186 protein-coding genes and 3 pseudogenes (2 of these 189 cut by a window edge) are annotated in these 230,686 nt (G+C 52.4%); 68 read left to right on the top strand and 121 right to left on the bottom strand.

Going from position 1 to position 230,686, the window contains the following annotated elements; genetic code table 11:
• Nucleotides 1–89 carry the 5' end (the start) of a hypothetical protein gene (locus KTH_RS32705; RefSeq protein ID WP_497623144.1) on the bottom strand. Its footprint begins 181 nt before the window's first position, so only the first 89 of its 270 coding nucleotides appear in the window; its start codon is at nt 87–89; its stop codon lies off the left edge, out of view.
• A 138-nt stretch (nt 90–227) separates the two neighbouring features.
• Between KTH_RS32705 and KTH_RS32700 the strand changes: the two genes are divergently transcribed.
• Nucleotides 228–2,249 (top strand): AfsR/SARP family transcriptional regulator, encoded by a 2,022-nt coding sequence (locus KTH_RS32700; protein WP_497623142.1) that lies wholly within the window; start codon nt 228–230, stop codon nt 2,247–2,249.
• Between the two features lie 22 nt (nt 2,250–2,271).
• Nucleotides 2,272–2,811, top strand: a complete 540-nt coding sequence (locus KTH_RS32695) for a flavoprotein (protein WP_497623140.1) — start codon at nt 2,272–2,274, stop codon at nt 2,809–2,811.
• Between the two features lie 346 nt (nt 2,812–3,157).
• Here KTH_RS32695 and KTH_RS32690 read toward each other — a convergent pair whose 3' ends face one another.
• Nucleotides 3,158–3,646 (bottom strand): alpha/beta hydrolase family protein, encoded by a 489-nt coding sequence (locus KTH_RS32690; RefSeq protein WP_497623139.1) that lies wholly within the window; start codon nt 3,644–3,646, stop codon nt 3,158–3,160.
• Between KTH_RS32690 and KTH_RS32685 the strand changes: the two genes are divergently transcribed.
• Nucleotides 3,584–4,132: a lasso peptide biosynthesis B2 protein gene (locus tag KTH_RS32685; protein WP_497623313.1), complete on the top strand. Its 549-nt coding sequence runs from the start codon at nt 3,584–3,586 to the stop codon at nt 4,130–4,132. The two genes, KTH_RS32690 and KTH_RS32685, sit on opposite strands and share 63 nt — an antisense overlap.
• Nucleotides 4,133–4,198: 66 nt before the next feature.
• On the opposite strand, the gene KTH_RS32680 is transcribed toward KTH_RS32685, so the two are convergent.
• From KTH_RS32680 to KTH_RS32670, 3 genes are read right to left on the bottom strand one after another with little or no spacing between them, the layout of a single operon-like run.
• Nucleotides 4,199–4,507 (bottom strand): Dabb family protein, encoded by a 309-nt coding sequence (locus KTH_RS32680; RefSeq protein ID WP_170142967.1) that lies wholly within the window; start codon nt 4,505–4,507, stop codon nt 4,199–4,201.
• Between the two features lie 30 nt (nt 4,508–4,537).
• Nucleotides 4,538–4,792, bottom strand: a complete 255-nt coding sequence (locus KTH_RS32675) for a hypothetical protein (protein ID WP_497623136.1) — start codon at nt 4,790–4,792, stop codon at nt 4,538–4,540.
• Nucleotides 4,789–6,006, bottom strand: a complete 1,218-nt coding sequence (locus KTH_RS32670) for a helix-turn-helix domain-containing protein (RefSeq protein WP_497623134.1) — start codon at nt 6,004–6,006, stop codon at nt 4,789–4,791. The genes KTH_RS32675 and KTH_RS32670 overlap by 4 nt, the downstream gene beginning before the upstream one ends.
• A 312-nt stretch (nt 6,007–6,318) precedes the next feature.
• On the opposite strand from KTH_RS32670, the gene KTH_RS32665 reads away from it, so the two are divergent.
• The 6 genes and pseudogenes from KTH_RS32665 to KTH_RS32640 all read left to right on the top strand — a co-directional run bounded on the left by KTH_RS32665 (nt 6,319) and on the right by KTH_RS32640 (nt 9,499).
• Nucleotides 6,319–6,807: a hypothetical protein gene (locus tag KTH_RS32665; protein WP_497623133.1), complete on the top strand. Its 489-nt coding sequence runs from the start codon at nt 6,319–6,321 to the stop codon at nt 6,805–6,807.
• Nucleotides 6,725–7,147 carry a helix-turn-helix transcriptional regulator gene (locus tag KTH_RS32660; RefSeq protein WP_497623131.1) on the top strand — a complete coding sequence of 141 codons (423 nt, stop codon included), beginning with the start codon at nt 6,725–6,727 and terminating at the stop codon, nt 7,145–7,147. The genes KTH_RS32665 and KTH_RS32660 overlap by 83 nt, the downstream gene beginning before the upstream one ends.
• 116 nt (nt 7,148–7,263) lie before the next feature.
• Nucleotides 7,264–7,953: a hypothetical protein gene (locus KTH_RS32655; protein ID WP_497623129.1), complete on the top strand. Its 690-nt coding sequence runs from the start codon at nt 7,264–7,266 to the stop codon at nt 7,951–7,953.
• Nucleotides 7,934–8,131 (top strand): helix-turn-helix domain-containing protein, encoded by a 198-nt coding sequence (locus KTH_RS32650; protein WP_497623127.1) that lies wholly within the window; start codon nt 7,934–7,936, stop codon nt 8,129–8,131. The genes KTH_RS32655 and KTH_RS32650 overlap by 20 nt, the downstream gene beginning before the upstream one ends.
• 488 nt (nt 8,132–8,619) lie before the next feature.
• Nucleotides 8,620–9,234: pseudogene (locus tag KTH_RS32645) on the top strand (sigma-70 family RNA polymerase sigma factor); the annotation flags it as partial.
• Nucleotides 9,194–9,499 carry a helix-turn-helix domain-containing protein gene (locus KTH_RS32640; RefSeq protein WP_497623125.1) on the top strand — a complete coding sequence of 102 codons (306 nt, stop codon included), beginning with the start codon at nt 9,194–9,196 and terminating at the stop codon, nt 9,497–9,499. The pseudogene KTH_RS32645 and the gene KTH_RS32640, both read left to right, overlap by 41 nt.
• Before the next feature lie 23 nt (nt 9,500–9,522).
• Here the strand turns inward: KTH_RS32640 and KTH_RS32635 are convergent, their stop codons facing one another.
• Complete coding sequence (locus tag KTH_RS32635) at nt 9,523–9,711, bottom strand: hypothetical protein (protein WP_497623123.1); 189 nt, start codon at nt 9,709–9,711, stop codon at nt 9,523–9,525.
• Between the two features lie 381 nt (nt 9,712–10,092).
• Here KTH_RS32635 and KTH_RS32630 point away from each other — a divergent pair, with 381 nt between their 5' ends.
• On the top strand, nt 10,093–10,515 hold the full coding sequence (locus KTH_RS32630; RefSeq protein WP_497623121.1) for a hypothetical protein: 423 nt from the start codon (nt 10,093–10,095) through the stop codon (nt 10,513–10,515).
• Between the two features lie 369 nt (nt 10,516–10,884).
• Here the strand turns inward: KTH_RS32630 and KTH_RS32625 are convergent, their stop codons facing one another.
• The 3 genes from KTH_RS32625 to KTH_RS32615 all read right to left on the bottom strand — a co-directional run bounded on the left by KTH_RS32625 (nt 10,885) and on the right by KTH_RS32615 (nt 12,205).
• The gene (locus KTH_RS32625) at nt 10,885–11,046 is read right to left on the bottom strand and encodes a hypothetical protein (protein WP_170143019.1); all 162 of its coding nucleotides are present in this window, start codon (nt 11,044–11,046) and stop codon (nt 10,885–10,887) included.
• A 112-nt stretch (nt 11,047–11,158) separates the two neighbouring features.
• Nucleotides 11,159–11,368, bottom strand: coding sequence for a hypothetical protein (locus KTH_RS32620; protein WP_497623119.1), 210 nt, complete (start codon nt 11,366–11,368; stop codon nt 11,159–11,161).
• 567 nt (nt 11,369–11,935) lie between these two features.
• The gene (locus tag KTH_RS32615; RefSeq protein WP_497623117.1) at nt 11,936–12,205 is read right to left on the bottom strand and encodes a hypothetical protein; all 270 of its coding nucleotides are present in this window, start codon (nt 12,203–12,205) and stop codon (nt 11,936–11,938) included.
• Between the two features lie 532 nt (nt 12,206–12,737).
• On the opposite strand from KTH_RS32615, the gene KTH_RS32610 reads away from it, so the two are divergent.
• Nucleotides 12,738–13,367, top strand: coding sequence for a hypothetical protein (locus KTH_RS32610; protein ID WP_497623115.1), 630 nt, complete (start codon nt 12,738–12,740; stop codon nt 13,365–13,367).
• A 374-nt stretch (nt 13,368–13,741) separates the two neighbouring features.
• On the top strand, nt 13,742–14,653 hold the full coding sequence (locus KTH_RS32605) for a bifunctional DNA primase/polymerase (RefSeq protein ID WP_497623113.1): 912 nt from the start codon (nt 13,742–13,744) through the stop codon (nt 14,651–14,653).
• Between the two features lie 114 nt (nt 14,654–14,767).
• Here KTH_RS32605 and KTH_RS32600 read toward each other — a convergent pair whose 3' ends face one another.
• Nucleotides 14,768–15,667 (bottom strand): hypothetical protein, encoded by a 900-nt coding sequence (locus KTH_RS32600; RefSeq protein WP_497623325.1) that lies wholly within the window; start codon nt 15,665–15,667, stop codon nt 14,768–14,770.
• A gap of 279 nt (nt 15,668–15,946) precedes the next feature.
• Here KTH_RS32600 and KTH_RS32595 point away from each other — a divergent pair.
• Nucleotides 15,947–16,945: pseudogene (locus KTH_RS32595) on the top strand (DUF8437 domain-containing protein); the annotation flags it as partial.
• Between the two features lie 15 nt (nt 16,946–16,960).
• Entirely contained in the window at nt 16,961–20,899 is a 3,939-nt protein-coding gene (locus KTH_RS32590) for a helicase-like domain-containing protein (protein WP_497623311.1), read from the top strand.
• A gap of 398 nt (nt 20,900–21,297) precedes the next feature.
• Here KTH_RS32590 and KTH_RS32585 read toward each other — a convergent pair whose 3' ends face one another.
• From KTH_RS32585 to KTH_RS32535, 11 genes are all read right to left on the bottom strand, one after another.
• Nucleotides 21,298–22,140 carry an ATP-binding protein gene (locus KTH_RS32585; RefSeq protein ID WP_497623111.1) on the bottom strand — a complete coding sequence of 281 codons (843 nt, stop codon included), beginning with the start codon at nt 22,138–22,140 and terminating at the stop codon, nt 21,298–21,300.
• Between the two features lie 2 nt (nt 22,141–22,142).
• On the bottom strand, nt 22,143–24,041 hold the full coding sequence (locus tag KTH_RS32580; RefSeq protein WP_497623109.1) for a MarR family transcriptional regulator: 1,899 nt from the start codon (nt 24,039–24,041) through the stop codon (nt 22,143–22,145).
• Nucleotides 24,042–24,129: 88 nt separating this feature from the next.
• The gene (locus KTH_RS32575) at nt 24,130–24,870 is read right to left on the bottom strand and encodes a hypothetical protein (RefSeq protein ID WP_497623107.1); all 741 of its coding nucleotides are present in this window, start codon (nt 24,868–24,870) and stop codon (nt 24,130–24,132) included.
• A 29-nt stretch (nt 24,871–24,899) separates the two neighbouring features.
• Entirely contained in the window at nt 24,900–25,124 is a 225-nt protein-coding gene (locus KTH_RS32570) for a hypothetical protein (protein WP_497623105.1), read from the bottom strand.
• A 10-nt stretch (nt 25,125–25,134) separates the two neighbouring features.
• Complete coding sequence (locus KTH_RS32565) at nt 25,135–25,485, bottom strand: hypothetical protein (RefSeq protein WP_497623103.1); 351 nt, start codon at nt 25,483–25,485, stop codon at nt 25,135–25,137.
• 10 nt (nt 25,486–25,495) lie between these two features.
• Nucleotides 25,496–26,602 carry a ParM/StbA family protein gene (locus tag KTH_RS32560; RefSeq protein ID WP_111326119.1) on the bottom strand — a complete coding sequence of 369 codons (1,107 nt, stop codon included), beginning with the start codon at nt 26,600–26,602 and terminating at the stop codon, nt 25,496–25,498.
• A 97-nt stretch (nt 26,603–26,699) separates the two neighbouring features.
• Nucleotides 26,700–28,358, bottom strand: a complete 1,659-nt coding sequence (locus tag KTH_RS32555; RefSeq protein WP_497623101.1) for a hypothetical protein — start codon at nt 28,356–28,358, stop codon at nt 26,700–26,702.
• A 74-nt stretch (nt 28,359–28,432) separates the two neighbouring features.
• A complete protein-coding gene (locus KTH_RS32550) occupies nt 28,433–28,708 on the bottom strand; it encodes a hypothetical protein (protein WP_111326117.1) in 276 nt (91 codons plus the stop codon).
• Nucleotides 28,709–28,808: 100 nt separating this feature from the next.
• A complete protein-coding gene (locus tag KTH_RS32545) occupies nt 28,809–29,054 on the bottom strand; it encodes a helix-turn-helix domain-containing protein (RefSeq protein WP_111326116.1) in 246 nt (81 codons plus the stop codon).
• Nucleotides 29,055–30,005: 951 nt separating this feature from the next.
• Complete coding sequence (locus KTH_RS32540) at nt 30,006–30,767, bottom strand: protein-L-isoaspartate O-methyltransferase family protein (RefSeq protein WP_497623099.1); 762 nt, start codon at nt 30,765–30,767, stop codon at nt 30,006–30,008.
• Nucleotides 30,768–30,832: 65 nt separating this feature from the next.
• Nucleotides 30,833–31,009 carry a hypothetical protein gene (locus KTH_RS32535; protein ID WP_497623098.1) on the bottom strand — a complete coding sequence of 59 codons (177 nt, stop codon included), beginning with the start codon at nt 31,007–31,009 and terminating at the stop codon, nt 30,833–30,835.
• 157 nt (nt 31,010–31,166) lie between these two features.
• Between KTH_RS32535 and KTH_RS32530 the strand changes: the two genes are divergently transcribed.
• From KTH_RS32530 to KTH_RS32520, 3 genes are all read left to right on the top strand, one after another.
• Nucleotides 31,167–31,667 carry a helix-turn-helix domain-containing protein gene (locus tag KTH_RS32530; RefSeq protein ID WP_497623096.1) on the top strand — a complete coding sequence of 167 codons (501 nt, stop codon included), beginning with the start codon at nt 31,167–31,169 and terminating at the stop codon, nt 31,665–31,667.
• Between the two features lie 74 nt (nt 31,668–31,741).
• The gene (locus KTH_RS32525; protein WP_497623094.1) at nt 31,742–32,035 is read left to right on the top strand and encodes an integrase core domain-containing protein; all 294 of its coding nucleotides are present in this window, start codon (nt 31,742–31,744) and stop codon (nt 32,033–32,035) included.
• Entirely contained in the window at nt 31,987–32,472 is a 486-nt protein-coding gene (locus KTH_RS32520) for an integrase core domain-containing protein (RefSeq protein ID WP_497623092.1), read from the top strand. The genes KTH_RS32525 and KTH_RS32520 overlap by 49 nt, the downstream gene beginning before the upstream one ends.
• 298 nt (nt 32,473–32,770) lie before the next feature.
• On the opposite strand, the gene KTH_RS32515 is transcribed toward KTH_RS32520, so the two are convergent.
• From KTH_RS32515 to KTH_RS32495, 5 genes are all read right to left on the bottom strand, one after another.
• The gene (locus KTH_RS32515) at nt 32,771–34,150 is read right to left on the bottom strand and encodes an FAD-dependent oxidoreductase (protein ID WP_497623090.1); all 1,380 of its coding nucleotides are present in this window, start codon (nt 34,148–34,150) and stop codon (nt 32,771–32,773) included.
• Nucleotides 34,108–36,834 (bottom strand): NACHT domain-containing protein, encoded by a 2,727-nt coding sequence (locus KTH_RS32510; protein WP_497623088.1) that lies wholly within the window; start codon nt 36,832–36,834, stop codon nt 34,108–34,110. Before KTH_RS32510 ends, KTH_RS32515 begins: the two co-directional genes overlap by 43 nt.
• A gap of 476 nt (nt 36,835–37,310) precedes the next feature.
• Nucleotides 37,311–37,517 carry a hypothetical protein gene (locus KTH_RS32505; protein WP_497623086.1) on the bottom strand — a complete coding sequence of 69 codons (207 nt, stop codon included), beginning with the start codon at nt 37,515–37,517 and terminating at the stop codon, nt 37,311–37,313.
• Nucleotides 37,518–37,671: 154 nt separating this feature from the next.
• On the bottom strand, nt 37,672–37,878 hold the full coding sequence (locus tag KTH_RS32500) for a hypothetical protein (RefSeq protein WP_497623084.1): 207 nt from the start codon (nt 37,876–37,878) through the stop codon (nt 37,672–37,674).
• Nucleotides 37,879–38,019: 141 nt separating this feature from the next.
• Complete coding sequence (locus tag KTH_RS32495) at nt 38,020–40,929, bottom strand: helix-turn-helix domain-containing protein (RefSeq protein ID WP_497623082.1); 2,910 nt, start codon at nt 40,927–40,929, stop codon at nt 38,020–38,022.
• Between the two features lie 406 nt (nt 40,930–41,335).
• On the opposite strand from KTH_RS32495, the gene KTH_RS32490 reads away from it, so the two are divergent.
• From KTH_RS32490 to KTH_RS32445, 10 genes are read left to right on the top strand one after another with little or no spacing between them, the layout of a single operon-like run.
• The gene (locus tag KTH_RS32490; RefSeq protein WP_497623080.1) at nt 41,336–41,845 is read left to right on the top strand and encodes an LOG family protein; all 510 of its coding nucleotides are present in this window, start codon (nt 41,336–41,338) and stop codon (nt 41,843–41,845) included.
• Nucleotides 41,842–42,774: a hypothetical protein gene (locus KTH_RS32485; RefSeq protein ID WP_497623078.1), complete on the top strand. Its 933-nt coding sequence runs from the start codon at nt 41,842–41,844 to the stop codon at nt 42,772–42,774. The genes KTH_RS32490 and KTH_RS32485 overlap by 4 nt, the downstream gene beginning before the upstream one ends.
• A complete protein-coding gene (locus KTH_RS32480; RefSeq protein ID WP_497623076.1) occupies nt 42,771–43,889 on the top strand; it encodes a hypothetical protein in 1,119 nt (372 codons plus the stop codon). The genes KTH_RS32485 and KTH_RS32480 overlap by 4 nt, the downstream gene beginning before the upstream one ends.
• A 10-nt stretch (nt 43,890–43,899) precedes the next feature.
• Nucleotides 43,900–44,730: a CHAP domain-containing protein gene (locus KTH_RS32475; RefSeq protein WP_497623074.1), complete on the top strand. Its 831-nt coding sequence runs from the start codon at nt 43,900–43,902 to the stop codon at nt 44,728–44,730.
• Nucleotides 44,688–44,984, top strand: coding sequence for a lytic transglycosylase domain-containing protein (locus KTH_RS32470; protein WP_111326102.1), 297 nt, complete (start codon nt 44,688–44,690; stop codon nt 44,982–44,984). The genes KTH_RS32475 and KTH_RS32470 overlap by 43 nt, the downstream gene beginning before the upstream one ends.
• A gap of 15 nt (nt 44,985–44,999) precedes the next feature.
• A complete protein-coding gene (locus KTH_RS32465; protein WP_111326101.1) occupies nt 45,000–45,275 on the top strand; it encodes a pilin in 276 nt (91 codons plus the stop codon).
• Between the two features lie 14 nt (nt 45,276–45,289).
• Nucleotides 45,290–45,646, top strand: a complete 357-nt coding sequence (locus KTH_RS32460; protein WP_111326100.1) for a hypothetical protein — start codon at nt 45,290–45,292, stop codon at nt 45,644–45,646.
• 1 nt (nt 45,647) lies between these two features.
• Nucleotides 45,648–48,272, top strand: a complete 2,625-nt coding sequence (locus KTH_RS32455; protein WP_111326099.1) for a VirB4 family type IV secretion system protein — start codon at nt 45,648–45,650, stop codon at nt 48,270–48,272.
• Between the two features lie 16 nt (nt 48,273–48,288).
• Entirely contained in the window at nt 48,289–51,129 is a 2,841-nt protein-coding gene (locus tag KTH_RS32450; protein WP_111326098.1) for a helicase HerA domain-containing protein, read from the top strand.
• Nucleotides 51,126–53,009, top strand: a complete 1,884-nt coding sequence (locus tag KTH_RS32445) for a hypothetical protein (RefSeq protein WP_497623071.1) — start codon at nt 51,126–51,128, stop codon at nt 53,007–53,009. Before KTH_RS32450 ends, KTH_RS32445 begins: the two co-directional genes overlap by 4 nt.
• 298 nt (nt 53,010–53,307) lie before the next feature.
• Here the strand turns inward: KTH_RS32445 and KTH_RS32440 are convergent, their stop codons facing one another.
• From KTH_RS32440 to KTH_RS32430, 3 genes are all read right to left on the bottom strand, one after another.
• Nucleotides 53,308–53,529, bottom strand: a complete 222-nt coding sequence (locus tag KTH_RS32440; RefSeq protein ID WP_111326096.1) for a helix-turn-helix transcriptional regulator — start codon at nt 53,527–53,529, stop codon at nt 53,308–53,310.
• Between the two features lie 128 nt (nt 53,530–53,657).
• Nucleotides 53,658–53,903, bottom strand: coding sequence for a hypothetical protein (locus tag KTH_RS32435; RefSeq protein WP_497623069.1), 246 nt, complete (start codon nt 53,901–53,903; stop codon nt 53,658–53,660).
• 24 nt (nt 53,904–53,927) lie between these two features.
• Nucleotides 53,928–54,056, bottom strand: coding sequence for a hypothetical protein (locus KTH_RS32430; protein ID WP_497623067.1), 129 nt, complete (start codon nt 54,054–54,056; stop codon nt 53,928–53,930).
• Between the two features lie 316 nt (nt 54,057–54,372).
• Here KTH_RS32430 and KTH_RS32425 point away from each other — a divergent pair, with 316 nt between their 5' ends.
• Nucleotides 54,373–55,653, top strand: coding sequence for a helix-turn-helix domain-containing protein (locus tag KTH_RS32425; protein WP_497623065.1), 1,281 nt, complete (start codon nt 54,373–54,375; stop codon nt 55,651–55,653).
• A gap of 17 nt (nt 55,654–55,670) precedes the next feature.
• A complete protein-coding gene (locus KTH_RS32420) occupies nt 55,671–56,033 on the top strand; it encodes a hypothetical protein (protein ID WP_497623064.1) in 363 nt (120 codons plus the stop codon).
• 336 nt (nt 56,034–56,369) lie between these two features.
• Here the strand turns inward: KTH_RS32420 and KTH_RS32415 are convergent.
• Nucleotides 56,370–56,558 (bottom strand): annotated as a pseudogene (locus tag KTH_RS32415) (laccase domain-containing protein); the annotation flags it as partial.
• Between the two features lie 931 nt (nt 56,559–57,489).
• Here KTH_RS32415 and KTH_RS32410 point away from each other — a divergent pair.
• The 7 genes from KTH_RS32410 (at nt 57,490) to KTH_RS32380 (ending at nt 65,764) form a co-directional block, all read left to right on the top strand.
• The gene (locus tag KTH_RS32410) at nt 57,490–57,726 is read left to right on the top strand and encodes a hypothetical protein (protein WP_497623062.1); all 237 of its coding nucleotides are present in this window, start codon (nt 57,490–57,492) and stop codon (nt 57,724–57,726) included.
• A gap of 165 nt (nt 57,727–57,891) precedes the next feature.
• Nucleotides 57,892–58,020, top strand: coding sequence for a hypothetical protein (locus tag KTH_RS32405; RefSeq protein WP_497623060.1), 129 nt, complete (start codon nt 57,892–57,894; stop codon nt 58,018–58,020).
• Nucleotides 58,021–58,187: 167 nt separating this feature from the next.
• Complete coding sequence (locus KTH_RS32400) at nt 58,188–58,457, top strand: hypothetical protein (protein ID WP_497623058.1); 270 nt, start codon at nt 58,188–58,190, stop codon at nt 58,455–58,457.
• A gap of 7 nt (nt 58,458–58,464) precedes the next feature.
• Nucleotides 58,465–58,602 carry a hypothetical protein gene (locus KTH_RS32395; protein ID WP_497623056.1) on the top strand — a complete coding sequence of 46 codons (138 nt, stop codon included), beginning with the start codon at nt 58,465–58,467 and terminating at the stop codon, nt 58,600–58,602.
• Nucleotides 58,603–58,953: 351 nt separating this feature from the next.
• Nucleotides 58,954–59,163: a hypothetical protein gene (locus KTH_RS32390; protein WP_497623054.1), complete on the top strand. Its 210-nt coding sequence runs from the start codon at nt 58,954–58,956 to the stop codon at nt 59,161–59,163.
• Between the two features lie 786 nt (nt 59,164–59,949).
• On the top strand, nt 59,950–63,381 hold the full coding sequence (locus tag KTH_RS32385; protein ID WP_497623053.1) for a hypothetical protein: 3,432 nt from the start codon (nt 59,950–59,952) through the stop codon (nt 63,379–63,381).
• 19 nt (nt 63,382–63,400) lie between these two features.
• Entirely contained in the window at nt 63,401–65,764 is a 2,364-nt protein-coding gene (locus KTH_RS32380; protein WP_497623051.1) for a hypothetical protein, read from the top strand.
• 19 nt (nt 65,765–65,783) lie between these two features.
• On the opposite strand, the gene KTH_RS32375 is transcribed toward KTH_RS32380, so the two are convergent.
• Complete coding sequence (locus KTH_RS32375) at nt 65,784–66,056, bottom strand: hypothetical protein (protein WP_497623049.1); 273 nt, start codon at nt 66,054–66,056, stop codon at nt 65,784–65,786.
• Between the two features lie 127 nt (nt 66,057–66,183).
• Between KTH_RS32375 and KTH_RS32370 the strand changes: the two genes are divergently transcribed.
• Entirely contained in the window at nt 66,184–66,381 is a 198-nt protein-coding gene (locus KTH_RS32370; protein ID WP_497623047.1) for a hypothetical protein, read from the top strand.
• A gap of 60 nt (nt 66,382–66,441) precedes the next feature.
• Here the strand turns inward: KTH_RS32370 and KTH_RS32365 are convergent, their stop codons facing one another.
• On the bottom strand, nt 66,442–67,644 hold the full coding sequence (locus KTH_RS32365; RefSeq protein ID WP_497623046.1) for a helix-turn-helix domain-containing protein: 1,203 nt from the start codon (nt 67,642–67,644) through the stop codon (nt 66,442–66,444).
• A gap of 208 nt (nt 67,645–67,852) precedes the next feature.
• Here KTH_RS32365 and KTH_RS32360 point away from each other — a divergent pair, with 208 nt between their 5' ends.
• A complete protein-coding gene (locus KTH_RS32360) occupies nt 67,853–68,095 on the top strand; it encodes a helix-turn-helix domain-containing protein (RefSeq protein WP_497623044.1) in 243 nt (80 codons plus the stop codon).
• On the opposite strand, the gene KTH_RS32355 is transcribed toward KTH_RS32360, so the two are convergent.
• Nucleotides 68,052–68,252 carry a helix-turn-helix domain-containing protein gene (locus tag KTH_RS32355; RefSeq protein ID WP_497623042.1) on the bottom strand — a complete coding sequence of 67 codons (201 nt, stop codon included), beginning with the start codon at nt 68,250–68,252 and terminating at the stop codon, nt 68,052–68,054. The two genes, KTH_RS32360 and KTH_RS32355, sit on opposite strands and share 44 nt — an antisense overlap.
• Nucleotides 68,253–68,663: 411 nt before the next feature.
• On the opposite strand from KTH_RS32355, the gene KTH_RS32350 reads away from it, so the two are divergent.
• The 5 genes from KTH_RS32350 (at nt 68,664) to KTH_RS32330 (ending at nt 72,537) form a co-directional block, all read left to right on the top strand.
• Complete coding sequence (locus KTH_RS32350; RefSeq protein ID WP_497623040.1) at nt 68,664–69,170, top strand: hypothetical protein; 507 nt, start codon at nt 68,664–68,666, stop codon at nt 69,168–69,170.
• Between the two features lie 370 nt (nt 69,171–69,540).
• Nucleotides 69,541–69,777 (top strand): hypothetical protein, encoded by a 237-nt coding sequence (locus KTH_RS32345; RefSeq protein ID WP_497623038.1) that lies wholly within the window; start codon nt 69,541–69,543, stop codon nt 69,775–69,777.
• Nucleotides 69,771–70,748, top strand: a complete 978-nt coding sequence (locus tag KTH_RS32340; RefSeq protein WP_497623036.1) for an MvdC/MvdD family ATP grasp protein — start codon at nt 69,771–69,773, stop codon at nt 70,746–70,748. The genes KTH_RS32345 and KTH_RS32340 overlap by 7 nt, the downstream gene beginning before the upstream one ends.
• Nucleotides 70,745–71,905 (top strand): methyltransferase domain-containing protein, encoded by a 1,161-nt coding sequence (locus tag KTH_RS32335; protein WP_497623034.1) that lies wholly within the window; start codon nt 70,745–70,747, stop codon nt 71,903–71,905. The genes KTH_RS32340 and KTH_RS32335 overlap by 4 nt, the downstream gene beginning before the upstream one ends.
• A gap of 62 nt (nt 71,906–71,967) precedes the next feature.
• Nucleotides 71,968–72,537: a TGS domain-containing protein gene (locus KTH_RS32330; RefSeq protein ID WP_497623032.1), complete on the top strand. Its 570-nt coding sequence runs from the start codon at nt 71,968–71,970 to the stop codon at nt 72,535–72,537.
• A 247-nt stretch (nt 72,538–72,784) separates the two neighbouring features.
• On the opposite strand, the gene KTH_RS32325 is transcribed toward KTH_RS32330, so the two are convergent.
• The 7 genes from KTH_RS32325 to KTH_RS32295 all read right to left on the bottom strand — a co-directional run bounded on the left by KTH_RS32325 (nt 72,785) and on the right by KTH_RS32295 (nt 78,476).
• On the bottom strand, nt 72,785–73,792 hold the full coding sequence (locus tag KTH_RS32325; RefSeq protein ID WP_497623030.1) for a hypothetical protein: 1,008 nt from the start codon (nt 73,790–73,792) through the stop codon (nt 72,785–72,787).
• Between the two features lie 283 nt (nt 73,793–74,075).
• A complete protein-coding gene (locus tag KTH_RS32320) occupies nt 74,076–74,714 on the bottom strand; it encodes a hypothetical protein (protein ID WP_497623028.1) in 639 nt (212 codons plus the stop codon).
• Nucleotides 74,715–74,930: 216 nt separating this feature from the next.
• Complete coding sequence (locus tag KTH_RS32315; RefSeq protein ID WP_497623026.1) at nt 74,931–75,290, bottom strand: ester cyclase; 360 nt, start codon at nt 75,288–75,290, stop codon at nt 74,931–74,933.
• A gap of 61 nt (nt 75,291–75,351) precedes the next feature.
• Complete coding sequence (locus tag KTH_RS32310; protein WP_497623024.1) at nt 75,352–75,795, bottom strand: MarR family winged helix-turn-helix transcriptional regulator; 444 nt, start codon at nt 75,793–75,795, stop codon at nt 75,352–75,354.
• Between the two features lie 293 nt (nt 75,796–76,088).
• Nucleotides 76,089–76,226 (bottom strand): hypothetical protein, encoded by a 138-nt coding sequence (locus KTH_RS32305; RefSeq protein ID WP_497623022.1) that lies wholly within the window; start codon nt 76,224–76,226, stop codon nt 76,089–76,091.
• Between the two features lie 132 nt (nt 76,227–76,358).
• Complete coding sequence (locus KTH_RS32300; protein WP_497623020.1) at nt 76,359–76,529, bottom strand: hypothetical protein; 171 nt, start codon at nt 76,527–76,529, stop codon at nt 76,359–76,361.
• Nucleotides 76,530–78,212: 1,683 nt separating this feature from the next.
• The gene (locus tag KTH_RS32295; RefSeq protein ID WP_497623309.1) at nt 78,213–78,476 is read right to left on the bottom strand and encodes a laccase domain-containing protein; all 264 of its coding nucleotides are present in this window, start codon (nt 78,474–78,476) and stop codon (nt 78,213–78,215) included.
• A gap of 283 nt (nt 78,477–78,759) precedes the next feature.
• Here KTH_RS32295 and KTH_RS32290 point away from each other — a divergent pair, with 283 nt between their 5' ends.
• Nucleotides 78,760–79,698 (top strand): PD-(D/E)XK motif protein, encoded by a 939-nt coding sequence (locus KTH_RS32290; protein ID WP_497623018.1) that lies wholly within the window; start codon nt 78,760–78,762, stop codon nt 79,696–79,698.
• 554 nt (nt 79,699–80,252) lie between these two features.
• Here the strand turns inward: KTH_RS32290 and KTH_RS32285 are convergent.
• The 9 genes from KTH_RS32285 to KTH_RS32245 all read right to left on the bottom strand — a co-directional run bounded on the left by KTH_RS32285 (nt 80,253) and on the right by KTH_RS32245 (nt 103,231).
• Nucleotides 80,253–80,384: a hypothetical protein gene (locus KTH_RS32285; protein ID WP_497623016.1), complete on the bottom strand. Its 132-nt coding sequence runs from the start codon at nt 80,382–80,384 to the stop codon at nt 80,253–80,255.
• Between the two features lie 535 nt (nt 80,385–80,919).
• Nucleotides 80,920–84,375: a helicase-related protein gene (locus KTH_RS32280; protein ID WP_497623014.1), complete on the bottom strand. Its 3,456-nt coding sequence runs from the start codon at nt 84,373–84,375 to the stop codon at nt 80,920–80,922.
• 12 nt (nt 84,376–84,387) lie between these two features.
• A complete protein-coding gene (locus KTH_RS32275; RefSeq protein ID WP_497623012.1) occupies nt 84,388–89,082 on the bottom strand; it encodes an Eco57I restriction-modification methylase domain-containing protein in 4,695 nt (1,564 codons plus the stop codon).
• Between the two features lie 472 nt (nt 89,083–89,554).
• Nucleotides 89,555–92,743: an NACHT domain-containing protein gene (locus KTH_RS32270; RefSeq protein ID WP_497623010.1), complete on the bottom strand. Its 3,189-nt coding sequence runs from the start codon at nt 92,741–92,743 to the stop codon at nt 89,555–89,557.
• A gap of 518 nt (nt 92,744–93,261) precedes the next feature.
• Entirely contained in the window at nt 93,262–94,713 is a 1,452-nt protein-coding gene (locus KTH_RS32265; protein WP_497623009.1) for a hypothetical protein, read from the bottom strand.
• A 91-nt stretch (nt 94,714–94,804) separates the two neighbouring features.
• A complete protein-coding gene (locus tag KTH_RS32260) occupies nt 94,805–95,359 on the bottom strand; it encodes a hypothetical protein (protein WP_497623007.1) in 555 nt (184 codons plus the stop codon).
• Nucleotides 95,360–95,661: 302 nt separating this feature from the next.
• On the bottom strand, nt 95,662–98,511 hold the full coding sequence (locus KTH_RS32255) for an RNaseH domain-containing protein (RefSeq protein ID WP_497623005.1): 2,850 nt from the start codon (nt 98,509–98,511) through the stop codon (nt 95,662–95,664).
• Between the two features lie 28 nt (nt 98,512–98,539).
• A complete protein-coding gene (locus tag KTH_RS32250) occupies nt 98,540–102,061 on the bottom strand; it encodes a pPIWI_RE_Z domain-containing protein (protein WP_497623003.1) in 3,522 nt (1,173 codons plus the stop codon).
• Between the two features lie 12 nt (nt 102,062–102,073).
• Nucleotides 102,074–103,231, bottom strand: coding sequence for a restriction endonuclease-related protein (locus KTH_RS32245; RefSeq protein WP_111325579.1), 1,158 nt, complete (start codon nt 103,229–103,231; stop codon nt 102,074–102,076).
• A 188-nt stretch (nt 103,232–103,419) separates the two neighbouring features.
• Between KTH_RS32245 and KTH_RS32240 the strand changes: the two genes are divergently transcribed.
• From KTH_RS32240 to KTH_RS32230, 3 genes are read left to right on the top strand one after another with little or no spacing between them, the layout of a single operon-like run.
• The gene (locus tag KTH_RS32240; protein WP_497623000.1) at nt 103,420–103,782 is read left to right on the top strand and encodes a helix-turn-helix domain-containing protein; all 363 of its coding nucleotides are present in this window, start codon (nt 103,420–103,422) and stop codon (nt 103,780–103,782) included.
• 3 nt (nt 103,783–103,785) lie between these two features.
• Complete coding sequence (locus tag KTH_RS32235; protein ID WP_497622999.1) at nt 103,786–104,340, top strand: ImmA/IrrE family metallo-endopeptidase; 555 nt, start codon at nt 103,786–103,788, stop codon at nt 104,338–104,340.
• A complete protein-coding gene (locus KTH_RS32230; protein WP_170142919.1) occupies nt 104,324–104,464 on the top strand; it encodes a hypothetical protein in 141 nt (46 codons plus the stop codon). The genes KTH_RS32235 and KTH_RS32230 overlap by 17 nt, the downstream gene beginning before the upstream one ends.
• Nucleotides 104,465–104,695: 231 nt before the next feature.
• Here KTH_RS32230 and KTH_RS32225 read toward each other — a convergent pair whose 3' ends face one another.
• The 5 genes from KTH_RS32225 to KTH_RS32205 form a co-directional block, all read right to left on the bottom strand.
• Nucleotides 104,696–108,457, bottom strand: coding sequence for a helicase-related protein (locus KTH_RS32225; RefSeq protein ID WP_497622997.1), 3,762 nt, complete (start codon nt 108,455–108,457; stop codon nt 104,696–104,698).
• Complete coding sequence (locus tag KTH_RS32220) at nt 108,454–111,726, bottom strand: hypothetical protein (protein ID WP_497622995.1); 3,273 nt, start codon at nt 111,724–111,726, stop codon at nt 108,454–108,456. Before KTH_RS32220 ends, KTH_RS32225 begins: the two co-directional genes overlap by 4 nt.
• A gap of 985 nt (nt 111,727–112,711) precedes the next feature.
• Complete coding sequence (locus KTH_RS32215; protein ID WP_497622993.1) at nt 112,712–113,605, bottom strand: serine hydrolase domain-containing protein; 894 nt, start codon at nt 113,603–113,605, stop codon at nt 112,712–112,714.
• Nucleotides 113,589–114,587: an aldo/keto reductase gene (locus tag KTH_RS32210; protein ID WP_497622991.1), complete on the bottom strand. Its 999-nt coding sequence runs from the start codon at nt 114,585–114,587 to the stop codon at nt 113,589–113,591. The genes KTH_RS32215 and KTH_RS32210 overlap by 17 nt, the downstream gene beginning before the upstream one ends.
• Before the next feature lie 59 nt (nt 114,588–114,646).
• Complete coding sequence (locus tag KTH_RS32205; protein ID WP_497622989.1) at nt 114,647–115,120, bottom strand: hypothetical protein; 474 nt, start codon at nt 115,118–115,120, stop codon at nt 114,647–114,649.
• Between the two features lie 8 nt (nt 115,121–115,128).
• Between KTH_RS32205 and KTH_RS32200 the strand changes: the two genes are divergently transcribed.
• Together KTH_RS32200 and KTH_RS32195 are read left to right on the top strand one after the other, a co-directional pair.
• On the top strand, nt 115,129–115,287 hold the full coding sequence (locus tag KTH_RS32200; protein WP_497622987.1) for a hypothetical protein: 159 nt from the start codon (nt 115,129–115,131) through the stop codon (nt 115,285–115,287).
• A gap of 201 nt (nt 115,288–115,488) precedes the next feature.
• A complete protein-coding gene (locus KTH_RS32195) occupies nt 115,489–115,755 on the top strand; it encodes a hypothetical protein (protein ID WP_497622985.1) in 267 nt (88 codons plus the stop codon).
• A 159-nt stretch (nt 115,756–115,914) separates the two neighbouring features.
• Here KTH_RS32195 and KTH_RS32190 read toward each other — a convergent pair whose 3' ends face one another.
• The gene (locus KTH_RS32190; protein WP_497622983.1) at nt 115,915–116,196 is read right to left on the bottom strand and encodes a hypothetical protein; all 282 of its coding nucleotides are present in this window, start codon (nt 116,194–116,196) and stop codon (nt 115,915–115,917) included.
• A gap of 123 nt (nt 116,197–116,319) precedes the next feature.
• Nucleotides 116,320–116,886 (bottom strand): hypothetical protein, encoded by a 567-nt coding sequence (locus KTH_RS32185; RefSeq protein ID WP_497622981.1) that lies wholly within the window; start codon nt 116,884–116,886, stop codon nt 116,320–116,322.
• Between the two features lie 1,016 nt (nt 116,887–117,902).
• On the opposite strand from KTH_RS32185, the gene KTH_RS32180 reads away from it, so the two are divergent.
• Nucleotides 117,903–118,802, top strand: a complete 900-nt coding sequence (locus KTH_RS32180) for an alpha/beta fold hydrolase (RefSeq protein ID WP_497622979.1) — start codon at nt 117,903–117,905, stop codon at nt 118,800–118,802.
• 966 nt (nt 118,803–119,768) lie between these two features.
• Entirely contained in the window at nt 119,769–120,923 is a 1,155-nt protein-coding gene (locus tag KTH_RS32175) for an RNA-guided endonuclease InsQ/TnpB family protein (protein WP_497622977.1), read from the top strand.
• A 326-nt stretch (nt 120,924–121,249) separates the two neighbouring features.
• Here the strand turns inward: KTH_RS32175 and KTH_RS32170 are convergent, their stop codons facing one another.
• From KTH_RS32170 to KTH_RS32080, 19 genes are all read right to left on the bottom strand, one after another.
• Entirely contained in the window at nt 121,250–122,293 is a 1,044-nt protein-coding gene (locus tag KTH_RS32170) for an ornithine cyclodeaminase family protein (RefSeq protein ID WP_497622976.1), read from the bottom strand.
• Nucleotides 122,262–123,326 carry a 2,3-diaminopropionate biosynthesis protein SbnA gene (sbnA, locus tag KTH_RS32165; protein WP_111325573.1) on the bottom strand — a complete coding sequence of 355 codons (1,065 nt, stop codon included), beginning with the start codon at nt 123,324–123,326 and terminating at the stop codon, nt 122,262–122,264. The genes KTH_RS32170 and sbnA overlap by 32 nt, the downstream gene beginning before the upstream one ends.
• 12 nt (nt 123,327–123,338) lie before the next feature.
• Complete coding sequence (locus KTH_RS32160; protein ID WP_497622974.1) at nt 123,339–123,506, bottom strand: hypothetical protein; 168 nt, start codon at nt 123,504–123,506, stop codon at nt 123,339–123,341.
• An 18-nt stretch (nt 123,507–123,524) separates the two neighbouring features.
• Nucleotides 123,525–124,448, bottom strand: a complete 924-nt coding sequence (gene rfbD, locus KTH_RS32155; protein ID WP_497622972.1) for a dTDP-4-dehydrorhamnose reductase — start codon at nt 124,446–124,448, stop codon at nt 123,525–123,527.
• Complete coding sequence (gene rfbB, locus KTH_RS32150; protein WP_497622970.1) at nt 124,445–125,479, bottom strand: dTDP-glucose 4,6-dehydratase; 1,035 nt, start codon at nt 125,477–125,479, stop codon at nt 124,445–124,447. Before rfbB ends, rfbD begins: the two co-directional genes overlap by 4 nt.
• 25 nt (nt 125,480–125,504) lie before the next feature.
• Nucleotides 125,505–126,599, bottom strand: a complete 1,095-nt coding sequence (locus tag KTH_RS32145) for a glucose-1-phosphate thymidylyltransferase (protein ID WP_497622968.1) — start codon at nt 126,597–126,599, stop codon at nt 125,505–125,507.
• Nucleotides 126,596–127,084 carry a dTDP-4-dehydrorhamnose 3,5-epimerase family protein gene (locus KTH_RS32140; protein WP_111325569.1) on the bottom strand — a complete coding sequence of 163 codons (489 nt, stop codon included), beginning with the start codon at nt 127,082–127,084 and terminating at the stop codon, nt 126,596–126,598. The genes KTH_RS32145 and KTH_RS32140 overlap by 4 nt, the downstream gene beginning before the upstream one ends.
• Nucleotides 127,085–127,153: 69 nt before the next feature.
• Complete coding sequence (locus KTH_RS32135; protein ID WP_170142917.1) at nt 127,154–128,251, bottom strand: aminomethyl transferase family protein; 1,098 nt, start codon at nt 128,249–128,251, stop codon at nt 127,154–127,156.
• The gene (locus KTH_RS32130) at nt 128,248–129,576 is read right to left on the bottom strand and encodes a DUF6365 family protein (protein ID WP_497622965.1); all 1,329 of its coding nucleotides are present in this window, start codon (nt 129,574–129,576) and stop codon (nt 128,248–128,250) included. The genes KTH_RS32135 and KTH_RS32130 overlap by 4 nt, the downstream gene beginning before the upstream one ends.
• 5 nt (nt 129,577–129,581) lie before the next feature.
• On the bottom strand, nt 129,582–132,479 hold the full coding sequence (locus KTH_RS32125) for a GNAT family N-acetyltransferase (RefSeq protein ID WP_497622963.1): 2,898 nt from the start codon (nt 132,477–132,479) through the stop codon (nt 129,582–129,584).
• A gap of 10 nt (nt 132,480–132,489) precedes the next feature.
• Nucleotides 132,490–132,978, bottom strand: coding sequence for a 3-hydroxyacyl-ACP dehydratase FabZ (gene fabZ, locus KTH_RS32120; RefSeq protein WP_111325565.1), 489 nt, complete (start codon nt 132,976–132,978; stop codon nt 132,490–132,492).
• Nucleotides 132,979–132,995: 17 nt separating this feature from the next.
• Nucleotides 132,996–133,316 carry an acyl carrier protein gene (locus KTH_RS32115; RefSeq protein ID WP_111325564.1) on the bottom strand — a complete coding sequence of 107 codons (321 nt, stop codon included), beginning with the start codon at nt 133,314–133,316 and terminating at the stop codon, nt 132,996–132,998.
• Between the two features lie 28 nt (nt 133,317–133,344).
• Nucleotides 133,345–134,091 carry a 3-oxoacyl-[acyl-carrier-protein] reductase gene (fabG, locus tag KTH_RS32110; RefSeq protein ID WP_111325563.1) on the bottom strand — a complete coding sequence of 249 codons (747 nt, stop codon included), beginning with the start codon at nt 134,089–134,091 and terminating at the stop codon, nt 133,345–133,347.
• Between the two features lie 13 nt (nt 134,092–134,104).
• A complete protein-coding gene (locus KTH_RS32105) occupies nt 134,105–135,058 on the bottom strand; it encodes an ACP S-malonyltransferase (RefSeq protein ID WP_497622960.1) in 954 nt (317 codons plus the stop codon).
• 9 nt (nt 135,059–135,067) lie between these two features.
• Complete coding sequence (locus KTH_RS32100; protein ID WP_111325561.1) at nt 135,068–136,018, bottom strand: ACP S-malonyltransferase; 951 nt, start codon at nt 136,016–136,018, stop codon at nt 135,068–135,070.
• Between the two features lie 33 nt (nt 136,019–136,051).
• On the bottom strand, nt 136,052–137,170 hold the full coding sequence (locus tag KTH_RS32095; RefSeq protein ID WP_111325560.1) for an ABC transporter permease: 1,119 nt from the start codon (nt 137,168–137,170) through the stop codon (nt 136,052–136,054).
• Nucleotides 137,171–137,204: 34 nt separating this feature from the next.
• Nucleotides 137,205–138,194 (bottom strand): ABC transporter ATP-binding protein, encoded by a 990-nt coding sequence (locus tag KTH_RS32090; RefSeq protein ID WP_111325559.1) that lies wholly within the window; start codon nt 138,192–138,194, stop codon nt 137,205–137,207.
• 301 nt (nt 138,195–138,495) lie between these two features.
• Nucleotides 138,496–139,089 carry a DUF3159 domain-containing protein gene (locus KTH_RS32085; RefSeq protein WP_111325558.1) on the bottom strand — a complete coding sequence of 198 codons (594 nt, stop codon included), beginning with the start codon at nt 139,087–139,089 and terminating at the stop codon, nt 138,496–138,498.
• A 14-nt stretch (nt 139,090–139,103) separates the two neighbouring features.
• On the bottom strand, nt 139,104–139,313 hold the full coding sequence (locus tag KTH_RS32080) for a hypothetical protein (RefSeq protein ID WP_111325557.1): 210 nt from the start codon (nt 139,311–139,313) through the stop codon (nt 139,104–139,106).
• 261 nt (nt 139,314–139,574) lie between these two features.
• Here KTH_RS32080 and KTH_RS32075 point away from each other — a divergent pair, with 261 nt between their 5' ends.
• From KTH_RS32075 to KTH_RS32065, 3 genes are read left to right on the top strand one after another with little or no spacing between them, the layout of a single operon-like run.
• Complete coding sequence (locus KTH_RS32075) at nt 139,575–140,024, top strand: acyl-CoA thioesterase (protein WP_111325556.1); 450 nt, start codon at nt 139,575–139,577, stop codon at nt 140,022–140,024.
• Nucleotides 140,025–140,058: 34 nt separating this feature from the next.
• Entirely contained in the window at nt 140,059–140,385 is a 327-nt protein-coding gene (locus KTH_RS32070) for an acyl carrier protein (RefSeq protein WP_111325555.1), read from the top strand.
• Between the two features lie 21 nt (nt 140,386–140,406).
• Nucleotides 140,407–142,866: a beta-ketoacyl-[acyl-carrier-protein] synthase family protein gene (locus tag KTH_RS32065; protein ID WP_111325554.1), complete on the top strand. Its 2,460-nt coding sequence runs from the start codon at nt 140,407–140,409 to the stop codon at nt 142,864–142,866.
• Between the two features lie 646 nt (nt 142,867–143,512).
• On the opposite strand, the gene KTH_RS32060 is transcribed toward KTH_RS32065, so the two are convergent.
• Together KTH_RS32060 and KTH_RS32055 are read right to left on the bottom strand one after the other, a co-directional pair.
• Nucleotides 143,513–146,824, bottom strand: coding sequence for an AfsR/SARP family transcriptional regulator (locus tag KTH_RS32060; RefSeq protein WP_497622956.1), 3,312 nt, complete (start codon nt 146,822–146,824; stop codon nt 143,513–143,515).
• Nucleotides 146,825–147,730: 906 nt separating this feature from the next.
• Nucleotides 147,731–148,678: a DUF5655 domain-containing protein gene (locus KTH_RS32055; RefSeq protein ID WP_211326348.1), complete on the bottom strand. Its 948-nt coding sequence runs from the start codon at nt 148,676–148,678 to the stop codon at nt 147,731–147,733.
• Nucleotides 148,679–148,791: 113 nt separating this feature from the next.
• Here KTH_RS32055 and KTH_RS32050 point away from each other — a divergent pair, with 113 nt between their 5' ends.
• On the top strand, nt 148,792–149,988 hold the full coding sequence (locus tag KTH_RS32050; protein ID WP_137686246.1) for an RNA-guided endonuclease InsQ/TnpB family protein: 1,197 nt from the start codon (nt 148,792–148,794) through the stop codon (nt 149,986–149,988).
• On the opposite strand, the gene KTH_RS32045 is transcribed toward KTH_RS32050, so the two are convergent.
• The 4 genes from KTH_RS32045 to KTH_RS32030 all read right to left on the bottom strand — a co-directional run bounded on the left by KTH_RS32045 (nt 149,875) and on the right by KTH_RS32030 (nt 163,840).
• On the bottom strand, nt 149,875–151,506 hold the full coding sequence (locus tag KTH_RS32045; protein WP_111326946.1) for a DUF262 domain-containing protein: 1,632 nt from the start codon (nt 151,504–151,506) through the stop codon (nt 149,875–149,877). The genes KTH_RS32050 and KTH_RS32045 overlap by 114 nt on opposite strands.
• A 259-nt stretch (nt 151,507–151,765) precedes the next feature.
• On the bottom strand, nt 151,766–155,746 hold the full coding sequence (locus KTH_RS32040) for an Eco57I restriction-modification methylase domain-containing protein (protein ID WP_497622954.1): 3,981 nt from the start codon (nt 155,744–155,746) through the stop codon (nt 151,766–151,768).
• Between the two features lie 31 nt (nt 155,747–155,777).
• Nucleotides 155,778–158,645 (bottom strand): DUF8741 domain-containing protein, encoded by a 2,868-nt coding sequence (locus tag KTH_RS32035; protein WP_497622952.1) that lies wholly within the window; start codon nt 158,643–158,645, stop codon nt 155,778–155,780.
• A complete protein-coding gene (locus tag KTH_RS32030) occupies nt 158,642–163,840 on the bottom strand; it encodes a DEAD/DEAH box helicase (protein WP_111326700.1) in 5,199 nt (1,732 codons plus the stop codon). Before KTH_RS32030 ends, KTH_RS32035 begins: the two co-directional genes overlap by 4 nt.
• Before the next feature lie 180 nt (nt 163,841–164,020).
• On the opposite strand from KTH_RS32030, the gene KTH_RS32025 reads away from it, so the two are divergent.
• On the top strand, nt 164,021–165,394 hold the full coding sequence (locus KTH_RS32025; RefSeq protein WP_111326698.1) for an McrB family protein: 1,374 nt from the start codon (nt 164,021–164,023) through the stop codon (nt 165,392–165,394).
• A complete protein-coding gene (locus KTH_RS32020; protein ID WP_497622949.1) occupies nt 165,366–167,075 on the top strand; it encodes a DUF2357 domain-containing protein in 1,710 nt (569 codons plus the stop codon). Before KTH_RS32025 ends, KTH_RS32020 begins: the two co-directional genes overlap by 29 nt.
• A gap of 153 nt (nt 167,076–167,228) precedes the next feature.
• Here the strand turns inward: KTH_RS32020 and KTH_RS32015 are convergent, their stop codons facing one another.
• From KTH_RS32015 to KTH_RS31925, 19 genes are all read right to left on the bottom strand, one after another.
• Nucleotides 167,229–171,230: an Eco57I restriction-modification methylase domain-containing protein gene (locus tag KTH_RS32015; protein ID WP_218029612.1), complete on the bottom strand. Its 4,002-nt coding sequence runs from the start codon at nt 171,228–171,230 to the stop codon at nt 167,229–167,231.
• Nucleotides 171,231–171,813: 583 nt separating this feature from the next.
• Complete coding sequence (locus KTH_RS32010) at nt 171,814–172,893, bottom strand: hypothetical protein (protein ID WP_497622947.1); 1,080 nt, start codon at nt 172,891–172,893, stop codon at nt 171,814–171,816.
• 206 nt (nt 172,894–173,099) lie between these two features.
• Nucleotides 173,100–173,642: a hypothetical protein gene (locus KTH_RS32005; RefSeq protein WP_111321214.1), complete on the bottom strand. Its 543-nt coding sequence runs from the start codon at nt 173,640–173,642 to the stop codon at nt 173,100–173,102.
• A 4-nt stretch (nt 173,643–173,646) separates the two neighbouring features.
• On the bottom strand, nt 173,647–175,590 hold the full coding sequence (locus KTH_RS32000) for a nuclease-related domain-containing DEAD/DEAH box helicase (protein WP_170142499.1): 1,944 nt from the start codon (nt 175,588–175,590) through the stop codon (nt 173,647–173,649).
• 2 nt (nt 175,591–175,592) lie between these two features.
• Complete coding sequence (locus KTH_RS31995) at nt 175,593–179,936, bottom strand: DEAD/DEAH box helicase (protein ID WP_497622945.1); 4,344 nt, start codon at nt 179,934–179,936, stop codon at nt 175,593–175,595.
• Nucleotides 179,937–180,731: 795 nt separating this feature from the next.
• Nucleotides 180,732–182,006, bottom strand: coding sequence for a cation:proton antiporter domain-containing protein (locus tag KTH_RS31990; RefSeq protein ID WP_497622943.1), 1,275 nt, complete (start codon nt 182,004–182,006; stop codon nt 180,732–180,734).
• A gap of 86 nt (nt 182,007–182,092) precedes the next feature.
• Nucleotides 182,093–182,440, bottom strand: coding sequence for an antibiotic biosynthesis monooxygenase family protein (locus tag KTH_RS31985; protein ID WP_497622941.1), 348 nt, complete (start codon nt 182,438–182,440; stop codon nt 182,093–182,095).
• Between the two features lie 8 nt (nt 182,441–182,448).
• Complete coding sequence (locus tag KTH_RS31980; RefSeq protein WP_497622939.1) at nt 182,449–183,255, bottom strand: holo-ACP synthase; 807 nt, start codon at nt 183,253–183,255, stop codon at nt 182,449–182,451.
• 3 nt (nt 183,256–183,258) lie between these two features.
• Nucleotides 183,259–184,011 (bottom strand): cyclase family protein, encoded by a 753-nt coding sequence (locus KTH_RS31975; protein WP_497622938.1) that lies wholly within the window; start codon nt 184,009–184,011, stop codon nt 183,259–183,261.
• A gap of 2 nt (nt 184,012–184,013) precedes the next feature.
• Nucleotides 184,014–184,514 (bottom strand): aromatase/cyclase, encoded by a 501-nt coding sequence (locus KTH_RS31970; protein WP_111321230.1) that lies wholly within the window; start codon nt 184,512–184,514, stop codon nt 184,014–184,016.
• Between the two features lie 20 nt (nt 184,515–184,534).
• On the bottom strand, nt 184,535–184,771 hold the full coding sequence (locus KTH_RS31965; protein WP_111321232.1) for a phosphopantetheine-binding protein: 237 nt from the start codon (nt 184,769–184,771) through the stop codon (nt 184,535–184,537).
• A gap of 31 nt (nt 184,772–184,802) precedes the next feature.
• Nucleotides 184,803–186,008 carry a beta-ketoacyl-[acyl-carrier-protein] synthase family protein gene (locus KTH_RS31960; protein ID WP_111321234.1) on the bottom strand — a complete coding sequence of 402 codons (1,206 nt, stop codon included), beginning with the start codon at nt 186,006–186,008 and terminating at the stop codon, nt 184,803–184,805.
• On the bottom strand, nt 186,005–187,273 hold the full coding sequence (locus KTH_RS31955) for a beta-ketoacyl-[acyl-carrier-protein] synthase family protein (RefSeq protein WP_111321236.1): 1,269 nt from the start codon (nt 187,271–187,273) through the stop codon (nt 186,005–186,007). The genes KTH_RS31960 and KTH_RS31955 overlap by 4 nt, the downstream gene beginning before the upstream one ends.
• A gap of 42 nt (nt 187,274–187,315) precedes the next feature.
• Entirely contained in the window at nt 187,316–188,050 is a 735-nt protein-coding gene (locus KTH_RS31950) for an SDR family NAD(P)-dependent oxidoreductase (protein ID WP_170142501.1), read from the bottom strand.
• The gene (locus KTH_RS31945; RefSeq protein ID WP_497622935.1) at nt 188,023–188,394 is read right to left on the bottom strand and encodes a Dabb family protein; all 372 of its coding nucleotides are present in this window, start codon (nt 188,392–188,394) and stop codon (nt 188,023–188,025) included. The genes KTH_RS31950 and KTH_RS31945 overlap by 28 nt, the downstream gene beginning before the upstream one ends.
• Nucleotides 188,391–189,488 carry an amidohydrolase family protein gene (locus KTH_RS31940; RefSeq protein WP_497622933.1) on the bottom strand — a complete coding sequence of 366 codons (1,098 nt, stop codon included), beginning with the start codon at nt 189,486–189,488 and terminating at the stop codon, nt 188,391–188,393. Before KTH_RS31940 ends, KTH_RS31945 begins: the two co-directional genes overlap by 4 nt.
• A complete protein-coding gene (locus tag KTH_RS31935) occupies nt 189,485–190,720 on the bottom strand; it encodes an NAD(P)/FAD-dependent oxidoreductase (RefSeq protein ID WP_170142502.1) in 1,236 nt (411 codons plus the stop codon). The genes KTH_RS31940 and KTH_RS31935 overlap by 4 nt, the downstream gene beginning before the upstream one ends.
• Nucleotides 190,721–190,999: 279 nt before the next feature.
• Nucleotides 191,000–191,317 carry a helix-turn-helix transcriptional regulator gene (locus KTH_RS31930; RefSeq protein ID WP_371860006.1) on the bottom strand — a complete coding sequence of 106 codons (318 nt, stop codon included), beginning with the start codon at nt 191,315–191,317 and terminating at the stop codon, nt 191,000–191,002.
• A 401-nt stretch (nt 191,318–191,718) separates the two neighbouring features.
• The gene (locus KTH_RS31925; RefSeq protein WP_497622930.1) at nt 191,719–191,928 is read right to left on the bottom strand and encodes a hypothetical protein; all 210 of its coding nucleotides are present in this window, start codon (nt 191,926–191,928) and stop codon (nt 191,719–191,721) included.
• Between the two features lie 982 nt (nt 191,929–192,910).
• Here KTH_RS31925 and KTH_RS31920 point away from each other — a divergent pair.
• Complete coding sequence (locus KTH_RS31920) at nt 192,911–193,333, top strand: MarR family winged helix-turn-helix transcriptional regulator (protein WP_170142503.1); 423 nt, start codon at nt 192,911–192,913, stop codon at nt 193,331–193,333.
• 158 nt (nt 193,334–193,491) lie between these two features.
• On the opposite strand, the gene KTH_RS31915 is transcribed toward KTH_RS31920, so the two are convergent.
• The 13 genes from KTH_RS31915 to KTH_RS31855 all read right to left on the bottom strand — a co-directional run bounded on the left by KTH_RS31915 (nt 193,492) and on the right by KTH_RS31855 (nt 209,012).
• Nucleotides 193,492–195,348: an ABC transporter ATP-binding protein gene (locus KTH_RS31915; RefSeq protein ID WP_246046378.1), complete on the bottom strand. Its 1,857-nt coding sequence runs from the start codon at nt 195,346–195,348 to the stop codon at nt 193,492–193,494.
• Nucleotides 195,345–197,072, bottom strand: coding sequence for an ABC transporter ATP-binding protein (locus KTH_RS31910; protein WP_497622928.1), 1,728 nt, complete (start codon nt 197,070–197,072; stop codon nt 195,345–195,347). The genes KTH_RS31915 and KTH_RS31910 overlap by 4 nt, the downstream gene beginning before the upstream one ends.
• A gap of 327 nt (nt 197,073–197,399) precedes the next feature.
• On the bottom strand, nt 197,400–198,185 hold the full coding sequence (locus KTH_RS31905) for a class I SAM-dependent methyltransferase (protein WP_497622926.1): 786 nt from the start codon (nt 198,183–198,185) through the stop codon (nt 197,400–197,402).
• Between the two features lie 27 nt (nt 198,186–198,212).
• Nucleotides 198,213–199,028, bottom strand: coding sequence for a class I SAM-dependent methyltransferase (locus KTH_RS31900; RefSeq protein WP_497622925.1), 816 nt, complete (start codon nt 199,026–199,028; stop codon nt 198,213–198,215).
• Between the two features lie 16 nt (nt 199,029–199,044).
• Nucleotides 199,045–199,872 (bottom strand): SDR family NAD(P)-dependent oxidoreductase, encoded by an 828-nt coding sequence (locus KTH_RS31895; protein ID WP_497622923.1) that lies wholly within the window; start codon nt 199,870–199,872, stop codon nt 199,045–199,047.
• Nucleotides 199,869–201,233: a cytochrome P450 gene (locus tag KTH_RS31890; RefSeq protein WP_497622921.1), complete on the bottom strand. Its 1,365-nt coding sequence runs from the start codon at nt 201,231–201,233 to the stop codon at nt 199,869–199,871. The genes KTH_RS31895 and KTH_RS31890 overlap by 4 nt, the downstream gene beginning before the upstream one ends.
• A 23-nt stretch (nt 201,234–201,256) precedes the next feature.
• On the bottom strand, nt 201,257–202,090 hold the full coding sequence (locus KTH_RS31885; RefSeq protein ID WP_497622919.1) for an SDR family NAD(P)-dependent oxidoreductase: 834 nt from the start codon (nt 202,088–202,090) through the stop codon (nt 201,257–201,259).
• Nucleotides 202,087–203,466 (bottom strand): cytochrome P450, encoded by a 1,380-nt coding sequence (locus KTH_RS31880; protein ID WP_497622917.1) that lies wholly within the window; start codon nt 203,464–203,466, stop codon nt 202,087–202,089. The genes KTH_RS31885 and KTH_RS31880 overlap by 4 nt, the downstream gene beginning before the upstream one ends.
• A gap of 98 nt (nt 203,467–203,564) precedes the next feature.
• Nucleotides 203,565–204,344: a nucleotidyltransferase family protein gene (locus KTH_RS31875; RefSeq protein ID WP_497622915.1), complete on the bottom strand. Its 780-nt coding sequence runs from the start codon at nt 204,342–204,344 to the stop codon at nt 203,565–203,567.
• Nucleotides 204,345–204,354: 10 nt separating this feature from the next.
• Nucleotides 204,355–205,623: an adenosylhomocysteinase gene (locus KTH_RS31870; protein WP_497622913.1), complete on the bottom strand. Its 1,269-nt coding sequence runs from the start codon at nt 205,621–205,623 to the stop codon at nt 204,355–204,357.
• A 31-nt stretch (nt 205,624–205,654) separates the two neighbouring features.
• Nucleotides 205,655–206,809, bottom strand: coding sequence for an NAD-dependent epimerase/dehydratase family protein (locus tag KTH_RS31865; protein WP_497622912.1), 1,155 nt, complete (start codon nt 206,807–206,809; stop codon nt 205,655–205,657).
• A gap of 166 nt (nt 206,810–206,975) precedes the next feature.
• Nucleotides 206,976–208,175 (bottom strand): macrolide family glycosyltransferase, encoded by a 1,200-nt coding sequence (locus tag KTH_RS31860; protein WP_497622910.1) that lies wholly within the window; start codon nt 208,173–208,175, stop codon nt 206,976–206,978.
• 33 nt (nt 208,176–208,208) lie between these two features.
• On the bottom strand, nt 208,209–209,012 hold the full coding sequence (locus KTH_RS31855; protein WP_497622908.1) for an FkbM family methyltransferase: 804 nt from the start codon (nt 209,010–209,012) through the stop codon (nt 208,209–208,211).
• Between the two features lie 242 nt (nt 209,013–209,254).
• Between KTH_RS31855 and KTH_RS31850 the strand changes: the two genes are divergently transcribed.
• The 3 genes from KTH_RS31850 to KTH_RS31840 all read left to right on the top strand — a co-directional run bounded on the left by KTH_RS31850 (nt 209,255) and on the right by KTH_RS31840 (nt 212,710).
• On the top strand, nt 209,255–210,253 hold the full coding sequence (locus KTH_RS31850) for an MDR/zinc-dependent alcohol dehydrogenase-like family protein (protein WP_497622906.1): 999 nt from the start codon (nt 209,255–209,257) through the stop codon (nt 210,251–210,253).
• Nucleotides 210,254–210,407: 154 nt separating this feature from the next.
• The gene (locus KTH_RS31845) at nt 210,408–211,490 is read left to right on the top strand and encodes an NAD-dependent epimerase/dehydratase family protein (RefSeq protein WP_111321276.1); all 1,083 of its coding nucleotides are present in this window, start codon (nt 210,408–210,410) and stop codon (nt 211,488–211,490) included.
• Nucleotides 211,487–212,710 carry a macrolide family glycosyltransferase gene (locus tag KTH_RS31840; RefSeq protein ID WP_497622904.1) on the top strand — a complete coding sequence of 408 codons (1,224 nt, stop codon included), beginning with the start codon at nt 211,487–211,489 and terminating at the stop codon, nt 212,708–212,710. The genes KTH_RS31845 and KTH_RS31840 overlap by 4 nt, the downstream gene beginning before the upstream one ends.
• 271 nt (nt 212,711–212,981) lie before the next feature.
• On the opposite strand, the gene KTH_RS31835 is transcribed toward KTH_RS31840, so the two are convergent.
• The 5 genes from KTH_RS31835 to KTH_RS31815 form a co-directional block, all read right to left on the bottom strand.
• Nucleotides 212,982–214,187, bottom strand: coding sequence for an MFS transporter (locus KTH_RS31835; RefSeq protein ID WP_497622901.1), 1,206 nt, complete (start codon nt 214,185–214,187; stop codon nt 212,982–212,984).
• Nucleotides 214,188–214,855: 668 nt separating this feature from the next.
• Complete coding sequence (locus KTH_RS31830; RefSeq protein WP_497622900.1) at nt 214,856–216,277, bottom strand: S41 family peptidase; 1,422 nt, start codon at nt 216,275–216,277, stop codon at nt 214,856–214,858.
• A 90-nt stretch (nt 216,278–216,367) separates the two neighbouring features.
• Nucleotides 216,368–216,925: a hypothetical protein gene (locus KTH_RS31825; RefSeq protein ID WP_497622898.1), complete on the bottom strand. Its 558-nt coding sequence runs from the start codon at nt 216,923–216,925 to the stop codon at nt 216,368–216,370.
• A 399-nt stretch (nt 216,926–217,324) separates the two neighbouring features.
• The gene (gene lysS, locus KTH_RS31820; protein WP_497622896.1) at nt 217,325–218,983 is read right to left on the bottom strand and encodes a lysine--tRNA ligase; all 1,659 of its coding nucleotides are present in this window, start codon (nt 218,981–218,983) and stop codon (nt 217,325–217,327) included.
• A 121-nt stretch (nt 218,984–219,104) separates the two neighbouring features.
• A complete protein-coding gene (locus tag KTH_RS31815; RefSeq protein ID WP_497622894.1) occupies nt 219,105–219,815 on the bottom strand; it encodes an MgtC/SapB family protein in 711 nt (236 codons plus the stop codon).
• Between the two features lie 384 nt (nt 219,816–220,199).
• Here KTH_RS31815 and KTH_RS31810 point away from each other — a divergent pair, with 384 nt between their 5' ends.
• Genes KTH_RS31810 through KTH_RS31795 form a run of 4 tightly spaced genes read left to right on the top strand, consistent with a single transcriptional unit; the run spans nt 220,200 to nt 224,405 of the window.
• Complete coding sequence (locus tag KTH_RS31810) at nt 220,200–221,990, top strand: hypothetical protein (RefSeq protein ID WP_497622892.1); 1,791 nt, start codon at nt 220,200–220,202, stop codon at nt 221,988–221,990.
• A 30-nt stretch (nt 221,991–222,020) separates the two neighbouring features.
• Complete coding sequence (locus KTH_RS31805) at nt 222,021–223,067, top strand: Gfo/Idh/MocA family protein (RefSeq protein WP_111321293.1); 1,047 nt, start codon at nt 222,021–222,023, stop codon at nt 223,065–223,067.
• Complete coding sequence (locus KTH_RS31800; protein ID WP_111321295.1) at nt 223,064–223,885, top strand: sugar phosphate isomerase/epimerase family protein; 822 nt, start codon at nt 223,064–223,066, stop codon at nt 223,883–223,885. Before KTH_RS31805 ends, KTH_RS31800 begins: the two co-directional genes overlap by 4 nt.
• A 28-nt stretch (nt 223,886–223,913) precedes the next feature.
• Nucleotides 223,914–224,405, top strand: a complete 492-nt coding sequence (locus tag KTH_RS31795; RefSeq protein WP_111321297.1) for a DinB family protein — start codon at nt 223,914–223,916, stop codon at nt 224,403–224,405.
• 35 nt (nt 224,406–224,440) lie between these two features.
• On the opposite strand, the gene KTH_RS31790 is transcribed toward KTH_RS31795, so the two are convergent.
• Together KTH_RS31790 and KTH_RS31785 are read right to left on the bottom strand one after the other, a co-directional pair.
• A complete protein-coding gene (locus KTH_RS31790) occupies nt 224,441–226,042 on the bottom strand; it encodes a sensor histidine kinase (RefSeq protein WP_111321299.1) in 1,602 nt (533 codons plus the stop codon).
• On the bottom strand, nt 226,026–226,700 hold the full coding sequence (locus KTH_RS31785; RefSeq protein ID WP_111321680.1) for a response regulator transcription factor: 675 nt from the start codon (nt 226,698–226,700) through the stop codon (nt 226,026–226,028). The genes KTH_RS31790 and KTH_RS31785 overlap by 17 nt, the downstream gene beginning before the upstream one ends.
• Nucleotides 226,701–226,936: 236 nt before the next feature.
• Here KTH_RS31785 and KTH_RS31780 point away from each other — a divergent pair, with 236 nt between their 5' ends.
• From KTH_RS31780 to KTH_RS31770, 3 genes are all read left to right on the top strand, one after another.
• Nucleotides 226,937–228,061, top strand: a complete 1,125-nt coding sequence (locus KTH_RS31780) for a Gfo/Idh/MocA family protein (protein ID WP_371860005.1) — start codon at nt 226,937–226,939, stop codon at nt 228,059–228,061.
• Between the two features lie 54 nt (nt 228,062–228,115).
• Nucleotides 228,116–229,165, top strand: coding sequence for a sugar phosphate isomerase/epimerase family protein (locus tag KTH_RS31775; RefSeq protein WP_111321303.1), 1,050 nt, complete (start codon nt 228,116–228,118; stop codon nt 229,163–229,165).
• A 72-nt stretch (nt 229,166–229,237) separates the two neighbouring features.
• Nucleotides 229,238–230,386, top strand: coding sequence for a Gfo/Idh/MocA family protein (locus KTH_RS31770; protein ID WP_111321305.1), 1,149 nt, complete (start codon nt 229,238–229,240; stop codon nt 230,384–230,386).
• 44 nt (nt 230,387–230,430) lie between these two features.
• On the opposite strand, the gene KTH_RS31765 is transcribed toward KTH_RS31770, so the two are convergent.
• On the bottom strand, nt 230,431–230,686 hold the final stretch of the coding sequence (locus KTH_RS31765; RefSeq protein WP_111321307.1) for a Glu/Leu/Phe/Val family dehydrogenase. 839 nt of this gene lie beyond the right edge of the window; the window shows 256 of its 1,095 coding nt (coding positions 840–1,095); its start codon lies off the right edge, out of view; its stop codon occupies nt 230,431–230,433.

The following is a 230,686-nucleotide window of genomic DNA, read 5'->3' as shown; positions in this document are numbered from 1 at the left end:
GCATGTGCCATCTGGTTTTGAAGGTCACGAAGCGAGACACACGTCAGGGAGACGTGTTCCATCAAGAAGTCACATTCTGTTTTCTGCATACGCTCGCCTCCATGCCTGCCTCTGTCTCCTCAAAGCGAATCCAGTGACGCCAGCAAAGCATGCAGGCAAAAGAACATCGTTCGCTTGTAGTACCATCAGAATACGTTCTTCACGAGAACCACCTTTTATGGTAATATATGGAAGTGTCAAACAAGATGCACCGTTTTGTGCTATGTTCACTGCCATATGCTTTTCAGAGAGCAAACGATCACATCTCCTCTCTGATAGAAGATGTTGTAGAGCAGGGTGAAGAGGTGGTTATGAGAGACTTGAACGATCACGACTCCGTCTTGTTCCGGGTCTGGATCCTGGGCCCGTTTTGTGTTGAAAGACGGCTCTCTACTGATGTCTGGGAACCTGTCGACGAGAAAGAATGGGGTAGTATCCAGACCTACGCAGGTTACACTAAAAGCCTCCTGGGGTTCTTGCTCACGTACCACAAACGAATAGCGACACGCGCAACGCTGTTGCAGCGGCTTTGGTCTCATATGGCTTCCGAAACCCCTTTGTACCGAGCAACAGCGAGGCTTCGTGCTCTTCTCTCGACACCGGACAAGCAAAGCCTGCTGACAACTGGCGAGCGCTTCACAGTTGCGGATCAGGCATCTATCTGGGTCGATGCCGACCACGCCGAAGCGCTTGTCAAGGAAGCGGAAACCATCGGCCCGACGCAACCAGCAGCGATCCCGCTGCTCGAAGAAGCGTCTGACTTGTTCCAACGGGGGAGGTTTTTAGAGCAGGAGGACGGAACATGGTGCCTGGGAAGGCGCGGGGAAATAGAGCGACTTGCCTGCCGGTGCCACCACTGGTTAGCAGACGCGTACCTGGCAGCAAAGGACGACAAAGCAGCAGAAGCCATCGCAAACCTTCTGTTGCGAGATGATCCGCTCGATGAAACCGGAAGAAGGATCCTGCTGCTCTCCCTGCATCGGCAAGGGCTCCGGCGGGAAGCGGTGCGGGCTTATCAGGAAGCAAAGAACCTCTATCAGCAACAAGGCCTTCCCATCCCTGAAGAGATTGAAGCTCTCTCTCAATCGATACAAGGAACTGGCAAACACCCTCACAGAGAAGATATAATAAAGGAAAGTCAAGCCCTCTTCAAAATGACGAGTGATATGGATAGATTGAGAAGAAGTATCATTGGAACAACTTTCAAGGCTTCGAGTCTTTCCTGGTTCGTATCCTATGAATTTCAAACCGAAATAATAGAACGTTTAGCCCATGCTTTAGCTCACCCGTTCACCATTGATGAAACAACCATAGAATACTTCAGCAAACGTGTTGAACACTATTGGAAAGAGCATAATACGGTGGCTGTGAAAGCGGCTTCAATGCTGCCATTCGTGTTAGATGATGTACAGAAACTTCTTCCTCTTTTAGAAAGTCCTCTTCTCCCCAGTATACGCACACAACTTGTGCATATCGTCGCACAAGCCACACTTCTTGCAGGAATTCTCCACTTCGACATCAGCGCTTTTGACCGCTCAAGAGAGTATTGTGACCTTGCCTGTCAGGCCGCACTTGAAATCAATGAGAGCAAAATGGGGGCTCTCGCACTGGCGCGCAAGAGCTTTGCTTGGTCATATGACAATGACCAATATGACAAGGCGTTCCAGTGCATCGAGGCCGCCAAGCAGCTTGTCGAAAAGGAGCCAAAACAAGAAATTGCTCCGATGTGGATTGCTGCTATAGAAGCCGAAATCCATGCAAAGAGAGGGGACTATCATACCTGTTTGCGTACGCTCCCTGTTTCTCAAGATGTCAATTCTCGCTCCGCTGAATATTCCACATGGGCTCATTTTGACAGTTTTGCCTTAATGAGTTATCAAGGCGCTTGTTTCGTTCAACTAGCGTCGTTGTCAGATGTCCCTGAACATATCATCACAGACGCACAACGTGCACTTTCCCAAGCCATCAGTCACATGCCAACAAGACACTTACGCTTTCCCACCCTTGCCTTCGATTTAGCTTTGACGAGTTGCTATAGAAGGGATATAGAACAAGCACGACAGTATATCAATACGGCCTATGAGGCAATACAGGATAGGCAATCCGCTGTCTATGTGAAGAGGTTTGATACTCTTAAGCAAATACTCAAAAGGAGTAGAGAGAAAAAGATGCAAGAGTTGAGCGAATATGTCCATAGCTTGCAGCTCTAAAACGGAGAAAGGAACAAGCCAGATGCACAATGCACTGCATGACCACAGGAAAGTATTGTATGTCGTGACCTGTGGAAGCTCGTCGGCACCTCAGGTCTACGATTTTATTTCAACTGCCCAACAGGCCGGATGGGATGTCTGTAGTATCCTGACCCCAAGTGCGAGAAAATTCGTGGATATGTCACGGCTTGCCCAAATGACGAAACGCCCGGTTCGCTCTGAATATAAGCGGCCAGAGGAACCCGACCTCTTTCCCCGTGCAGATGCCCTCGTTGTCCTTCCTGTCACCTTCAACACACTCAACAAATGGGCTTTGGGGATCAGCGATACGCTTGCAGTTGGAATCCTCTGTGAATATACAGGGCTACACGCTCCGATCGTCGCCATTGCAGGGGTAACGGAAAACTCCGGGTTAGACACTTACCCCCCTTTTCACAAGAGCATCGAAACGTTGCGCTCTTATGGTGTCCACATCATCCATGAACCGCAGAGATGGGGACCTCAGAACCGTGTTCCTGCTGATGTGATACTGACGACATTGGAACACCTTGTCTTCCAGTGAATGGAGGGAAGTGATCGTCTGAAAGCATGATCGGCAAGGTCTTCACCGATAACACAGTTTTTTTGTATTCATCCGTCTCTCCTCCAGATACCTGATTGACCAGCCCCTGAACACGGCAGAAGGACAGAGCTCCACACTCCTGGAGAGAGACGAGGCACAGCCGGTCGGGCTGTGCCTCTTTTTTCTTTCTGTGCTCATGAAGGCGTTTTTTCCTCAGACGAGCAAACATCGTCCCTCCCCGCTGATATTTCGCCTGTGCCTTTGCCTCCCACGCCGCTTCACACACCCACAAGCGCTCCAGCCAACACAGCTCACCACGCGCCGCCAGGCAGAGCCACGACTCGCTTCAGCAAGATTGCCTCAGAAAACACAGCAATCGTTCGCAGCAGGCTTGCGTCTCCTGAGGCAATCCATGTCCCGCATCCGCAAAGACATGCACGTCACAGACTCTTCCCAGCCCTGTCAGCTGCTCCTTGACGGACTGCACTTCTTGCACCGTTGAGGTGCTCTCATGCGCTCCATGCAAAATCAGAACAGGGGCCTGAAGCTGCTTGATCTGAGCAAGGGGAGAACGTGCATCAAGCCAGGCTTCACTGAAACGAGACACGGCTTTCATTGGAGCTGCCATCCGCTGAATCTCCCTCGCGTCCCAGATCCCCCAGAGTGAGGCTCCGGCAGCCCACAGAGACGGGTACTGGGTCAGGGCGAAGAAAAAGCGCCCTCCCAGTGGAGTGAGCAGGGAGGGGCGGGCTGGAGTCGAGTCCATCAGTATCTGGCCTCGCTGTGGCCTGGAGCGGTCGCGTTCGCCACGTCTTCGCATCCTGAGATCATCCATCTAGCGCGGCGGGAACTGCTTTTCTGTCTCTGTCTGGTCCGACTCATCGCTCCCCCGGCCCTCTGTGTGACGCGCTCAGTCGCTTTCTGCGCTTACTTGTGCCGCGCAGGAATCCCCGCTCACGTGACGATCGGGAGAGATCGCTTTGCCAAAAATGAGCGCTTTGAATTCCACGCCTGGGTCGAAGTGGATGGCGTAGTCGTGAATGCTCTTCCAGAAGTGGCAACAGGTTACTCGCCGCTCGTGCGGCCCCCCATCGTGCACCCTCCCTCACCCGGCCGCTTCCCGCCCGCTTCAAGCGGGGAAACACACGGCATGACCCACTCAAATCAGCTCAACGACCAGGTCAGCGCTATGAGGCCAAGCGAGAACGTCTGCAACACGTTCATCGCCAAAGACGATGAACTGAAGCAGAAAAAGCGTGTGGCTCCTCTGAAGTCTGTCGATGTTGCGGGGACGACAGCAGAATTGTATTCGCTGCCTTGACCCGCCACTTTTTTATGGTCAGGGGTATGGGGAGGTACATTCCCCCTTTCATACCCTTTCCCTTTTTTAGCAGCAGCCTGCTGTACTTGTAAGATCGAAGTCAAGAATGTTTGTGCAAAGGCGGCGCAATTCGACGCTCACTGGTTTGTGCTCGGGATGCGGGGCATACGCCTTCAAGTGTTCGACATCGGCAAACTCCATCACAAAACCATAGGTAAAGCCATGATTGTTTGAGGTATTCAGGTTCTTCCCCGTTCGGATGGAAAGGATACCAGGGATCTTTTCTTGCAGGGTTTTTACGTGCTCAAGCGCCGCTTGGATCTCTTCCTCAGTAGCCTCTTCCTTCGGCTGAAGCAGGACAATGTGTTGAATCATGTCACACCTCCTCATTCTGTTTCATTCGCTTCAGAGCAGATTGCGCAGCGTCTTCAATGACCTTTGCGCATTCAAGGGAATCTGTGGAATAAAAACAAGATATTGATCCTGTTCTCTCTTCTCCTGCTGTTCAAAGACCTCTATAAGAACCAACACGTCGCCTTCGATGATCGGCAGGCTCTCTTTTAAGCGATACTGGTTTTGTTCTGTCCACAGCGTCCAGTTCCGTTGGATTTCTTCTGCTCGGGGATCAGGGCGACCATCTTCATAACTCTCAATCATCATGTATTCATACTATCCTTGCATCTATTTTCTTCTTCTATTTCACTCCAAAATCCTCTTACCTCAGGAACATTGCCATATCGCTTTTTTAATAAAGCTGCAAACGAGAGTGCTCGATTGAACGCATGCTGTGACTGCATTGCCTGAGAGCGACGATAAAACGCACGTGCTTCTTCTACTGCCTGTTCCACATTACCGAGTAGAAGATTAGCTTTTGCCCAGTCATATGGAATCCAGGCATGTAAACGCCTATTTTGTTCCTTCTCTATCTGTTGCTCTATTATGTCTCTGAGATCCAATACTGCTCGAGGATTCTTGAGTTGAAGATATCCATAGCTCTTCTCTGCTAAAATCCCACTGAGAGGATGATACACAAAATCTGTCCCGTCTCCATAGTTCACGGAACGCGCTAACTGTTCTGCCGTCTCGATTGCCTTTTCAAAGTGATAGAGGTCTTTTGCGCCTGCATATGCACGGGCCAGATAACTATGAACATAAGCTGCAACATTTTTGCTGGTAGAGAAAGTCACGTCTCTTGCCTCTTCCAGATACGAGACCGCATCATGCTTTTTATTTGCCCGCTCATATTCAGTGCCAACTGTGAGTAAAGCATGAGCCCTCATTGTCGGGTCACCAAGCTCATGAAGTTGCTCTGCTATTTCTAACATTGCTTCAAATGTTCTCTTTGCTGCTTCATATTCTCCATTACCCAACAGGATCACCCCCTCTAGATTTTTTACCTGAGCAAAAAGCCGCAAAAAGAGTTTTTGTTGCCCGAGAGTTGGGGGGTATTCGCGCACGAAGTGGTCGAAGAGCTTCTGCAAATAATAGACATCCCTTGCCGCTTCTGGTAATGGCGAGGTTCTATAAAGAAACTCCGTTCGTTCAATCCAATGTTCCACAACTTCCAGGGTCTCCGTATAGAGCCTCACCCCTTTGCCCGGGAGTGACTCAGGATCAAAAGGATCATATTCAGACAAGCCAAACCTCCAGTGGGGGATATCGAGGAGCTTACACAATGCCCGCAGCGTTCCCATGTCTTCTACTCTTTTCTTCCCATACTCGACTGCTTGCACATATTGTAAGCTTACACCATAACTACCATCTTGTCGAGGCCAAAGCGCAGCAAGCTTACTCTGTGACATATTCCGCTTTTCTCGAAATTCCTTGATTGTTAATCCATGATGATACGTTTTCCGCTCTTCCATATGCCGCATACCAAACCTCCTTTTACCAACCTATAGATTGGTAGTTAGGCGAACAATCAGAGACAAAACACCATCTTCTCAGTTGGTTCAAAAACGAAGAAAAGCGAGTATGCTTTCTATAGAGAAGATTATAGCATATTTTATTCATAATTGAATAGCTTACTTCTAAATAGATTTCTTCAAGCAGACAAGCAATTAACGAATGCAGATACGTGAGAAAAAGTATGTGTCATACTGAATATCTCACGTTTGTACAAATCAGCTAAAGGTTCTAGTACGTTGCGCACTACATCCGGGCAAGATACGAGAGGGGTGAGTGATATGAACAGTGAAGTTGCTCGATTACGGGAGCAGATCAAGCGGGAATGCGAGGCCATGAAGCAAGGGGTCAGCGGGCTGGCAATGGTGGCCCGGCATGATGTCATTCAACAGAAATACCTGCGTCTCGAACAACCCTGGAAGCAACTTGAACGCCTGGTCGGCGCAGAAGCGGCCACGAAAATCGTGTGTCGGACCTATTTCGAGGTGGTAGGAGAAGCAGAAGACAGCGAGGAGGGTCGTATGTGCAGAAAAGCAAACAAGATCGGGCCCATTTCTGAAAAACAGTATGTCGTGGTGCTCTCGTCAACGGAACTGGCGACCGCGCTACTGGTCGCTCAGCAGCGCATGGCAGAGCTCTCTGCAAAACATCCGGAACAGCTTTCGTCAAACGAGCAGATGCTGCTCTATGGCTTACACTGTTTTAACACCAAGGTCGAACAGATCGTCGAGCAAGAGAGGAGAAACAAGCATGAGCCAGAAACAAGATGAGCTCTTGACCGTTGGTGAGGTCGCGAACATCTTGAGGGTGGACAACACCACAGTCTGCCGATGGATCAGAAGCGGTGCGCTGGAGGCTGTCATTTTGCCTCATCCGCATAAACGGTGCGTTTACCGCATCAGACAATCCGTTGTTCAATCCATCTTAGACGGAGCAGCTCCGTCAGGGAAAACGCGGTCTGAGATGATTGAAAAGAACAAATGCATTTCCGGCCGGGAGAGGGACATTCCCGTTGACTCTTGCAGGGCTTCTCATCCCAAAGAAAAAGGGATCGAGTCGTTGCACAGAAAGTCGGACGTCAGGGAGTACTCTCATACGTCCTTTTTCTGAACTGGAGGAAAAGTAGGACAAGTCAACACGATGAGTCGGGGCCTGGACTTCTATCATGAAATCGAGCAATCAGCCCAAAGCGCTCAGAAAAGTGAAAAATGACAGGAGGATGCAAAATGAAACACAAGCAGAAACCAGTCAGGGTTCGGACGAATCTCCCCGAAGAGGTCTTTGCTCTCCTGGGCCATCACGGATGCGAGATCCGGTATAGAGATGCAGAGTTTGCTGAAATCCAGTATCCAGACCATGCTCTCAAGTTCCACAAAGAGTATCGGCCTCATCAAGAGCATGTCTCCCGGGTAGAGATAGCGAAAATTGAATTTGAAGAGATCTATGAGCCAGCAACAGAACTGACGCGAATAGTGGTAGACCCATATTATGTCAATCGCTTCGCCGCCGCGCACAATGACAAAGTGCGAAAAGCGCGAGGATTGTTGGAAGCTAAAAGACAGCAGACAGGAGAGATACAACTCCCTCAGTCACTACTCCCAGAAATACGGGCCTTTTTGAAACATCATGGCTGTCAGCTCTCTCGCCATGAAACGGGGGGCTTCTCCCTCCGATATCCAGAACACACTGAGGTGGAGTATCAGGGAACGAAGGGGCAAAAACATATACTGTTCGAGGTGATCTTCCCTGATGGAGAAAAAATACAGACCGTTTTGAATCGCAACAACAGAGAAATTTCACCTCTGATTCAAAGTGATGTGCTTCGAGCATTTTGTCACGCCCATTGGGAGATGGTCGCTCAGGAAAAAGAAAGAGCTCAAGGAGGAGAAGAGACACATGAAGCAAACGAAAAGTAAGCTATTGACCGTTGGTGAGGTCGCGAACATCTTGAGGGTAGATCCCTCAACGGTCAGGCGCTGGATCAAACAGGGGAGCTTGGAAGCGGTGCCTCTCCCAACACAGGGGAGAGGGCAAAGGCTGACGCATAGAGTAGAAAGATCTACCATTGAGAGAGATTTTCACCTCTCGCTCTAGGCTTGTTCTCTTCGTCACATCGTCAAATCGGGGAGTTCTGTAACAGAGCTCCCTGCGTAGAAAGGGGAAACTGGTATGGGTAAGACATTGAAGGTGACGAAAAAATTAAAAACGGTGTAGAACGAAAAGAGATTCACTAAGAGATCATATATGAGAGAGGATGAAAATCGATCGAAAGAACTCTATCTTTCAATACCGAATATTCCGGCAAATTATCGGAAAAGAATCCGCTTGTATGTCGATGGAAAAATGAGTGCAGCATTTCGAGAAAGGTTGGGATTGCAATGACGGACCTGGAAATTATGAGCGTATACAAACAAGACATACAAAGGTATCCATTGCTTCGTCCAGATGAGGAGGCAACATTCATTACGAGATATCGGAATGGGGATAGAGAAGCAGGAGAATATCTCATATTATGTAACCAGAGAATCATCATACAAATAGCTTCACGCTATAGCAGCATTTTTCAATGAGATAGAGAGGACCTTATTCAAGAAGGGAATATTGGTCTCATTGATGGCATTCATCGCTTTGATCCTTCAAAAGGGACGCGTCTCCTCACCTATGTCGTCGACTGGGTTACACAACGCATCACGCGGGCGGCGCGAACAGCAAAATACACAGCCCGCTTGCCTGAAGGGCTGCACGAAAAACTGCTCCGTGCCGAGAAAGTCAAACAAAAACTCAGAGAGAAGCGAGGAAGAGAGCCAAGCCTGAAAGAGATTGCAGGCGAACTCAAGATCAGTGAGGGGCTTTTACGGATGGGGTTGGCAAGGATCCAGCATCCAGACGTGCCTCTTGAGAGGCTGTACACGGTTCAAGATGAGGTATCGACTCGTGACGAAGAAGCCGTCCTGGATGCGGAGCAAGAAAAGCAATTGAGAGCGGTCATCAGGAAGTATCTCCCAGATGAGCGAGATTATCGAATAGTGTGTATGCGCATTTTCGATCAAAGAACGTTTGAGGATAGAGGCTTTGATTTCGGGCTGACAAGAGAACGAGTTCGACAAATCTGCGAAATGGCATACAAAAAACTCCGAAGGTATATCCGCAGAAAGAGTGACGGAAGTCTCAGACTTCCAGGTGAAAAGGATCTATAAGGAGGCTTCTCTGTTCACTGGCAAGCAGGTGAGGAGCTACCGCCGCTCACGCGGATTGACCCAAGAGCAGCTTGCAAGCGTGCTCGGCATAAGCAGGGCAGCAATTGCCAAGATGGAACAGGAAAACCGGGTCATCAGAGATATTGGCATGCTTAAGGCGCTTCAGAACGTGCTCGGCATCCCTTACAACAGTATCGGGTTCATTCCCATTGAAGTATTTCACGACCTGGAACAACACGCGAAGCAAAAGGCTGCGCCCTCATGAGGGCGCAGCCTCGCTTCTTTGATTCACTCCCCCAATCCAGCAGCTCCATTTGAAAATGCGCCACAAGTTCGTTTCGCGCCCGCATACGCTATTCCTTGATCTGAAATAGAAAATGCCATTTTTACTATTTTACCAGATAACGTTAAGAAAATAGAAAAATCAGTGAAATGTGAAATATTGTCACAAAAAATAGGATATTTAGGTCTTATCATTTTTATTGAGCAATAGATATACTTTCTCTAGTGCGCACGAGAGAAGAGAGGCCTCCAATAGTACGCGTCGTAATCTCTCACACAAGCAAGAAAGGACTACATTCATGGGTAAAAAGGTTTGCATTTTCTGCAAAGGAGCGGGATCGGTCACATGTCCAACTTGTAGAGGAACGGGATGGGTTGGTGATGACGAGTGCCCAACCTGTGATGGGAAGCAAGACATAGAGTGTGCCACTTGTGATGGTACTGGACTGGTTGATGATGACTGATCGTCTCTAGATCCTCTTTATACAGACGGTGGTGGGGGATAGGCCGAAAAGCCTATCCCTCCCTCTTTTTCTTGACTACCCTCCTTACACTGAAAAGAAAGGAGGGTTTTCTATGGCGACGTGGGAAGAGATGGCTTCTACGTTTTCGCGTGTAACAGATACGTTGGGCACGAAGATTGACACAGGAATTTTTGACACGGTTGTCGCCCTCAACATGCTCGGCATCCCAACAAAGCAATCGTGTGAAGGACATCTGGATTGGGGGGTCCCTTACCCCTGGGTTGCTCTCCAGGGCGAAAAGGAACACTGTTTGCGACTCTATCGGTATCTTTCAGCTTTCTACGCGCAACACCCTCTCTCCCTGGATACCGTGCTCATCCTTCACGGGATTCGGCTGTGCAGCAATGGAGCCCGGTTTCACGAGCACTTTTCGGGGAAGGAGCGTGAGCAGAAGCTTCGCCAGTATCAGGATGAAATGCAGGCTTTCACCCAATTTCTGAAAACCCTGTGTTCGGCGCCAGATCGCTCAATATGAGAATGAAGAGAAGGATCCACCTCGTGGGGAAGATTTCCCTGCGGGGCTTTTTCTTTGGCTGCCGACTGGAAAGCACCATCTGTCCACCGTGTCCGTACCTCGTGCAACGCTTTCCTTCTCAACACCTCCGATGAGCCGTTGCCACCTGATACGTTCCCCATCTCGCTGGTTTCACGCCGCACCCACCCACGACACAGAAGGCTGTCACCTCCTCTCTCCTCGAAGCACGGACCGCAGGGCCAGGCGTGATGCAAGCAAACAGCAGGCACTCGTTCAAGCAATCCTCCACGGGCACGGAAAAGGAAAGATTACTACTGCAATGCTTGGAATGAATGACGAAGGACGTGAAAAGCAGGCATCCATCGTCGATCACGTGTTCTGAAACATACCATGAACCGAACGGAACGCATGATGTTCGACATGGACACTTTCCTGACCATTCGGTCTGTCATGAGCGATGGTTGTTGTCACATCTTGGTGCCAGCAGTACCAGTGAGGCCCGATCACAAACCGAGTCTCTTGCGTTCCCACGTGCGCCCATTGGCCCTTGTGAACCAGTGGATCGCTTCCAATCTGAGCGGAATTATTTCCGCTTCACCGGACAGTCTCTACCCGCTGCCACACCTCAGCCAGTTCAACTGTCTCATGCGTAACCTGCCCCGAGCGGCTGCGCCTGATACAGGTACAGACTGAGCGTCTGCAAGAAACTCCCACCAGCTCTGGGGGGAATTTCGACGGCGGTCCCCACTCGATGCAGCCGGCGAGGGAGAGCGGGCGAGCAGGCAGGATACCGTGCCCATTGGCGAGCCGCCTTCGTCTGGGCTGGGAGGAAGGTATGTACCCATCCCGCCACATAGGGCCATCACCAGTAACGAGATTGCCTCGGCTCACTGCACCGATCTCATGCTGCCTGACTTTTCTTGTCTGCTCGCCATACACCGCCTGCGGGGCTACCCGAGGTGGGAACAGCGCCCAGCCAGTCTCCCTGGCCAATCGCAGCTTCGCAGGAGGACGCAAGCAGCATCTGTTGCAAACACTGGAAGCGCCGGTCGTGCCCCCTCCCAAGCTCGCTATTGGCTTGATCGCCCAAGGAGTGCGGCGAAGCGGCAGGCGTCTGTCAACCGATGGCAGCAGGTGGAGACCGTGGTTACAAAACTGCTCAGTTTTTCCGACTCCAAACAGGAGCGATCACATCTCCTTGCAAGTCTGTATGCCTGGCTGGCCTTACATAATGTCTTCCTCTGGCAAAGGCCACCAAGGGACGACCACGTTGGCCTTTGCCAGGTTCGTTGTCTGAGGTTTCCAATGTGTTTCACACACCAAGCCGTTGAACAGAGCGAAAGAGACATTCGTTCTCAGCCATATGGTGATCAGCACACGTTTCATTGAAGACGCTCCCCCCTTACGCCTGACCTCGCCCTCAAACGTTCGACGACAAGAGCATTTCTTTTTCTCGTGTTTTTGGTCTCTTTTTGGGGGAGAAGCCAGACGAATTTGCCCTCTTCCCGCCGCCTGAGAAGCCATCTTCTCGTTTTTGGTCCGGATGAGCGCCGCGCATCCGTTTTCCTTTGTTCACTCTCCCGTTTTCCTTCTTCCATCTCTTCTCGCACCCGTTTCTCTTCCCCATATCAAAAACTCTTACTTTCCTCTCTCCCCTCTCTTCCAGCAGCTCACCCAGTTTCCAGGACAACGCCGCTCATTCCCCCCTCCCCTTCATGGTCTCGCCGATCCGTTTGTCACTCCCGGTATACTGTCTGTAGAGACATAAGTCCTTGCCGCCGGGACGGTTTGGCGGTCGGTCCTCGCTGTGGGGACGCACACACAGCAACTCCCTGTCGCCGGGAGGATGAGGCGACTGTCTCTTCGCTTTCGGGACACATCACAGCGGTCCCCCTCGGTCAGGACGCCTGCCGTCTCGCTCGCTCCTAGTGGCGCGCGACACCGCATAAAGCTGCCTCACCGATCGGACACGCGAAAGCGATCCCTGCTACCGGGATCATGTGGTAGCCCCGCCTGGACACACATACCGTCTCCAGGCACCCTGCTGGCTGGGGAGACACCAGCAGCTTCTTTGTGCAGTCTCCCAACAAGATGGTCGTTTGAAGCAAGAAGGAAAGGAGGACACAGGATGTAAAACCCTGAGATCGCAGGTTGGTGCGTTCCGCTCCAGCCAGGGGACATGCTGTCCTCCTTTCCCTCTGTTCGAAATGGAGAGGAGTCCTATGGCTCGTCAGCATCCTCGGTTCGCACCTCGTCGTCGTCGTCACCAGCACGTGACACCCGCCTCTCAGGGAGCATCATCGCCCCTGCGGCTGCTCGAAGCAGAACTCCACCGGCTCACTCAGCGGACGCGGGAACTGAAGGCTGCTTTGCAGCAAGCTCATCACCGCATCCAGCACGCCGAACAGGAGGCCCAGGCTCAACGCGACGCACAGCTTCTCGCGCTTCGTGAGACCGTGCACACGCTCTATGAGCGCCTGCACACGCAGATCCAGCAGGAGCACGCCTTCTGGCAATCCCGCCTGCGCCGGCCACTGGCCAGCACATGGCTCGCCTTCTTCTTCGGGAGCATCATCGGGGATCATCGGACTGAAACGGTGATCCATGCCTATCGCGAGCGGTGTCTGCGTCAACAGAACACGCCCTCCGCGGCGGTTCGGGAGCTGACCCGCAAGCTGCATCAGACAGAACGCCTGCTGCACCGCATCCAGCAGCAACCGCTTCAGGAGAGCAAGCAGTTGCGGCAGGCTCGGTCCGAGGCCTTCGAGCTCACACGGCACCTTAATGCCGTTGAGCGACAGATGCAGACCATCCGTCTCAAACTGGTGGAGCTGCGCATCCGCCAGTCCTGACAGCATGCTGCACGACCTCGAAAGAGATCGTGCTCTTTATGCTGCCCGCATACCCACCGCGCGCCCCCCTTCCTCGGCGCGGTGCAGCCTGTTCCCACCATCTCTCTCACACCCTGCTTCACCCCAGATCTCCCAACCATCCACCCGCATGTACAGGACATCCCTCCCTCTGCCAGCCTGGCACGAGGTTTCTCAGCATGTCCTGCATCCAAACACCCGCAAACGCTGTTCCCTTGCCCCCTGCTTCGCGGAGCAGGGGCTTCCCGAGAAAGAAAGGAGTTGTTTGCTCACATGTCCCAGAGAACACGATCTCCTCGCGAGATCACCCCTGCCCTGCGGAGACGGTCTCACAACGGACCGTGGGAGGTGCAGCCATGCTGAACGCGCCTCCTTTGCCCCGGGCGTCCTTTCTGAAGGCGGCTTTCCCGCACACCTGTCGGGAGGCCGCCTTCTTCTATGCTCGCCACGGTCTGCCTGTGTTCCCTGTCAACGGCAAAGTGCCCTACCCGCGGACCCGCGGCTTCCATGAAGCCACCACTGACGCGGAACAGATCTCCTGGTGGTGGCGGCGCTGGCCTGAGGCCAATGTTGCCATCCCGACCGGCTCTCCCTCGGGTTGGACGGTGCTTGACATCGATGGGCGCCATGATGGCTTTGCTTCCCTGCGGCACCTGCAAGCCATGCTCCAGCATCGCTTGCTTGACCTGCACCAGGCGCCGTATGCCGTGCTTGCCACACGCATTGCCCATACCGGCTCCGGACGGCATCTTGTCTTCCGCTCCCCGGATCCACATCTACGCTGCACCGTCCAGTTTGCGGGCCTGCCCGGCATTGATCTGCGGGGTGAGGGCGGATACATTGTTGTCCCGCCCTCGCTGCATCCCAATGGGCGGCACTATCGCTGGCACTCGTTTGCTCCTATCGCCCCCTTTCCCTCGCTGCTGCTTGATCTCGTGCGCCAGCGCGAACGGTTCCGGCGCCTCGCACTGGCACGCTCCCACCCTGCCCTCTCCGCTCCATCGCAGCAGCCAGCGAGCACGCGAGGCGCTCAGAGCATCACCCCAGACGACTGGCTTGCGCGAGCGCTGCAACGGGCCCGCGTCGGCACCCGTCACACCTGCGCGCTCTGGCTGGCCTGTCGGCTGATTCAACAGGCCCGGCTCACGCCCGCGCAAGCGGAGCCCTACCTGCGCGCATACGCTGCGCGTGTTCCAGGCGCCGGGCACGACTACCCGGTCTCCGATGCCCTCCGTTGCTTGAGCTGGGCCCATGCCCAGCTCTCCTAAGCGTTCCGATCCCTCCTGAAGCCCTGCCCCCGCCGGGGTGGGGCCGTTTCTTTTGTTCATCTTTTCCACATGAAAGGAACACCGATCATGAAACATATCACACCCGATTCCGTCTCACGACAGACCCTTCCCGCATCCGTTGCTCAGACCCTTGCCTGTATTGAGCTTGTCCAGCAGCTCCGCGAGACCCAACGCCCACCCACCCCCGAGGAACAAGCCCTGCTCTCCCAGTTTATGGGCTGGGGCGCGCTTGCTCCCGCCTTTGAACCCACGCCTCGCGAGCACTGGCAGGAGATCGCAGCCCGTCTGCGCTTGGTGCTCGGTCCCGAGGACTTCACGGCTGCCAGCGCCGCAACCCCCACCTCCTACTTCACCGATGCCCCGCTCATTCGCGCCCTCTGGCACCTGGCTGAGGGACTCGGCTTCACCGGGGGCCGCGTCCTCGAACCCGGCTGTGGCAGTGGCGCCGTCCTTGCCGCAGCTCCGCCTCAGCTCTCCCTTTCTACCACCGGCATTGAGCGCGACCCCTTCTCGGCTGCCCTGGCTCAACTCCGCTGCCCGCAGGCACGGATCCTCTGCACACGCCTGGAACAGGTGATCATCCCCGCTCACAGCTACGACCTGGTGATCGGCAACGTCCCCTTTGGCAAAATCCCCATCTCCGATCGAGAGACTGGAGGCCATCGCTTCCCTCTGCACACCTACTTCCTCTGGAGGGCCTTGCAGGCCCTGCGTCCGGGCGGTCTTGCCCTGCTCATCACCTCCCGCTATACCCTTGATGCCAGCAGCCCCGCACACCGTGCCGCGTTGGCCGAACAGGGCTGTCTCCTCGGCGCGCTCCGCCTCCCTGCCGGGGCCCATCGTGCCGCCGCCACCGAGGTCGTCTCGGACTTGCTCATCCTGCAAAAGCGCGCCGCGGCCTGCTCCTGGCAGGGCTCCCCCTGGCTCCAGACGACGGAGGCACTGCTGCCGGGTCTCGCCCTCAACGAGTACTTTGCCCACCATCCTCAGCATCTGGTGGGCACTCCCTCCCTCACGCGCAACCAGTTCGGGGATCCCACCTTCACCTTACGCGCCCCGCAGCCCTTCGAGGCTGCATTGGAACAGGCCGTGTGCGCCCTGATCGAGGAGATCACCGCGCAGGGGGGCGGCTCTCTGCCGCCACACGATTACACCCGGTTGGACCCCGACCTCCTGCTACAGCGAGCCGACGGGCGCCAGGAGCGCTCCTACCATCTGCTGGACGGTCGTCTCGTTCAGGTGCTTCACGGGGAACTGGTCCCCGTCACGCGGATGAGCGCTGAGCTCACCGCTCTGGTGCAGTTGCGCGAGGCCACGCGAGCGCTCCTGGAGGCCGAGCGCGACCTTGACCGGCCCGATGAGACCTTGCTGCCCCTGCGGCAGCAGCTCAACACGCTCTATGATGCCTATGTGGCCAGCTATGGCCCACTCCATCGCGCCACCCTGATCCAGGGCACCCCCGACCCCGAGACCGGGGAACCACGCCTCTCCCGTCGGCGCCCGGCTGCTCTGGCCGCCTTTGCGCAGGATCCTGATGCTCCGCTGGTGCTGGGGTTGGAGCGCTATGATGCTGCCACCCAGCACGCCGAGAAAGCCCCGCTCTTCTTTGAGCGGGTGCATGCGCGTCCGCAGCGCAAAACGACCGCCGACACCCCGGCAGAAGCGCTGGCCCTCTGCCTGGACGAGTGTGGAAAGCTTGACCTGGCGGTGATCGCCCGCCTGCTCTCGCTCCCGGTGGAGCAGGTGCCGGCCGCTCTGGACGACCTCATCTATGAGGATCCCGTGCGCGGCGGCTGGCTTCCCGCCTCCGAGTACCTTTCCGGCCAGGTTGCCATCACCCTCGAGCAGGCCCGCGCCGCCGCCAAGCGCGAGCCTGCCCGTTTCCAGCGGAATGTGACCGCCCTGGAAGCGATCCAGCCCGAGCCCTTGCTGCCCGAGGAGATCACGGTGCGGCTGGGTGCCCCCTGGATTCCGCCTCGGGTCATTGCCCAGTTTTGCCGCGCCACCTTTGGCGCGTTCCCCCAGGTGAGTCATGTCCCTGTGACGGGCACCTGGCATGTCTGGGTCGAGAAAAGCGCCACCACGACCCCGGCAGCGACCAGCGCGTGGGGCACCGCCCGCCTGCATGCCTATGCCCTCCTGGAAGCCGGCCTCAACAAGAAAGCCCCGGTGGTCTACGACCTCACTCCGGATGGCACCTCGGTGAAAAACAGCGAGGAGACCCTGGCGGCCCAGGAGAAGCTGCGGGCGATCGAGGCCCGCTTTGCCGAATGGATCTGGGACGATGTGGAGCGAGCCCGGGAGCTGGCGGCCATCTATCATCGCACCTATACCGCCTGGGTACCGCGCCACGACGATGGCGCTCATCTCAGCTTTCCGGGGATGAGCGCCCGGTGGCAGACACAGCTCTACCCCTGGCAGCGCGACTTTGTCTGGCGCATGGTGACCTCTCCGGCCGCGCTGTGCGCCCATCCGGTCGGAGCGGGCAAAACCACCACCGAGATCGCCGGGGCCATGACCCTGCGCCGGCTGGGGTTGGTGCGCAAGCCCGCCATCCTTGTGCCCAACCATCTGCTGGAGCAGATCACGGCAGAGGCCCAGCAGCTCTATCCCGGCGCGCAGATCCTGATGGTCTCCCGCGAGGAGCTGAGCCGGGAGAAACGCCCCCTCTTCGCCGCTCGTCTTGCCACGGGCACCTGGGATCTGGTGGTGCTGACCCATTCGGGCTTTGCGGCTCTGGGCGTGCATCCCGACACCGAGGCTCGCTTCCTCGAAGCCCGCGTGACCGCCTACCGCGAAGCACTGCTCTCCCTGGAACGCGAGCCCCACGAGCAGGAGGATCGCGCCGCCCGTCGCAGCATCAAGCAGCTCGAAACCCAGATCGAGCGCATGCGTCAGCGGCAGCAAGCGCTCCAGGAGCGGCCCCACGATGGCGGGGTCACCTTTGAGCAGCTCGGCATTGACTACCTGATCGTCGACGAAGCTCACCTCTACAAAAACCTGGGGCTGCCCTCCAACCTGCCAGCGTTGCAGGTGCGCCCCTCCACACGCGCCTGCGATCTGGAAATGAAGCTGCGCTGGCTTCAAGAGCACAACGAGGGCCGCCCTTTCGCCGCCTTCTTTACCGCAACCCCGCTCTCCAACTCCATGGTGGAGGCCTTTGTCTGGGGCTGGTATCTGCGTCCGGAGCTGCTGCGCGCCTGGGGCCTGGAAACCGTCGATGCGTTTGCTTCCTGCTTCATCGACTTCGAGACCCGCGTCGAGGTCTCTCCCAACGGGGCCTCGTTCCGCCTCTTCCGCCGGCCCGCCCGCTTCCTCAACCTGCCCGAATTTCTGGCCCTCTTCTCCCAGTTTGCAGATCTGCGCAGTCCCGAACTGCTGCATGGCCTGCGCCCGAGCAGGATTGAGCGCACCATCGTCGTCGAGCCAGATGCGGATACGCAGGCCTTTGTCGATACCCTTGTCGAGCGCTGCGAGGCGATTCAACGGGGCTCTCCTCAGTGGATCGCCGGGCGGCTGGATAACATGCTCTGGGTCACGACGCATGGTCGGATGGCGGCCCTGGATCTCTCTCTCGTCGGCGAGCGAGCTGCCCGTTCCCCCAAGCTCGAAGCGGTGGCCGCCCAGATGCTCGCCGTGTACGAGCGCTGGCAACGGGAGGCCGCCTTCCTGCCCGGCGCCTTCAAATCCCTGCAAATCGGCTTCTGTGACCTGGGCACCCCGGATGCACAGGATGACAAGCTCTATGGAACGCTGCGGCGCTTGCTGATCGCCGGTGGCATCCCGGCCCACGGCATCCGTTTCATCCATGAGGCCACCACCGATCAGCAGAAAGCCCACCTCTTCGAGCAGTGTCGCAACGGGCAGGTCGCCATCCTGCTTGGTTCTACTGCGAAATTGGGCACCGGCACCAATATTCAGACCCGCGCCGCCGCCCTGCATCATCTCGACGCCCCCTGGCGGCCTGATGAGGTAGAACAGCGCGAGGGCCGCGTCTGCCGACCCGGCAACCTCTATCCCCAGGTCGAGCTCTTCCGCTACGTGCAGGAGCGTACCTTCGATGCCTATAGCTGGCAGGTGCTTACCACCAAAGCGGTCTTCTTTGATCAGGTGCGCGTCGGGCGTCTCAGCGAGCGCACCACCGAAGAGCTGGGAGCCCATGCCCTCTCCTATGGCCAGGTCAAGGCGGCCGCCACCGGGGATCCGCTGGTGCTTGAGCAGGCTGAGAGCGCGGAAGTGCTGGCGCAATTGCGCCGCTTGCAGCAGGCCCATCGCCGCGCGCGGGCGCGTGACGCACACGAGGCAGAACAGGCCCGCGCCGCCGCCCGGCGGACCCGCATCGAGGCCCATCAGCTCGCGGCGATCGCCCGGCAGGCCGAGCAGGCCCCGGCCGGGTTGCGTCTGCCCTCGGGACAGCTGCTGACCGCCCGGGAGGAGATCGCCGAGTTCATCGCGCTGCGGGTGCTTCACCAGCTCACACAGAACAAGGGCTGGGAGAACCTGGGCCACTGGCAGGACTGCGAGTGCGCGGTGCGCCTCCGACAGCAGGAGCGCCGCTACACCATAGACCTGCTCTTTGGCAGCAGCGATTCCGCTCCTTGCGTCTCGCTGGCCTCGACCTGGCTGGCCCAGGGGCAACGCTGGCGCATCGTGGAGGCCCTCACCCGGTTTACCGCGACCGCAGCTGCCCAGGCCGAGCGCCTCCGAGAGACGGCTGAGCGTCTTGAGGCGCGGGCGGCCCGCTTTGCCGCGCAGGCCGCCGAGCCCTTTGCGCGCCAGGAAGAGCTGCACCGGGTCCGTGCTCGCCAGCAGGCCCTCGACCGCTATACCCACCTGGTGGCCGAGGCCAAAGAGCAGCCCGAGAAAGCGGCAGAAGCGGCGCGGCTGCGTACCTCCTTGCTCGCAGAGAGCACCAGCCACACCGCCGCGGTCACGGCAAGCCCAATCCCGACGGAGACGCCTGCGGCCTTGCTCCCGCCACGGGTCCCCGCGACGCTACCAGCATCGGAAGTCCAGACTGCCAGCACCAGTGCTTCACAGCGCGAGGTGAGAACGCTTCCCTCTCCCGCGTCTGTGGTTCCAGCTGAAGCGCATCCCAGGTCACCGCAGCCGGCCGTCAGACCAAACGCATCGCATCCACCGAAGCAGCGCACCAGAGCCAGGTCAAGCACGCCCGTCGAGCAATACCCTCCGGCACAGGTCTTAACGGCTGAGGCCGCGGTTCCCAGTGAGGTCCTGGCAGAGAGGACAGCGCATCCCAGGTCACCGCAGACGACAACCAGACAGGCAGGGTCACAGCGACCCGGACAGAAGGCAAGCCGAGCGACGACGCCTGCATCAGCAGGACCACGCCCCCGACGGCGGGCAACTCAGGGTGCGGCTTCCGGTCCTGCTGGCGAGACAACGCCTGCTCCAACGACCACATCAGCACAAACAGAACAGCGCCCTCCTGTCATCCCTGGATCACGCGCTACCCTGGTCTTTGGCAACCCGGAGCACATCCAGCAAGTGCGTGCCGCCTCTCAGCGGAAACCGCGCTCATCTAGGCGGCAGACCGAGCAAGCGCCCACATCTGCCGGGGCAGGGCACCGAGCGCAAAGCACTCCGGTCCCGCAGCAGGCTCAGCGCTCCGTGGCGCGGATACGCACGCCATCATCGCAGGCAACGGAACATGCTGCCGCAGCCCAGCAGCAGCACCTGTCCCACCGTCGCTGCACGGACACGGTTTCCACACCACGGGTATCACTCCGCTTTGGTCATCCAGAGCATGTCCAACGGCTACGGAAACCATCTCCCAGGCGCTCACGGCGCACCTCGACGACTCCTGCCGAGGAACCCCCCGGCCTCTTCACGCTCCTGCTCACGACAGCCGAGGACGCAATGAGCAACTCGCAGCAGATGCTCGTGCCATCCTCTGCACCTGTCGACCAGCAGGGGCGCGCTCTCAGGCGCTCGGGGCACGCGAGCACTGGTCCCCTGGCAGAAACCACGCTCCCTGCTCCCTCCCAGACGAGCGATCTCCCTTCGGCCTCCGACCGCTCACATCAGCGGTCACATCCGTCGGTTTGTCCGGGAGCGCTCGTCTTTGGGAAGCCTGAACGCCCTCTGAGAACCCGCAGGCGGGCACGCAGCACCCAGGAAGTGAGCGGGACCATCTCTCAATGTCCGTTCTGGACCGAGACGGACACGGAAGAGCATCCCACGTCTCTTCCTCCCAGACGCTAGTGAAAGCAGGCGTGCTCACGCTCCGGCGTGAGTCCCGCCTGCCTGCATCTGCACGAACCATCGGAGGTCCACACGTCTCGCACACAGCGTCACGACCATCCCGTCTGGACGTCCATGCACCTTTTCTCCTGATCAGCCAGTCAAGCCACTGCTTCCAGTCTCCAGATACAAGCAGCACTGGCAGCTGCACGCTGATCTCCTGCGTCCATCCCTCTCCAGAACCAGGCAGTATCCCTGTCCGGCTCTGGAGAGCCTTCCCTCCCTCAACAGCTTCTCCGCATCCGGGCTCATCTCTCCTCGCACCAACCATGCCTTTCCCGCTTTTTTGCGTTTTGGCCCTTTCCACTCAGAAGACTTCTGTCCACACGCCTCCACGCGCAGCAAGCCCGCAGTCATCCTCAAGAGTGCTCACGCTCACCCAACGCCTGTCTTCCACTCAGACACACGCGATAATCCTGCGCCTCATCCATGAGGATCTGTCTCACCAGCTCCCGATCATGCAAACGCGAGACAATCCGATGGTCTATCCCCTCCAGCGCCATCCGGTTCGAGGTGATCACCGTTGGCAGCATCGCGTTGTAGCGATGATTGAGCAGCTGAAAGAGCTTCTCATTGGCCCAGGGCGTCCGATGCTCCGCCCCCAGATCATCGAGCACCAGCAGCTCCACCTCCCGGACGCGCGCAAACAGCTCATCATAGGTCGCCGGCGCATTGGGCGCAAATGCCGAGCGCAAATGATCCAGCAGATCCGGCACCGTCAGAAACACCACTCGCTCCCCGGCTGCCAGCCGCTCATGTGCAATCGCCACTGCCAGATGCGTCTTGCCACAGCCATAGGATCCCAGCAACACCAACCACCCTGCTGGCTGTTCGGCATAGGCGAGCGCCGCTGTATAGGCCTCTGCCACTCCCGGCAGACTCGCCTCAAAATGCTCAAAGGTCGCTTGCCTGTACCTGGGCAACGTATCCAGCCGCGAGAGCTCTCGCAACAGGGCCGCCTCTCGCGCGTGTTGTGCTTTGCGCGTGCACACACAGGGGAGAGCCTTGCCAAACTGCGGATGGCCAAACGGAACCTCCCGCCGCACAAATCCCGTCCCCCGGCACTGCGCACAGCGCTCCTCTGAAGCCTGCTGCGGCCCCTGCCCAGGCGAGAGCATCGTCACCTGCGGCGGCCGGGTCCGCCATGTCGAGCGCGCCACCAGCGCTCCCAGCGATTCCAATCCGTGATCTCGTCGTTCCATCCTCATGCACTCCTTCTCTGCTGTGTTTCACGTTCACGCACGCTCATCCCTTTGATGAATCGCAGCCCCTCCACGGCCTTGCTCACCAGCACCTGCCCCGCTTCGCCGGCAGGCGTCTTCCAGCGCAAGCACACCTGCCACCCGCTCTCGGTTGGCTGTGCCGCACTCTCCAGATGCAGCCCCAGGGAAGCCGCCTGTTGCGCCAGGATCGTGGCAAGCTGCTGAGCTTGTCGCTGCGTCAGTCCGCTCGAGTGCGGTGGTTCCTCTCCTCGCATCTCACCACGCCTCGAAAGTTGCTCACCCGGCTGCGAGACACAAGGGGGCTGTTCCTGCCCTTTCGCCACGGCTGCCGTCCGCTGCCTCTGTCCAGCGGAGTGCAATGGTTCCGTCTGAGCACGAACAGGGGCCATCAGGGGGTGTTCAACGGATGGGATGCGAGAAGCAGGCTGTTCCTGCCCTTTCGCCACGGCTGCTGCCCGCTGCCTCGCCATCACCGCGTAGGGGATCTGCTCCTGCACCTGCGACGGGCAAGAGCGCTCCATAGGCACCCGGAGCCGCAGCTTCTGCTGCTTGAGATGCTCCAGAAAGGCATGAACTCGATAGCGTCCATGCGAATCCCGATGCACCAGATCATGCACATGCACCTGCTCCCCTTGATGCGTGCGCCGCCAGTATGCGTCCGAGCCATGCGCCCAGGCGGCCTCGATCTCCTGCAAACTGACCTTCGGTTCCAGCGTGAGCAGGCGCGCCGCCGCCCGCAGTTCATGCCCACGTTGCTCCCGCGAATACTCCTTTCCCCGTAGCCGCTCTACCAGCGCCACGACGGCCTCGGCTTCAAGCACCTGCACGTCGCGAGCACCGTGGGACCGCCAGCTCCCCTCTCTCGCTTCGGCTTCAGCGGGCTGTACGGTCGACGCCGACAGCGCTGGCACCGCTTCCCCGGCCATACCAGGAACCTGGATAGTTTCTTGCTGAACTTCAGCAGCAGCAACGACAGATGACGTGACACGGGGAGAGAGCGGGGGTTGCTTTCCCTGGTCCCCCTCGACACCTGGAGCGGCAGAGAGCGGAGTGCGCTCCACCCATGTGCTCGTTTTGCCACTTCGTCCTTGAACACCAAGCGCCTCATCCAGGGGAGAAACAGCAGCAGCCCCCTCCCTCTCTGCCAGCACATTGCTCTGCATGATGACAGAGGAAGCTGCTTCTTTTGGCTCTTGCTTTTCTCTTTCTTCTTCTCTTTTCTCTTTCTTATATGGGCGCCAATGTGGAAGGGGGGTGCCGCCATTTTGGAAAGAGGTCTCGCCATTTTGGAAGGGGGTGCCGCCATTTTGGAAAGAGGTCTCGCCATTTTGGCAGGGGGTCTCGCTCTCTTGGACAGAGGTGCCTCCATCATGGACAGAGAAGCCATCAGCACTCTCGCTCATCCCCTCCTGCCAGAAGAACCGATGCGGGTCCGCCACATGCGGCAAGGCATCCAGCGCCTGCTGAATCGCCTCCACCTGGAGCTGATAGCACGCCCGGCCCAATGGATCCCCTGGCTCCTGACGCACCTGCACATACCCTCGCCCCGTGAGCCGCTTGAGCGCCCGCCGCAGCGTCGTCTTACTCATCGAGAGCGGCTGTCTCGCTCCTCCCACTTTCGCCGTATCAAACTTGTAGAGGCGTGAGAGCAGCTGGGCCTGCGAGAGCCGTACCCATCCCGACGGCTCCGCCGGCACCACACGTCCCATCTGCCGGGCGGCAGCAGCCTCTTGCAGCCAGCGCTGCCGCTGCATCTCAAGCTCACCTTCCAACACCCGCAAAATCTGGGCCTCCAACTCATCCCGGGTCAGCAGCACATATTCCAACCGCACCATCAAAAACATCCCATAGGGAAACCGAAACAGACGCTCCCGCTGCATATACCGCTTCTCCTCTCTGTCAACTCCGTTCACAACACTCGCGCTCGAAGGCCTGCATGTCCAGGCCCTCGAGCATTATCAGACCCGCTTAGCGCGGCTCGTCCGGCTCACGCTCCTGCTCACGCGCCGCCTCATACTGCTCCAGCTTTTTGGCATACCACAGGCTCTCACAGCCCATGCAGCGCCCTTGTAGCAGGTAGAGACGCGGCCGGCTCAGGGAGGCCGTGATCACCGCTCGGTGCGTCAGCGGCACCACAAAGGGATGCTTCCCCCCACAGAAGATCGGCGCCATCAACTGCACTTCTGTCTCTCCTCGCTCCAACTCCGCGACTTCTTCCGCCTGCTCGATCAGGAGCTGATCCAATGAGGCACAGATCCTTCCCAGCGCGTCCCGAGAGAGCGGTCCTACCAGCTGCGCATACTGCTCAAACGTCATGCGCACCAGGACGCCCCCGGCACTCATCAGCTCCAGCTGGGGTGGCGGAGCATCCAGAGGCGCAATCTGAAGCATGCGGGCCGAGACCCCATCCACAAAGAGCCGGCCGTCGCGGCGGACTATCGGCACCTGATTGCCTGCCTCATCTTGAAGCACCAGCACCCGTTCTTCTGCTCGCTGTTCATCCTGATGCCCTGGCATCGGTTCTTCCTCCTCTGTCGTGTGTTGCTCTGACGGTTGCTCCTCGGTCTGGGCCTGTTCCTCCACCACGCTCGATCGCAGCGTGTCCTGCGTCATCTCCTGCTTCTCGGGGCGCGATGCGCGCTCCTTCCGTTGCCGCCTTCGCAGGCACGTCCAGCGTGGCACCCAGCACTTGCGTTTCTTCTGCATCATTCTTCCTCGCTTTCTCTTTCTCCAACTTCCTACCACCCGATCATTTTGGCCCACCAGGAGCGCGCGGCCTCCGCCTGCTCTCGATGCCGTCGGATCACCTCAATCCCTTCACGCAGACGCCGCTCTTTCTCCTGCATCACCTCCGGTGGATCTTCCAGCGTGAACTGGATCTCCCCCAGCAAGGCACGCACCGCTGCTTCTGCCTCCCGTTGCGCCTGTGACGGCTTCCCAAACCATTGCCGTATTCCCATCATCTCACTCCTTTCATGCTTCGTCATCATCGCCAAACTGCATCCGCACCATCGCTCGCGCTTGTGCTTGCACCACCTCAGCCTCACTCATCTTCACAGGAGCTTCCACATCCTGAAGCGGTGGCTCCTCTGCCACTGGGGGCAGCCGGGCCAGATACGCCGGGGGAAACCAGATGCCTCGTCCTTGCCCTTCTGCACTCCCATAGAGATGCGCATCGCGATCGATCAGCAAGAGCGCGATATGCGGTCCCACAAACGCTCGTCCGCTATAGCGCCGGGCCTCTTCTCGGAGGTGCTGCACCACCGCGCTTCCTTTGGGAAAAGGCACCTGCACATACTCAAACTCCTCTGTATTGCGTGGCATCGACCACCCCTCACGAGCACAAGGCCTGCGCGATCCGCATGCTCCCTCGCGCATTCACCAGTTCCGCTTGTTCCACCGCTCGCAGGTGGGGCATCTTGCTGCGTAACACATCGTGGTAGAACCAGACCGAGCCCCCCACATGGTAGTGATACGGAATATGCCCGGCTACCACCTCGTTCGTGATCCCCCACAGCGACGCCGCCTCTTTTAAGGTCAGCTCTCCCACCTTGAGACAGCCTTCTCGCACGATACTCGCCAGTTCCGCTGCTGCAATGCTCGTGCGACCACAGGCAATCGTCGGATACGCCTCCGGGTGCCCACTCCGCTGAGAGCCATAGGCCCGCAAAATGTCACTGCGTTCACGCACGCTCAGCTTGCGCTGATAGCGCTCCTGGACCTGCTCCGCCAGGTACTCACCAATCTGTTCCACCCCCAACTCAACCCCTCGGCACAGTTCGGGCAGCGGCTCAAAGCCATCCAGCACCACAAACTCTGTGGTATAGCCTCCACCATCAATAAGCAGCCGTTGCTGCCTGGCGGAGTCAGCTCCATAGAGCACCAAGGCGGGCGGTCCTTCCACCAGAATCTTGCGGACCCGAATCGTGGCCCGCCGCTGCTGCCCATTAAGTTGAAAGACATGCTCGCCCTCCAAGCACGCACGCACCTGCCGCCGTAACTGCCTAGTGTAGTAGCCTACCGGCAGCGTCGTCACCAGCTCAAGCGTGTATGCTGTGGTGGGAATCGTCAAGCCCGAGGCGGCCAGCAGCCGAAGAAGCTGATCTCGTGAGGCATAGCGGGTCTCATCCCCTCGCTGCGTCGTGGCCAGTTTCTGGTGCCGCATCGCCATATATCCGACAAAGTAGTCTACCCCTTGATACGAAACCAACACATCCTGGTGATAGCGCTCATGAGCCGTTGGGACGCCATGCACCCCACTGCGTAACAAATCCAGTCTGGCCACGGAACCCAGGGCAATCGCACTGGGTAGCACCGTGATGTGTTCCTGACCCTCGATGAAGGTTGCAAAACAGGTATCGGTGTTGCCTCCATCAAAACCTGCCGGATAGCAAGGGGAGGTTCCCAATCCGCGTGCTTCATATGCAATCGTCATTGTCATCACAACGTCTCCTTTCACTGTCGTGATCTGTTCCCGGAACAGACCATATCGTCATTTCTGCTTCCCGGTCTGTTCCCGGAACAGACCAACACATGATTTACCATCGGTGTGGTGGCATCCTTTTTCGGTACTCCTGGGGCTTGATCCCCAGCTCCCGACACACCTGCTGATAGAGCCCATACTTGCGCCCGGCCAGCCCCACCGCCGCTGCGATCTCTCGATGCGAGAGCTTGCCTTGCAGACAGAGCCGCCGAATCGTTTCCCGCACCTCCGCGGAAACAGCTCCCTGCCTCTCTTTTTGGGCAGGTACCGCGGATGACGGCGGAAACACTCCCTCGATCACCCTGCCACGAGGCCCTCGCCCCGCTTGTGGCGCTGTTTCCTCCCCTGTTTCCGCCTCCGTTTCCGCCCCTGTTTCCACCCGTTTCCCGTTTCCCGGCACGGAAACAGCAGGAGATGACGCCCAGGGTTCTAGACTCACATCCTCCCCCGGTCTGCGGGCTCCCAGCGGTCCAGCTTCCACGGCATAGCGGGGCTGCTGCAAGATCATCTCCTCAATCTCATAGCCATAGACGAGCGTGCGTCCCACCCGAAAGCGGGTCACCTGCTCAGCCACCTGCCGCTTGTGATTGGCCGCCAGCAGCGCCTCACTGTGCATCAACAGCGCATGCACAAACACCGTCATCATCGCATTGCGCAACCAGGCCAGCCCCGCCACCTTCTGCGAGATGAAAAAGCCATACATCGCAAATCCCCGCGTCTCATAGCCGCACGTTTCCGCCAGGCACTTGATGAAGACCTGCAATTTCACCTGCTCCTCACTCAGCTTGAGCCCAAAGGCGGCATACAGGTCGGCCCGCTCCGCTTCAGAGACGCGCACCACTTGCTGACAGGTCGCGTTGACCTCATCAAAGACAATGAGCCACCGCTGTGTGCAGGGCCGGCGCCCCGCTCGTCTGGCGCGAAACTCCGTCAGAAAGAGCAGGATCGCCTGCTTGATCTCCTCTGCCGTTGTCGCCACCGGACGCAACAAGGCCTGCCGGAACGGGGCCAGTTTGCGGGCCAGACTATCGGGCTTATGCGCATGCAGGTCACAGAGCAACAGCTTCGCGCCCCAGGAGACCACATCCTGCACCTTGCCATAGACCGTATTGCTCTTGCCCGAATTGGAGCCGCCCACAAACCAGGCCGTTTTGAGCTGCTCCGGGGAGGCCAGTTCCAACTGCCCCGTCTCCGGATGGATCCCCAGCAGCGTCTGGCCGGCAGGCACCTGGTCCCGAATCGCCGGGTACTCAATCACCGCCGGAATCGCCTCCACCGCAGCAGGCAACGGGGGTGCAGACATACCCGCTGGCTCCTGAGCAATGCTGCCCTCAGAGGCTGGTCGCAACCGCGCCGGAAGTGCATCCACCTTCATCTGATCTCCCGTCTGCGTATTGCGGTATTCCAGTCTGCGCCCCTGGCGCACCGCCTCTGTCGACGCCTCTAGCAACGCGCGATAGGCTGCCCGATCTTTGCGGCTCTGTGAAAAGTCATCAAGAGCCCGAAGGCCACGAAAGAGCAGCGGCAGCACCCATGGCGCGCTCAGCGCACTCAGCACCAGCGCACTCAGCCCCACCAGACAACCTGCATGCTGCGTCACCGCCACACTCACCCGCTCCCAGAGCCATTGCAGCGCCAGCCACAGCAGGGACGCCGTCACCCAGAGCGCCAGCGCCACCGGCAGCGCCACATTGAGCAGAAAAGAGGGGCTCATGCGACCTCTCTGCATCTCTCGTTCCGCCATTCGTCTGCCTCTTTCATCGTTCTCACAGCGCCTCATCAGCGCTCTTATGCCCGCGCGACGGCTCGCACCTGTAGCTCCAGCAGCAGCCCCCCACAGAGCACCCGCACCACCATCTCTGGCCGCAGTACCACCGGACAGACCGACTCCTGCCCGAACCGGACGCTTGACAGCAGCGTCGTCTGCTGCCACTCCGCATCAGAGACCTCGAGCGTAAAGGGGGCCTCCGCCCACACCGGACAAAACAGCCGCGCAGGCGTCTCCAGCGGTTCACAGTGAATCCGCAGCCTCATCGCCCGCCGGGGCAAGCATACCTCGTCCATACCCTTCCTCCTTTCACACGTTCATCCTGTCATACGCTCATCCTACAAGCAGGGCTTCCAGCAGGGTCGCTCCTGCGTCCCCCCGCAGGGGCTCCGCTGCTCACTCCTCCAGGAGCACCAGATGCAACGCCTCCAACGTCAATGGCGGCTGCTGGCGCATGCGCAGCACCTCATTAATCGCCGTGAGAATCTGCACGGCCGAGCGCTGCCGCACCGTCCGCCCCAACTCCGCATTGCGAATCGTCGACGCCGAGATTCGCGCCCGTCGCACGATATCCTCGCGGGTCAGGTCCAACTCCTTGCGTACTTGTCGCAGCACCGACGGCTTTCTTCTCTCTTGTCGCATATCTCCCTCCTCCTATCTCTCTTTCTTCATCTCCATGATCAAAAAACACCTCCAGCTTCTCTCTTCGTGCGTACCGGCATGACCACATGCACACAGCACGCCGACACCACACCCAGAGGAAAATCACTGACAGGCAGCGTCCTCATCCCTCACCACAAAGGACCTGAGGATTGCGCATCATACAAGCGCTCCATGAGCGCTCTGCTCTCGCGAGCAGCAAGGAAGCAGGCATCCGTTCTGAAGCATCCTGGCTGAAAAAGGGCAGAACAGACGACTACATGTCACTGCCCACTGGCCTCTCGACGAACGGAAAAAGCGGGGAACACACACCACCAGCCGCGCACTCAGGCAAGATTGAAGACAATCTCTTTGCAACACGATCTAGCCAGAGCACAGAGAGTATGGTATAGTATCGGTGCGGTCTTGACCGCTTTGTTGGGACCTTGCCAGTGTCTGCGACCAAACGTTCACTGGCAAGGTTGCCTTTCTTCACACCACAACGCCCACACGCTGCCCTCACAGCAGCATCTTCACCTCATGGGTGCTGCTTTTTCACGCCCAAACACGTGGTAGCAACCACTAGTACACTCCCTCCTTTCATTCATCCGGTTGAAGTGTTGTATCTTCAACCGCTCCCCTTCAGTATACCTGACCCTCACGAGAATCTCAAGCGATCTCCTTCAATATAGGCCTCGCTCCCGAAAGCCACACCGACACCCTTCACGCTCTCTGGAGAGCACCCCCCTGCCTGCATTGCCTTTCTGCCCCGCCTCTTCCCTCACATCCCTCATCGCCTTTGGTCTTTCGCTCTCAGCCATCCCCTGGGCGCGTGGCTTCCGCCTGGGATTCGCTAGATGCAGCGACAGCCTGGGAGATGTACGACAAAAAAAGCATCTTCTAGCAGCCAAAAAAGCCGGGAGAGCAAAGAGGCTACCGGCTTTTTTTGTTGCTCTACGACACGCGCCAGAACTGCCACCATTTACGCTGGCTCGCCTGGCTGGAGGGCACATAGCGGTCTTTCTGCCAGGTCCAACCGACCGGGCGCGGTGAAACCAGCGGCACGAAGTAGAGCGTATGGGCAAACGTGTCGAGGACTTTCTGCGCGACCCGCCCTTGCTTTTTGTCTACTCGGAGCAGGTCGCCATAGACCCGCCCATCATCATAGACACCAGTTGGCGCAAGCAAGCGTGACTTCTCTGCTATTTGATTGAGGAGGTCTTGCTCAATATGATCCTGGGAAAAGGCACAACCGAAGATCATCCGATCAAAGGGCGCATATTGAGGCAGGCCTTCAGCGGCATCGCCTTCAAGGATGGTGACGTTCTCTATCCCGAGTTTTTCCAACCTATCCTTCGCAAATGTGACCCGTTTGGGGTCGCGCTCTACCGAGTAGACGTGTTTACACATCCTTGCAAGGATGGCTGTCTGATAGCCGGTGCCAGTTCCACCCTCAAAAACAATTTCATTGCCCTTGAGATAGAGAAATGCTACCATCTTGAAAATTACCAATGGCTGACTGAGTAGACCAGCGCACCCTTTATTGGTGTGGACATCGGGCAGAAAGTCGCGTAGCTCTTCCGGTACAAAGTGTGCTCGATCAATCGACTCAAACAGCGTTACAAGTTTCTCTGGGTATGGGTGGATGCGCTGTGCTCGCTCTCGAATGATATCCATAAAAGGACGGGTATGGTCAATAGGAACAAAATCTGCCATGCTTGCTACCTCCTTATCATAGAGCAAGAGAGAGGAGAATACTGTACTCCTCTCTCAAGTATAGCTTAATAGGGGTGCTCATTGGGATTGAGATCCTCTGTATACTCATTGTCTGGATCACCACGCAGCCCATCTTCTCCATCCCGTTGCTTATAGGGGTGATAATCTACGTCACCCCAACTCACACCACCTCCGCCACCACCAGAGATCTCCTCGCCATTCTGCGCCACCAACAAGCCCATGTACGATTTACCGCCTTTGACACGGCGCGGTTTCCTGTGCCGCGTGCAAAACCGAGCCTCCAAGCAGGAGGGATCGAGATGGGAGTTTGCGGCCAGCCTCTCCAGGCGGTACACTGAAGCAGGGTTGTTTCGTGCCTGAACCTGGATGGAGGTGTACATGGAAGCCTTGTGGCTCCAGCAGCGTGCCATGATCCGGCATCTGCTGCGCCAGCATCCCGACTGGACGCTTCAACAGATTGCCGACGCGGTGGGCTGCTCGACCAGCATGGTCAAAAAGTGGCGTGACCACTTTGCGCACGCCGCCTCAAATGATCTCTCGGTGCTCTTCTCTCGTCCCCGCTTGCCCCGCCAGCCCCGTCGCTCACGCTTCTCCCAGCGGGTGAGAAGCCGGCTCCTGGAGCTACGCGAACAGCCACCGGATGGCTTGCAACGGGTGCCTGGCCCTCGCACCTTGCTCTTCTTCCTGCACCGTGATCCCGAGCTGACCGACGAGCCGCTCCCTCGTTCCAGCCGCACGGTCTGGCGCATCTTGCGCGAAGAAGGCGTGCTCGTGGCGGCAGAGCCGCCTCAGCAGCAGCCCTGGCCGCCGCGTGAGCCACTGGAGGGAGTGCAGATCGATGCGCAAGGATGCGGGTCTTTCGCCAACGGAAGCCGATGAAAAGCGGGCGCATGTGGTCGAAGTGCTCAACTTTGTCGATGTGGGTACCTCCCTGCTGCTGGAAGCGGTCGTGCGTGACGACTTTCATGCGGCATTCGGCCTTTGAGGCGGTGGTGGCCTTCTTGCAGCGGTACGGTTTGCCTCGCATGCTCACCTTTGATCGTGATCCCAGATGGGTTGGCTCGGCTTCGGGGCGGGATTTCCCCTCCGTCTTGTCCCGCTTTCTGCTCTGCGTGGGCGTGCAGCCCAACGTCTGCCCGCCACAGCATCCTGAACGCAACGGGTATGTGGAGCGGTACCACCGCTCGTTCAAGGAGGAATGCTTGCAGGTGCAGCGCCTCAGACGCTCTCGGAGGTGCGTGAGGTGACGGCAGCGTATCTGCGCCATTACAACGAGCAGCGGCCCCATCAGGGACGCGCCTGTGGCAATCGCCCTCCCCGCGAGGTCTTCCCGAGCCTGCCCCAGCAGCCCAGGCTGCCAGAGCAGGTTGATCCTGATGCCTGGCTGCATGCGATGAATGGGCGAGCCTTTGTGCGACGGGTCAAGGTGGATGGCCGCATGATCGTAGAACATCAGCCCTACTACGTGAAACAAGCGTTGGCGGGGCAGACGGTCGCGCTGGTGGTTGAGGCCCACACCCGCCAGTTTGCCATCATGCAGGGCAGCACGCTGCTGAAGCGGGTTCCCATCAAAGGGCTGATCGGCACACCCCTGCCGCTAGCGCAGTTTCTTGAGCATATGGGCGAGTTGGCACGCTCGCAAGACCGCCTGCGCCGGCTCCAGCAGCGGGCAGCACGCGCCTAGCCCAAGCACCTGCGGGGGCGAGCAGGGGCATCATGCGCGCTGGAACGTCTGGACGCTTGCTCTGTGCTGCCTTCTTGCTTGCTTCTGCCTTCCCTCTCTTCCCTCTTCTGGTGTTCCTGCCTTCTTGCTCCTCCTTCTGCTTGCTTGCTGTGCACGCGGCACAGGAAACCGCCTGGTGTCGAAGGCGGTAAACTATACACCCTTGCAAGAGCATCGCATGATCTTGCTTGCCGTGTGCTGGTTCGCCCAAGCGACCTCGCCCCCTCCTCATTGCAGTCCATCCTCACCCGCCTTGCTTTCATTCCTGAGCCAAGGCACGCTGTTCCCTTCCATGCCGCCACTTCTTGACCCAGAGACGGAGTACCTGCTTCACCAGGTAGGGATGCAAAAAGCTCCTGGATGAGCGCAACATGTGCAGATATTCCTGAAAAATGAGCGAGGCACGCGGATCTATGGTTACCAGATGCATCAAGGTCTCGATATACTGTCGAACGATCCTACTTCCCCAATTCGTTTCTGTGTTGTTCCCGGCAAGGAGACGTTCAGCTCTTTCCGCATATTGCCAGGGCCGTCGTAACAAATGAGCTTGCTGTCGCTGAAAAACACGAGCCAGGGCACCATGATCCTGCTGACGCAGACAACGATCAAGCAAGACCGCTTCCAGGATCGCTATCGTCATTCCTTGTCCATAAACAGGATTCAAAACACAGGCGGCATCTCCCAGCACGAGGAAGTTTTGGGGGCCACTGCTCAACCGCTCAAAATGCCGCCACTGTATATGAGTTCTGCAATAGCTATCCATCGGCGAGCATGGTTGTCCTGCCTGTATTGCCCGGGCAATCGTCGGATCGGAAAGACTCTGTGCAAAGGCGAGAAAGGCAGCCTCATCCGTTGGAGGGGCATCCTCTCCTCTCCCGGAGAGGATTACCATCCACCGTCCGCCTTCAACCTCCATCAAGACCCCGTCTCGCCGCAGTGGCGGGGAAGCCCGAACAATGACCCCGTTCCAGGGGATCGCGTCCGGGACAGGAGACGCATACCAGCGTGTCGCATACCATTGATGGATAGCAACGACTGTTTCTTGGGGCGCTTGATATCCCAGCTGCTCTAACCAGATTGGAGCTTGCGATAGGGCCCCACTGGCGTCAATGATGAGATCAGCATGCACTTCCTGAGGAGCCGCCTGACCCCGTTTCAGGTAGCGTACTCCATCTATCTGCCCCTGCTGCTTCTCACCCAGCAACCCTACAACCTCCGCTCCCTCCACCACAGTGATGCGATCCGAGTGGCGAACCTCTTGCAAGAGATGCCATTCCAGAAAGAGGCGAGAACAATTCCACCCATGCAGACGAGGGGGGATCTGACACAAAGGCCCATAAGGAGACACATAGAGGCTCCCGCTCCCATACTCTCGGCCAATCGCTCCCGCCGCAAGCAATTTTTGGGTCAGCCCCGGAAACAGCTCCTCAAGGACATGCTGACCGCGCAAAAGAAGCGTATGTACTTGCTGCCCCTGAGGAACCCCTGAGCGAAACACAGGTTCAGCGGGATAGATATCCCGCTCCACCAGGGTAACCCGTTTACAATGCCGAAGCAACACGTGGCTTGTCACTAATCCAGCAATGCCCCCACCAATCACAAGGGCATGAGATCTGGATGGACTGGGCGATCTGCGCATAGATTTTCTTCTTCTCCTTCATTTTTCCTGTATGTGGCGAAATACTCCTGAAGCATGCGGTGCGCAAAGCGATACTCACTCCCCATCCGATACAACAGCATGCGCTCAACGGCAAAATCCAGAAACTGAGGATAGTTCCAGGGGATCACTCCTCGTCGCCAGAGCCAAAAACGCAGCAGCATATGTTCGATCCATGCGAGTCCCCCATGAAAGAAGAAGAACTGAAAAGCAAAGCGGCTCCCGCAAATCATCGCGAAGCGAAAACCAAGCAGCGGCCATCCAGGCACTCCAGTCAGAGCAAACGCCAAAGCACTGATGCCACCCCCTCCACATCCTCCAAGAGCCGCGAAAATGAGTGATGCCTTCACCGCATGACGAAGCGAGCGGGAAAGGCCTTCGTGTGGCCGCTGCAAAGCACGCTCCTCTGCATCTGACATCCGTGTCACCCAGGCCTCTGCGAAAAGCCCTGCAAACAGGGCCGTCAGGGCTCCGATACCGCCCGCTAGAACGCCAAAAAGAAGGCCATAACGCAGGCCATACACAAAGCCCTGGGAAAGACCTGCAACGCAGAGAAAGGTAATGCTCACTGCCAGAAACACCCAGCTCCCGAGCAAGAAACCATTCCGCACTTGCTCAAGCACCTGACGCCAGCTGACCCATTGCCAGGATGCCACTTCAGCAGGCTGGATCTGTTCTCCCATCCCCTCTACTAACCGGGTACCATTGGCCAGACCAAAAATGATCCCGGAGGGACTGCCAACAATGAGCGCATAGATCAGAATCAGCAGATGGGATTCATGAGAAAGCACGTCATACACCAGTCCATACCCGCACGTGCTACACAGCGTATAGAGCACACAATCCGTCAGCCGCTCTCTCACGCCACGCTTGCTGGCATTTTGCGGCTCTGGAGCAGGGAAAAGCGCAAGACATCCGCTTGCAAAACTCATACATAATCCACTCAGACAAGCAATCCCAAACCCGCGATAGAGACCATATGGAATCCCTCCCCACAGACTCAAGAAGAAACAAGCCAGCAGCCCACTCACCAGACCAAAGCAGAACCCCCGTCGACATCCTTCCCAGGCCCTTTTCAGGAGCAAGGACCAGGAGAGACGCAGGGGATGGGCTCTGCTCACGCGTCCAGCGAGGACAAAAATGAGGAGGAAGATCACGGTCAGCAAGACAGCGAAACTGGTGACATTTTGAAATCCCCCTCCCAGGCCAAGCGCCATCCATCCCAGTACCTCATTGCTTGGCTTCCCTGCAACCCAGGCCAGCGGTCCCGAGGAAAACGAAACCGGATCCCCATAAAAGCTGGCAAAGAAAATACTCAAGGAGAGCGTTTCCAGGCAATAGAACAGACGCACAATCCAACGACGATATTGGTGCTGTTGTCGTTGGGGGAGCCAATTTGGCTGCATGCGTTCTAACGAGAACTCAACCTGTCCGTGTCGCTCAAGTTGAGAGGCGAGCACTGCAAGATAGTGAAGGGTTTGTTCACGAGTATAGATGCTCCGTTGACCCCGCCGTTTCAGTACATGCTCAACATAACAGGCAAGCACCGCCTGCCGTTGTTGCAGAAGAACTGCTGCGTCCTGCTCATACGTAGCAGCCTGTCTTTCCATCCCTTCAGTGTAAACCAGACACAAAATTCCCAGTATGAATGGCGTTTGGGCCAACTGTCTGAGTCCCGGGTCACGCTGCAACGCCTGTTGAAGTTCCTTCCCTTGAGCACCTTTTTGCGCAAGCACCTGCTCAATCTGCTCCTGGCGGAGTGGCTGAATCTGAAGAGCATGACTGAAACAGAGTTGTCCCTTGAAAGCCTCATACTCCTTCGTGCGACAACACATGACCATCGGGACCAGCCCATGCGCCTGCCGATACCGATTTATCGCCTCGACACAACTTGCTCGCGCTTCAGAGTTGACCTCATCGAGTCCGTCAAGGAGCAAGATTACCTGTTCCGTCTCGATCCACTGACGAGCCAGCGGCTGAGGAGCGTAATATTTTTGCTGTAATTCTTGAAGAATCCACTCATCCAGCGAAAACCGTTTCTGCGTCCACTCTGCAAGATGCAGAACAACGGGAAGCAGTGGCATCGCCTGGTGTGCTTCCCGTTCCAGCAAGGCTTGCGCAAGTGTGAGCAGGAGTGTGGTTTTTCCCGCTCCTGGCTCACCGAGAATCAGGAGTGTACCATCCGCCGCATCATAAAGGTCCAGTAAGGAGGTTCCCGTTGGAATGAGCCGCGGTTTTTGATCCCACTCTGCAACCGCCAACCAGGGATTATGAACAGCTTCAGGGAGTTCCACCAGATCGGGGACAAGCAGGGTCATGTGCAAAGAACGCTCCAGCCCATCCGTGATCCAGCGTTTCCATATCCGCCGCAGCATGCGATGTCGGTGCTCATCACGATTTGATAACTCGTTGCGCGGAAATGCTCTGGGAAATTCGTCGCTGCCATGAGGTTGTATCTCTAGACCCAGCTCAACCAGCGCCTTTTTAAACAGTTTGCAAAGCTTATGTCGGTAGTGTGGGGACGGCGTGCGCAATCCACGCTCCCAGGAGCTTACCGTTCGCACATCCACCCCAAGTCGCTCGGCCAGGGCTTCCTGGGTCAAGCCATGCTCGTACCGGGCTTGCACTAACAGCTCATTCCGTTGGGGCGCTTGTTTTAAAGACATGCATCACCTCCCCAGAGACCACAACCACATTGCTTTTTCTCTATCATAGCCAAACCAAATTCATACGTTCAATACAACTCTTTTTTTAAGTAAGAACATTTTCTTTATATTTTAAACATAAAATGAATCGTATACCATCTATATCCCTACAATCAGATACATAGCTCTTCTTCTCTTTCTCGACAAAATCAGAAATAAAAGCAAAACAGCTATTTCTGAGCATACACAACAACGAGACGCACCTTTGGGTACTGTGTGAGTGATGTGTGGGTGCTGTACCTTCTCACCTCGGGCATGAAAAGGCACAATGCCACCAGACGGTTTTCATTCTTCGTTTTTGAACGCTCTCCCCTGATGATGGTGGAGTGAGGAAGGGAAGATGTTATGTATCGCATTTGTCTGTTTGCCGGTTCCAGTCCTGGCCCTGACTGCTCGCAGCACGCAGCCTTGACACTCAGGATATCGAGAAATTGGCTTCACCCCGCGTCATAAATGCTGAGAGAAAGATGATGATTCTTGATCATATTAGAGACGATCAGATCTTCTACCACAATATAGTGATACCAATCGACAAAAGCGTTCCGCCACCAGCTCGAACCGCCTGTTCGCAACAGCACAGGCCCCTCAGATGACCTGAACAGGAGTGCTGCCAGGCCCTGAGGCAGATAACGTCTTCTCGACAAAGTAAGTGGTTTCTGTCGAAATATTCATGTTCTCTCCGTTTTCTTCTGCTACACTAGAAATGAACAGTTTCACCATCTACAAAGAAGAAGAGGTGCTTTTTCTATGAAAAGTCAATCCAGGCTCATCGAACAGGGAGAACTGTGGCAAGGACGCTCAGGAGGGTACAGGCTCGCCCGTCTCCTCTCCGAGATCGCTCACCCGCTGCTCGTCACCCTTCCCACCTTCCTTCCGCTTGCCTTTCTCACGGCCCCAACGCTGCTGCAAGGACTGGTCTGGGGAGCAGTGACCACATGCGGTTTCAGCCTGCTCCCAGGGTTGCTTATTCTCAGCGGCGTGAAACGCGGTACGTATACAGACCATCTCCTGAGCGTTCGTTCACAACGGCTTCGCCCCTTATTCTTTTCCATTCTCTGTATGGCTACTGCCTGGGGAATCCTCCTCCTGCTTCAGGCATCGCGTCCCCTGCTCGCCACAGTCACCGCTGTGCTGATTGTTGTTGCCTCAGGAACAGCCATCACCTGCATCTGGAAAATTAGCTTTCATCTGATCGCTCTTACTGGCTGCCTCACGACCTATACGCTTCTCTTCGGCCCTATCATGCTTCTCCTTGCTCCCTGCTTGCTGCTGGTCGGTTGGGCTCGCTGGTATGTACGAGCCCATACGCTCGCGCAAGCTTGTGCCGGGATGTTGCTTGCTCTGGTCGGGACCGTGCTTGTCTTCTGGGGGTTTGGCTTCCCGCTGCTGCCCTGACGCAAAATACTCCAGCAAGAGGCGGTGAAGAAACAAATAGCCACCGCCTCGTTTACACAGCACAATTCGCTCAGCCGCTTCATCCAGGAACCGCGTATACCTCCATGGCATCGCTCCTTCCCACCACAACTGTAGCCGCAGCAGATAGTGTTCAATACACGCGTTCCCCCCACGCACCATCCCGAAGATCAGAGCAAAGACAACCGTAAAAATGATCCCGAAACCAACGCCCAGCACAGGCCAACGCGATACCTGTCCCAGGAGCCCAAAAGCGAGCGCACAGACACTCCCACTTGCCAGCCCGCCAAGCGGTCCAAAAACGCAGGCGGCAAAGCACGCATGTGAGGCAGAGCGCCGGATCCCTTCATTTGGCCTGCTCAGATAGCGCTCATCAAGTACATCGCTGGACCACCCACTATTCAAGATCCCGGTGAGCAGACACGCTATACCCGCAATCATGCCGACAATGGGTCCAAATACCGCCCCGTACGCCAGACCATAGAACCCATCATGGGGATGGAAAAGCGTGCTTGCAGCTCCCAGCACAAGACTCACAGGAAGCATGACAGACAGACAAACAATACCGGCGCGACGCCCATCGGTGAGCCAATGCTGCCTGACAGCTTTCCAGGACCATGCCACTTGCTCCGCCGGATAGATTCGGGTACCCAACTCACGAATCACTTCGCCACCTCTCCCAATCCCAAAGAAGGCCCCAAAACTGATCCCAACAATGGTGCCATACGCAAGTGCTTCTCCCCAGCCAAGCAGCACGAGTTCGACAAGAGTGAAGCTGCCTCCGGTGGCAACCCCCATACTCAGCCCAAGCCATGCATGGTCAAGCCAGCATGCAAGCCTCTCCTTTCCCTTCGCTTTTTGCTTCTCGCTACCATATCGTCCCGCAATCCACGCATTGTAGATACCAATGAGCAAGCCGTCAAAAAGGCCAAAACCGAGCCCATAGGAGAGACCAAGCGAAATCCCTCCAAAGGCGCTGAAAATGATCATGCCTCCAATGCCAACCACAATGCTCGCTTTGACTCCAATGCATACACCTTCTTTCAGTGCAGTCCATACCGGCGAGAGATCACGCTTTCGCTGATGACGCGCGCTCGACGCTGGGTCAACCAGCAGCAAGATCAGTAAAGAAACAATTGCAAAAAGAAAACCTACGGTTCCTCCACCCGTGAGCCCATTACCCAGACCCGGAGCCATCCACTCTAATACCTGGTTTCCCGGCCCTCCTCCAAGCCAACCAAGCAGTCCCGCCCCAACACCACTCTTTCCGTTGCCACTTCCCCCACGCAATAACGCCAACAAAGCGCCAAGCACGATCCCGATGCAACTGTAGACAACGCATACCGTGAGCCGATAATGGAGACGCCGGGCTCGTTCCGTCTCCAGAAAATCAGGCTGGAGCCGCTCAAGGTAGAATGCTGTTTGCTGATGAGCAAGCAATTGTCGCGCGAGCCAGTGAAGCCATTGGATCGTTTTCTGAGGAGAAAAGTGCCGTACAGGCCCCCGCCGCTGAAGGACACAGGTGACATATGCCTGAAAGAGATGCTCTCTCTGAAGCGCCCCTCTATCGCACGACGCTGCATTGGATTGTCCTTCGTATATTTGACAGAGCAAGGTGAAGAAGAGGGGAGTTGCCGCCATTTGTCGTAAGGACGGATTTTGATGCAGTTCTTCTCGTAATACCGAAAATATCTCTCCCGCCTGTTCAAGATACTGATCGATGTGTTGCTGCGTCAGCGGTTGCAGCACGACCGCCTTCCTCAGGTGAAGCAGGCATGCTTCCGCATAATACTCGTCAGTCCGGCAACAGACCACAAGTGGTACCAGTCCATGCGCATCTCGATACCGATTCAGCATCTCGATACAGGCACCACGATGAGCCAGAGCCACTTCATCAAGCCCATCCAGCAAGAATATAAGCTGCTCCGTTTCAACCCACTCCCGCACAATATTACATGGAATACGATATTTCTCATGTAATTCCTCGCAGACCCACGCCTCAAAGGAAAGACGTTTACGGCTCCACTCCGCCAGATGCAACACCACAGGAAGCGGCAACGATGCATCCTGACCGGCTCGCTCCAGAAGCGTCCGTGCCAGGGTTAACAGAAGTGTCGTTTTTCCCGCCCCCGGCTCGCCCAGGATCAGCAACGCCTCGTCCGCCATCTCATACGCCTCCAGAATGGTTGTTCCCGAAGGAAGCACTTGCGGAGCTCGTTGTAACTCCTGGGCGACATGACACCAGGGATTGTGGAGAACATGCGAGCGCTCCTCTAGATCCAGCAGGATAAGCTCTCGATGTAACCGGCACTCTAATCCGTCCGCGATCCACCACCTCCAGACCCGCTGGAGCAGCTTCGCACGATTCTTCTCTCCCTGCTTGCTCCAGAGACATGCTGCTGCTTGCTGCTCCGTCTCAGGAGGAGGCATCAGGGAAAAACCTAACTCAACCGAGGTCTTTTCCAGCAGTTTGCAAAGCTTATGTCGGTAGTGTGGGGACGGCGTGCGCAATCCACGCTCCCAGGAGCTTACCGTTCGCACATCCACCCCAAGTCGCTCGGCCAGGGCTTCCTGGGTCAAGCCATGCTCGTACCGGGCTTGCACTAACAGCTCATTCCGTTGGGGCGCTTGTTTTAAAGACATGCATCACCTCCCCAGAGACCACAACCACATTGCTTTTTCTCTATCATAGCCCAACCAAATTCATACGTTCAATACAACTCTTTTTTTAAGTAAGAACATTTTCTTTATATTTTAAACATAAAATGAATCGTATACCATCTATATCCCTACAATCAGATACATAGCTCTTCTTCTCTTTTTCGACAAAATCAGAAATAAAAGCAAAACAGCCATTTCTGAGCATACACAACAACGAGACGCACCCTTGGGGTCTGTAGGGGGACTGTGTGGGTACTGTGTGAGTGATGTGTGGGTGCTGTACCTTCTCACCTCGGGCATGAAAAGGCACAATGCCACCAGACGGTTTTCATTCTTCGTTTTTGAACGCTCTCCCCTGATGATGGTGGAGTGAGGAAGGAAAGGTGTTATGTATCGCATTTGTCTGTTTGCCGGTTCCAGTCCTGGCCCTGACTGCTCGCAGCACGCAGCCTTGCAATTGGGTCAAGCGATCGCCCATCGGCGGTGGAGTTTGATCTATACAACAACCCCCGGGGGGCTCGCTGAACTTGCAGCTTCGGCTGCACAAGCCGCTGGTGGCGAGACCATTCATCTCAAGGCCACCGAAAGGGATCTCCAAAGCGAGCTGTTCACAGTTCAGTTCTTGCTTCAACTCGCCGACGCCATCATTGTCCTGCCCGGTGGACTGGAGACCTTCACATCGCTTTTTGAACTCCTACGCTGGAAACAGCGAGGGTGGTTGGCCCACAAGCCACTCGGCCTCCTCAATACGCACGGCTACTTCAAGGGCATCTTGTATCAGCTTCAGCGAGCACACCTGTTCGGCTTTGAGGAAGCGCATCCCTTGCTCTATCTTTCCTCTGATCCAGCGCTCTTGCTCGATATGTGCAGCCAGAAAACGGCAGGGAGGGGCGCATGAAGAAGGCCACTCATATTGTGCTGTTTTGTTGCCTGCTGGCGTCCTGCCTCTCAGGCATAACCGCCTGTGGCACCCCTTCACAGCCCTCCTATCTCGCTTCTGATACAGAAGAGCTACTCTTGCTCAAGTGGATGCCAACAGAACAAAGTCCATTCCTGGGGCAATTTACCAAAACCAGTACTGACGAGCCTTCAGAAGCTTCGGCAAGCGTGACTCCTCGCGAAACTACCTATTCGATCCAGGTTGTCGTTCAGCAGGATCAGGTCAACATTCATCTTGGTCATCTGTTTTCCTGGTCGGGGACACTTCATGACGAGCGGCTCGACGTTGCAATGCTTACAAATTCATCGACCACGTCCTTTTATCCGGTCACCCAGGAAGCTTATCAGCAGATTCGTACTGGCTTTCTGGCCCATATGACCGTTCGCTCGTACCTGCAACAATTGCAGCGTCATGACCAAGCCTGGACGGATGCCGTCGCGGCGCCCTTTGCCACTAACCTGAAAGGAGCCACAGAAGATATTTCTCTGCTCAAAGAGAACCTGAAGAGAGCTCGTACCTCGGAAGATCTTTGTCCCTTCTTTGCAATCTGGGTTCTCCCCATCTATCCCTTTCCCGAAGAGGTCTTTCACCTCGATGAGAAACCGTTGCAAGAGATGCACAGCTTACAGCAACGCATTGAAGATGCATGGAAAACCGCCAATGCCAGTCCGCTCCCTGCCTTTGCCGGTCCGCTCCCCTGGAAAATCTCACAGAACGAAGTGACACAAGCACTCGCCTCACTGAAACACAAGATAGAGGCGCTGACCACCGCCAAAATCCAGGCACAGACCCAGATGCAGCAATCACAGCAACAATATCGTGTCCTCGCAACTGAAATCGAGGCGCTCAAAAAACAGTGTCATCTGGAAGGAGATCACCACTTATGAAATGTTGGTTCGGGCGAATAGGTTCTGTCCTCTGGCTTGGTATCTTCCTCCTGGTCGGTCTTGAGATCAGCGGGCTCACAACACGAGCCACTTCAGCCCTCTCGCTTTCCTCCACCGCTCCTGGCTACGGTTACGGTCTGGGACCCTCCTCCCGGCCCAGGATGCTCTCTGAGGAACATCATACTCGGATCTGCCAGGAGACGGCACCCCCAAGCCCACTGGAACAAAAGCCATCAGTCTGGAATGTCTTGTCTTCTGACACCTCGGATGTTCTCAGGGTAGCCGTCCTCAAACCCATTTGGAAGGGACTTTGTTCCCTCTATGAGGGAGCTGTGGCGGAGGGGAAAAACTTTCTCTTCACAACAGGCTCTAATCTCACCTATGAACAACCTGCCGTCAAACAACTGCATGACAAGATGATGCTGGCAGCCTCCGCACTGCTGTCAGTCTGTTTTCTCGTTGCAGGCTATCATGTGCTCTGTGGAGCCAGCTCCCTTCAGGTCCTTCCGCGACTCCTGCTGGCCTTTGTCTGCTTGCTCTCCTCGCCGCTCCTCTTTCAGCATGTCCTCTCGATCCAGAATCTGCTTTCACAACTCTGTTTAGGAACCGCACAGATCGAGATCGATGTTGCCTCACATCTCACAAACGGGCATAGTCTTTTTGACGCGAAAGATTCAAGCTGGATCACCACCGCTCTGATTTTCTGCCTGGCACTCTTGCTGTTCTTTCAAGCGCTCGTTCGTCTGGCGTTGCTCGATGTCTTATGGGTCATCTCTCCTATCGCGCTGCTCTGCTACGCTTTTCCTGCCTGGCAACGATGGGCCAATCTCTGGATGAGTGCCTTTATCGCCACCATTTTTGTACAGTTCGTTCAGGTGGTTGTCATCGTGCTTGGTGTCGGCCTGGTCTCGACCTTTGGAGGTGAAAGCGGGATCCTGGGCTTCCTGGTCGGGAGCGCGATCCTTTGTCTGGTCATGAAAATCCCCGGGTGGTTTGCCAGCGCGGTGTGCACGACTCTGGCTGGAACACCCTCAACAACCGCAGTGCTTGGACAGGCCATTCGCCAGACGGCTCAGGTGGGTGGGGCGATCGCGCGTGCCATGCTGACAGCATGAGGGAGGATCCATGAAACTGTTTTCTCCTGGCTCGGGCTGCGCTCTTCTGGTCCTGCTCCTGTCAGTGCTCTCCTGTTGTAGCCTGATGCAAGCTCTCCTTCCGCAGGTGCGAGAGCAAGGCCCGCCAACCACGCTAAACGGGAGCGAGCTCGCAGCACGCGTCGTACGGGCCGCCACCGAGATGGGCAAACACCTCTCGGGCAATCCAGATACCCAGTATCACCCGGAGCGGTTCCCGCAAAACGTGCTGACCTATTGGAACCAGGTCTGCCCAGTGAGCTCGGATTGTTACTCCCTCTGGCAGCCCGGACGACTCCAGTGTGTCTTTCTCGTCACCGGGGCCTATGCTGCTGCTGGCGCACCCTTACCTGCCGCCCCCAACGCGAGTGACTTCTGGGAAGTCTATGCTCATTTTCCGGGATGGCAACGCATTCCGGTAGGGAAGGGACTCCCTGCTCCCGGGGATATCCTGGTCTGGAGAGGCGGCACCTATGGCCATGTGGCGATTGTTCGTGAGATCACTCGTCCCACCGCTTCTCATCCCGGAAAACTCACCTTCATTCAAGCCAACGGGCCGCGGGCCTTTGACGAGCATTCCTTGCTCCCCAGCCTGCATCCGGTAACCTGGCCAGGCTTTGAGGTGCTGGGCTATCTACGCCCTATTGCCCAACTAGGCAGGATCTGCCCGACTCCCCCTATGTGGAGTTGGCCCGGCAGGCCGCGCACCAGGCAGGCCTGCGAGGGCAACAGATTTCCTGGTTTCTGCGCCAAATCAACCAGGAAAGCGGCTACAATCCGATGGCGCTTTCTCCGGCAGGAGCAGCAGGTATCGCCCAACTGATGCCAGAGACCGCCACCCGGTTGCATGTCGATCCCTGGGATCCTGAAGAAGCCCTCTCAGGTGCAGCTCGGCTCATGAAGAAGTATGTGGACACCTACCACGGAGACTTTGCCAAAGCACTCGCGGCCTATAATGCGGGCCCAGGCGCCACTGAGCATGCGATTGCTACCTTTGGGGCAGACTGGCTCGCCCACCTCCCTACAGAAACCCAACACTATTTGCAGCGCATTCTGCGCAACGAGTACGAAGCGTAAAAGGAGGTCCTTTCGATGTTCTTTGCTCTCACTGATATGACCACCCTGGTGCTTGCTGATGTGAACTTCAACCAGACCATTCTGAACCTGGTCAAAGTCTTTGCTGGCTTTGTGGGCGGCTTCGCAGCCCTTTCGTTCCTCTATGCGGGCTATCTGTGGATGACGGCCGGCGATAACGTGCATCAGGAGACCGCTGCTAAGAAAGCACTGGCCTCAGCCATTATCGGCACCATTATCGTCCTGGGTGCCATCACCCTATCAAACCTGGTCACCTCAGCTCTGGCCCAGTAGGAAAGGAGGTATTGATGAAACGCTGCACCGTTCCACGCTTACAGACTCAGGACATCGTCTTTTCCATTCAGGCCATTGATATCTCGTTACGGCAGTTCCTTTGCCTCTTAACGGGTGTCTTCCTCTCGGCAAATTGCTGGCTCAGTTGTGCAAGCTGGCGGAACGGAGGTCTGCTCGAACTCTGTTTCTGGGGACTCTTCCTGGCCCCCCTGCTGCTGGCCCTGCTCTTCGGGTGGGGCTCCTGGCAGGGGCAGCCCCTTGAAGTCTGGGGTCTGCTCGTGCTGCGCTTCTGGTTGCGCCCACGCCATAGTGTCTGGCGTCCGCTTACTGTCAGCTCACTCTCACCCCACCACGACAAGGAGGAACAATAAGATGCCGTTTCCCTGGTTTCCTTCGCGCCCCGCTCGTCTGGGCAGCACACACACCTTCGTACCCTTGCGTGCCCTCTCTGAGGGTATCGCCTGTTTCTGGAATCCCAACGGAGAGCGACGCTATTGTGCACTGCTGGAAATTACCGGCAAGAACTTTGCCCTGCTCTCGGAGACCGAACAAGAAGCTATTTTTCAGCTCTATCAGCGCTTTTACAGCACACTCCCGTTTCCTACACAGCTTCTCGTCCGCGTCACCCGGCTCGATCTCTCGGCCTATACCCGTTTCCTGGCTCCTCTCAGTGAGGAGCCAGAGAGTCTGGCCGCCTCTCATACAGCCTTCCTGCACCAGCATACGACTAACACCATGCTTTTAGAGCGACGCTTCTACCTCGTTGTGTCGGCCGATCCCTTTGCCGTCGAAACCGCTCCCTGGCGACGCAACGCGCGCCGCAAAGCCGTTGCACTCTCTCATGAACAGGCCTGGCAGCAGGTCCAGCTCCGAGTAGAGCAAATCACTACCGGTCTCCAGCAACTCGACCTGCATGTACATCGGCTGGAGAATCCCGAGATCGTCCGCCTCTTCGACGCCTATTATGGCGCCCAACGAGCGACCCAGCAGCCACTCACGGAAGAAGCACTGCAAACCGCCTTGAGCACCCAGATGCGCCTTGACGATGTGCTTGCCCCCTCGTCCATCCGCATCGAGAAGGATGCGCTCTGTCTCGATGAGCGCGAATGGCTCTGTGTACTGGCCTTGCGGGGCCTCCCCCGCCTGGTTGCCCCTGGCTTTTTGCAGCAGTTGATCATGCTTGATGAGGAAATGGATCTCGTCTTTCATCAATTCCCGCTCAAGCAAGAAGAGGCTCTGCGCCTGCTGCGACGGAAGCAGACGCACTATCAGAGCAGCTTGCAGAGCCAGCACCTGCAAGGACGTACTGCCAACCCGCATCTGCATGTTGCGGCCCAGGACATCGAGCCCCTTATTGAGCGCATCGCCGGAGGCGAGGAGCAACTGCATGAGCATGCGATCCATTTACTCGTTCGTGCCCCCTCGCGCGAGGAACTGAATCGACGAGTTCAGCGCCTGCTCGATACCGCCTATACTGTCAGTTCCCATCGGCCTCATGTGCTCCATTTTGAGCAAGAGCGCGGCTTTCGCACCTGTATCCCGGGCTCCTTTCACCCCGGCTCACGCCTCCCCCTTCCAAGTAGCGCGGTAGCCGCCTGCTTTCCCTTTTTTAGTAATCTGGTGTACCGCCCCACGCCAACCGCCCTGCTGGAAGGAATCACCATGCAGCAAGAACCGGTCGTCGTTGACTGGTGGGACGAGCTGGCCAACGCCAATCGCTTTCTGCTGGCGCCCTCCGGTTCCGGGAAAAGCTACAAGTGCAAGCTCGATATCATGCGCCTCTTGATGATGGATCAGGCCAGAGCCAGACGGGGCGAGACGAACGGGGAGCAGCTCCAGATTATTGTGATCGATCCCGAGCGGGAATATCAGCGCCTTTGTACTGAGTTGGGAGGACAATGGATCCGCTTCTCGCCGGGCTCCGCCCACCATCTCAATCCTTTTGATTTGCCCCGCCGGCGGCACCAGCGAGCAGAGGCCGCCGCCCTCACCAAAGAAAATATCCTTGCCAATCAGATCCAGCGGCTGCATCTCTTGCTCGATATGATGCTGGCCCATCGCTCTCCGGAAAACCCGGATGCCACCTTGAGCGTCGAGGAAAAAGCGCTCCTCGATATTGCTTTATACGAGTGTTACCGCAAGGTCGGCATCTCCTCCGATCCGGAGACGCATCAGCGACCGGCCCCGCTGCTGCGGGATCTCTCCTCGACGCTGGAAAGCGGCGATTGTGGAGAGGACACCACAGGCCTGGCACGCCGTTTGAAGCGCTATGTGAAGGGGAGCCTCTCGGGGCTGTTCACGGATCAGACCAATGTGAGCCTTGAGAATCCTTTCGTCGTCTTTGATGTGCGCGATCTTGATGATGAACTGCGCCCGATTGCTCTGCTCATGATCGCCCATGCCGTCTGGAATCTCTCCTTCGCTTCCACCATGCCCCGGCTGCTCATTATTGATGAGCTAGCGACGCTCTATCGCTATCGGGCAGGGGCCCGTTTTGCCGAGGAGATGTTTCAGCGGGCCCGCAAGCAGTATCTTGCGATTACCGGGATCACCCAACATCCCCGCCTCTTCCAGGAGAGCGCCATTCTCGCCAACTGCGCCACCCACATCCTCTTTCGGCAGGATCACACGACCGCTGAAGAGGTGGGGCAGCTCTTCAAACTCTCGTCGCGAGAGATCCAACTGGTACGCTCATTCCGCCGGGGAGAAGCACTCATGCTCATGGATGGCAAACGCATGCCAGTCCGTTTTCTTGCCAGCGAGCAGGAGCATCGCCTTGCCACCACCAATCCTCGCGAGCTGGCCGAGCAATGGACGAATGCACAGCACTCCTCGACTCCCGCTCCCCCGCAAGGTCCGGAGCACAACGGTGTGAAGCCGCAGCGCAGCACAGCGACCACTTCAAACTCTGAGGAGCAAGTCAGTGGACTCAAGCCCTTTCCGCTGACGGCCGTGGAACCAACCAACGGCACCTCGCGCACACAGAAATTGCACTAAGCAAAGGGAGATCCAGATGCTAAGACGACCACCGTGCACTGTTCACCTCGTTCCGGGCCGGATGGCCCCCGAACGAACCCAGGAACGCTACGAAGCCTGGGAAACCATGCTGCAAGGCATGGTCTTCGATGCGACTACGCCTCTGGCCTTTGAAATCACAGGCGAAGGCCAGACCAAAACCAAACGCTTTCTGCTACGGGCTTCCTCGCCACAAACACTTGATCACGCGCTCTCTCAGCTTCAGGTGCGGGTCCCCCAGGTCCAGGCGCGTCCCCTGCTACCGCAGGAGGATCCGCTGACCCTTGAGAGAGGGGAGCGCAGTTCGGTCTGTGAGCTACGGGCAGGAGCAGACGCCTATCTCCCGTTACGAACGATGAAAGAAGCAGACCCCTTACGCGGAGTGCTTGCAGCGGTCAGCACCCTGCCGCCAGACCTCCGAGCAGTAGCCCAAATCGCCTTGATCCCTCTGCCTGCCTCCTGGTCACAAGGCTATCTGCGAAAGGCATTGGAGCACCCGCTTGAACAGGAACGGCAGGCCCGGCGCGAAGCCCTCCTCACGTCGCGTGCCCCCAGTGGCAATACGCTGCTGCTGCTCTGCCTGCTCCTGGTGGGACTTGTGCTCTGGACAGTCTTTGGCGATCCGGCAGCACTCACCACCTGGGTGCGGGCGCTTCACGCGGGGCAGATGCCCCGCCTGCACACGCTGGCACAGGAGCAGCTCCCTCTCTGGGGTGGTGCTGGTGGACTCGTTGTCCTGGTCCTGCTTCTGCTCCTGCAACTGCTGCGACGCAAACACCTCTATCTTGCGTCCAGGCAGGTCGAACAGCGACTCCTCCAATGTGCCTATCGTGGCAGAATCTATCTCTATGTCATTGGTCCCGGGACGCGCATGGCGCTCTTGCCTCGTTGGTGGGCGCTCACACGACGGCTCTGGCAGGGGCTGCGTCAGCAGCGTTCCTGGCCAACCTCTGCCCAGCACATCACGCACCTCTGGCGGCTCACCTGGCTCGAATGGCAGTGGCGTGCCCGCCAGCAGCAGCGCCGCCACGATGCCCTCACGCATCTGGCCGCAACCTATCGCCAATTCGATTCCTCTGCTGGACACTTTGTCCCCAGGACGCTTCCAGAGCGACGCGCTCAGGCGCTTGCACAGGGACGGTGGGAACAGAGCGTGCCCCGCTCGCGACACTATCTCACCGGTGATTTCGTCGCACGAGCCTGGAATCTGGCGCAGGCCGCGCAGTTCACCGATGTTCCAGGTTTAGAACAGAAACGCTCGCGAAGCCTGCTGGTCCCACAAGCCCTGGTAGCACCGCTCGGGGCACCCATCGTCGGCGTTTCCGAGCATGCTGGCCAATCCCTGCCGTTCGCCTTTCCCCCGGATTTCTTCCGCTCTCATGTGCTTATTGCGGGCAAGTCGGGGGAGGGCAAGTCAACCTTGATGCTCCACCTGGCCCGCGCAGCCGCCCAACACGACCAGGCGCTCTTTGTCCTGGATCCGCACGGCGATCTCGCCCTTGATCTACTGCGCTTTCTACCTGCTTCACGCAGCGCGGATGTGGTCTTGCTGGATCTGGGAGATCCAGACGTCTGCGTCGGGATCAATCCCCTTGATGCCTCCGCCGGGCAAGAGCGGGAAGTGATCATTTCCACACTGATCACCACCTTTGCTCGCATCTGGGAAAACGGCTGGGGACCACGCATGGAGGCCTCCTTTCGCATGGCGCTCGCCACCCTCTATGAAGCCAATCTGTCCCTGCTGGAGCAGGACCGCGCTCGCGAGCAGTATACCTTGCTCGATGTCTTTGCCGTCTTGATGGATGAGCGTTTCTGCCATGCCGTCTTGGCCCTGGTTCGCGATCCGTTTGTGCATCGCTTCTGGTATCAGTACTTCGATCCTCTCGATGGGCGCCAACAGCGCGAGCGGATTGACCCGGTCCTCACCAAAATGGTGCCCTTTGAAGCCCGGGCCGCGCGGGCCATCGTTGGGCAGAGCTGTTCCACCGTGTCGTTCAAGACACTCTTACGCGAACGCCGGATCGTGATCATCCGTCTTGCCGCAGGAGAAATCGGCAGCGCGACCGCCTCCCTCCTCGGCGCAACCCTGCTTGGCCTCATGCTCTCAGCGCATCAACAACAAAGTGTCCTGCCAGAAGCGGAGCGGGTGCGCTCGACCTTGATTATTGATGAGTTCCAGAGTATGGCCGGCGCTGATTATGCCCTCCTTTTAGCCGAACTGCGCAAATATGGGGCAGCGGCGGTGCTGGCCACCCAGTCGTGTGAGTATCTGACCACAGTATCCCCGACCCTCTTGCCCACCGCGCTCGCCAATTGTCAGCATCTGGTCACCTTTCGGCTCAGTGCAGCCGATGCCTGGACACTCCACCGCGAAATGCAGGTCGAACAAGAGGATCTGGTCCTGCTCAACAGATATACCTGTTACCTGCGCCTGACTCATCAGTCCCTGGTATACCCCACCTTCTCGTTGCGGCTCCACCAACCAGCGCTCGACCCGGAGGGCTGCATTGGCTGGTTCCGAGCCCGGAGCGCGGCCTTTACTCGCCCGCGGACCGAGCTGGAACAGGAGCTCCAGCACCACCTTGCGGCGACCCTGCGGGCGCAGCCTCCCCAACAGGAGGCCTTAGCGCAGCCTGCCGCAACAGGGGAGCCCGCCGCAACACCATCGGCCCCACCCGTCCCGGAGCCACCCCCAAAGAAGCAAGGCCGTTCAAGAAGCACCCGGTTTGCCAAAAAGCGGGAGCGGTCGGTGCAGCGGCAGCTGAGCACCTTCGATGAACAGGACAACGAGGAGATAGAGTCTGCGGAGGACGCGGAGACAACAGGAGCGGAGCGATGACCAGACCCGCTGCTTCCCTCTCGCTGGCGCAGCGCTGTCTGCGCTGGCTGCTGCATTATCCACTCCAGCGCGTGCCTGATCTCGCCCTCGGGCTCGGTGAGGCGGATACAACCGTCCGTCGAGCCCTCAGTACCTTACAGGGGCAAGGCACCATTGAGGCCTGTACCCTGGCAGGAGAGGCCCATACCTGGTACGTGTTAACCCAGGCCGGACTGGAGATAGCCGCGAGCCTTGAAGGGATGACGCCTGCTGCCGCAGCCGCTCTCTGGGAGACCGATGAACGGGGCATCCTGCGTCTGCTGACTCGTTTCTCTCACCTCCGTACCCTGCAACCACGCATCAACGCCACGGTTGCCGAGGCTCCTCGAGCTCTGGCGCAGCAGGGGACGCCCGCACAGGTACGCTGGTGCTGGCGACGGCCTTCTGTCTTGCCCGTGTCCTCAGGGAGCAAGGGGTGTGAAGCGGATGCAGCACTGCTGCTGCGTCGAACCGCTCCCGGCACCCTCGAGATAGCCTCGACACCGCCTGCCTGGTATCTGCTGCTTTGCTTCTGTGATCTGGCGCAGCACAGTCACTGGACGCCCGCCAGAATCGTGCAGCGTTTGCGTCCCTGGGCCCGCTTACTCGATACACAGGAACGTCTCCCCTTCCGAGAGCAAACCCCGCTCTTGCTGGTCCTCGTGCGCTCCGCCTTGCAGCAAGAGCGCTGGCATCTGGCACTGCACATCATGCGACACGACCAGAGGCAGCGAGGCACATTGCCTCTGCTCATCACAAACCTGACCACCGAGCCGGAAGAAGCCTCCTTCTGGCGGATGAACTGGCGAGATGGGGCAACTCTGCGCCCCTGCCAGATGCGCGAGCACCTCGTCCCCCTCTCACGCGAGGCCATCCCGCCTGGACTCCTGCCCGGGTCACGGCTCCTCCCGTCGAGCGCCCTCCCTGCCAGCTCGGTCCACCCTTTGCGGCGGGGACCGCTACAGCCTCGCGCAGAGCGACAAGTGACCCCCCGGGTTCCATCTGTTTGGCGTGAGCATCTTGCCCTCTGGAGCCTTGTCTTCCCGCCGCGCCTGGTTCCCCTGCTCGAACTCCTCTGTGCGCATCCGCTGCTGACCGCTCCAGAAGCTGCCGCCCTTCTGGACACCCCCTCGGCAGCTTCCTGTGAGCGCTATCTGCGCCTTCTGCACTCCTGGCATTGTGTGACGGCGCAGAAGCAAGCAGGAGAAACGCGCTGGCAACTCGCGGAACGGGGCCTGCGACTTGTGGCAGTCTGGCAGCAGCTCCCCCTTTCTGCCCTGGCAACAGACACCGACGGGCAACTGCGTCAAACCGGGGTGGCCCGCCTCGAAGCCCAATGGAGCCATACCGCTGGCGTCCTACGCTTTCTGGCGGCCTGTGCGCAGGCGCGACAACAGGCACCAATGCGGCTGATATGGGCCACCACCCACCTCCAAGACCCGCTTCCGCAAACCGGACGCGGGAACCGCTCTGTTGTCTATCCCGATGCCACCGTGCTGATGCAAGCAACCGGTGCTGACAGACTTCCTCGGCGCTCCCGACTCTGGCTTGAATGGGATGAAGGCTCCATGGGCAGCAGCCAGCTTCAGGCCAAACTCACTGCCTATGCTCGCATCCTGCCTGGCTGGCGCCCCCTGTTCCCCGGAGAAACAGGCACCGTGCTTATGGTTGTCCCCGATCTCGCTCAATACCGGCGTGTCCAGGACGTGGCGCTTGCGGTGACTCGCACCACTGGCATCGTGCTGCCACTGGCGCTTACACAACACGCATCCATCCAAACAAGAGGCGTCCTGGGTCCTGTCTGGTCCCATCTCACAGCAACCGGCTTCACCATGCCACGCTCGCTTTGCACCTCCACATAAATTCCCGTCGGGCTGGCGAGCACATGTGCTCGCCCCTCCGTTCCTCTCTGCCGCAGACAACAACGCTTCTGCGGCTTTACACCGTTCAAGCCAGCTCGCTCTAGACATGAATGAAGGGAGCATAGAGAAGAAAGAAGAGCTTCGGGCACCTGGACAGGAAACCAGAAAAAAAGAAAAGAAGGGCCAGATGGATGGCCCTTCCAGGTTCCACGGTTCCCGGCGCTTGACGCTCGCTCGGCTCACCGGATGTGAGGAAAAAGGAAAGAAGCAATCTCCTCAGAGAGACTACCAACACCGATCAATGCGACTGCTTCTTTTCCACAGGCATAAACCCGATCTCCTCGTAGGGAATATGCAGAGCCTTTTGCAACGCCATCAACTGCTCAATATTGCGAATCACCCGGTTCTGCGTTTCAATGGTCATAATCGTGTTGCGCCCCATCCCAACCCGCTCCGCCAATTGCTTCTGGGTCAAACCATGTACCACTCGATAAAACCGAAGGTGTTTCCCGGTCAACATATGATGCTCCTTTCACAATACAGCAAGACTCTCTGAGCCAGGCTCCAAAAAACGACACCCATCAACGGTGGTGACACGAGCCCCTTTCCCCACCAGGAGAACGTTTACGCCTCTCTCTTCTCCATACTTCATGAGGTGGAAACGTCTCTCGTGCCGCGCATCCGTTCTTGCTCGATCAGTCGTTCTCTCTTCTCCGTGAACTGAGCAAGTCCATAGAGCTGAAGTCGTTCTGGTTCCGAAAGCGTCTCCAGGTGACGCGCTGCCAGTTCTGCCATCTGGCGCTGCACCGCTACCAGCGCCGTCGCCAGTTCTGTGGACGAGAGCATCACCACATACTGTTTCTCAACAATCCTCGGTTGCTGTTTCCGCTTCATATACCTTCTCTCCTCTTCCGATCATCATCTGACCAGACACCTGGCACACCCGCTCGCCCACCCGGCCCCTCCCAACACTTCCAGCCGCCGGAACGTATGGCATGAGATCGCCGCCACAACTGAGATACTACGGCGCATCGCCTCATTGCTCATGCAATGCGCGCGTGCAGCCACACCACCTCGCTGCTGGTGACCTCGCTCATCTCCTCCCCGCTCTCATCTCTCCGTCTTCCGTCCCTACCACTCTGCAAAAAGAGTTCCTCAACACATCGAACACGTGTTACCATCATTCCCATCCTCTCCAGCAAGTGTGAAAAGCACATATGCTCATCTTCTCTAAAGGACAAAAGTATGTCAGAACTCCATGCAAAGGATGATAAAATATGTTACAGTTCATAGTATGCACTTTCTCTGATACAATTGCAGTAAAAAATCGGCAGCTTTTCGGCAGCTTTTTCAGGAGAGAGCAATGGACGATGGAAGTGGAAAGTCATATGCGGTACAATGGAGTACAAATCTCAAGCAGGTCATCAAGGCACACGGATATACCCTTCAGGAAGTTGCACATGCGGTTTCTATCGGGTACCGTACTTTGACAGAGTATTGCGCCGGTCGCAGTCGACCATCGGTGAACTGCGTTCACCACATCGCCGCTTTCCTCGGCTGCTCACCATCTGATCTTGTTTTTGTTCCCCTTGATAGCCTGAGAGAAAGCGATAGGAGTGAGATGGATCAAACACGTCGGGACATGCTACGACTTCTGGGTATGGCAAGCAGTGCCCTGGTTTTTCCTGATCATATCGACATTGAGCGGGTGCAGTCCTTTTTTGCCCGGTCGACCCATCTCGATGAGACAACGTACCAGGAACTTGCCACAATCAATCGAGGGTTCTGGACAGCCTATCAAGAAACACCGCAGAAACTCCTCATTTTAAAAGACATTCAAACCCACCTCTCTCATCTTACCCGATTGTTGCACACCGCTTCATCCGTTGGCGAACGAAACCATCTCAGTCTCCTTTCAAGCGAACTCGCACAATTGACCGGTGAAATTTTCTTTGACAGCAACCTGTACACCGATGCGGCTCACTGTTATACCTTTGCTGCTCAGGCAGCAAAAGCAGCGCAAGCATGGGATATATGGGCCTGTGCACTCGCAAGACATGCCTTTCTGCCCCTGTTTGAACAGGAATATGAGCAGGCACGTATCATTCTGCAAGGGGCCTCTGTTCTCGCTTCCAGGGGAACCGCCCCGGCTGCACGTCAATGGGTGGCAGCCCTCATGGCACAAGCGTACGCAGGCCTTGGGGCTCTTGATCCTTGCTTGCAGGCATTTGAGAGAGCAGAAGAAGGACAGCATCTTCAAGGGGCCTCCAACGGAACCTGGCTTCGTTTTCAGGGGGACCGTGTACCAGAAGAAAAGGGAGCCTGTTTTGTGCTGCTCAAACAGCCTGCGCGGGCTCTGCCTTTGCTTGAACAAGCCCTGACACAAACAACCTCAACAGTGCGACGTCGGGGACTTGTCCTCAGGGATCTCGCACTCGCCTCTCTTCAACAGCAACACGTCGAACACGCCTGCTTGTATGCAGAGCAGCTTCTGGGGCTTGTCCAGGAGGGACACTCTGGCCTCCTCCTGAAGGCACTTCACATCATTCGAGCAGCCCTCAAGCCCTATCAGCAGCAGGCCAGCGTGAAACGCTTCGAGAGGCATTTTCGAGAACAACAACACGCAAATATATTCACGAAATAAAAAAGGAGAAAAACAATATGGATCGTGAAAATGGTGGCCGTCTCTTTCGACACGCGTGGATCGCAGGCGTGAAACGGTACTATCCTGGGACGCCAAAACCCGGCTATATCGCTCCCTGGGAAGAGACGCCGGCATGGGAGCAAGAAGCCTGTAAAAGTGTTTTCGAACTGGTGGTAGGCGATCTTCACCTCCACGGGATTCGCTCTCCTGAAGAGGGAGGCCAGCGTGTGCATACATTCTGGCTTGACCAAATCAAGCGCTTGATCGAGCAGCCGAAACCCTCCTATCTGGCGCCCTGGGAGGCTCTTCCCCGCTGGCAACAACACACTGATATGGATATCTACCAGCAGATCGTGCATGAAGCACAGCAGCACGGATAAGGCGCTCTGCTCACCACAAACAGAGAAGCGCGGGATGTCACGGCGTTTCTCTGTCTCTTCTCGGAGAAGCGTGGTGGTCATGACCCATCAAGCAAGCAGATATCGTTCTTCTCTCATCATACTTCTCAACAGCCCGGCTTGTCTTGGCCAGAATCAGAGACGCTGTCACCAAATGACCTACCTGACGGCTCTTCTGAAGCTATTCCCTGTGTTGCCTGAAGGAACTGCGGGTCATCCTGTACATCCTGCATTTCTGGCAGATCCTGAAATTTTCTCCATACCTTGCCTCCTGTTACGATAGCGACCCCTATGCAAGCCAGGAGAGGCACTTCAGCGTCACATCAAAACGCAGGCAAAACGACCTGTTTTTCCCTGCTCCTTCCGATAGGAATAAAATGCATCAACGTGACATGCTGTACACAGCTCCGGTCCTCTAATGTGCTCCGGGCGTACACCATGTGCTTCTAACTGCCACCGAAGAGCAGACCACATATCAAAATGTATGCTCCCCGTTGGCTGTAGCCCTTTCTCGGTGAAGAGTGATCGATCATCTGAATCCGATTGCCGTGGACAAGCTGCGCTTGAACGACAGAAGCAGGATTAACATCCAAAACCTGGCAGAGCCTCTGCCGATTTCTGATGACATGTCATCCTCGTCTCCAACGCGTGAAGAGAGATTGAGCGAGGAGAGCGGGCCACAACTTACTCCCCCAAGCCGAGTCGTCGTGATGCAGACAAGAGATGAGAAAGAATCAAAGAGCGTGTAGGTGTAATAGACGAGAGGTTCTCGTATCTGTCATTTCATCCTCACCACTTTCTTTTTCGGTAATCTGTGATACTATCCTTTTTGTAGTGTACGGTATTGAGAGAAGGAAAAACAACAATAGATATTACAGGGACACAGGTTTGTAGCACACCAAAATTGGAGATAAGAGCAGCACCCTTATTTTTCTGCCATCATCCTATTGAACCAAGAAGATATGAATAAAATGGGAGACAAAGCGGAAATGAAGGAAGGAATAGAAAAAGAGATACAATGCTTCGGTGAGCAGATAACACGCGTTGCATCTGCTCGATCACATACTATACATCGAATCGGTCTCAATCAAATGCCATTTCTTCCAGAGCATTTCCATGTTCGAGACTCCTTCCGTTATGTTAGAACATATCAACGCAACCCACAGCTTTTGTATGATTCACCGACTCTATGAGCGCAAAGAATCGAGCAGATTTGAAGCAAACAGGTGGTGTTTGAGACCCACTTCCCCGAGTGCCTGGTTTCCAGGGACACTTCACTCCAGCAAACAGGTGAAAGGTGAGAAGGGCATGGAAGAGATGCGGTTCGAAAAACGTGCCACTCTTCGGGGGCTTTTGCGCGAGCATCCCGACTGGTCGCTGCGTGCGTGCCCACACCTTGCGCATGTCAGTAGGCTGGGTCTGTAAGTAGCAACAACGCTTGCTCGCCATCCCCTCCAATAATCTCTCGGTCTTGCATGCCTGCTCACGCGCCAGACGCACGCCGTTTCCTGACGTGTATCCGTACATTGTGGCTCGCATCGTACAGATCCGAGAGCATCCGCCCGAGCAGGTGCAGCGCGTGCCGGGAGCTCGCACCATTCGCGCCTTCCTGCTGCGCGATCAGGAACAAGCCCAGTTAGGCGTCTGGATTCCCTGTTCGGTCGCCACTCTCTGAAAGATCCTGCGGCCGCAGAGTCTCCTTCTCGATCCTCCCCAGCGGCAACACAAGCGGCTTTCCACAACGCGAGCCGCTTGAGGAGATTCATATGGACAGGCAAGGATGCCAGTATGCCTTCTACCGATGCCGATGAGAAGCGGATGCACGTGGTGGAGGTGCTCAATGCGGGTCGATGCAGGCACCTCCATTTTGGTGGAGGCGGTGGTGCGCGATGAGTTCCGAGCGGAAACGTCCTGTGATGCCGTGGTGCCCTTCTTGCGGCGCGATGGCAGCCCACATGCTGACTTGTGATTGCTATCCCTGATGGAGGGGTAGTGCCCCAGCACGGGACGTTCCCTCCTCCTTGAGGCGCTTTTTGCAGTGTGTAGGCACCATCCCAATATGATCCCGCCCAGCGGCCTAATCAGCAAGGCTTTGTCGAGCGATATCATTGCCTCTCCAAATAGGAATGCCTCCTGGTGCATCGGCCTGACACGCTCATGTCGGTGCGTGAGGTCACTGCTGCCTACCAACACCACTCCAACGGGCAGAGACCTCATCAAGGCCGTGCCTGTCGGGATCCGCTCCCCGGGTGGCTCATCCACAGTTGCCCCTTCTGCCTGCGCTCCACGAGCAGGTATATCCCGATGCCTGGCTACGAGCCATTGATGACCGCCTCTACTCGGTGGGCGTGGCCTATGCAGGTAGTTCGTCACGGTACTGCTGCGAGCGGCCAGCCGGAGCTTTGAAATCTAGTTGGATGGCCGGCTGCTCAAAACGGTGCCGATCAAGGGATTGGTGGGCCAACTGATGGCGTTGGAGGCTTTTGTGGCCCTGATGCGTACCCAGACGGTGGCCCAAGAGCGCAAAGCCAAGCAGCACGCCCTCACATGACGCTTGCTTTCCTCGTAGCCGCCCCCTGTTGGAAAGCCATCATGCCAAGCGTACAAGAGAGAGAGGGCTTTTTTTGTCTTTGTCCAGGGGCTTCCTGATCTTTCGTGCCTCCTCCTTACTCCTGCTCGCGCTGAAGTGTGTGACGCTTTGTGTCCCTGTACGCTCTCTTGCTTTCCGTTCTTCTCGGAGCGTGGCCATTCACGATCTGCTCGATCTTTCCCACTCACTATGGTGATGAAGCATACAACCGTTTGCGGAAACTGCTCATCATTTCGGACAAACCGCCGAAAGCGCTTCACGGGGCATTCCATGGCCACCATCGCGGCAACAGGCTAAGCGCGGCTTTGTCCTGTGGAAGTTTTACGACAACCAGCTCCATACCTGCCTGTGCCGCCGCTTCTCGTGGCGCTTCACGGGTATAGCCCTAATCCCACAAACGCCATACGCACGCTTTCGCCAATCAAGTGCAGAACCAAGTTGTATCAGAGCGGCCATCTGCTCACGATCCTGAGCATTGGCAGGCGTCACCAGCAGGTAGGCCAGGGTTCCACTGCGATGTGAAGCTCGCTGCCCTTGCGTCGTTTCGCTCCATCGTAGCTTGCACGACTTCCGCCGTCCGGGGTCGATTACAACGTACGAATCTCAATGATCGCCGCGTTTGGTTGGCTACGCCCTTCACTCTACCATGCGCAATGATAGGACATTCATAGAGCATCGAGCTTCATCTCTTTGTCCCTGTCTGGCTCGCAGGAGCCAGGCGCACTTCACCTAGTTCTTCGGCGACCAGTCAGCCGTTCTTATGTGTGTGGCTTTTGCAGAAAAGCTCATTACAAGCATGGTTCAATTCGTATCTATGTTACTACGATACTTCTGTTATATAGTGGTGTTACTATATTTCAAAAATTTTTAAATGTTCTATTTTTTCTAAGATACTTGCTTCATTTAGAATACTAAATATTCTATATTATTCTGCTAAGTTCATTATAAAACCAGGATAGGATAACATTAATAACAGTAGTATTTTATTGCTTTTGAATTTGTAAATTTCTATATTTTTAATCAGTGGCCTGTATTTTGATATGTCTTTAATAAGAATTTATATATATTAGATTTACATAAAAACCAAAGTAATATATACTCAACACATTCTTTGAACATTTAGTTTTTATGTGAGGTATAGCTATTAACACTTTTAATGAGGATCGACCGGGATATGAGCAAATTTACATCTCCGCTATCCAACAACATAATGATGGTTTAAAGCGAGCACCAGGAGGTACAGGAATAGGAAAAACCGGTGCCATTGATGTAACCATTCATTTTCCTGCATTCTCGCAGAGAAAATTTATGTATCTCGCAAATCTCAAGCAACTCGTTGAGGCCGCGGGGCGTTACGAACATACTCTTGTTCTTCATAGTGACCGAGATACTGTTTTCTTCACCCTACGCGATAAAAAACAAGCTTTTTACGAATTATTTCAGGATGAGGTATACCTTCGGTCTTCTCTCATGCGGTGGAATCAACGTCACCGAAATATGAAGGTTGATCTGGCCAAAGTAAAGCGCGCATGCCAAGCATTTGAAGAGATCCTCGCAGAACATAAAACCATTCCTTCATCCTGTGAGGAGCAAATGAGTGATCATGCACGTACGATCATGCGCTGTTTTCAGGCGGCAGTGCTCGGAGCGAAGACGAAACGGGGCAACAGTGCAGCTTATCTTTTTCTCCTCAACCATCCAATCATTCAGGCTCTATTCCCTTTTATCGCCTTTAAGCAGCGACCTGAGATACGCCTTATCGCACTTACAATTCAAAAAGCGTATTATGGCTTCTTTGATGGGTCAAGGCAGCTGAATTTGATGACACTGACAAAAGAGAATGGTGGCTATATCATCTTTTTGGATGAGTTTGACTACCTTGAAAATACCCTTGTTAAGCTCATTTGTGAGTCTGCGCAAATCACCAATCCTTTTCACTTTGTCCAGCTTTTTTTTCATGCAATGGAAGAACACAAGCTTCCTCATGGGCCCTATCCCAGTTCGCCAGAGCTACGGGAGCAATTAATTAACATCCAACAAGTGATTAAAGATCTCCAAGAGGAGACCAAATTACAGTATCCGACCATTTATCAATTTACTGGAAAACTTTTTGAAAGTGATCACCGAACAGGAAGCAAATCTTCTTCTCATGTTATTTTCCGCACACAACACATCGTACGCACTGGCACTCAGTATGTTCGTCAAACGAATCGTTCGTTTGAATTATACTCTGATCCTGCTGCTGAAAAGGATGATGTAGAAGAGGAAGAGGAGCGTAAGGCTCTTTCTGCCTTACGGCTTTTTAGTGCGGTGAGTTATGCATGTGAGCTGATTATCCGGTTCTTCCGAGACTTACGCAATAGTAATGATGAGCTAGTATACCAGGAAATTATGCGTCATTGTTTTCAGGATACTATTTACCCTGATGAATTGGAGCGTATTACGCAATATATTGTGCCTCATCAGCAAGAAGATGGGACTGATCTAGGGGCACTTCTCGAACGGGGGTATAGCTTGTATGATATCTATGATCCGCAGCAGATCACGGATGAGGAAGAAGTTGAGGTTCATCATTATGGTATGCATGTTACGCCTGAAGTGATATTACGAAGCTTGGTTCAAGATAACTTAGTTTTTGGCTTATCAGCTACAGCAGATATTCCCCGTTTTGTGCATCATTTTCATCTGGGTTGGATGCACCAGCAAATGAAGATTCATGAAATGACAACAGAAGATGTTACATTAATACAAGCATTAAATCAGGAAAAAGCAGAGAAAAGGGGGAACAGCATTTCACTTCATATTGTGCCGGAGCTCAATGCAGTCGATACTGAACAATATTCCATTGTTAACTATATCCGTCAAGTAGCCAAAGATGAAGATTTTGGTATAGATCCTACTGGTTATCGTAAGCGCCGCGTAGAGCTCTTCTTTTCAGTACTATTGCAACTTTGTCAGTCTTCGATTGTGGAGGAGGTAGATGCTGATCATTCGCAAGTAACTAATACAACGCTTCTTTTCTTGAATACCTTTCGTCAGATACGCCTCTTGTTTGAGCACTATCCTAAGCCGGAATCAGGTATCTTTTCTATTACTAAGCGCTCGCAGAGCAATGATCTCGATGTTTTTGAGCTTCTGATCAAAGGAAGAACGTTTCTTATTGCATTCTATAATGCCAGGCAGGGCAATAAAATGCGACAGCTTGAGCATGTACAACACGCCTTCGATCAACTCTTCTGGGAAGGGAAGCCTGTAGTCGTCGTCACTCAATATAAATCTGCGGGTATCGGTATCAATCTGCAATACTGGACAACACCAGAAAAAACACGCCGTATGGATTTTACCCGTATTGGCCTTCTGGAAACACCCTACTATTATTTCGGAAATCCCCTCGATGAAGATCTGACCGAACCTGAACGGATCGCCTGTTTGAAAGAAAATATTTGGTACCTGGGAAAACTCTATTCAGGAAAACTACTTTCCTTAGCCCAATTCCGTCAGATGTTGACTACCATACATGCTTCTGCAGGTTGGAATAGTAGCTACCACAAACAAGCTTGTACTAGACATGATGCTCACCTCAATTCGGTCACAAATTTTTTTCAGGCGCTAGGCCGTATTGACCGCATCTGGGAGAAGATGCCCGACCAGCAGGCACTGATCAGCCAGGAAGTCTATCAACATTTCCAGCGTTTTTGTCTTCCTGAGTTTGAGCAGTTGCGGGCAGAATACGAGGCCTTTATGCCAAACAATTTGCGCCAGATCCTACTGCAAGTGAGTACCGCGCTCACTCAAAAGCAGAAGGAGGCACGTTATCTCAAAGATGCGCGTCTCGTTGCTCAGAATCATCGCTGCCAGGAGGCTATTCGCCCTTTGTTATCTCGCTTGGAGGGGATACGCCGAGGTGCCAATGATTCTGAAGCTCGCCAGATATGGCAGCAGATGCGCCAGGCCGCGCTCAAACATGACTATTCCAACTCTGTGCTCCAAGACTACGCATGTGTTGCTGAGTCCCCCTATTATCAGCAAGGAAGGCTGCTCTTAACTCGCGAAAATGAGATTCTTCCCCCTTACATGCTTCTTGCGGATACTTTGCTCTGGGATATGAACCTTCTCTACCGAGTGATTAAGGATAACCAGGTTGTTCAGGAATATTTCCAGACGCAAGGCTATCGTTTAGCATTTCCACCAGCGGGTAGACATTTTCTTACTCCTTACTGCTTTCAGGCTATTCTTAAAGGTGCAATTGGTGAGGAAGCCATCACAGCTATTCTTCTCGATGAGGGACTCGTGCTTGAAGAGCTCCCGCAAATTCTGACCGAAACGGCAGATCTCAAAATAGCTCATTACCCCTATTATTTCGATTGCAAGTTTTACAATGAGTATACGCTTGGGCGTTTCTCTTTGCCGAAGGAAGATCCTGATTGGCACATCAAATTGAATGATGAGGCCTTCCGTGAGAGTTCATGCAGAAAGGTTGCTCGTTTACAATCACAACATACAGAGCCAGTCAAACTGATCTATTTGAATCTCGTTACTACACAGCCTCGTTCGCTTGGTTACTATGATCTTGATTTCCAGGAAGTAAGCTTCGCTGATGCCTCTATTATTGTTGTCCAGGGTATTCTCCATGGGACAAAGCCGAACGTCTACCACAATGCCTTTACCCGCTTTCTCCGAGATATCTCGCAGGTTGTACATCTCAACAAAGATATCCTGAGAGAAGTTGTAACAGAGTGAAAAATAAAGGAGCAATGACATGTCTGAACAACGAACTATCCCGACTACAACATTACTCATTACAAAACCGACAGACTTCACCATGTTGGATGCAGCATATCAACTGTTACGCTATGAGCTACCAGATAATTTGCGCTGGAAATTCAAAAAAGCGAAGAATTCCTCAGAGATATGGGCAAGAATGCAAAATAGTCTACAGGAGCAAATAAAATCTCCCTATCGCGTCTTTACCCATGATCGGCTAGATGGCGGTGCTTATGATAAGTGGGTTGTCTATGTCCTCGCTCCTCGCCATACTTCGTCTCAATCTATCATATTGCCCTTTGAGAGTGATGCAGCACTGCCACACAGACCTATCGCATTTACTGATCTCGCCTTTCACATGGTTATCAAACTATTACAGGTTGCACATATGCACGGGAATCAAGCGGGACGCTTTACTGGTCAGGGTCGTTGCTATGTGCATGCCAAGAATGCTAGTAAAAACTCTCATATCTGCGTACAACTTGATATGCATGAGGATATTCTTACTCAGGAAGAAGATCAGTTACGCCGATTTAAGGTAGAAGCACAGGCAAAGCTTTTCCTACGCTGTCATGCAGATGAGTATCTTTATCCAGGTGAGACCTATTTTTGCAAAAGGAATGCGCCTGACAGCGCTGTTTATTTTCTCCAGATGAAGCTAGATGCGATCAAACGACTGAAAGAGGAAAATGGAATTTTCTATAAAATAGGAACGAGGCCAGGGAAAAAGACAACTCTCGCATATCATGATCTCAACCATATAGATGAGAGTATTGGAAAGATTTTGTCTGATTTTATCCGTGACTTCCGTCAATTTCTGGCACGGTTTGGTATTGAGAGCCAATCACAGATTCGCACCTTTAACGAGTATATCCCTCCCAAAGAAAGTGAGCTGTGCCTGAAGAACTACTCGCAGCAAACTGTTTATGTTTTCGATCATCGGAAAAAGAAAACATTACCATTGCATGCCTATCTTCAACTGTTCGAGAGCATGCGCCCTGATGTGCATTTTCTTGGAATTGACGATCTCTCGCAGGTGCAGCAGCCTATACTGGTACTTCAAGATTACCAGCGAAAGGATTTTCGTGAAAAAGGAATATTTGCTGGCGAGGTTGATCCGTATCAGAAACTATATAGCAAATACTGGACCCTTCCAAAGCAATCGCTCAATATTAATCTCCTAGATGCGAAAGACCTGAATACTGAGGAGTATCTGTCTTATCCTCTACCAAAGCCCGATCAACTCCAGCACAAACTAGATACGTCTCTAATGCAACTATCCTTGAAGTCTATTATCTACTCAGACAATCCGTTATCGGGATGTTTACCATTTTTACCAAAAGAGCTGACGTACATATCTAAGCAACGCAACGTTCCTGGGCTTCCTGCACCATTTGAAACAATGATGTATGTAGAAGATGATCAGCTTCGCTTTTTGGATCTACGTGATTCAGAGCAACGGATACAGGCGCAAGAACGATGCAGGCTACTGGGCGTTGATTTGCGTGAGTGTTTGGAGCAGATGATATGTAAATATAAACGAGAGAAGAAATCTGAAGATGAGCGGGAACTCCCGAGCTATCGCGTAATTATAGGTCCAGATCTTTTTGTCGAAATCGAAGACTGTAAAGAACGCGTGCTCTATGCATACGATGAAATTGTTAGGCGGCAAGGAGAGGCAAAAACACTTTTTCCTGTAGAAATTTTCAAATTGTTACCATATTATAATACCGTAAAAAACGATGATCATCTCCCCCTGGAAGAACTTCAACAGCGGGGCCTTCTTCAGAAGAAGAGAAGGCCCCAAAATAAAAAAGAGGCAGCTTCCCTACAGTTTTACTCTCGACTCGAAAAATACGATGCTTACCTCGACGATATTCAGCTAGAATATCCGATGCTCTCCTTCCTTCAGCTGATAGATAAAGAGATGCCATTTATCAAGATGATTCGCTATATTTTCGAGATACAGGAGAATAAGCATGGCAAATATACCAATCACCAATTTATCAGATATTATCAGAAACGCGGGTGGTTTCAAAGCGATAAGGCAAAGGATGTGCAGATGTACCAGGGAATCTGGTATGATAACGAGCTCCGTTATATGGTTGGTGCAACAGAAGGGATGAAATTCCAGCAGCCACGTGCCCACCTTATTCGGCGTTTTGATGTCTATCAAGATGCAGGACACTTTGACATTGAGTTGATGTTACGACTGCTTAGTGTCCAGTTTGTTCGGCTTGGACAATACACCGTTTTTCCCTATCCGTTTCATCTGATCGATCTCTATGTAGAGAGTCTTCTTCTATTTCGAGAAGAGCAGAGAAACAAAGAAAAACTGGCAGCGACACAAAACTGCTAGAAGCTGTTAGGGCTCATGCCTATGTGAATGAGCTGAGAAAGCATGAGCAAGTGAAGATCACGACATGCAGACCAACAACGATGAGCGGCTTTCGCTCATCGTTTCGGACACACGCACCGAAAGCGGCTACCCCAAGCTCGTGGAAAGCTCCACTGACCCATCGATGCGGCAAGAGCACAAAGCCTCGCGCAGGCTTATGGCAGCTTGACCACCGCCAGTTCGATGCCTGCGTGCGCTGCCGCTTCTCTCGGGGCCTACCAGTGTCGCCTTGATCAACAAAGGCCAACTGCACGCTCTAGCCCCCAGCTCCTGTACCAGCTCTACTAGAGTTGTTACCTGGTCTCAGCCCTTTTTCATCCGCAGGGCTCACTAGCGCAGAGTTCATTGAACAAGCACTCCAACGAAATCTCCGCCGGGAAGTGCACCTTGATCTTTCTGAAAAGCGGCTCCGCTCGATCATCGACTACTACAACTTGATCTGGAATACCCGCGCTCACTATCATCCCTGTCTCGTGCAAATGGCACACAATCTACTCGCCTGGATGCAGCGCTCACAATCCCCAGAAGATGCGGGAACAAACTGGGAGGCTTTTTTCTCCGCCTTCCCTGTTCCTTGAGCAAAATGAGGGCCTCAGAAAAGCGGACGCCTGGAAGCGCTTTCCTTCCAGGCGTCAAGGTTACGCAAATACCTCTGGATGCTTGGCTTCGAGCAGCTTTACTCCTAGCTCAGCAACCGGAACAGCTTTTCCGTACGATGTCTTTTTCAAACTACTATATACTCGCTCAACCTTGTTCAGAATAGTATACGACTGTATCTCAATACCAATCGTCAAAGCATCAGTTGCAAGCTGTGTTGCAAGCGGATATTCTCTCTGATCAAACCATGCCTGTGCCTGGAGGAAAAGACTATAGGCATACCGCCTCTTTCTCCCTGCATTGACTGGAACCTTCACCAACGTATCCAGTCCATCTGATGCAGAGCGCAGCTTTCCATCTGAATTATAAAGCCATGCCGAAGCCCTATTCAGATAATAGCCTTCTCGATTAAACCGAATGAAGTATTCATCGGGTTCCTTCTGGGCCTCATCAAGAGCATTTGAAGCAACATCCAATGTTTTCATCGCCTGTGTAAGATCTTGCTGGTCTTTTGCGGCTTCTGCCATTGCAAGTCCCAGATTCGTCTGAATTGCGCCCTGGAGTTGCAGAGAGTCAGGTTTTTTGCTCAATGCTTGCTGAAAGTCCATGATAGCAGCATCAAGCTTTCCTTGCTGATGATAGGTCAGGCCTCTTCTCCATAGGACAAGCGCCATGATATTTGCATTTTGCTCAAGAGACTTCGCGATCTGATAGGCATTATTCTGGTACTTGAGCGCTTCTGCAAACCGGGCATGATCGCGAAACACACCGGCAAGAAATTGCTGATATTCACAGAGCAGCAGAGACAAGTCTATTTTCCTTGAGCCACTGGCATAAGGCAGTTCATCATGAATGCTATAGATTATCTCCATGACATTATCAAGCATATCAGCCACTGTCGTGGCATGGTGCTGTTTCTTATACCGTAGCAGATATCTCCTGGCCTTCTCCAGATCGACTTTCTCTATGGAGAGATCAGCAGCAAGAGCGGCGTTGGTATTCAGTGCCTCCAGCCCTAACGCCGCTAAAGGAATATCAAGCAGGATCGCCAGTACATAGCGTCTCTTCAGGCGCTTGGGTACCTTGTTGTATTCTTCCCACATGCGAATTGTGTCCTCACTAATGACAGCCTCTCCTTTAAAGAAGCGACTATAGACATCGGCCAGATTCTGGCGCGACCATCCCTTCGCTAGCCGGGCTTCTTTTATGATTTCTCCGTAGGTTTTCTCTTGCGAGGCTAGCATTTTCTTCTCCTACCAACAAAAACATAACCTACTCAGAGGACCTTCTTGTCCTCTTCATAATTCTATATTACAATTCAGAAGCACAAGTTGTCTACTGAGCTTTTTGCAAATCCTCTTGCCAAAAAGCTCACTCATCTTGTTAAGCTTGTAATAGAAGAAAACAAAAGGAGCCGTGTAAACAGAGCAGTTTACAGCGAAGAGGAGGAAAATGCTTCGACTGATGCTGAAGGAGATTCTGGCTGAAAAAAAGATCAGCCAGAGCGAACTAGCACGCCGATCAAAGGTGCATCGGCGAACGATCAGGAGATATTGTAACGATCCATATCACAAGGCACGAACTGACATTCTAGGCAAATTAGCAACAGCATTGAAGATAGAGGCGGCACAGCTTCTTCAAACAGTACTACCTAACGACGCTCATCATCAGGAACGCTCTCGACCAGATCTCTAATATCGACTCCCAACGCTTTCGCCAATCTGTCGAGCGTATCAGTCGAGACCGACCGATATGGATTCTGGAAGATACGTTTGATCGTATTGAAGCTCACATCTGAGGCCCTGGAAAGGGTTGATTGATTAAAGCCCCGAGCTTCTGCGATTTCTCTCACACGTAGGCGTATCATTCTTCTTTCAATTCACCTATCACCCGTTTGAACGGATTGTAGCAGAGAACTGATGTTGACAGTATTAGCAAAATATGGTTAATCACATATTGCAATTGCATTTTGTGGTTAACCATTCAATGAAATACGTTCTCGTAACATCATGTCGTGTTTATACCTCTGCTCATAGCACAAAGGAGGGCACGTCGTGGAAGACTATATTGTAAAAGCCAGCGAGACAGAGCGCGGCGAGAGAGAGCTTTACAGGGGACCAGATCCTCAAGCCGCCCGTGATGCACTCGAAAAAGCAGCGCAAAATCCGGCCTATTCTGGCTTCAAAGCTCCGTCTTCACCATGGAGACAGAGAATTAGGTGGCTATCTTGAACGCATTGGTTCTAGAAAGAAGGGAGCTTCGCATGAGCAATGCAACAACGCCAGATCGAGAGCCAATTGAAATGCTTGAAGATCAAAAGCTCTTCGAGTTCATTGATCGCCATCTTTTTGGTTTTTCCTTCTGGTGCACAGGACCATGTGACTACTGGTTCCAGCGTGGATACCTGGACATCTACAAATGTCGAGTTTGCGGAACTCAGGTTTTGAGTGACGGCTTCCATCGACTACCAGCACAGCATATCCGAAGAGTACCTTCATATCGCTCTGAACAGATTATCGAGGCAATGAAGGGGCAAGCAAAAGCTGTCCAAAGACAATTTATCCTTGCCTTGAGAGTCGCAGCAGGCGAATCAACGGCCACCTGTCATTCAACCACAACAGTTCTGGCCCATGTTCTTTTCAACATGACGCCGAGGAGCACAGCAATTGCAGCTCTCCAGGCGCTCCGCATCATCGATGCACGCGGCAAAATCATCGAACAATCTACAGACAAAGACACATTGGAACAGAAGGCAATGGATGATGTTTGAAGCATATCAGACAAGAAAATTTATTACCCCAGAAGGCAACACCATACTTACCCCTGTTGCTATTGACGCATGGAGAACTATCAATGAGATTTTTTGAAAATGGCGTTCAGTGGTGCAGACTCTCTTTCCCTCCTGGGAATTACTACAAATTGATCTTTCCTCCCGGCCTGGAACTCCAGGAGCTACACAAACGCAACAAACAGCACGTCCAGGGAGAGGTAATATGGCAGATCCGATGCAACCAGGCGACGCTGATCTTTTACCGAAAAGCAGACACGATTCCAACACGTACGTCTTCGTTTGGTTCTCAACATAGAGCATGCTCAGGCGTTTGTGCCTTTGCATAGAATTAGATAAGCGGAGGTTCATCATGATGCAAACAACGATCGTCATTCCTTTTCTTCTCCACTTTTCCGAAGCAGCACCACAATCACAGTATGGTGATGATACGATCTATGAGACGGTGAGCAAGACGAGTACAGACGGCGTTATCGATGATGATGTTGCAGACGACACTGATCTGAGTTCTGAGGCAGACTGGGACGATCAGACAGGGCTCATTGCTGACTCAGGAACACGAGATGATGAGGATTACTCGCGGTGGTAAAAAACGTACTCATCCTCACTGACGCTCTTGATGCCCATGCACCACCGGTCATTGAGGAAATTCGCCGCCGCGGTGCCACTACCCATTGTTTTGATCTGGCCGATTTTCCTGAGCGGGTGCGCTTACAAGCGCATCCCCCAGCCCAGGGAACACTACAGTATCAAGATCAGACCATTAAGCTTGAAGCCTTGACGAGTATCTGGTGGCGCAGGCCACATCGCTACAAAGCTCCAGAATGGTATGAGCCAGGTCTTCAGGAATTTCTAGAGCGGGAAACGTATCGCGGCTTTATCGGCGTTCTGGAAAGCTCGCCGGCTCTTTGGGTCAGCCGAACAACAAATATTCGGCGGGCAGAACTCAAAGCTCTCCAGTTGGCTACCGCGCAGAAAATGGGACTGCGTGTCCCTCGCACTCTGATCACGAATGATCCAGAAGCGGTCCGAGCCTTCTCTGAGACCTGCCAGGGAAAAATCATCGTGAAACCAATCGCCCGAGGGATCATTGAAGGAAAGTGTCCAGAAAAATTCCTTTTTACCAATGTGGTCCAGGAGCATCATCTTGAACCGAGTATACTGGAAGGTGTACGATCGACGGCCCATCTCTTTCAAGAAATGGTTGCAAAAGAGCTGGAACTGCGCGTTGTTGTGATCGGTCGGCACATTTTTGCAGTGGAGATTCATTCACAGCAGAGTGAGCGAACCCGACTCGATTGGAGGCGCTGGTATCCTGATCTCTCATATGGTATCCATCACTTGCCTGCAAGCATTGAGAACAGGCTGTTCCAGCTGGTTCTGTACTTCGATCTCCAGTATGCATCAATGGATCTCATTTTGACACCAGATGGGGACTATGTCTGGCTCGAATTGAATCCGAATGGTCAGTTTTACTGGCTTCAGCGTGAAGTCCCTCACCTTCATTTAAAAGAAGCAATGGCAGACCTATTGACGTCTCCAGAGGAGTATTGCTTATGATGACGCAAGCCAACTCCGAACCCTATCGGCAGGCCCTGGTTTCCTCGATGCAAACTCGGGGATCTGTGCGCTCTGATACGATCATCCAGGCCTTTCTGCGTATCCCAAGAGAAGCGTTTGTTCCCTTCTTCTATCAGCGCCGTCCTGCAAGTCGCAAGCTGGAATGGGAGCGCCTTGACAGCTCTCATGAACAGTATCTTGAGCTGATCTATCGTGATGAGCCGCTGGTGACCAGGGTAGATGAACGGGGCTGGCCTATCAGCTCTAGTTCTCAGCCTTCAGTGATGGCTTTGATGCTTGAAGCTCTGGACCTCAAGTCAGGCCAACACGTCTTAGAGATCGGTACCGGCACCGGATACAACGCCGCTCTGCTGGCAACCATTACCGGACAGCCAGAGCATGTCACGACGGTCGATATCAATCCTCAAATAACCGCACACGCACAGAGAGCCCTCCATACTGTTATTGGTCCTGGCGTTCACGTCTTTCTGGGGGATGGCATTTTCGGGTATGATGCAAAAGGACCATACGAGCGGATCATTGCGACGGCCAGCGCTCCAACGATTCCTTCTGCCTGGCTGCATCAACTAGCACCGGGGGGCAAACTCGTGATGGATCTTCAAGGATCACTCGCCAGTAGTTTGCTTGTGCTTGAAAAGCAGGGGCAAAGCGTCAACGGGATGCTCTTTGATACTCCTTTGTACTTTATGCCTCTGATATCCGATCATATCGCGCATCCCTCAGCACACATAGACTATGCACGCTATCTGCGCCAACCCTGTCGTGAAGCAGCCCACCTCGAGAAAGAGCATCCATTCCCCTTGCTGCTCCAACAAGATGCCTTCCGTTGGTTCTTGCAATGGAACATTCCAGGCTGCCAGATAAGGGAACGGGAATTATCAGGAAAGCAGGAAAAACACATTTTTCTCATCGATTCCAGACGACAAACCATCCTCCGTTTTCTACAGGAGGAGCGAGGTTGGCAAGTGAGCGTGTATGGACCTCAGCCTCTCTGGACCGATGTTCAACACCTCTATGAGCAATGGAAACAAGCAGGAAAACCAGAAAAGCGCTCGGATTATGCGGTGCAGATCCAGGGGAAAAGCATCATCCTCTCGACGGCTCACCTAATCATTCCGCTTGCGGAAAACGCCTGACCCTTGCACAGTACCACCATTCCTTGTCGTGAGACGAGGCACAACCAGGCGTGTTGTGCCTCATGTTATATTCTGTCACCTATGGGATTGCCAGCTTCTGGTATCTGAAAGATCGCATGGGCAAAGAAGGCTCGCCCAAGAGCTGGAAGCGCTCCTACAAGGAGATGGTAGCCTGGATTGAGCAGCTTCGCCAATGGCAGCAGGAGCTTCCTGAGAGCACTGACGAGTGTGTCGAAGCGTTTAAAGGGGATGTCTTCCAGGATCAGATCTTCGTCTTTACGCCGAAGGGTGAGGTCAAGGATCTGCCCCGCGGGTCCACGCCGCTCGATCTGGCCTATCGCATCCATACCGATCTGGGTGATCACTGTGCCGGTGCTCGCATTATCACCAACATGGATGAGAGCGGACGCCTGGTTACGCTAGATTATGAACTCAAAGGTGATGAGATTGTTGCTCTTCTGACAAACCCGGCTGTACATCCGACCCGCGATTGGCTTCCCTTTGCCCGCACAAATGCGGCCCGCAACAACATTCGACGGTCCCTCAAAACCGATGAACGCGAAAGCCAACAAGCAGATGCTTCAGCTCCTGCCCCCGCTTGCCAGACAACTACAATGACGATTCACGCCTAGGATCGTCCGGGCTTATTCCGTGATCTCGCCGCAATTTTTGCTGATGGCGGGGCTCAGTCTCTTCTCCCACGTGTTGCGCAACGAGCTAAGCTCAGGGAAAGCGGTGCGCACGAGACCGGCATGAACCCCGCATCAAAACGAAAACAGAAAAAACATTCTGGTGATTGAATAGCATCAATGAAAGAGAAGTGACCTTGTAAGGAGATATTGAGGCAGGAGATGAAATGGGTAACGTGAGAGGTCAAGATCAGGTAGGAGCAAGCAGAGCGAAGCCAAAAGCAATGGCAAAGGGAGCTGAGAGTCCGTGAAGCGTGACGATGAGCCGGGGAGCATCTGCTGGACGAGCATTCCGTGCTAGGCGCTGATCCCAGGAGAGCCGCCAATGCGCGCGCTCCGCTCGGGTGAAGATCTTCTCTGTGGCGCAAGGGCTGCGCGGTGGAGAGAATGGAGCGGAACTTTCCAGACAGACCATTTGGCTGCGGACCACTTTCAGCCAGGTTCGCCGGATGCTGCACCGTGGCCAGTCGCGCCAGAGCACCGGAGCGGAAGGAGAGCGGGCAGGGGTTGAGTCAGGAGGCGGCGAGGAGTCCGCGTGAGAAGAGGAGAGTGGCCACAGGACCGCACTGACCCGTCGTGGCTTGAGCGTGGTGCTGCTCTCCTGGCACTGTGCCCGCAACGGGCAGGAACGACAATGACCAATGCGAGCGGCATACAAGAGTCGTAAGGAGCCATCGCGCTCGGGGCGCCGCTCCTGGAGATAGAGCGGATGGTTGGCAGGGCAACGTAGACTTCCATCGGGTTGCGGCGTAAACGCGGAGCCAGGAAACCCATGTGTAAACGATGTGTGAGCCCATTGCGGTGGACTGTACGTGACCGCAGGAGGCGGTGCTGCCGGAGATTCAGGCTCATCGGTTGAAAGAGGTTCAGCCTCATATGCGGGAGCAAATTCGGTCGTGCGCAGTTCAGAGGGAGAGGGCTGTTGTCCCAATTCTAATCGAAGGTTCCAAACCCATTGGGCCAAAATGTGAGCAAACTCCTGGCCACAGGGGGTATGAGAGTACCAGCGATCCATCTCTTGCTCCTCGTCTTCATCAGCCAACACCGTCTCAAACGAGCCACGATGCAGGTAGAGGTCAAGCACATCTGAAGCGGTAAACGCCGGGGCAGGAAGCGTGCTGACAAAAAGTTCGGAGACGGTACCGCCGCGCTCGACGCCAACGGTTGGAGCTGGATGGGCCGCGACCACCAGGCGCACCTCGGGTCCCGTTGGCGTTAAGGGAACGGAGATACAATCGTAGAGCGCGCGTCATGCCGCTTTCCGCGTGGGTGCTAACCTGATCTGGAGTGTGGGCCAAGCGTTGTTTCACCACCTCGAGATCCAGGAGATGATAGGCCCAACTCCTCGCAACCACGGAAAGATGAGCCGAGAGCACATCGAGAAGAGGCGCGGCATCGCCATACAGGCCGTCTAATCGTACAAGGATGGAGGCGGGAGAAAGTCCGTGCTGTGTCGCATAGCGTTTGATCACCCCGATTGCTCATTGCAGGTCGCCGCGGTAGTCCCCATTCCCAGCTCCACCAAACGTGCCGAGCAACTGATGCGTATGTGTTTGGAGAATCACGGTTCTGGTGCGAACCGCTTCCCCGCGCTTGCGCCCAGTGTAGCCCGGCGCGCACACCTGATCAAACCGACGATGGGGAGCAGGCAAAGCGTCCGTTTGCGGAAGTGCGCGTTGGCGGGCGGCTTGCCATGTTCCATCCACATCGACCACTACCCACTGCCCGCCTGTCCGATCACATAAACCACCAGGGAAGGGAAACGATTTGCGAGCAAGCAGATCCTTTTGAAAGAGCATTCGCAAGGCTTCCACTGTCGGCTGATCGAGGGCGGCAAGAAAACGGGAGAGGGTCGAGCGGTGGGGCAACTGATCGCGACCAAACAAAGCCATGAACGGCTCGGCCCACGGGGCGAGCCGTTCGTAGAAGGCCAACAAGGTCGGCTCTCCTGAAACCGCATAGCCGATCAACACCGCGATAAAATCGATGAGATCGTCGTGACCAATGCGGGCACGAGCGAAGCGCACCCGCTTCTGGATCGCAGTGAGGATGCCCTCGTGGGTGAAAACCTGAGCGAAGGCGGCGACTTCTTCCAGCCAGGACGGAGCTGAGGGCTTCAATTCCGGCGTAATCTGGACGGTGACGGAAGAAAACGTCATACGACAAGCGTATCTCCTTCAATACGAGAGCGCAGCCGCCGAAGTTCGGCACGGCATCGGAGAACGATTACCGGAAACCCAAAAACAGGTTGGGCTGGACAAGGGAAGAGGCTTCTGACTCCGGTCTTGGCAGGATGTGCTCACTTCCCTCCATGTGTCGCCAGTCTGTGGGATGGGTTATGCATCAGACCGGCGCAAGGTTCCAGCCCCCCATATTTCGGCGACTCGTCCGTTTTCGATCCGAAAAATCTCCATGATGAGAGGGAGAGGCTCTCCTGGAGGCGTTGGAATACCGTGAACTGTGACCCGCAGCGCGACTTTGTCGCCTTCAGCAATGAGATCCTCGACGACGAAGTGCGTCTGAGGGAAAATGGCAAAGGCGTTGGTCACCGCCGCTCTCGCGCTCTCAATGCCAACTTCTCCCATGGCATGCCTGATAATGTGTGGATCAAAGAGTTCGTCCAAGGTCGCGAGATCCTGCGTGTTGATGGCTTCGTAGACACGCAAGGCCAAAGCCTTGTTCTCTGTTGCTCTCATGCACAATCTCCTGTGAATGCTTCTTCCTGATAAATCCATCGCCTGTGTGTTGAGCAGGCATTCATTTTTGTTGCTGGCCTTCCTCTTGAAGAGCGCGTATGTTGGCATGTAACCGTTCGAGAACGTGCAGTACCAGCTCCTGTTCTTCTCTGGGGATACCATTGAGCAGTTGTGTCTGAAACAAGCGGTGCGCCGCCCGCAGTCCAGCAACGATTTGCTGACCGGAAACCGTCAAAGAGACGAGCGTATAGCGATTATCCTGGGGATCGAGGCGACGGCTGAGTACTCCTTCGGACTCAAACTGCTTGACCAGACGCGTAATCGTGGCTCCATCAACGGCTAATTGCTGCTGTAAAGCAGCATGGCTGAGCTCGCCGCTCTCTGACAGCAGGGTTAGCAATTGCCGTCGGAGCTGACTCATGCCGACATGTCGATCAAAGGCTTGCCTGGATTCAGAACAGACAGCCGCCAATTGTTGAAAAAAGGTATCCTCAAAAACATCCATTCGTCACTTTGCCTCCGAGTCCTCTGTCAATTTCCGCACTTCGGAAGAAGGCGGTGCATATTTTTTATTTATATCATCAACTCTTGATATTGTCAATAGATGACATATAAAACAGATGACGCCTGGCTTTTTTGACTCCCGGCGATGCGCGTTTCCGTAAGGAATGACAGTTGCCTTGGAAGAAGATGACTCCTTTTGCGGTTTAGTGTCGAGAAATCTCCAGGAAAGGTGGGAGATCTATCTAGGGTGGAAAAGCAATGTCATTCCCCATCTTTATGAGACCGTTTTCCCTCTTATTGTTCAGCTATGATTCTCGTTGCGCATCCCGTGGGTAATGGAGGTCCAACATCGACAAAATGGAGCACCTCCACCATGTGCATCCGCTTCTCATCGATGTCGCTTGGCTGAACAGAAGCATCCTTCAAATCCATTTGAATCTCCTCAAGCGGCTCGCGTTGTGACCAGGGCCTGCGTTGCCGCCAGGGGGTCGAGGAGAGGTCCCTGCTGCCGCAGGATCTTCCAAATAGTGGCAGCCGAGCGGGGAATCCAGATACCGAACTGGGTCAGTTCCTGATCGCGTAACAGGAAGGCGCGAATGGTGCGAGCCCCAGTACGCGTAGCACCTGCTCGGGCGGATGCTCACGGATCTGCACGATGCGCGCCCCAATGCGTGGATACACTTCGGGGAAGGGGGTCTTGCGCGCGAGAACGAGCCTGCAAGACCGAGAGACCATCAGCCAGAGCGGCAAGCAAGCGCTGCTTCTATTTGCAGACCCAGCCGACCGATATGCGCAAGGTGTGGGCATATTCACGCAGCAACCAGCCGGGATGCACGCGCAAAAGCCCCGAAGAGGAACACGTTTTTCTCCCCACATCGCTCCATACACTTCTCACCTTTCAGTTGTATTCTAGCATGAAGTGTCCCTGGAAACCAGGCTCTTGGGGAAGTGAGTTTCAAAAAACTTTGCTTGATTGTACTTAGCAAGCGGGATTTGAGCAGTTTGAGCAAGCCAAACGGCCCAAAGGCAGTAAGGTTCATATCGCTGTCGATACGCTTGGATACCTCTTGACCTTGTTGGTGACGCCTCCCGATGAACAGGCTTGAGACCAGATGGCGGCTCTGGCAGAACAGGGATAGGACCTGACGAGCCAGAACGCTCACAAGGCTTTTGTCGACCAGGACTACACAGGTGAGGCCCGCGAGATAGGAGGGCATCGAGCTGTTTGCCAATGCCAGGCAGGGCTTCGTGCTCCAGCCTCATCGCTTGGTCTTTGAGCACTTCTTTGCTTGAGTGGCCGCTTTCGGTGATTTGTCCGGGATGATGAGCGGCTTCCGCAAACAGTAGTTGGCCGGCATTCCGTTGTCTTCGTTTGTCTTATGCTTTTACACGCATCTATTCTAGCTTAATTCCATAATAGCATCTAGAAAGGCTATCAAAGGTATGATACGGATGATTCTGTATCATATTCACCAAGCAGTTTGATCAAGAATTGTTTGCTTTAACCTATACAAAAAATAAAACTTTTTCTGTGGTATAAGGAAAAAAGAACTCTACAAAATGATGTCTATTCCTTACTGTTATTCTCGTTCTCTGTGGTACCCCTGTGATGAACGTAAATTCTTAATTATTTGTAATGCAAACAATATTGCATTTATAGATAGCAAAAGGAACCAAAGACAGAGTAATGCCAAAAAAGAGCTAAAGTTATCCATCAAAAGAACGGAGAAAATGATGATAAGACAAATAGAAATAAAAACGTATCTATATAAAGATTGAACAGCGTTTCTATAAAGTGGTCTCAAGCAGAAAAAAGAACCACGGCTATAAAAATACTTACCCAAGATAGAGGTATCCAGGGAAGGTGATTTGGTCCAGAAAGAAAATCGAAAAGCAACTTCAGAGCGCATCCCATACCGAGAAGAAGGATAATACCAGAGGAAAGAAAGAACCTCCTCCTCTTATCAGGTGCGGGAACAAACGTAATTTTCTCGCCTTCCGTGTGCAATTGATTCGTCGACAACTCTTCATTGGTTTGAATGTGATGATACTCCTCAAATGAATGGAAATCCTGCCGCACCTTCTTCCCTTTCATTGCACCTTTCAAGAGATAAAGAAAATTTTCATTTTATTTCTAGGATTTCCTTTCAATATACCATATATTCCCTATATGAGCAATATTACATCTATATAGCTTATTGCCTGCAATAACTTTTTCAAACAAATCAAAATCGGAACAGGTTCACAGAGTAATCGTAGAATGGCGCGCAAGAGCCAAAGGAGATGCGGGTTCGTTCTAGAAGCACGATCTGCGCTCATGGATCTTCCTGCTTCCAGATCGGTTTGCTATGATCGCCTGCTGACCAAGCTGTGCGAGAAGCTACCTTCCTTGTGGATCACTTGCCAACTCTGTCACTGTTAACAGGCTGCCGGTAAAAACGTACCGAACGTATGAGACGTGGCAGCATATATTGCGTTGTGGCTCCAGATCCACCCAGGCGATGACGACAAGTGTATGCGTGATTTCGCTGGGCGACAAGCGCTACACCAAGCCAATGTCTGGATTATCACTGGAATAATCTGCCGAACAATTCTCTTCCAACCCGCATACAATAAGCCTATCGCTCGCTGATGCGGATCAAAGAAAGCAACCGTCGCGCAATCAGCAACCGGGATGAACAGTGGGCAACCACGAAGATTCGTGACAAGGCCATCAGTTTCGGGAATTTGTAGGAAAAGTCCTTTCTCGGTGAAGAATGATCGACCATCTGAATCCGATTGCCGTGGATAAGCTGTGCTTGAACAACAGAGGCAGAATTAATATCCGAAACCTGGCAAAGTCTCTGCCGATTTCTGGTGACATGTCATCCTCGTCTCCAACGCGTGAAGAGAGATTGAGCGAGGAGAGCGGGCCACAACTTACTCCCCCAGCCGAGTCGTCGTAATGCAAGCAAGAGATGAGAATATGCGCTTTTCAGCGCAACCCATACCAGGTTACGAAAGACATCGGCTAGGGAAAGATAAACAGGAAACCCCTTCATTATTGATATCTGTTAGCGACTCTACAGAAAATCAACGTCCCATTCCGATTAGACTGGAATATTTGTCAATTCAGTACGATGTAGATTGTCGTATTTCCTATCCAGATGGGAGTATTGAGGAAGGATACTTCACCATTATACGCTGCACAGGTTCAGAGAAAGTTCTTCATGACTATTTTCTCCGCATTATTGGTGCTATAGTCATATCGCTTGGACCCACTCCCACTCGGATTGATGTTGCCCAAGCTATAGACAAATTGGTTGAATTGTTCCGCGCAATGACAGAGAAGCCTCGAAAATCTATCCAAGGATTATGGGCAGAATTATTTCTGATTGCACGAGCGCGCAAAACAGCCACTATGGTTGCGGCTTGGCATATAACACCTAACGATTGCTATGACTTCAGTGCTGGTAATCACCGGATCGAAGTCAAAAGCGTAGCTGGCAGAGTAAGACAACATCATTTTATGCTTGAGCAGCTATGCCCACCAGCAGACACAAACGTCCTGATTGCGTCTCTCTTTGTTGAACACGCAGGATCAGGAACCTCAGTCATGGAACTGATAGAGAGTATCCGCCTCCGTATCAGCAAGCATCCAGACCTTGTTTTACAGTTCGACCGAATGATTGCTTTGACCATTGGCAAGTATTGGCGTTATGCCTCAGAGGAAAGATTTGACCGCGAACTGGCAGAAGAATCACTCGCCTTCTTTGAACCATGTGCTATTCCTATGATAAACCCTAGCCTCCCTACAGGGGTCAGTTCAGTTCATTTCAAATCTGATTTGACAGGTAGACCCACAGCTAATCTTGTTCATTATCGAGCAATGGGAGGGCTATTTCAGGCAGCATTACGCCGATAATGCAAAATTCGGTTGTAGAGATGACTCTTACAAGTTCTAAGGCAAGCTATACAATTTAGTTCAATTTATAGGTATGACATTAAGTAGATATTCGGAAAATAAAGGGAACCAGAAACAATCTCCGCTGATATTGCCCAAGCTTCATCTGTTGTTTTCCAAAAAAATATAATCACAATTCCGATTTGTTAATAGCTATTAAAAACTCGATACTCAATGCATGATATAATCCAGCAATAGAAGATAGAAAACCGTATCCAGTGATATGACAGACGAAGAATGAGCTGCTGACAGCTTCATACTTGACCTTGTTGCCGAAAGATGCCGAGCAGCGTCGCTAGAACGGACCTGCGGGAGGTCTTCAACCCTTTGCTCTAGATCGGAAGACAGGAGCCCTTTACCGTTGGTTGTCAACGAATTTGTCCCCTGGCCCATTGCGTACCAACAAACACGACAATGGGTTATCTCAGGCTGTTTTGGGGTCATGCTACACCATTTGCATATACTCTTGTGTGACATCAAAAGACACAGATGTCAACTAGAGACCGCGATTCTTGCTAGTCGCACTCCGCAATCCATGCCAGAAAAATGGCGCTCGTGCAGCTAGTGAGCAGGCCAAACGACATAAAGGCGGTAAGGTCCATATTGCCATCAACACCCTCGGGCACCTTTTTAAAGCTGCTGGCCACCTGCTCATGTCTAGGATTGCGATCAGCTAGCGGTTCTAGTAAAACTGGTGCAGGGCCTGTAGGTGAAAATGTACGCGTGAGCTTCGTCAATTAGGACGAATACAGGAAAGTACCAAGTTGGTGAGAGTAAGCTGCCACCTGCCAAACAGAACCTCATGGCCCTTGCCACACTGATGGGTAATCGAGCGTCACATAAGCTGGGGGTAATCGCTTTCGGCACGTGTCCACGACGATGAACGGATCCCACAGATAATTGCTGGTCTACAGGTTGTCGTCTTCGCGTGCCTCATGCTTTCTCCATTCATTCATGAGAGCTTGAGTCCGTAACCAGTCTCTAACCGCTTGATACTCTAGTTTCCGGCCAATTACTATTATAAATATAGCCTTTCCAGATATACTACTACACCTTCATTCTTTCTCTTCCTCTTCCAAACAGACAAAGAGAATAATAGACCATTCGCACTATGTGGAAAGATGGTTTTCAGCAAGCAAACAGCATCAAACTGGTAAACCTATGAAGAAGATGCACATCAACTTACCATCCCACATAGTCATAACAGATGAGCTTCAAATCTTCTCGCTTGAGTGGGCTTTTCTTCTCCGGTTTCGGTTGTGCTTGCGTCTCAATATCGAGTTTCAAGACAACATCAAGTAATGCACGCGCATTTCGATCTTTCTTAAACAGCTCCAATGCTTTACGCAACTCCTTGATATACACACGAGGCAGTGGCTTACTCAGCTTCTGCATCGCTTCTATCACCTCTTTCCGGCGTACATCCCGCCCATTAGCGAACTGGCGTAATACGGCTGAGACTTTCTGCTGCATTGGATCAAGAATTTTCGGTGCCTCTTCAATGCTTCTCTGGTTCTCTGAAGCCTGCAAAATCGAGGATATCACTTTCTCCTGTAACGCAAAAATATCAACCTGAAAATGAGTCGGTACAACACGTCCTGTATCTGGTTGACACTGAATGAGATTGAGAATACGATAGCGGTTATCTTCTATCACCCCTCCACGAGGATCACTCGCTAAATCCACATAGCGCCAGAAATGCTGTCGTCCCACCGCCTTGCCTCCCCGGCTCCCCCGTTCCCTCACTGGCGCGGTAAAATAGAAAAAGACTCCTTTGTGGCCATCCCGCCATAAGCCGCTGTGAATTCCATCCGGTAGCGCTTCAAGCATATTGCGCATCTCATCAGTCAATAACGATTTCAGGTTATGCAATAACAGTTCACCGCTCACCAGCTCAAGCATGTTCTCTTGTTCTTCGATCACACGACCATCTGCCTGCTCAATACGTCGCAGGGTATTGAAGTTCTGTGGATGCACCGTTTCACCCAGAATACTCTCATCGAGCAAGCCACTACGATCGATACTTGCGATTTTGGCGGATAGGCTCTCAACCAGCTTTAATAGACGCTCCAGCCCATCATCTGGGAACATGTTCATAATCCACAGCGTCTCATAGCTTGTTCCGATACGATCAATACGCCCCGCACGCTGTACCATGCGTGTTGGGTTCCAATGAAGATCATAGTTAATGAGAATACCGCAATCCTGCAAATTCTGACCTTCAGAGAGCACATCCGTCGAGATCAAGATATCAATTTCCTGATCGCTTCCAGCAATGTCGAGCCGATTATTCACAAGCGGTGCAAACTGAGCAATGATTTTCGCACGCTCACGGCTATCGTTTCCACTGTCCATCCGCTTCAACAAGGGATTACCTGCTTCTTCTCGCCAGGCCATCATATCCGGATCATCAGAAGTAAGACAGCGATAGAGATAGCGAGCCGTATCTTTATAATAGGTGAACAAGAGCACTTTTTGCCCTTTGAGTTCTGTTTTCAGTAAGTCTTTCAAGCGCTGCAGCTTCGCATCTCGCTTCGGTGTAATGGATGCGATATGCATCCAGATCTCATTTAATGCCTCAACATCTTTGCTCACATCAAGATAGAGTTGCTTCAAATCATACTGGCTCGGATCCAGCGTCGGAAGCTGCTCAATAAAACGCCGCGCCTCTTCGTCTGCATCCAGATCTTCTGCCAATGACTGTGGCACGGCATCATCTTCCTCCTCCTCATGCTCAAGGAAGCGAAGCGCCCTCTGAAAACTACTGCTATCGAACACCTTCCCTTCCAGAATGTAGCTCATGAAGGTCTTCAGGAACTCCAATGCACGCCGAACACTGATCCGAAATGCATCGATACTGCTTTCAAGTCGCTTCAAGTAGCGTGTTTTAAAGATGCCGACAAGCGCTTCTTCTCGCCCCTCTTCAAACTGATCGCGGGCAACCTCCGACTTCTTATACGTCTCAAGCTTATAGGGAGCCAGGCGCAACCCTTCAATATGCTTGACAATCGTGGTGTAGATACCCTCATAGGTGCCCTCAAGGTTATAACGTACCGTCTTCAAGCGCCGTTCAGGCCAGCGAATAGGCATTCCTTTAATGGTCGCATTCGGATATGCCTGCTTGATAAATGGACGTGTGCGACGAATCACCACTTCTTCAAGCAAATTAAAGAGCGCAAGACCGCTCTCTTTCTGTTGGTGGCGTTGAGCAGCCATAAAATAGCGCTGCAAATCTCCAATGCCCGCCTCAGCAAAATAGCTTCGATCACCACCGGTAAAGAGATTAATTTGATGATACAGGTCAAAGATACTGTTATTTATCGGGGTCGCCGTTAACAAGATGATCTTTTTGCGTTCTCCGCTCATTGCGCCTTTGCGTTGGTTCCCTGCTAACAAAAGCTCAAGCTTCTCATAGCGCCTCGTCGATTTGTTGCGAAAATTATGGCTCTCATCAATTAAGACGAGATCGGCGTCGAGATACGGCTGGATATCATATTCCTCTCGTCCAAGCATCTCTTGGGTCAGAATATGTACCGCGATGCCGGCACTCCTGGTCTCTTCATCCCACATCTTCTTGAGCGAGGCAGGGCAAATAATCACGGCCTTATACCGAAGATGATAGGCATAATCTTCTAGCAGCTTCTTGCCGATCCAGGTCTTTCCCAACCCAACACTATCGGCGATCATCACTCCATCATAGCGTAGCAGAATCTTGCGGGCTCTTCTGACTGCATCCTCCTGAAACTCGCTCAGCTCGATAACTGAGCGCGTCTTTCCATTGCCCTCCTGCGCTTCCAACTCGTCTCGAAAATACTCAAAGAGCGCTTTCATGTATACCTGATAGGGTGTGTATTCCTTGCGCCCAAACTTCGAGGCGTCAAGCAGCTCGATAAGCTCCGCTTTGAAGTCATGGGCAGCTTCCCATTGCCGCTCATACCACTCAGCTAGCTCATTCATTGCCAAAAGACCGGGCACATTAGCCGCGATACGACGCGATTCTTCCTCGGTCTCCACAAGCTGCCTTTTCTCCTCTGGCCTCAGAAGCGCAGGCAACCGCTCCGGCGCAATATCCTCTGTCACCAGATTCGCACGATGTACCAGGTTGAGCTCTTTGTTCACCTGCAAGCCAGCACGCGTGAAATTCGAGGAGCCCACAATTGCAAGCTGTGGTGAGAGCAGCGCCAGCCCTTCACTTCCATAGACAAGGTAACATTTGGCATGCAAAAATCCCTGACGATAGAGGCGCACTTCGACCGAGGAACGTTGAAGAAACGCGGTGAGATCCTCAACTTGTTGCAGCATCCGTTCATTGAAGGAGGCCTCATTCAACTCGTGGAGCAGATCCTGCACGATTTCTGCCTTCTCGTCTTCGCGCCCGATATCTTTTCCCTGCTTTGGTTCCGCTCCCAATAAGAGCCGAAACGAACGGGCACCGGCTTCGAGATTGCGCTGCAACAACGCCCATCCACCAATATTAAAATAGGCGGTCGCGATATCAAGCTGAAATCCCTTCTGGGCTTGAGACAGAATTCGGTTTAAGACATCGCTCAGCGTATGCTGCTGATTGTCAATCACAAACGGAATCGAAAGATGTCCGCTCTCGTATGATGGTTGCGTCTGCTTCCTCTCTGGACTCATGGTTTCGCCTCCCTACTCCTCTACTCCCTTTCCTGTTTCCGCCTCGATCACGGCGATCTCCTCATCTGTGAGCCCGTAGAGCCGATAGACAATCTGGTCTATCAGAGCATCAGTTCGACGCAACTGCTTCTTCAATGGCAGGATCGTTTCCAGACTCTTCTCGTATTCCGCAATGATCTCTCCTTGAAGGCTGGCAAATCGCGGCCACGCAGCCAGACGCGCTTTGTTCTTCTTAAGGGTATCTATCAGGCCTTCCGCTGAGAGCTTCACATCCCTCTTCTGATACTCTCCAGGGTAATTCAGCAGCTTATCCTTCCCGGCCAGCGACGCAAGCCCGGTTCGCCCCTGCCGATCAGGCATGATCCTGAGCGTGCGTTCCAGCCAGGAGAGGAAATCTTTTTGCGCCTGCTGTTTCTTCTTGTTGAACACCAGCATCTGTTCTGCCAGAAAGGCGAGCAGATCGCGGATCACATCAGCAGCCTCCGGCTTCTTCGATAGATAAAAATCTATAAATGCAAGCAGATCATCCATCTCAACCGCTTCCCGCTTCAGATAGGCCTCATAGAGCTGGCGTGCCTCCTCCAGCGCGGCGTGACGGTCCGCCTCCGGGGTCACATCCTTGATCTTGCGGATAGGGATTTTATTTATATATTGGGCGATAAATCGCAAATATCCCCCCCGATAAGTGGATGATATGTGGCGATAGAAGAATTCTATCAAACTACTATTTAATAGAGCAACAAGCTCTACGGTATCAGAAACAAAAATATAAGCAGTATTTAACAGAAACTCACCGTTCTCACTGTATGTAAAACTGCATATATTTGCAATATCAGGAAATATAATCTTCGGTTTCTCGAACTCGGCGTAGTAGGCAACAGTATCTTGTATTTCATACCACTGATATGGTCCTGGTTTTCTTCCCTTCCATTCCCCATATCTTCTTGTATCCCAATCCACAGGACGCGGCTCTAACCGCTCTCTGAATGCTTCTAGATGTTCTTTGATAGCTTTGTATTTAGAAAGATTAATTCCCCTTCTTGTAAAGATTAAATACTGGTTGTCGAACTCAATTTGATACCGCTTGATATCTGCACCGGCTAAAAGGGGTTTGATAATCTCCGCACTGGTGGGGTCCTGTGCAATCAGGCGATCACGTGTCTCCTGATTGATCACAAAAGCATCATTGCAACCTGTCAGAACTCCACGACGAAGCTTCTCCCCTACTATATCCTTTAGAGGGACGCTGCATGCCTTGATCTTCTGTAAAATGCTCTCCCCATCCTTATTGGCAAGCGACCAGTGGGCACCCTTCAGCGCATCTTCAGGCAGCTCAACCAGACTGCCTTCAAGCACGGTATTCAGAGAGAGTTTGGGAAGCTGATCAAACTGCGCCTGTGTCACTCTGGTATAGGTTGTCGGCGTCCCTGTACGTTTCGCCTTTCGGGTGAGCAGGATCAGCGGGTAGGTGGTCGCGTCACCAAAGACGGGAAGGTCTCCAAAGTCAATCAGCTTGTCAATACAGACCGGATCGTTCGCGAGGTACGCCCTGATCTCCGTGCCATAGTTCGCCCGCATGAATTTATTGGAGGTGATCATGCCAAAGCGCCCATTCTGGTGCAGCAGCAGATGACCCAGTTCGATGAAATAGGTTGAGAGGTCAGCGGTCCCAGTATAGACAGAGTAGAGGTGTTTCAGGACCTCTTTGAGCGAGCCGAGCCGCTCCTGACGTACATAGGGCGGGTTGCCAATCACCACATCAAAGCCGCCATCCTGTTTGAAGCGGGCCTTTTGCTTCCCATTCTCCTGTGAGATCTCAAAGAAGGCTTCGGGAAACTCAAGTTCCCAGTGGAAGAAGCGGTGCTCCTGAGCATCAGTGAGCGCGTTCTTGACGACCTGCTCTTGTTCCTTGTCCAGGAGTGTGAGCGTATTGTCACGACTCCATTCCTTCGAAACAGCGTTGCGCAAGAAATCGAGGGCGACATCTTGCTTTTCGTTCTCTTTCTTCGCCTTTTGCCCCTGAGAATCGCTCTTGTTGAGAGACCAGCGGCTGAGATAGACATGCATCTGCCGTTTAAAAGGAAGGAGTGCATGTTCGGCATCTTTATGTTTCGCCTTGCTTTGTTGCACCTGTTCCTTCGTGACATCGCTTAAATGGGCAACCGCAAGCGCATTTCTAGTTGCTTCGGGGATATCATTCTTCCATTCAAACGTGCTATAAAAGAGCGATTGCTGTGCAACCGAAGTAGGAGTGCCTGTGATATCGCTCTGGGCCTGTTCAAGCCATGCCCCCATCAGCGAATTGCCACAGCGCAAATGGTGATCCAGGAAAGAGAGCGGCGCACCAAGCGTGAAGCTGTCCAGCCAGAGGCTCACTTTTGCCAGCTCGACCGCCATCGGGTTGATATCCACACCATAGATGCAGCGCTTGAGCACCTGACGCTTCAGCAGGTTAATATCTGTCAATTTCGTTTCATCGATCTTGACACCCTGCCTCTCAACTTCGTCACGAATGTCCTTACGCATTTTTTGTAGATGATGCATAACAGGGTTCCAGGCAAAGCGATCCAAATATTTCACCATGCGATCGGTAATCAGATCCACCGCCTCAACCAGGAAATGTCCGCTACCCATCGAAGGATCAAGCACCTTGAAATCGAAGAAGTCTTCGATCAGCGCCTGTGCCTCGGGCAACTGATAGGCAGCTTCTTCTGCCTTTGCCTCGTTCTGCGTCTCTGGTGATAATTCTCGCATAATCTCGCGTTGATGGCGTAGCTCAAGCTGGAGTTCCCGAAAGCGAGGAAGAAGCTGATTCAGCTTGTCATCAAGCAGCTTGCCAACGGTTTCCTCGGCGATATATTTCACCACATAATCAGGGGTATAGTAGCTACCGCTCGTTTTCCGCTCACGCTTATCATTGATCAAATAGACCTCACCGGGCCGATAGATCACCTGCGAGGTTCCAGGCCGAAGCTGGATCGGGTGCTTGTGGGTCCTGCGAGCCTCTTCAAGAGAAATAAGCAACTCTTTCTGCTTGTGCTCATTTCCCTCCCGTACCACGACCATAGGCTGTGTCGCAAGCTGAAGGGAGAACTCAAGCAATCCCTCATAGATACTGCCGAGCTGGCGCACCCCAAGCGTCTTGTAATCAACCGGAATAAGCTTTGCCGCCTTCTCGTCCTCGACTCGAGCCAAACGATCAAGGCCAAGTGCCAGATAGCGATCAGGGATCTTCCGCGTATTGAGGAAGCGCACAACCTCAGCTTCTGCGGGCGTACCTGCTTCATCCGAATTTGTTAAGAAGAGGCCACCATTATAGAGAGGCACATTGAGTTCCACACTCCCCTTATCAATCGCCTTGAATAGTTCCTGAAGCCGCTCATACATCTCTGTAGAATGATCATCATAATACGCTCGAATAGCACCAGAGGCTTTCTCTTCTTGAATGCCCGCAACCGAGGCTATAGAGAGTTTCAATTTGTTGATACTCAGGCGATAATAGTTTGTCTCCTCGGTTGTCTCGTCGTTGGGCTTCTCAATTGGCAGGAGCTGACGGCTTTCCGCGTAGAAGAGAAAGAGCAGGCGATAGAGAAAGGTCAGGGTGCCATCAAAAATTGCTTTCAGGATCTGTTCCTGCTGGTGGGCAGGCAGCGTTTCAGGCTGTGCAGGATAGAGCCCGTGCTGTTTGCCATATTCAAGGAACCCCTGGGCCAGATGGGGAAAGACCTCCTCAAAGATACGATTCTTGAGCTGCTCTTCGAGGGTGTGAGCATAGAGCCCGCTTTCGCGGAAGATCTTCTCCAGCGTGATAGTGTCCTGCTCATCAAGCGTTGTCACCGCCGGTCTAAACGATGCAGCCCGGAAAAGAAACCAGAAATACCGAAAGGCCTCTGTAGGATCCAGCGGCTGCATACGGGCGATCTCATCAGGATATACTTCAAGATAATTCGTGCTTCTGCTATGTGCTTGCGCCGAATAGAGCCGCCACTGAACCCCGTTTGTCAGGATTCCCCAGGGGATTTCACCCGTTTCGTCACTCTGCTCAAAGAGCGAGACAACCGCCGCCCCGGGATTGTCAAGACGACGTTCCGGATCCTGCTCAATATCATACAGCGGATCAAACTCACCCTGCGGACGGTCAAGATCGCGCTCCCACTCGTAGGTGAGACAGAAGGCAACAGCAGGCGTGATCCGGTTTCCGGCGGCATCTTTGCGATAGAGCAAATAGAATGGGGGATGGCTCGGCCCAGATGCTGGTTTCTCTTCCACATCGAAGCCAAGCAACTCAAGGGTAGGCCGGATCAGTGCTTGCTGCAAGACCCCGACAGGCTTCCCCTGACAGGTCTCCCTTGCCTCATCATAGAGCCGGCAAAAGTTAGTAAAGGTCCGGCCAAACGTACGGCTTCTTGCGCCATCTCTAGTTTCTCGCCAAGCGGTTTCCTCGGGGAGGCGATACTCTAAATAATAGTCCGAGAACAGAGAGCGATTGTTAAAATATTCCTTGCTCCAGTAGGCGGTTTCATAGATAGTATATAAGCGGTCAGCATAGCTTGTAACATCTTCGCCTTCATGCCGCCTCAGCATCTGGAGCAAGCGAAACGAGACATCATCCAGAGCCGAGCGCTTGATCTGAAAAGAGCGGGGTACCCCCCCGATGTAGACCTGATTCCCTTCTTGATCGTGCTGAACGACATCAGCACGAAACATGAGGAAGAGAAATTCAAGTATCTCATAATCGTTTGTTAGGATCAACAAACTATGTAGGCCACGTCTCTGAATGGCCTTCGCAATTTGCGTCCGATGATCCTTTCTTATTGAGAGCCCCTGTATTTCTACCAGGTAGACAGGGAGTTCCAGCGCCCCATCACGTAAGGACGCAATCCGTTCAAAGTGAGAGATAGAAGTTTCAACAGAGCCTAAATTATATGCAGCAGGTGATAATGGTTCACGATCTATATCAAACCCAAGCCTCCCTAAGAGGCTAGCAAGAGCATCTTTATTAGAGACATCTTTAATGTCGTTCCTTTGTATCTCCAGATACATGGGGGTCCCTCTCCCTGTTTTTCTCACATCGCCGCGAGGTGGCTGCACTACGCATGAAGAAAGCCTAACATGAAGAGAGAGGGCTGTCAAGCAATAGCTGCCCAAAAGAGAGAAGGCAGCTTTCCATGCCTTCTCCTTATCCCGAAGCAAGGCCAGAGATAGCCTCAATTTCTGGAGAAGAGATCTTACCGGACGAACGGTTCTTCACAATATGGATGCTTGTTCTCCGGCTGATGTACCAGAGAGCTTGAAGGGCGGCTTCGCGGGTAGCTTGTTCATGATTGGCAAGATGCAGGAGCAAGCGTACCGTTTCTTCCTCACCTTCTCTCTTCTTAGCTGGTTCCAGACCAAGAGTACTGATGATCGCATTTCGTAGATCGAGCGAGATTTTTCCCCGCTTGAGCAGTGCTCGAAGGTCCTCAATACACTTACTGGCTTTTTCCTGAACCAGGTGTTTGAGAAGAGCAAGACGAACCGTCCCCTCGATATGTACGTTCTCAAGCAGCTCTATCTGCTCCTTATCAGAAAGCTGCTGGAATGCGCGCTTTTCCGCGGAGAGGAACTCATGAGCACTTTGCAGCACCTCCAAGGGTTGCAATTGAGAAGCTGGATCCCCTAAGGCATAGCGCACACGCGCTACTGGTGAGATCTGCCCGGTTTGTGGTATAGACTGGAGCACAGCCACAACCTCAGGCCGTTGCAGTTCGGAGAGCAGCGCTTGCTGTCCTTCTTGGTTCAGCGGAGCGGATAGTATTCCTCTATAGAGTGCCTCAACTAGCTTGTCGCGCCAGAGCTGATTCAAGCGCTGATCTTGAAGCACTTCCCACAGCCGCTCCCGAAAGAATGAGAAGGAGAGATTCCTCAAGAGCATAAAAGGGATATAGGAATATAGGAGTCTCTTTTGTTTCTCGCTCGGCCCTTGAAGAATGACCGTAAACACGATCTCTTGTGCCTGCTCTCGAAGCGCAAGCGAGGTAGCAGGCGTCATCAACAGGGCAAGAGCACATAGAAAGCGCGTCAACTCATCGTGTTGCGGTAGCAAAAACGACTCGGTAATGAGTTCCCGGCGCGCGAAACGAACCGCAAGTGAGATACGCAATCTCACATCTTCTTTTTTGTCCTGCATCTGTATGAGCAATATCTTATCGAGCGTTGGCAGCTCCAGGCGGGCAAGCAAGATGCAGATGTCATAGCGGAGCCCCGGATCAGCGGCTTGATCCTGAACATAGCTGAGAAGCTGTTGCACCAGTGATTGTTCAAGCTTGAGATCATCCTTGCAGCGCTCTAAACTCTTCAGTATCGTTGCTGTCACTCGCTCATCTCCTGCGGCCTGCAACAACCAGGAGATGAGTTGCTTCAATTCATCCGTGGCTCCCGGCCTCCCATAGGCAGCAAGCAAGGCCTGACGCACAGGAAACGGCCCCGTTTGCATCAGCACGAGCAGATCTTGCTGCAATCCATTATCGATATCCATCAACCCAAGAAGCACCGAGGCAGCTTCTTCCCGTACCATTGCATATGAAGTTGTCTCCAGTAGGTTTAACAACTGCTCTATAATTTGCTGCTGATGTTTTGGCTGCGGAAGTTCGGGGTGAGAATATGCATCGAGACAGCGACCAGCAAGCAAACAGTTTCTTGCAAAGAGATCTTCAATAAGCGTATTTGGATCAAGTAAGGCATCAAACAACAGATGAATACGACGCGTGCAGCCAGCATAGAGCAAGAACACCTCCTCCCACCATGCCTTCTGACGATGTTGCAATGCTTGCATCAGGAGATGTTGCTCCTCATTCTCTGTGCGCTCAGTTACACCAGCAATACAAAGCGCCGCAAAATACTCCTGGAAGGTCAGATGCGAGAAACTATATAAATGCTCTCCTCGCTTTTCTAACAGACCATTATCGCTACAAATCTCCTCCAGGAGCTGTCTGGCCACCGTCTGATCTCTCTCAGGAAACCACTGCTGCTTCTGACAGAAATCCGCGATAAATGTAACAACCTCATCCTCAGTGAAGTCGCGTGTATACTGCTGATGATAATGCCAGGCAAGGTGAGCGAGCAGCTCACGCTTCAGCTCGGGCTTTAGTAGAGCATTCTCTGGCCGAGAGAGAAGGCGCTCACGATCCCATCCCTGAAGCATGAGGTCAACGATCTGTTTATAGATATCAGCTCGTCGCTCGGGCAGATGACCATTCTGACTGAAAATGAGCACAATGTAGGTGAGCAGAAGGGGATTCGTTGCGAGAAGGGGTAACCGTCCTGTTCCGGGAGCATTCCACTCAGCCTTGAGCCTATGGGCAAGATGAGCTTGTTGGTCCCCAAACCATTGATCAATAAAGCGTTCAACATCCGCATGCCGGAACGGAAGAATCTCGTATTCAGGGAACGGTAATGGCGTTCGTTGCCGCTGTTTATATTCAGCCAGACGAGCAGTGATAATAAGTTGAATATCGGGATAGTCTGCAACGATCTGCTCAACCGCATCGAAAATCTTCTGATAGGCCTTCCTTCTCTCTTGGGAAGCGCTTTCAACAGGAGCCTCATCAAGCGCATCAAGCAGGAGCAGCAAAGAACCATTCTTTGCCTTCTCCTGAAGATACGCTCTGGCGTTCTCCTTTCCCTCAAAACGCACTTCCAACAGCTCACTCAGATACTCGATATACGAGGTTGCTTCTGACCTAGCAAAATCACTTAGCTCGATATAAAACGGGAGAAGTGTATCTTTTCCCTGTATATATGCCATAGCAGATTGGCGAGCCACCAAAAGCAGGAGAGTAGACTTTCCAGATCCTGGTGCACCAAGTATCAGTAAGCGTTTTTCACGCTGGAAAATCTCATCAAAATCGTGAGCCTGTTTATACTCTTCCTCTGTCTCTTGCAATGACTGCTGCATAATGAGCGCGGGATCAGCGTTTCCGCGATTTATCACCCTCTGATAGCTCAACAAGCGAAGTCGTTGCGGGACATGAATGAGAGCAAGGGGAAGCCCTTTTGCCATCGGCAGATGCTTTACCAGGATGTAGCGCTCATCGCGAAGCAAGCTGTCGAGATACTCCACTTCATGCTCTTCCAGAGTCTTCTTTCTCGTTTGTTTTTCTGCTACTTGCTTCTTTTCCTCTGCTTCTCTTCGACGCTTTTCCTCGCCACGTTGCTCCCAGGGCTTAATGGCAAGCAAAGTAACAAGGAAACCTACGCCGTTTATAAGCAAGGCAATAATAGGCCCGATGATTTCTGGCTGAATGATCCAATTAAACACTGCGTGCCAGGAAATATCAAGAAAAAGAAATGCGAATTGAAGAAGAGGTATCAGTGCATACTCTACCATACTTACGTGCAATCCTTGCTCTTTCTATAGGTGAATAGCATCCTTCAAAACAAGAAGAAGATGAAAAACTCTCATTATACACCTATTGCATTCCATAATTGGAATATCAAAGGGGGTAAGCATTCTCTAAAAAGATTGAGTGCTCTCTAAATGAAAAGAAACCCTGGAAAGAAGTAAGAGTCATTTTTACTCTTTCAGATGGTTCAGCATGACACTTATATCATACGTTATTTTCTTCGTATCATCAAAATTACCGGTAACATTTATACTATTCTCATAGAGTTAACCAGACCAAGCTACTCCTTTTTAAGAAGAAAGCCACAGTTCATGAGATATTCACCGCATCGTCCCGTACAAATTCTCAAGCTCGATTTCAATACAGCCCCCTATCTTCCATCATTGAGCACACAAGAAATCCAAGCAAAAGAGCCTGGTACCCTTACTTACCCAGACTTTTAGAAAATAAAACTTATCCGATGATCCGTGCAGTACTCTTTGCTCTTTCCCTATCCAGAAAGCTACACAACTGCCAAAGTATAAGGAAAGCGGTCCCACTCCTGAACATAGCATCTGAGCAGGCTACACAACTTCCCTAAATAGTTGTCCCCTGGCTGTAAGTCGAACAACTGAGGAGCCTCCTGTATCGCCTCAAGCGCGATGGAGAGATCGGGAAAGGATCGTAATAGCTCGATCTCAGGCCTCGCAGCCTGGCAAGCCGATCGAAGCAATGCCACCTGATCCAGCATCATCTTCAGTGGCTCTTGCATCCTGACTAGGTCATATTTACCAATACAGATCATTCCTGGCAGTTGCTGCTTAGGCCAGGGTTGACAGACATCAATGCAATAATGAGAGGCACGATCCACATCTATCAACTCAGCAGCGAAGAGAGCTTGGCGCCTCAGGAGGCACGAGGAACAATATCCACAATGGATCTCAATGTGCTGATCCCATTTTTTAATTCGTGCAGGGAAGCTATCACAGGAGATCGTCCTAGCGCCAAGGAAACCAAGCTCTGCATCTCGCAGCTCTCGACAGAGTTTACCTTTCGTCTTCAAAAGGTTGGGAGCCCTATAACACATCTTTATGCCAAGTGTGTCAAGGAGCCTATTCATCAGAACAATGGTTTTCGGATGTACTGCACGAGTCGTGTGTGCCCCCAATTGCCGCCCATTAAAGGGAAGATTTAATAGTCCCAGCCCATTTTCAAGCGTCACAAATTCCTTCCTCTGAGCAACGTAGGTTGCAGCAACGCCAAAAGAGAAAAAGAGAAATCCGCGTGTACGCTGTGTAGGCTCTTTCTTGGTCTTCTTCGGTGGTTTCAAATGAAACGGCATACGTACAAAAGCTACCCTGTCTTCTTCAAAGTGGGGTCGCAACTTACAAATTTGCTGTTTAATGACGCTATCCAAACGCTTCGCAACAGAACTCACCAAATGAATTCCCCACTGAGGATAGGAGTGCAAAATTGATACAACTCCAGCCAACGAATCTAAGCCTCCACTATAAAGGGCAACCACCATCTCCGGACGAGAAAATAGCGGCAACTGTACCGCTCCCACCTTCTGATCATTCATTCTCCTCTGTCTCAGCACCTTCCGAAAATGGAAGGACCAACTATCATCAGTCATCCATTGAAGAAGTTCCTCTAGAGTATTTTTCACGGCCTTATCATTCCATAGATCCGGCTCTCGTACCCCTATTGCTAAGTCAAACTCGCGTCTCCATGCCTTGAGAGGCATATATAGACCTCCATGATTATGAGGTCGGCTATTACAATAATCCGCACACGCGATCGTTGCAGCTATATCAAGAAGATCCGCAATAAGATGAGGTAGCAAATACGTGCTTTGCTTACCCAGGTGGGAATCATCTAAATAATAATGGGTACTCTGTGCTCTATTCGCCTCTCCCCAAAATCCATAGACACCAGCATTGCTCAGATCAAGTGTATAGGTTGCTTCCTTCACTGGAACGTTCCTCTCATCGCTTGCGAAACATGCCATACGAGAAAACAATTTGGAAAGAACCTACAAGCAAACATCCCGATGAAGCGAAGATCTATTGCCGCAATTGCTGCCCTACCTGCCTTGCACCAGCCTCAAGACACTGAAGGACTGCTCGATATGCCTCAAACGCTTTTGCATTGTCTGCATATATTCCGCCCACAGAGATGGCCCGGGCTGCATCCAGACAGCAATGACAGATCACATCCTTTACAATCTCGGTCGCCAAATAAGTACTCAATTCCTCATCACTCTGTAACGATGGCACAACTCCCACAGTAAGTTCGATGGCAATCCTTCGCGCCGTGCGAATTGCCACATGTGAGACACGATGATCTTTCACCTGAGCTGTAAGCACCACAAGTTGTTGCGAGAGACGATTTTGCATATCCATAATCAGTAGGGAGTTTTGTAAACATACGCGGTTGTACTCATGAAGTGCAGCTTCTAGTTGGGGAAAAACAGGACATCCATAACCTACCTCGAACATCTTCTCAGCAACCTGTAGTGCTTCTGACGCTATCTTGCTACTTGGCTCACCACGAAGGAACTTTTCAAAAACATCTCTCCACTTCCCGATGATTGGAGTCAATTCATCATTGTCAATCATGCGCTCCCTCGATTTCTATTCACTCTCCTTTTTCCAATATACCATGCTATATTATGAAATACCATAATTATAAATGCCAAATCTTCATCTCTTTTAACATATAATACTTACTATGCTTGCTTTCTCACATAGCATCTATATTTCTGCTCTTCTTGCCAAGATATACAGATGCGTTAGGTTGCAGGCATCTCTTTTTTCATATAAAAAGGCTCACATCTTCAGCAAAACGCGGATTTATAAAAAGAGCCTGGGCAATCTCTCCTTACCCAGACTCTATGGACCAACTAAGCCTGTTCCTCTTCTCAACCCGTAACATGCTCCAGCATGCATATCTGATCATCAAGCATACAGGCAGCAAGGTGCAGCGGATATGGAAGCGTTATATTGCCACCACCCCACGCAGGATGAATGCGCAAAAAATGCGGAATTCGACACCACGCAAGCGGATCATCATCCTTCTGAAGAAAGAACGGTACCATCTCAACCATTGTCTGGTGCTTAAAGGCAATCCCGCCTCCTTCATCCATCTTATATAGATTCTTTCTATTCTGGTCCTTCGAGGTAATCGGCAACTTCCCGATTGAGAAGTAGTGAAAGAAAGGGCTCTCAGCCTGCTTATCAATAAAGCCTGTCAACTGCTTGAAATCCTGCCCTTCCTCCATCTCCCCTTCTTCGTCAAAAACCACTGGGAAGTACTGCGGAGTCTCCCCAGATGAACCAACTGTACGCAACCGGATAATACGAAGATATGGAAGATCTTCAGGTGTATAGATGCGTCCACAGGCCTTTACATGGCTTAAATCGAGTCTATCTTTCACCTGCATGGCGTTTGAGAATTGCGGCAAAACATTATAATTACGCCAATCTGTCGCCTCAAGCAAAACAAGCGTCGGCACGTGATATGCCTCCGTAAAAATCCGAGCCGCAAATTGCGCTTGGTCTGCCGGCTCTAAAGCGATTTTGTCTTTTTTCCCCCGCATAAAGACCTCGCCAAGCACTTTCCGCGCATCTATAAGGGGAAGCCACTGCAAAGATGAATCGGGCAGTAATACTTGAAATGTTCCATCGTGTCGGTAGCGCACTGCTATTGGATAATTGATCGCTACAGGCAGGTTCTTACGCAGTTTATAGAGCCCAATTACAGAAAGTTGTTTCGCCTGCTCCTGTGCTATACCTGCTTTTGCATAGAGCTCAACAGGCGCTCCATAAACCAGACCTGTTTGACGATAAATCAGATCCAATACACTATTGCTCGCTCTTGCAGCTTCCGCCTTATCAACACGACCATCACCATCTACTTTAAGCGGGAATATGACCTGAGAGGCGATGTCAAGTTTATTACATGCCCAGCGAACCGCTCCTTTCACATTCTGGCTTGCATGAGGGTTATCATCTGTCGATCCATTGGAAGACATCTGTTGCTTAGAAGATTGCTTCTTCTCCATAGGAGTCAGTTCAATCAACGCAAGCCTGTAGCCGGAAGCCTCAGGAAGCAAAGTCCGGAGATAGGTTTCCCAGGCCCGGGCTTTGTCCCGGAATGCTTTCTGCATCTGCTTCTTCCATTCTTGATTAAATTCATGACGTTCCTCTGCAGAGAGCTTGTTAAAGCGCTTTTGAGGATCAAGTGAACCAGGATCCAGAGGCTGAACAAGATCATCAGGAATAGGTTGAGAGGGCACAATTATCCTAACTGTTTCAGGCAAAGGCTTATCAGCATCTAAAAAGAGCGCATTCCGTATTTCCTGCTCGAGAATGCGCTTTGTAAGGCTATTCTGCCAGCAGAGAAAAATGCACACCATCTGATTTCCAGTAGCCCTCTGTAAAGCCTGGTACACAATTTTCTGCCTCTCTATCTGATTAAGCCTCTTATTCTCATCTTTAGTCTGTCTATACGTTTTTCTCAAGAATTGCTTCTTTTGAAAATCACCAATATCGAACATAGAGGGGGGAAGCTCGTTCAAATACATCCGGGAATTCGGCATATCAGAAACCAGCGTTTGACCACAAGAGATTTCAAGACCCAGAATTTCACTTACAGATTCAGCAACTTCTTGGATTTCGGCGAAATCAAAGCCTGTCTTAATTTTGTGATAAGGCCGAAAACCTTCGGCATACACAACATAATATTGATCGTATCCTGTTTGCTCACTCGCGGCTCGATATTTTTGCGGCTCCTGTAGGATCATCGCTGGCGACACCAGATCTCGCGCTTTCATTGCAGATAAAAGCTCTACGAGATGATCATCCCAACGTGGGCTATTCGATCCACCTGTCAGCGGCAATGATACAAGCGTTGGAGACCATCCCCATCCCGCTAAACGAGGTTGGTGAACACCGACTCGCACAGACACGTCACGCATATAGTTCACTCTGGTAATCTTTTTATCAACATAACGCGTACAACGTATATATAAATGGATCCAGCGGTGTGGACTTCCTACCTGCGTTTGTAAACGGAATTCTAATTTGTAGGCAAAGGTCCCTTCACATATATTTCCTTTGCGATCCGTATAGCTCGCTAAAAAAGGTTCGCTCACTACAGCTAGTCCATACATACCATCCTGCATCAGGCGCCAGGAAACCTTTCTTCCATGAATCTTTGATTCTTTACCCGCCATTAGGGACGCAAATAGACTGGGAATCGCCTGATAGCCTAACTGTGTTCCTTTATTAAGATCGCGAAACAGCAAAGCAGCATCTGTTTCGTACCAACGCTGAAGCGGCTGCTGTAGACGGTCAAGAAATTGCTTATATACGTCCTTGCCAACCCCCTCAACAATATCTCGAAATTGGTCCTTTCCCCATTGCTTTCCCCATTCATACACTAAGTCGCTGATTTGTTCCGGCGTTGGACGATCTTTTTTCTCCGTACCAATAATGAGCATCTGCCGTTCATAGTTACCAGTATCAACATTTCTACGTGAGAGAAATGGATGCGCCAGCGTAGGCGCGAGCGCGGTGAGAACTGTATTGAGCCGACGATAAGGCAGATTCCTGTCACGCCCCTTTTTAGTCTGATAGTGCTGCATCTTCGCGAGAAAATCTTTGCAATCCTGTTCGTAGGCAAACGGAGAAAACGAAACAGCCAGATCTCGCAGATAGGACTCATCGATACGAAAGCGCAAAGGTACAATAGATGAAAATTTGTCCATTCTTAACTCACTCTCTACCACACTATGACTATTCCGGTTGAAAATTGTGAATATCGACCAGAGCATCTACAATCGAAGCGTAAAGCCCTTCACCAATTGGAGACTCCATATAGTCCTGCAACACCTGTATCACTGCTGCAAGCAAACTCGTATCTGCTGCTTCTTTACTATTGGGTTGCCTCGCTGTCTCTGGGGCCCAAGCAGCATCAATGAAGTAGGCCCGGAAGGGAACACCGCCACGAAGTAGGCGCCCACATGCCTGATTGATATGGCCAGCCGTTGTCGCAGCCAGGTTAAGTCGCTCACTATAGGTTATGTTACCGTTCTCATCTTCATGTTCCAGAAGGCGATAAAAGCTTCGTAATTCTGCTTTCCGCCAGTATGCACTTGCTGTCCTGCGTAGCTCAAGCGCCTTACCAATCAATTCCGGCTCTTGCCAGGCCGGAAACTGTGAATCTTTACACCAATCGAGCGTTCGGCGATTGAGCTCCTGTGCCAATACCTGTGTATCAGCAGGAAAAGGCATAGGTCGCGTGAGGAAGTAGATAGAGCCAAAAGCGGCTTTTCCTTCACGATTGAGAATATTATATCCTCGACCGATAGCCTGCAATGGAGCTATTAGAATTTTTCCGTTCGTTAAAGCAAAATCCTCTACATCACTTCGATATAGAATGTCATCCACCCTCTCCTCATCCTCATCAGTTTCAGCTTGTGAGAGATATTGTATTTCTCCAGGTGCTGCTGCCTTCCACTGACTGCTCGCTCTGAGCGCCTCAAAAACGTGCTTCGCCTGTTCATATGAGTTCACGAGGAGCAAGAGGCGCTCTCTATCTCTCCAGTAGTGCGGCTGCTGCTGCCCGAGTTCCCGTAGTTTTTCTAGCTCTTTCTTAAAACTTGCCCTTGATACATGATGCTCATCAGTCAACACCCGTATCATGTTTTTCAGCGCTTGAAGCATATCGTTAGAGCCTGAAACACGAATTGGCAGTACCTTATTACCCTCCTTCTTATACTGAGGACAATAGAAGAAAGAACTTTGCGCGATAGCCTGCTGTGCCCCTAATGATGGATCGAGCATTCCCTGAGGCTGAATGTCAATATGCCAGCGCGAAGAATGAGGCAACCAGGAGGTTCCTGAGAGAGCTAAGACGTTTGGTCCACGTCTTCCATCAAGATTCGTAAACAGTTGGTGGAAGTTCATCGTGTACCATCGCCCAATGTTTTGATATGCGAAGATGGAGAGACTAGCTGGACCTCTCTGCTTTTTCTCCTCATTCCGCCCAAGTTCTATCTCTTTGGAGTAGTAGGTCCCAAACATACGACCGGTTGGAGGAATAGGCAGAACATCCATCAGGTACCGTGGAGAACGCTCCAGTGAATGTTCATTAAGCGCTGTCATCATGTTCTCAGGCTTGTTGTACCATTCATAGAAGACAATTTGAACGTTGCGATCGAGAGTCATGACATTCAACACAAATTCCAGACAGAGGGCAAATGTATCTCTTGTTGGAAGCGGTACCGCTCGAGCCCCTCGTGTCTGCTTCTGCGCATACGTTCGCTCCAATTGTTGCATTGTTTGCTCAATATTGGGAATAAATGCTTGAAGCCAAGACCAGCATTCCTCTCTTATCGCAGGATTATGGCCACTATCGCCCGCCGCGATGATAAACCGCATAATCTGTGCTAAATGGGAAACGGCATCCTCCTCGCGCGCCTTCACTCCAATTGGCAACCTCATAGTTAGAGGATCTCTGTAGCTCAGTTGCTCGAAGTAGGCAACAATTGCCTGTACTTCTTTGCTTGCCTTTATCTGATCCAATTTTTTGAATTCCTCAGAGTCCCATTCTGGATACCCAAGTAACCTCCAGACAAGTTTATAAGCGAGTGTGAGCGCCGTAAAAAAATGACGACCAATCCAATGGCGCAAAAAAGCTCCGTGCTCGATATCTGCAAGGCTACTAAGAATATTAGAGATAGCAGTCAAGGACTGTCGTTCTGCCCCTAACCAACGACGCGTAGCAGCTGGCTGCGCTCTTTGAGGAATCCAGGCTTGAGCAGACTCAACATCTTCTACATCCAGAAGTCCATTGCCAATCGCTTCATTCGTTAAAACCGTCTCTCCTGCGAAAAGATCATCAAACCAGGCCTGAACCATATCTGCCTCATCAAAAATGACGAGGTCAGATTGCTCATACACTATATTTGTCAAATGTACCATTCGCTTCTCAACTTGTGCGGGAATACGAGAAACTCCTAACGCTCCAGGAGTAGTAATCCAGATGCGTGCACCAGGCATATCACGATACAACTGTTTCGCCGGACAGGTGGCAAAGAGGGGGCAATACTGATAGTTCTTACGCTGTTTTGGTTTTTTGAGTGGTTTATAAAGCGCCTCACAAGGCTCATTCCCTGGAGTAACAAGCTGTGCCGGGCTATCTGTCACTAGCGCCTGGAGGGGACAGGCAGTATTCAACCAACGTAGAGCCCAGTGATCTGAACGAAATTGACTTGAACGATAGAGATGCTTCAAATGCCGATCCCGCGTTGATCGTCCAAGGAGAGGAACAGCAACGGGCTGCTCTCCCCATTGACAAAATAGCCGATTGAAATCGTCAGCCAGGTTCAGGGCTGACATCGTATCTCCAACCACAAGTGTGACCCGCATATCCTTTTCTGGATGAAGGGCCGCATCCGCTAATATCAACTTCGCCATCGTTGACTTACCAGAGGCAACCGCGCCAACAACATAAGCATAACCATCCAGTTTCAAAGGAGTCGTATTCTTCTCAGTAAGACTCCCATCTGAAGCCACAGCACGATACGATATCAGGTTCTCAACCAGATCTACCCAGCTTGTGCGAGATCCTAACGCTTCGGCCAGACCACGCTCTTGCCGTAATTCCTCTATTTCGACCGCAATCTTGCGGAAGTCTTCATACGAATAGTTCATTGGGCCCCGATCGCGCGGACTGGTAAACCAGGGAATAGCGCTACTAGCCATCTCCGCAATATCTTCGGGAATCGCTACCTGAACAACCTGCTTTCCATGCGTCGTGATAGCATCAAAACAAAAGATGTTCGCCTCCGCAGGTCGAATCGTTCTTTGGGCAAAGGGTAATACACTCGCAAGCGTTTTGTCATAGACAAGAAGTCGTTCCTGAGGGCAGCAGGAAGTAGGCAAGAGCAATTGTCGATCTGGATCACCCGGTTGCACAACATAGCAGCGCCAAGCTTCAGGAATGATGGCATATTCTCTCAGCGCGTGTTCCCAGGCAAAGCGCCCAGAAAAGGGGAGCAGGACACGCGCATTTGCAATCGCTCGTCTCTGACGCTCATTCCATGCGATGAGGCGCTCATCAGGGAGAGGTAAATCATCCAGTACCACCCAGAGAACGGTTATTGGCTCGTCACAGAGATCAAGCCATTCAAGCAGCCTCAAACCAAGCTCAACCCGAACTAGGAAAACATATCGGCCATCCAGAATTTTTCGTTTATCCTGAGCCATCAACTTCTGTACGAGCGGACTATACCACTGGCTTCTATCATACATTAGCCACCCCTTTTATTGTTCTGTTACTAATACTTTGAACTGCTTTTCACTCACAACATGTACATTGGCAGGAAGCTGACCAGCAGCTCGAAGCACGCACGCTCGATAGTCACTGCGTTGCAACTCTCGATAAGAGGGATACACATAATACCATTGATTCCACTCAAGCGCATTCTCTACTATCTGTCGATTATCTTGAGCAATACGCCTTCCCAGAACAAATGGGTCTTTGTAATCTTTCACATCTACCGCCCAAACTTCTCTTCTTTGTAATGTGCGCTGGTAGATAAGCTGCAAATCGTAGCAATCTACCCCCGGCCATAAGAGCACCTGCTGAAGCTCAGGGGTGTCTGGCTGCGCCTCCTGGACAAGCCAATGATATAACTGCAATTCAGTAACCCCTGGTATAAAAGTACGTAAGTGAATACCGCGTCTCAAAACGAGAGGATTATCAACCGGATCAAGCGCATCCCATCCTTGGGGTCCAGGACAACGCCCTAAACAGGCATTTGGTTTGAGACTTCCAAGCCGATTATCACGCAGATATAGCGGCCCACACGCGGGACAATTCCAATAGCAAGCGCCTGCTCTCCCCTGACGCTGATAAAGCAGGGCCAGTTGAAGCGCTTGGCTGTCCCGATAAAATGAACTAATGGCTTCAACAGTGATATAGCGAAAATCTCGAAATTTCCGTCGGATCTGCTCTGCACTCGTCCAGGGATGAGCGATGATATATTGTCTGGCAGCAATATATTCCTCACTTGCCCTAGATGGATCTTGAATATATGCGCTCCTGCACACGTTCAACATTGCAACTACTTTTTGATTATCAAGGACAACCTGGACATTTTGCAGGGTTGCTTGAACAGGCAAGTCATATTCAAGAAGAAACTCTACAACCTGCTCGTCTAATTCGCCCTCATAAAGCAACTCGAAACGAGGATCAATTGCCGGAGGAAGTGTCCCTGGCCACCACTCTTCAAGCGGTGACTCAAAAAGCGAGAACATATCAGTAATCGTGGTAGGGAAGCCTGAGAGCATAACGAGGGAAAGATGATTGAGAGCATACCTCAGTTCATCTGGATAGGGATATTTCCGCTCGCTCTCCATGTACTTCGCCAGCCCAAGAACCAGGTAAGGAAAGACATCTTCAGGTAATGATCGAGCCATACACCGCTTCTTTCTTGCTTATTTGACTGTATGTACTAATCCCAGTACAATGTTTCACGGACGAAACAACATCTGTATCATACATAGGACGTCGTTTCCAAATTGCAACAACAGAAGTATACCATATTGTGGTTCTCTGAGCAATACATGAATAAGTGTCCGTATTGGACAACAATTTGAGGAGAAACATGGGCAGAATATTTGATACAAAATACTTTGCATCCCTTATAAAAGCTAAACGTGGCACACGCGGACTCCGTGAGGCTGCTCAAGAAATTGGGGGAGTAAGCTCATCTACTTTATCTCGCATTGAAAATGGGAAGATTCCCGATATGGAGACATTCTTGCGCATCTGCTCCTGGCTCCAGGTCTCTTCTGAGGAATTTATTAAGGAGATAGATGAGCAGCAGGAAAGCGAGATAAGCACGCCAGAGCGCATTGAGGGCTATCTTCGTGCAGATAGGGAGCTCACACCTGAAATGGCCGATGCACTGGCAAAGTTAATGAAGTCAGCATATAAAGCGGCAACGGAAGGGAAATTAGATATATAATAGATGAGAGGCTTAGACATAACAATAAGAAAGAGATGTGAGAACGAAGGAATACGCCTACGAAAAGCGTTACAGATCCATGCTTACGACCCTTTACCAGCTAGGCGTTTAGCACAATATCTCAAGGTCCCGGTCATCAGCCCTTTAGAAATTCCTGGAATAGATGAACAACTCATACAGATTCTACTAGCAGACAATGCTGGCTGGTCTGCCTTGACATTGCCTCTTGGAAAAGAAAAGCATTTAATTATTTACAACCCGAATCATGCATCAACACGTTATGAATCAAATATAATGCATGAGCTGGCTCATTTATTACTCGGCCATCAGCCAATTCGCTTCCATCAACTATCAGGAGGACTACTTTCTCGGGAATTTCGCATTGCAGATGAACAGGCAGCTGAATATCTGGGAGGCTGTCTCCAAATTCCAGCAAGAGGGCTAGACTGGGCTTTTCAACGTGGAATGACCCTTCAGGAAATCGCCAATCATTTTGGAGCTAGCCTGCAAATGGTACGGTATAGATGCAATATGACAGGGTATGAACACAAAAAATAATCAGGGGAACCTGGTCGAGCTCAACATAAGTGGAACGCAAGCGCTCCTGGTGATTCTGGTATATGGCATCCTCTTTCTGGCTATCTCGCTGCTACTGACATGGAAAAAGGATATCAAAGAATAGGAAAACAAGCAAAAGATCCTTTCATGCTTCTGTTCATCTAGAATAACATCTCATTCGAGAATACGTTATCTACACGATAACGATCACTTTCCGAGCTTTCTCACACGCACAAAACAGAGTAAGCGATGACCAAAGATGGAGTTCTTCCAATGGTCATCGCCCGACTTACATTACACAAAATCTCTGGCTCCTGCTGAGAAAACAAACCGAACACGCCGATCAGGCGTCCATTCAGACCCGATCAGTTGCAAGCAGCAGGTTGAGAATGTTCATCTCATGTGACATAAAGAGATAGTTTCCAGTAAAGATCTTGCGCCGCGCTTCCCCCAGGCTCAGACTGCGAAAGATCAAAAAGGGAAAATCTTCGTACATGCTGCCAAGAGGTAAGATGCTATCAGCATTCGTGCAAACACTACGCAGATATGTCTGTAGCAGCGCCCGGAAGGAGGTTTCCGCCTGCTCTTCACGCTGCGGCTTTCCCTGGAAGTACGCTTGAAAAACAGGATAGGCAACCAGGCAGACCAAGGGAAAGGCACAGTGCTGATCCTTATGCCAGCTATCCTGCTTATACCGCGAGGTCACATGCGAATCATAGCGCTCCAAGCCCTTGATTAAGGCGATCGCATCTCTCAATGTATCATGCAAAGAATCAGGATAGTCGCGATCTCGCGCCAGCGCCTCCATCCGTGCTAAGAGCTCTTCCTTGCTCCCCACCTTCTCTCGCAGTAATTTGTTCGCATGGAGCCAGTAGCTTTCCTGCATATTGCGGCCAACGCACGGAGCGACAAGCAGCCCGCCACAGATGTAGGCCGTTTCAAAGCGTTTCCATCCTAACAGACCATGCAGACCACCGCGCACACGCTCTACAAACTCCTGATAGAAGGTCGGCAACAGCGGCACAAACGCCTGAGTAGCATCTCCCCCATAATGCTGTAATTTAATCTCCGCACTTCCTAGCAAATCTTGAAGCGCCTGACGTACATACTTCAGATCCTCATTCTCCCATTTGAGGCGCTGCTGATCCTGAAGCTCTTTAAGTAAACGTCCAATCCGTGAGGTTAGAGTCTCCCCAGAGGAAGCAACAGCTTTCCCTCCAATAGGAATAATGACATACTTCTTTCTGCTGATATTTCCATAGCCCTGGATGCGTGTCAGAATCGCCGCCTTAAGCAAAATGAGCATATTGAGCAGATCTATCATTCGCTCACGGACAGACAGCTCCCGATCTTCCGGTTTGAGATAGGCAATTCGTTCTGTCAGATAGAAGGTAATTTGCTTCTCGCCACGGTTGTATTGCTCCTGCCCGCGTCCACGATAGATCACTTGCAGGATCTCCATCAGGTTCTGTTCAATCTCAAAGTGCGGAATATCAACAATGATATGGCGCGCATGAGGGAAGGAGAGACCTCGACTGGCAGAGGCTGTCATAAAGATAATTTTTACCTTTTCGCGCCGAGCCTCGATCTCGCGCCGCTCATACTCAGAATTATTCGCGTGAATATCCAGGTAATGCACCCCTCTTTTGAAATCACCCTGCCGCCGCTTGTATACTGCTTGCATAATTTCAGAGAGGCGCATCTTATCTTGAATATAGACCAACAATTGCTGGTGATCAGCGCGCTCTAAGGTCTGCAAAATTGATCTGATGATACGCTCATGTGTCTCTTGCTTGATCTGCTTGCTCCGATCCTCATAGCGTTCTTCCTGATAATGAAGCGTATCGACTGCTACTTCATACCGCAGCTTCAGCCGTTCCGCAGGATAGACGTTCGCATTAATGAGCCACCCTTTTTTAAGCTTAAAGGAGATCTCCTGTACACTCAATGGAGTGGTCTGTTCTTCCTTTGCCAGCTTACGGAAGTAAATCTTGTTAGGCTCAAAATCATCTTTTTCAAGATGTTGTTTGATGACACGTGAATCCACAATAGAGGCATCGGCAACGATGATCTTTGTGTTGAAGCCATAAGTGGGGTCCAACAGCCCATTATTGCTCAGGAAACGCTGTAGCCCCGCCAGAAAAGCGGCTCCACCCTCATCGCCGGTTACTTCGTCAATCATAATGAAGACATGCTTGATCCGCTTCCTGAGCTCGTGCATCTTAGCAGGAATAATGCCATGATCGTTGGAAACGCTTCTGAGCATCTTTTTGAGATGATCCAGCGTGGTGTTCTCTCCCCTGCCCACTCTTTTGAGAGACTGAATTGCGACCGAGGCTACCACCGAGCGCGAGATATCTCGGCTCAAGACGACATTGATTGCACTGCACAGACTATCGAGCACACCATATACGCGCTCTCCCTTGTCAACAAGCAAGCCCTCTTGAATCTCCTCTAGCTCACGCGCTCGCTGGAACGAGGTCTGCATTTCCGCTTCGTCCGCAGGAAGAAAGTCAATACCTCCCTCAAAAAAGCGAGCACTGCGTTCGGGTGAATAAAAGTACACTGTCTTCTTCTGAGGACCATTCCGAGAACCATGAGCGCGTAAAATAGTTGAGTTGGTGGTCAGAGCAAACAAATGCTGTGATGCTGGCTCCTCTCGGAATTTCTTGATGATATCCCGATTGACCTGCTTTCGTGGGCTCGCATAGAGCAACAGAAAACCCTCACCATTTGCTTCGGCTTCTTTCAAGAACGAGGTCAGGGCCGTCGTCTTACCAATGCCAGGACTCCCTGTCAGGAAGAGATAGAGTCGATCACTTCGCAACGCTTGCTTGATCAGTTCCGCATGCGCATCCTGCAAGGTTTTTCCCTGAAAACCACTCATCTCAAGCCACTTCTGCGCCTCCTCGTTGAGAATCTCGGGCTGCAAAGGCGTCCATGTACTGGCAAACCCTTCGAGTATCTCTTCATGGTCCAACCAGCGAATACCATCACCCCTCTCCACCAGATGAACCAAATTGCGCACGAACGCACGCCCAGCACTTCCGCTAAAGCTAAGCCCTGCGGTCTGTTCTATTGAGCGAAGCAGCTCGTTGCGTGCCTCGTCGATCTGCTGATCATATAGCTTTTGACGATAAATCTCCGCGCAGGTCTTCAGCAGATCCATCTGACTGGCTTTATCCGCCTTCTGATGCACAGCGATTCCACTCCAACCACGATCTGTATAGCCAAGCGCGTTGATAAACAGGTCGCTTCGCTCATCGAGTACCGCTTTTCGCCGCAGGAACGCATAAAAGCTGTATGCATAGCTAGCCGCCTGAATCAGCTTTACACTCTCTTTATCGTGATGCTGAAATGCCTTAAAATAGTGATTCAATTGCGAAGAGAGCATCACGTCAGCAGTCGTGTCAAGATCGGCGTCAATACTCAAGTTTGTAAAGACACTCTTGCTTCTCAGATAAGATAGCTCACGCACAAGCATCTGCTGTAGAAAGGCGATATCGGTCAGATCATGGGTGTCTTCAAGCGTGCGTACAGTGAAGATTGAGAGATCAACGCAGAACATCCGCCATTTTTTTCCGTTGGTCAACAACAGCAATGTATCTGCATTCAGAAATTCTCCCGTATGCTGATATTCTCTCAGGTCTCCCTCGGTCAACTCAACCTCATAGCCTGCACGATCAAACTGCTGGATAAGCTCCAGGGCAGCAGAGCGCGAGTCCTTCTCAGTATAGGTTCCCAGGCTGTTTGAGCCATAAAAATTGCACAGGATATAGACACATCTATAATCTGCATATTGAAACGACTGCAGATATTCCGTAAAAAAGGTCAAGCCACTGAGGTAGCCACGCATGAGGATAAAATAGCCCCAGCGCTCGATATTTGCTTTACTCCAACTGTCACTGACATCCGCATATTTCTGCAACTTCTGAATCAGACGCGGGGCGTACAGTTTCTGCAAATCTTGCTTATAGGTATCACCATAGTAGGCAGTAATCTCATGGCGCTCCAGGCTTTCGAGCAGCCCGATATTAAAACCGACCTCAAACACACGACCAAGGTAGGTCCCGAAAAGCTCCTTCTCGTTTTCTTGCTGTGGTTTCTCTCCCATCATCGCTCACCTTCATTCTTTTGCTTGCGCAAGACAGAACGGACCTCTGTCAGATAGGACAATGCATTAAAACGCACTTTGCTCCGCATATGAGGATAAATGCTGAGTTTGCCAACTGAGTCTGTCCCAATAATCTGGCTATAGGGGTCCAGTTTCATCTGAATCTGAATCCTTTTGTCTTTCCCAGTCTTGTTAACATTCCTAATCTCGTTGCCTTTCTCAAAACGCCAGAAGTGAAAGAGGGTCAGCATCTCCAGGATTTCGGCTCTTAGAGAATTCTCACTACTCAAACTGAGCAGGTCACTCCAGATGTATTGATCGTAGGTCACATCATTCTGATAGGTGTTCACCAGCGTCGTATACGACATCACACCATTGTAGACAGACTCAGGATTAATCGTTTTCCCGGTAAAGATATTGAAAAAGAGAATAGCTTTTTTGCTGGTATCACGTGACACCTGCGCAAGCTCTCCAATATCATCGATATAGAGCGAATTCACGTCCGGGACACTTGATCTGGCCCGTGGTTTACGATTGACAACGTAGTATTTGTCACAGAAAATCGGATAGACCCGAATATGTTCACCCTTCTCACCAGCGGGAATTTCACGCAGCGCCTGAATAACGGATTCATTCATAAAGTAAAGATCTAGCTGTTCTACCTTGAGAGTCCGGTTATATGGCGCATGCGCGACATAGAGAAAATGAGAGTAACCCTGAGCAGCATATTTTCGAAGCTGGTCTATCAAGGCCTGGGGCCGCGAGTAGAGCTCCTCCTTCTCAAGATTGGCAGAGAAGGTGGTAAGCAGACCCAGCCTGATAGCGCCTGTATCAAGCCGTTCAATCCCAACAATCTGACCATACAGTGTCGCACCCTCAGTTGAATCCGGTTCTTGCGCTTTCCTATTCTTATCGCTTGGACGACTGGAAACGATCACCAGGGCAAGCTTTTTCAACGCATAGTCCCTGTTCGGTTGTGCCAACTGCTTTTCAAAGGAACGTGGAAGTGCTGAAAACAAGGAGGCAAGCGCATTTCTCCGCTTATGAATTCCCTGCTTCGCACCTTGAATCGTGTCACGCTTGAAACCTTGCGAGCTGCTTAGATAATCCTGACTTAGAAGAAAATCGAGGAGCTTGGCAAACGAATGGATAAAGGCTTCATCGCTGAGTTGTACTGTTTTTTGCTCCTCTTCCTTGTGCACCGTCTCATCATGCCGATTGACATCTGCTTCAGCCTCATCGCGATCATGGATACACAAAATGGGCAAGAACAGGCTCGGATCCTCCCCCTTCCCCACCGCATAGCTTGCAAGCATCTTCACAAAGATATAGGCAAGCGTGATATAGGTAAAGCGATAGACAAAGGCTTCCGGCGAGTCCGAGTACCATGTATGGTGCCGATAATAGAGAGCGATTCGGTTCAGTTTTCCAAACGAATTCTTAATATCTCTGAGATACCCACTATTGTCAACCGGCACCAGCATCACGGGGAGCGTCTTCAACTGGGTGGCTGTGTACTTCATGGTGTACACCTCTTCCAGCGTATCTGCTGGATAGTAGTAGAGTGGCTCGAATTGGATCTGAAGTGGCAGTTTACAGAGTGCGTCGTTACTGGTTCTGGCCTCTTCCACCGCAACATGTTTCAACACACTTTTCGACTGCTGAGGAACAAATTCCTGAAAGTAGATATGCGAATTAACGATCGAGTCCAGATCAGTATTCAGCAGCGAAGTCTTCAGACTCAACACCAGCGTTTCCGGTGCCATGTCTGGTCCGATAGATTGATGTTTGATAAACTCAACGAGCAGATCTTTGAGCGTTCTGATATACTCTTCAGCCTTCTTTCCAGCCTCAATGCCTCGCTTAATCTTCAGGAGAACATCCAGTTTCTCCTCTTCAGAGCCATTTTGCAGCACTGGACGTATTTTCTCCTCAAAGAATGCAACCGCATCAAAGGTAGGATCATCTAACCTTACCAGCACAAGATAGAGCAAGGCCACATGCAGCACTTTTTCATAGAATCTCTCTTCATCAATCGCCGCTGCCTTACGCCTCTTATAAAGGGGAGTCTGAGGGTCGAGCAGGCTGATGTTATAATCAAACACGGTGTCATTCTTGCCTCCGTGGACCTGCACCTTGCCATTGAGTTTCAGCTTCACTCCCATAATAAAGGTCTTTATTCCTTGCTGCACATCGGTTGTCTCATTCAGCAGGCCTTCAATCTCGGTAATAATAGGCAGGGAATCAAAAGCAGCTGCCCCGGACAGAATCTCCTTAAAGTTATAGGTACGCTGCTGAAAGGTCACCTCATAGTGCCCAAGATCATAAGCACGACTATACTCGTCAAGCGCCCGCAGGCGCGCAATCAGGTTCTCAAGCAGGCGCATCCCCCGCTCTTTTCCCGGCTTGTTCCATACCTTCATGCCATTGAGCAGGTATTGTAAATAGCGCACTTTACATTCCCGAAAGATACGCGCAACCGTCTCAACAATAACCGCGTTCCGCAACGCTTGCAGGTCCGATGTCGGTGCCGCCGCTTTTCTCTTCAGTTCATCCTGTACGTCACTCAGACTTTCATCATCAAGCTCTTCACCCGCCTCACGCATCTGTTTGAGCCGTGTCATAATGCCATCAATAACATCCTGGTCAAACTGACCAATGTTCTGGACCTGGACCGTGAGTTTATGCCCCTTCAACCAGACCTTTTCGCCCACTTCACTGCTCTCAGGATTCTTTGTTACACTCAGGCGTCTCTTCTTTACATCAAACGGAGTAGTGAAGCTTCCATACGTAAGCCCATGCATCTGTGAACCGGTTTGAGAAGAAAGAGAGGAGCTACTTAATGTTTTTGTTATCTCTTCAACAAATTTCTTCATATAAATATGGAGAGCATTTGGTGTCTGTTGCTTTGGTGCATTCGGTTGCTTGAAATAGAGACTTTGCATACAACGCTGCATCTTTCGCAGAATAGAATGGAGTTGTTGACTAAACTTTTGTTGTGCCTCTACCTCAGGCATGTACACGGTTGCGAAGGCCGTTCCATCTATATTCTCAAATGGATATTGGTTACTGCCAATAAATTGCTTCGCCATAGCCTCCGCAAGCTTATCAATATCAAAAGCAGGATACGGAGTTATCCCAAAGTAGTTGCCTTTGCCTGCGGTTTGAATTCGCTTGAGCTCTTCATCCAGCAGCTTCTCAATCTTTTCCAACAAATTGCCATAGTCACTGTTCGCAAGCGTCAGGTTGGTGTATTCAATATTATTCGACATATGCACCTCTCTTCCACGAAAAACGAGTCAGAAGTACCGGGGAGTGGCCTCACCATCAGAAACATCTATAGAGAGGATACTATAAATCAACCATCATTTCAAGTATTTACCATAAATACTATCTACTACTATTTTAAAGCATACTTCAAAATAGAACTTGCATTTACCTTGTCAAGGGAACAAGCAAGCAAAGGAGCTTGTAGGGTACTCCCGGCATTCGGCAACAGAAGAGTAAGCGGAAGAAGTCCCCCGGAAAAACGCAAGCAGTCAGCAGGCTACAGAGAACAAAACCAATCGACAAAGAAGCAGAATCTCGCGCTCAACACCACACTCCTAAACAGGAGAGCTGCCAACCACCCCAGTGCGCTTACCACTCCAGCAGTGCAGCCCAGGAGCCGGGTCGTTATCCATATCATCGCCACACTAGAGCACTGATCGCCAATCGCTGAAAGCATCTGCCAGATTGGGCGTGGCGTAAAACCTTTTAAAAATTCATGTGTATCTTCTCTTCTTCCCATTGCCTTCGTATACACTTTTTTTTGTTGCCTACAGCGGCAAGGCGGGAAAGAATTTAATTGTGGGTCCCAAACCTCGCCAGGAGCGATACCGCGGGGCCCAAGCAGGTATTAGCAGCCCATGGCTGAGAGCATATCATAGGCCAGTCGCTCTCCTAAAATCGTCGCTATGTGACTGCCCCGGGCATACTCGTCCAGTACCAAAAGGACTTGAATAAAATGGCTATATTTGAAACAGTCTGCTCCATCAGTCCTCCCGTAGCAGATATCTATCTGCCATTGAACCATCAGTATCATATCAATCTGGAAGGTAGACTGTAGAGTTATCCAGGTGAGGAGCCAGAGAATCGGAGACAATCCTTTGTTAAAGCGTCTCAGCAGACCTGCTCCACTCCAACCGGCAACTCCCCGGCTTCAGGATAGATGAGCACTCTACGGTCTGCTGAACACTCAGAGGCGAACCCGTTACTTCAATCGTTGATGGATTGATAGACCAGGGTCCAGAAATCGTGGTAGAGGTTGAGCGGGAGGGAGCGCTGCGTGAACAGAATCCCAACCAGATCCTCTTTGGGGTCGGAGAACCAGGAGGTGCCCATGCTGCCAAGCCAGCCGAAGCGGCCTGGAACCGAGGCAATATCATCGCGTCTGGTCACTACTGAGACGCCAAAGCCCCAACCATTTGACTCAAAAAAGCCGGGAAACAGAGGCAGGCTCGATACCGCTTTCTGTGCTGGCGTTAACTGGTCTGTGATCATTGCCTCAACCGAGGGGCGCGAGAGAATGCGTTCGCCCCCATACCTGCCCTTATTCAACAGCATCTGTCCGAAGGCCAGATAGTCATCAATGGTCGAGAGCAGCTCGGCAGCTCCAGACGGGAAGATTGGCGGACGGCTCCACTGACTCTCCTGCACACCCTCAAAGAGTTTGCGGGTTCCAGTTGCCGGGTCGGCAATGTAGTTGCTTGCCAGGCGATGGAGCTTGTCAGGCGGAACGCTGAAGCCAGTGTCCTTCATCCCAAGCGGCTCAAAGATCCGTTCGCGCAGGAATGTCTCAAACGGCTGGCCGGAGACGCGGGCGATCAGCACACTCAATACTTCGGATCCTATCCCGTAGGGCCACTGTTCGCCGGGCTGGTACATGAGCGGCAGCGTGCCCAGCCGGCGGATCCACTCATCAGGATCGGGCTTTTCCTGAAGTTGAGCCCCTGCCAGCGCCATGCCAATCTGAAGCTCGTTGGCGGCCTTGAGGATCGGATACGCTCCAGCAGGTGTAAACAGCAGACCGAAGCCCATCGTAAAGGTGAGCAGATCGCGCACGGTGATCGGGCGGTGCGCGGGTACCGTTCGCTCAACGCTCGCTATCAAGACTCGCCATCCTCCGAGCATCATAGCGAGCGCCAGCAGCGGCCCCCTTTGGTATGGCCGCTTCGATGTGTGCCAACTCGTCCTCAGTGAGATGCAGGTTGACTGCTCCCAGCGCTTCGGCAAGTCGATCTCGCCGTCGTGCCCCGATCAGGGGAACCACGTCTTGACCACGCGAGAGCACCCAGGCGATCGCTAGCTGTGCCACTGTCGCCCCTTTTGCCTCGGCAAGCGCACGGAGCGCCTCAACCAGAGCCAGATTGTGCGCCAGGTTCTCACCGGTGAAACGAGGATTGGTAGCGCGGAAATCATCTGCGCTGAGCGCTCGCTGCTGAGACCAGTGACCGCTGATCAGGCCTCGGGAAAGAACGCCGTATGCTGTCACACCAATTCCCAGTTCACGGCAGGTCGGCAGAATCTCAGCCTCTATGTCGCGCGAGAGCAAGGAATACTCGACTTGTACATCGCAGATGGGATATACACTTGCCGCACGATGCAGTGTCCTTGCCCCCACCTCTGAGAGGGCGATGTGGCGAACATAACCAGCTTTGACCAGATCGGCCATTGCTCCAACCGTTTCCTCTATCGGCACAGCAGGATCGAGGCGAGCAAGTCGGTAAATATCGACATACTCTGTTCTCAGCCGTCGCAGACTATAGGCCAGAAAGTCCTTGACGGCTGCTGGTCGTCCATCGATGCCACCAGCCCAACTCCTGGTAGGATCACCCAGCACCCCGAATTTGACGCTCAGGACCACCTGTGAGCGGTTGCGCCCCTGCAATGCTTTTTGCAGCAGAAGCTCATTGTGCCCTGCACCATAGAAGTCAGCCGTATCAAGCAACGTGATCCCGGCATCAAGAGCAGCCTGGATCGTTGCCAGGCTCTCGGCTTCATCGGCAGGCCCATAGAGAGCTGACATTCCCATACAGCCCAGACCAAAAGCCGAAACGTAAGGACCAGTAGAACCAAGTGAGCGCGTATACATTTGTTTTTCTCCTTTTGAAGATTGCACTGCTTCATCCCAACGCCTACAATAGAAGCAGCTTATGACCGACGCCTTTCAAAGATGACTTCAGGAAAGGGAACCGATGATCCTTCAAGCAGCCTTTGTGGTTTCCCTTTGAGGTGTCTGTCAAAGAACGTAAGTGCGTAGGTATTAATGATCTTATGTGCGTGCTTACTTCCAACAGGTCCTCTTAAATCAATGGCCGGGGATAGTGGTGAGAGGAGACTAAGATCTGTACAATCGATGTGAAACATCCCAGGCACTTGCACAAAGTAGCCATCCCCTGGCAACCGGTTATACACTGCATGCATGGTGTTCTGGGTTTGCTCGATCTCCTGCCCTTGCCAGCCGCCAGTTTTTTGTCTTTCGAGCAACATCGTGCTAACAGGACGGGTAATCCACATACTGGGCAGTCGTAAGCCACTGTTGACCACATTGGCAGGCATCGCAACATCCATCATCAGGCAAGCAGAGAGGCGTGAGTCTGTTGCACGCGCCTGCGAGGCAACCATACCGCCGAATGAAACACCAAAGGTCCCGTCCCGGTCAGAAGACCCTGTGGGTCTCTCCTATTGAGAGACGCAAGCTGATCAAGGGTGAAGCTAACATCCTGGGCAAAGTAGGGGATAATGCCGTCATTGAACGCCTGCCCATTGTGGGACATCTTTGGCTGGATTGAGGCTCTGCGTGTAGAGGGGCTACATCTGTTTTTTTGAGAGTCCAGCGATCTCATATCCATCTGGGAACACCACTGACGCAGCCACTCCTGGCTGATCAAGGCCCACGACGATAAAGCCATGTGACACCAACTCCATAACCTGATCAGAATGGTCATCTGCCCGAGCGACGAGCTGATATCTATAAACAGATCGTTGACCTCATGCTTCAGGGATGGGATCGTGAGCGCCTTCTCTCTCGGCCAGAGAATGCTCTACTAAAGCCCGAGCTGAAGCGTGAGCTGCTCGCTCACCTTGCCTGGCATTATCATCAGCAGTATACACGCGACTTCACTGAGGATGAGGTTGTTACATTTATCGCGGATTTCTATCAGAAGCAGCAGTGGTTTCCTGAGAGATCATCTTCCATGAAACTGCGAAGAATAACTATGACGAGAAGACACCTCTTGCTGGTTCTAGAGACCAAGTAGGAAGGCAGCGGCCCAAGTTGCAGATCCGTGAAGTGGAAGGTTAAGGCCAATAGCTTCATCAATGAAGCTGGAGTTCTGATCTATTTTCCCACAATTTCTCGGCGAAGGGGACTGACAAGGGAAAAGAGAACCTGATTCTATCGCACCATCCTAGATGGACTATGGATTGATAGATGCGAGGAATTCAAAATGCTTTTTGCGTTTCTCGGGATCAGTTGCAATGGTTTCCAGATAGGGAAGCTTCCCGAAAGGCGTAGCAGATGACATGATATAGCTCCCATCCTTTGACCAAACATCTATGTATATTTGCTCATTTTGTGAACGCACCGTCATCAATTCAGGCTGCCGATGCTTTACGAGATGAAGGCTGTAACGCACGGTTTCTTTAAGAAATTCTAGTAGTTCATCCGATGGTTGGTATTGATGTGTATTTTGGGCCATGTCAACTCACTCCTTTCACAGATCAGCTAGAGCAATCAACAATATAACAAACAAAACTAACTATATTGCTATTTTAGCATTAAGTTGAGAAAAAGGGCAAGGTTACCCTTTTTCTCGTTTAGTTTAATCCACATATCCTGAATCTTGAGGCTGGAGACCATAGCAAATGTATCCGTACCCTGTGGTAACAGTCAAATTATCCAGGATCGCATACACGCTTCCAACCCCAGTAAATGGATTGTCAGAGCGCGACCAATTGTCTCCAAAATATCCCTGCGAGCCTCCGTAGCCGTTTTGACCACCAGTATCATAATTAACCCATTTAACACTCCAGCTTACCGAAATCATATATCCCTTTGAAGAACTAGCTGCAATGGTAATCGTTGGAGTTCCCCCGTTGAAGTTATCTGTGATATACAACGATGTCGTTCCACAAGCACCAGCTCTTGTGTCGAAAGGTTTCAATGTGTTAATGGCATTTGATTGAGGACAATCGCCTCGGGCTTGAGCCTGCTTGAGAACTTCAGCCGAAAGATGTTTACAATCAACTTGTAAGTTTACTGTTTGCTTTACTGTTTTTGTCGCTTTTTTTGCAGATACAGGGCTACTGGTAGTGGCAAAGCTGAAAATTGTCAGGAGAACTACAGCGATGGTCAGCCACAGCATTTTGCTTACGGAGATACGTTGCACAGTTTTGAATCCTTTCACTTAGCAAGAGTCTATCCACATTACTCACATACATGCCACTTTCTGTTATGGAGCTTGCTGAAGACACTTGGAGCTTCCTAGAGGCCATTTTGACTGACCACGAAAAATAGCTCTCTGTATAAATAGAAGCACAGCAGGCAAAAAGAATACTATATACTTTTCCTAAAAAGGAATAAGTTTGCGATAAAAATGTTTTGGATACAACTATTCTCAATATACCTGCTTTCCAATCAAGACTATCTACTTACTACAATATTAAAAATAACATAATAATTTCCAAAATACAAGTTATTCATGCATTTTTTTACTTCGATTTTAGTATAATTAAACAAACTTTAAAAGCAAATATTTTTAGATAAACAAATTTACTAATTTATATAAATCGAGAATTATAACCACCTTTGAAAGGTGCTTCGTAATGATCAATTCCGGTTAATCGCCTTGCTCATCCGCACTTGCCTCGCCGAGCTATTCCTCGTTGGTTTTGTTGTGTTCTGGGATGATCACCTGTTTTCAGCGATTGACTTTACGGCATTGTTTCAGGTATACATGCCAAGTATGATAAGGGAAAGGATGCAGTAATACGATGGAGTGTTAGCATAGCATCAATTCAGGAGAGAGGGTAGACTAAGATCCTGGCGAAAATGTGTAGTAAAGCAATTTGTAATATTTGGCCTGCGAGTATGAATGGAACGAAAAACAACGCTAAGAGCAAATAGCCTCACCGCCACATCGAAACGCCCTGACTTATTCTATGAGCGTTGTAAATTTCTGCGGCGGGCCTCATTGGCCCATGAGGCTATCAGGTTTTTTGTGGGAGGAGACCATGGGTGAGCGAATGCAAGAAAAGCTTCTGGGCGAAGCGCTCTCTCTGTGCTATACTCTCTGAACACTATCCATGCCTGTTCATCAAGGGCTGATGAGCCAAGGGAGCTGCTTCCTCCACTAGAGAGTGACCAAGCGAAGAGCATCAAATGTTTGAAGAACGAGGGACCTCCATGAAACCATCTTCAAAACTCAGTCATTTTAGAACAGAGGCGGGGAAAAAGGAATTTCTGGCAGCATATCATGAAGCGATGGCCCTTTTACCACCTCCTACCGAGACAAAAGATATCACCACGGACTTTGGGAGCGTACGGGTCTACGCTTTTGTCAAGCAAGAAAATGGACACAAAGATCCCATTGTCCTGCTCCCGGGTCGCTCAGCTTCCACTCCCATGTGGGAACCCAACATCCAGGGACTTCTGGAAGAAAGGCCCGTTTATTCGATTGATGCCTTAGGAGAACCAGGGTTAAGTGTGCAGACCGCTGAAATCAAAGGGAGCAGAGATCAAGCACTGTGGTTACATCAGGTGCTCTCGGCACTCCCTCTCAAAAAGGCTCACCTGATGAGTGTTTCGTTTGGTGGATGGGCCGCGATGAATCTGGTACGCGCTTATCCTGAAGCAGTTGCTTCTCTGAGTTTACTCGATCCGGTGTTTGTCTTTGTTCCCATCTCAGCAAAAGTCCTTTTCCTCTCGCTTCCAGCGACCATCCCCATCGTGCCCAAGCCGATCCGTGAGAAGATGCTTGGCTACATCTCCGGAGGAATACAGGCAAATGAACGGATACCTGTCGCCAAACTCATAGCCATCAGTATGAAACAGTTTGCCATCAAATTACCTCCACCGGATCAATTTTCCCAGCATGATCTGAGAACGATACACATCCCGGTGTTAGCACTGATGGCAGAGAAGAGTGCCATGCATGATGCAAGAAAAGCCGTTGAAAATGGCAAAAAATGGATGAGTACTCTCGACATCGAACTATGGCCCAATGCCTCTCACGCTATCAACGGGGAATACCCTCGTGAAATCAATAAACGGGTTCTGTCTTTCATCGAACACCATGCTCAGTGAACATGAGCATGTCAAAGAGACTTCAAGGGTAGTCTGCAAGGGGAACCATTTCCTTAGCGTTGTTTTTCGTTCCATTCATACTCGCAGGCCAAATATTACAAATTGCTTTACTACACATTTTCGCCAGGATCTTAGTCTACCCTCCGTAAGCTCTCATTGCGGCAACGTGCCTTATTCGAAGTAGAGGATATAGAAGAGAAATCACAGGACATACATCTTGACGAAGAGCCCATTATGCAAGTTGCCTATTTTCCTACTTTCAGAACAATGATAGAAGCCTGGTCCTCAGTAGAAGAAATTCAAACTGGCCGTCCATACAGACAAAGAAGTTCTCACTGGACCTCTTCAGAGGAAATGGAATTATCAACAGCAAGAGATCGAGCAATACATTTTGCGCGCAGGCAGGCTCTTTGGGTCATTTGTTCCGTTGCTCAATTATCCTTCCCCACTAGAAATAGAAAGAGGCCCTATATTGGCTATTTCACTGGCTATACTATATAATTGAGATGAAAAGTATATATAGTATTCATGCGAAGCATATTCCCTACCATCAAGCGTTTCTCAATTAAAACAACTGATCCTTTTTCAGGACGCAAACACCTGACAATTACTCAGGAAGGGATTTTTCATGACGATCAGCGTACGTAAAAACCTCATCATTTTCTTCCTTCTGGTTGGTGTTCTCAGTATCATTACGTCTCTTCTCTTACATGCTTTTGCCCTCCTTTGCTACCTTGTTGGCATCATGGCAATCTTTGCTGCAATTGCTCTAAGCACACAACACATCTCGCCATCTCATAGGACAAATGTTCTGTTTATAGGTCCTGTTGCCTTCATCAGACGAGACCTGCGGAGACCCCTTGCTTCAGCTATGGGGAGGAAGCAGGTCTTCCTTTCTTGGGGCTTGGAGACAGGAGTGAACCTGTACCTATTGACAAAACTTTGTATATATGAGATACTTCTTGCATGGACAGAACGATCATCTTGCATCTCCAACCGAACAGTGAGCAAGCACAGGTGTTGCAGCGAACCTTGCAAGCACACACCGATTGCTTTAACGCAGTAGCTCAAGAGGGCTTTACGACCTCGTGTCACAATGGGGTAGAACTGCATAAGCGTACCTACTATCCCTTGCGGGCGACGCATCCTGATTTGCCCGCTCAACTGGTCTGTGCTGCTCGTGTGAAAGCCACCGAAGCCGTCAAATCGGCCCTGGATCGACGCAAGAAGGGGCGTAAAGCGAGTACCCCGCGTGCTCGTCTCTGTCCGATTCGCTACGATCAACGCTCCTACTGGGTCAAGTGGGAAACCATGACATGCAGCCTTGCAACCACTGATGGGCGAGTTGAATTGCCCTTCGTGGTGCCACCCTATGCCGCCAGGTATATCGGAGGCAAGGTATGTAGTGCCGACCTCTGCTCCCGCAAAGGTCGTTATACGCTGCATGTGGTCGTGAGCATCCCTGATCCAGTGGTTGCCCCATCGGGGAAAGTCGTGGGTGTTGATCTCGGGTTGAATCGTCCTGCTGTCACCTCCAATAAGCAATTCCTCGGTGAACGTCGCTGGAAAGAGCAAGAGCGTCGGATCTTCCGTCTCAAGCGGAAACTGCAAGCCAAAGGCACAAAGAGTGCGAAACGCCACTTGCGCAAGCTCTCTGGCAAACTGCTTCGGCAACGCAAAGATCATGACCATGTTCTCAGTAAGCGCATCGTTGCCCACACCCCTGCGGGTTCGACCATGGTGGTTGAGAATCTGACGCATATTCGCTCTCGTGCCAGGATGAAGAAGAAGACAGAAACACAGCGTCGCCTCCATTCGTGGAGCTTCGCACAGTTTCACGCCTTTCTGACCTACAAAGCACAGGAGAAGGGAATCAGGGTGGTCAAAGTTGATCCTCGTCATACCTCCCAGACCTGTTCTCGCTGTGGGCATCAGGCTCGCAAGAATCGTCGTTCTCAAAGCCTCTTCCTGTGTCGTGAATGTGGCTACTGCCTCAATGCCGATCTCAACGCGTCTCAAAATATTCGAGAGAAATACCTCTCGTCTCTTGCCAGCCTCGGTATACCCTTGGTTGGTGGGTCGTCGTCAAGCGGCCTATCGTCTCAACCCCTCGTGGGTTAGGGACAAGCCCCCGGCTTGAGCCGTGGGGTACTTGACTATTGCAGTTATAGGAGGGTACCTCCTCTTCTCTCTTCTGCGTTGAGCACAACAGAAGCCTCGATCGCAGAAAACAGTGAGGAACAGGGAGCGAGACTTCTCAGATTCTTGCAGAAAAACAACGCTCCTTGTCCCCAAATGTATCTGGATACTGAATCAACGTGCAGCCCCTTTTCGCATCTGACGATGCTTTGCATCTTTCGTATATGCTTGATCTCTCTCGTACTCCTTTAACCCGAGGTACAAACATAACGGATGCAACCACGATACTGCGCACATCTGACTTCGTTTTAATACAACAGTTGTATCCCCAGTCCTAGCTGGCCTGCTTTTCGATACACGTACGATGCAAGCGCCACATCTTCGATCGCAAGCCCGAACGGATTCACCAGGAGAATATCATCCTTCGTTTTCCTCCCACCTCGCTTCCCGCAGACAAGCTCGCCTAATTGCGCATCAACTCGCCGACACTCCTCCCCTTTAGCGGGCAAAGCTTCATCCGGCCCGACAAGCTGCCCGTTCCTATACATTCTTCCCAGAAGGCGACGGGTATCAGTGCGCACCAGTTCCCAATCATCGACGATCACCCCATCGGCTCGAAGCACAACCTCTGGCAGCACATCATCCAGCGAAACATGCACCACAATAGTTCCAGGTTGCAACCATGCATACTGGATATATCCTTCAGTCACCGTCGTCGCAGGAATTACCAGTTGTGCCGGACGAATCGCCGCTTCCGCCGACTTCGCCTCTTCCAATGTGACTCCACGCCGGAGCAACTCAGACTGCAATGCTTGTCGCACTTGCTCCACCTGTCCTGGGACCAGATCATAGACCAGGAGCCGTTGCACGTCAGGCAGATACTTCAACACCAACTCCAGATGTCGCTGCGCAATCACGCCTGCCCCAATTACGGCAACCGTCTCAATCGGCTCTCCCTGTAAAAGCAAGGCAGACAGGATACTGACACTGGCCGTTCGCAGGCTCGAAAGATAGGCCGATTCCATCACACATACTACCTGCGCCGTCACCTCGTCATAGAGTAACGTCAGTCCGCTGGCCCGAGGAATACCGCGCCGTTGTGGATTCGCGATGTTCCCATTAATTACTTTCGTGCCTGCAAATCGAATCGCTCCCCCGACATAGGCCGGCATATTCAGGCTGCGCACGTGCTCTCCCTCCTCATTCACCCACCCAAGATACGCCTCATCAGGCAGAATCGTCTGACCGCGACCATGCAGCTGAAACACTTCTCGCATCACAGCAACGCTATCGAGATCAACGCAGGCTCGCATCACATCCTCACGCGAGAGATACACAAAACCGTCTCGCATCTTTCGTTCCTTTCAGACTCAAGGCACGCTCAAAACAATCAATCTTATCCAGCTCTATTCCATTCTCCTGTAACCAGGCATCCTGATAGATCGAAGACGTATAGTTTGCGCCTCCATCGGGGCACAGACACACTACACGCTCAAGCTCAGAATGTTGTTCCAGATAGCGCAGGCAGGCCGCGAGCACCGCACCACTCGATCCCCCCACCTGTATCTGCACAGAGGCAGCCAGTGAACGGCACACCGAAAAGGCTTCCCGATCCGTCACCAGCAGGTACTCGTCATAGTGTTCACGACGCAGAAAACGAGAGGGCTGAGAGGCACCTATCCCCGTTAATTTTCTCGGCGCCGCTGGCGTTCCAAACACAACTGACCCATAAGCATCAACGGCGATAATCCGCGTTCTCGGGCTGACTTCACGGAAGTATTCAGCAATTCCGGCCAGTGTTCCGCCCGTTGACACCGCGAGAAAGATAGCATCGACCTTTCCCTGCATCTGGCGATAGATCTCAGGCCCGGTCATCTGGCGATGCACCAGCGGATTGGCCGCATTAGCATACTGATTCGGCCAGACGTAGTGGGCGGAACGCTCACAATATTCCCGAATACGGGCCAGCCGCGAGAGCAGATACCCCCCATGCTCATCGGGCTGGCGTACCATATCAACCTCGGCACCAAGTGCCTGCATGCGCGAAACATTCTCAGGTGTCGTCTTTGGATCAACTACGGCAATAAAGCTATATCCACGCAAGCGGCAGAGAAAGGCCAGCGCTACCCCGAGATTTCCCGATGTTGATTCCACCAGACATGAGCCTGGCTGCAATCTCCCGCGCCGCTCCAACGTCTGTAGCAATCCCCAGGCCGTGCGATCCTTCACCGAGCCGGTCGGATTATCTGCTTCCAGCTTCAGATGAATTGTTCTCGGCCTGCCATGCAACAGCACGCGAATAGCTTCCATTCTCGTATTTCCCAGTTTCCGCGCCAGATCGCACAACTCTCGATGGGTAAGACTGGCAAAGTCACAAGCATTCATCCGCTTCCCCTCCTATGCTGCCTTTGCCAGTATCTCTTGCGCCTGTGCCTTTTCTTCTCCCTTCTGCGTTTCTTTCTCAGGATGCGTCAGGAGATAGATTCCGATATAGCTTGTAACTGTCATAATGGCGGTAATAGTCATCGAAGCAGCAAAAGCGAGAACGGTTGATGGCCTGGACATAGGATAGACTCCTTTCCTTTATGCAGCTGAAAGCAAACTTTGTTCCTTGATCGCGGTCATACAGCGTGCCAGCCCTTCTTCTACAGAGAGTGGACGCACTCCGATCTTCCTGCTGATTTTCTCAATACAGAGTCCTGCGTATGTGGGTCGTTGCGCCTTTTGCGCCAATTCATCGCTCAAAATCGGCGAAATCAATGTCTCATTAGCGCCCAGAAAACGTGCCACCAGTAACGCAAACTGATAACGATCAATCATCGAACTGCCAGCCGTATGATAGATCCCTTGTGCCCGCAGGGAAGCCAGAGCAAGGATCTGCTCAACCAGATCCTCTACATAGGTTGGAGAACTGACTTGATCGCACACAATACGCACTGGTTGTTTCCGCTGAAGCTGCTGCGCCAGCCAGAGAGTAAAGTCCTGCCGCGCTCCCCCCACAGAGCCATACACCACAGCGGTTCGGCAGATGGTCCAGCTCTCACAGCCCTCCTGTACTGCCCGCTCCCCAAGCAGCTTGCTCTGCCCATAGACGCTCAAGGGCCGCACCTGATCCTCTTCTAGATAAGGTCGAGGTGACGTCCCGTCATAGACATAATCGGTTGAAAGGAATAGACAGTGAACGCCATACCGGCCACAGACTCGGGCCAAACGATAGGTTGCAGCAGCGTTGAGAGCATATGCCAGTTCTCGCAGCCCCTCACAGGCATCAACGTTGGTCAGAGCTGCGCAATGGATCAACACCTCAGGCTGTACTCGCTCAAACAAAGCGCACAGCCTGGCTTCCGAAATCGTGGTCAGGTCGCAGTACTCATATTGCACTCCCGGCTCACGCCGGATGAACTCGCTCCGCTGGAGCGCATATACGGTATGTCCCTGCGCTCCCAGCCGATGCAGTATCCGACTGCCAATACAGCCACTGCCCCCTGTCACAAGAAAGGTACTCATGCAGCCTCCGCCTCAAGCTCAAAAACTCTGCGTACAAAATCGTCATATCTGGCACGCGTCGCCGCGATCCACTCCGGATGTTCCTGATACCAACGCACTGTCTGTTCAATGCCCTCGCGAAAACGCACCCGCGGCTGCCAGCCACACACGCGCCGGATCTTGGTTGTATCAACAGCGTGGCGTCTGACATGCCCTGGTCGATCAGGAACAAATTGAATCAAGCTTCTCGGTCTTCTCAACAGATCCAATACTGTGCAGGCATTTTCCAGTATTGTGCGCTCCTCACCAGCCCCCACGTTAAACACTTCACCATGAACCCGCTTCCCATCTTCATGAAGCAGCGTCAGAATAGCCGCCGCATGGTCGTAGACGTGAATCCAGTCACGTACATTCTGTCCTGTGCCATAAATCGGTAACGGTCGTTTCTCCTGTGCACAGAGAATGAAATGCGGTAGCTGTTTCTCCGGATACTGGCGCGGGCCATAGTTATTGCCACAACGTGTAATGACCACTGGCACGCCATAAGTCGTCCAGTACGAATAGGCCAGGCTATCCGCTGCGGCTTTGCTGGCAGCGTAAGGCGACATCGGTCGCTGCGGATCAGTCTCTAACGAGGGACGACTGATCCCCTCCGGTGAAAGCGCATTTCCATACACCTCATCGGTTGAGATATGGATAAAGCGCTGAATATGATGTTTCCGCGCCGCCTCCAGCAGCACATAGGTGCCCTCCACATTTGTCTTGATAAACGCTTCCGGAGCCACAATAGAGCGATCGACATGCGTTTCAGCAGCGAAATGTACAACAGCCTGACATCCTCGGATGGCCCGCTCAACCTGTAAGGGGTTGCAGATATCACCTTCTTGGAAGGTACAGTTTGGCCGTTCCAGTTCCTCCGTGAGGTTCAGCAGATTCCCTGCATAGGTCAACTTATCCAGGATCACCACCTCATAGGTCGGATAGTGCTGGAGCAGAAACGACACAAAATTACTGCCGATAAAGCCAGCGCCTCCTGTGACGAGAATACGCACTTCGCCATCTCCTCTTTCTTTTACACTAAGCAGACATCAGCCCGATGCTGCTATGATCTCCAAGCAATAACCGATGCGCTCCAGGACGGCCCTGCGTCGGGTAGATCTGTGTATGGCGCCCAATCAAACTATCTTCGATACGCCCGCCAATTGCCTGGATGGTGCATCCCTCCAGAATGATACTGTGCTCAATCTCGCTATTCATAACGACTGTGTCATGAGCTATTGAGGTAAAAGGACCAATATATGTATTTTCCAGGACGACATTGCGCCCGATAATCGATGGTCCCCGTACCACGCTGTTAATCAGCCGCACATTTTCCTCCAGCACCACTTCACCATAGAGACACGAGCGCTCATCAATCTCGACCCCGGGCGCCAGCGCTCCCTGCATCTGGCTCAGCACAGTACGATTTGCGTTCAACATATCCTGCATCCTCCCCGTATCAATCCAGTACCCACGCAAGAGATGCGGACTCACTCTGTAGCCCCGGTCAATGAGATATTGAATCGCATCGGTGATTTCCAGCTCACCCCGCGCAGAAGGGTGAATTGCGTTAACCGCCTCAAAGATATGTGCATCAAAGAGGTAGACACCTACTATCGCCAGATCGCTGATCGGCTCTCTCGGCTTCTCCACCACTCTCACCAGCCGCTCTTGCTCCTCGGAAAGCAGTGCCACCCCAAACTGTTGCGGCGCCTCAACTCGCGTTAAGCATACCTGTGCGTGATCGAGGCAATCAGGGGCGGCAAAATGCGCGACCAGTTCACCTAGCGGCTCCTCAATGAAGTTATCGCCCAGGAACATCAAGAAGCGGTCATTCTGAAGAAAAGGTTGCGCGAGCTTTACCGCATGGGCCAACCCGAGCGGCTGTTCTTGATGAATATAGGAGATAGAGACCTGCTCACCGAACTGGCGGCCATCACCAACCGCAGCGATAATCTCTTCGCGCGTGTCGCCAACCACAATCCCAATCTCATAAATGCCGGCAGCGACGATCTTTTCCAGCGCATAAAAGAGCACTGGTTTATTGGCCACCGGAATCAACTGCTTGGCATTGGTGTAGGTCAGCGGATGCAGCCGCGTTCCCTTGCCGCCGCTTAAAACTAACGCTTTCATTTGATCGTCGCTCCGCTCTTCCAGTCGTAGCCTATCTCAGGATCATCATGCGGGATACGTCCCTCTTCCTCCGGGTTATAGATGCTTGATGTCACATAGAAGAGATGCGAAACACCGCCAATCGCCTTACAGCCATGCGCCACCCCGGGTGGGATCTTTAACACCGCAGGCTCAAGATCCTCACCCAGAAACAGGGTGATAGTTCTGCCAAACGTCGGGGAATCAGGGCGCCGATCCGAAAGCCCCACTTTCAACCGTCCAAGCGCCACATACCACCAATCAACCTGTGTTTTATGAATATGCCATGCCTTCGCCACTCCCGGATACATCTTGCTATGGCTCAATTGCCCGAAGCCCTCGGCAAAAAACGGGTCATTCTGACGAATCAGCTCCAGGAAAAAACCGCGCTCATCAGCATGCCGCTGCAACTTCTTCAGCACCACGCCCTCTATCTCCAGGCACTCCTGTACGATAGCTATACTCATCAGCGTCTCTCCTTTTCTCCCTGCACGGAAGGGAACCCGAGGAGCTGGCTGCTCCTCGGAATCGCCCTCTTAGAGCATCTTCACTTTCCAGGATCTTGGCACAATGTACGGCGAAGAAGCAGACTCAGCCGCATATTCAGTGCCTTCTGCGGTGCGCACGGTCCAGGTTAAACCGGGAACGGTGAACGGCTCATTGTTCAGCGCCAGGCCAAGAATCGCATCCAGCGTCGGGCTATAGCAAGCTGTGACGACTCGCCCAATAACCTGATCGTCGAGCACAATTGCATCGCCCGCCTCGATCTGTGCCTGCTTCTCGACGATAAAGCCAATCATTCGGCGCTCAACCGGCTGTGCGGCCTGCTCATTGATTGCCTCCTGACCGATATATGCATCCATCTTGCCGAAATCGATCAGCCAGCCCAGACCAGCTTCAAGAACAGGGATCTCACGCGCCTCAATATGGCCGATTGGCTGTCGCACTTCCAGCATGGTGATCTCCAGCGCTTCACTTCCGCACTGCGTTCCGCCAAGCTCCTGTGTTTTTGCGTACAGCTCATGCCAGACCTCGCCTGCCACAGACGCCGGAACAAAGACCTTATACCCATACTCGCCAGTGTAGCCAGTGCGGGCCAGTAACAGGGTGGCGCCATCACGCTCTACTTCGACAAAGCCCTGAAAGGGAATGCTGCTGATCTCGTAATCAAGCAGTGTTTGCGCCACCTTAAAAGCCAGTGGTCCCTCAAGCCCGATCAGCGCATACTCATCACTGATATCCTCAATCTCAACACCCTCTTCCCGATGTTGCTCAAACCACTCCGTCAGACGTTTGCGGTCGGTGGTCTCGGTCTCAATCACAATCGCATCATCATACTTGTACAGTGTCACGATACCAAGCAGCTTTGCTTCTTCGTCCAGACAGAGCGCGAAGATTTCGGTCTCGCTATTCAAGAACTCGATATCCCGGCTGACCATTTTTGAAACCCAGGCCACATGCTCATCTCCGCTGACCCGGAATTTACCATGCGTGGACATATCAAAGATACCCACACTGCTGCGAATGGCCGCGTACTCTTTCATGACATCACCAAAGGAAGCGATAATGCCATAGCCCGCCTCATCTTTCATCACTGCCTGCTCGTGTGTCACTGTCAGTAATCCGGTATTCATGCATATACTCCTTTCATGGTTGCAATCCATGTCTCAAAGAGGTCATAGGTTGGCGGCAGTCCAACGACCTGTTCGATATATGCCTGTTGCCGCGCCTGAAGCACCTCACGGGCTTTCCTGTTACAGAGCAGCTCCGCGAAGCAGTGCGCAGTCTCGCTCAATGCATACATCTCCGCCTGAACCAGTGTGGTACAATACGGGTTATTCTGAAACAGCGGTCGTAATTCGTCGATCCAGCCGTTTGGATAAATCGTAAAGGGATAAATTCCGCCATGAAGCAGACTATTCCACTTCTGGATCAGCGCCGCACCCTCTTCCGAAAGTCGCAGATGCTCCGGGAAGGTCAATGGTGAGCCATCCTGCGTCCCGGTGAGCAGCGTATTAGTCAGCACAATGACCGGTACACGCCCGAAAACGGCCCTTGTCGTAGCGCTGGAGGGCATATTATCCGTCACAAACAGATCGCAAGAGAGCACCAGTTCGGTGAACTCGTTCATTGGAAGAAAGGGCATACTTACAAAGCGCCTCTGCTCCTGTCTATACACCTCTCCTTTCCCCTGCGGCATTACTCCCACCACCGTTACCGGTGCATCTACTTCCGCAAGATAATGTGTCAGAAGCTCTTGCAAGAAATCTTCATAACTATAGGTCAGGCGCGCCGCACGCCCACCAGACTGCAACATGCGGTAATACATCGCCTTGAGCGCCCAGGAAGCCTTTGCAAACATCACCAGCTTTTCGCCATCCTCCCGCACCCCCAGGCGCTGACGCACTTCACGACGCCGCGCCTCCGTGATCGTAAATGGCTGCTCGTACATCTTGAGCGAGATGACACGTCCCTCAGGCTTTGTCGGCACATTTACCGGACAGGCCCGCAAGATCTGCACTCCCTCGGGCAGCGCTCGCACCCGTGCCAGACGATCAAACTTGCCTTTAAACAGGCGTTCATCCTGTGGACGAATCAACCTGTTTTCAACTGTGCGCGGCTCTGGCGCCCACCGGAACGAGTCAAAGGTGGCGCATGGAACCGGCAAACGCAACAGAGCTTCCAGATCCAGTATCTCGCTCTCGATATCCAGTAGATAGTAATCAGCCAACACCACGGCATCAGGGCGAAAGTCTTCTATCACCTCCTGTATCTGTTGATGAAGCTTCAGCGGCAGCACTCTTACCTGCATCCCCGCAGCCTCAGCATACGCTTGCTGCTCAGGTGGCGTTAAAAAGAGCACCTCGGCCCCACGACGCTGCAATTGTTGGGCCACGCAGAGCGCGTTATGCAGCTCTCCTACACTGAACTTGCTCAACGCCACAAAAATGACTCGCATTCCATTCATCCTTTCACACTGCCTGTCTGGCTCCGCTGAAAGCCTGCGACACTGAAAGCCTGTTCCAGCGAATCTGAGACAAAGAGATATGAGTATGCTCGTTGTGTCTCTCCTGGTGCCACATCAAAATGATGAAGAAGGGCATGTTGAAAACCATCCTTTGGCCATTCATAGGTTGCAATCTCCGGTGCGCAGAGACTTACAGCCACGTCTCGCCCCAGAGTCACAACACAACTGCGTCCGGTATAGACCCGCCTGCCTCGCTTTTCCTCCTTCAGATACGCTCCCTTCCCCTGCCGCTCATAGTACAGCATCTTCGGCACGCGACTATGCAGCGCTCGGAAGAAGGCATAAAACAGGAGATCAAAGGTTTCAGTTACCGCCCGCGTGTTGTGATATTCAGCCATCAACCGAAGCATACTTGTCCCTGGCAGGACAGAATAAGCGATGCGCAGTGCACCGGCAGTCAAGATCACGCCCTCCCAGGCTCGCCCCTGTGCATCCAGCTCCTGATATGGCTGGACTTCATATTCAGGAATTCGCTCACCATCACAAAGTAAGCTCTCCAGCAAATTAGTACGCTCATTGACCCTGTAGGGATGGATACCACCAAACCAGGACGCGTTTTCACCAAACGGACGCGGTCGAGGCAACGCTGTTTGTAGCAGATTAGCCCCCTGAAAGGTCAAACTGTAGATGCTCCCGGCAAACTTTGGCGCGACCTGAAAACGTACCACTCCGTTATCAACCTGATAGCCTCGGGTCTGTCCTGTCCCGCCCGGTGTAAGTCGCACTGCGGGCGCCTCCTGCACCGAGAGTCGTTCCAGCACCGTTTCGATAGCGGGTCGCGTCTCAGGCGTCTGCATTGCCAAAACCGCTGTTTGTTCCGCCTCAACCGGGCCATGAGCATAGCAGGTCTGCCAGTGACGCTGAACCTCATTTGCTCCACCAGGCCCGATATAGTAGGCGTAGCCAGGCAAGATAGCTTCTTTCTCCGGGAGCTCGAAAAATAGCGACGGCATCCAATGAAGCCCGTAACAGATCTCAGCGGCACGCTCCCAGAGCAGCCCTGTACAGCGACCAGCTTCTTCAAACACCGACCAGTTTTCGGCATAAGCCGCGCTATCGCACGGCAGATCTGCACTCGGAATAGCCTCAAACTCGTGCATTGCATAGGGATATTCCCCATAGATTACCGGTCTCGTCTGCCAGCCCTCACGCAAGGGCACAGTAAGCACACTCTGGCGTAGAGCGCACCAGCCATACGTTTTCAACCTGGCCTGCCGTCTCCGAGCTGGCTTCCATGCTTGCTGAATCTCCAGCAGATGATCATCACGCAGCCGCAGCGTTCGCCTGAGCAAGCTGCCATCTTTCAGCGTTTCCTGTAGCGTCAGCGTGCCATCTGCCTCACAGCATGCCTCAAGCCTACGCACCTTACCTCGCTTCAAGCCGCCAGGGAATGGCGGCCCTACATCGGGCCATGCCTCATACAGAGCTAACCTGCTTGCACCCTTATCCCAGATATGCATCAGACCTGTCTTCGCATCGATGGTTGCTCTTACAGCAGTCGACTCAAGCACATACGCTCCGCTCTCTTCACGGTAGCTGACCGCCATTCCCCGACGTAGCGCCGGTAACATTACCGGGTCCAGTTGCCGCCGTGTTCCATCCTCTGCCTGCGCCTCGAACACGACGGCATGAACGCCCTCTGGAACCCCCTCACAGGAGAGCGCCGTTTCAGCAGCGCTCTCTGCTGCGAGAGTTATGCTGTCACACCGGGCCCAGGAGGGCGCAACAACAGACAGTGAACAGGGACGTTGCGTTGCATTTTGCAAACAAATCGGGACGCGCACCGTCTCAGTTCCCGGCACGAGATGGACTAACGGGCGCACTCGCTGGGCATGCACACCTGTCAATAATCTGACGCCTACCTGAAAATCAAGCGAGCAGCTCTCCAAATGCAAGGTACAGCGCACAACGTGCCGTCCTGGCTGTGGAAAGACCAGCCGCTCCACATACCGCCAGTGCTGGTGGGGACCGAATATTCTCCGTGTAAGCACTTCGCTCCCATCAGCCCGGCTGACAGCACAAGCCTGTTCACATTGGGTGGTCAGTTCGTGTACCAGCTTCAGTTCTTCACCAACCAGACCCTCTGGCCCGGCCTCTGGATAAAAGCTGAAATGAACAGCGTTTGTCTGTAACTCCACCAGTCCATTGCTCTCGACATCCAGCCGGAAACGATAGAAATGTTCTTCAAAATGAATCTCGTAGGTAATCACTTCCAGGCCGTTCCAGCTTTCGGTATCGTAGCCGGTTGAGCGCAGTGACTGCCTGGGAGCCAGGAAGCGCCAGCAGCTTTCAACTCGTGGCAGCGTAGTCAGATAATCCGGGACCATCTGTTTGATACTGCGCATAATCAGCGGCTGATATCCCTTCAGCTCAATCTGCCCATCGTAGTCGATGCTGCTTGCCCGTGTGCGATAAAGGCCCATACGTTTATAAAGTGCCAGGGCTGTTGTGTTCGCCGGATTCACGGTCGCGCTGATACAGCTATAACCATCGCGAATCAGGGCTCGCAACGCCTCAATGAAGAGCAGGTTGGGAATCGAGCCATTACGGAACTCCGGGTGAATAAAGAAGCTCCCTGCGAACACCTCTTCAGGCTGTGCAACTCGCTGCTCCGATACCTGAAACAGGCCCAGCGTGCCCACAATTGCGTTTGGCTCCTGACTCTCGGCAACAAGAAACAGATAGGTGCCTCGTTCCTCTAACAGGCGACGGAAAGTCGCGCCGGTTAACGCCTGTCCACCGGCAATCGGGCCAAAACCTCCCCGATTATAGAGGTCAACCACGCCCTCAACATCCGCCTCTTGCAATGGACGAATTGCGATGGAGCCTGACATACATCACCTCCTACAGCTCTTCGGGCTGAGCCTGCGTAACGCCGAGGATACCTTCTGCAACCAGATGCGGTCCAACATGCGCAGAGACTTTAACCTGGGAAAACACGCCATGACCGGCTGCGACACTCGACTTCAGCGTTAATTGATCTCCCGGCACCACCGGGCGCATAAACTTCATACTCTTAATCATCACCAGATAGCCTACATGATCTGCCACCTCCTCCAACGCCGCACCAGCCCCACACTCTTCGGCCCGAGCCAGGTGCCCACTACAGTAGACAATCGCGGTTAACTGGGCCAGCGCCTCTACAATCAGCACCCCGGGCATGATTGCCCGCTGCGGGAAATGGCCCTCAAAGAATGGCTCGCTAATGGTCACGTTCTTGATCCCGACCGCATATTTGTCTGGCACCAGCTCGGTCACACGATCCAGCAGCAGGAAGGGCCAGCGATGGGGTAACATCGTTCGTATTTCGTCTGCTCCTAATGTCGTCTTCATGACATTACTCCTTCTCCCTATGCTTCAAACATCGGTGCGGCGACCGGTTCACGCCCTTGCTGAAAGGCCAGGATGTATTCAGCGATCTTATTGACCGAGCTCAACGAACTGATATCATCATCGCTCACCGAGACCTCAAATGCCTCCTCGATGCCGACCACCAGTTCAAGCGCATCCAGGGAGTCCAGGCCGAGACCGCGGCCAAAGAGCGGCTGGTCATCCGTTATCTGGCCAGGCTCACAGCTCAATTCCAGTGAGTTCACCAGCAATTCCTTGATTCGTTCGTTCAATATGCGCCGCTGCAGTGCCTTCTCATACAGCTCCTGAGATACTGCCATTGTTTTTCTCCTTCCTTTCCTTTTCGTATCAAACAGTCACTAAACCGCCATCGACAATGAAGACTTTTCCGGTAATATAGGCGGCCTTTGACGAGGCCAGAAACGAGACCATATACGCGATCTCCTCCGGCTTGCCGATCCGGCCCAGGGGAACCATCTCCAGATATTTTTTCAACACATCCGGCTCCATCTGTCGGGTCATATCAGTCTCGGTAAAGCCCGGAGCCACAACATTCGCTCTGATTCCTTGCGGAGCCACTTCACGCGCCAATCCTTTCGTGAAGGCAATCAGGCCACCCTTCGACGCTGAATAATTGAGTTGGCCGGGCTGCCCTACTACCCCGCTGGTCGAGGCCACATTGATAATCGCGCCCCGCTTCTGCCGGTGCATAATCTTGAGTGCCTCTCGCGTACAGAAGAACGTCCCTTTCAGATTGGTGTCTATAACGTCCTGCCATTTGGCTGCGCTCATCATCGTGACAAAGCCATCCTTCGTGATCCCGGCGTTGTTCACCAGGATGTCCAGCCGCCCATACTCCTTTTTAATTTCACGACACATTCGCTGGACTGCGGCCTCATCCGCGACGTTTGCCTGAAAGATCTTTGCCGTGCCGCCAGCTCGCTCAATCTGGTCAGCAACCTGCAACGCCTCCTCCTCCTTGCTGTGATAATGTACCATGACTTTCACACCATAGGAGGCCAGATCAAGAGCGACTGCCTTGCCAATGCCGCGCGATGCGCCTGTTACTAGCGCTACTTCCTCTCCGGTAAACATTGCCTTGCTCCTCTTATGCTGCTTGCTTCTCGCTCAGATGGGTAAAGACTGCCTCTATTTCAGCGACGGTGCCACAGGGAAGAGCCGTATGTGGTGTCTTCCAGGCGCTGGCCAGCTTCGTTAATGTTTGACAGGGACCAACCTCCAGGAAGAGCCGGTACCCCTCCTCAAGCATCCGGCTAAACGACTGCCGCCAATAGACCGCGCCACCATTCAGATCAAGCAGTGCCTCACGCACCCGGTGCGGATCGGTCGTCACCTCGTTAAAGCCGCTCAACAGAACGGGGATTCGAGGCTGTCGGATCGTCATCGTGTCGACCAGTTCGCACCATTGTTCCTGAATTACCATCAGTAGTGGCGAGTGATGCGCGTTCCCAACACTGAAGCGCTCCGGTCTCGGGATGTAGACACCTCGCAGGCCCCGTACCCGCTCCCGTACCCGCCGAAGGACCTCATCCGATCCGGCAAACACGATCTGTGTTGGACTGTTATACAGCCCCACGTGCGCCTTCTCCTCGCCCCCGATCAGCTCCACCTGTTGCATGACTTCCTCGTTTGCCGTGATGATCGCCAGCATAGAGCCGCGCTTTTCAGGTGGGATCGAGGCGATCAATCGCCCGCGCTGCTCCAGCACACGCACTGCCTGGGCAAAATCAATAGCATCAGCGGCAAGCAGTGACGCAAAGATTCCACCACTGGCACCCGCAACGATCGCAGGCCTTAACCCCGCCCCTTCCAGTACCCGCAGACTCGCCACGCTCACCACAAACATAGTTAACAGGCGCATTTCCTGTGTACTGGTCAGTTCGTTGAGCGGGCTATAGAAGCACTTTTGTGCGAAATCATAACCCAGCACGGCGCTTGCTTGTGAGAAAACCGCACGCGCTTCAGGCCAACGCTCTGCCAGATCGCGACCCATTCCCTCGCGCTGTGAGGCCATACCGGGAAAGAGAAACGCGTATCGCATACCATCCTCCTACGCTGCGCGGGTTGCGAGCTGCTGCTTCTGCGCCTGCTTGATCAGCTTCGCCAGATGCGGCACACTCTCTGTAACCTGAACCGTTATTCGACCGGGCCAGGCGCGGGCCAGTCCCGCCAGCGTATGCCCCATGCCAACTTCAATGAGCTGTGTGATGTTTAGATCAAGCAGGTGCTGGAAGAGCGAGCGCCACTGCACTGTTCTGGTAAACTGTTCAACCAGATCTTTCCGAATCTCGCTCACATCGGTTGTATAGTTGCCCTGCACGTTTAACCCGACCGGGATACGAGCGGTCAGCAGAGGATAGTCGTTCAGAAATTGCTCCCATTCCTGCTTCTTCTCACCCATCAGGCGCGAGTGGAAAGCCTGGCTAACCGAAAAACGCTTCGCCTGCACACCGCTTCGGTCGGCCAGGGCATCCTGTAGTGCCTGGATGCTCTCAACCGCACCCGAGAAGACGGACTGTGCGGGACTATTGTTCGCCGCGATATCAAGCCCAAAGCGCTCCCGCGCCATCTTCTCAACCTCTTTCAGCTTCAGTTCGTCGGCAGAGGCCACCGCCAGCATACTTCCGGGTTGTTGTACCGCCGCCATCAGCAACCCTCGCTGCCGCACAATGCGTACGGCATCCGCAAAGGGAAGACAGCCCGCCGCCACCAGACTGGCAAAGGAGCCAATGCTATGCCCGGCCACGATACCCGGAATAATTCCTTCCTGGGTCAGCACTCTCTGGAGAGCGACACTCATCGTCAGGATCGCTGGCTGCGCATTCTCGGTCGCCGTCAATGTCACCTGTGGACCGGTAAAGCAGAGCCTGCTCAGATCAAAACCCAGAATGTCATTCGCTTCTTCAAAGGTCTCTCGGGCTATCACATAGTTTCTGTACAGATCTTTGCCCATTCCGACCTGTTGCGACCCCTGCCCGGGGAAGAGAAACGCGTACTCCATATAGCATTCATCCTTTTCACTGAACGCTCAACATTATTCGTACCGGAAACGGGCCGTTGCAATCAGCACCCCGCCAATACCGATACAGGCCAGCACAATTAATGGAGTGAGAACCGCAGAGAAACCATTACCATACACCAGTAACTGATTGAAGCCGCTCATCGCCCAGGCTGTCAGCGTGACCTTCGCGACGTTCTGCATCCATTCCGGCTCGATATAGAGCGGCCACCACGAGCCTCCCAGAGCAGACATCGCCAGCACACAGAGCGTCACCACACCTGTCACCTGCGCCCTCGTCTTGATAAAAGCCGCGATCAACATACCCAGACCGGTCGCAGCAAAGGCTGTTGCCACAATCACCGTGATCAGAGCCAGCAGATCGTTTCCAAGCCACATCCCGAATAGATAGTGACCGGCAGTAAACAGGACGACACACTGTAACAGCGCAACCAGGAAGTTTGCCAGCATCTTCCCCAGAATAATCGAGAATTTCGATATTGGCAGCGTCTTCAGCTTACGTAGCGTGCCCGCTTCGCGTTCGGTCAGCAGCGAGGCCGCGGCAAAGGTCGTGCTGAAGAGAATGAACATCACCGCATAGCCAGGAACCGTCGCATCAAAAGCCGAGGGTTGATGATAGTTCTCGCCCACCTTGTTTTCTTCCTGCTCAACCTCAATCAGCGTTTTTGTCTGCGTCATCTGGGTTGTGATCTTGTTCACCACACTGCTGACAACGGGCGGCACGACCTTATCTGTCGGGTCAGTCAGTACCGTGATCCGGGTCGGCCGCTGCTGGATCATATCATCAGAAAAGTGCTCAGGGATCACTATTGCCGCCTTCAGATCCGGGACCCGCTTCTTCGCCTCATCGAGCGTCATTGTATGTTCTTGCTTGTCCTCATCGGTATAGGTAGTCAGAATCTCAAGCGCCGAGTTCTTTTTCAGTGCATCGACCAGCGCCTGCGCATAGGGACCGGTATCCTGTTGCACCACCGGGATCTGGAACTTGCTATAGGTCTTGCTGTTGCTCAGGTTTGGTAGAGCATACCCGGCTACCGCGATCACCAGTAACGGCGTCAGAAACAGGAACAGGATACTTGGTAGATCCTTCATCTGTAGCCGGATATCCTTAAGTGCGACATGCCAGAAGGTCATAACCCCATCTCCTTCATCAGATATAGCGAATGCTTTACTCGCGCAATGCCTTGCCCGTCAGGCTCAAGAACACGGTTTCTAGATTGACTTCCTGCGTCTGCATATCTGTCACCGGCACATCCCGTTGCTGAAGCACACCGATCACATCGCGGGCCGCCTGATATGGCGCTGGAGCCGCAACAGTCAGGATCTGTTCGCTGTAGTCAGCCTGCTGCACTGTAGCCAGCTCACGCACCTGCTCAAGCACATCTTCGGGCAGCGCCTCTATGCTGAAAGTCAACCGAGTCGCACCAATCTTCTGAATCAGTTCCTGAGGCGTGCCTAGCGCGATGATCTGCCCATGATCATAGATCGCCACCCGGTGACAGAGCGTCTGCGCTTCTTCCATATAATGAGTGGTATAGAAAACGCTCATATTGCGCTCCCGCACCAGCATACGGATACACTCAAAGATATGGTTACGCGACTGCGGGTCAACGCCAACAGTTGGCTCATCCAGAAAGAGCAGGCGCGGATGATTGAGCAACCCGATTGCCAGATTCAAACGCCGTTTCATGCCCCCCGAATAGGTCCCGGCTTTCTTTTTCGCCACATCGGTTAACCGGGCAATCTCCAGCACTTCATCAATCCGTTCCTTTGCCAGTTTGCCCGCAAGATGATACATACGCGCAAAGAATTTGAGATTCTCCAGTGCCGATAGCTCCTGATAAATCGTGAGATCCTGCGGTACCAGGCTGATAACATCTTTGACTTTGCGCGCATCTTTCACCAGATCAAAACCGCACATGGTCGCACTACCTTTATCAGGAGTCAGGATACCGGTTAATACCGAGATCAGCGTTGTTTTACCGGCACCATTGGGCCCGAGTAGTCCAAATACTTCACCGGCTTTCACTTCCAGGCTGACCCCTTTTACTACCTGAAAAGCACCGAAGCTCTTATAAATTTCACGAGCCTCAATCACATTCTCAACCTTATCAGTAGACTTCCCCTGCCTGGGAGCCTGCTCTACTATCATCGCCATGAATTTCACCTGGCTTTCTTCTCTGTCTCCATATTCCAACAATACCTGTCAGTTGCAGCCCATCCGCTTCACGTTCTCCAACTGACTTCGCTCAAAGCATACCCGCCTCTCGTTCACACCGAGTCATCAATCTGTTCGCATCAGTTGAACCTCTGATAGCCTGAAAAGGGGCCAGCGTTCGTCGAAAGGTCGAGACCAGGTGCCTCCATTTAGAAGCCTCCTGGCATTTTCGCTCAAGAGAAAGCAGAGGACGCGAGTGCACCACTATGGATGGCTCGCGTCCTCTGACAGGACTATCTCTTTAATTCTGCTTCGTCCGCAGGCTGGTATACCATTTGGTCAGAAAGGGTGTGGCCACAGCCGTTGCTACCACCAGAGCGATTGGCACGATATTGCCTAGCCAACCAGTAAAGGCTATAGAGAGCACCATATCTACCAGGAATGCGCATCCCCAGACAATGGTTAGAAACCGATTCGTTTCCCGAAACATCGGATTCTCCCACAGCTCCGGCGAAACCGAACGTTTCGCATACTGCTCAGTCCAGGGAACACCCCGCACCAGTGAGAGGATCACCTGCACAAGCAGCAACAGATAAATGAATGCGCCCAGACGCTGCAATAGAAAGGTACTCTGGAACCCAAAGTACAGCACAGCATTGACCAGCCCAAAAAACAGCGAGAGCGCTTCCAGGCTGGTCACGCCACGCTTCTGGCTCAGATTATAAAGAATCGTCACCAGTGAAATGCTGATCGCGGCAACAATACAGGCCGTCCAGAGCTGCAACATCAGCAGCGGGATCATCAGCACGATAGGGATCAGGCCCCCAAAACTAGCAAACCAATTTGTTCTCTGTTGAGAACTCGTCTCTTGAAGGGTGGCGGTTGTGTTCTGCAATGATCTCTCCTTTGTCACTTTTTATATCCTATTCTCTCTATGACGACTCTACTCAACTCGTAGACATCTTTCACCTGCAAATTCTCGAAAGCCGCTTGCTCCTCTTCAGTAAGTTGAAAGCCTCGTCGCAACGCCGCAACGGCTCCGCACTGAATCAGTTCCTGATAAAACTCAGCATCCACACTGGCCAAGATCAGCAACTCATTGATTATTTGCCATGACATAGCACTTCATCCTTACACGCTCACTTCTTGTAAAGAAGGGGGGTTAACGACAGAAAAAGCATACTCCGCCTCAATTCACTTCTTGTTTGCAACTGTTCGCACGAATTAGCACCCGTAGAGCTTCAGCAGTCAACCAGCCTCCTTGCAGGAATCTACAATTGCGAATTCAAAGGCAACCAGGTGTGAACAGAACTCGGGTATGCTTCCAGCAGGTCCGGACATAAACACTGTCTGAAAAAAAGGAGAGAAAGAAGTTGTGTGATGGTACTGAAAGCCAGAGCAATTATTCCTGTACGCTTCGTGGAATGCGATCCAATGGGCGTCGTTCACCATTCTCATTACTTTGTCTGGTATGAGATCGGGCGCGTCACCCTGGCAAAGCAGATAGGACTGAATCTGGAGGCGCTGCCCGATGGGAGCACGCTTCATTTTCCGGTTGTTACCTGTAGCAGTCACTTTCGCGTTTCGGCGCGCTACGGAGATATAGTCGAGGTAGAAACGGTTCTCAAAAAACCGGTCAAAGCGCGCTTTGATTTCACCTATCGTGTGTATCGGCAACAAGGGCATCAGCTCCTTACAGAGGGCGCATCCTCACATGTCCTGATGCGTACCGACGGACGCATTTTGTTTCACCTGCCGCCACATATCAGCGACCAAATTGAACGCTATCTGGCTGAGACAGAGCATACGTCCCAGGCCAAAAAAGCATAAATACCATTCTACCCAGAAAGAAAGGAAGGAAGACATGAGCAACTACCAGGAAACGAGGGAGAAGGCACTACAGCGCCGAGCCCTCAATGAACAGATCAAGTCCCTGCTGGTCTCATACCTTGAACTCAATTGTGAGCCAGGTCAGATAACGGATGATCAGCCGCTCTTTGGCCGCGGTCTCGGCCTGGACTCCCTGGATGCGCTTGAACTGGTGGTCGGCATCGAGGAGGCATTTGAGGTCTCGGTGAGCGATGATGATATCAGTTCGTTGAGCTCGGTCAATAAGATCGCTGAATACATTCTGGCCTTTCAGCAAGGGCGTGAACCGGTCGCCGCACCGATGTTTGAGCAACACGCCTGATACAAAATAAAGGAGGCTCATATGACGCGTGAACGAATTGTCGTCACAGGGGTTGGCGTCATCTGCGCTAATGGCATTGGACAGAAAGCCTTCTGGGATAACGTCGTACGCGGGAGCAGTGGCATCCGCTCGGTCCACACCGTCGATATGACCAATCTTTCGACCGATGTCGCAGGCGAGGTGACTGAATTTCACCCTGAGCGCTACTTTTCCAAACGAGAAATGCGCTTTATGGACCGCTGCGGCCAGATGGCAGTGATTGCCGCACGAGAGGCAGCGGAACATGCTCATATCAATGTACAACAGCTCGACCCTTATCGTATCGGGGTTGTCCTGGGCACCTCGCTTGGCGGTATGGTCAGTGGGCAGATGTTCCATGAGCAGTGGATTAAGCGGGGTATTCATAAAACGCATCCGCGCTTGCTTCAGCTCTACACCCTGCATGCGCCATTAGATCTGATCAGCATTGATCTTGGTCTGAAAGGCCCAAAAAGCGTCATTTCAAACGCCTGTGCAGCAGGCACAAATGCCATTGGTTTTGCCACTGAGTTCCTGATTAGTGGGAAAGCAGACGTCATGTTTACCGGTGGCGTCGATCCGCTCTCTCATCTCTCATTTTCCGGCTTTAATAGCCTCTCGGCTCTGAGCCCTGAAGCCTGCGCACCCTATAGCAAGAGTAATGGCCTCAATCTGGGCGAAGGCGCGGCCATTCTTGTGCTTGAGCGACTATCCCATGCTGAGGCGCGCGGCGCCACTATTCTGGCAGAGGTGATGGGCTATGGCCTCTCATCTGATTCCTATCATCAGACGGCACCCGATCCCGGCGGCTCTGGCGCGATCCGCTCCATGAGCACAGCCGTCGAGATGGCTAACATTAGCATTCATGAGATCTCGTATATCAACGGGCATGGGACTGGCACGCCCACCAACGATATGATTGAACCAAAGGCCATCCGCGCCTTTTTAAAGGAGCACAAGGATATTCCTATCAGTTCCACCAAATCGATGATCGGGCATACCCTGGGTGCTGCCGGCGCAATTGAAGGGGTCACCTGTGTGCTTGCCTTGCAGGATGGCATCCTGCCCCCAACCATCAACTTCGACGAAGAGCGACGCACCTACGACCTGGATTTCGTGCCCAACCACTCCAGACCGGCCAAACTGGACATCATTCTTTCAAACTCGTTCGGTTTTGGCGGCAATAATGCAAGTATTATCTTTGGCAAGTATCCACGGGCCGGACATGGACACGCGTGGCAACACAAGCGCGTTGTTATCAGTGGCATTGGCGCTCTTGCTGCTGGAGCCAACACGACTGCTGAGGTCTTCTCTCGTCTGCGCGAGGGGCAATCTCAGATCCAGCCTATTATTGAGTTCGACGCCTCGCCCTACGGCAGCTTGCTGGCGGGTATGATTCGTGGCCTGCGCTATGAGAAGATCATTAACCCTGGCCTTCTTCGGAAGATGGATACGATCAGCAAACAGGCTGTTGCAGCAGCGAAATTCGCTCTGACTGATAGCGGCTTCAAGATTGATCGCCACAACTGCGAACAGGTGGGGATTCTCTTCGCAACCGGGACTGGCCCCGTTGAAACGGTTGAGTCCTTCTACCGCACCGTGATTGAGCAGGGAGTGAAGAATGCCAACCCGCGCCTCTTTCCGAATACCGTGATGAATGCCGCTGCCGGGCACGTTTCCCTGCATTTCAAGATCAAAGGGCCAACGTCAACGATCACCGCAGCCGGCACCTCAACGATCAGTGCCCTCTTCTACGCGTACAGTCTGATTCAGCGCGGTGTCGTTGATACAATCCTTGTTGTAAGTTCCGATGAATGCAATGAGCCGATGCTGGCAGGCTTCGGACGTATTCCCAATTTCCTGAGTCGCGACACCCTGCGCCCCTTTGATCGCTCGCACTCCGGCACGAATATAGGCGCAGCCAGTACCGCCTTCTTGATTCAGAGCGAAGAGGCAGCTCGCTCCTGTGGCGCCCGTCCATATGCCGAACTGGCAGGCTTTGGCATGACGGCCGATACCTTCCGCGTCGCCCGCATCAACGAAGAGGGAACTGAATGGCAACGTTCGTTTGAACTCGCCCTGCTCGATGCCGGGATTGAACCGGCACAGCTAGGTGCAGTCTTCGCAGCTGCGAACGGCCTTCCTCTCGTTGATGAAGTTGAGGCCAGGGTTCTCGCCCGTGTCGTTGGCGATCGCGTCCCCGTCACTGCCCCTAAGTCAATCTTCGGCGAAACACATGGCTCTGCCGGAGGACTCAATATCATCGCCGGTATTGCAGCGTTGCATGATGGTTTTATCTCTGCCACAGCTAATTTGCGGGAGCCTCAAGAATATGCAGCGCTCGACTATGTCTATGGTGCGGCGCGCCCCGCCACTCCCGAGCATGTATTGATCTCAAGCTACTCGGTAACAGGCTCAGGCAATTATCATTCACTCGTTCTGCGCCGCTATCAGGCGGCTTAGGAAGCTTGTCAGTCCTCCTTCCTTTCATCAGGGGTGTTTGCAATGGCAAGCACCCTCATTCTCCTATGTCTCTCATAACACTCGTTCCCCTCACCTATGGGAACTGCTCACATCTTGATGCCACAGCCCGGGACAGCAACTTCCTCAACTCGATGTTTATCACTTGTCCCTGATGTGTCAAACAAGGAAGCCAAAGCAGAGCGCTTGCACCGGTTCTCTGAGGTGCAGTAGAGTTCAGACACAAGCCTCCTCCTTTATCATTGCCAATAGACATACAAGCAGGTATTGCCTCTCGATTCGCTGTAAACAGGTGCGAACAGTAAGCCTATCCACGCGCATACAGTGTTAACACCAATCAAGTAAGCTGAAAGTGAAAGGAAAAAGCAACTCTTAGAAAAGACCTGGAGGACAGCAATGAAAGCAACACACACCATCTGCTCAATCAAACCGTTTATCTTGCACCTGACCCTCATTCTCTTGTTCCTTTCAGCAGCAACTGCAACATTTCTTGCAACCTCAGCCGACGCTCTTCCTGACAGGGCTATCACCCTCACCCATATACAGGGAGACCCTTTTCCTCCTGGAGAGCCAATAAAATGAAATACATGAACAAAAGGGTCGCTCACGTGGCGACCCTTCTCTTTTCCTACTCTCGGACCTGCCCGGTCAGCCGCTGATATAAATGCTGAATGCGTTCCCCGGGCTCAATCCCTAGCTCTTCCTGTAACGCCTCCGCACAGCGCTGATATTGCCGCAATGCGAGACTGCGTTTTCCCATCTGCATATAACAGCGCATCAATCCATAGTGCGCCTCTTCCATACAACGATCAACTATCAGCATCTGTTGCCAGTGAGAGGCGCTCTCCTGATACGCTCCTTGCTTCCAACAAATCAATGCCAGATGCCGCCGAGCATCCAGATAGGCTAGCCGCAGTTCCTCACGTCGAGGAATACACCAGTCATGGTAAAATGACTGCGCATAATCGCCACGATACAGATGCACCATCCGCAGAAAGAGTTCATATGCCTCATCAAACTCTTTCACCTCGTAATTTTCTTTTGCCTCTTTATAGTATTCCTCAAACTGCGCCACATCATAACAAACCTCATCGCCGTAGTGGGCCTGCAAGTTCAGCGCATAGTATCCTGAGCGGTAAGAGATACAGCCTTCACCAAGCGCTTTCCGCAGATAATAGATCGTTGAACGGAGTGTCTGGTCTATTGCCTCATCCACTTCCGGCCAGAGAGCCAGCATAATCTGCTCCTTATGCACAGGCTTTCCCTTATCCAGCAGAAAGAAACATAGCTCCATTGCTCTTGCCATACGCCAGCGCGTGATAGGCTTCCCTTCCAGTAACACTACTGGTTCTCCTAGCGCCAGGATACGTAGCTTCGGCACAACTTCTGTCTTCACCGCCTGAAGACGAGAGTATGCATCCGGCATCTTCGCACGGCTCTGCGGCTCTCTATTCTGCGGCACAGCCTCTTTTTTCACAGGCAGCTCTCGATTGGAGTCCCTTTCATGTTGAAACCGCAACGTCTCAGCGATCCCGGGCAGACGCTCAAGCTCCAGAGGGAGCAATGCTTCATAGTGATATTCCTCCGCAAGCCGCTGCGCCCTTTCTAGATGTCTGACCGCCTCATCTCTTTCCTGCAATGCCCCATAACAGGCAGCCAGGCGCACCATCACTTGAACCAACTCGCGCTTATAGCCTTTTGCGTGCAATGTTTCAGCCAGAGCAAGAAAGCAGGTCTTTGCCTGCTGATATTCCTGCTGATACAGCCACACAGTACCGCGAACCAGCGCCCCAAGTTCGTTATGATAGCTTGTCTTCTCGTCAGCGGTAGCCTCTGTCTGCGCAAGATGAACCAGAGCGGTGTGGGGATCACCCATCAGGAGATAGGTCATTGCAAGTGTATTATGGGTATAGCCAACCAGATAGTGTTCAGCAAGCTGAGAAGCAAGCGATAGCCCATCCTCCATCATGAGTAGCGCCTGATCGTATTTCCCCTGATCCTGATATACGTCTCCCAGGCTAACCAATGCATATGCCTCTGCGCGACGAAAGCCAATTTTTCGCGCCAGATCTAACGCCTCCTGTAAGACAGTGACTGCCTCATCATACTTACCGTATCGCTGTAATGTGACGCCTCTACCGATGAGCGTATTGGCCCGTTCATAATCATCATGCAATTCCTCAAGGCAGGACATCGCGCGTCGGTAATGATGCTCTGCAAGCGCCAGATTCCCCATCAGACTATAGGTATTTGCCAATTGGCTATGCAGTAGTGCTGTCTGTTTCGCCGCGATGCCATACCCCCAGAGCCGCAACGCCTGCTGAAGTTCACGAATACAATCGCCAAAACACCCGAGCATCTGGGCACACATTCCCAGTCGCAGATGAGCTTCTGCCAGAAGCGGTACCTCATCAGCAGGTATGGTTGGCAGAGCCTGCTGACAGAGTATCTGTGCCTGTACATAGTTGCCCGAAAAAAAGAGCGCCTTACTTCGAGCGAGGGCGATTTCAGCCTGTAACAACCGTCGGTCTTCGCTCTCCATCGTTTCAGCAGCGTTATCTACCAGCTCATGGGAACGAGTCAATAGTGGCAGGGCATGAGCGATATCGCCCTGTGCCAGATAGAGGCTTGCCCGAATCAACGGCAACCGCGGATACTTCATCCAGATATCTGTAGGAATATCATCAATCCAGTGTGCCAATCCCTCAGAACTGCGCCCACGCTTTACACTCTGTTGATATGCGTCCTGAAGCAGGCACGCCATCTGCTCATACTCGCCTGCTCTCTGTGCATGATAGAGCGCCTGTTGATACTCACCTCTCTGGCAAAAGAACTCTGAGGCACGTCGCTGTAATTCCGTGTATCGTTCCGGCTGCTCCCGCTGAAACTCCTCACAGAGCATATCACGCAAAACTGGATGACAGAGAAAGAATGGCCCCTCGTCGGTTTCCACCTGACTGACAAAAAGCCCCTGCTGTTCAAGATAGGATAGCCTGCTCGCAGAATCATTTCGCTGCAAGAGCGCGTCACAAACTTCCGGCGCCATCTGCGGCAGGATCGCCACTTCTTTCAAAAAGGCGTACACTTCTTGTTCCCTCTTGAACACCTCATGTACCAGATAGGCGAACAACTGTTGTCGTTCTAGTCGTAGCGTTGATGTCCCTGAAAGAATTCTGCCACCCCCCGGCGACATCTGCCCCTCACCGAGCCGGGTGCCAAGCAAAATACCGGCAATCCATCCATCGAAAGAATGGGCCAGCTTCTCCGCTTCCTGCAAAGTAAGCGTAATGCTTCCCTGTACTCGTGCCAGCTCACATATCTCATCTGGCAAGAAGCGAAAATGCGCATTTCCGATAGCGTACACCTCCCGGCGCGCCAGCAACGGAGCAAGTTCCAATCTGGGCACAGCCCTGCTCTCAACAACGACTGTACAGTGTTGTGGCTGTTTCCGCAGGAAGTGATTGAGAAGCTCCAGCACAGGCGCACTGTTGTTCACCTCATGAAAATCGTTGAGGACCAGAAGAAAATGCTCCTGAATCTCGTTCTCAATCGCGGTCAGCAGAGCATCCATTAAGACCGGCCCGGACAAGGCTTCACTTTCCGAAAAAGCGCTTCCAGAGAGACGCGCGCTCACGGACTTGCCAAAATGAGGAAAGACATGCTGAATACTTGTGACCAGCACACGCAGAAAGGTGATTGCGTCGGCGTCCATCGGTTCCAGGGTATACCAGCAACAGGGCAACTGCGCCTGTCGTATATAATCAACTAGTGCCGTCGTTTTGCCATATCCCCCGGGAGCACAGAGCAAAATCACTCGATACTCCTTTTCATGCTCTCCATCTAAAGCCCCTTTTAAAATCGACAGCAACCGATTCCGGCGGACAAAGGTTCGTGGGATCGCCGGGATATGCACCTTCGATGATACGTCAAAAGCGCCCATAGTATCCCTCTCATTTCTCGATCAATTGCAAAGAAATGCAGTGTCTCCTCAAGCTCAAGTCCATGTTTTCAATACCCGCCCCCTATAATCTGATATAAATCATTCCAGTCCCCAGGAAAAATGATATTTTTCGGCACTGCGTACCTCTGAAAAATGCCAGCAGCCCAATGTCCCAGGAGAGCACGACTACAGTTGCCTCGGAACCAATCTCACGCACTTCTCCAAACACTGAGTCCATTGTCCAGGAACCAGAGCGCCACCGTTTTCCTGAAAAGCGAGGAAGGGAACAACACATTGCGGCCCATGAGAAAAACAATGAAGCGTGTTGTTCCATACCTGCCTGCTCACCTATGACGACTTGCTACTTGCTGTTGACATTAATCAAATCGCAGTCCTGAGGCTCCTTGCTTCAAATCTTATAAAAAATAAGACCCGCTTCTTTATTATGCTTACATATGGTTTCCTCTCCCCCACCAGTGCTGCAAAAAGCAAAGCGCCCCACTACATTCACACTTAAAACATATTAGATATATGCACTCCTTTTATTTTATCTACTTCTATCACATGTGACAAGTAATTGTTTCACAGACATTGCCATAAAATACTGTATACTGCAATTTAACATCATATATACACCCTTCCATTATTTCTCGTCTCCGTATTAAACAGCGTCAATCAAAAACCAGCATCGTTTTCAGTTAAAATCGCAAAAGCTTTTTCGCATCCAAATAAACAGGCAGGACCCTGCACCGGAAAAAGTCCTGCCTACCATAAAATTGCATAACGAAAGAGCGGGCTTCTTCTCAGAGCTATCAGAGAAGAAGCCACGGAATATCTTCTATAGAAATAAAATTCTCCTATAGAAGAGGGGATCGGTATTTCCTCAATCGAAACAGCTTTATTCCTCTATAATTGCATTCGCCACAGGAAAGCCTGCTGCACCAACATCATTGTATCATCAAGCTGATTGAAATCTGTTAATCGTATCTCGACATCCCCGTTTCCATAATGCCCGATATTTGTTACATCTCGACATATCTCTTTCGGATCTTTGATTGCCGTAAAAGGCATATTCAAGATCAGCTTCAAACTTTTCCTCTTTGGCTCGATATCAACAAAGTTGCTGTCTAGCTTATATGCAATGTAGTGCTTTTGTTCCTCTCGCCTTACCTGTTCGCTCAAAGCAAGAATACGTTTATCTATCTCCTCAAAAAGTGCTCCAATTTCTCCTTGCAGATAAAGATGATATCCAATACGAGACGAGTTCTTTGATGCAGACTCTAGTATCAGATAGTCTAACGCTTCTCCTGAATCCTCCGAAAGCACAAGCTGGCTCTCAACAACCTCTGACACCTCATCAATCGTTGGTATATCCCGAATCCATTGCCGGACATTCTGCCAGGTCTCGGTATACCAGACATTCACACCATCACCATACTGCTTCCATTCTCCCTCTACAAGCCTGAAGAGATAGAACCGCTGCTCCGCTCCCTGAATAATGCGCACCCCTTTCGGAACAAAGCCGGCCCGAGGATACTCAGCCGGACCGATGATATCAGCCAGAGCCCCCTTCTTCCATGAGCGCGAATAACGTCGAATAATCGCAGAGGGGAGCTGTGGTATCTGCCATACCTCACAAGCCAAATAGGCCAACTCTTCTATACGGCGCTCAATAGTTTCCTGATTCCAGTGATCCAGTGTAGCCAGCTCATGATTCAGCGCCAGCGGGCTTTCAGCAAAGCCTCCCTTCATATCCCGCTTTTCCAGGAACGTTTTCTCTTCATTCCCCTTGGATGTGTCGCTTAACAATGTCAGATTACCAAAAAGCGGCAGAAGGCCCCTGGCTTCAGCCAAGGGGATGGATGGCGCAGGAAGCCAGCAGCGGCAGGACGTTCCCCTTCGCTTGACAGAAGGCAATCGTTGTGCGAGAATACACGAAGATAGTGAGGACGAACAAGGAGCAAGGGATGCTGATCTACGAATACAAGCTCGATGGGTCGAAGGCGCAATTCGCCGCCATCGAGGAAGCCATCCGCACGACCCAGTTCATTCGCAACACGTGCCTGCGCCTCTGGATGGATGCACGCGGCGTCTCCAGGAATGACCTGCAGCGGTATTGCGCTGTGCTGGCCAGACAGTTCCCTTTTGCGCTCTCCCTCAACTCGCAGGCCCGGCAAGCTGCCGCTGATCGGGCGTGGGCTGCCATCTCCCGCTTCTATGAGCATTGCAAGAAGAAGAAACCAGGAAAGAAGGGCTCTCCTCAGTTCCAGCACGATTGTCGCAGTGTCGAGGACAAGCAGACGGGCTGGAAGCTGGATCCTGATGGAGTACACATTCGGTTCACAGATGGCTGTGGCATTGGTCGGCTGCGCCTCATCGGCTCGCGTGATATCATGGCCTTTCCCCTCTCACAGATCAAGCGGGTACGACTGCTCCGGCGGGCTGATGGGTATTATTGCCAATTCGCGGTGGCGGCCACGCGACGCGTTGAGCATCAGCCCTCAGGCAAGCAGGTGGGCATTGATCTGGGGCTGCGTGCCTTCTTCACTGACTCCGAAGGCAACACCGTGGCTCCTCCTCAGTATCTCTGCAAGGCGGAACGGCGGCTCAAGCGGCTGCATCGTCGGCTCTCGAAGACGCAGAAGCGCAGCCGCAATCGGCGCAAAGCCCGTCAAGCCCTCAGCAAAGCGTATCTCAAGGTGCAACGGCAGCGCGAGGATTTCGCCAGAAAGCAGGCGAACGCGCTTGTCTCGTCTCACGACGTGATTGCCTACGAAGCCTTGCAGATCCGCCATCTCGTCAAGAACCGTCATCTGGCCAAGAGTATCGCTGACGCGGCGTGGGGTCGCTTCCTCTGGTGGGTGAGATACTACGGCACGCTGCATCAGGTTCCGGTGATCGGGGTGGAACCGGCCTTTACAACCCAGGACTGTTCTCGTTGTGGGCAGCGGGTCAAGAAGAGCTTGAGTGTGCGTACCCATCTGTGTCCTGGCTGTGGGCTGCTCCTCGACCGAGATCACAATGCCGCCTTGAATATCTTGCAGAAGGCTCTACAGGGTACCGTCGGGCAGACGGGAACCGACGAGGGTGTCTCGTCGAACGCTTCTGGACAGCCTGCCGCTACGCGTCGTCGCAGTGCGACGCCGCGCAAGCAGGCTGGATGAAGGAAGAATCCCCGCCCTTCTGGCCTGGGGAGTGTCAACAATAGTATGCACATAGCGTGCCTGAATCTCTTTCCAATTAGGCCCAAGCTCCTCCTGCCACTCTTCAGGCAAGGGATCACTGGCAGGCATGATATAGACAGCCTTATAACTTTCCAACTCTGCCGCAACTGGCCGCTTGTGGTTTTCCAGCTTCTGAAGCAAATAATTCCCACGCGAATTGTTATAGATGTCCTTCACATAAAAGGCCGCACGAAACTCCTCATTTTTGGGGAAGCGAGCATTTCCTTCCTTTGATACCCAGACCGCTTGAACACTCTCAAGATAGTGCTGCTTATCTATTTCTTTAAGCAAGCTTACAAACATCTTATTCAATGCATTGGTTGGCAAACCGCATACCCCGCGCCTGACAACATAGCTCTCAACCATCCTGACGATTGTGATGAACTCTTCTTTCCTGACAAAGCCACGCATATAATCATCATAGACAGCCAGTAAGAAGGGATAGGACACCTCAACGGTCAATGCCTGGATATCCTGGAATGCCCGCCGCAACTCAGGATCAGGTTCATGGCTCAAAGCGATTCTGGCGAAATATTCTGCGTAACTGGCAATATCAAACACCAGGTCATGCATAGAAACATTCTTGCTCTTCTCCGTCTGATAATATCTCTTAAATTCTTCATATACTCCGCTGATCCTCGGGATATCCTCCAGCTTGAGAGAGAGATAGTCACGCATAAACCGATCGAATAATTGTGAGCCCCGCGTATTATTCGCCTGGAATTTCTCCTCTATTGGATACCAGTATTCTTTATACAGCCATTCTTGCTCTTGTGGATCCAGACTCATCAGCACATAGTTTCGAATAAGATCAGCCTGCGTCAGATCTACCCCGGTTGAATTGAGGCTCTCAAAGATCAATTGAGGATTGTCATAGGTCATGTCAAGCGCAATATCAACAAAGATGAGCTTGCTCACGCCCTCATACACGACTTCGAGGCTAACATCTTTTCGTAGCCTTTTATCAAAGAAACGATAGTTATCAATGAGCAGGCTCTTCTCATACTGGCAGAGAGCCTGATCAGGATCATCGATAAGCAGCTTCAAGATTTCCCTATCTCGCTGTGTGAGGAGAAGCTTATAGCGATCCTCATCTTTCCCAAATTTGTTGATGAGATAGGAGTCGCGAATTTCTTCGGGGTTCATCCCCGTCACCCCTGCTTGATCCTGCGCGACATGAGCAAGAGCTGCAAGCAGAAGCATCAATGTTGTCAGGCGCTGCTGTCCATCAATGATAAGCCACTGTGCGTTATGCGTCAGATGATGAAGTCCACGCTTGACATAGACGATCGAACCAAGAAAGTGTGTTGGCATATTCGTTTCAGCAGCACGCAGAATATCATCCCAGAGGCGCCCGCACTGCTCCTCTGTCCAGCTATACGGCCGCTGATAAATAGGGATAATAAATTGTTTTTTGCCATCCAAAAATTGCAAAAGCTGATGAACATATGCTTCCATAAAGGAACCTCCCACGCTTCTCTATCTCATATGTAGCGGTTCAACAGGAGTCTGCTTTCACATCCTGAAAAGCCGCGACCCTATGTACATAGCAAGAACATACATACTTTTATAAAAGATGTTCACAGTATAGTCTTTTCGGGTAAAAGTGCAATCCTTATTGCGATCATAGCCAGAAAAGATAGGAATGCTGCTCAGAAATGCTTTTCTCTGAGCAGCACATAAAAATACAGGAGAAGTTATCCCTTGAGATATCAACCTACTGTCGCGGAGAATGAGCAACTGAGGGATCAGCAGGAGGAGGCTCTAACCGCGTTTGATACATCGCTCCCTGCTCACTCGCCTCCTGAAGGGCATCATAGATCTCCAGAATCATACGCCTGCTTCGATACTCTCCATAGCGCTTCTCGTCTTCCTTCTTCACCAACGGAAACGTCTCCATGATAGAGGCGACATCTTCCCGCTCCACCCCGTAGAGGTGGAAGAATGCCGCATCCAGCTCACAGCGCAAGAGAAAGCGCCGCTCCTCATCCCAGCGGAAGGGCGGCCCCGCATACCCACACTCCCGCGCAAACGCCTCCAGATCCCATGCCGTATAGGTCAGCTCAAGCGCCCGCGGCAAGATCCACTCCCCAAGCGATACACCCGGCTGCCACACACATTCCTGCTTATACGTCTCTGGTGGGAGGACTGGAAGCTGCTTCAGAATGAAAAAGGTAAGATGCGTTCCCCCTAGCTTCTGTCGAGCGATAAAATCAAATGCAAACGATGAAACACTAGAAGTAAAGTTTAACATCAGACGTTCATCTTTCCCTCCAAATGCAATCAGAGGCATAGTGTGCCCAACAGCCACCGCAGGAATGATGTCAAAGATAGCCGTTCTTTCATTCGTTGTATTTGTTACGTCCCGAAAGGCAAGCAAAGCAGTCTGCTCTCGCAACACATCCGCATTCATATCCCGTTCATGGATCCAATAGCGTGGTAACGGCACCGCAAACGGATCACGCCGATCTATCCCCTGTTCAGCCTCTTCTGCTGTTGTGGTATAGCCACCAAAGCGATGATCGTAGTGTGAGATCATCTTTCCCTCATACAATGGATAACATTTTTCATTTCCTCTATAGAAGATATTTCCTCTCAGCGTCCAACCATCCTGCTGAAGCTGGGTACAGGTATGAAAGAGATGGGAGTCATTTGCCATATCAAACATACGAATGAATGTCACCTGCCACGGGTTCAATGTCTCTTTTCCATCTTCTCGCACAAGAACCGGGGCACGCCTATACAGTTGCTTTGTCAGTTCTGCATCTCGCTGCGAACGGAAAATCGGGCAGGTTCGCGTGTTCGGATTGAGCAATGCTATCTCTTCCGCTGTGAGCACAAAGGCACGCTCCTCTGCCTTCAGTTCCGTCGGATCATGCAGGAAAAAGGCAAAGCGTGCCCCTTGCATCGCCGGTCTCTCCGTTCCACTCAACGTGAGTAGACTAAATTTCATGCGACTATCCACAGCGGGAAAAACCTTGTTGCGATTCTCAAAATCATACAAGCTGACCAGTGTCCTGCTGTCCATCAAATCCTGAAAGAAGACCTTCGTGGTATCATCAGTGGCAATCCCTGACGGCACAATGCAGCCTATGCGTCCCCTCGGATGCAAGATCTGACGCATACACTCCGTAAAGATCGAGTAGCGATTGATATCCCCTCTCCCACACAGCGGAAATCGTCCACTATGGCGAACAAGGTGACTCTCCCCTTCTGCCTGGCGCAACGCTTCCTTGAACGCCAATGACAGTAGAAAGTCTTCTCGCTCTAACGCCTCGATCATCTTGCGTCTCTGCGCCGCATTGCTTGCATTCGCTATATCGGAACGCCCATGCGCCGAGAACCATTCCTTCTCCTGGATCTTGATCCGCTCCCACGGGGGATTTCCCAGGACCACATCAAAACCTCCCGACCAGCCCGTCAGCGCATTCTCCGGCTCCTCATTCCCCGATGGCACTTGAAACACATCTGGAAAGGCCAGATGCCAGTGAAAAAACTGATACTGCTCCGCCAGACTCTGAATATACCGTCGCTGTTCCTCCCCTATCGCCTCTGGATTCCGGATCGCTTGACGAAAGACATCTTCATTGATTGCCAGATCATAATGCTCCTTTGTCTTCTTCCATACAAAGGCTCCACACCACATATCCGCCCACAGCTTATTCTGGGTATAATCTTTCGAGGAGAGCAACCGCACATACTGCTTCTGCTTGCGATGCACATTCGTAACAGTATCATCACTGATCGCTTCCATCTGTTGTCGTTCTGCTGCCACGCTCTCCCAATGATCCCAGGCAATTTCAGCGCCTCGCGCAAGGAAGGAGAGCTGCCCGGCGCGATATGCTTTGTTCTCCTTCTTGCGAGCGTTACAAAACTTCTTATCATCCCCCTCGATTGCCTCAAACGCTTCGTTCGGTATCCCATTCTTGAGCAGCGCCGGCGTAGTCCCAAGCAAGCTGTTGCCACATTGAATATGCGCATCCAGAAACGAGAGCGGCTTGCCCGGCTCCAATGCCTCCAACCACAGATTCACCTTGCACAACTCCACCGACATCGGGTTGATATCCACCCCATAAATGCAATGCCCGATCACATCTCGCAACGCTCTCCTCAGCTCCCTCTGGCTCGGCTCCTCATTCCCCGCTCGAATCACTGCCAGCCGTCTCGCCATGCGCCGCGTTGCTGCTATCAGGAAATGCCCACTCCCACAGGCTGGATCACACACCTTGAGTTGCAAGATCGCCTGCTCTGGATCTGGGTGCTCGCACGCCTCCGCAAGCACCGGCTCTAACGCCGAATCCAGCAGACTCTCAATCAAGCTGCTTGGTGTATAGTAACTCCCCGATGTCTTCCGCTCATTGCCGCTCACCGTTTTCAGAATAAATTGAGCCGTTTCAATGTTGAGGTCTGGCTGCAACTCCAATAAAGATTCATACACACTGCCCAGTTCTTCCGCTCCCAGATGCCGATAGTCCACCGCTCTCCGTACCGATCCTTCATAGGTAAAAGCCAGAGAGCGTATTGCCTTCAGCAGATCCTGATTGCTCAGGACACAATCCAGCACATCGGGCATCGCCTCCTCGGAAAACAGAAAGCCATTGAGTGCCGGTAACCCCAGCTCCGGACACCCCGTCTCCCATCCCAGCCCCTCCATCACCAACCGCAAGCCATGATAGAGATCCGAATGGCGCGACCCCAGGCGCCGTTCTGCCAGCCAGCGGAGCCGGGCTGTCGAATAGTAACGCTTGTACCGCTCTCGCGCCTCTTCCCTCGCTTCGGGATGCAGTAACACCTCTCGATCCTCCGCCACAAAGAGCACTATCAGCCGATAAACAAAGCGCAACACCTGCCGATAGTATTCCTGCGGCTTGAGCTCACCGCTGCGCAGCTTCTCGCGCAACCGCTGATTGGCTCGATGCGCCAGAAACCCACTCCCCAGCGCACGGATCGCCTCCTCAACCCCATCACGCAATTGTTCAAGCGCTCGTACCCCTCGCTTCTGCGCCTCTTGTGCCCACTGCTCCAGCCAGCACCGTTCTGGCTGTTCCTCCGCATTGACACGCGAGACATGACAGAGCAACCACAACAGGGTAAACTCGGCATAGTTCTCGCTCTCCATCATCGCTTCAAAGTCAAACTCGATATAGGCCTGACGAGTCAAGCTCACATTTTTGCGTAAGAGGCGCAGGCGCAGCCCATTGGAGACAAAGCCCCACAGCGCCTCTGGCGAGCGCCCCAGGTATTCCTGAACCAGACTGAAGGCGCTCTGTCGTGCTCTACCGGAGCTTCTCACCACCTGATCCAGACCGATATGACACCCGATCAGATGGATCGGTACCCCAAACCAGAAATGTGAGATTGGATAGCTTTTCCCCTCGATCTCAAGTGGCTTTGTGCTAACAAGCCGCCCATAACCGAGCTCCGCAAAGAGCGGCAGCAACCAGAAGCGTCTCGTAATCGACGTTTCCGAACCAGGTGTTGTTTCACGCTGTATTGCGGCACGAAACACCTTCCAGGTGCGCAATAACGTGTGCCAGGAATCACTGATCGCTTCATTGAGCCTCATATCAAACAGGTCATAATCTTCGGCGCTCAATCCACCCAAACCAGAATCAAGATGCGCAATCCGTTGCAACATCTCCACAGGGAGCAGCGCCCCTTCACTCGTCACACAGGTAAAAGCAGGGAGTTTTCGCATACCTTTTCTCTCAGCCTCTTCTCTACAAGCCTTATTTTTGCACAGGGAGATACACATAGACACCGAGCACATCAAGGGGTAACTGCGGCTCTACCTTGATATTGCGGATAGTAAGCGACGCAGAGCGGCGGACACGGCGGTGCGCTTCTCGCAACTCTTCAGCATATTTTCTGGCCATTTGCTCCAGGTGTGGCTCAAGGTGCTCCTGATACGAATCAAGCACCTGCCGTAAGAAATGTTTGATCTGTGGTGGAGCAATATTCGCCTCTGCCTGTACCCCAAGCAACGCCTCTATTTGCTGCTCATCCTCAAGCCAGACAGCACTTTGAGGCGCACCCTGAAAGGCAAACAAACGGCAATCCTCGGCCAGTAGTGGCTGTAGCTCTTTCTGCTGACGTGAAGGCGTATGAATCTGGAAGCGAAAGCGTGTCAACAACAACGTCGTTCGCGTTTGTACCTGACTGGTGCGTATCACGCCACATCGCCGAGCAACAGGATCTTTCACCTCTGAATCAAGCGCGGTATCCATCACATAGTTTGCCAGCCCTTCAATCAGCGGGTGGGTTCGATTCACATAGAGCGTTCCCGGTACGCCCGTCTGCTCAAAGCTCAGACGCAGAGATGAAGATCTCTCATTGAGATACATATGCAAATTCATTGCATCACGAACTGCAAGCGGTACATCTGCAAAATTTACATCCAGAATATTCCCGGGCCGCTCTGTCACGAAAGCGCCATAGGCATGTAGAGCATTTGCAGCGAAGCGAGCAACATCATCAGAGATGCCAATGGAAGCTTGTACTGCCTCCAATTCTCGCTGAACCTCTTCAACCTTGATACTATGTTGCGCAAAAATCGTACGCACATTACTTTCGCGTCGAGCCGAGTGATCCCAGTCACGCGAAAGCTGCTCTCTCTGGGAATGAACTGTTTGCTCAAAACCAATGAGGCCAGGCTGTAAAGCGGTCTCCACATAGTCAGAGCCCTGAAGCAACACTTCTTCAAAGAGAGCATTCACAACCTGTTCGCTATCTACAGGCACCGGAACAGAAATTCCCAGTTGACTACGAATCTGGCGATGCTTACGTAAAAGCACATCCAGTACTATCTCATCAATAATATTGTTCTTGCCATAGAAGGAGATGACTTTGATACGGGAGCTAGCCTGACCGAAGCGATCTACCCGGCCTTCACGCTGCTCATGACGCGTCGGATTCCAGGAGAGGTCATAGTGCAAGACAGCATTAAAATAGCCCTGTAGATTGATTCCCTCGCTCAAACAATCGGTACAAACGAGCACGCGCTGCTCATGTTCTGCCAGTTGGAGCACTCGTTCTTCACGCTCAGCCGGGGGTAGTTGTCCGGTAACGGAAGCGACCTCAACCTGCTTTGGGAGTTTGCGTCGTAACTCCTTCGCCACATACTCGGCAGTCGGGATAAAGCGACAGAAGATAATCGGCCGATACCCTTCCTGAACCATCTGTTTCACAAGCTGGACAGCCTTTTGTAGTTTGGTATCTTTCTCCCCTTGCAAAGCTTCAGCCTCTTTTGCCAGTGCTTTCAAGCGGCCCCGTTGTTTCTGCGTGTCAGCTTCATCCTCAATATCACTGCCCGGGATCACATCAATGCCCTCGGTTGCCTCATTATCCACCAGATCAAGCACAGCCTGACTCCCAATACGATCAGCATCCTCTACCGTTTCAGCATCAGCGACCCGTGCACGATTATGTAAAGTCGCGACAGCAGCTGCCGGGCTGGAAGCGATTGAGCGAAGTAGTGCTAGCGCAGACCACCAGCGGATACGTTGTCTATTTTTCTCCCCGCTTTTATCGCGTACTCTCTCGCGAGCATAGCTCATCACTTTCTCAATCAAGCGCTTATATTCCGTCGATGGCTCGTAGCTTTCATCAGTATCATCGCGTTCCGGGAATGGTGTCTCTCGATCAAGGTAGATTTGGATATCTCGACGTCGGCGCTGGATAAAATGCTCTGCAAGTCGACGACGAAGCGGCTCGTTCTCACGTCCCGAAAGCCGGGGTGGTAGCTCCCGAAACTCTTCATTCAAGAACGAGAGCAATGAACGAAAGGCCCCTTCATCACCACTATGCGGCGTAGCAGTGAGTAAGATCATATGACGGTCTTTATGAGCAGCCAGTGCAGAAACAAGCTGAAAACGCTGATGTCGACTCCCACGTCCCTCACCTGAATAAGCACACGTGTGAGCCTCATCGACGATCACCAGTTCCGGACACTGTCGAATAAATTGGTCACGCCGCCTATCAGCCTTGATAAAATCAATTGAAATAATAAGATAGGGATATTGTTCAAACAGGGAAACATCGTTAGGACAATTGCGCTCAAGACGTGAGACCGTGCTCGCAAGCAATAGCTCAGCATCAATATGAAACTTTTCTTTGAGCTCAAGTTGCCACTGTTCAGCAAGATGAGGCGGGCACAGAACTGCCAATCGCTCCACTTCATGACGATCAAGCAGTTCTCTGGCGATCAACCCGGCTTCAACCGTTTTACCAATCCCTACGTCATCGGCAATCAGCAGACGAACAGGGTCAAGTCGAAGCGCCATCAGCAGCGGAACTAACTGATAGGGGCGTGGCTCAACCGCGATGTGCCCAAACGAGCGGAAAGGCCCGGAACTTGAACGGAATCCCAGACGAATGGCATCTCTCAAGAGCTTACCGGTGTGGGCATCTCCCCATTGCTCCGGATCTGGCAACTTGAACTGTGCCGGCCTCACTTCTTCAAGAGGAAGATAAATCCCGGTAATCTCTTCATTTGTTCCTCCTAGCGGACGCAACAACAGCAACTGTTCATCTGATTCCGGTAACACAACCCATTCGCGCCCTCGCGCCTTGACCAATGAACCAGCAGCAAAATTCATGCGTTCCTCCCAAAAAGATCTGCATAGCTCGTAAACAGCTCATCCCATTGCGAGCGTTCTCCAAAGCGAAGCATCAAAGATCCCTCATCTTCTACTGATTCCGCAAGCTCAATATCACGTTGCGCACGCACGCTATCAGAGCCATCAATGTAGATCAGCCCTCCATCTACAAAAAAATCAGGCCGCGCCCGGCAACGCCCTACAGGTTCTATTGCTTTCTGAGGAAGTCGCAAACCATGGGCCTTCAGGCAGGCAAGCCACTCCTGAAGTAATGGATCCTCTTCCTGCTGTGGCAGCGGCTGTAGCCGAGAGAGATCAATATGTGTTGTACAGCCCTTTAACATCCATAGAACATCCTTAATTGACTTGCGATCCAGCAAGCGGTGATCCCGCTGATTGGAATAGGTCAGTAAGCAGTGATAACAGGCTGCTTCGCAGTCTTCGAGAGCCAGTGGAGAATGCTGTAAATCCTCCCCGGTCTCGGGCTTGAAATGACACAGATCAAGCGCAACGTGTACTACCTCAGCTAGAGCCTGAGGCGTATCAATTAACTGACGCAGGACACCAGCCCCCCCTTCTGTTGCCTCATAGAAAAGAATGAGACGACGATCTTGCAGATCTGGTAACGGCTCAGCCGCCAGTTCATTATCTTCGAGTTGAAAACGAACCTGAATAGCACTTTTCAGTGCCGCCTGCAACGAGGCCATCTGTGATAATGAAAGTGACCATTGCGGCTCGAAGAGCAAACAGTTTCGTGTATCCTCTACATAGGGGATCACCCGAGCTTTCTGGCCCGACATGGGATCTTCGGGGTCACCAGCCGAGGTATCATCTTTCTCCCAATAGCCTCGTTCTGTATCCAGCACAAAGCCTTTGATTCTCCTATCTTTGCGCCGTAACGGACCAAAATTGATTCGCCAGAGTAGAGCGCTCTGTCCATACGTCAACTTCACCAGTGGCTCTTCATCTGCGTTCAGAGCAATAGCGGTCAATGCACCGGGTAGTCCATCTCCACGCGGCAAGAACCGTACCCCGGTCCGGATATCGTATCCCTGCCGGACACGCTCTTCTTCATCAGAGTTAATCCTGTCACGCCTGCGCGTCGAAACATTTTGTAAGCGGAACAAACTCCCAGTCGGAGCCGGAAGTTGTGCCTGACAATGCGAACAGACATCATAGCTACGCCCATCATTGAGCGGATGAAGATAGCCGCATTCCTTGCACTGCTTGACGGCAACGGTTAAAATGCTATGGCGATCTTCACGCATCCCCAGAATAGAGCGATTAATAATATACCGTGATCCTTCATGGTAGATAATTGCACGTGGGGCAAACTCTGAGATTGCCAGGAAGCGCGGGCGCGAAAGGTACTCATCCCTTTTTGCGTGTCGGGCGGGAATATAGGCCGAGAGTGGTAGCCGAGGGAAATTATATCCTGGCAGAAAGCCCTCACAGGCAAAATAGCGATAGCTATAAAACTCCGAGAATTCAGAGCGCTCTTTTACATCGTCAGTATTGGCTGTCAGAACATTAATCTGGACCTCGGCCTCCCGACGCAGCGTCTGCGCATTCTCACGGTCTTTTTGTGAGCGTGAGAGATCTTTTGCAATCTCGTTTTGTCTATCTCGCTGTGCAATTGCTGCTAGCAATAAACTACGCCAACGTTCACAGGCAGCATCGAAGCGCTCCTCAATCCGAGCCAACTCTTCGCTCAGCCAGTTCTCGGCGTACCAGGGAGCATTGAGTACAGTCAATTCATTCTCTTCGAGCGTCCGAAAAATACGTCGTGCTCGTTCCTCGGCGCGTTGGCGTGTATTCACATCACGTAACGCCTCTCGAACCTGCTCTCTCAATGCGAGCGAAGGCGGATTCCCTTCTATCTCCAACACCCCTTTCAAGGAATCATCTATTTCAAGACTTGATTCCTCTAGCCAGATAGCATGCACATGTGAGCGTAAGAGATCTTCATTCGCAAGATCGATCCGGGGAGGCATTACCGAACCACTGACCATATCATCGGGATGCTGAAAGAAGTATTGATCGTGCGAATTGCCTGTCGAACAATACGAGAATACCAACGCGGGCTGTCCACTGCGCCCCGCCCGCCCACTACGCTGCGCATAATTCGCCGGGGTTGGCGGAATATTACGCATATTGACGACATTGAGATCCGCAATATCAATACCTAGCTCCATAGTCGGCGAACAGTACAGGATTGGTAACCTGTTCTCCCTGAATTCCTTTTCCCGTTCTTGACGCCGTTCTGAAGGGACTTGTGCAGTGTGTTCTGCCGCGCGAATACCAAGCAAGGGACGCAAATCCTCAGCACTTTCTCGATAGAAATGGAGAAAGAACGTGTTGACCCCTCTCTTTGACTCTTCAGGCATTCTGGGTGTTCGCAATGGGTCATAGTATGGCTTGACGCCATCACCCGCATACCAGATCATATTTGCAGCAGGAAGTTGATAACCAGGGACTCCTTCACCGGAGGCCTCGGTCACCTGCCGGATCATCTCTTCTTCCGCCAGAATAGCAAACAAATCCTGAATTAACTCATCCAGTTCTGACCGCTGCAAGCTTATCGAATAGGTGTTGAGAACACCTTTCAAATACACTCCAAACGCACTGAACCCGGAAACGTAGATATCACTGCGCTCATCCCCCGGTTTACGCCGACAGGGAAACATTCGCGTCGCAGAGATCAGATGTTCATTCTCGTCAATCGCCCAGGGGGCAATAAGATACTGGCTGCTCTGCTGCTTGATTTGCTCCTGATACGAGGACTCTAGAAAGTCAACTTTGATTGCTAGCTCACGCCGCATATGATCCAACAAGGCCTGACAAATAGCATAGCGGTCTTTTGGAGACAGAGCAGCAAGCCTGCTATTCCGCTTCCATGGAGCATCATCGTTACAGATATCATCCAGACTCAGATATTTGATCTCCAGCAAACCACACTGCTCAAGGTTCGGTGTTGTGATACGCCAGCCTCGTCGCAAATCGAGGTAGAGCCTATAACCAAGCACAGAACGCAAAGCTTTATCCACATTGTCTCGCGTAATTCGCTTTGGATTCTCTACCGCTGAATATTTCTCCGTAGGTAGCTGAAGCGCCTCAAAGACACTTTGAGTCAGACGATCATGCTCTATCCCGGCCTCCCCGGCCTTCATCACAGCTCGATACAGGGCAGAGCGTAAAATGACCATATCGATAAAATCATTAAAGTGGCCAGCCTGAAGGGATGCATCCTGTCGATTGTCGGTAAAACTCAACATTTTGGGGTCAAAGGCAATATCTACCCCCTGTATCTTTGCAGCACTTAAATGCCGAACAGCAGCCAGGCTGAGAATTGTTGTCGCGGTACTTCTTCCTTCAGAACTCAACTGGGCAAGCTTTTCAAAATCACTCCGACGAAATGAGTTATACGTAATTTCACATTTGAAGCAGTATCGGAACGGCGCTCGTATAAAATAGCAGCCAGTACCATCATCTCCCGTCGTAACGGTCCCATCTGGACGCAAACGCAGCGCCTTCGGACGATGTTTACGATAGGAAGGCAACAAGCGCAGCTTCCCTCCGCGTAACTCTTTCCACTCATCAGGAAGCATATCATCTATGCGCTCACGATCATCAGTCCAGTCTTCCTCAGGCACGATATAGAGAAAACCAGGCTGACCGGTACGCTCTTTTTTCTCACTTGTCTCTTCGTCATCCTCTTGCAAGTGATGCATATCTTGCGGTTCACGCAAAACAACTGTCTCTTCGTCCTGCCAGCGCACACAATAATACTCTTGCCCACATTCTCGGCAAAAGACCAGGGGCAGAAGGACACGGTTACGGTCCCCAGGCGCGAATTGCTGATATTGAAGCGTCACATGGCGCAGTTCATTCGGCTCCACTGTTGCATAGACAGTATCGCCTTTACTGATAAATTGATGCAATCGAAAAGCAAAGAGTGGACGCCCTGTTGTTGGATCTTTGATTTTTTCATAGCCTAACAGCAGCGCTTGTTGAATCACTTGCATGCATCGTGCTTCAGACAATCCTGTTATTTGTTGAAGCAGGGTTGTCGCACTTTGTGCATCACCAGCAATACGACGTGGAGTATTACGGACCCAGCGTCCCTGGCGCCGCGTAATTCCCAGTGTACTTTCAAGCCAGATCGAGAGAGGATCAGCGCAAAATTCCTCATATGTCTGCGGGATTGTCTCTTCATACTGGTGCACACGTTCTATAAGACGCTGGCGGAAGTCGCCGCTTGTCTCATCGACCTGTGCAGTAATTCGCTTCAGGGTCTCCCCGATCACATGCTGAGAACGAACAGGACACCCAAAAAGACGAGAAGCCATTCGTGCCACTTCCTGCCGTTGTTCATCGTAGTCATCTCCACTCGCAAGCGTCGCCGATGTCCCCACACACTGGAGAATTTCTCCAGGGGGAGTCAGACGCTCGCGCACCCGGCGCACCAGCAACGCAACATCGGCGCCCTGCCGGCCACGATACGTGTGCAACTCATCAAGCACCAAAAAACGAAGATTAGCTCCACGCAACAGATTACGCTCGCGAGGTCGTGTGAGAATGAGTTCAAGCATGACGTAGTTTGTAAGCAAAATATCTGGCGGATTAGCAATAATACGTCTGCGCTCCTCCTTGCTCTCCTGCCCCGTATAACGCTCAAAAGTCACCTCTGGGAAATCGCCCAGATACTTCTGCAATTCTCCCAGTTGGCTATTTGCCAGCGCATTCATTGGGTAGATAACAATTGCCTTGATTCCCGGCCTTCTTGGTTGACGAAGCACATAATCTACAATAGGGATGATATAGGCAAGACTCTTTCCCGAGCCTGTTCCTGTAGTAAGCACATAGCTTTCATTTGTCCTCGCAACTCGAATTGCATCTTCCTGATGACGATGCAACTGGAGCGGTAGCCCCTGCGAGTTTTCTGATGTCTTGTCACGCCGAAAGATTGTCTGACAGGATGGATGCAGTATCCCTTCTCGCACCAGCTCATCAATGGTACAGCCTGGTTCAAAGCGGGGATTGAGTTGAAGCAGGGGCATCGGCCAGAGGACTTTTTGCTGGAACAGCGACTCCTCCACATATCCTTTGATCAGGGGATTCTGGATCTGAATAAAGCTTTTTACATACGAAGTGTAATCATCTATCAGCTTTTGATGGAGCTCAAAAATATTCATGGGTAAAACCTCAGTAAGGGAAGACACTCTACCATATCTGGATTATAGTAGCTACTCACCAATACTGTCAACAAAAATTCCTGGTACTTGTTCCTTACCTTGACTCCTTCTCTGTTTTCGCGTACACTGATTGAAGCGCTTACAGAAAGAATTCGTATTACAGGGTCCAGGAAACAGGTTATGAATTATCTCTTGCCCATCTCTGAGGAGATTTATCAGAAACATATTGCTCCATTAACGCCTCGCTTCATCCTCACTCATCCAGCAGTACATCTTCAGGTGAATGACGCAATTATTCCATTCGAAGAATCGGGGCAGCAACACATTTTACCTCTTATCTACCGCGTTACCGCCGTCAACCGTACCGCCAAAACTATTTCTCTACAACTTATTGATTTCTGTCAACATACCCTTCCCTTGAAGGAGGCCTTTACCAGAAATATACTTATCAGCCAGGAAAAAATGGGTGACTCGCTTCGGATTGCACCCCCTGAATTTGAAGAAGTAAAAAACGCTATGGGTGGAAAACGAAGAACAGAGCAGGAACTGCTTACCTCAATCCGAAACTATATTACAGCACGGGGATACTACTATGATGAGGAAACATTATACAACTACCACATCTGCCTGAAAACACGTCCCCTTGTAATCCTTGCAGGCTTATCTGGCACTGGAAAATCCAAACTCCCACAGCTCTACGCCGAAGCACTTGGACATAAGCCTCGCTACCTTCGCCTTCCGGTACGCCCCAACTGGAATGATGACCGCTATCTTCTGGGCTATTTCAATACCATCACCGGTGAATACATTCCTGAACCCGCAGTTGAATTCATCCACGAGGCTGAAACCGATCCATATAACCTCTATTTCTTCTGCCTTGATGAAATGAATCTCGCCCATGTCGAGTATTATTTCTCCCAGTTTCTAAGCACTATGGAAGAAGAACAACCAGAAGATCGGCGCATCCAGCTCTATAGCAAATACCTCTGGGAACGAGCACAAAAAGGTGCGGACCCATTTCCGTATCAACTGGTGATTCCTGAGAATCTCTTTTTTACTGGCACTATCAACGTTGATGAAACCACAAAACCAATTAGCGATAAGGTCATTGACCGCGCCAATACGTTGGAATTTTTCTCGGTTGATCTGGAGAAAATGCCCATTCCTACAACTGTAGCGCCTCCCATCTCAATCGCGGCCTCTACCTGGCGAAGCTATCGCATTAACACGCCAGATCTCTCATACCGAAGCCAGATTATCGAGATCAACAAACTGCTGAACCGCGCCGATCTCGGACTTGGCTATCGGGTACTCCATGAAATTGAACTCTATCTGGCAAACAGCATTGAACTGCTTGAGCCTGATACAGCCTTTGATTTGCAAGTAAAACAGCGCATTCTCCCACGTATACGAGGTGCAGGGTATAAAATTGAACAGCTTCTCAATGACCTACGCGCCTTCTTGCGACAACAGAACTTCCCTCGTTCAATACAGCGTCTGGAAGAAATGCAACACAGGTTACAACATGATGGCTACACCAATTTCTGGCGTTAATCGCTGGCTCACAATCAATCAGAAACCGCTCCGCTTTCATCCCGAAGACGAAAATGAGGGGCTAGCAATTCGCGAATTCAGCACAAACTACATTCGCCTGACAAATGAAGCTCCTGCACAGGTTACAATAGTGATCGATGGGGAAGAACTCCAAACAGCCCGCTATGGTATCTGGCAATGGAAACCCGGAGGCTATGCCGGTCTGTATCGTATCGAGGTCCTTTCACCAGGGCTTCCCACCAAGACGGCTCTGGTGCGAGTCTTTCCCCATAAATTGACGCAGCATCACTACGAACAAATGCAGGACGAATTGAGTAAACTTGCCCTCGATTTGCTCTACAGCCTGGACTCTCCAGCCATTGAACGAACAACACTGGCCAAAAAGCGCTATGAACCATCACCATTGCAAGAATACTATATCATTCAACAAATTGTTAAGCGTATGTGCCAGGTAATTGCAGATATTCGGCGTGACCCGCATTATACCCTTCATACACAACAAATCAGGCTCCAATTGCATGAGATTACCTATTTCTCCCATGATATACATCCGGTGCCAGGAGAGCATATTGTGTCCCCTCAATCACCATATCCGATACTCCCATCTTATTGGAGCGGAGAGCAGAGCTATCACACCTACGACACTTATGAGAACCGCCTGTTAAAACATTTTCTCCTCAAACAACTCAGTCCCAGGTTAGACCACATTCAGGAAAGCGCACAGAAAGAGCTACTGCGTGTTGAGTCGCGGTACAAATATTACCATAATCCCGAAGATAAAAGAAAAAAGCAAAAGCTTCAGCAAGCCATTGCAGAGTGTCAACGTATGAAGCTACAATGCGTCCATTGGGCAGCAGAACCATTTTTACGCACAGTTTCTTCGCTCACGGGCATCAACAAAGCAACACAGATGCTTCTCAAGCATCCGCTCTACAATCGATTTTATCAGCTTTATCTTAAGTTCCAAACACAACTCAAGAAAACATACTCAACAGACAAATATGTTACCGAGATCTCTTTGCGTAAAGTGAGCGAGCTCTATGAGATGTGGAGCATATTTACCGCAACCCGTATTCTGGTTGATGAGCTTAAGCAGGCGGGCTATCACATGATCTCCAATGCTACCTTCTATGAAGTAGAAACTGATTACTTCGAGTTCGATGTGCGTAAAAATACGCCTGCTATTATCATGACTGACGGAACCTACACCGTACAATTTATCTATGAGCCAGTATATCCTAACAAAGCAGTTGTCCATCACCGATCTGCGCTTGCCGTAGACGCACCAAACGTACCGAACAAAGGACACCGAACGCCAGATTTCGCTGTTGAAGTGTATCAAAATGATATTCCTCATAGCGTACTCATCTTTGATGCCAAGTATCGCTACGAGAAACAGGGGCGAGGCCAATTCGCCCCAAAGAGTGAGGATCTGGAAAGAATGTCTCACTACAAAGACGTCATCATTTATAGAAAGTACACTGGCGGCACAGGAACAAAAGCCTACAAAGATTATGATATTGTAACAAGCGCTTGCATCCTCTACCCGGGTAATCACCTGTACATAGGGAGAAAGTATATCGGAGCCTTACCCTTCTTCGTTGGCATGTCACCGCAGCGTATTCAGGCCGTACGCCAGGCATTGCATGATCTCTTAGCTCTTGCAGATCTTATTCAATAGAACAGAAGAACAATGCTATTTTTTACCCTGCACTAGCAACCTGATACATTCCCTGAATCCCTTGAGAATGCTTTACCGCAAGACAGCCAAACAAGCACTCCCTGAGTCAGTAAATCTGATTCCAGAATCACTTCTATCAACCACTTATAACCTTCAGGACCTCAGAGGGTGAGCAACTGAGGGATCAGCAGGAGGGGGCTCTAACCGCGTTTGATACATCGCTCCCTGCTCACTCGCCTCCTGAAGGGCATCATAGATCTCCAGAATCACACGCCTGCTTCGATACTCTCCATTGCGCTTCTCGTCTTCCTTCTTCACCAACGGAAATGTCTCCATGATAAAGGCGACATCTTCCCGCGCCACCCCGTAGAGGTGGAAGAATGCCGCATCCAGCTCACAGCGCAAGAGAAAGCGCCGCTCCTCATCCCAGCGGAAGGGCGGCCCCGCATACCCACACTCCCGCGCAAACGCCTCCAGATCCCATGCCGTATAGGTCAGCTCAAGCGCCCGCGGCAAGATCCACTCCCCAAGCGATACACCCGGCTGCCACACACATTCCTGCTTATACGTCTCTGGTGGGAGGACTGGAAGCTGCTTCAGAATGAAGAACCCCATGCTCGTTCCTCCCACTTTCTGACGGGCCACATAGTCAAAAACAAATGAAGAGAAATGGGATGCCAAAAGCAGAAGGGCGAAAGGATCTTTTGGTTTGACATACAGAAGCGGCGTTTTATGGTTACAAGCCACCGCAGGAATGATACTGAAGATAGCCGTTCGCACATCGGTTGAACGCGCAATATCCCGAAAGGCAAGCAAAGCAGTCTGCTCTCGCAACACATCAGCATTCATATCCCGTTCATGGATCCAATAGCGTGGTAACGGCACCGCAAACGGATCACGCCGATCTATCCCCTGTTCTGCCCCTTCTGCTGTTGTGGTATAGCCACCAAAGCGATGATCGTAGTGCGAGATCATCTTTCCCTCATACAATGGATAACATTTCTCGTTTCCTCTATAGAAGATATTTCCTCTCAGCGTCCAACCATCCTGCTGAAGCTGGGTATAGGTATGAAAGAGATGGGAGTCCGACGCCATATTAAACATCGTTGACAAAGTGGCACTCCATAGGTTGAGCATCTCTTTCCCATCTTCTCGAATGAAGATAGGAACTCGTTTGTACAGTTGCTTTGTCAGTTCTGCATCTCGCTGCGAACGGAAAATCGGGCAGGTTCGCGTGTTCGGATTGAGCAATGCTATCTCTTCTGCTGTGAGCACAAAGGCACGCTCCTCTGCCTTCAGTTCCGTCGGATCATGCAGGAAAAAGGCAAAGCGTGCCCCTTGCATCGCCGGTCTCTCCGTTCCACTCAACGTGAGTAGACTAAATTTCATGCGACTATCCACAGCGGGAAAAACCTTGTTGCGATTCTCAAAATCATACAAGCTGACCAGTGTCCTGCTGTCCATCAAATCCTGAAAGAAGACCTTCGTGGTATCATCAGTGGCAATTCCTGACGGCACAATACAGCCAATGCGTCCCCTCGGATGCAAGATCTGACGCATACACTCCGTAAAGATCGAATAGGTGTTAATTTTGCCTACAGCACACAGCGGATATTTTCCACTATGACGAATAAAATGGCTCTTCCCTTGAAATTTCCTTTTCTCTTCCTGAAACTCTACATACAGAAGCGGATCCTCTACCAGAAGCCCTTGTATCATCTTTTGGCGCTGGGCGGCATTGCTCGCATGCGCGATATCAGGTCTTCCGCTCGCAACAAACCATTCCTGTTCCTTGAGTTCATTTGTCTCCCACGGGGGATTTCCCAGGACCACATCAAAACCTCCCGACCAGCCCGTCAGCGCATTCTCCGGCTCCTCATTCCCCGATGGCACTTGAAACACATCTGGAAAGGCCAGATGCCAGTGAAAAAACTGATACTGCTCCGCCAGACTCTGAATATACCGTCGCTGTTCCTCCCTCACAGAGTCCGGATTCTGCATCGCCCGACGAAGCACATTTTCATTCATCTCCAGGTCATTGTTCTCTGCTGTCTTCTTCCATACAAAGGCTGCACACCACATATCCGCCCACAGCTTGCTCTGTACATAGTCGCTTGAGGACAAGGATAATCCATAACGGGCCTGCTTGCGATGCACATTTATAATTGTATCATCATCGATTGCCTCCATCTGAAATCTCGCTGCTCTTACATTCTCCAATCTTTCCCTTACAATCGCCCCACTTTCCTCCCACAACATTATCTGGCTTGTCCCTTTTTTCGACCTTTCCCTATATTCCTTGTTCTTCTTCTTATAAATGCTACAGAACTTCCTGTCATCTCCCTCAAGTGGCTCAAACGCTTCGTTCGGTATCCCATTCTTGAGCAGCGCCGGCGTAGTCCCAAGCAAGCTGTTGCCACATTGAATATGCGCATCCAGAAACGAGAGCGGCTTGCCCGGCTCCAATGCCTCCAACCATAGATTCACCTTGCACAACTCCACCGACATCGGGTTGATATCCACCCCATAAATGCAATGCCCGATCACATCTCGCAACGCTCTCCTCACCTCCCTCTGGCTCGGCTCCTCATTCCCCGCTCGAATCATCGCCAGCCGTCTCGCCATGCGCCGCGTTGCTGCTAGCAGGAAATGCCCGCTGCCACAGGCTGGATCACACACCTTGAGTTGCAAGATCGCCTGCTCTGGATCTGGGTGCTCGCACGCCTCCGCAAGCACCGGCTCTAACGCCGAATCCAGCAGACTCTCAACCAAGCTGCTTGGTGTATAGTGGCTCCCCGATGTCTTCCGCTCATTGCCGCTCACCGTTTTCAGGATAAACTGTGCCGTTTCAATGTTGAGGTCTGGCTGCAACTCCAATAAAGATTCATACACACTGCCCAGTTCTTCCGCTCCCAGATGCCGATAGTCCACCGCTCTCCGTACCGATCCTTCATAGGTAAAAGCCAGAGAGCGTACTGCCTTCAGCAGATCCTGATTGCTCAGGACACAATCCAGCACATCGGGCATCGCCTCCTCGGAAAACAGAAAGCCATTGAGCGCCGGTAACCCCAGGTCCGGACACCCCGTCTCCCATCCCAGCCCCTCCATCACCAACCGCAAGCCATGATAGAGATCCGAATGGCGTGACCCCAGACGCCGTTCTGCCAGCCAGCGGAGCCGGGCTGTCGAATAGTAACGCTTGTACCGCTCTCGCGCCTCTTCCCTCGCTTCGGGATGCAGTAACACCTCTCGATCCTCCGCCACAAAGAGCACTATCAGCCGATAAACAAAGCGCAACACCTGCCGATAGTATTCCTGCGGCTTGAGCTCACCGCTGCGCAGCTTCTCGCGCAACCGCTGATTGGCTCGATGCGCCAGAAACCCGCTCCCCAGCGCACGGATCGCCTCCTCAACCCCATCACGCAATTGTTCAAGCGCTCGTACCCCTCGCTTCTGCGCCTCTTGTGCCCACTGCTCCAGCCAGCACCGTTCTGGCTGTTCCTCCGCATTGACACGCGAGACATGACAGAGCAACCACAACAGGGTAAACTCGGCATAGTTCTCGCTCTCCATCATCGCTTCAAAGTCAAACTCGATATAGGCCTGACGAGTTAAGCTCACATTTTTGCGTAAGAGGCGCAGGCGCAGCCCATTGGAGACAAAGCCCCACAGCCCCTCTGGCGAGCGCCCCAGGTATTCCTGAACCAGACTGAAGGCGCTCTGTCGTGCTCCACCGGAGCTTCTCACCACCTGATCCAGACCGATATGACACCCGATCAGATGGATCGGTACCCCAAACCAGAAATGTGAGATTGGATAGCTTTTCCCCTCGATCTCAATGGGTTTCGCCCCCTTCAGATGGCCATAGCCAAGTCTCTCAAAAAGAGGTAACAGCCAAAAACGTCGTGTAATCGATCCCTCGGAACCAGAGACAGTTATTCGCTGTCTCGCAGCTCGAAAGGCCTTCCAGGCCCGTAACAGATGCTGCCAGGAATCACTGATCGCCTCATTGAGCCTCATATCAAACAGGTTATAGTCTTCCGCGCTCAATCCGCCCAGACCAGAATCAAGATAAGCGATCCGCTGCAACATCTCCACAGGAAGCAGCGCTCCTTCACTGGTCACACAGGTAAACACGGGAGCTTTTGCGTACACTCCGATCTTCCTCACAGAATCCCTCCCCCAAAGCAGAGAAGCGAGCACTACAGCTCAATGTTGATTATGGAAAGAAAAGGTAGGCTGGCAACATTCCCGAAATCCGCCACTACTACCATTAGAAATCACCGAAATACTATCATTCCTCTTCCCAACAAATTAGCATCGTAACTTATCCCTTACCAGAATTACCCCTCGTATAATACACAATATTGCCCTTACCATCTTACACTTATACATTCCAACATGTGAATAACAACAATAGGAGCTTTTTTTATTATATTATTACCTGTCATGAATATATTCTTAATATTGCAATTTAGCATGAAAAAGAGATATTGTGACCGAATAGCCTGAATGTTTACTTATGCCCCTTTATATCTTTCGATTAACGTCACAATCAGGACAGATGAAAAAATTCATATTTTTCCGCATCCAAATGAATAAAGTGTAATTAAATGAATAAAATGTAATTATAGGAAGAGGGAACGAAGGTATAGTTCTTCACCAATGACACATAGACTCCGCACAATAAAAAACGGGCAAAGGGGCTATAAATCCTATGCCCCTTCCCCGCTTCCGCTTAACGAACGATGCGCAGGTTCACTGCCACCAGTGAATTCTGCTGTTTCTTACGATCAAAACTCACTTCTCTGGTAAACTCAAGCTTCATTCCGACTTCCAATGAAGGCACCTGCCTGGGAATGCGGAAATAGATTGATTCATCCTCCACGGCAAGAAAACCAAATCCCTTTTCTTGATTCAGTGTGCGTATCACCCCGATCTCACGGGGTGCAGCAGACTCCCAAAGCCTTCTCAGCTTCCCACGTAGCCGCCCAAAACTCTCAAGCGGATAGTCTTCAGGTGTGATCTGCTCAGCATAAAGCTCACAGAGTTGCACTATTCGTTCCCTGAGTTGCTCAGCAGATTTCGACTGGCTCCAATTCTCTTTCTCTGCGATCAGGCGTGCAAATTGCATATGCTCATATGCTTCCTGAAAGCGCTCAAGGCGCTGCAAGAGAGACGCCATTTCCTGCCCGATGAGCCTGTAACAGAGCTTAATTTCATTTGCCTGCAAGGCAGCGCGGCAATACCAGAGCCAGGCATCATCATCCCGGCCCAGTTGTTCATAGATACGTGCAATATCCGCCCGGATATACCATTCTTTATACCGACCATCAAGGGTCAGGAGATCCTGCAACGCCTCTTCCTGAATGCCGCTTCTGGCTTTTGCCAATGCATGCCACCAGGGGAAGAAGCGATTATGGGTATAGAGCTTCATGCCTTCTCCCGCCAGTCGCTGACATTCCTCATACTGCTCCATCAAAAACGCGGCTTTGATGGCATAGAAATACCAGCGTTCACACTCCGACATTCTCCCTGCTTGCCTCGCATCCTTTTCCAATGTGGATGGATCGATCATCCCGGCAAACTTATAGATAATATCCCATTTTCCTCGTTGTTTGGCCTCACGACAAATCCCGAGCACAAGCAACTTTCGAATCAGCGCATCCTCCGTTCGTTCCAGCACATACATAGCCGCACTGCGCATTTTTCTAAAACGCTCATCGGTCATCGAGGTCTCTTCTTCCCATCCCTCTAACTCCTCTTCTCTCTCTTCTGTCTTTTTGAAATAGACATCATAGATACACCATGCCCACATGCTAAACACGTACTTGTCCTCTCTCACCTCTGGCCGCAACATCCACCCCCATTCAATACCTTCCTTTGACCTTTTTAAAGACCGCAGACATTTCAAATAACGAGAATGAGAAAAAGCATCATCAGGTCTGGCTGCCAATGCCTTTCGATAAAGTTCAGCAGCCGTCTCAAACTGTCCCTGTTTTTCAAGCTCCCATGCTTGCTGCTTTACATCATTCCCGGAATTTTGCATATCTTCATACATGTGGTGAGATACTCCTTTACCTCAACAAACTCCACTTTGGGATCTACATCCAACAATTCTTGTAAAGCAACGCGGTCGGATTCTTCTATAGTGGAGAAAAGAAGCACTTGCTTGATTGCCCTTCTGGTATATTCAAAAAGAAGGGAGAAATCGATATACTCGTCTGCAAACGGCTCCAGAAGTCGCATATAATGGCAGACTTCACGGAAATACGGTTCCAGATAGATCGGGCTTTGCTCAGTTACAGGTGGCTTTTTCGCCTCAAGCAAACTCTGGACCTTCGGAAAAATTTCGGCTTTTACCCATTCATTGGAACTCTGTATATTCCAGCTTCTCTTCTTTGAGTTATAGAAGAGCGAAAGCGTTACGCTCTTTCCCCGATGCGTCAGCCTGATATTGACTCCATATTGGATCAGTGTCGCGGTACACTGATACCCGGTCTCGCTCAAATATCTCCTCACCTCCTCTGCCTTCGCCTTCAGTAATTGCTGCACTTCCTCTGGCATCTTCTCACCTATCGATGTTACGAATGATCGTGAGCAAATCTTGAATAAATGGGTGATTATAATCGGTATAATAGAGCTTCACTTCCTTGATTGCCCGGGTCAGTGCAATGAAGAGTTTCTTTCGATCTTTGCTCACACGCTGCCATATCGCATCCATATCCTCAAACGGGGACTGCGACTGAGCCAGGCGTTCTGTATCGACAATAAACACATACTCTCGCTCTAATCCCTTCGCCTCCATATAATCAGCAAGAATGACATAATCGCCCAGCCCCCTGGCATCCTCAGTTGCCCAACGCACCGGGATTCCCTGCTGTCGTAGCAAATCATACACCTTCGGTAGGAGCCCCTCCCGAAGCCCAATACAGAGCATTCTCCGAGACAAGTACAGGGTGTGATACTGCTGGATATCCTCAATGAGCCGATCAAGCAATGCTTCCTCATTCGCGAAAGGCGTCAACTCTGGTTCATTCTGAAATGGGCTCTTTGGCTTGATTGCCATGTCATATTGTTCCTGCTGAAGCTCTTGTACGATTAGCGGATCTTTTGTCAAAAAACGCCAGGCAGTTTTGGCAACTAGCTTCGGACTACGATACATCATGAAGCGCTTATGCAATGCGGCCCTGGTCTTCTCAACCTCCACATAGCCCCACTCGATGTTTCTTGCAAACAGCTTCTGCCCCACATCCCCCACCAGAAAGAGGTTCTTTTCGTTTCTGAGGAACTTCTTGGCAACCAGAAGCATCTGCGTGTTAAAATCCTGAATCTCATCAACCATCAGGAAATCAAACCGCCTGTACGCTTCCGCTTGCCCTTTCAAAATCTGAAGACATTCGGCAGGCAACACCCGTTCGATATATTCCGCTTCTGTCCGCCCTTTCAAAGCATCAGCACGCCAGGCCTGAAAATCTTCCCTCATTACATCCCGAACGACGTGCTCCATCAGCTCAACAATATCATAGATAAACAGCGATCTGTTTTCTCCACGATAGCACTGCATCGCAAGGTTATCATATATAATTTTCTCGTTCAGGATTCGCTCCAACTCTACCTTCAGCGCCCGGTTATAGGTCGTGATCAAAATTCTGTAGCCAGTTTCCCCAAAATGTGATTTTGCCAGATGGAGCGCACGCGAGAGCAAAACGTTTGTCTTTCCACTCCCAGCCACATCCGCCATGTAGACCTTGTCCGCGAACAGTACACTCAGTGCCCATTCTTGCTGCTTTATATCCAGGTGCGCAAAGTGTTTTTCTGCTTCACTTTCTTCTCGTGCACCTACCTTCATTTCTCCCGGCATGATCCGCTCCACGGCAGTCACAACCTGTTGCGCAGTATAGACAGATCGTTCCGCTCCAGCATTCCGTAACCCGGCAATTCGCTTGAGACTTGCCAGAGTCATCTGTGCACCAACCATATCATCCTGAAAAAGCGTTCGTTCCAGATCAATCACCATCCGGCTCTGGGGATTATCTGCCTGCGGATTCACAAACGCATTCTGGAACTCAGCCCGTACCATACGAGGATAAAAAACTGCATAGCTGACCCACACTTTCGGAGAGAGACCTTTAACAATCTCCATAAAATCAAGGTAGTATCTACGTGCCTGATCCCAGGGATTACGGATGATGGTTTCACAATTCCTCTTGTCGACTTTGCGCACATTCCACTGATCGAGAAACTGGAAGTTATTCCTTTTTATATCCCAATCCTTCACCTCAATCACCACCACTCCGAGTTCTGGCCCCACCACAACAAAATCAGGCTGATGCTCATAGCCGCTTAATCCATTTCTGGGATCCCAGGCCACACAGCGAGGCTCACACAAAACAAAGTACTCGTCAGAGAGCGTCTGCAAGCACCTCAGTGCCTCTTGCTCCGCTTTCTTGCCAGCTCGGTTCTCTTCCCGCATATTTTTCCATACATTCTCCCCGGGCAGCACCCTTGCCATCTCTACACCTCCTCCACTTTCCAGATCGGCCATAGCGCCTTCTCAAGCTCAAAATATGTGAAAGCACGCTTTCCAGTGTTCACCTTATTTTCACCTTTCAATTGTTTTACAATATAGCTGATCTTTGTACGAATCTGCGCCGATGTTGCTCCCTCGGCTCTCTTCTCTGCAAGAAGAGCGGTCAGGCCCGCATAAAATGCCGTGTTCTGGTCGCTGGTCTTCTCGACAAAGCGAGAAGAAGAGGTATTATCACGCTTATCATATATCTCAAACTGCCAGCCCCCATTCTGCATGTTGGCAGTAATGACGAGCTCCACCGGTTGAAGTGCGTCCTGCAAAGGAGGTAGATAGGGCTTCAACCGTTCCTGACCCAGATAGGCTTTCAGGAATTCAATAGCGACCTCAGGAGAAACCTGCGTGTTCAACAATGTCGATCGGGGGCTGAGCAGACAGAGATAACACCCCTTTTGCTGGCACTTGCAATCGTGGAGTACCTGAAGATGACGGGATAAAAAGGCCTCCCAGTTCTCGAAGATCCTTTCAAAAGGAACAAGCCCGCTCTTATCGTTGCCATACAGGAAAGCACTCTCATACATTTCTTCCTCGTCGGCAGGATCGACAGATTGGACAAGCCGCAAATCTGCATCATCGAGGTTAAAATAATCGGGGATTCCTCGCAGCAGTACCGCAAGAAAATTCTCTTTCATTGCAGGGGAGAGCAGCGAAGCTGCAAAGCGGATCAACAAGCCCTCCCGCTCTATCGTTGTGCCAAAGCGAAACTGCTGATTATTCTCATCTGTATGCAGGACAAACTCGTCTCTCTTTCGCTGCATCTCATTGATAAAATAGAGCGTCCCTTTGGGTACATAATAGACTTTGCAGTATTTTGGTCCCCGCTGCGGCAAATGCTCCAGGGGCAGCCCGAGGCGTATCAAACGCGACACCTTATACATCTGCTCAGGATCGCGCCTTCTCTCAAGCTCCACAGGCAGACTGCTATCCGCACTTAAAGCGAAATACTTCCGAAACGGTTCCCCCTTTACGTCTTGCTCAGTCGTATATTTTTGCTGCTTATCAATCCGTACTACGATGCCCTTGCAAAATAGAATGCTTCCGGGTACCAATTGCGTTACTGCCTGCTCAGGTTCACGAGAAGTGAGCTTTCTTTCTTCCTCACTTTGCGTTTCTTTTCGATCATAGAGCACAATATCATCATTTCGGAAACCATAATCTGGAAATATGCCTTCCCGGTAGAGCTTCTCTAAGGTAATGGTGCCTCTCCCATTTCCTACTTTTCGCACTATGTTTCTGCAATCTCGCTCCAGGTCCTCTATAAACTCCTGGTACGCGTCTTTATCCAGAACCTCTTGCAATTTAAGCTCATCGTTTACGGCAAACACCTGAACATAGTCAGAAAGCTGATAAAGCTTCTCATACAACTCTTTTGTTTCGGTTCCGGCCAGAATATGCGCATAGCTATGAGCCCGTAAGAGCGCAACATTCCTCAGGGAGAAGCTCGGCGGTGTAATCTCTCCTTCAATCATTTGAGCAGGAGCCAGATAATAATAGCGGTCATGCGTATCATTCAACGATGCCAGCACGATCACAAGCGCCTGACGCTTTTGTCCTCGTCCGGCACGACCGGCCCGTTGCGCATAATTGGCGGGACTTGGCGGAAAACCAAGCATCATCACACAGAACAAATCATTGATGTCGACTCCCATTTCCATCGTCGGCGTACAGATCAGTGCCTGTTTCCTCTGCCCTTGCTTGAACGTGCGCTCGATTCGTTCTCGCTCTTGCGTACTCAACTCACCGGTATGGCATTGTACCTGCACAAACCACTCTTCCCAGTTCCTGACATGTCTCCCCCCATCACTACCTGAATGCGGTTCAATGCACACAGCCTCAGGAGAGAGTTGATAATAGGTCGTTCCCTTTGGCGTTTGCTTCAACACCAGCAACCCTCTCGCCACCAGCTCAGAGAGCATCGCCTGAAGCTTTTTCTCTCCATAGCGGGCAATCAATTCCTGATACCTTTGTCCACGCTCTCCCAGTGAGATAATGTCATAGCCCCGCTCATCCGAGCCAGACATTCCCACGCCATATCGCATCTCACATCTATACCTTTCAACATAGAAATACTTAATATTGCCTGCCTCGAAGGTATGGAAACTATCTCGATCAATGGCCCGCTCCGATAGAAAGACCTGTTCCAACAAAACCTGCTCATCATCATCAAGCTCATACTCTTCATTGAGCACGAGACGCCACCCCGCCGCTCCGTTCTCCCCATAGGTGAGCATCCTGCAAAACCAGAACGGCATCTCCTGAACAAATGCCAGTTCGTCTGGCTCTTCACCCTCTTGCCAGGAGTTGATTTCATTCTGTAGCTCTTCAAACGCCTCCGGCAAGGGCTTACACTCTGTCCAGACAGAGCGTGCGAGCAATGATAGCACATAACTGGCAAGCTCATCATGCAGCCGAACCCTGTACTTCGAGGCTTTTTCCCGAGCATCAACAAACCCCAATATCCTATTCGTGACGCTGGTCTCCTGATCTGAGACTACTGCCTCGATCACCTTCAGCGCTGCATACCAGTACATCGAGGTGTCACCGATTCGCAACGGTAAGGCTAGCTCCTGACGCTCAGGTTCCGGCAAGATAAAAAGAGTATGTGTCTTCTCTGTTTTCGCGCACAATCGATAGATCAACTTTCCCTCGGAGTCCTGCGTTATCTCAACAGCACACTCTCGCTCTCCATCCACTTCCATGCCCTCGAATGGCCTCACAAACACGCGGACTGCAACCGCATTGCCGGCCGGATCCTGAGCATAGAGTGCTCCATTTGCGAGATAGGCTATGCAATAGTCTGGCTGGTTTTTCCTCACTGGAAAGAGCATCCCATGACAATGCAGACAATAGATACAGCGGGAATCATGATAGTGTCCACAGAGCACACAGCGACTCACGTTACCATCCATATCACTCAATATGAGATGGACACGATAGTCCAGTAGAAGGGGAACAGATGGCTTAACGTCACGTAGATCTTCATTGATGTAATCGATCAGATTCCAATACGCCTCAACCACACTGCGAGGATCAGCAGGTTTACGCTCATACAGCCTCTCAAATACCTGCACCCACTCTCTGAAAACACAGGCTCTCTCTTCAAGCACATTCCGTATCTCTCGCACAAACGGGCTTTTCTTCAGCAGATGATAGATCGGGTTCTCTAATGCAGTGTTCCCCGAATAGGACCGCTCATATGCCTTTAGTTGCTCCTCACCAAAGAGCAGCCGCGCCAGCTCATGCCCTTGTGTAGATGATTTGTCCGCAGAGAACAGGGTATTTGGTACATGCTCCACTGATGGTAGAGCATCACAGGGCTGCTCATCCTGACCCGGTTGGAATGATGGCTCGATGAGCTTGACGCCCTTCTTCACAGCTTCAGGGCCAAAAAGCAGACTTACAAATTCCTCGATTTGCTCCATTGCCTGTTCAGCATAGAAGCCACCGCTCTGCCGCAAGGTACCACTCGCCCCAATATGGATAGGAGGCCTTTTGCAGAGGGTATGCAACCGCCGAAGTAAGAGGCTGAGATTTGCCCCACGAATACCCGAAAAATAATGGACTTCGTCAACGACAACGTAGCGTAGACTGTCTCGGGACTGCAACAAGAGCGGGCGATACTTTGGCATAGTGATCAACCGATCCAGCATGATATAGTTTGTAATCAGGATATCCGGAGGATTCTCCAACATCTCCTCACGACCTAACCCATACCTTTTCTCTTCTTCTTCTCCTTCTATTCTTTCAGGAGTCGACCCGACAAAGCACCCGACACGTATTCCAGTCCCATACACCATCCGTATGACGCGTTCAAGCTGATCATTTGCCAGCGCGTTCATTGGATAGAGAATAAGAGCCTTCACCCCTTGCACCCTTTGATCTCGCTGCATCAGACAATGATGTACGAGAGGAATGAGAAAGGATTCTGTTTTACCGCTCCCGGTACCGGTTGCGATAATCGTCGTATGCTCGTTTAAAATACAGCGAATGGCTTCTGCCTGATGGCGATACAATCGCAACGAAGCAAAACGTTGTGCTATTTCGCTATGCAAGCGATGTTTTCGGCAGAATTCGCTGAATTTCTCCTCGATCCACTCATATTCTTTATTCAAGGAAAAATAAATATCATCCTTTGAGAAGAGGTCTGTGGTCATCCTCCTGACCAGATCTTCCTTGATCCCAGAGGAGAGCAGTCGCGCTTCTATATCCTTATGATAGCGCTCCATAATTCCAAGCGCAGCAGCGACTGGGGAAGTCAGACGAGTGCCCATGCGCATTCCTTCCAGGCCTTCATACAAATGGCAGAGTTAAACGTAGCCATATTATAGAGCAGAAAATGCGTTTTGACCAGTATTTTATAGTACTAAAGAGAAAGGATGGAAGGTTCCTTATCAGTTATTCAAGAAAATGTTTTAATTCTCAATCAAAGTTAGAAAAAATAGATGACAGATACTTTACTTTGCTCTAAGTTCCGAAGAAATTTTTACTACGAAACAATCCTTTTTTGCTTTTTAGAACAAAAGCCATAGAAGATAGAGGGGCTGGAAAACCTGCTCCTGAAACAACTGTTATCGATACCTCCTATTCATGTCTATCTGTCTCAGGACAAATAGAAAGGGCTCTTCATGCGAAGAGCCCTACGAATTCAATGGTAGCATGTAACAAATGCACAGAAGAAGCAATACACATTCATCATATTCCTACAAAAACAATGGACGTGGTCAATAATACTCTTCAAGGAACATAGCATATCCTGGTTATGAGATCACTGCTTGCTCTCTCACACCATATGTTTTTCATCCTGAGATCAGCTCTTTTGTTTTCTATCTAGAAGCACGCAATACTCTCCTCAGCAGCTTTCCTCATCGGTTCAGAAGAACTTCTTTGTCTCTCTTGCATAGATGCATCTCTCCAATAGGGGAGCTTCAACCTTTCAACGGACGTTGAGAGCGTAGAAAATTGGACATGCTCCGTGAACAGGAACGTGACCACCCAACCAGCAAGAAAACCAATACAGAGGCCACAACTCCGAAGCAGTGTATTTCTTGTCACCGTCATACTCGCTTTCATGAAACAGCTCCATTATGGCTCCCTGAGGCCACTTCTACCGAAGCAGAAACAGGGTCCTCGTCACCTGAAGCAGAACGGCGGTTCAACAACAGGTTCAAGAGAGGAGAAGCCATCATCGTCGTCACTAATGCAACTACAACCAGAATTGAAAAGAGAGTTGGCGAGAGAATCCCCAGATCAAGCCCGATATTAAGCACAACAAGTTCGACCAATCCTCTCGTATTCATCAACACGCCCAGGGTCAACGATTCCCGCCAGGAATTTCGGCCCACGACCTTCGCTCCCAACACGCCACCAACAATCTTCCCCAGGCAAGCGATAAATAACAGAAGCAAAAGCAGGAGAAGCGAGACCGGTGTAAACACTAATCCGAGCTGTGTTTGCAGGCCACTAAAGATGAAGAAGAGCGGAAGGAACAGGATCGTATTGATCTGATCAATATGTTCTTCCTGCTCACGAAGCCACGGCCGACGAGGTAACACAAGTCCCGCAATGAAAGCGCCAAAGAGCGGATGCAACCCGATAGCATTGGTTATCGTCGCCGCTATGACCATGAGCAGCACGCTACCTATCTTCATTGCTGATACTGAGAGCCGGTGGGATAGAAACGTAAACAATGGACGGACCAGGAATAGCATAACCAGAAAGAAGACGATGGCTAACGCGGCAAGGGAGAGCGAGGAGACAACACCGTGTGCCCGGGCAACCGAAACCACCAGCGCCAGCAAGCACCAGGCAATAACATCATCAACCGCCGCACAGGTTAGAGCCAGTGTCCCGATTCGCGTTGCTACCAGTTTCTTATCTGTCAACAGGCGGGCCAGCACTGGAAAAGCAGTAATCGCCAGGGCAGTACCAATGAGCAAGAGAAAAGATGGCAAGGTTGCTTTAGAGCCAGCATAGGCAGGATAGAGAAAGAAGCCTGCCAGAATTCCCGTTCCAAATGGAAGCACGATCCCCAAAAATGACGCCGCCAATGCAGCTCGCCTCTGATTCAGCATCACATGAACTTCCAGCCGCGTTCCCAGGGTAAACATATACAACATCAGCCCCAGCTCACCCAGTGTCTGAAGCGTTGGAAGAGCTTCACGGGGAAAGAGGCTCATTTTCATCTCGGGAAACAATACCCCCAAAAGAGAGGGACCAAGCGCCAGCCCGGCCAGGATCTCGCCGACCACAGCCTGCTGACCAAGACGAAGACATACTACACGAAAAAGCTGTACGACGATCAGAATAACAATAAGTTGCAGGAGGATCTGGCCCGTCAGCATAAAAGCAATCCTTTCCGTGCTCTGAAACCCAATGATGGAGCGAGGCGTAAAGCCCCGCTACCAGACCAAACATATCGCGCTACAGGCTATCTCCCCTGACTCACATGAACACTACTTGTAATCACATCGGCGACAGAATAGGTGTGGTAATCAATCTTTTCCGCGATCTGTTCAGCGATCTTGAAGTGCTCTGTTGCCTTGCTGTTCCGAAGAAACGCTTCAAAAGCGGCCTTATCCTTCCATTGTGCATAGTTGATGACGCGCACCCCATCAAAACTCTTATGGATATTTGCAGAAATGAAGCCTGGCAGCTTGCAAATAACCTCCTCCGTTGCCTGTATTAACAGATCAATCAACTCCTGTTGTCGCTCCGGGGTCACGGTAAAGACATTAATTAAGGTGAATACAGACGAACCTTTTGTAATTGTACTCATCTTTCTCCTCATATATTCGCGTACAATGAGATCATATCCACTCGCCTCGGCCTCTCCTGCAAAGAAAACACCGGTACGTTCCCAAAGGTGGCAGCGGCCCAACCACTGCAATGAGACAGTGACAACGGAAACATGCTTCCATCCTGAGCTCTATAAAGGAAAGGGCGGCCATTCTGCATCTTCCATATTGCGAGTCGTCCACCGTGCTCACGAGAGAAGAACCGGGTAACAGCACTACAGACAGCCTGCCGTACGAGCAAACGTTCAGCATCTCGTTTTCCCCGCCGTGTGGCACAAAGGGAAACGGGAGCACGTCGAAGCTCAAGCACAATACGAGTTGTTTGCACTCCCTCGCCGTCAATTGGTTCTCTCCAGAGACAAACCAGGGCCCCGGAAAGTCCCTCTTCTCCAAACAGGAATATCTGCCCCTGGTAAAGTGCCTGCTCCTCAGTCATAGCGTGCAAGGGGCACCGCACCAGCGCTCCAGACGCACTAAACGTCACCTCGATATCCCGATAAGCCAAGCCGGCAAAGCCAGTGCCAAGCGCCTTTGTAAATGCTTCCTTGATTGTCCAGAGCCGGGCCAGAGATTGAGCCTCCTGCCCGGCCCACGCGATCTCGCTTGTGGTAAAGACACGCGCTATCACCTCAGGAGTTCGCCGCTGCATGCGTTCCCAGCGGTCGAGAGCACAGACGTCAAGCCCAAGACTCACCAGGCGTTGCATGCTCGTTCGATGCAGAAGCACACTCCGCGTTCCCTGTCCTCTGAACAACACATCGTTATCAGCATGCAGGACAATCTCTGCGTACCGCATAAGTTAATCCTGTTCAACAACTGCGACAACTCTGGTCCAGGCCGCACCAACACCCGCTATCGAGACAGGGAAACAGAGCACCTGGAACCCGAAAGATGCAGGCAGAAGATGCAGGTTTGCCAGCTTCTCCAATTGACAGTACTCTCGTTCTCTCCCATAGAGATGGGCGGGCCAGAGATAAGAATGATCTCCCGTTGCCCGATAATCGCGCAGCATCGCCTCCACAGGTCGATCAAGCCCCCAGGTATCAACCCCGATAATCCGAACCCCCTGCTCGACAAGGTAAGCGACCGCATCTCGCCCCAACCCGGGATAATCAGTTAGATACCGCTCGCTTCCCCAGAGACGATCACAGCCGGTCCAGATTAACACGATATCCAGCGGAGCGAGCTCTGTCCCGGCACTCGCAACCGCTTCTTTGAGATCGGCAGCACTGATTTCCTCGCCGGGCCCACGATGGCGCACATCAAGGCGAACGCCACGGTTATAGCACCAGGAGAGGGGAATATCAGTAATCTTTCGCGCCGGTCGTCCCTCCGAGAATGGCCCATAGTGAAGCGGCGCATCCATGTGTGTTCCCGTATGGGTGGTCAGGGAGATCTGTTCATTGGAGATCCCCATACCATCGGGGAAATCATGAGGCGAGAGGCCAAAAACCCCTGGCGCCTCATGATGTTCCAGTGTCGCCACTGTTACCGGTGTCGCTTCACTGGGAGTTGACTGAATCGGGAGACTCAGGTCAATCAGTGTTCTCATGCCTAATCACCCGAAACCGCCGTCACCCGCTGAAAACGTCGCTCTGCCTCCTGCTTCACCGCCGCCAGATCCGCGACACTGTTGTGCTCGACAGCGCCCCGCACCATCGCTTCTGCCTGCTCGGGTGTATACTTTCCGAGCACCAGACCATCAACAGCCGCACGAGGCGCAAAATCATGGGTCAGAACAAGCTGTGTCTGTTTCTCTCTCAAAGGGAAGCAGCGCCATTCGCCGCCCATCTGTTCCATCAGAGGCGCGGTCTGAATCTGTTGATAGCGAATGATGCGATTGCTGGCATCAAGGTCTCGCCGAGTTGTCCAGGATTGGATCTGACCACTGACATCAACCACCAGCTTTGCGATCTGATAATCGGCTCCCTCCTCAAGCATAATCACCTCCTGCGTTGGAGGGAAAAGCTTCGCGTAGCCCTCAACATCTGCCAGCACGTTATAAACAACCTCTACAGGCGCATCGATAGTCACACAATGTTCCGTATGAAACATGGATTCTCTCCTTCCGCTTGCTAGCCAACCTTCGAGCTCTCAACAAACGAGACAAGTTCAGCAACGGTATGTACATTCTTCAACTGCTTTTCATCAAGCTGAATGTCCATCTGCTTCTCGAGAATAGTGATCAGCTCGATCAACTCGGTTGAATCAACTGACAGATCATCAAGCAGGGTCGCCTCTGGTGTAATCTCCTGTCTCTCGACGCCAAGCTGTACCAGTGCATCTTGTACAAAGGTGGAAGTATCAGCCATACAAGGATGTTCCTTTCATTTCGGTAGCAATCTATTCCGCCATTCTCCGCAAAACCATAGCAGACTGTACGCCATCCGCTCCACGCGCATGAATCAGGGCATTACGCACCTGAGCAGGTCGCGCCTCTTCACTGACAAGCCGCATATGCGCCGCAGAAACAGGATGTGCTGATATGGGAGGAATCAAGTCATGTTGCATACTCAAGAGCGCTGTGGCAATTTCCGCCGCCGCTCCTGCTCCCAGGAGATGGGTAAGCGTTGGCTTACACGAGGTCGCCAACGGCTGTTCTCCGGGAAACACACGCTCCACAGCCTGAGCCTCGGCGAGATCAGCCGCCTGCACCCCCTGCGCATCAAGACCGAGATAGCCTATCTCATCTGGCTCAAGCTCAGCCTGCCTGAGTGCCTGCGTCATCAGCGAGGCAAGCTTCTTTCCCTCATCGGACCAGAGGTTCTCTGCCCGGGGAAGATAGCCTGTAGCCCATCCTGCGATTTCAGCGTAGACATGCGCCTGCCGTCGTCGTGCCGCTTCCAGCTCTTCCAGGACCAGGAGCACGGCCCCCTCACCGACCAGAAAGCCTCTTCCTTCCGGATCAAAGACACGGTATCCGGCAGGGTTCAGCCGCCCGCTATTGGAACAGAACGTATAGGTGTAGGGCGTAATCGGAGCCTCCGCGCCGCCCGCGAGCATAACATCAGCGCGCCCTTCCTCAATAGCGCGAGCTGCATACCCGATAGCCAGCGCACTACTGGCAGTATCCGCGATGATCGTTTTACTCTGTCCCTTTAACCCCCAATGAATAGAGATCTGCCCTTGTGGGGCGGTCGGGAACCAGGCTGAGGCCACATAAGGGCTGACCTCCCGATATCCCTGAGTGAGCAAATTTCGCAGGCTTGGATCCGTCACCCCCCAGCCGCCATACATATTCCCGATATAGACACCCGCCGCCTCGCGATGCTGAAACTCAATCCCACTATCCTCAATAGCGCGATGCGCAGCCGCCATCGCCAGACAACAGAACCGATCCATGCGCTTGAGCAGCCGCCTGGAAAATGGCTGGAATGGCTCGCTCTCCTCTATAATCCCCGCCTGCGAGGTCGAATAAGGTGTCGCATCAAACGAGGTGATCGACTGTGCGACCGATTGGCCGTGTAGCAGCGTCTGCCAAACGTCCTCCGGCGAGGAACCGCCAGGAGTAATCAAGCCAATGCCAGTGATGACAACCCGGCGTTTCATACAGCATTCTCCTCCTCACCGACTCGCTGTAGTACAATGGTTGAATGAATGCCACCAAAGCCGCTAGAAAGGCTGGCAATCGTATTGCCGTGCCATTCTCGTGCAACATGCGGAATGTAGTCCAGATCACAGGCAGGGTCCGGCTCATCCAGATTAATAGTAGGGGGCAACATGTGATGCTCAAAGGCCAGGGCACAAGCGACCGCCTCAATCGCATTCGCCGCAGCCAGAGCGTGCCCGATCATCGATTTGATAGAGCTAACAGGTGTTTGATACGCTTTTTGACCCAGAGCTTTCTTAATGGCATAGGTTTCACAGATTGAATTTTGCCGGGTAGAGCTGCCGTGCGCATTCACATAATCCACTTGCTCAGGCGTACAAGCAGCATCAGCCAGCGCAAGCGTTAACGAACGGCTTAACGCATCACCTTCGGCAGGCAAATCAGTCATATGATAGGCATTACAGGTACTACCAAATCCGCTCAATTCACAATAGATGTGCGCTCCTCGCCTTCTGGCATGTTCCAGTTCTTCTAAGATCACAAGCCCGGCTCCTTCAGCCAGCACAAAGCCAGTCCGATCTTTATCAAAGGGACGAGAGGCACGCTGTGGCTCGTCATTGTGCTGCGAGAGTGCTCCAATCACATCGAAGCAGGCGACCACCAGCGGCGTGATGGGCGCTTCCGCCGCACCAGCAATCATCACATCAGCCTCTCCGCGACGAATCACATCTAGCGCAAAGCCCAGGGCATCGTTTCCGCCGGTGCATCCTGTCGCCAATGTAGAACACACACTTTCCGCTCCAAATTCGGTCGCTACGACTGCTGACGTTGTATTAAAGGTTGCCGCTCTATAAAGGAACGGGTGAGCCGCAGCAGGAGGCACCGGAACCGTCCCGCCCTCGGTTAAGACCGCGAAGTGCTCCGCCATCCGCTTTGTTCCTGCAACAGCCGTCGCGATGCTTACTCCCAGGCGAGAGGGATCAAGCGTCGTAAAGTTAGCATCCTGCATCGCCTCACGCGCCGCTACAAGTGCCAGATGGACAACGCGGTCATCCTGATCGAGCATCTGCGGCGTAATGCCGAAGCGTTCAGGAACAAAATCCCGGCACTCGGCGGCAATCTGGGAGGCATGCCCGGAAGGATCAAAGCAAGAAATGCGACTGACAGCGGAACGCCCCTGCCAGAGAGCCTCTGCGAATTCCTTTTTCCCGATACCGCTTGGTGCGACAACACCGAGACCGGTAATAACGACTCTTCTCTGCATAGGAAAGGCTCCTTCTTTCCGCATGGTGTAATGCGGGATACCCTACACCAAAGCGATGCCGCCATCAACAAACAGCGTACTCCCGGTAATATAGGAGGCAGCTTCACTGGCAAGGAACACAGCTGCACGTGCGACTTCGTCCGCTTGCCCCAATCGCCGAAGCGGTATCCTTCCTTCCTCAGCACGCGCCTGCTCCTCATGCCCCTGTACCAGGCGACGCGACATCGGTGTATCAATAAAGCCGGGAACCAGCGTATTGGCACGAATTCCCCGCGGTCCATAGGTTGCCGCGAGATCACGAGTAAAGGCGACAATCCCTGCCTTTGCGATGTTATAAGGCGCACGATTGGTGCAGGCACGCGTCACGCCACAGACACTCGCCATGTTGATAATTGCGCTTCCGGCTCTCATCAACGGGAGAGCGTGACGGCAGGTGTAGACAACACCTTTCAAGTTAATCGAGAAAACCTCATTCCACAATTCCTCTGGAATCTCATGCGGAGCCCCCCAGTTGGCCAGGATCGCCGCACTATTGATCACAACATCAATCCGTTCCCCGGCCTCCTGTACAGCCGCACGCACCGCTTGCTCATCCGCGACATCAACGGTCAGAAGGAGCGTTTCCGCGGGCAATGTTTTCCCCGTTGCATGCAATCCTGCTTCATCTCGATCAAGCAGAATGAGGTGTGCACCTTCTTCAGCAAAGAGCCGCGCACTGGCTTGTCCGATACCGGAAGCCGCACCTGTAATCAATACTCGTTTCCCCTCAAAAGACATGCCCATGCTCCTTCTTCCTTGCTTTGTGATAGACCATCTTTGAAATTGGCAATTGCGAGCTTCTCTACAAACGGACGAACAAATGTGGCCACCCATTGCTTCATGGCGGGATGGATAGAAAACGCTTCCAGCGCCTGCTGATCGGTAAAGCCCCAGAGGGCCGCATAATCATATATGAACTGCTGAACCGGCTCATCAGCAGGCAGGGCCAGATGACGCCCACCGGTGAACCAGGCCACCAGCCCGGTTCGCTCCGTACTGGCTTCCAGTTCCCGAATACAGGCCGTTCGCTGCTCCTCTGACACTTCAGGAAAAAAGCGATACAAAGCGAGATGTATAATCACCGGGAGACCCCTTCTTCCAGCCGACTCAGGGAAAGCAGGGACAGGGCATTCCCTCCCAGAATGGCCGCCTTCACCTCCTCACTTACGGGGAGCGCCTGAATCATCTCCAGCGCCTCATGACGCCCCAGGTGAGCAGGTGTCACCGGAAAATCCGAACCATAGAGCAGACGATCCGCTCCAAGAGCTTCCAACGCGCAGAGGAGCGCTGCCCGATCCATTGAATGCGTATCCACGTAGATGTTTCCGGCATAGTCGCGCAACCGACGGCAGATGGTCGCAACATCCTGCCGGTTGAGCTTCCCTTCCGCTCCGCTTTGCGCCGCAGCAACCAGTACCAGTTCATAGATGAGATCAAAGCGTCCAAGCACGAACGGGAACAGCCCACCAAGCTGACCAAACACCAGCCGGAGCTCTGGCAAGCGATCGAACACACCACTCAGCGTCAACCGGAGCAAACAGAGCGTACTTTCAACCAGCATCGAAAGGCCGCCTGTCAGATACATTGCAGCTTGCCCCTGAAGCGCTGGTTCACCCATATCCGCCAGTACATTGAAGCGCCCGCTGGTATGGACAAACACCGGGATGTTGAGCCTGGCGGCATGTTCCAACACCGGGAAAAACAGCGGGTGATCCAGAAAGCGTAAAGGCTGTCCCGGTCCCCTGTAGGCAGTCAACATCGAGAATGCTTGAACGCCCTGCTCATTGAGCACCCGATCCATCTCGACGACCGCTTCGGCTCCAAAGCGAGGCTCAACCCAGGCTGTTGCGATCAAGCGACCATTACTGCCCTTTGCCCAGGCAATAATCTGATCATTGACCATCCGCACCATTTCAGGTCCTGTGAGCTTCTCTGCCACCGCGGTCGTATGCATGGCCCCGGGTGCGTTGCTGCTAAAAGTGATCAACCCCGCATTGATCCCCGCCGCATCAAGTGCTTTGATCTGCTCCTCGGGATGCTCGAATGCCGGCGAAGCCCACATCCCGGGTAGCCCTTCATAGGGGGGCCGCTCTTCAGCGACCCAGGTGCGATACCGCTTCATCACCAGCGGAGGTAGCATATGAAGGTGGCTATCTATAACAGGTGGAATGCTCATAAATTCACCTTCTCGGTTGTATCAAGCCGCATCACATCAACAATACCTGCCTGTCCTGAAATCAGGCGAATAAAATCCTGACGTGAAGTCATCTGCTCAATAGGATCTATCAGTTCCTGTGCCCGATGCCAATAGGCCTCTTTTTCCTTGCTGGCATCATAAAAGTAGTGCACAAAAGAGATAACCACATCAAAGAAATCGCGGTAGCTCTCCTCGTAGCGTTTCAGCACCTCAGCTTCTCTCTCCGGTGTCTTGAGCAATCGATCAATTGCGGCGCTGGCAAGACTGCCGCCCCGTAAGGCCAGAAACACGCCAGTCGAGAATAGCGGATCTACAAAACCAGCGGCATCACCGGTCAGCAGGAAGCCAGGACCATAAAAGCGCTGACTTTTGTACGACCAGTCACGCGCGGTGCGATAGTTGCTTACGCGTTGAGCCGCTACAAGCAGCTTTTTCGTTTCAACCGAATTCTCCAGGGTCTCCTCAAACTGCTGCTCAAGCGCCTGTTTCCCTCCGGCATTCTCAGCAGGCATTACCAGACCAACGCTATGCGTCCCATCATGCAGAGGAATCACCCAGAGCCAACTATCATACATATTCTCAACCAGGATGTTGCCCGCGTTCCTGCCCGGCAACGTCTTTCCCCCCTGATAGTAGGCCCAGATGGCGACATTCTTTAAGCCCTCATCCCACTCTAGCAGGTTATATCGACGCGCAAGCAATGTATTCTGTCCGCTGGCATCCACAACAAAGCGAGCCCGCACCGTCGACGCCTTCCCGCTCCGGGTGTATTTCAAGCCACAGCAACGCTCATCTTCAAACAGAAAGTCAACCACGGTCGTATCTTCCAGCACCGTCACTCCACAATGGCGTGCGTTTGCCAGCAGAATACTATCAAATTCAGAACGGACTACCTGATAAGCATGATCATAGGGCCCAGTCAGCGGACCGGCATCCGCAAAATCAACATCCCAGGGTTCACGCCCTTGCCCCCAGACCAGGGTGATTCCCCTTTTTTTGACAAACGCGTGCTTTTTCATCTCGTCCGCTATGCCCAGTTCTTCAAAGACGGGAAGCACACCCGGTACCGTTGACTCACCGATATGGTAGCGGGGAAACTTTTCTTTTTCGACGAGCAAGACATGGTGCCCCTTCTTCGCCAGAAGCGTCGCACAGGTTGCACCTGCGGGACCTCCGCCTACCACAGCAACATCAAAAAATTGCTCCGCCATAATTGTTTGACCACTCTTTCTGCAAGTCCAAACGACGACAATAGTACGTCCTGACATACGTAGTAGATTTCGTCTATATCTGAGAAATCACCAGTTCTATCAGATCTCATTGGAGATGTTTTAAGTATAAAATACGGAATAGGAGAAGGACAGATCAACAAATTATCAACAAGCAATCAAATGCTCATCGCTTCCTGTGCATCGCACGTTCGGTGCAACTGAGCAAAAAAAATATGATGACAATCCGCGAGAGATTGCCACCATAGAAGATGATCCAGCCTATCTGCACCCCGTTGTGTCAGGCTCAGAGCCAGCCTGTGCTTTCTGGAAGGATATCATACGCTCTACAACATCTGTACTACTATCCATGTCAGCATCTTCCGCTGATATAAATCCTAATTCATAGGGATTCTTTTTAAAAAGTGCACAGAGCGCTCTTCTGAAGTTGGGACCAGGGAGCACAAGTCCTCGCTCCCAACGGCTCACGCTGAGCGCTGTTGTACCTATAAATTCTGCTACCTCTTGCTGGGATAAAGAATGCCACTCACGCACCCGCCGTAGAAGGAAATTAGGTTTTCTCCTGACTCTTTTCGTCATAAGTTGACTATCTCCCTTCCGATCAAGCTCAATACAAATGTCAAAACCGCTGCGGATCTTTCTAGTAGCAGAAAGAAAATGAGGGCATAGGCCATCAGCCATCACTATCTCATGCTGCTTTTGGCTCATCCCCCTCCCAGAATACCGCAATACTCCTCAGGAGTAAAAAATCTTGACCCGCTGCATCCTTGCCCAGAGGTGGACGGCTCCTATTCCTCCCCTTGATCGAGTAAGCACAAAAACCATCCAGCTCAAGCAACTCCCGAAAATCGATACAAACCGTTCCCACATACTTTCTGCCGCCACAGTAACACAGACGCAGCCAAAACAGGGCAAAAACATATCAAGATGCAGGTGCGAAATGTTTCATCATGCGCACCATCGCGCTACTTCCCATGCACTCAATACACTCGATAAGCAGTGCGACCCGGAAGCATGAGCATACAATGCTCGTTTGCAGTCGTTGCAGGAAGCAGCACCTGCCAGAGAGATCGACCTGTAGCTGTGGGCATCTCTCTCTGACTCTGTTGCCAGAAATGAGGCAATAGCGGAGCGATGACGGGCTGCCCCCACGCCCGAATCAAACGCACCACAGAGCAGAGCTGATCCATCAGCTAACGAGAACCTCCTTGCAAACAACCGGGGAAATGTGAGAATACGCCCCACTTTCACCCGCCGCGCTCGCAACGGGTTCCCCGAATCGGTTCGTAACCACGAGTAGGCTCTAAGATGCCGCGCTTCGGTATCCACGCTCTCACAATGAAGCACATATGGCAGCAGTTGCCCATGAAGTCGACCCGTCCGCCTGCCAATTCGCCTCACCTGAAATATCCCTGGAAGCAGCTGCGCCATCAGGCCTCCCATAATCACCCCTTTCCCTCGTTTGCGCATTTACCTGATACCATCGTTGTATTTCCATATACCGTCTGAGCAGTATTTGCTTCAGTGATCATCTCTATTCATTCCTTTCGTTATAAAAATCGGAGAGCACTCATCGCCTGATAGCGATAGAGAGAAGAAAAACACTATTCTGTCAATTCAGACTAAACACCGAATAATAATAGATGAACTACACAATACAGGTAATAAACATAGTACTCTATATCATGTATTTCTCTCCTCTAGTATAAGAATATAAACCAAAGAGAACAATGACCTATTTCACATTTTTATTATTTCTTTTCTGGGAAAGGATAATATACAAATAGACATGTTTATATATATTCTATAGGCAACAGAGAGCTATCCAGGAGAAGAGGGAACACAGACACATGTAACTTTTGGATTGATATATTGCTGTACTGGCACATCGCGCATACATTGCACATTTTTGGTTACACTGCCAGAATGCAAGATCCTTGCATGAGATCACTTCTTTTCCCCGGGAAACCAGCATATGGGAGCTATGACAGGCTAATCCCGAGAACAAGGCACTGAAGATCATCAGAGGCGAAAAGGGTTGCTCCATCTCCTGATTTTTTCAATCCCTGCAGATACTCATTTTTGCATGGTATAATATCAGCATACAGATAACATATCAGTATACTGACATTATACCAGCCCAAAAACCAAAATACAAGGGAGAGAATGGATATGGTAGCAGAAAGGATTGGTTACCATCTGAAACGGACCTGTTACGCACTACGCTCGCAAATGGATCATACCTTACGCACATTACAGCTCACAACACCGAAATATGCAGCGCTTTGCGCTATCGAAGAATATCCCGGCAGTTCAGGCAACAGGATCGCCCGCCGTTGCTTTGTGACCGCTCAGACAATGAACCTGATCCTGGTCAGTTTGGAGAAGGCGGGCTTAATTGAACGGCACCCTCACCCCGAATATCGACGTGTGCTACAGACCTATCTCACCCCTGAAGGGAAGCGAATCTTACAGGAAAGCCATCATAAGATTCTCTCTATTGAGGAGGCGATGCTCGCCGGGCTCGCAGAAGATGAACAACACCAGCTTTTACAGCTACTGCATTCCTGTGCGATCGCGCTCGGGAAAAGCTAGGAGCTTCATCATGTCGGCACACGCCACAACATTTCTCGCGATCAGGCGGGCAGGATGCCAGAAGGCCGCCCGGGCAACGACCCATCAAGTGCCGGAACTGGTCCTCCCGAGCAGCCACAGATCGAAAAGGAGGCAGCCCACCATCTGCCTCCACCACATTATTGCCCTTGAGAAGAGCGCCCGAGAAACTGGCTATTGTAAAGGTTTGCATACGCCCCCTGTTTCTCAAGCAACTGCTGATGCGTCCCCTGCTCCACAATGGTTCCGTGCTCCATCACTAGAATCAGATCAGCGTTGCGGATTGTCGAGAGGCGGTGAGCAACCACGAAGCTGGTGCGTCCTCTCATAAATGCACTCAGCGCATTCTGGATCAGCGTTTCCGTCCGGCTATCTACATCACTGGTCGCTTCATCAAGGAGGAGAATCGAGGGCTTTGATAGAATGGCTCTGGCAATTGTCAGAAGCTGCTTTTGGCCCTGGGATATATTGGAGGCCTCCTGACCAAGCACTGTATGATATCCCTCTGGCAGGGTCTTGATAAAATGGTCGGCATGCGCTGCGCGGGCGGCTTCCATGATCTCCTCTTGTGTCGCATCAGCGCGCCCATAAGCTATATTCTCCTGAATTGTCCCATGAAACAACCATGTATCCTGCAACACCATGCCAAAGAGACGCCGCAAATTCCCTCTCTTGAGCCGGGTAATATCGATTCCATCCACGCATATCTGACCCCCATTCAGCTCATAGAAGCGCAGAAGGAGATTGACCAGGGTTGTTTTTCCCGCGCCGGTCGGCCCAACAATCGCGATCGTTTGTCCTGGTGAGACATCGATATTGATATCATGCATCAGAATCTTTTCTTTGCTATAGCCGAAGCGAACATGCTCAAACTGTACCTGTCCCTTCGGGGCGTGGATCTCCACAGCGTCAGGAGCGTCGGGGAGCTCCTCAGGCTCATCAAGCAATTCAAAGACCCGTTCCGCCGAAGCGATCGCCGCCTGAATGATATTGGCAATATTCGCGAACTGTGTAATTGGCGTGGTAAACTGGTTTGCGTACTGAATCATTGCCTGTACATCTCCCACGGCAATCGCCCGCTGCGCTATCATCACTCCACCAAGCACAGCTACAAGCGTAAAACCCAGATTGCCGACCAGCATCAGAGAAGGCATAATAATCCCTGAAACGAATTGTGCTTTCCAGCTCTGCTCGTACAGTTTCTCATTCAGGCGGGCAAAACGCTGGACTGCCTCCTGCTCATACCCGAAGGCTTTCACCACCTTATACCCGGTATACATCTCTTCCACCTGACTGTTCAGTCCTCCAAGTGTCAATTGCTGTCCCATAAAGTACCGCTGCGAGCGTCGAGCAATCGCGGTCATCACAAAGAAACTCAGCGGCAGCGTCAGCAGGATCGCCAGCGCAAGAATCCAGCTAATGGTAAACATCAGGATAATGACCCCGGCAATCGTAACGGTAGAGGTAATCAACTGGATCAGGCTTTGCTGTAATGTGTTACTGATCATATCCAGGTCATTGACGGCACGGCTAAGTATATCTCCGTGAGGACGTGAGTCAAAGAACCTGAGAGGCAAACGCGTCAGCTTTTCATCGACCGCACGACGCAGGCTATACACCGTCTTTTGCGCCACATATGCCATCAGAAACTGCTGTAGATACGTGAAGAGAGCGCTAAAAACATAGAGGACTGCCAGTGATACCAGAATCCGCGCAATTGCCGCAAAGTCGATATGCCCCCTCAGCACCCCCTCAAAAATGGCAGTCGTAGCCAGACCCAGGATTTTGGGGCCGAGAATAGCGAATGTCGCTCCAAGCACGGCGGCAAGCAGTACCAGCAACAGGTGAAGCCGGTAGGGAGCAAGATATCCCATAAGCCGACGCAGCGTGGCTTTCACGTTTTTAGGCTTCCCTCCGCCAAAACCACCTTTAGCGAAACCACCGGCAAAGCCACCACCCGGCCTCTGTGGCGGGATCATCCCTTGTCTTACTTTCATGCAAGCTCCTCCAGTGATAACTGTGTTGCGACAATCTCGCGATAGGCCTCGCAGCTCCTCATCAATTCCTGATGCGTTCCCTTCCCCACCATGCGCCCTTCATCCAGAACAATAATGCGATCCGCTTCCATAGCGGTGCTCACCCGCTGGGTCACAAGCAAAACCGTTGCCTCGCGCGTTTCCTCCTTCAACGCCATGCGCAAACGCGCCTCGGTCTGAAAATCCAGCGCGGAGAAGCTATCATCAAAAAGGTAGATCTCTGGCTGCCTGACTAACGCCCGGGCAATCGCCAGCCGCTGCTTCTGGCCTCCTGAAAGATTCGTGCCCCCCTGCGTAACAACGCTGTCTAATCCAGCCTCCAGAGCGCGGACGAATTCCTGTGCCTGTGCTACCTGGAGCGCATGCCAGATCTCTGCTTCGGTTGCATCCTTTTTCCCATAGCGCACATTTTCACTGATAGAGCCAGAAAAGAGCTGCGGCTTCTGGGGCACAAAGCCAATTTTTGCGCGTAGATCCTGCTGACGTATCGCGCGTATATCAACCCCATTGACCAGGATCTGACCCTGACTCACATCGTAAAAGCGGAGCAACAAATGAGCGAGTGTCGATTTTCCTGAGCCTGTCCCTCCGATGATCGCGGTCAGTTCACCGGGCCGCGTGGTAAAAGAGAGATCATAGACAGCAGGTTCCTCCGCACCCGGATATTTGAAGGTAACATGCTGAAAAGAGACCAGTCCGCGTCCCTGGTTGGCCGTCTGGGTCTCCGGGGCATCGACAATTCCCGGCTTAAGCGCCAGCACCTCATTAATGCGCGAGGCAGAGGCGGAAGCACGTGGCAACATCACAAACATCATTGAGACCATTAACAATGAAAACAGGATACTCATCGAATATTGCAGCAGAGCCATCATGTTGCCAATCTGCATAGTTCCCTCATTGACCCGCATGCCCCCAAACCAGACAATAGCGATACTCGCCAGATTCATTACCAGCGTCATAGCGGGCAATAGCGCAGCTACCACCCGGTTGACATGAATGGTGGTGCGCATCAAATCTTCGTTCGCGCTGTCAAAACGCTGCTGCTCATACTCGCTACGATCAAAGGCACGGATCACGCGTACCCCCTTCAACTTTTCATCCAGAATCAGATTCAGCCGATCCAGTTTCACCTGAATACTGAGGAAGAGGCGAAGTGCATAACGCATCACGCCGATCAGCGCCACAGCCAGAATCGGGATCGTAGCCACCAGAATCCAGGCCAGATCGCCCCCCTGTGTCACTGCAAGAATAATGCCGCCAATACCCATCAAAGGAGCGTTTATCATCATATTGAGCAGTATAATCAAGAGCTGCTGTACCTGGGTGGTATCGTTGGTAGTCCGCGTGATCAGTGAGGCCGTCCCAATCCTGTTGAATTCATTAAGCGAAAAATGCTCGATACGCGTAAATAGCTCCAGGCGAAGCAAGCGGGCAAAACCGGTCGCGGTTCGAGAGGTGAAGAAGCTGGCAGTGATCGCAGCAGCCGCTGCAACCAGACCTACCAGCAGCATCAGCCCACCTGTTCGGATGATATAGACAAGATCACTCTTCACAACCCCTTCATCGATGACATCTGCCATCAAGGTTGGTAGCAAAAGATTGGCAATCGCCTGCGCAAAAACAAGCAGGACGATCAACACAACAGAAAAGCGGTAGGGCTTCAAAAAGCGCAATAATCGTATCATGTATCTTCCTCTCTATAGACATGGGTTGAGTAGGTTTCAGCAGTAAGCTGTGAGGAGGGCAAAGCGCAGGCGGAGCCAGCAGTGCTTTCGCAGAACAGGAAACATCCTGCATATGGTCGTCTTCTCTTCTCATTTCTTTCTTTGCCTGCATAAAGCATCATATCTCTATAGTATACCCGAATATGCTTTTCTATCCAGACACAGAAAATTTTACTTTCTCTTACTGCATGAGCAAAAGAACATTCACACTCGTTTCCTTCTGTGCTCCGCAGCAGAAGCCAAATGAGCGTGAAGTTCTCCCACCGATTTCTGAAATCGCTGTTGCTCTTATTTTGTACCCACACCCAGCACTGTCTTACCGGGAAGAATCAGTCCCTCAGGGCCCTCGAATTTCTTGAGCGCCTGCTTCATTACCTCCACCTGCTGTTCATCCTGCTCTCCCTGCGACGTTTGCAGAAATGCATCCAGCGAGGGATAGCGCAACTGGAAAGTGAGAACCCGCGTCTCGACAGCACGAAACCCTGCCGCTTCTAGCTGTCCAGCAAACACAGCGGGATCAGAGAGTGTAAAGGGACCTGGCAAGTGTCCAGAAGCTTCTCTGATCTTTTTTGAGAGTGCAAAGAGATGAAAGAAAGGATTACTTTCCGGTCGGGACCAGACCAGTGCAGCAAGCTTCTTCCCCGGCTTGAGCACCCGCTTGATCTCACTCAGCGCCTTCTGAAGGTCAGGCAGAATCATCAACCCATAGCGGCAGATCACCGCGTCGAAGCTGTTCTCATTCAGCTCCAGCCGCTCAGCATTCATGACCCGTGTCTGGACCGTGTTTAGCCCTTCTTGCTCGGCCAGTTGCGCCGCGACAGTCAACATCTCCTCAGAGATATCTGTTGCCAGCACTTGGCCTGTTGGCCCTACCCGGCGCGCGGCCAGCCGGCTCTGCTCGCCGGTCCCCGCCGCAATATCAAGCACATGATCACCGGGCTTGAGTTCAGCGACATCAAGCATCTGTTGGGTAGCTTCTGCCATCGCGGCCTGACGCTGCTCCGCCCCCCGCTGCCAGAGCGTTGTAATCTCCGCTGAGGGTCGAAATTTGGCAAATGGAAACGTGGGTTCCATCAATTCCAATTCCTTTCTTTCCAGCCTCTATTTCACTGCGACACCAAGCAAAGCTTCTCCGGGAATTTCCAGCCCGTTCGGTCCTTCATAGGGCTCGAATATGCTCCTCATCTCCTCCAGGCGCTGTTGCAACTCCTCGGCGCTCTTTTTGGGACCGGGGCGCATCTCCCCCTGGGAGGATTGTAGAAAAGCCTCAAGGGACGGGTAACGGAAACAGAGCGGGAGCACCTCTGTAAACACTTCTTGAAAACCCGCCTCGCGAAACTCTCGCTCTAAAACAGGGCGCTCAGAGAAAGCAAACGGCGTCGGCACGCTTGAAGAGCGTTGTTGCGCAAACTGGACCGAGCTTTTCGCAAAGAAGTGAATCAGGGGGTTTCTCTCTGGCAACGACCACGTCAGGACGACGAATCGTTTGCCCGGCTTGAGAACCCTTCTGATCTCACCCAATGCCTGCTGAAGCCGTGGAACCGCTTCCAGCCCATGCCGACAGATCACAGCATCAAAGCTGTTCTCTTCCAGCTCCAACTGCTCGGCGTTCATGACACGCGTTTGAACAGCGCTCAAACCTTCTTGCTCGGCCAAACGCGCCGCTATCGCCAGCATTTGAGCGGAGATATCAGTAATGAGCACGAGGCCTGTTGGCCCTACCCGCTTTGCCGCAAGACGCCCCTGATCACCGGTCCCCGCCGCAATATCAAGCACATGATCGCCAGGCTGAAGCGCGGCAAGATCAATCAGACGCTCGGTTGCTGCCGCCATGACCTGCTTGCGCTGCTCGGCACCTCGTTGCCAGTGTTCCGCCATTTTCGTAGAGGTCCAGATTTCCGCTATATGTTGCTCCATAGGAACTTTTTGTGTATCAGACATCGCTTCTTCCTTTTCTATAACCATGAACATGCCCGCCGGGTCGCTCTCCCCGGCTGATTGACTCCCCACCATCGACAAGCAATTCAGTGCCATCCAGATAGCTCGCTTCGTCTGAGGCGAGAAAGAGAGCAACCCGTGCATAATCTTCTGGCTTTCCGATTCGCTTTAGCAGCCGCCGCCCCCCTTCTGGCTGCTTCTGCGCAACATTCTTGAGAAACCATTGCGCAGTTTTCGCATTCACGATCCCCCCGGGAACCAGGGCGTTCACCCGGATGTTGTAAGGTGCAAGCTCAACAGCAAGCTGTCGTGTCAAGCCTAAAACTCCTGCTTTCGCGGCTGCATGCGCGGTAAACCCCAGGATATCGGTTCCCTTGAGTGCTGACACCGATGACGTATTGATAATGGTGCCACCTCCCGAGCGAATCAAAAGCGGGATCGCGGCCCTTGTCATCAGGAACACGCTGTCTAGCTCATTGGCAAGCGTAAAACGCCAATCTTCCAGTGACATTTCAAGAATCGGCACATTGCGCAGGCGGGCAGCATTGTTGTAAAGCACATCCAGCCGACCATACACGCTTTCAACGCGATCAATCACCTGTTGTACCTGATCAGGCTCGGTAAGATCCACAGGATCAACCGAGAGCATCTCACCACCTGCCTCTCGCACCAGACGAACCGTCTCCTGTCCTCCCTCGCTGGAACTCGCACAGCCAACGACTCTCGCTCCCTCCTGTGCGAAAAGCAGGGCGGCGGCACGCCCCGTACCCTGCCCTCCGGTCCCTGTGATTAACACCACCTTGTCAGCTAGCCTGCCGCTCATACCTGCCCCTTTCTCTTGCGCACAATTACCTCAATTTTTCGATCGGGACGCAGCGCAAGGTTATGCTCCAGATCGAAACCCACCTCTGGATGGTTTGCCACGAGCTCAAATCGCAACCGTTGCGCCAGCGTCGCCAGCAACAGATGACCCTCCATCAGGGCAAAATGGTTCCCCAGGCAGACACGCGGACCTCCCCCAAAGGGCATATAGGCGTACCGGGGAAGCTGTTTCTCTCGTTCCGGGGTAAAGCGCTCCGGGTCAAAGCGCTCTGGCTCAGGGAAAGTATCAGCTCGCCGATGCATGGTATAGGGCGAGATCAAAATGATCGCTCCGGCGGGAATCTGGTAGCCATCAATGTCGAGATCATGCAACGCCTCACGACGGATCATAGGCGCGGGAGGGCACATCCTGAGCGTCTCCTTAAACACCTGCAAGCAATAGGGCAGGTTCGCCAGATCCTCATAGGTCGGCGTCCTTCCTCCTAGCACGCTATCTACTTCCTCCTGCACCTTCTGGTAAACCTCGGGATGCTGCATCAGCAGATACCATGCCCAGAGCAGCGCCAGTGGGCTGGTGCTGTATCCGGCAAAGAAGACCGGCCAGCATTCGCGAGCGATCTCCGCAACGTCTATCGCTTCACCCTGTTCGGCCCTGGCCTTGATAAGGAGATACAGAAAGTCTTTACGCTCTTGCGCTGGATTGTCACCATCAAACTGCGCGGTGATCGTGCGCACACACTCGGCCAGCCGCTCCCCAGCCTCACGCAGCCGCTTTCTTCTGGGAGTCTGCCAGCTTTTGGGCGGTGAGAAGGCGGTAAAGAGTTGCGCGACACTGGCTTTAAACATCCCATCCACTGCCGCAGCGAGCGTCCCATCTTTGCTAATCGCCTCCGCATTGAAGAGCACATTCCCGAGAATATCCATTGTCAGACTTACCATCTGTGGGAAAAGATCAATAACCTCACCATCTTTCCATTGTTGTTGGCGCTGTTCTCCGTAGCGAGCTACAACGTCAGCATAATGAAGAACATGGCGAGGTTGAAACATCGACGCCAGCGATTTCCGTTGCTGCCGATGGGCCTCATTCGCGCTGGTCACAATACCGTTGTGCAAACGGCTGCTTCGGAGCCGTCGTCCCCGATCAAAGCTCTTACTGTGCTGAACCAGAACCTTCTCAGCCAGCTCTGGCTCATTCACCAGAAAGTACGTCGAAAATCCCAGATGAAAGCTGGATACATCACCCGCCTGGGCCAGCCGTTGTAGAAAGTTCAGGCGATCATGTTTCAAGTCAAACTGACTTCCGAGCAGGGGCAAACCGCGAACGTACGCAACCTTTTTTGAGGTCACTGGTGAGCTGGACATACTGTTTTTACTCCTTTCCGCTCTCACAAACGTGCCAGACCGAAGCCTCCCGTTACAGGAGCATAGACCCCTGTCATAAAAGCGCTATCATCGCTCGCAAAAAAGGCAATGACTCGCGCGACATCTTCCGGCTGCGCGATCCGTCCCAGTGGCGTGGCAGAAGCGACGCGCTCAAGAAAGGCTGCCGGCTGCATCCATCTGGTTGCCTGCACCTGTACCATTGCTGGAGAGACCACATTCGCAGTAATACCGAGCGGTCCCAGTTCATGTGCCAGATACACTACAAACGTGTTCAGTGCGGCCTTCGCGGCTCCATTCGCGATCATACCGGGAGCCGCTGGTCCTCGTGAATGCTCGCTGGAAAGATAGATCAGCCGGCCAGCATGTTGGCGCTCCATAACAGGGACCACCGCTTTCGTGATCGTAAAGGCAGCCTGTAGCTCACCGTTGACCCTGGCAGCGAAAGCTTCCCAGGATAGCTCAGTAAAAGGACGCGTGCCAACCCGTGCGGCGATCGCGGCGAAGTGTCCCTCCCCCTTGCCCGCAAAGCGAGGCCCGGCGATATGCGGCACATGCCCTCCCTTCGTGCTCACCATGATATCGAGTCGCCCATAGCGCTCAACGATCTCCTCCACCATGCGGAGCACCTGCCCCTCATCAATCACATCAGCCTGAATAGCATGCGCATTCCCACCAGCAGCCTGAATGCTCTCGACCACTTCTTGCGCCCTTTGCTGATTACTCCGATAGTTCACAACCACTTGTGCACCTCGTGCAGCCAGGTCCCGCGCGGCAGCAGCTCCAATTCCCTGACCGCCTGCGCCGGTGACGAGAGCAACTTTCCCTTCAAGCGTCATCCCTGCTTCTCCTCTTCTGTTCTCTTGTGTACAATTACCTCAATTTTTCGATCGGGACGCAGCGCAAGGTTATGCTCCAGATCGAAACCCACCTCTGGATGGTTTGCCACGAGCTCAAATCGCAACCGTTGCGCCAGCGTCGCCAGCAACAGATGACCCTCCATCAGGGCAAAATGGTTCCCCAGGCAGACACGCGGACCTCCCCCAAAGGGCAGATACGCATACCGGGGAAGCTGTTTCTCTCGCTCGGGTGAAAAGCGCTCCGGATCAAAGCGCTCTGGCTCAGGAAAGTAATCGGCTCGCCGATGCAGCGTATACGCGCTTATCAGAACAGTACTTCCTCTGGCGAGATGATACCCCCCGACTTCGACATCATCTCGCGCCTCACGACGGATCATAGGCGCAGGAGGATAGAGCCTGAGCGTCTCCTTAAACACCTGCAAGCAATAGGGCAGGTTCGCCAGATCCTCATAAGTCGGCGTTCTTCCTCCTAGCACACTATCTACTTCCTTCTGCACCTTCTGACAGACCTCGGGATGCTGTGCCAGCAGATACCACGTCCAGATGAGCGCCATAGCAATGGTTTCAAAACCTGCAATGAAGAGAGTGCGGCATTCATCCAAGACCTGCTGATCACTCATGCGTCTTCCATCATCATCGCTGGCCTGCAACAGCAACGAGAGCAGATCGTTTTGTTCTGAAAGGTGCTCCGGGTTCTCCTTTCGCTGCTGGAAAGCACCTCGTATCCTTTTTTGCAAGACCTGCCTTGCCTGCTGAAGACGCTTATTGTAGGGGGTAGGCCAATGAATCGGGATCGCAACGAGCGAGAAAAGCACCTTCGCGCTATGCGCAAGGGCGATATCCATCGCCTCCATCATCTCGTCACCAGGGCGAATCTCCAGATCGAAAAGCACCTTGCTAAAAATGCTCATGGCCAGATCTATCATCTTTTGATGGAGGTCTATCACTTCCCCATGCCGCATTTCTTGCTGGAACTGCTCGCCATATCGGGTAATAGTTTCAGCATATGTTGCAAGGTGACGCGGCTGAAAAAGCGTCGCCATCAATTTCCGCTGCTTTCGATGAAACTCCCCATCGCTGATAATCAGCCCATTGCCGATAAATGCCCGACGTAAGTAGCGCCCTCGATGATAGAAAGTTGCAGCATGCTCAACCAGCACCTCCTGAATAAGCTGCGGCGAGTTTACCAGAAAGTGGGGAGCCGTACCGAAGGAAAATCCGGCAATATCTCCTAACTGAGACAAACGCTGTAGAAAATGCAAACGCTCATACTTAAGAGCAAGCTGACATCCAACCAGAGGCCAGCCCCGAAGGTATGGAATCTCTTTCGCCGTAATACTGGTAGCTATAGACATAAGACAGACATCCTTGAACAGCACAAATCACTTTTTCGCACTACATCGAGACTCTTTGTATAGGTTCATAAAAGCGATGATATGAACATTTCATCCTGTCAACAGTAAGTCTGTTCCACGTTTTCCAGGATCGCACGTGCATAACGCAGACCTTCAAACGTGCCGATATCGAATAGTGTTCCATCCTCGAACTGCGTGCCATATACCCTGAGGTTTTGTTTGATTGCTTCCAGAAAGACATTACTGAGCAATAATTCCTGCCCATGCACTCGTGAAGCATGGCTCACATAATGGTGTAATAGCTCTGTAAAGCTCGGCTCCCAGACCGCAACTCCCCAGGTATTGTAGTAAGTCGTCGTTTGCGGCTTATCGAAGATCTCAAGCACCCTTCCTGTTCCCGGCTCCAGATGCACGGGAGCAAGCGATTGAGGAGTTTCAGTCGGGAAGATACCCAGTGTGAGATCTGCAGCCTTCTTGCGATGCTCTTCCAACAGTTGCGCAAAGCAGTGCGTGGGCTGCATAATAGTATCTGGCATCCCCATGCACACCACGCTATCACGCACCCAGGGATACGCGCTATCCAACGCTCCCGGCATCCCCTCGGGCTCATCCTGAAAAAGGTAGCAGCAGTTCATCCCAAAACGCGACCCGTTAGTGAAGAAACGGGCAATCTCCCATTTCTGGGGCGAGATCACAAAGTAGAGATCTTGCACCCGAGCAGCTCGCAGCGCGTTCATGACATACTGGCTTACCACCATCGGCACAGGTCCCTTCTCCGAGGGATAATATCCAACCGGGAGCAATTCTTTCAGACCATTGTACGGCTTGAGCCGCTTCCCCAGACCAGCGGCAGGCAGGACACCGACTGTTCTTCTCACCGTTTCCCTCCTATGTTCCTGTTTCCCAGGAATTGAGATAGTGTTCCTGCTCGACGGTCAACGTATCGTATGCGACCCCCATCGCCTGTAGTTTCAGCCGTGCAATCTTCTTATCCAGCGATGCAGGCAGGGTATGGACTCCCGGCGCCAGCAGCTCCGAAGCATGCAGGAGATATTCGGCAGCCAGGGCCTGATTGGCGAAACTCATATCCATCACGCTTGCTGGATGTCCTTCTGCCGCACAGAGATTAACCAGGCGCCCTTCAGCCAGTAAGTAGACCTTCCGGCCATCAGCATAAGTATACTCGGTCACGAAGTCACGCACAGAGCGCTTCTGAAGCGTTAGCTGCTCCAAAGCCACTATATTGATCTCATCGTTAAAGTGCCCGGCATTCGAGAGAATCGCGCCATCCTTCAGACGTTCCAGATGCCGCTGATCCAGAACGTTCACATTTCCGGTCACCGTCACAAAGAAATCCCCTCGGGCCGCCGCCTCCATCGCAGGGAGCACCCGGTACCCATCCATAACCGCCTCAAGCGCTCGGGTCGGATCGACTTCACACACAATGACGTTCGCCCCCATGCCCTGCGCCCGGCTGGCAACCCCACGCCCACACCAGCCATACCCCAGTACAACGACGGTGCGCCCGGCCAGCAGACTGTTTGTAGCGCGAAGAATCGCATCAAGTGTGCTCTGTCCTGTGCCGTACCGGTTGTCAAACATATGCTTCGTCTCCGCATCGTTGACCGCGATCACGGGGAAGCGCAGAACCTCCTGTTGTTGCATGCTCTTCAGACGAATGACCCCGGTTGTTGTCTCTTCCGTTGCGCCCAGGACCTGCCCGAGGAGCTCGGTGCGCTCGGTATGCAGCAAAGAGACCAGATCACCGCCATCATCCATGACGAGAGCCGGCTTGTGGTCAAGCGCCAGATGGAGATGTCGATAATAGGTATGCGCATCTTCACCACGCATACCAAACACTGGAATCTCATACTCTTTCACCAGAGCAGCGGCAACATCATCCTGTGTAGATAGCGGGTTTGAGGCACACAGAAACAGATCCGCGCCTCCCGCCTTCAGCGTAAGTGCCAGGTTAGCAGTCTCCGTTGTCAGATGCAGACAAACTGAGATACGCACCCCGGTAAACGGTTTCGTCTGTTTGAATTCGTCCTGAATCAAGCGCAAAACCGGCATATCTCGGGCTGCCCATTCAATGCGATCTCTTCCCCGTGGAGCCAATGAAGGCTCTTTTATATCAGCATAGTACGCTTCTTTCATCCACTATCCTTTCTCACGACATACAGGTTATTCAGACGCGTTCTCCCGCAGTATCGGTAATCAGGTGATATTGCGCTAACTCTTGCAGAGCCACATCTACCTTATCTTCGATATAGGCCCCATCCAGTGCATGGATGGTATCCAGGATCCCTTCGTGAACCGGGATCTGAGCCTTAAAACCGAGCAGCGTTTCAGCCCGCTTTGTATCCAGGAAAGAATGTCTGATATCTCCGATCCGTGCTTTTTGGATGATCGTCGGCTGGATATCAACTTGCATCTTCTCCTGAAGCAGGGCAATGATTTCCAGCAGGCTTGTGGCTTTCCCGGTCCCGATATTCATGACATGAGCACCCATAAGAGAGGACTCAATGCTCAGGAGATTCGCGCGGGCAACATCCTTCACATGAATAAAATCCCGACTCTGCTTGCCATCCTCAAAGACCAGAGGCGGTTTTCCGCTCTTGAAGCGCGAGCAGAAAATGGCAAGAGGTCCCGTGTAGGGGTTGCTCAGAGATTGCCGGGGGCCATAGATGTTGGTGTACCGCAAACAAATCACCCCTATCTCTTGCTTATGTCCCGATAACAGGGCAACCTGTTCAGTGAAGTACTTAGTCAGCGCATACACAGAGGTCGGCTTTAAAGGATAATCCTCCGTAATCGGCCGAGGCTCTACAATCGTCCCATCCTCCGGGTCTCTGGGTTCCCACTGTCCTTGCTGTATATCGACAGCCCAGCGCACAGGAGACACTTTCACTTTTCGTACTGGATTCCAGCCGCACCCTTCCCCATAAATACTGGCAGAAGAGGCGACCACCAGCTTGCGAACCTGTGTCTTCTCTTTCAACAACACGTCCATCAAGGTCGCTGTCCCCAGTGCATTAGCCGAACAATACATATGAGGCTCATGCGCTGATTGAGCCGTTCCAAGCGCGGCAGCAAGATGGATAACGGCCTCGCAATGCTCCAAAAGGCGCTTCAGCAGCTCACGATTCTCTACATTGCCCTGGACAAATTGAATGTCGCCATGCGCAATATAATGAGCCAGATGAGGAGGGACCGCCGAAACAGTCCCATGTACCTGAGGCTCAAAGCTATCAAGAACCGTAACTTCATGACCATGTTGCAGCAAGATATCAACGGTATGGGAACCAACAAAGCCGGCCCCGCCAGTAACAAGGACTTTCATACACCATCCTTACGCTTCTTCTATTCTTGTAACTTCTTCTACACTTCTGCCTTCTTGTCTGCATTTCAAGTATACCCTGAAGGAGCGTTGAAAAACAGATCATCGCATCATCACGTACTAGTCAATTTCTGCTCTTCATCTGAAGCGCTTAGCTCCCTGTTGCTTCTCAATGTCGTGCATAGTGCATAATGGCATCAGCGGCCCTCCTGTATCCACCGGCTTCCTGTAGTTGTTGCTGTAGCTCTCCTGCGCGGACCGCAAAAGAGGGATCATTCGCCACGAGATCAACCGCGTCACGCAGACACTCCGCCGTTAACGATGCTTTCTCCAGTTTGATGCCCGCACCCAGTTCAGCGACGCGCGTCCCGATCGCCTCATGCTCGCTTGTCTCCGGGACAATCACCAGAGGCACCCCGGAATAGAGGCTCTCCATCACGCTGTTCAGGCCACCGTGGCTGACAAAGATCGTTGTCCGGGCCAGTATCTCCAATTGGGAAAACCGAGGCGCAATAAGAAAGTTTTGAGGCGCCGGCCCCAGAGCCTCCGGTTCTAGCTGCGTTCCTATTGAAAGCCTGACATGCCACGCAGTATCACCAAAGGCAGCAAAACAAAGCCGATAGAACTCGGCCTGGTTGGTATATATACTCCCCAGCGCAATATAGAGCTGCTTTTCAGTTTCGGCATCCTGTAGTGCGTGTCGTGCCTGCCATCTTGTTCGCAAAGAAGGACCAACAAACAGAAAGCGGCCGTCAAACTGCGCGGGATCGGGCAGAAAAGAGCGTGGGATAAAGGCGATACTCAGTGAGGGATTATCTTCGGTAAAGGAGTTCACTTCGTAGCGAGGGAGCCCATACCGTTCACACAAGCCAGCAAGCTCATGATTCAACGTCTGAATCATTTCAGAGGATGACGAGAAAACGCGCAGCAAATTGGCATAGGGATTGTCAGTAAGATCATAGCTTGCGCGAAGCACGATCCTCGGAATCTGTAGAATTTCCGCGATCAATCTGGCCCATAGAAACATTCCATCATAGAGAAGACAATCCGGCCGCTCAGCACGCACGCTCTCGACAAGAGATGGAACAATCGACATACATTGCTTGATCATATATGCCTGCAATACAGCCAGGCGTACTTGAATGTCATGAATGTGATACTCGGTACTGAAAGGTGACGTCTGTTCCTGAGAAAAGAGCTCGAACGGATAGGAGCGAAACACTGCGCCCGTCGTCTCAATCTGCGCACGAAATTCCTCAGGAAGATAGTAGATGACCTCTTCACCACGTGTTATCAATTCTTCCACAACAGCCAGCGTTGGCTGAATATGTGAGAAAGCAGGGAGGTTGAAAAACACATATTTTGCCATGCATCCACTCCTGAGCAGGTACACAAAAGGAAGCTAGCGCCATGCATACACATGCGAGAGGGTAATGGGACGCCCATTCTCTGCATTTCCCAGTCCTCGCTTATTGTCGCCGACAACCGTTTGATATCCCTGCTGTTGAAGCAATGGAAGCACCTTCTCTAAGAGGTAATCGCCATGCACCTCCATCACAATCTGGCGGATTTTTGGCCAATCCTGTGCATCGATCCCTTGCAGAATATCATATTCGCTTTTTTCCGCGTCAATCTTCAAGAGATCAACATGTTCAAGGGCCTGCTCGCGAAGGACACGGGAAAGTGTTTCGACCTTACAGAGCTGAGTGGTATGCCGTGTAAAGAAGAAATGAACGACCTTCTGTATCTCTTCTTCCGTCATCTGGCTTTTTTTCGCGTCCGGCACGTTCGCGAGAAACTTGTTGCGCATAATAGAGCGTGTCTCTTCCAGATCTGGCACTCGTGTTGAGTTCGAGTTATAGAGCGCGAACACCGTAAACTCTTCTTCTCCAGCGCGGTCAGCAAGCCCCATCTGAAACAACCGTGCATCGATGTTATTCAAGGCAACATTTGTACGCAAGGTCTGAAACGTCTCTGCAATTGGCTCAAAGGCATAGATCTTTGCACTCGGACAGACAGAGTGACAGAACAGCGTAAAAAGGCCGATGTTTGCCCCGACATCCAGCACAATAGCATTTTCCTCTAAAGTAATGCCATACGCGAGATACTGTCTTTCCTCGAATATTTCCGCATACAATTGCTTGAGCTGATCTTCATTGGTTTTCGCAACGGTCATGCCGTTTGGCAAAACATATTTCTCTTGCATGCATTCCTCGCTTCTTCTTTATTATGACGGTGTTCTTCTAGAGTATATAACGAGAGAAAGCTGCAAAACCAGATCATTCTATCATCATTTTGCAATCATCCTTGCCAGAAGCCATACAGGAGAGCACCAAAGGTACGTTCTCCGTTTGATTGGAAAGTGATGATCGCTTGATCTGGTTTCCTCCTCTTCTCCACGGTATACTTCACTCAATACACCTTGATATCACACAGGAGAAGCCTTTCATGCGTGCATTAGTCTATCAGGACTCCACCCTTCGTCTGGAGCAACAGTATCCCTGCCCGGAGCCCATTGAAGGGGAAGCCCTGATTCGCGTTCTACTCACCGGGATCTGCAATACTGATCTGGAAATTCTGCGCGGTTATATGGACTTCCAGGGGATACCGGGACACGAGTTTGTTGGCCTTGTTGAAGACATCTACGGAGATGCTGTACGCGAACGCTATGCGCATCTGCTCGGTCAACGCGTGGTGGGAGAAATTAATGCTCCCTGCCGTCAGGTGACATGCGAGTTCTGTCGGCAAGGGATCTTCACACACTGCCCGCGCCGTACCACCCTCGGCATCGTACAGCGCAACGGGGCCTTTGCCGAGTACCTGACCTTGCCAGTAGAGAACCTCTATCCTGTTCCTGAAACGGTCAGCGACGAGGAGGCAATCTTTGTCGAACCGCTGGCGGCGAACTTCGAGCTGCTGGAACAGATACACCTCAAACCAACAGAAACTGCATTGATCCTGGGAGATGGCAAGATGGGGCAACTGGCAGCTCAGGTCCTCTCGCTAATCGGCTGCGAGGTGGTGATGGTGGGTAAACATCAGGAGAAGCTGCAACTGGCGGAAGAACATGGCGTCACTGGATACTTGCTGACCGATCCAGCCAGCTTTCAGCTAGAGAACGACCGCCGGGCTGATCTGGTTGTTGAATGTACAGGATCAGCATCAGGGCTGGCACTGGCGCAAAGGCTCGTCAAAGCCCGAGGAGTCATCGCCCTCAAGAGCACGGTTGCTGAACAGAGTCAGCTTCATCTTGCCCAGATCGTGATTGATGAAATACGCGTCCAGGGGTCGCGTTGTGGCCCCTTCGCTCCGGCGCTTCGAGCACTCAAGCAGCACCGCCTCAATGTTCGACCACTGATCAGCGCTAGCTATTCACTTCACGAGGGGGTCCATGCCTTTGCCCATGCAAGCCAGAGGGGAGCGCTCAAGATACTGCTTAAGCCCTGACCCTCTCAGAATTGATCGTAAGATGATGAGACAATGATCTGTTCTTACCCGTTTCCTCATCATATACTGGTTCATAATGACTCCTTACCAGAAACGCTGGAACAGAGCATATCGTCCTATCGCCTGAACGACAGGCTCAGTTGGAGGATTTGGAATGAAAGTACTCGTTACCGGGGGGTGTGGATTCCTCGGCTCTCATGTATGCGAATTCTACAGGAAACGCGGCGATGAGGTGATCGCCTACGACAACATGACCAAGCATGAACTCGCACGAACGGGATATGCCACTGAACAGGCCCGCCGCTATAATGCCGATTTTCTGCGTTCCATCGGCGCTACCATCATTGAAGAAGATATTCGCGACTACGAACGCCTGCTTCGTGCTACTCAAGGGTGTGATTTTCTCGTCCACACGGCTGCGCAACCAGCAATGACCATTAGTTTAGAGGACGTCGATTTAGACTTTTCTACGAATGTTACCGGCACCCTTCATGTGTTAAAAGCGGCCCGTCATTATCGCATCCCGCTTGTTTCCTGCTCAAGCGTTCATGTCTACGGCAATCAGATCAATAACACCTTACAGGAGCAAGCGACCCGCTTCACCGCAGAGCCACAGGACATTGATGAAGCATATCCAACAATGCGGGGCCTGCTCACACCACTGCATGCCTCAAAGCATAGCGCTGAATCCTACGTACAGGCATTTATCGACAGCTATGAGGTTGAGGCGGCAAATTTTCGCCTGACCGGCTTCTATGGGCCCCGGCAATTTGGCGGTGAGGACCACGGTTGGGTTGCTAACTTCTGTATTCGTGCCGCCCTCGGCTGGCCCATAACCATCTTCGGTACTGACAAACAGGTACGTGATATCCTCTATGTACAGGATGTTGTCAACGCCATTCATGCCTTCTATGAGCAGCGAAAGCCCGGAACCTATAATATTGGCGGTGGATATGCCCACGCGATCTCGTTAAAGGAGTGCCTCGATATTATCTCACACACTCTTAAGAAATCTCTGGATATTCAGATGCAGCCCGCTCGAAAAGGCGATCTCTGGTACTTTGTCTGCAATTCAGCAAAAGCAGAGCACGCATTAGGCTGGACGCCGCATGTCTCTCCAGCTACAGGTATCGAGAAGCTGCTTACCTGGATTCAAGAGAATCGTACTTGTTTTCAAGAAAACAACAAGGCGAATGCATCGTCCACTGAGCACGCGAAGGGAGGAGTACAAGTATGAGTCGCTATCTCTTCTTCCCCTTTCCCCTTTACAGCCATATGCTTCCAACACTGGCAGTCATGGAAGAACTGCTTGCGCACGGGGAGGAGGTGACCTGTTTTCTCCCGGAGCATTTTCGTCAAATAATCGAGGCCACTGGTGCTCGCTTTCGCGCTTACCACTTCGACCTTGTTGAACAGGAGGAATTACAGGCCATCGGGCCAGCCGACGGTGACAAAAGCATCGCGCTATTCCTCTCGCGAATGTTCCGCAAAAGTCCAGAGGTGATACCTCCTTTGTTGGAGAGTATTCGCGAGGAACAGGGAGATTGCATTGTTGCCGAGTGCATGTTCCTGTGGCCTCGAATCGCTGCTCGTATCCTGCATCTACCCACTATTGGACTATGTCCAACATATGCCATCCCGGGAGCAGAGAGCGGGGACCGCACCCATGAACAGTTCAAAGCGAAACTCTATCAGCAGTTCAAGAAGCAGGCAACCGAACATAGCCCGCTTGAGGATGGGCTTGCGTTGTTGAGCCGCACCTATGGCCTCTCGATTCCAGAGCTTCGTTCGTTGCAGGGAACGGCAGAACCACTGACAATCGTGTTCCAGCCTCGCGCCTTCAGGCCTGATGGAGATACGTTTGACGAACGCTTCCTGTTTGTCGGGCCATCATTCCAACGCAAGCGCTATAGTAGCACCTCCTTCCCGCTTGAGCAACTGAATCAGCATCCACTTGTGTACATTTCACTTGGTACCAACTTTAACAATCAGCTTGACTTCTATCGTCAATGCTTCCTCGCTTTTAGCGGGACAGAATGGCAGGTGGTCCTTTCCTATGGTACCAGGCTTGATCCGGCACTCCTTCCGCCTTCCCCGTCCAATTTCTTGCTCGCGCCTCAGGTACCACAATTGGAAGTGTTGCCCCGTGCGGATGTCTTTATCAGCCACGGGGGCATGAACAGTGTCATGGAAAGCCTCTACTACGGGGTACCGCTGGTTGTCATCCCTCAGACACGCCAGGAAGAGGCCGCTCACCGGGTGCGCGAACTTGAGCTAGGCATTGTGCTCGATAAAGAAACACTGACTGCCGACCGGTTGCGAGAGGCAACAACACGCGCAGCTCATGACCCGGATATCCACGCACGCGCATCTACCATGCGACAGGCCATACAGGAAGCAGGGGGCCCAAAACGGGCGGCTGAAGCGATCATCCAGTTCACGAATGGCTCTCACTGAGATGAGAGGCACATTCCGCTATGGCGCCTTTTGATATGGGTGACGTTCTACCAGGATAGATCGTGCCATATCAATTGGCTATGCCTGGCACGATCCGCCGCACCTATTTCACAACCCCGGATATCAGCGGAAGAGAGCAGAAGAGTTGTTCCTTCCCCTGCCTACAGCCCTTTCTCCCTGATGAAACAGGGCCCCTCATACGAAGAGCCCTTATTACGCTTGTTCCGAGACTGGAATGGAGCGGATGGAATACGGTCTCCTCCTTGAAGCTTCAGGGGCCGTTCTTATCAACTAAAGGAGCCATCCGCACGCGCTCCGCTTCATCGAACACCTGTCCTCTATAGAAGATGAGCAACAGACAACAGAGTGTTACCAACGCCAGCAGGATATAACCCGGAATGTAGGTGTCCCAGATCTCTTTACAGAACCCCATAATCAATGGCGGAAAAAATCCGCCCAGGCCACCAGCAGCGCCAACCAGTCCCGAGACGACGCCCGCATCCTTTGCATAATACAGCGGCACCAGCTTAAAGACGGCACCACTCCCCACCCCCAGACAGATCGCAATGCAGATCAAGCATGCATTCAGGTACATCAGCGGGAGGTGGAAGATCAGCACACAGGCCAACAACAGAAGCCCGCCAAAGGTCGTCAGCAGGATACTCCAGGCTCCCACACGATCAGAGAGCCAGCCCCCAAACGGGCGCACCAGCGTTCCCACACAGACAAAGATTGCAGCATAGTTTCCGGCCTCCACCTTATCGAGCATATGCAAATCAACCAGCAGCTTCGGCAGATACAAGCTGAAAGCTACCAGTCCCCCAAAGGTGACAAAGTATAGCAAACTCAAGACCCAGGCCGGTTTCTCTCTCCAAAGCAAGGCCAGGCGCTCCTTCATACTCGCCGTTACAGAGGGCAACAGCTCATCATGGGCAGTCTGATAATAGACCAACGCGGTCAGCAGGGAGAGGGCCGCAAAGAGCAGAAACACGCTCTCCCAGCTCCCCAGGAGATGCGCAAGACGAGGTGCAAGGTTGACCGTAACAGCCGTCCCGATATTTCCGACACCAAAGATGCCAAGTACCAGGCCCTGCCGCTCTGATGGGAACCAGCGACTGACATAGGGCGCTCCCACCGCAAAGCTGGTTCCAACAACCCCTAACAAAAGCCCCCAACACACAAAGGCTAGATACGTACGTGCGCTCATCATGCCGAGCACAGGAATACATGAAAAGATGAGCAGCCCTGTCATAACCTTGCGCCCACCAAACCGATCGGTCAATGCACCCGCGGGCACTCGTAACACCGATCCGAGGAGGCTCGGCAGAGCGATCAAGATGCTAATCTCAAAATCATTCAGGTTGTACAGCTTCTGTAATTGTGGAGCAAAAGGTGATATCAATGAGAAGACGGCAAACGATACGGTAAAGGCAATCGTTGCCATGATCAGGGTAACAATAGCACGTCGGCTCTGCATGCATTTCCCCTTTCGATTGACTGAAACAGTGAAGGAGTCTTCGTGCCCACATCGGAACAATGTGTTCCTGTGCACGCGGCATCATACACAGATTGTCCTCGATACGAAGCAGCAGAAGCTCATTTGTGAGCGTGTACAACAGCGATCAACCCCAGAAAGCAGAATCCCTTTCCCCGGGAACGTGGTGGTATGACCTTCTTCCATCCATGCAGTACATCTCTATATTCTACTTGTTAAATATTATACGGTATCATCCCTCTAAATGAAAGAGACATTGTCTCACTTAGCACGCACAACATCATTATCAGAGCAGGTAACCAGCCGCCTCCCCTGACCTTATATTATAGTAAAGATCGAAATACACTCTGCAAAAGAGGTAGCAACGAGTTTTCATACAACAGATGCAGACGCTAAATTCATCTATCCTCATCTGTATCAGTCACGACAGGGACTTGTTCCTCTTCTATCGCATTCTTTTTTTCTCTATAAGAGAGAGGAGACAGCTTCTCCTCTCTCATTAACAAGTACTCAAGCCAGGTGATCACCATCTAGCCGCTGTAGCAATGCTCGGGCCGCCTGTATTACAGCATCATCCCGCTCATCATCCGGGACAGGAGTCACGCGGACGTGCGGTGAAATACCATTTCCCTCTACTCGACGTCCATGTACTAAAAGCTGCGCATCGGACCCGGAAAATGAAGCCCGCCTCCAGGGAGATTTACAAAAGCATTTGACCCAACCCCACCTGCTGTTTCTTCCCCGACCAGCAGTGCTCCACACCCCTGCAAAAGCCGATACGTCCAGTCTTCGCCCATACTGACTGTTCCACCACCGATTAACACCGCAAGGGGACGCGGATCAGGTTCCTCCACAGGCAAGAATACATCTTCATCCATCACCCGATTTTCTAACCAGCCAAAAACACCCCGCTCGGGAGCACTCACCATCGGGCGCAACATGGGAAGAAAGGGTACCGGCTCTCGCTGAAAACGCGTAAGCGCCGCAACAGTCAACGTCGGATAGCGACGGACATCGATAATCAGCGCTTTTGCCATCTTCAGGTCAACAAATGCCTGCTCTATCTGCACTCGCGAGGCATCCAGATAGCCGATTTCTGCCCATTCGTCCGAGAGCATTCCCCAGGGAGGCAACGTCGTCACAGCAACTGGCTCTGTCACAAACGAGGTGGGGTAATCAGCGACAACCTCCACTTCCCTTGTATGGCCCTGCTGATCCCGTACCCTTAAACGCACTACCGCACCTTTCGGAGAATCAAGCAACGCGCACAACAGATAATGATCCCTTGCCTGCACCGGATACTGCATCACCAGAGCAATAAGCCGCGTCTCCCGCTGCTGTACCGGCTCATCGTCGACCGCTTCCAGCACCTCACCGGGATAAAGTGGTATCTCTGCTGGTAGGGGCCCCATCACGGTTATCCGTCCTTTGACCCGCGCCAGCCGAATGCCCGGGACAGCCCCATAGGGGAAGATCGCTCGCTGTATCTGCCCATCGCGCCAGAACAACACAAAGTTATGTCCACCCCTACAGCGCGACGCTAAACGTTGCAGCGTCATAAAGTACGTTTCCCGCGTGCGTACAGCAGCGACTTCTTCAAGTGCTGGTACAAGCGCCTCATCCCAGTGTTCCAGATGATCGGGGTACGCATAGAAGCTACACATTGCCGTCCAGAGCTTGATGACAGCCAACATCCGCGAGGCCCGGGCGGGTAAACGCTCCTCTTCGATGTCCTGCGTCGCCTGCCGTGCGCTAGTCTCCTGCATCGAGCGCTCTTGCTTTTTCCCTGCCAGAAGTAGCAGCACCTCTTGTAGCGGCTCATTCGTCACGATATCGGGGGTATAGCGGATCGGGTGATCATGATAGAAGAGGATATGCTGACGCAAGCGCACTTTCCACTCATTTGTCAACGATAGTAGATGTTCCTCCGCTCGATAGGGCTGGCTCTGCTCACCCAGACAATACGCGCGACCTGTTTGCTGCAACAGAATCAGTACGGGTTCCAGTTGAGCGCTGGTTTCGCCTCCAGTCAACACAAACAGGGGGCCGGTAAAGACCAGTTCCCCCGGCATTACCGGTGTGCTGCTGGCCTGGATCACCCACTCGGTTGTATAGCCGCCAACCGTACGCCCGAGCTCTTCAGGGTCATGATAGCCAACCCGTTACACCCGAGCAAGCTGCGGCAGGCTGATCGGGCGCTCAAACAAACGAGAGATCAGTTCCGTACGCAGTCTTCCGTAGATGAAACGATCCTCTGAATGTCTTTCTGCTCTTGTGCCAGTCGTCTCACGAAAATCCAGAACGAGCGCCGAAGCTTGCTCATGGACAGCGGCTTCAACCGCGCCGGTGACCAGTTGGACCGCCTCATCCCATTGTGCAAAAGAGCCTGGCGATATCGCGAAATCAAACCAGTGCTTGACCCGTACATACGCCACGTTACCTGGCAGCGTCTCATACACCACCTCAGTTCGTCTCTTTGGTGACAAATTCTCCTCTATAGTAGAAACAAGCCCGGTTGATGGATCCTGCAACGTATCCAGAAGGCGAGTAAGCACCTCCCTTTGCCCGGCAGACAGAATCGGTTCAACTGCAACTTTCTCTGCTTCAGGCAGGAGCGCAGTCAAAATCTTTTCCCATTCCCGCCCGCGCTCCTGAATCAAGGGATGAAAAAAGGCCGCCGCAGACCATGTGCGTGCCAATAGATGCCAGAACGTGTCCATACAAGAAAACAACTCTCCTCTTCATTCCTCTATTGTGGTTGTACCCTATACACACCAGAAGTGTAGCAGTGCCACAAAGAGGGCAGGCTTTGTCAATGTGACAGGCCTAACTCCTTTTCAGAAATATGGGTGAGACCCCCACCAGCACAAAGGCCTCACCATCTCTTCTACAGTCATGCGTTCCATCATGCGGAAGCGCTGTATTGCACCGATCACAGGCTGTTCCAGCATCCACCAGAGCCAGCCCTGCAATAGACAGGCATTACCTGAAAAAAGATCCCCTTAGCTCATAAGCATAACACAAAGCATTCGGACAATAAAAACAGGAGCCGCATGACAACCATACTGCTCCTCTTCTATAAAAGAATTATTCCTCCATTTATAACCCGCTTCCAGATCCTATAGAGAAGAGCATGCTTCCTTCCGTGGAGGTGTCACAAGCATGCGCGTCTTTTCTTTCCCAAGTGAGAGCAACAACGTCGGGATACGGGGTCCGGTCTCGCGACCACACACCAGTTGATAGATCGCAACAAAGAATGAGCGCTGAACCTGCTTCAATGCAGTATCCGGCTTCACATCAAGCGGAACCCCTCTGACCATCTTTGGCACGTTATACATCAAATCTGTCAGACCGACATAATTCCAGTGTTCATCGAACAACGAGCTAAACAGCGATAGCATTCGACGCTGCTCCTCAGACATCTGTTCATAGGCTGCGGTCTGAAATGTGCTCTGGATCGGGGTTCGTTCGTCATCGGGGAGATAATCATTGATCCAGTTGCGAGCACAGGTTAGCCTCGGCTCCAGCATCTCTGGGGAAAGCATCGCATCTCCGGTGCTCTGTGAGACAATACGCATCACCTGCTCGATATTGTCATGAGTTACATCGAGCAACGAGGTGAGCAGAGAGAACGAAACAGGCTTTGGCGTACGCTCAACTTCGCTCGATGCTGTCTGACAGGCCCGGCGATAGATATTCCTGTTGAGTTCAGAGGCCGTGCCCGCCTGCACCTGCCTCTGCAACCCATCCCATTCCTCATACAGCCTCAGGAGTCCCTGCCCAAAATCAATAGAGAATCCCTGATTGGGAGCGCGACGCGCGTACATCCAGCGCAACAAGGCAGGCTCCGCAATATTGAGCGCCACTTCTGGTGTTGCCGTCGTTCCAGAAGAGCTGGAAATTTTCGTTCGACCCTCCATGCCAACAAACGCGTATCCCACATAGTATGGTGGCGGCGTCTGATAAATCTCTTGAATAATGCGCTGCCCTACTGTAAAGCTACTCCCCGGCGTCGAATGATCCACGCCAGCAGGCTCAAAGTCGACAGGGAACGTGCTCCAACGCATCGGCCAATCAACCTTCCAGACCAACTTTCCCTCTACTTTGCCGTTCAGGCTATAGCCTCCGACATGCCCACAATCAGGGCAACTATAGGCAAGGAAGGCAGTTGCTTCATCATACGCCGTGATGCGGGGACTATCCCTGTGGCAGGTTTCGCAGTACACGCGAAATGGATAATAGGCAGCCCGCCGGGCCGCTCGCTCTTCCTCGGTCTCCTGAATTGCTGTCTGATACTCGGCCAGAATATCAAAAATTTCACCGCGCCGTGTGAGCGCCAGCTTAATCTTTTCGGTATAGAAGCCGCTCCGGTACATCTCTGATTGACGCACAAAGCGAGGAGCTATACCCAGGCGCTGCAAACTGCGTTCAAACTGATGCATATAGCGGCTGGCATACGAATCATACTCGCCGAAAGGATCAGGAATATCTGAAAGTGGTTGTCCCAGATAGCGGGAAAATGAAGCATCGATCCCGGCAGGAATTTTGCGCAGCCTGTCAAAGTCATCCCAGACATGAATGTGCTCAGCCTGCCATCCTCGCACCTTGAGTTCCTCGGTCACCAGATGAGGTGTGATGGCCTCTCGCAGATTCCCCAGATGCACAGGGCCAGATGGACTGATCCCGGACGAACAGATAATTGTTTCCCCTTCTCTTCCTGCTCGCCGCATGCGCTCTTCTATCTGAATACAAATTGCTTCAACCCAATCGTTCTTCATATGTGACTGCATCCCCCTGAAAAAAAACAATGTTGATCTTATCCCATCCCTTTTCCCAGCATCATACAGGAGTGGCATGTTAAATGCAAGCAAGCAGTAAGCGAGGATACCAGACCTTCTACTACATATTCTGTTCCCATTCATCCTGTACCTGCATCTTGACCTGAGAGACACCCTCAAGCGTGCGCAAGAGATCCAGCGCTTCCGCCAGCAGACGAATATCACGAGCGCGGCAGATCACGACAATCATTCGCTCTGCTTGCTCCTCCTTTATCTCAAGCGACCCGATTGCAAGCCGTTTCTTTGCACACATAGCGTATATGGTCCCTAGCAGGTTGTCAGTGTTGCCATCTGCAATGTGCACCTGCAAGCGATACTGTTTCTCCTCACGGGGAGGCAGAAAGTGCTTTTCAAACTTATGAAGGGGATAGAGAACGATCACAGCAAACAGGGTAGCAATCGTCGCCTCCCAGAGCATTCCGGCTCCACACGCCATCCCGATCGCCGCCACGACCCAGATTGCAGCAGCAGTTGTGAGCCCTTTGACGCGCTCACGGTCACGCAGGACATAGATTGCGCCCCCACCAAGAAAGCCGATTCCCGCCACAATGTAGGAAGCTATACGCGTCGGATCAAGTTGAATATGATTGAGGTGTAGCAATTCGGTAAACGAGTAGCCGGAAATAATAGTGAAGAGCGCACACCCCAACGAGACCAGCGCATTCGTCCTCATACCGGCGGAATGCTGCCTCAGAGAGCGCTCCACCCCGACAAGAATTCCCAGTACAACGGCCAGCCCCAATCGAAGTAAGACAACCTGAAGTGAAATCATAGAGCGTTCCATCTCCTCTGCATCGCGTCCCGATCATACCTATAAATACGGAGCAGCACACAAAAGAGATGGACGTCAATCCAATTCTCAAGAAAGATCGTTGCCAAAACAGAGATTCTCTTCTCTCATTCCGCACTGCTTTTCTCCCATACAATCCATACCTCCCCCACTGCATCCGCTCCAGACGAGTAGCTTACCCGAAAAATCAGCCACCATGCATCTGGTGGAACGGTTTCGCACAAGCTCAGCAATAGAGGCGCTTCCATCAGAAACGCGCAAAGATGGTAAGAGCGTCGGGGATTGTGATATGCTAACTGAAAAAGTCAGGCAAAATATCTGGCGCAAGGAATTTGGGGATAGATTTGTTTAGAAGGGAGACGTACCATGTCTGTGGAAGGAGATAGTAACACGATATCGTCCCTTGAACGCATTGCCAGGGAACAGGCGATTGACCAGTTGCGGCGCCGCAACGGCCTTATGAAAACGCTCGGCAGCGAAAACGGTGAACCAAAACTTGACTGGGTTGAAGGCGTTGCCCGGCTCTTACAAGAGGAGCACCTGCTTGAAGAGGTAGAGACAGACGCCCGAGCCATTCACCGGCGCGGTGTTCGTCATCTGATCTGGACCGGTATGGGCGGCTCGGTTATCACAGTTCATGTACTTTGTGCGATGGGCTTTGCCGCTGCCGGGGACCTGACGCTCTATCCACTTGATAGCACTGACCCTGCCGCCCTGAACCATATTCTTGAAACAATTGCCCGACAGAAGAACCTGACTCCCCCGTTTCATGATGCAGCTACGCTGCATACCTTGCTCGAAGATGTGATGATGGTTGGTGTCTCGATGGGTATGACCTCCGAAGAGCCAATCACTCACCTGACCTGGTTCGTAGAGCTACTTCAGCAGGCTCAGCTCACTCCATCTGAGCATATTCAGGTGATGACGCTGCCCGGCTCTTTTCTCGATCAGTTCGCGCAACAGCAAGAGGCCCCAAGACGTCCGTTACAACCAGATGGAGGAACAGGGACCGGAGGCCGTATGAGTGCCCCGACAACGCGTGTCTTTCTTCTCCCGGTCGCGCTCTACCTGACCTATACACACAGTTCAAGTTCCCTCAGGTCTATTCTTGCGGACGCCTGGCGCCATCACAAGCTGGATCTTGCCCAGGAAAGCCCTGATAAGCATCCATTCGTCCAGCTCGCTGCCACCCTCTCGGACGCCAGCCAGAACGGAGCCTGTCGCCTGCTTCTGGAAGTGACTGAGGAATGGAAACCGCTACTCATCTGGATTGAGCAATTGATGGAAGAAAGCCTCGGCAAAGGGGGCAAAGGGATTGTTGTCTTCGATGAACAGCCACTAAATCCACAGGGGCCCTGCTTTGCAACAGAGGGGATTGTGCATGTACGCATGACAGCGGACGAAAAAGCGGAGACAAGCCCAACCTTTCAGCTTTGTCTCCCCTATCTGGCAACCAGGACGCCAGAACAGCGGCTCTCTGCACTGGCATCCTGTTTTCTGGGCTGGCAACTGACGATGTCGCTCTATGGCTATCTTCAGCAAATCACCTTTGCCGGTCAGCCTGCGGTCGAGAACTATAAGGCGCGAGCACGTCAATTGCGCTCCCTCTCTGACCCGCTTGAGGAGATCCAGAACTGGAAACCGACGCTCCGTTACGAGCAACTTCGCCTGCTTACACCCGCGTTCATCGAACCGCAGGAGACACCCGCAGCCACCTTTGTGCATGCGCTCCGGCAAAGGGCATACGCCTCCCCCCAGGAGCTGGACTATCTAGATGTGACCATTAACGGCTTTTTGCCCGAGAATACCTGGCTCAGTATTTCTGCCGCGGCCCATAAAGCAGGCAATATGCTTCTCGGGATACCGGCGAAGGTGCGCCAGGCGCCCGCCGCCTATCACTCAACTGAACAGAGCGAGATGGACGGCCCGGATACCTTCGTGAGCCTCCGGATCCTGATTCGCGATCATGAATCCGTCATAGCAGGCGCCTACACCGACGCGTTTCTACGCGCCCAGGCTATTGGCACCTGGCAAGCCATGCTCGAACAGAAGCGCCTCTGTTTTCTCTTGATTATCGATGGCTCTCTTCAGGATGCGAGCGCCCCCCTTGAGCACTTCTTCGAGCAGACGATCCAGCTCCTGCAACCAGGAGAATAAGCAAGGAATAGTAAGGAGAGCTGAAAAGGTATGGATACACTACGCTTTGGCATTATTGGATGTGGCGTGATTGGCCCGGTGCATGCCGATGCACTGGCAACGATCCCGGGGACAAAGCTTGTAGCCGTCTGCGACCTTAATACGGAACGAGCGCAGAAGCTGGCGGACAAGCATCAGGCCACTCCCTATCAAGATATGCAGACAATGCTCTCGACCGAGAAGCCAGACGTTGTCTGTATTTGTACGCCAAGCGGGCTGCACGCCGAACATGCCGCCGCCGCGTTGCGCTCAGGCAGTCATGTCATTGTCGAAAAGCCACTTGATATTACTGTGCCACACATCGAAATGCTGTTGCAGGTTCAGCAGGAGACCGGACGCACACTCTCGGTCATCAGCCAACACCGCTTCAATATAGCAACTCGACAGGTGCGTGAGCTAATTCAACGCGGCGCGTTAGGTCGGCTCGTGCTCGGGAATGCCACGGTGCCCTGGTGGCGCACACAACAATACTATGATAGCGACGACTGGCGCGGCACCATCGCTCTGGATGGCGGCGTCCTGATGAATCAGTCCATCCACTCCATCGATCTCTTACAGTGGCTGATGGGGCCGGTCAAGCGTATTTCCGCCTACACTGACACGCTGGTACGCAGGATCGAGGCAGAAGATGTTGCAGTTGCCATTCTGCGTTTTGCCAATGGGGCACTTGGCACGATTTCCGCTACCACCGGGGCCTATCCCGGTGTCACCACACGGATTGAAGTCTTTGGCGATCAGGGCTCAGCAATCATTGAGGAGCAGCAACTGACCTATCTCAGGCTTTCCGACGAAGGGAAACAAAAGGCCGGCGAATACGCAACCATTCTTTCCGATGAGGAACAGGAAGGCTCCGGCGGTGCCGGTCAGGCCACAGATATTATGGTTGCCCGTCACGCACGCCAGATTGCCGATGTCGTTGAGGCGATTCGGGAAGGACGACGCCCGTTTATCGATGGACAGGAGGGACGTCATCCCGTCGAAATCATCCAGGGTATTTACGAGTCAGCTCGCACAGGAAAAGAGGTGATCTTCGCATGATCCGTCTCTCCGCGTTCGCGGATGAAATTTCAGCCGATCTGGAAGAGCAGATAGCCGTCCTGAAACAGGAAGGCATTCACTACATTGAGTTGCGCTCTGTCTGGAATACCAACGTGCTACACCTCAGCGATGAGCAACTTGCCACCATCAAGCAGCGACTGGAGGCCAACAACCTGCATGTTGCTGCTATTGGTTCACCCATTGGCAAGGTCCCGGTCACCGCACCTTTTGAGGAGCACATGTACCAGTTCGAGCGCGCCCTGATCGTTGCTCGCCGGATGGAGACACCATACATCCGAATTTTCTCCTTCTATCCGCCCGAAAACGAGCACGAGCGCTATAGAAGCGAGATTCTACAGCGTTTGCGTTCGCTAGCTGATCGGGCTCAGGAGCAGGGAATCACGCTCTTGCATGAGAACGAAAAGCTGATTTACGGGGATACAATCGCCCGCAACGTTGATCTACTGAGCACGCTTGAGCATCCTCATTTCCGTGCGGTACTCGATCCTGCAAATTATCTGGAATGCAAGCAGGTTCCTTTCCCTGACGCCTACACAGCTATCAAGCCATGGCTGGCCTACGTTCATGTCAAGGATGTCACCCATGATGGCACGCTGGTAGTAGCCGGTGAAGGAGAAGCTAACTGGCCCGCGCTGCTTGAGCAGTTACGGACTGATGGCTATGATGGCTTCTTCGCATTGGAGCCGCATCTTGCCGCAGCCGGTCAATATCAGGGGTTCAGCGGAGCAGCGCTGTTCCGCAAGGCCTCACAGAGTTTTCAGCACCTCCTGAAAACAATGCACTGGGAATACAGGTAGTTCACGACAAAGGAGTCACAAAATACCTATGACCACTATTGAGAATCCTAACGTTCAGGCCATTCGACAGCAGTTACGAGTAGCCTATAATGACCTCAATGCCCTGCTGGATAATCCAATCAGCGGGCTTGAGCCGGAGCAGCTCTACAGGCCCGCAGCTCCTGGCGAGTGGTCGATCATGGAGAATCTGGCTCACATCAACGAGTTCCTTCCCTATTGGGCCGATGAGGTCAGCAAGCTGGTTGCCCATCCGGGACAGAACTTCGGACGGACCATGAAGCATGAAGGCCGTCTACGAGCCATTGAAGAGCACGGTCACGACACGCTCGAACAGGCCCGGGCCGCCTTGCCAAAAAATTACGCTTATGTCGATGGGGTGTTAAGCAAGCTCACAGATAGCGACCTTGAGCTGACCGGGCATCACGTCACCTATGGCGAGCGTACCCTTGCCTGGTTTATTGATGAGTTCCTGGTGCGCCATGTCGCCGCGCACGTTGAGCAGATCAAAGGCTGCCTCTAGCGATCTGGCCCCTTCGGGCTGATGCTTGAAGGGGCTCAATCAACCAGCGGGAAGTGAACACTGAAGTGAGTGCCAATCCCCGGCGTACTTTGCACCGTAATTTTTCCCTGCATCTGCTCTGTGAGCGTTCGGGCAATCGCTAGCCCCAACCCCGTTCCCTGCCGGGTTCGCGCTCGATCCGCCCGATAGAAGCGCTCAAAGATATGCGGAAGATCCTCGCTCTCAATCCCGATGCCGGTGTCCTTGACATGCAGAATACCTTCCTGCTCTTTGCGTTCCAGCGAAACTGTTATCTTCCCGGGCAGCCCACTGACCGCATCTTTCTCTGGCGTATACTTGATCGCATTATCCAGCAAGATCACCATAATACGCCGCACACTCTCCTCATCTCCGTTCACGCGTACCGGCTCGATATGGCCCACCTCAAGCTGTAACGACGAACCCTCCGAATGCAGACCACCACGCACCTGACGCACCAATTGCAGCAGCACACGCTCCACCTCAACCGGATGCTTCCCCTTCTCTCTTTTCCCGCTTTCTTTGTCTGGTGGGAGCGCTCCGGCCGTATCTGCTCGGGCCAGTAACAGCAGTTCGTCGACAATACGTGCAAGGCGCAGCGTTTCGCTATGGGCATCTTGAAGCATTGTCTGCTGCTCCTCAACCGGCAATTCGTGCACATGTTGCTGTAAGAAGGCCAGATTCCCCTGAATAATGGTCAACGGAGCTCGGAGCTCATGCGAGGCATCAGCAACGAACCGGCGCTGCGCCCGCGTTGCCTGTTCCAGCGCGTCAAGCATATCGTTAAATGTATCCACGACCTCCGCCATCTCATCGTTACTGGCAGGGCGGCGCACACGCTGGCTGAGATTGCCTGTGTGGGCACTACGAGCGATACTACGGGCCGTTTGCACGATTGCGCTCAGCGGCCAGAGCACGCGCTTCGTGGTAAAGTGCATGCCAATCGCGGCGATGGCAAGGGCCACCAGCGCCGATACACCGAGCCAGATCGCCAGCGTACTTTTTGTGCGCTCCTCCGCCTGAAGCGTCTTGGCCGTCAGCAGCACCCCGATCACCTTCCCGTTGCCGGTCGTCTCGCCCTTCGCGTTCACCTGTGGCTGTCGGATCGGTTCGACATGAATACGAATCTTCTCTTTCGCGGGCCCGATGTCAATCACATCCGCTGGAAACTCACCCTTCATGGCAGCCGTAAAGCTCTCCTCCGGCGGCAGGACATAGGACGAGAGCGGCTGTGGGCTCTTGGTTTCATAGAGCGTCTGCCGCTGAAGATCAAATACCTTGACAGCTATACCCAGGGTGTTCTCTGACTCACTATGTGTATCAATCACTTTCAGTGTCAGCGGTTTGGGCCAGCTCCCATTTTGTGTCGGATGAGCAAGCAGAACCGAGCGCACATTTGTCTGAGCCGCTCCGGCCTCCGCCTTTAAGGCTCCTGCCGCTGCCTGATCGATCGATTGAGAGGAAAAAAAGAAGGCCAGAATTCCCGAGATCAGCAATACCACCAGAATCAAGATGGCATACGAAAAGGAGAGGTGCCAGCGCAACGAGTGAGGCGTTTTCGGTTGCAGGACGCGGTCCTCGTCTCTCACCAGGTGGGATGTATTATTCCTTAAAGACATACCCGATTCCGCGAACAGTGTGAATCAGCCGTGATTCTCCGTTCGCCTCCAACTTCGTGCGTAGATATCCAACATAGACCTCAAGCACATTGGATGAGCCTTCAAAGTCCATCCCCCAGACACGATCCATAATAATATCACGTGTGAGCACCTGACGAGGCCGCCGCAAAAAGAGTGCAAGCAGCTCGTATTCGGTCGGGGACAGCTCAATCTCTCGCGGTCCACGGTGCGCGATGCGGGTACCTGTATCAAGCTCCACATCCGCATAGCGTAAGATCTCATGCCGTTCTGCCTGATTCCTTCTCAGAAGCGCTTTCACCCGGGCCACCAACTCCTCAGGCGCAAAAGGCTTAATCAGGTAATCGTCGGCCCCAACATCAAAACCTTTCACCCGATCAGCAACGGCGTCGCGCGCGGTCAACAGCAAAATTGGCACATTATCGCCTGCGGAACGCAAGCGCTGCACTACCTCCAGGCCATCAATGCCGGGCAACATAATATCCAGAACGATCAGGTCCGGGGCATACTCAAGTGTGCGGCTTAACGCTTCGTCCCCGCTGGATGCGACAGTCACATTATACCCCTCATAGGCCAGAATACGCCTCAGCAACCCTGTGATATGGAGATCATCGTCAACAACCAGCAAATTTGCTTTCACAGCATCCTTCTCCGTTTCCGTCTGTTTTTCTTCTCCCAAAAATGAACAGGCATTATCATTCTCGCTACTAGTATAGCATTATCAAGCCGTCTCAAGCAGAGGGTTTCTTTGCGCAATCGTGTATCTTTTTCGCATCCTGGTCGCAGATTCGCCCACTTTTCTGTTTCCAAAGGGAAGTGAGATGTTGTAGACTTATAACATATAAAAAGCACCCACTATTTCTTAGAGAGCGAGGCATCTTTTCGGTGGCAAAGACTCACGTCAACGTAGGAGTCATTGGATGTGGGAATATCAGCTCTATCTACCTCCAAGCTCCGCAGAAATTCAACATTCTGAATATTGTTGCCTGTGCCGACATTGATATGGACAGAGCCCGGGCACAAGCTGAAAAATACAACGTTCCCAGAGTCTGCACGGTCGAAGAACTGTTAGCCGATCCTGAGATCGATGTTGTTTTGAACCTGACAATTCCTAAAGTGCATGCAGAGATCAGCCGAGCCGCCATCAAGGCCGGGAAGTCCGTCTATAGCGAAAAGCCTCTTGGCATCGAACGCGATGAGGCTCGACTGCTGCTCGAAGAGGCCGAGGCAAGCCAGTTGCGCGTTGGATGCGCACCGGATACCTTCCTCGGAGGCGGCTTACAGACTTGCATCCGCCTGATCGACGAGGGAGCCATTGGTACCCCGGTCGCCGCCACTGCCTTTATGGTCGGTCACGGTCCAGAAAGCTGGCACCCTAACCCAGACTTCTTCTATCAGATAGGCGCAGGCCCGATGTTCGATATGGGTCCCTATTATCTGACCGCCCTTATCTCTATGCTTGGTCCAGTACGCCGCGTCACCGGTTCGACCCGTATTTCGTTCCCCGAGCGCATCATTACCAGCCAGCCATTACACGGCACTCGGATCACCGTCACCACACCGACCCACGTCGCCGGTCTGCTGGATTTTGAGTCCGGTCCGGTTGTGACCATCATCACCAGCTTTGACGTCTGGTCACACAAGCTCCCATGCATCGAAATTTATGGAAGTGAAGGCACCCTCAGCGTCCCTGATCCCAATACCTTCAATGGACCGGTGTACCTGCGTCGCGCGGGCGAAACCGAATGGAGCGAGGTGCCCCTGACCCACGGCTACACCGAGAACTCGCGTGGTATCGGTCTGGCCGATATGGCCCACGCCATGCGCTCAGGTCGCCAGCACCGTGCCAATGGGAAACTGGCCTATCATGTCCTCGACATCATGCAGGCCATTCATGACTCATCTACGGAGGGCAAACACATCGACCTGAATAGCATGTGTGATCGCCCCGCACCACTTACTCCTGGACTGCATACCTGGGAAGACGATCAGGTACAGTAGAAATAGATCATCAAACATGTTTCTTTGAAGAACTTTTTCGAGGAGGAAACAGAGGTGTCACAGATCAAAGGACCAGCGATATTTCTCGCACAGTTCGCGCAAGACGCAGCGCCGTTTAACACCCTGCCCAACATCACCAACTGGGCGAAGGAGCTCGGCTATCTTGGCATCCAGATTCCAGGCAACGAAAGCCGTTTTATCGATCTGGACAAAGCCGCAACATCAAAGCAGTACTGCGATGATCTAAAAGGTCAATGTAACGGGCTGGAAATCACCGAGATCGCCACCCATCTGATCGGTCAGCTTGTTGCCGTCCACCCGGCCTATGACGTTATGTTCGACGCGTTCGCGCCCAAAGAGTACCGCAACAACCCACAGGCGCGCGCCGAATGGGCTACCCAGACCATGATTAAGGCGATCAAGGCATCTCGTAACCTTGATCTCAACGTTGTTCCGACCTTCTCCGGCGCGTTACTCTGGCACACTATGTACCCCTGGCCGCAGCGTCCGGCGGGTCTGGTTGAACTTGGCTTCAAAGAGCTTGCACGCCGCTGGCAGCCTATCCTGAACGCGGCGGAAGAGTACGGTGTTGATCTTGCCTACGAGATTCACCCGGGAGAAGACCTACACGATGGTGTCTCATTCGAGCGCTTCCTGGAAGCGACCGGCAACCATCCACGAGTACATATTCTCTATGATCCCTCGCACTTCGTCCTGCAACACCTTGATTATATCGGGTACATTGAGGTGTACAAAGAGCACATCAAAGCGTTCCATGTCAAAGACGCCGAATTCAACCCCTCACCTCGCTCCGGCGTCTATGGCGGCTATCAGGATTGGGTTGACCGTCCCGGACGCTTCCGCAGCCTGGGAGATGGGCAGGTAGACTTCAAGAAGGTCTTCAGCAAGCTGACACAGATCGGCTTCTCCGGGTGGGCTGTTCTTGAGTGGGAATGCTGCTTGAAAGATGCCGATCAGGGCGCTCGTGAGGGTGCACCCTTTATCAAGAGCATGCTGATCGATACGCCGAAACATGCCTTCGATGATTTCGCGGGCGGCGAGGTCAGCGAGGAAACCAATCGGCGCATTCTGGGGCTGGCATAAGTCCCCACGCTGAGGGAGGCATGCATGCCTCCCTCATACGGCAGCATTTGATGAGGAAGGAGATGAGAGACGATGGCTCGCGATGTAGCAAATAGACGATTACGCGCCGGTATTGTTGGAGGCGGCCCGGGCTCCTTTATTGGCGCAGTGCACCGAGTAGCCGCTGAACTGGACGGACAGGCGAGCGTGATTGCAGGCGCGATGTCCCGAGATCCGCAAAAGGCACAGGAAGCCGCAGCCGCCTGGTATCTTCAGCGCTCATATGCCAGCTTCCAGGAAATGGCTGAAGCTGAGGCAAAACGCGAAGATGGCATTGACTTTGTCATTATTGCCACACCAAACTATATGCATTTCCCGGTAGCGAAGGCGTTCCTGGAACAGGGCATTCACGTGGTGTGCGACAAGCCAATGACCCTCACGCTTGAAGAAGCGCAGGAACTGGTCAAACTGGTCGAAAGCAAGCAGATTATTTTCGCGCTTTCGCATAACTACACGGGCTATCCCGCAGTGCGTCAGGCCCGCCAGATGGTGCGGCAGGGAGCGCTTGGTGACATCCGCAAAGTGCTGGTCGAATATATTCAGGATTGGCTCATTGAGCCGGTCGAGCGTTCAGGCAACAAGCAGGCACAATGGCGTACTGATCCGAGCAAATCGGGGGTCGCAGGCTGCGTCGGTGATATCGGCACGCATGCGGAAAACCTGCTTGAATTCATCACTGGCCTGAAAGTGACCTCGCTGTGCGCCGACCTATCCACGTTTGTTGAGGGGCGCGCCCTCGACGACGATGCCAATATGCTACTCCGTCTGGAGAATGGCGGCAAGGGCGTGCTCACCTGCTCCCAGATCGCTGCTGGAGAAGAAAACAACCTCTCCATTCGCATCTATGGCAGCAAGGCAGGCCTTGAGTGGCACCAGCAAGAACCGAATACCCTGCTCTTCAAGCCCTTCGGTCAACCACAACAGGTCTATCGAACCAACATGGGCTTTATGAGCGACGAGTCAAAGGCCCTTTCGCGCCTGCCCGCAGGACATCCCGAAGGCTTCTATGAGGCTTTTGCTAACATTTACCGGCTTGCCATTGCCGATATTCGGCGCCTTGAAAGGGGACAGCCGCTTGAGGGAGGCTACCCCACCGTTCAGGATGGCTTACGCGGTCTACAATTCATTGTCAAGGCCGTCGAAAGCTCACAACACGGTGCCACCTGGGTCTCTCTCGATTAACAGAAAAAAGAGCCGGTAAAGCGACAAATGCTTTACCGGCTTCTTCATCGAGTAAACGCGTCGGCACCATTCGCCACAGAACGCACCTGTTTCATCATCTCGATTCGCTTTCGTGCCAGCAGAGCCGCAGCACGATTCGTGGAAACATGCTGCTCTTTCGCCAGTGAGATAACCTGTTCTACCGCCTGATACAGTCGCCTGACCGCGGCTTCCGCACGTTGCTGCTTGTACCCACCGGGCAACAGACTATCAGCGCCGACAATTACCCCACCCGCGTTCACAATATAATCTGGTGCATAC

The organism is Thermosporothrix sp. COM3 (assembly GCF_059696735.1).
This window is presented reverse-complemented; position numbering and strand designations above follow the sequence as displayed.

What these genes read in the sequence shown, in the direction of transcription:
- KTH_RS31815 (WP_497622894.1), bottom strand. Translation starts at nt 219,815, where the DNA reads ATGATTTCACTTCAGGTTGTCTTACTTCGATTGGGGCTGGCCGTTGTA.
- KTH_RS32420 (WP_497623064.1), top strand. Translation starts at nt 55,671, where the DNA reads ATGGATCGTGAAAATGGTGGCCGTCTCTTTCGACACGCGTGGATCGCA.
- KTH_RS32335 (WP_497623034.1), top strand. Translation starts at nt 70,745, where the DNA reads ATGATGACGCAAGCCAACTCCGAACCCTATCGGCAGGCCCTGGTTTCC.
- KTH_RS31980 (WP_497622939.1), bottom strand. Translation starts at nt 183,255, where the DNA reads ATGCGGTACGCAGAGATTGTCCTGCATGCTGATAACGATGTGTTGTTC.
- KTH_RS31920 (WP_170142503.1), top strand. Translation starts at nt 192,911, where the DNA reads ATGGTAGCAGAAAGGATTGGTTACCATCTGAAACGGACCTGTTACGCA.
- KTH_RS32665 (WP_497623133.1), top strand. Translation starts at nt 6,319, where the DNA reads ATGAACAGTGAAGTTGCTCGATTACGGGAGCAGATCAAGCGGGAATGC.
- KTH_RS32675 (WP_497623136.1), bottom strand. Translation starts at nt 4,792, where the DNA reads ATGATGATTGAGAGTTATGAAGATGGTCGCCCTGATCCCCGAGCAGAA.
- KTH_RS31985 (WP_497622941.1), bottom strand. Translation starts at nt 182,440, where the DNA reads ATGAGTACAATTACAAAAGGTTCGTCTGTATTCACCTTAATTAATGTC.
- KTH_RS32585 (WP_497623111.1), bottom strand. Translation starts at nt 22,140, where the DNA reads ATGGAACGACGAGATCACGGATTGGAATCGCTGGGAGCGCTGGTGGCG.
- KTH_RS32465 (WP_111326101.1), top strand. Translation starts at nt 45,000, where the DNA reads ATGTTCTTTGCTCTCACTGATATGACCACCCTGGTGCTTGCTGATGTG.
- KTH_RS32060 (WP_497622956.1), bottom strand. Translation starts at nt 146,824, where the DNA reads ATGGGCGCTTTTGACGTATCATCGAAGGTGCATATCCCGGCGATCCCA.
- KTH_RS32330 (WP_497623032.1), top strand. Translation starts at nt 71,968, where the DNA reads ATGTTATATTCTGTCACCTATGGGATTGCCAGCTTCTGGTATCTGAAA.
- KTH_RS32635 (WP_497623123.1), bottom strand. Translation starts at nt 9,711, where the DNA reads ATGATAAGACCTAAATATCCTATTTTTTGTGACAATATTTCACATTTC.
- KTH_RS32205 (WP_497622989.1), bottom strand. Translation starts at nt 115,120, where the DNA reads ATGGTTGCCTCGCAGGCGCGTGCAACAGACTCACGCCTCTCTGCTTGC.
- KTH_RS31915 (WP_246046378.1), bottom strand. Translation starts at nt 195,348, where the DNA reads ATGAAAGTAAGACAAGGGATGATCCCGCCACAGAGGCCGGGTGGTGGC.
- KTH_RS32200 (WP_497622987.1), top strand. Translation starts at nt 115,129, where the DNA reads ATGAAACACCAAAGGTCCCGTCCCGGTCAGAAGACCCTGTGGGTCTCT.
- KTH_RS32180 (WP_497622979.1), top strand. Translation starts at nt 117,903, where the DNA reads ATGAAACCATCTTCAAAACTCAGTCATTTTAGAACAGAGGCGGGGAAA.
- KTH_RS32190 (WP_497622983.1), bottom strand. Translation starts at nt 116,196, where the DNA reads ATGGCCCAAAATACACATCAATACCAACCATCGGATGAACTACTAGAA.
- KTH_RS31940 (WP_497622933.1), bottom strand. Translation starts at nt 189,488, where the DNA reads ATGAGCATTCCACCTGTTATAGATAGCCACCTTCATATGCTACCTCCG.
- KTH_RS31880 (WP_497622917.1), bottom strand. Translation starts at nt 203,466, where the DNA reads ATGTCTATAGCTACCAGTATTACGGCGAAAGAGATTCCATACCTTCGG.
- KTH_RS31930 (WP_371860006.1), bottom strand. Translation starts at nt 191,317, where the DNA reads ATGACGAAAAGAGTCAGGAGAAAACCTAATTTCCTTCTACGGCGGGTG.
- KTH_RS31810 (WP_497622892.1), top strand. Translation starts at nt 220,200, where the DNA reads ATGTCTGTGGAAGGAGATAGTAACACGATATCGTCCCTTGAACGCATT.
- KTH_RS32260 (WP_497623007.1), bottom strand. Translation starts at nt 95,359, where the DNA reads ATGATTGACAATGATGAATTGACTCCAATCATCGGGAAGTGGAGAGAT.
- KTH_RS32405 (WP_497623060.1), top strand. Translation starts at nt 57,892, where the DNA reads ATGCGGGTCGATGCAGGCACCTCCATTTTGGTGGAGGCGGTGGTGCGC.
- lysS (WP_497622896.1), bottom strand. Translation starts at nt 218,983, where the DNA reads ATGAAGAACGATTGGGTTGAAGCAATTTGTATTCAGATAGAAGAGCGC.
- KTH_RS31870 (WP_497622913.1), bottom strand. Translation starts at nt 205,623, where the DNA reads ATGAAAGAAGCGTACTATGCTGATATAAAAGAGCCTTCATTGGCTCCA.
- KTH_RS32095 (WP_111325560.1), bottom strand. Translation starts at nt 137,170, where the DNA reads ATGACCTTCTGGCATGTCGCACTTAAGGATATCCGGCTACAGATGAAG.
- KTH_RS32225 (WP_497622997.1), bottom strand. Translation starts at nt 108,457, where the DNA reads ATGATGGGAGAGAAACCACAGCAAGAAAACGAGAAGGAGCTTTTCGGG.
- KTH_RS32210 (WP_497622991.1), bottom strand. Translation starts at nt 114,587, where the DNA reads ATGTATACGCGCTCACTTGGTTCTACTGGTCCTTACGTTTCGGCTTTT.
- KTH_RS31950 (WP_170142501.1), bottom strand. Translation starts at nt 188,050, where the DNA reads ATGTCTTTTGAGGGGAAACGAGTATTGATTACAGGTGCGGCTTCCGGT.
- KTH_RS31900 (WP_497622925.1), bottom strand. Translation starts at nt 199,028, where the DNA reads ATGGAGCAACATATAGCGGAAATCTGGACCTCTACGAAAATGGCGGAA.
- KTH_RS32070 (WP_111325555.1), top strand. Translation starts at nt 140,059, where the DNA reads ATGAGCAACTACCAGGAAACGAGGGAGAAGGCACTACAGCGCCGAGCC.
- KTH_RS32140 (WP_111325569.1), bottom strand. Translation starts at nt 127,084, where the DNA reads ATGAGTATAGCTATCGTACAGGAGTGCCTGGAGATAGAGGGCGTGGTG.
- KTH_RS32690 (WP_497623139.1), bottom strand. Translation starts at nt 3,646, where the DNA reads ATGGATGATCTCAGGATGCGAAGACGTGGCGAACGCGACCGCTCCAGG.
- KTH_RS32305 (WP_497623022.1), bottom strand. Translation starts at nt 76,226, where the DNA reads ATGGATTTGAAGGATGCTTCTGTTCAGCCAAGCGACATCGATGAGAAG.
- KTH_RS32350 (WP_497623040.1), top strand. Translation starts at nt 68,664, where the DNA reads ATGAGCAATGCAACAACGCCAGATCGAGAGCCAATTGAAATGCTTGAA.
- KTH_RS32695 (WP_497623140.1), top strand. Translation starts at nt 2,272, where the DNA reads ATGCACAATGCACTGCATGACCACAGGAAAGTATTGTATGTCGTGACC.
- KTH_RS32650 (WP_497623127.1), top strand. Translation starts at nt 7,934, where the DNA reads ATGAAGCAAACGAAAAGTAAGCTATTGACCGTTGGTGAGGTCGCGAAC.
- KTH_RS32315 (WP_497623026.1), bottom strand. Translation starts at nt 75,290, where the DNA reads ATGAGAGCAACAGAGAACAAGGCTTTGGCCTTGCGTGTCTACGAAGCC.
- KTH_RS31825 (WP_497622898.1), bottom strand. Translation starts at nt 216,925, where the DNA reads ATGGACACGTTCTGGCATCTATTGGCACGCACATGGTCTGCGGCGGCC.
- KTH_RS32040 (WP_497622954.1), bottom strand. Translation starts at nt 155,746, where the DNA reads ATGCGAAAACTCCCTGCTTTTACCTGTGTGACGAGTGAAGGGGCGCTG.
- KTH_RS31925 (WP_497622930.1), bottom strand. Translation starts at nt 191,928, where the DNA reads ATGGATCAGCTCTGCTCTGTGGTGCGTTTGATTCGGGCGTGGGGGCAG.
- KTH_RS32010 (WP_497622947.1), bottom strand. Translation starts at nt 172,893, where the DNA reads ATGTGGGCATGGTGTATCTATGATGTCTATTTCAAAAAGACAGAAGAG.
- KTH_RS32105 (WP_497622960.1), bottom strand. Translation starts at nt 135,058, where the DNA reads ATGCGATACGCGTTTCTCTTTCCCGGTATGGCCTCACAGCGCGAGGGA.
- KTH_RS32090 (WP_111325559.1), bottom strand. Translation starts at nt 138,194, where the DNA reads ATGGCGATGATAGTAGAGCAGGCTCCCAGGCAGGGGAAGTCTACTGAT.
- KTH_RS32240 (WP_497623000.1), top strand. Translation starts at nt 103,420, where the DNA reads ATGGGCAGAATATTTGATACAAAATACTTTGCATCCCTTATAAAAGCT.
- KTH_RS32360 (WP_497623044.1), top strand. Translation starts at nt 67,853, where the DNA reads ATGCTTCGACTGATGCTGAAGGAGATTCTGGCTGAAAAAAAGATCAGC.
- KTH_RS32480 (WP_497623076.1), top strand. Translation starts at nt 42,771, where the DNA reads ATGAAATGTTGGTTCGGGCGAATAGGTTCTGTCCTCTGGCTTGGTATC.
- KTH_RS31845 (WP_111321276.1), top strand. Translation starts at nt 210,408, where the DNA reads ATGAAAGTACTCGTTACCGGGGGGTGTGGATTCCTCGGCTCTCATGTA.
- fabZ (WP_111325565.1), bottom strand. Translation starts at nt 132,978, where the DNA reads ATGAAGACGACATTAGGAGCAGACGAAATACGAACGATGTTACCCCAT.
- KTH_RS32345 (WP_497623038.1), top strand. Translation starts at nt 69,541, where the DNA reads ATGATGCAAACAACGATCGTCATTCCTTTTCTTCTCCACTTTTCCGAA.
- KTH_RS32460 (WP_111326100.1), top strand. Translation starts at nt 45,290, where the DNA reads ATGAAACGCTGCACCGTTCCACGCTTACAGACTCAGGACATCGTCTTT.
- KTH_RS31850 (WP_497622906.1), top strand. Translation starts at nt 209,255, where the DNA reads ATGCGTGCATTAGTCTATCAGGACTCCACCCTTCGTCTGGAGCAACAG.
- KTH_RS32680 (WP_170142967.1), bottom strand. Translation starts at nt 4,507, where the DNA reads ATGATTCAACACATTGTCCTGCTTCAGCCGAAGGAAGAGGCTACTGAG.
- KTH_RS32380 (WP_497623051.1), top strand. Translation starts at nt 63,401, where the DNA reads ATGTCTGAACAACGAACTATCCCGACTACAACATTACTCATTACAAAA.
- KTH_RS32485 (WP_497623078.1), top strand. Translation starts at nt 41,842, where the DNA reads ATGAAGAAGGCCACTCATATTGTGCTGTTTTGTTGCCTGCTGGCGTCC.
- KTH_RS31855 (WP_497622908.1), bottom strand. Translation starts at nt 209,012, where the DNA reads ATGCAAGAGAAATATGTTTTGCCAAACGGCATGACCGTTGCGAAAACC.
- KTH_RS31975 (WP_497622938.1), bottom strand. Translation starts at nt 184,011, where the DNA reads ATGAGAACACTGATTGACCTGAGTCTCCCGATTCAGTCAACTCCCAGT.
- KTH_RS32160 (WP_497622974.1), bottom strand. Translation starts at nt 123,506, where the DNA reads ATGTCCAGGCCATCAACCGTTCTCGCTTTTGCTGCTTCGATGACTATT.
- KTH_RS32500 (WP_497623084.1), bottom strand. Translation starts at nt 37,878, where the DNA reads ATGGTCTGTATACGTACCGCGTTTCACGCCGCTGAGAATAAGCAACCC.
- KTH_RS32220 (WP_497622995.1), bottom strand. Translation starts at nt 111,726, where the DNA reads ATGTCGAATAATATTGAATACACCAACCTGACGCTTGCGAACAGTGAC.
- KTH_RS31970 (WP_111321230.1), bottom strand. Translation starts at nt 184,514, where the DNA reads ATGTTTCATACGGAACATTGTGTGACTATCGATGCGCCTGTAGAGGTT.
- KTH_RS32045 (WP_111326946.1), bottom strand. Translation starts at nt 151,506, where the DNA reads ATGGAAGCATATGTTCATCAGCTTTTGCAATTTTTGGATGGCAAAAAA.
- KTH_RS32235 (WP_497622999.1), top strand. Translation starts at nt 103,786, where the DNA reads ATGAGAGGCTTAGACATAACAATAAGAAAGAGATGTGAGAACGAAGGA.
- KTH_RS31795 (WP_111321297.1), top strand. Translation starts at nt 223,914, where the DNA reads ATGACCACTATTGAGAATCCTAACGTTCAGGCCATTCGACAGCAGTTA.
- KTH_RS32230 (WP_170142919.1), top strand. Translation starts at nt 104,324, where the DNA reads ATGAACACAAAAAATAATCAGGGGAACCTGGTCGAGCTCAACATAAGT.
- KTH_RS32025 (WP_111326698.1), top strand. Translation starts at nt 164,021, where the DNA reads ATGAATTATCTCTTGCCCATCTCTGAGGAGATTTATCAGAAACATATT.
- KTH_RS31805 (WP_111321293.1), top strand. Translation starts at nt 222,021, where the DNA reads ATGGATACACTACGCTTTGGCATTATTGGATGTGGCGTGATTGGCCCG.
- KTH_RS32530 (WP_497623096.1), top strand. Translation starts at nt 31,167, where the DNA reads ATGGAAGCCTTGTGGCTCCAGCAGCGTGCCATGATCCGGCATCTGCTG.
- KTH_RS32250 (WP_497623003.1), bottom strand. Translation starts at nt 102,061, where the DNA reads ATGTATGATAGAAGCCAGTGGTATAGTCCGCTCGTACAGAAGTTGATG.
- KTH_RS31955 (WP_111321236.1), bottom strand. Translation starts at nt 187,273, where the DNA reads ATGCAGAGAAGAGTCGTTATTACCGGTCTCGGTGTTGTCGCACCAAGC.
- KTH_RS31890 (WP_497622921.1), bottom strand. Translation starts at nt 201,233, where the DNA reads ATGTCCAGCTCACCAGTGACCTCAAAAAAGGTTGCGTACGTTCGCGGT.
- KTH_RS31830 (WP_497622900.1), bottom strand. Translation starts at nt 216,277, where the DNA reads ATGCCGGGGGAACTGGTCTTTACCGGCCCCCTGTTTGTGTTGACTGGA.
- KTH_RS31770 (WP_111321305.1), top strand. Translation starts at nt 229,238, where the DNA reads ATGGCTCGCGATGTAGCAAATAGACGATTACGCGCCGGTATTGTTGGA.
- KTH_RS32245 (WP_111325579.1), bottom strand. Translation starts at nt 103,231, where the DNA reads ATGGCTCGATCATTACCTGAAGATGTCTTTCCTTACCTGGTTCTTGGG.
- KTH_RS32270 (WP_497623010.1), bottom strand. Translation starts at nt 92,743, where the DNA reads ATGGTAGAGTATGCACTGATACCTCTTCTTCAATTCGCATTTCTTTTT.
- KTH_RS32495 (WP_497623082.1), bottom strand. Translation starts at nt 40,929, where the DNA reads ATGTCTTTAAAACAAGCGCCCCAACGGAATGAGCTGTTAGTGCAAGCC.
- KTH_RS32660 (WP_497623131.1), top strand. Translation starts at nt 6,725, where the DNA reads ATGGCTTACACTGTTTTAACACCAAGGTCGAACAGATCGTCGAGCAAG.
- KTH_RS32450 (WP_111326098.1), top strand. Translation starts at nt 48,289, where the DNA reads ATGCTAAGACGACCACCGTGCACTGTTCACCTCGTTCCGGGCCGGATG.
- KTH_RS32035 (WP_497622952.1), bottom strand. Translation starts at nt 158,645, where the DNA reads ATGAATTTTGCTGCTGGTTCATTGGTCAAGGCGCGAGGGCGCGAATGG.
- KTH_RS32000 (WP_170142499.1), bottom strand. Translation starts at nt 175,590, where the DNA reads ATGGCAAGGGTGCTGCCCGGGGAGAATGTATGGAAAAATATGCGGGAA.
- KTH_RS32365 (WP_497623046.1), bottom strand. Translation starts at nt 67,644, where the DNA reads ATGCTAGCCTCGCAAGAGAAAACCTACGGAGAAATCATAAAAGAAGCC.
- KTH_RS32575 (WP_497623107.1), bottom strand. Translation starts at nt 24,870, where the DNA reads ATGATGCAGAAGAAACGCAAGTGCTGGGTGCCACGCTGGACGTGCCTG.
- KTH_RS32100 (WP_111325561.1), bottom strand. Translation starts at nt 136,018, where the DNA reads ATGGAGTACGCGTTTCTCTTCCCCGGGCAGGGGTCGCAACAGGTCGGA.
- KTH_RS32115 (WP_111325564.1), bottom strand. Translation starts at nt 133,316, where the DNA reads ATGGCAGTATCTCAGGAGCTGTATGAGAAGGCACTGCAGCGGCGCATA.
- rfbD (WP_497622972.1), bottom strand. Translation starts at nt 124,448, where the DNA reads ATGAGTACCTTTCTTGTGACAGGGGGCAGTGGCTGTATTGGCAGTCGG.
- KTH_RS32490 (WP_497623080.1), top strand. Translation starts at nt 41,336, where the DNA reads ATGTATCGCATTTGTCTGTTTGCCGGTTCCAGTCCTGGCCCTGACTGC.
- KTH_RS31885 (WP_497622919.1), bottom strand. Translation starts at nt 202,090, where the DNA reads ATGACGCTTGAAGGGAAAGTTGCTCTCGTCACCGGCGCAGGCGGTCAG.
- KTH_RS32280 (WP_497623014.1), bottom strand. Translation starts at nt 84,375, where the DNA reads ATGAGTCCAGAGAGGAAGCAGACGCAACCATCATACGAGAGCGGACAT.
- KTH_RS32510 (WP_497623088.1), bottom strand. Translation starts at nt 36,834, where the DNA reads ATGTCTTTAAAACAAGCGCCCCAACGGAATGAGCTGTTAGTGCAAGCC.
- sbnA (WP_111325573.1), bottom strand. Translation starts at nt 123,326, where the DNA reads ATGAATGCTTGTGACTTTGCCAGTCTTACCCATCGAGAGTTGTGCGAT.
- KTH_RS31895 (WP_497622923.1), bottom strand. Translation starts at nt 199,872, where the DNA reads ATGAGCGGCAGGCTAGCTGACAAGGTGGTGTTAATCACAGGGACCGGA.
- KTH_RS32135 (WP_170142917.1), bottom strand. Translation starts at nt 128,251, where the DNA reads ATGAATACCGGATTACTGACAGTGACACACGAGCAGGCAGTGATGAAA.
- KTH_RS31990 (WP_497622943.1), bottom strand. Translation starts at nt 182,006, where the DNA reads ATGCTGACGGGCCAGATCCTCCTGCAACTTATTGTTATTCTGATCGTC.
- KTH_RS32515 (WP_497623090.1), bottom strand. Translation starts at nt 34,150, where the DNA reads ATGCGCAGATCGCCCAGTCCATCCAGATCTCATGCCCTTGTGATTGGT.
- KTH_RS32435 (WP_497623069.1), bottom strand. Translation starts at nt 53,903, where the DNA reads ATGAAGCGGAAACAGCAACCGAGGATTGTTGAGAAACAGTATGTGGTG.
- KTH_RS32290 (WP_497623018.1), top strand. Translation starts at nt 78,760, where the DNA reads ATGCGCTTTTCAGCGCAACCCATACCAGGTTACGAAAGACATCGGCTA.
- KTH_RS32540 (WP_497623099.1), bottom strand. Translation starts at nt 30,767, where the DNA reads ATGGCAGATTTTGTTCCTATTGACCATACCCGTCCTTTTATGGATATC.
- KTH_RS32550 (WP_111326117.1), bottom strand. Translation starts at nt 28,708, where the DNA reads ATGGACGAGGTATGCTTGCCCCGGCGGGCGATGAGGCTGCGGATTCAC.
- KTH_RS32065 (WP_111325554.1), top strand. Translation starts at nt 140,407, where the DNA reads ATGACGCGTGAACGAATTGTCGTCACAGGGGTTGGCGTCATCTGCGCT.
- KTH_RS31835 (WP_497622901.1), bottom strand. Translation starts at nt 214,187, where the DNA reads ATGCAGAGCCGACGTGCTATTGTTACCCTGATCATGGCAACGATTGCC.
- KTH_RS32470 (WP_111326102.1), top strand. Translation starts at nt 44,688, where the DNA reads ATGGCGCTTTCTCCGGCAGGAGCAGCAGGTATCGCCCAACTGATGCCA.
- KTH_RS32125 (WP_497622963.1), bottom strand. Translation starts at nt 132,479, where the DNA reads ATGTCAGGCTCCATCGCAATTCGTCCATTGCAAGAGGCGGATGTTGAG.
- KTH_RS32300 (WP_497623020.1), bottom strand. Translation starts at nt 76,529, where the DNA reads ATGGTCTCTCGGTCTTGCAGGCTCGTTCTCGCGCGCAAGACCCCCTTC.
- KTH_RS31910 (WP_497622928.1), bottom strand. Translation starts at nt 197,072, where the DNA reads ATGATACGATTATTGCGCTTTTTGAAGCCCTACCGCTTTTCTGTTGTG.
- KTH_RS32080 (WP_111325557.1), bottom strand. Translation starts at nt 139,313, where the DNA reads ATGTCATGGCAAATAATCAATGAGTTGCTGATCTTGGCCAGTGTGGAT.
- KTH_RS32430 (WP_497623067.1), bottom strand. Translation starts at nt 54,056, where the DNA reads ATGAGCAATGAGGCGATGCGCCGTAGTATCTCAGTTGTGGCGGCGATC.
- KTH_RS32255 (WP_497623005.1), bottom strand. Translation starts at nt 98,511, where the DNA reads ATGGACAAATTTTCATCTATTGTACCTTTGCGCTTTCGTATCGATGAG.
- KTH_RS32700 (WP_497623142.1), top strand. Translation starts at nt 228, where the DNA reads ATGGAAGTGTCAAACAAGATGCACCGTTTTGTGCTATGTTCACTGCCA.
- KTH_RS32580 (WP_497623109.1), bottom strand. Translation starts at nt 24,041, where the DNA reads ATGCAGCGGGAGCGTCTGTTTCGGTTTCCCTATGGGATGTTTTTGATG.
- KTH_RS32555 (WP_497623101.1), bottom strand. Translation starts at nt 28,358, where the DNA reads ATGAGCCCCTCTTTTCTGCTCAATGTGGCGCTGCCGGTGGCGCTGGCG.
- KTH_RS32005 (WP_111321214.1), bottom strand. Translation starts at nt 173,642, where the DNA reads ATGCCAGAGGAAGTGCAGCAATTACTGAAGGCGAAGGCAGAGGAGGTG.
- KTH_RS32605 (WP_497623113.1), top strand. Translation starts at nt 13,742, where the DNA reads ATGCTGAACGCGCCTCCTTTGCCCCGGGCGTCCTTTCTGAAGGCGGCT.
- KTH_RS31860 (WP_497622910.1), bottom strand. Translation starts at nt 208,175, where the DNA reads ATGGCAAAATATGTGTTTTTCAACCTCCCTGCTTTCTCACATATTCAG.
- KTH_RS32195 (WP_497622985.1), top strand. Translation starts at nt 115,489, where the DNA reads ATGCTTCAGGGATGGGATCGTGAGCGCCTTCTCTCTCGGCCAGAGAAT.
- KTH_RS32075 (WP_111325556.1), top strand. Translation starts at nt 139,575, where the DNA reads ATGGTACTGAAAGCCAGAGCAATTATTCCTGTACGCTTCGTGGAATGC.
- KTH_RS32545 (WP_111326116.1), bottom strand. Translation starts at nt 29,054, where the DNA reads ATGCGACAAGAGAGAAGAAAGCCGTCGGTGCTGCGACAAGTACGCAAG.
- KTH_RS31840 (WP_497622904.1), top strand. Translation starts at nt 211,487, where the DNA reads ATGAGTCGCTATCTCTTCTTCCCCTTTCCCCTTTACAGCCATATGCTT.
- KTH_RS32455 (WP_111326099.1), top strand. Translation starts at nt 45,648, where the DNA reads ATGCCGTTTCCCTGGTTTCCTTCGCGCCCCGCTCGTCTGGGCAGCACA.
- KTH_RS32565 (WP_497623103.1), bottom strand. Translation starts at nt 25,485, where the DNA reads ATGCCACGCAATACAGAGGAGTTTGAGTATGTGCAGGTGCCTTTTCCC.
- KTH_RS32445 (WP_497623071.1), top strand. Translation starts at nt 51,126, where the DNA reads ATGACCAGACCCGCTGCTTCCCTCTCGCTGGCGCAGCGCTGTCTGCGC.
- KTH_RS31935 (WP_170142502.1), bottom strand. Translation starts at nt 190,720, where the DNA reads ATGGCGGAGCAATTTTTTGATGTTGCTGTGGTAGGCGGAGGTCCCGCA.
- KTH_RS32310 (WP_497623024.1), bottom strand. Translation starts at nt 75,795, where the DNA reads ATGGATGTTTTTGAGGATACCTTTTTTCAACAATTGGCGGCTGTCTGT.
- KTH_RS31960 (WP_111321234.1), bottom strand. Translation starts at nt 186,008, where the DNA reads ATGAAACGCCGGGTTGTCATCACTGGCATTGGCTTGATTACTCCTGGC.
- KTH_RS32145 (WP_497622968.1), bottom strand. Translation starts at nt 126,599, where the DNA reads ATGAAAGCGTTAGTTTTAAGCGGCGGCAAGGGAACGCGGCTGCATCCG.
- KTH_RS32130 (WP_497622965.1), bottom strand. Translation starts at nt 129,576, where the DNA reads ATGCGAGTCATTTTTGTGGCGTTGAGCAAGTTCAGTGTAGGAGAGCTG.
- KTH_RS32600 (WP_497623325.1), bottom strand. Translation starts at nt 15,667, where the DNA reads ATGCTGAGGATGGTGGGCAAAGTACTCGTTGAGGGCGAGACCCGGCAG.
- KTH_RS32535 (WP_497623098.1), bottom strand. Translation starts at nt 31,009, where the DNA reads ATGGGCTTGTTGGTGGCGCAGAATGGCGAGGAGATCTCTGGTGGTGGC.
- KTH_RS31800 (WP_111321295.1), top strand. Translation starts at nt 223,064, where the DNA reads ATGATCCGTCTCTCCGCGTTCGCGGATGAAATTTCAGCCGATCTGGAA.
- KTH_RS31995 (WP_497622945.1), bottom strand. Translation starts at nt 179,936, where the DNA reads ATGGGCACTCGTCTGACTTCCCCAGTCGCTGCTGCGCTTGGAATTATG.
- KTH_RS32385 (WP_497623053.1), top strand. Translation starts at nt 59,950, where the DNA reads ATGTATCTCGCAAATCTCAAGCAACTCGTTGAGGCCGCGGGGCGTTAC.
- KTH_RS31905 (WP_497622926.1), bottom strand. Translation starts at nt 198,185, where the DNA reads ATGGAACCCACGTTTCCATTTGCCAAATTTCGACCCTCAGCGGAGATT.
- KTH_RS32520 (WP_497623092.1), top strand. Translation starts at nt 31,987, where the DNA reads ATGCTTGCAGGTGCAGCGCCTCAGACGCTCTCGGAGGTGCGTGAGGTG.
- KTH_RS32175 (WP_497622977.1), top strand. Translation starts at nt 119,769, where the DNA reads ATGGACAGAACGATCATCTTGCATCTCCAACCGAACAGTGAGCAAGCA.
- KTH_RS32475 (WP_497623074.1), top strand. Translation starts at nt 43,900, where the DNA reads ATGAAACTGTTTTCTCCTGGCTCGGGCTGCGCTCTTCTGGTCCTGCTC.
- KTH_RS31965 (WP_111321232.1), bottom strand. Translation starts at nt 184,771, where the DNA reads ATGGCTGATACTTCCACCTTTGTACAAGATGCACTGGTACAGCTTGGC.
- KTH_RS31790 (WP_111321299.1), bottom strand. Translation starts at nt 226,042, where the DNA reads ATGTCTTTAAGGAATAATACATCCCACCTGGTGAGAGACGAGGACCGC.
- KTH_RS32440 (WP_111326096.1), bottom strand. Translation starts at nt 53,529, where the DNA reads ATGTTGACCGGGAAACACCTTCGGTTTTATCGAGTGGTACATGGTTTG.
- KTH_RS32050 (WP_137686246.1), top strand. Translation starts at nt 148,792, where the DNA reads ATGCTGATCTACGAATACAAGCTCGATGGGTCGAAGGCGCAATTCGCC.
- KTH_RS32030 (WP_111326700.1), bottom strand. Translation starts at nt 163,840, where the DNA reads ATGAATATTTTTGAGCTCCATCAAAAGCTGATAGATGATTACACTTCG.
- KTH_RS32170 (WP_497622976.1), bottom strand. Translation starts at nt 122,293, where the DNA reads ATGCGAGACGGTTTTGTGTATCTCTCGCGTGAGGATGTGATGCGAGCC.
- KTH_RS32655 (WP_497623129.1), top strand. Translation starts at nt 7,264, where the DNA reads ATGAAACACAAGCAGAAACCAGTCAGGGTTCGGACGAATCTCCCCGAA.
- KTH_RS32560 (WP_111326119.1), bottom strand. Translation starts at nt 26,602, where the DNA reads ATGACAATGACGATTGCATATGAAGCACGCGGATTGGGAACCTCCCCT.
- KTH_RS32610 (WP_497623115.1), top strand. Translation starts at nt 12,738, where the DNA reads ATGGCTCGTCAGCATCCTCGGTTCGCACCTCGTCGTCGTCGTCACCAG.
- fabG (WP_111325563.1), bottom strand. Translation starts at nt 134,091, where the DNA reads ATGTTTACCGGAGAGGAAGTAGCGCTAGTAACAGGCGCATCGCGCGGC.
- KTH_RS32425 (WP_497623065.1), top strand. Translation starts at nt 54,373, where the DNA reads ATGGACGATGGAAGTGGAAAGTCATATGCGGTACAATGGAGTACAAAT.
- KTH_RS31865 (WP_497622912.1), bottom strand. Translation starts at nt 206,809, where the DNA reads ATGAAAGTCCTTGTTACTGGCGGGGCCGGCTTTGTTGGTTCCCATACC.
- KTH_RS32570 (WP_497623105.1), bottom strand. Translation starts at nt 25,124, where the DNA reads ATGATGGGAATACGGCAATGGTTTGGGAAGCCGTCACAGGCGCAACGG.
- KTH_RS32630 (WP_497623121.1), top strand. Translation starts at nt 10,093, where the DNA reads ATGGCGACGTGGGAAGAGATGGCTTCTACGTTTTCGCGTGTAACAGAT.
- KTH_RS32275 (WP_497623012.1), bottom strand. Translation starts at nt 89,082, where the DNA reads ATGTTTCGTGCTGATGTCGTTCAGCACGATCAAGAAGGGAATCAGGTC.
- KTH_RS32670 (WP_497623134.1), bottom strand. Translation starts at nt 6,006, where the DNA reads ATGCGGCATATGGAAGAGCGGAAAACGTATCATCATGGATTAACAATC.
- KTH_RS32020 (WP_497622949.1), top strand. Translation starts at nt 165,366, where the DNA reads ATGATGGCTACACCAATTTCTGGCGTTAATCGCTGGCTCACAATCAAT.